The organism is Streptomyces sp. DF42 (assembly GCF_058267695.1).
Genome location: NZ_CM177859.1, coordinates 9,010,119 through 9,240,804, shown reverse-complemented (window position 1 = coordinate 9,240,804; position 230,686 = coordinate 9,010,119). Strand labels below are relative to the sequence as shown.

Here is a 230,686-nt window from a genome sequence, read left to right as displayed (position 1 = left end):
CCGCTCGTCGGCATGCTCGTCGACCCGATCGGGTGGCGGGTCACGGCGCGCCTTGCGATGGTGGTGGCCGGATGTGAGATTTCGGGTCATGCGCTCCCGGGTATCCACGATGCGGTGCCCACACGCGCCGATCGGTCGGTGCCGAAGGTTGAGCGGCTCCCCCACCGTGGGTATCTCTGGTGCTTGCGATCACAGAGGGGCACTCTGGGGAGAGCGGCGGGAGCCGTGACGCCGGCCGGACGCGTGGGCCGGGGCCGGGTGCAGAGGTGGTGGCGCTGGTGGACATGGACTACGCGGCGCTGTTCGCCGCCACGCCGAGCCCGTACCTCGTACTGGGCCCGGACCTGGTCATCGTGGAGGTCAACCAGGCCTATCTGGAGGCGACCGGCCGCACACACGAGGACCTGCTCGGGCAGCACATCTTCGACGCCTTCCCGGACAACCCGGCCGATCCGGAGGCCGACGGCGTGCGCAATCTCAGCGCGTCGCTGCACCGTGTCCTGGCCGCGCGGGAACCGGACACGATGGCGTTGCAGAAGTACGACATCCCCGTGAGCGGCCCGTCCGGGGCGTTCGAGGAGCGATGGTGGTCGCCGATCAACACACCGATCCTCGGCCCGGACGGAAAGGTGCGCTGGATCATCCACCGGGTGGAGGACGTGACCGCCTTCGTACAGACGCGTACAGCCGGACGGCGGCCGCCGACGGAACAGCTGACCGAGCGGGAGGCGTTGGAGGCCGAACTCTATGCGCGGGCACGCGAGCTGCAGCGGCTGAACGAGGAGTTGCGGCTGGCCCACACCCGGGAGCGTGAGGTGGCCGTCGCGCTGCAGGGGGCGATGCTGCAGGCGCCGGATCTGGTCCGGCACAAGAACGTCGCGGTGCGCTACCTGCCCGCGGCCGGGTCGCTGAACGTGTGCGGCGACTGGTACGACCTCGTCGACCTGGCCGACGGCCGTTTCGCTGTGGGCGTCGGTGACGTCGTCGGCCACGGGCTGGAGGCCGCCGCCGTGATGGGCATGCTGCGCAGCGCGCTGAGTGCCGCAATCCGCGCACTGGAGCGACCCGCCCAGGCCCTGGAGGTGCTGGGACTGTATGCCCGTTCGGTGGATGGGGCGCTGAACACCACCGTCGCCAAGGCCCTGATCGACCCCCGCAGCCACCTGATCATCTACAGCAGCGCCGGCCACCCACCACCCGTCCTGGTGCACCCCGACGGCAGCTGTGAGCTCCTCGACAAGGCCACCGATCCGCCCCTGGGCGCCCGGCCCGACCACGTCCCCCGTCCCCAGGCCGGCCAGCCGTACTCCCCCGGCGACACCCTCGTGCTCTACACCGACGGCCTGATCGAACGCCGTGACGAGGACATCGAGGCAGGCCTGGAACGTCTGCTCGATGTCCTCGCCCACTGCAGCACCCAGTCCTCGCAACGCCTCGCAGACACCCTGCTGGCCCGCCTCGGCCTGTCCGGCGGAGCTCGCGACGACATCGCCCTGATCGTCGTCTGCCTGTGAGACGGCGGTACCGGCACTCGATCGCGCGCCTGTGCTGCCCCCGCTGCTTGCCGTGCGGCCGCTTTCGTCGAGGCGGCCGCGGGCACCCGGTGCCGGCAGGACCACGGCAGGCTCGGCCGGCCGGGCACCGCCCGCCCCGCGGCCCGCCCATCAGGAGTGTCGGTCGAAGGCCGGCCAGTATCGGCGCCGGCAAGGACGTCACGAGGAAAATGTCGATGCCACGGCCCCGAGACGGAGCGGCGAGGTCACGGCCCGGCGGGCCACCCAGCAGCGTCTGCTCGTCCAGCAGGGCGGCGGCAGGACAGGGTGGGATGCGGCGCGGTGCGGTGGAATTTCTGTGCGGGGCTGATCGTAAGATCCATCGCATGCCGTGGATACGACGCCGTGCGCGTGCCGCCGAGCCTCCGCAGGAACGCCTGCCGGACCTTGAGTTCCTGGCCCTCGTGAAGGCGAGCCTCGAAGCGTACGAGCCCGGTGTGACGGAGAGTGCCGAACTCAAGGGCAACTCACTGGTCAGCCCGCGCGGATGGGCGGTGGCCGTGGCTCCGCCGCACCATGGAGGCGGACGCCATTACGACCTCGTCGCGCTGCCGGACGTGAGCGTCCAGCCGGACGTGCCCTGCTTCATGGACTGTGTCGTCGCGATGTCCGGGGACCCCCGGAAGGCGGCCGACTCGTGGGTGCAGACGGCCGGCGCGTGCATGCTCGAACTCCTCGACCGGCGCGGGCGCTTCGCGGACCACGCGGGCCCCGAGGACCGGCGCGGCGTTCCCGGCTGGCACTCGATCATCTCCGGCGCGACCGGCCTGGGCCTCGACGTCGCCGAGAACCGGCGCTTGCAGATCGCTCTGCAGGACGCGAACGTGCTGCACCGCATCGCGGGCACCTTCACGGCGGATCTGGAATCGCCGTTCTTCAACGGGGTCAAGGTCTTCTACGGCGGGCGCCCCGGCGCGATGGAGGCGGAGGTCCGGGTCAACGGGGAGCGCCACGAAGCCGCCTCAGCCGCGATGGCGGCGCTGAACCTGCCCGAGCCGACGGTGTTCACGGCTGTTCGTTACTACGCACTGCTGCTCCCGATTCCGGCTGACGGCGGAGAGCCGAGCTACCCGTCGGTCCGGCTCGCCCCCGCGGACGCCCACAGTGCGACCTGCAACTGCGGCGGGCACCTGGACGGCTGAGCACCCCGGCGTCGACCTACCCCTGCCCGATCTGGTCGCCCAACTCTCCGATGAGGAGCGCACACAGCGCGTGACCCTCGACAGGGGGGATCATGGGCGCGGACGGAGTCGGCACCCTCCTCAAGGTGCGCCTCCCGGTTCGGCTCGACGACGGACGGACCGTGGTTCACCTGGTCTGGGTCCACTTCCAGGCCCCGGTGATCGAGGAGTTCGTGGAGACGGTTGGCGCCGGCACCTTGGCGGGACACCGCTTCGAGGGTCTGCTCTGCAACGCGATCGGGCCCTGGGGCCAGGAGGTGCTGCGCGCGCCTGTCGTCCTGGAAGGCGGGCAGACCGGCGAGGACGGATCGATGCGCTACCGCGATGTGGTCGAGTCCGGCCACCCGCTGCTGAGCAAGGTGGTGCAGGAGCCCCGGCCTGCCGAGTTCGTGCTCGGCGCTCGCGATCCTCACCTGTACCCGAGCTGACGATGCGCGACAGGACCTCGATCTGCGGCCGCGGCTGCGGCAGGGCAGAGTGCGGGCGGTTTGCCCTCCTGACTGCCGTATGCACCGAATCGTGCGGTTGACCGCGCCGACAGGGGCACTCGCTCATCGTCCAGAAGCCCCGGAGCGCGGAGGAAGACGATGAATGCTCCCGTACGAAATCCCGGTGAGGGTCCCGGTTCGCGGAGAATCCTCGGCATCTATCTCAACGATCACCTGGCGGGCGCGACGGGCGGCGCCGAACTGGCGCACCGCATGGTCCAGGAGCACGGTGATTCGGCCTACGGCCCGGAACTGCGGAGCCTGGCGACGGAGATCTCTCAGGACCGGCAGGCCCTGCTCAGATTGATGGCGGACCTGGATGTCCCCACCAGGCGATACAAGGTCTACGGGGCATGGCTGGGCGAGAAGCTCGCACGGGTGAAGCCCAACGGTCGTCTGGTGCGTCGCTCCGGTCTCACGGTGCTGATCGAGCTCGAAGCCATACGCACGGGCGCCGGCGGCAAGTCGATGCTCTGGCGCACTCTGCTGTCGGCCGCCGCGGAGGAGCCGCGCCTGGACGCCGCCCGGCTGGAGGAGCTGCTGCGGCGGGCGGAGCGACAGATCACGGCACTGGACTCCCTGCACGCCAGGGCCGCCTCGGCGCTGCTCTCCCCCGCGGCGTCACCGCGGTCGGCATCGGCACCCGGTGCGGTAGGCAAGCCGTCGCCCGGTCAGGGCTGAGCAGGCAGGGCGCGAGGGCTGAGCAGGCAGGGCGCGAGAGTGGGGCGGCCGTCCGGTCGGCGGCACCAGCGCATCAGGGTCCGGCGCCTAGCTTTCCCGGTGAGGGGTATCCGGACGGTGCATCAACTTCATCTAATGGGATCGGCAGATGAGCATCGCGTGGCTGGGCACCGAACATTGCGCTTCAGCGTGGCCTTCGCCGAGGGCGCTGCCCGGGCGGTGGACGGGCGTCGTGCGCTCCAGGCCCTCCTGGAGCGTGCCGCACGCCTGGGCCACGTACCGCTGCCCTCCTCGACGGTCATGGACGCACAGCTGGTGATCAGTGAGTTGCTGACGAACGCGATGCTGCACGCTCCAGGGCCCTGCGGCCTGCTTCTGGAGCTGTCCGACACCGACCTGTCCGTCACCGTGTGGGACACGTCCCGCGAGCAGCCTGTGGCCCAGACGCGTGATCAAAAGCGTGTCGGCGGCCACGGGCTCCACCTCGTGCACGCCCTCAGCGACCGGTTCGGCACCGCCGCGCACCCTGCGGGAAAGCAGGTCACCGCACGCGTACACCTGGTCCCCGATCAGCCGCACCCCCGCCAGGCGGGCCAGGCGCACGAGAGTTCGTGAGCGGTCGGACACCGACGGGCGCGGTTCACGTGCCGTGGCCGACAGCGGCGGTACGCCGGACCGGATGGCCCGAGTGGGTCGGCGATCCGGGGCCGCATCTCGCAGGTCTCCCAGTGGGCGATGTGCAGCCTGCACCCGCCCGCCGCCCTCGGCGCACTCCGGCGCGATCCGGGTGCAAACCATCCGAGACACCGGAGGGATGCGGATTCTCCGCGGCAACGGGGCATACGGGAACCAGGCACGTGAGGATGACAGGCGACGACCGTACGAGCGGCGCCCGGGGCGGCAGCTCGATCACGCAGGAGGCGAGGACATGGCAGCAGCCGAGAGCACCGACACCGACCAGAGGCGGCCTCCGCGCCTTCCGCCTGCCGGGGTCGCCGACGCGCTGGAGGCCATCGGGGCCGGAGCCTACGTCGTGGACGAGCAGGGCCACATCGTCGCCGTCAACAGCCGCGCCGCACACCTGCTGGGCCGACCCGCCGCGGACCTCGTCGGCCACGACGCCCACGACCTGCTGCACCGCGGGCCCCAGGGTCAGCCGCTGCCCGCGAGTCAGTGCAGCATGCGCCAGGCGTTCCACGACGGACGTCCCGCCCAGGCCGACGAGGACTACTTCGCCCATGCCGACGGCTCCCTGCTCCGCATCTCCTGGCTGATCACGTCGTACGCCTTCGAAGACCACGGCACCGGCACGCTCGTCGTCTTCCACACCCCCGGCCAGGAACACCGGCCCGATCTTCGTCCGGAGCAGGACACGCAGCCGCTGAGCGAACTCCAACGACTGGCTCTGCTGGCCGAGACCACCACCCAGCTGACCTCCACCCTCGACGTCGACGAGGCGCTGCGCCGGCTGGTGACGCTGGTCGTGCCCCGGCTGGCCGACTGGGTCGTCATCGATCTGATCACCGAACGGGACGAGGTCTGGCGCACCACCGTGGTCGAAGCCGAGGGGGGCACGCTGACGTACCACGAGGACCTGGAGGGCCCCATGCCACCGGTGCCGGAGGAGTCGCCGATGCCTCTGTCCCGGGCCCTGCGCGGCATCGCCTCCACCTTGGCCGGACCCGAGACCTACCAGGTGGTTCCGGATTCCGGTATCGCCGTCGAGCAGCGTCGTCTGTTCGAGGCCACCGGTATCCACTCCGCGGCCATCGCGCCCATCCGCAGTACCCGCGCGGTCCTGGGAGCCCTCACCCTGGGGCGCGCCAAGATGCCGGGGGACTTCGCCACCACCGACCTTCCCCTGATCGAGGACGTCGCCCGCCGTGCCGGCCTCGCCCTGGACAACGCGCGTCTCTACCAGCGCCAGCGCAAGGTCGCCGAAACCATGCAGAACCACCTGCTGCCCCAGATGCCGCGCGTGCCCGGACTGCAGATGACCGTCCGCTACCTGCCCGCCCCTGACGCCTCCCAGGTCGGCGGCGACTGGTACGACGCCTTCACTCTCTCCGACGGCTCCACCGCCCTGGCCATCGGTGACGTCGTCGGCCACGACCTGGAGGCCGCAGCCGGCATGGCCCAGCTGCGCAACATGCTCCGCGCCTACGCCTGGTCCCAGCTGGAACCACCCAGCCGGATCGTCGAACGGCTCGACGGGGCGATCATGCGCATCACCGACGTCACCATGGCCACCCTCGTCTTCGGCCGGGTGACCGACACCGGGGACGGGCACTGGCAGCTGACCTGGACCAACGCGGGCCACCCCCCGCCCCTGCTCATCGCCCGCAACGGCCTGGCGCACTACCTGACCGACGGCCACGGTCTCCTGCTGGGCACCGGAGTCACCACACCGCGTCCCGACGCCACCATCCTCCTGCCGCCCGAGTCCACCCTGCTCCTGTACACGGACGGCCTCATCGAAGCCCCCGGCCACACCCTCGACGACGGCCTGAACCAGCTACGGCAACACGCCGCCGCCCTCGCCCACCGCCCCCTGGCCTCCTTCACCGACCAGCTCCTGCGCCGCGTCCAGCCACCCGGCAAGGACGATGTCGCCCTCCTCGCCCTGCGCACACCTCCGCGGGACAACCGGTCGTGAGGCGCGCCCGCCCCGCCGGCCGTGCACGACGTTGCGGACGGCGGCAAGTTTCTGCGGCGCGCCGATCATCGCCATGTGACCGGTGTCGAGGTCGACGACGTCTGCCCGGAGCAGGGCGATGGATCGCTGCTGCAGTTCCTCGACGTAGCACTGGTCGCGGGTGAGGCGCACATACGTCCGTGGGGTGTCCCGGCGGTAGCCGCTCAGGTCCACGGGTTCGTTCAGGAGAGCGGCCGAGTCGTCGGTCAGCCGGTCCAGGGCGTACGCGGCGGTCGCCTCGTCCATGTCGTTGCACAGGATCGCGGCGGCGCCCTCGCGGGTCTGCCGGTAGACCCCGGCGGTGATGGACCGCTGACAAGGCCGGAGGGGCGCGGCCGTCGCCGTGCCCCTCCGGCCTTTCCCGCGGTGGTGTCAGCGCACCCGCGTGTACTGGTTCACCCCGTCCACGAACGCCACCGTGGCCCGTCCGCGCAGTACGAGGACGTCCAGGTGCGCGGCCGTCTCGTTGACCGCGAGCATCTGGTTGAACGCGCTGAGCTCGGCGAAGGGCACTTCGCGCCGCGTCCAGCCCAGCCCGCGGGCCACGGCGTGCGCGTCGAGGGTGCTCTCGCCCAGTGCGGCAAGGGACTTGGCCAGCCGGTCGTCGTGGTGCGTGAGCAGCTCGGCTACGCGGGTGTGGGCGCTGTCGGCGACCGGCCCGTGCGCGGGCAGCAGCCGGGTGTCGGCGTACCGGGTCATCAGCCGCAGCGAGTCCAGGTAGTCGGCGAGCGGCCGGCCGCCCGGTTCGGCCAGGGGACTTCGCCCTTGGGCACGGTGGTGTTGGTTCCGATGCCGTTGGGGGCGCCGTACTGGACGGTCACGTACCCGGCGCCCTCCTTTCCGTCGACGGTGCCCTCCGAGGCTCCGGTGAGGACGTCGTCGTAGCCGTCGCCGTCGAAGTCGCTGTTGCGGTCGACGGCGGAGGTACCGCCGGGGACGCCCGCGAAGGCGGTCGGCGCGGCCAGGATGCCGGCTCCCGCCAACAGCAGGAAGGAGGCCGCTGCGACGGCGGCGGAGCCTGCGGTACGACGGGTGGTGCGCGCGGCGATGGTCATGTCTGGTTCCCCCGTTGGATGTTGATGATGCGTCAGTCATTCGTGAGGCACTGGTATCGGAAGGCACTGGTCTTGGTGCCAACGCAGGGTTCGACACGAGGGGCGCGGTTCGAGTTGTGGGACCCGAGCGGGCTGTGACGCACCGGTGACATCAGTTGCGTGAGCAGGACAACCGGGCGATCACCCCGCACGGGAAGCCGGCCTTCGACGGCGATGGCCCGCTCCGCGACGGCCGTGCAGGTCGGGCGGGAAACGTGGTGGAGCCGCTCGGCCAGGACCGGGACGGCCGGATCGGCTCCGGCCGCGGACAGTGGCGGCAGCCGGCGGCGTTGATCGTCTCGGTGGGGGCACTCCTGGTGTCCGACTTCAGCGCATTCAGCCATGCTGGAACAGGACGGCACATCCTTCCGCGACAAGGAGACCAGCATGTCGACGAACCCGGTCGGACGATTCCTGGCAGCGCTGGCCCCGGAGCACCGGGAGGCTGTCGGTGCCAGGCCACGCGAGGAGCAGGAACGCCTGGCGGCGGCCTGGGAGCGGGAACTGGACACCGACGACGACCTCGACACCCTCGACGAACTGTCGCCGCCGGCCGCGGAGGCGGAGGCGGCCCGCCGCGTCCTGGAGCGTGACGTCGGCCAGGACCTGAACAAGTGACGCGGACGGGCGTGAGCGGCCGTCGTCGGTAGGGACGCGGTGAGTCAGTCGGAGTCGGTGTTATCCGGTCGCGACAGGGGCCCCGCCGAACTACCCTCACCTGGGCCGGCACCACCTGCTCGTCAGCCGCCCGGCGCATCCGGTACGAGACGGGGAGACAGCGAAACGTGGACGGTGCCCAGCTCGTCGCGGCGGTCCGGCAGGGAGACGCGGAGGCCGTGAGCGCGCTGCTGGAGGCGGGAGCCGCCCCGGACACGGTCACGTCCGACGGCCTGCCCGTGCTGTGTCTCGCTGTCGCCGCCTATGACGCCGCCGTCGCATACGAGTTGGTCGAGGGCGGGGCGGATCCCGACCGAGTGCTGCCGGACGGAACGACTCCGCTGGTACGGGCGGTCGAAGGCGGCTCACCGGCGGTGACGGAGGCCGTGCTGGGCCGGGAGCCCCGGCTTCGCCTGCCCGAGGCCGGACGCGAGCGGCTGCTGGCCCTGGCCCGGCAGTGGCACGAGCGAGGCGCGGAGGGCGAACTCCGGCGCAGGACGGGCGAGTCGGGCCCCGCACACCGGGCCCGGGTCATGGACGACGAGTACAGCCAGGTGTCACAGCTGACGCTCGGCGACCGCACCGTGCGCGCCGGGCACAGCGCGATCCTCACGGACCTGGAGTGGGCCTTCCGCATCCTGACGCCGGTGGCGGAGCTGGTGGCCAGGGCCGTGGAACAGCGCGATCGGGACCATGTCGCATGGGCGTCCGCCCGATGGGTGCTCAGCGAACGCCGCAGCAGACAGACGTGGTCGGCCGTCATGGCGTACCGGCACTGCCCGGATCCGGAACACCGTCGCTTCGTCCTCGACGTCCTCGGCTCCTATCTGCTGTCCCCGGGCAGTTGGCGGAACTCCCACGAGACGGAAGCGGCCGACATGCTCGCCGCCTGGGTCGCGGACGGTGAGGAGAACCCCGAGATCCTCGCCGAGGTGCTCCACGTCCTGAATGAAACGGAGTACCGGGAAGCGGAGACCGTCGGACTCCGGCTCGCCGCTCACCCGGACCCCGGCGTCCGGGCCCGGGTTCCCTGCCTCCTCGTCAGTTGGGACGCCTCCTCGGGGGCTTCCTTCAGCGCGACGGCCCGTACCGCACTGCTGGTGCAGGCCGGTGACCAGGACTGGGGTGTGCGGGCCTCGGCCGGCCGAGCGCTCAGTGCGGCACACGACTCCAGCCCGGAGGTGACGGAGGCGATCGTCGGGCTGCTCCGGGATCCGGTGGCAGGGGTGCGGGCCTGCGTCGCGGAGGCCGTCGCGGAGGGCCGGGACCGGACGACGGCCCTCGCCGACGCACTCGTGCCCCTGCTCGACGAGGACGACTTCAGTACGCGGCTCAATGCCGCCTACGGCCTCCTGAGGCGGGACGACCCGCGCACGGAGCAGGCGATCGAGCGGGTCGGTTCCTTCTCCCGCCCCGGATTCGAGCACGACCACCGCATCTCCGCGATGTGGAGATGGCAGTGGGACCGGGACCACCCTCCCACCGCCACCGGCCACTGACTGCCCTCCCCGCGGCGCCTCGTGTTCTCGGTGGGACGGTCACCCCTCGGCGCCGTCCTGGACGAGCCCGGCGATGTGGTCGATGACCGTGTCGAGGATGTCCGTCCAGGCGGACTCGTCGCCGAGTACGAGGTAGTTGAGGGTCAGGCCGTCGGTCATGGCGGCCAGATAGCGGGCCAACGTGGCGACTGGCACCCGGAGTCGGAGATCCATGCTGCCGCGCAGCCCGCGGATGAGTTCGGTGTAGGCGTCGCCGTACAGCTCGTACTGCCGTCGGGCCAGGTGCTCGAACCCCGGCTCGCGCAGGGCGTATTGCGTCAGTTCGTACGTCAGCATGTGCTCGTCGGGATGCGCGCGGACATGGTCCCCGTACGCCTCGAAGCCTGCCCGGACGGTTTCCACGAGTGTGGTCCTGGGCCGCAGGGCCTGCTTCACCACGGCCACGGAGTGGTCGGTGAGGGCGGTGATGACCGCCTCGACGAGGGCCTGCTTGGAGTCGAAACAGTAGTGGAAGACGCTCAGGGACACGCCCGCTTCGGCGGCGATGGACCGGGTCGTCGTCTTGGCGACGCCGTCCCGGGCCATCGCCCTGATCGCCGCTTCCGTCAGCTGTCCGCGCCGCTGAGCCGACGGCATGCGTGCCATGTGTGTCCTCGGGTGTCGCGACCTCGATCAGGCGCTGTGAACGCCCACGTCATACAGCGAGTATCCCCAGTCGGTACCGCGCTCGATGCCGTGGACCCGAACATAGCGGGCCGGGGTGCCGGTGAACCTGGCGGTGTCCAGGCCGCCGTCGCCCGAGGTGGTGGACCAGACGTTCTGCCAGTGCGTGCCGTCGGTGGACAGCTCGATGCGGTACGCCTTCCCGTACGCCCGCTCCCAGTCCAGCGTGACGCGGCCGACCAGGTTCGTGGCGCCCAGGTCGACCTGCCACCACTGGTCGTCGCTCCAGTCACTGGCCCACCGGGAGCGGCCGTCGCCGTCGACGGCCCGCCCCGGCAGGTAGCTGGTGAACGGGTTCCATTCGGACGAACTGGCCGTCGCCGTACGGCCCTTGGCGAGGTCGACCGACCCCTGGTGCTGCTCGGTCGCCCCCCAGGTGCCCAGGTAGGACTCGGCGCCACGGAAGAGGTCGTCGACCACGTCCTGGCCGCCGACCCGCCGGATGTCCTCGAGCCAGTCCGGGATCATGCCGACGTGGGCGCCGCCGTCGGTGTTGATGTCGAAGGTGCGCTCACCGGTCGTCAGCTTGTCGACGACCGAGCCGCCGTCGGCGCTCTTGAAGGGGTACGTCACCTTGTTCGCGGCGTCCGCGCCGCGCGGGGCGGGATGGTCGCCGACTCCGTTGAAGTCGGTGCCGAAGCCGTAGCCCACGTGGTACTTGTCGCGCAGCGCCTCCGTGCGCTTCGCCTCCGCGACGAACCCCTCCGAGCCGTGCATGTACTGGGCGGCGAAGCCGCCGAGGGAGTAGACCCGCTCGGTCCAGTTCAGGTCCATCCAGCTGTGCGAGGAGATCACGCCGGGATAGGACGCGGCCTCGAACATGTCGAGGGCCCGACCGGCCGCCTTGACGCTCATGTGGTCGATCTCCAGCATCATCTTGCGCTGCATCATGCCGCGCACCGCATACTCGCCGAGGTCGGTGAGCCCACGTTTGTTGCACTGGGCGTCGCTGTCGTAGGAGGGGACGTTCACGCCTGCGGGCAGGTCCTTCTCCGCGCTGGAGGAGGCGTTGCCGATGGGGTTGTCGTGCTGCGGGCCGGTGCACTTCTCGGTCTGCCAGAAGGTTCCGGTCGACAGGAACTGCCCGACGTTGATGGCGGTTCCGAGGCCGCCGGAGTCGAAGCGGACGCCGCACAGCGCGTTGTCGAACTTGTGGCACAGGAACATCGAGCGCACGCCGAGCCCGTACAACTCGTCGAGCCCCTTGTCGATGTCAGCCTTGCTGCACTGCGGGATGTCGAGGACCTGCTTGCAGCCGAACGGCTCGGAGGTCTCGACGCCGAGGATGACCGCCAACCTGCCCTGCTTGATGACCTCGCGCGCCTGCGTGCTGTCGGTGACGATCCGGAACCAGCCCTTGCCGGTGCCGCCGTACATCTTGTCGATGTAGTCCTGCAGGGCGTACGTCATCTTCGCCTGCAGCCGGATCGACGTCATCTCGTCGCAGCTGCGGTCCTTGAACGGGTAGACGGAGCAGATCACGCCGTTGGTGACGAGGTCGTTGACGAGCACCCGCTGTCCGCCGCGCCAGGCCCGCTCCACCCAGGCGTAGTAGTCCGCCTGATGGGTCATCGAGTCGTACGCCGGCCAGTCCTTGAAGGTGGGCCAGCCGACCGGGTCGTGCTTCCCGTCGCCGCCGTGGGTGATGTAGTCGAAGATCGCGAGTGTGCCGTCGGGGTAGTGCTCGGGACAGTCCTTGAGGGCGTCGGCGACCCCGGCCTCGGAGAACACCTTGCCGCAGATCAGCCGCCCGCCGAAGGCCTCGTTCGAGAAAAGGTGGTTGTGGGCGTCGACGAACCCGCGCACCTTGCCCGCGGAGTCGGTGCCGGTGAACGGTTCGCCGGTGACGTCGATCTGGGAGTCGGGGTGGGGGCGTGCGGTCGGGATCCACCAGTCGCCGGCGGCGGCCGAACTCGGTGCGGGGCCGAGGGCCATGGCCAGCACCAGCAGGAGCAGCGACAGCACGGTGACGTTCTTGCGTCTGCGGTACCAGCGTCGGGTCAGCGTCACGGCCCACGTCCCTCGGTCGGCGGGATGGCGGGTTGACCGACCCATGAGGTTGTCATGACCCGCACAATGCATGGGAGAGAATCGCGGCAGGCGCCTTACGAGTCAAGAGTCCGGGACGCTTGACCTGATAAATGAGAGGCGATGGACCGCACGCCGGGGATGCCGGGGTCCGCGATGCCCTCGGCCCGGGCGAGGAAGGCGCGGTCGGGCGCCCTCTTCGAGCCGCTCACAAACGGAATGCTTCCTTCGGTGAGTTCGCCGAAAGTATGGTGATCCCGTGAAGGCACTCCTGTTGTCCGGTGGCTCAGGTACCCGTTTGCGCCCCATCACTCATACGTCGGCGAAACAACTCGTACCGGTCGCCAACAAACCGGTGCTGTTCTACGGTCTGGAGGCGATCGCAGAGGCGGGCATCACCCAGGTCGGGATCATCGTCGGCGACACGGCCGAGGAGATACGGGACGCGGTCGGCGACGGTTCCGCGTTCGGCCTCGACGTCACCTACATCCCGCAGACCGCGCCCCTGGGGCTGGCCCACGCGGTGCTGATCGCCCGTGAGTTCCTGGGCGAGGACGACTTCGTGATGTACCTCGGTGACAACTTCGTCGTCGGTGGCATCACGGATCTGGTGGACGGATTCCGCACCGAGCGGCCTCAGGCGCAGATCCTGTTGACGAAGGTGGCGAACCCGACCGCCTTCGGGGTGGCCGAGCTGGACGCGGCCGGCCGGGTGGTCGGCCTGGAGGAGAAACCCGGGCACCCCAAGAGTGATCTGGCGTTGGTGGGCGTCTATCTCTTCACCCCGGCCGTGCATGAGGCAGTGCGCTCGATCAAGCCGTCCGGGCGCGGCGAGCTGGAGATCACCGACGCCCTGCAGTGGATGATCGACGCCGGACGTGATGTGCGTTCCACGATGATCTCCGGGTACTGGAAGGACACCGGGAACGTCACCGACATGCTGGAGGTCAACCGCTCGGTACTGGAGACCCTGGAGCGCAGGGTCGACGGAACGGTGGACGACCAGAGCGAACTCATCGGCCGGGTGTGCGTGGAGGCCGGGGCGAAGGTGACGGGCAGCCGGATCGTGGGCCCGGCGGTCGTCGGCGCGAACACCGTGATCACCGATTCCTACGTCGGCCCCTTCACCTCGATCGCCGACGACTGCCGGATCCAGGACAGCGAGATCGAGTACTCGATCGTGCTGCGCGATTCCACGGTCAGCGGCGTCCGGCGGGTGGAGGCCTCGCTCATCGGCCGCAACGTCGAGGTGACTCCCGCGCCCCGCAGGCCGGCCGCCCACCGTTTCGTCCTCGGCGACCACAGCAAGGTGCAGATCTCCTCATGACAGCCAGAATCCTGGTGACCGGCGGCGCGGGTTTCATCGGCTCCACCGGCGCCACCGGGATGCTCGGCAAGGACGTCATGGCGCGGCTGCGGCGGACCGGCGAGCGGACCGCCGGTCTGGCCCGGACCGGCCTTGACAGCACCACCACCGACGCCGACACGGTGCACGACGCGGACGCACCGAGCGGGCCCGCCGGTGTTCACCACGGCGCCGGCGGTGGTCAGGCGACCTGGTTCGACCTGGCTCGCGAAGTCCTACGGCTGCTCGGCGGGGACCCCGGCCGCGTCCGGCCGACCACCGGTGCCGCCTTCGTGCGTCGCGCTCCGCGTCCCGCGTACAGCGTCCTGGGGCACGAGAGCCGGCGCCTGGCGGGAATCGACTCCATCCGCTGCCGGCGCGAGGCGCCCGAGGCGGCGTTTCCGGTTCTGCTCGACGAGAAGAAAGGTTCAGTCCGGTGAGCTTCAAGATGCAGCCGACCGCCCAGGTCGACGACAGTGCCACGGTCGGCGACGGAACGACGGTCTGGGATCTGGCCCAGATTCGGGAGGACGCCCGGCTGGGCAGCGGGTGCATCGTGGGCCGGGGGGCGTACGTCGGCCCCGGTGTCCGGATCGGCGACCACGTGAAGCTCCAGAACCACGCGTTGGTATACGAACCCGCGGTGCTCGGTGACGGGGTGTTCGTCGGCCCGGCGGCCGTCCTCACCAACGACTACTTCCCCCGTTCCGTGGACCCGCAGGGCAGGTTGAAGCGCGGTGGCGACTGGGAGGCCGTGGCGGTGACGGTGGCCGAGGGGGCCTCGCTGGGGGCCCGCTCGGTGTGCGTCGCGCCGGTGCGCGTCGGCCGTTGGGCGATGGTCGCGGCGGGTGCCGTGGTGACCCGGGACGTGCCGGACTTCGCCCTGGTGGCCGGGGTTCCGGCGCGCCGGATCGGCTGGGTGGGCCGGGCCGGCGTACGACTGGTCGAGCGGGACGGGGAACCGGGTACGTGGGAGTGCCCCGAGACGGGCGCGCTGCACTACGAGAAGGACGGTGAACTCGTCGAACGCGCATGACTCAGGTTTCCGCCAAATCGCAAATCTTCGAACATTCACCGGCATAACATGTGTGCGAACTGTGCAGCCCAAGCACAATGAGCACACGAACCAGTAGTGCCCAGGGGGGTTACCGGGTGGGAACACCTGTGTCCGAAGCGAGGAGCGGCATCCGCTCCGAGGCCTGACGTCTGCCTTGCCTCCACCGCCCGACCGTCCGTGTCGAGGCGTTCACAACTCTGCGCGAAATCAGGGGGTTGGTGTGTCCAACCGATGACCAACACACGTCTCGCGGCGCTCGGTGACGAGGACCCGCCGCTGCTCGCACTCGCCCAACGGCTGCTCGCAGTCGCCGAGTCGGGGCTGCCGTCCATGCTGCTCCCGGGCGGGGAGGCCTTCGTCCACACCATGGCCGGGCGGCAAGCCCCCGATGGTTCCTGGACCCTGGAACGGCGTGGCACCAGCACCCGCTACGCCGCCATCACCGTCCTGGGCGCCCGGTATCTCCCCGAGGACCGCCAGCGCGCGGCGCTCGGCGGGCGTACGGCCCAGGAGTTCGCGGGTCTGCTCGTCGAATCGCTGCCCGCGGTGACCAACCTCGGCGACGCGGCGCTCATCGCCTGGGCCGCCGCCGAGACCGAACATCCCAAACTGTCCGACGCCCTCGACCGGGTCGAGGCGCTGAACGTGGCGGGCCGGCCGCAGTACACCGTAGAGGCGGCGTGGGTGCTGTCCGCCCTCGCGGCGGCTCGTGACACGGTCGACGTGGAGAGACGTTTCACCGCGGCTCGGGACCGTCTGCTGCGAGCCCGGATCGGAGACAGCGCGCTGTTCCCGCACGCCACCGCACCCGGTCTGGTGCCCTGGTACCGGGCGCATGTGAGTTGCTTCGCCGACCAGACCTATCCGCTGCAGGCCCTGGCCCGCGCCCACGCCAGCGGGGACGGCGACCCGGAGGCGCTGGCCGCGTCCGAGGCGTGCGCGGCGCGCATCTGCGAGCTGCAGGGCGAGGGCGGCCAGTGGTGGTGGCACTACGACGCGCGCACCGGCGGTGTCGTGGAGGGCTACCCGGTCTACAGCGTCCACCAGCACGCGATGGCGCCGACCGCGCTGTTCGACCTCACCGACGCCGGCGGCACCGACTTCGGCGCGGCGATCCGCAAGGGCCTGCGCTGGATGACGGACGTACCCGAACTGGCCGGCTCGCAGCACCGGGAGCCCATGATCCTCGACAAACTCGGTGCCACCTGGCGCAAGGTCTACCGGGGCGACCCGAAGAAGGCCGTACGCGCCGCCCGGGGCCTGTCCACCCGGGTCGCTCCGGGCCTGCGGCTGAAGTCCTTGGACCGGGTGTACCGCCCGCTGTCCGTGGATCGCGAATGCCGGCCGTACGAATTCGGCTGGATGCTCTACGCCTGGCAGGGGGGCCGAATATGAGCGGGCGTCGGACGCTGTTCGGGGTCGAGCTGGACCCGCTGACCATGGACGAGACCGTGCAGCGCTGCCTGGCGGCGGTGCGGGACGGCCGACAGCTGGAGATCGGGGTGGTCAACGCCGCGAAGCTGGTGAACATGCGGCGCAACGAGCGGCTCGCCGAGGCCGTGGCGGGTTGCGATCTCGTCCTCGCCGACGGACAGGCCGTGGTGTGGGCCGGCCGGATACTGCGGGCGCCGCTGCCGGAGCGGGTCGCCGGAATCGACCTGTTCCTGCGGCTGCTCGCCGAGGCGGAGACGTCGGGCATCCCCGTGTACTTCCTCGGCGCCAAGCAGGACGTGCTGCAGCAGATGCTGCTCCAGGTGGCCGACCGCTTCCCCGGCCTGAAGGTGGCCGGCAGCCGCAACGGCTACTTCGACGACCTGGAGCAGGAGGCGATCGCGGACGCCATCGCGCGAAGCGGCGCCCAGATGCTGTTCCTTGGCATGACCTCGCCGAAGAAGGAGATCTTCACCGCCGCCCACGGCGCCCGCACCGGCGCCCGCGTGGTGCACGGCGTCGGCGGCTCCTTCGACATCCTGGCCGGGGTCACCAAGCGGGCTCCGGTCTCCTGGCAGCGGTGGGGCCTTGAGTGGCTCTACCGCGCGCTGCAGGAGCCGCGCCGCCTGGGCCGTCGCTACCTCACCACCAATGTCTCCTTCCTCCTCATGACGGCGCGCGAGCTGATCCGGCCCACCCCGTCGACAGCCTCCGCGAACAGGAGTCACTGATGCGTGTCGTCGTGGTCGGACAGGGATACGTCGGCCTGCCCCTGGCCGTTCGGGCAGCCGAGGTCGGATACGAGGTGATCGGCTACGACGTCGACGCCCGGCGGATCAAGAGCCTTGCCGCAGGTGAGTCCTTCGTCGAGGACGTGTCGTCCGAGCGGATCCGCGCGGCACTGGACAACGGCAGCTACCGCCCGAGTGAATCGGCGCGCGACTGCGGCGGTTTCGACATCGCCGTCGTGACCGTGCCGACACCGCTGCACGAGGGAACGCCGGACCTGCGGTACATCCGGGAGTCGGCGGTCACCCTCGCCCGCTACCTGCGCCCCGGAGCGACGGTCGTCCTGGAGTCGACGACCTACCCCGGCACCACCCAGGAGCTGTTCGCGCCGATCCTCGAGGAGGGCTCGGGCCTGGTCGCGGGCAGCGACTTCCACCTGGGCTACAGCCCGGAGCGGATCGATCCCGGGAACGCCGTGTGGGGCTTCCAGCAGACCCCGAAGGTCGTCTCCGGTGTCAACGAGGCCTCCCTCAAGGCCGTTCAGGACTTCTACGGGCAACTCGTCGACACCGTCGTGCCGGTGGGTTCGCCCAAGGAGGCCGAGCTCGCCAAGCTGCTGGAGAACACCTTCCGGCATGTGAACATCGCCCTGGTCAACGAGATCGCGATGTTCGCCCACCACCTGGACATCGACGTCTGGCAGGCCATCGACGCCGCCTCCACCAAGCCGTTCGGGTTCATGAAGTTCACGCCCGGACCGGGTGTCGGCGGCCACTGCCTGCCGATCGACCCCTCCTACCTCTCCTGGCGCGTGCAGCGCGAACTCGGCCAGAGCTTCCGCTTCGTGGAGCTGGCCAACGACATCAACAACCACATGCCCGAGTACGTGGCGCGCCGGATCGGCGACCTCTTCAACGACCGGCGCCGCTCCGTGAACGGCTCGCGGATCCTGCTGCTCGGTCTGGCGTACAAGAAGAACACCGGCGACGCCCGCGAGTCGCCCGCCCTGCGCATCTCCCGACTGCTGCTCGACATGGGGGCCCAGGTCAGGGCCGCGGACCCGCACGTCGTCGAGGGCCTGCCGGTGGACAACCGGCTGGTCCGGGTCGAACCGACGCCCAAGGAGCTGGCGGCCGCCGACGTGGTGGTCCTGCTGACCGACCACGACAGCTTCGACTACGAACTCATCGCCGAGCACGCCCCCTTCGTTCTCGACTGCCGCAGACGGCTGCCGTCCGGACCCACGATCGAGGTGCTCTGAGTCATGCCGCGCATCGTGTGCGTCGCCGGGGCACGCCCCAACTACATGAAGATCAAACCGGTGATGGACGCCCTGGAACGCCGGGGCGCCGAGGTGCTCCTCGTCCATACCGGCCAGCACTACGACCCGGCCATGAACGACGTGTTCTTCGCCGACCTCGGCATCCGCCCGCCCGACCGCTTCCTCGGGGTCGGCTCCGGCACCCACGCCGAGCAGACCGGGCGGGTGATGACCGCGTTCGAGCCGCTCCTGGAGGAGTTGTCGCCGGACGTCGTGGTCGTGGTCGGTGACATCAACTCCACGCTGGCCTGCGCCCTGGTGACCGCCAAGGCAGGGCCACTGCTGGCCCATGTCGAGGCCGGTCTGCGCAGCCGCGACTGGGGCATGCCGGAGGAGGTCAACCGGGTCGCCACCGACCGGGTCAGCGACTACCTGCTGGCCCCCTCCCCCGACGCCGCCGTGAACCTGCGCGCGGAGGGGTACCGCGAGGACCAGATCCATCTGGTCGGCAACGTCATGATCGACACGCTGCTGGCCAACCTGGAACGGGCCCGCGCCTCGGACATCCTCCATCGATACGGCCTGTCCAGGGGCGAGTTCGGCCTGGTCACGCTGCACCGGCCCGCCAACGTGGACGATCCGGAGGTGCTCGCCGGGCTCCTGAAGGCCCTGGGCGAGATCGCCGGCCGCTGCCCGCTCCTGCTGCCCGTGCACCCGCGCGCGGCCGGACGGCTGGCCGAGATCGGTGTGCCCGGGGGCGTCCGCCTGGTGCCGCCCGCCGGATATCTGGACTTCATCGCCCTGCAGGACTCCGCTCGCGTGGTGCTGACCGACTCCGGTGGTGTGCAGGAGGAAACCACCGCGCTGGGTGTGCCGTGCGTGACCCTGCGGGACAACACCGAGCGCCCCATCACCGTCGAGCAGGGCACCAACGTGCTGGCCGGCCGGGATCCGGCACGGATCGTGGCCACCGTGAACGTGGTGCTGGACGTGCCGCCCGCGCCGCGCCGGCCCGACCTGTGGGACGGCCGCGCGAGCGAACGCATCGCCGACGTGCTGCTGGAGGGAGGCACCGCGGCCACCCGGCCGAGACCGACCGACCAGCCGAGAACGGGCGGCCGACCGAGCCCCATCGAACAGCCGAGACCCACGAAACGAACGTTCCCCATATGATCCGCTCGCAACATATGCTCGTCGAACGTCTGGTCGCTAGGGGGGACCACCATGGATCTCGCTGAGATCTTCCGGGTCATGCGCAGGCGCTGGTACGTCCTGCTGCCGGGCCTGCTGCTGACCGCCGGCCTGATCGTCGGCGTGGTGCTGCTGGTGCCGGTCGGCTACCAGTCGCAGAGCACGGTGGTTCTCCTGAACTCCCAGAAGGCCACGGTCGCTTACGACGGCAACCCCTTCCTGAGCACCCAGACCTCGCTCACCGGCATGGCCGACAGCCTGGCCCGCAACCTCAACTCCGATGCCTCGCTCCGGGACCTCAAGTCCCGTGGCGCCACGGGCACGTTCGAGGCCAAGCTCGCCGACAACGCACAGGGGCCGTTGATGTGGCTCACGGTCACCGGCACCGACAAGGCCGCGGTCCTGTCCTCGAACAAGATCCTGACCACGTATGCCAGGGACCGGCTGGATCAGTTCCAGAAGCAGCAGTCGGTGGCCCCGAAGGCCATGATCCGCATGACCACGATCGTGCCCCCGCAGAACCCGGTGGCGCAGACGAAGACACGGATCGAGTACATGGTCATGGCCGGGGCACTGGGCCTGGTGCTGAGCCTGCTCGCCGTCTTCTACGTGGAGGCTCGCCGGCGGCCGCGTATGCCGGCAGAGCCGGAGGAGCCCGCGCGACCCACGCAGCCCACGCAGTCCGACGAACCCGCGCAGCCGGTCACCGCCGCCGACTCGTCGGCCGGGGAATCGGTCGCGGAACGGACGATCGCCCTGCGGCGGCCTCCCGCCTGGTCGCGGTCGACCGGGAACGGACGTGCCGCACAGCCGAGGGCGGGGCGGTCCGCCACGGCCGTGGCGCCCGCCGCCGAGCCGCTCGAAGAGGAATCGACTCATGGACAGCGTTCGCACACCGGACAGTGAGAGAGCCGAGCCGGGCGAGAGATCCGAGGCGCCCGACAGCGCCGGGACGAGCGGCGCCCTCGCTCCCGACTCCTTCAGCGGGAAGGTCCGTTCGGCGGCCCGTTGGAGCCTGATCAACACCGTGGTCATGCGCCTGGGCAACTTCGCCACGGGCATCCTCCTCGCACGCTTCGCGCTGGGGCCGGCGGAGTGGGGCGTCTACGGCATCGCCCAGACCGTGCTGCTGGTGCTGCTCTCGGCGAACGAACTGGGCGTCAGCCTGGCCCTGGTCCGCTGGGACGGCGATCCCCGCCGTTTCGCGCCGACCGTGCTGACCCTGTCCACCGCCTCCAGCGGCCTGCTGTACGTCGCCCTGTTCGTCTCGGCACCGACGGTCGCCGGGCTGCTCGACTCGCCCCATGCCTCGGGCGTGCTGCGGGTGATGTGCCTGTGTCTGCTGATCGACGGGGTGGCCCAGGTGCCCGCCGGTTTCCTGACCCGCGAGTTCGCGCAGGGCAGGCGGATGGTCATCGACGCGCTCAACTTCGTTCTGAGCACCGCGGTGACGCTGGCGCTGGCCTTCGCCGGCTGGGGTGCGATGAGCTTCGCCTGGGGTGCGGTCGCGGGCAACATCGCCGCCCTCGTCGGCTCCGCCCTGGCCGCGCCGGGCACCCTGCGGTTCGGCTGGGACCCCGAACAGGCCCGTGCGCTCCTGAAGTTCGGGCTGCCGCTGGCCGGCGCGAGCCTGCTCGCCCTCGCGGTCGTCAACGTGGACACCATGGTGGTCGGATCGACGCTCGGCGGAGTCGCCCTCGGCTTCTACGTCCTGGCGTTCAACATGTCCGGCTGGCCGGTCCGGGTCATCTCCGAGGCTGCCAGACGCGTCTCCTTCGCCGGCTTCTCCCGCCTCGCCGACTCCCCCCAGGCCCTCGCCCAGGGGTTCAGCCGCGCCCTGGGCGTGCTGGTCACCGGCACCGTCCCCCTCTGTGTCCTGCTCGGCGGACTCGCCGGCCCCGTCGTCCAGCTCGTGTACGGGAGCAAGTGGCTGCCTGCCGCGAACGCCCTGCCCTGGCTGATGGCCCTGGGACTGATCCGCATCGGCTGCGAACTCGCCTACGACTGCCTCGTCGCCGTCGGCCGGCGCCGCTCCCTCATCCTCGTCCAGGGGCTGTGGGTGGTCGCACTCGTCCCGGCCCTGATCGTCGGCGCCCGCCTGGGCGGCATCGTCGGCGTCTCCCAGGGCCATGTCCTGGTTGCCACGGTGCTGGTCGTCCCGGTGTTCCTCCACGCACTCGGCCGGGCCGGGATCAGCCTCGCCCACATCGCCAGAGCCTGCGCCTGGCCCTTCCTCGGGGGAGCCGTGATGACCCTGGTGATCCTCGCCGCGAAGTGGCTCCTCGGCGACGACGCCCTCGCCCTGTTCGTCATCGGCACCACCGCGTCGGCCAGTTACGTGGTGTGCGTGCTGCCCAGCCGCAGCTTCCTGCTCGGCTCCCGGACACCGGAGGCCGTATGACGCGGCTAGGCCGTCTGCTCGCCTGCCTGGCCCTGGTACTGACCGCCGGCTGCTCCGGGGCCGCCGGCTCGTCCCCGGCCACCCCTGCTCCCCGCACTCATGAGTCGTCCCCGGCCGCCGAACCCTCCAGCGCCCGCACCTCGGCCCAGGCCACCGTCAGTCCCAGTGATCCAGGCAGTCCCAGCGGTTCCGGCAGTCCTGGCAGCCCCCGCCCCCACGACTCGGCTCGCGCCACCACCACGGCATCCCGGGAAGCCGACTTCCCGAACTCCCGCACCACCGGCCCCCGTATCCCCCTCACCCCGCACGCCACGGGGAACCTGAGCCTCAGGACCGACGGCATGGTCATCAAGGGCTGGGACATCACCGGCTCGCTCGACATCTACGCGAACAACGTGACCATCATCGACTCCCGGATCACCTCCACCAACTGGTGGGGGGTCAACCTGCGCCCGGGTCACAGCGGACTGCGCGTCCTGCACACCACCATCACCGCCGTCCCCGGCAAGGGCCCCGACAACGGCGGCGTGGACTACGCCGTGTCCAACATGGGCACGAGCTCCGTCGAGGTCGGCTGGTGCGACGTCTCCGTGTTCGGCAACGCCCTCTCCATGGGCCAGGGGCACATCCACGACAACTACGTCCACGACCTCGTCCCGTTCCGCAACGCCGGCGGCGAGTGGCAGCACACCGACGCGGTCATCAGCGGCGGCGGCAACACGGGCAGACTGATCATCCGTCACAACACCTTACTCAACCCGGTCGCCGTCGACCGGGGAGCGTCCGCGAGCATCGGCCTGTTCGCCGACACCGGCCATGTCTCCAACACCGTCATCGACAAGAACCTGCTGGCCGGCGGCGCCTACGCCCTCTACGGCGGCGGCGAGGGGGCCACCGGTGTCACGGTCACGGACAACGTCTTCTCCACCCGCTACCACTCCAACTCCGGTAACTACGGAGCCGTCACCGCGTGGAACGCAGCCGGTTCCGGCAACGTCTGGCGCGGCAACCGGTTCGCCGACGGCACCCCGATCACCCCCGAGCCGGCCGGCTGAGGAAGAGGATCATGCACCGCATCGCCCGCGCCCCCTGGGAGCTTCTCAAGCGCGCCTTCGGCTGGATCGTCCTCTTCGAGCTCCGCAACAAGGTCCTCCTCGCTGCCTCCGCACTGCGGCTGCGCCGCCTGGAGACCGCCGAGACCCGTAGGCTCGCGGCTGCCGCCGCGCCTCTGCCGGACGCCCTCGTCGCCACGGTCATCGCCACCCACCGCCGCCCCGACGCACTGCGGGCGGCGGTCCGTTCGGCCCTGGCCCAGTCGGTTCGCGACCAGGTCGTCATCGTCGTCGACGACGGCGCCGGCCTGCCCGAACTCCCGGACGATCCACGCCTGTTCGCCGTCTCGCTGGCGCGCAACACCGGCGTGGCGGGCATCGTGCGCAACGTCGGCATCCGGCTCACCCGCTCCCGGTACGTGGCCTTCCTCGACGACGACAACCTGTGGGAACCCGACCACCTGGAACGGGCGTTGGCGGTCCTGGAGTCCCCCGACGGGCCCGACGGCGTGTACACGGCGCTGCGCCGCGTGCTGCCCGACGGGACCGAGCACGACATCCTGTCCGTGCCGTTCGACCGGCGCCGGGCCGCGCGCGAGTCCTTCCTGGACACCAACGCGTTCGTCGCGCGGCGCAACGGCGCCTTGCACTTCAGCCGTCTGCGCCGGACACCGGACGTGCTTCCGCGCGAGGACTGGGAACTCGTGTACCGCTACAGCCGCGGCCACCGCGTGCGCCATGTGCCGTACCCGACCGTGCGGTACCTGGTCAACCCCGAGAGTTTCTACACCACTTGGTCCGGCTGAGGGTCACGGGCCGGGCGTGGCCCGCAGCGCGCCCGGCCGGAGCAGGGCGGCCGCGGCCGCGCGGCTGGCCTTCCTGCCGAGGGCGGCCCGCGACGCCTCGCGCAGGAACACGGCGCCCCGGAAGCAGGCGGTGGCGACGGCGCCGCGGCGCCGCCCGTACAACCGCACGCGGTTGAGCGTGAGCAGGGTCCACAGCCGGGGCGAGACCTGGGAGTCGCCACCCAGGTGCACGGCCTCGGCCGTCGGCTCCAGTTGGGTGGCGTACCCCTTGTCCCGCGCCCGCAGGCAGTACTCGGTCTCCTCCGAATAGAGGAAGAAGGATTCGTCCCACGCACCGCAGGCGGCCAGGCAGTCGGCCGAGAGGGCCATCAGCGCGCCGGTGGCCCAGTCCGCGCGCGTGGGCCGCCGGTATGCGGCGGGGTCGGTGACCAGCTCACTCAGGAGCGGGAAACGCCCGGCCCGCCGGTTGCCGATGACCGCCTCGCCGAGGGCCCGCAGCACGCTCGACTCGCGGCGCAGCGAGTAGTGGGGCGTGTCCCGGCCTTCTTCGTACAGAAGGGGTACGGCGATGCCCACGCCGTCGCCGAGGCTGTCGAGGAGACGTTTGGCGCAGCCCTGCCGCATACGGATGTCGGGATTGCAGATGAGCGCGGCCCCGACGTCACCGGCGGCACCCAGCGCGGCGTTGACCCCGGCGGCGTATCCGGCGTTGCGGCCGGTCCGGACGACCGTGGCGTCGGGGGCCAGCTTCCCGAGAACCTGGACGGTGTCGTCGGCGGAGTCGTTGTCCGCGACGACGAGCCGCCAGTCGAGGCCGGTCATGCCGTCGTCGAGCGCGGCGAGGAACCCGGGGAGCACCGAGGCGCTGTTCCAGGTGACGACGATGACGGCGACGGGGCTCATCGGGACTCCACGAGTTGGGGAAGGCGGGCTTCCGGTGTCGTACGGGGGCCGGGGGCTGCGGCGGCAGCCGCCTCGCGCCGGACGAAGCCCAGATAGCTTCCCCCCGCCCCCAGCATGAGGAAGAACATGCCGGCGAACATCGGGAAGCTGAGCGAGTCGAAGGTGGCGCTGATGACCAGGGCGACCAGCGCCGAGGCGAAGAACGCCTGCCCGAGTTCGCGGTCGGCCTCCGTGCGGGCCAGCCGCCGGATCGCACCGCCCTGGTGGATGCCGGTGATGAACAGGGCGAGCAGGGCGACGAGCCCGAGCACACCCATCTCGGCCAGGCCCAGCATGTACTGGTTGTCCGTGAAGAAGTACAGGTCCGGGGTGAACGTGCCGAAGCCCCGTCCGAACAGCGGGTGTTCCTTCAGATAGGGCACGATCGCGCTGTATTTGACGGTACGGGCCTGGGTGCTGCTGTCGGAGTTGGACAGGAACGACGCGAACAGGCCCGTGATCGTGCCGATCAGTCCCGGGACGAGCACCTTGAACACGGCGACGGAGGCCGTCATCACACCGATCGCGGCCCAGCGGCGGGCCGGCTTCCAGCGCGGCACCATCACCAGGGCCACCAGCAGCATGCCGATGATCGAGGTCCGCGACACCGACAGGGGCAGCGCGCCGGCCATGAGGACCACCGGGCCCCAGCGGCGCAGTACGTGCAGGTGGCGGCGTACCGGGTCGGCGGCCTGCTGGATCGCGAAGGGCAGCAGGATCGCGAGCATGCCGGCGAACTCCAGCGGCTGGGCCGTGGTGGCGCGGGGCCGGGTGAAGGCGCCGCGGTCCATGACGCTGACCTGGGCCACGCTGGTCTGCAGGCCCGGGATGTGGATGGAGTCGGCGATGTTGGTCGCCGCGAAGAAGTCGTAGAAGCCGATCGCGGCGACGACGGACGCCAGGACGACCACCCGGCGCATCAGCACGTCGAGCCGGCCGCGCTCCTGCACGGCCGCCGATGTCAGAACGACCAGTGACACCCAGACCAGGAAGCCGATGAGCCCTCGGTCGGCACCGAGGACCTCCTCGTGCGAGCTCTCCCGCATCGCCTCGGCGATGTAGGCCGCGAGGACGGCCACCCCGAGCAGGCACAGCGTGACCCGCACCAGTCTGGTGCCGGGCGCGGGCAGGATGCGGCCGCCGAGCCAGGTCGCCAGGTACCACATCAGGCCGAGCAGGGCGAAGACGTTGGCGGGGGTGCCCACGCCGCCGAGCGCGGGCAGGGCCAGGTTCGACGGGATGAAGAAGGCCAGCGCCAGGTAGACGGTGAGGACCGCGGTGGCGTCGAGCCTCCGGCTGAGCATGCCCGCACGGACCCGTTTCGGGGTGCGGGCCTGCTTGCGTCGCGGGGCCACCCGGTGCCGGAGACGGACCACCGAGACGCCCTCCATCAGGATGGACAGCAGGAACGCGCTGACGACACCGAGGATGATGACGGCCGCGACGCCCTGGTAGCGGCTCTTGGACTTCGCCACCGGGGTCTGCGGCAGGACGACGGGCGCGGTCTGCACGGCGTACGCGGGCGGGACCTTGGCGGCGGCCTGCAGGGCATTGAGCTGCTCACCGGCGAAGGCCGTCAGGATGTTGGTCTCCTTGAGCACCTTCTGACGGTCGGTGCCGGTGACGCCGAGCACGAGCAGGGGGCTGTCGCTGGCCGGGGCGAAGCCGGCCGTGTAGGGGTCCGTGACGCCCCGGTTGTGCAACTCCTTGGCGGCGTCGGCCGATTCGAGCGTCCTGATCAGCACGTCGGCCGTCACGATGAGTGAACCGCCCGCGTTCGAGATGGGGTTGCCGAACGTGGGGGCCAGCCGGGCCACGGCCGAGGAGTCCAGCAGCGCGACCGAGCTCTGCGACTGGTAGGAGACGGGGACGGTCACATACAGGTATGCGCCGCCGATCAGGCTGAGCACGGTGAAGGGCACCATGAAGTACCACCGTCGGCGCAGAATTGCCCATATCTCACCAAGACTCATGATGCGTCCCTCCATTCGGTGGCATCCCACCGCGCGTCCTGCCAGTATCGGGAGTGACGGAAGGAACTCGTATGTCGCCTGGGAACGTCGCCGACGCGCTGCTCCGCCGCTGGTACGTCGTGGTGGTCGCGTTGCTGCTGACGGCGGCGGGGGCGTACTACGTGATCCGGCCCACCCCGCAGTACGTCGGCTCCGCGGTCGTCGTCCTCAAGCCGCCGGTGACGCAGAACCAGCCCAACCAGCTGACCAATCTGCAGCCGCCGCTCGCCGTGGTGTCGTACGCGGTCGTCCAGCAGCTGCAATCCCCCACCGGGGCCAAGGAGTTGCGCGCGGCGGGCGTTCAGGGGACCTACCATCTCGTGCCCCGCAACAGCGGCACCAGCGCGACGCCCCGCTATCTGATCCCGTCCCTGCAGGTGCAGTCGCAGGCCTCCGGCCCCGAGGCGGCGGTGACGGCGGTGCGCCGCGTCATCGAGGTCTACACCCGGCACGTCGAGCAGATCCAGACCGCGCAGCAGGTGCCGGCCGCGGGGCGGATCACCGCCTCCGTCCTGACCTCCCCGAGCGTCGCCGAGGTGCAGGGCGCCAAGAGCCGGGGCCTTGCGGGCACGGCTCTGCTGGGTCTGGCCGGCGGAGTGGTCGGCGCGCTGTGGCTCGACCGGTACGCGATGGGCCGCCGGCAGACCCCTGCGGGCCGCCGCAGGCAGACCGGTGCGGTCCCCGTGGCCGGCTGAGTCGAACTGATCCTGCATCAGATGCCGCGGCGCTTCCAGGACTCCCACCACAGCCACTCCCGCCCGCGCTCGGCCACGGCCGACCACACCAGCGGCTGCAGATACGGCATGGCCTTCGGCCCGATGCGTCTGCGCAGCCGCAGCGCACGGTACTCGGGCAGTGCCGCGTATCCCGGCAGGCACTGCTCGGCGAACTCCACGCACGCGTCGACCGGTACGACGCCGGTGCGGCCGCGGTCGTAGGCCCGGTAGGCCCGGCGCAGCGCGAAGCGGGCGAGGCGGGTGTGGACCTGGTCGGCCAGGCGGTCGGCGTGGGGCAGCCGGTCGCCGCACTTGGCGAGCACCGAGTCGAAGGCCACCAGGCGCTGGCGCAGGTCGTCGAGCTGGCCGCCGAAGTCGGTGGTGGACATGTTCTTGCCGTGGACGCGGTAGAAGGCCTGGTCGGCGCCGCGGATGTGGCCGACGTCGGCGTGGGCGGCGAGCCGCATCCACATCTCGATGTCGCCGGCGTGGGGAAGTGCGGGATCGTAGCCGCCGACCTTCCGCTGGAGGCCGGTGCGGACGACGACCTCCGGCGAGGTGATGCAGCCGGTGCCCTCGCGAAAGCGGCGCTCCAGCCACCACTGCCCGGGGTAGACGACCGAACCGGTGCTCCGGGTGCGGGCCGTGGGCAGTGGCCCGCCGTGCTGGAAGCGCAGGGGGCGCCCGTAGGCGAAGCCCGCCTCCGGGTGGGCATCCAGGAGCCGGGCGGCCCGGACCAGCGCGCCCGGCACCAGCCGGTCGTCGGCGGACAGGAGGGCCACGTAGTCGCCGTCGGCCCATTCCAGGAGGCCTTCGTTGTACGTGGCGATGTGGCCCTTGTTGGTTTCGTGGACGAGGACCTCGATGCGCGGGTCGGAGGCGGCGAGCTTGAGCGCGACCTCGGCCGAGTCGTCGGGCGAGGCGTCGTCGATGATGAGTACGCGGACGTCAACGCCGTCCTGCTCGTCCAGGGCGCTGCTCACGCAGTCGGCGAGGAAGTGGCCGTACTTGTAGCAGGGGATCACAACACTGACGCTGCTCATCGGTGGGAAGCCAATCCCCGTCGGCGGTCCGCGCCCGGCTGGGCGCGGACCACCGGCGGTGCGGTCGGACGGGTCAGTTCTTTGTCTTCTTGAAGACGGTCTTGCTCGTCAGGGTCCAGCTGTCGGATTTCACCGTGTGGTGGTGCTTGTCCTCGGCCTTGACCGTGATCTTGAACCGGGTGCCGTCCGGCAACGGAGCGGACAGGGCGACGGTCGCCTTGTGGGTCGCCCGGTTGTAGGAGACGACGGCCGTCACGTGGAGCTTCCTGGCGGCCTTGGACCCCTTCACGATGGTCACGGTCGCCTTGACCGACGACACCGCGTCGTTCTTGTCCACGGTCATGACCAGGGCGTTCGCCCCGTCGGCGGTGTGTGCCACCGAGGCCGCGGTCACCTCCGAGGCGGTGGCCGACGCCAGGGACGCGCTCGGGTTCTCGGCGGTGAAGACGGGGCCCACCCAGTAGTTGGCGGATCCGTAGGAACCGTTGGGGAAGGCCGAGTCGCTGCCGTAGCGGTAGAGCCCGTTGTGGTGCGCGGTGGTGTCGGCCGTGGCCGTGAGCGGATACGACTGGTGGGCTGCCGCGAAGTAGCCGCCGTCCACCGCGTAGTTGCCGTTGGGCGCGTGGTAGGACACGACGTAGGGCGTGTCGGCGGTGACGGCCACCGGAGTGGCGAAGGCCAGCGTCTGCCAGCCGGAGGCCGTCTCGTTGGTGAAGGTGCCGCCGGCCAGCAGCGTGCCGCCGCCGGTCCACAGGCTGCCGGTGTGGATGCCCGTGTTGCCGGTGCCCTTGTAGAAGGTGACACCGGTGATCCAGCCGTCCGCCGAGGACGTGAACCGGGTGCCCAGCTCCAGGGAGTTGGTGTCACCGGTCGTGTCGGGCGTGGCCGGCACCGCGGAGGAACTCCACAGCGTGCAGGGGCAGGTGACCGCGGGCGGGGTGGAACTGGTCGTGAAGGACCAGGTCACCGGGTCCGCCATGGCGTTGCCCCACACGTCGGAGGCCTGGATGGAGGCGGTGTACGTGGTGTGCAGCTCCAGCTCCGTCGACGGAGTGAAGGCCACCTTGTTCGACGCGGGCAGCGTGACCGCCCCCGGCACGGCGGTGCCGTTCGGGTCCTTCACGGTGAACGTCACGCCGTCGGGGTCGACCGCCGAGCTGAAGGTGGCCGACACCGGTGCCGTGATCGATGTGCCCGTCGCCCCGGACGTCGGGGAGGTCGAGCTGACGGTGGGCGGGGTCGTACTGGCCGTCGAGGTGTCCAGCACCACGTCGACCCAGTAGTTGCTGCCCGAGGACTGCGAGGACGGGAAGGCGCTGGTCGAACCGTAGTGGAAGACGCCGTTGCCGCCGTCGGTGCCGGTCTTCAGTGCGGTGAGCGGGGCCAGGCCCGCGGCGCCGTCGTTGAAGTAGCCGCCGTCGTAGGAGTATCCGCCGTTGGGGGCGAAGTAGGAGGCGACGTAGGTGGTGTTGGCCTTGACGGTGACCGGGGTGGCGAAGTTCAGCTGCTGCCAGCCCGAGGCCGTCTCGCCGCTGAAGGTGCCGGTGGCCAGGCGGGTGCCGGAGGCCGTCCACAGGCTGCCGGTGTGGGTGCCGGTGTTGGCGGGCGACTTGTAGAAGCGGACACCGGTGATGGAACCGGCAACGGTGGTGCGGATCTTGACGCCGAGTTCCAGGGAGCTGCCGTCACCCGCGTTGACGGTGCCGGGCACGGCCGAGGCCGGCCAGACGGTGCAGGGGCAGGCCTGGGGGCCGACGGTCAACGGGACGGTGGTGACGGAGCCGATGTTGACGCTGTCGTCGACCGCGCGGACCTTGACCGATGCCGGGCCCGGCGTCGTCGGGGTCCAGCTGTAGCTCCAGGAGGTGAGGCCGGTGGCGGCCTTCCAGGTTGATCCGCCGTCCGTGGACACCTCCACCCGGGCCACCACACCGCCGGAGTCGGAGGCGGTGCCCTTGATGGTGACCGGCTTCAGCGCCGGGACGGTGACCCCGGAGGCCGGGCTCGTCACGGTGACGGACGGGCCGGTCGTGTCGGTGGTGGCCGTCGCGGCGACGAGGTTGCCCTGCCGGGTCAGCGGCTGGACGCCCATGTCGGCGAGGACGTTCAGCGTCGCCTGCTGCATCCGGGCGTCCTCGGTGACCACCGTGTCGTCGGAGTTGTAGGTCGGGACGTTGGTCAGGCCCCACGACCACTGCACGGTCCCCGACCCGAACACCAGGGCGCCGGAGTCCTGGTCGCGGAACTCGACGAGGTTGTGCGTCGCCGTGCCGTTGCCGTAGACGTTGCCCCAGTCCATGCGGAGCTTGGCGTCGTTGATGTCCACCGTCGTGGAGGACACGTCGATCGCCCCGGCGGGCCGGGTGCTGTTGTCGATGTCGCTGTCCCACTCGTAGCCGAGGGTGCCCGTCGGGAAGGTGGCGGTCTGGCCCGAGGTCAGGTTCGCGATGGAGGTGTTGCGCCAGATCCGGTTCTTGCCGTAGGAACCGGGGACGGTGATGGCGTCGCTGCGGTAGCCGTTCACCGTGAACATGGAGCCGGTGAGGATGTTCGGCGGCTGGTAGTCCTGCCCGTAGCCGGTGCTGGCCGGGTCCATCCAGGTGCCGGTCCAGATGCCGCTCGGGTCGGCGATGCCGTTGTTCTGCGCCATCTTGGTCATCTTGTAGCAGACCAGGGTGCGGTCGGCCGTGTTCGTGCCGTCGATGCTGGGGGTGAGCCGGGTCTTCCAGAAGACCTCGTTGCCGCTGAAGTAGCCCTGCCGGACGCCTGCCTTGCGGGCCGCCAGGACGTTGGAGTACTGGCTCTGCGTCCAGTACTCGTCGTGGCCGGAGGACAGGTACACCTTGTGCTTCTTCAGCAGGGTGGCGCCGCTCGCCGACGACACGTCCACCCCGGAGGTGTAGCTGACGTCGTAGCCGTTGCGCTCCAGCCAGGACAGCATCATGTACTCGGAGCCGTAGATGCCGTTGTCGCCGCCGATGTCCAGCGGCCGGTTGTAGCTGACCTCGTAGGCGCGGCCGTCCGGCGCCGGCCCGGTGCCGCCGTAGAGGTCCTGGCCGCCGTAGTCGTTGTAGGCCTGCCAGGTCTCGTCGCTGGTCTGCACGACGACGTCGGAGGTGCTGGAGTCCTTGCGGACCACGAACGGGTACGGCATCAGGCCGTCGCCGTCGGTCTGTGTCAGGTTCGCGATGTACAGACCGGACACGGCGTCGCTGGGCACCGTCCAGTTCACGGTCACGGGCCAGTTGCCGCAGTCGACCAGGCCGGTGCCGCTCTTGGTGATGCAACTGGCGGGCTTGGTCGTGTAGGTGGCCGGGTAGGTCACGGCCGCCTGGGCCGCGGTCGACATCTCGCGTGCGCCGTCACCGCCGTACCAGCCCAGACGGTAGATCTCGACGTGGTACGAGGTCTTCGACTGGACCTTGAACTGGACGGTGTCACCCGCCTGGACGCTCTCCCTGGTGGAGAAACCCTTGATGTCACCGTAGGCGTTGGGCGAGAACCAGTCGGTCTTCGGAGTGCCCGGCTTGGAGTTCTCGCAGACGACGGGGTTCGAGCCCGACCCGCACGGATCGGACGCCGCCTGCGCCGACCCGGCCAGCGGGAGCACCGCCAATATCAGTCCTGCTACGACGGCGAGGCGCCCGCCCCGGATCCGTCTGCCCCAACTTTTCATGTGTACCTCTCAGCGGTGCTGTGCTGGACCGGCCCGTGGAGCCGGGGATGGCGCGTGAAACGCCGGGGACCGGTCAGCGTCCGAGCGCGTCGGTGAACGAATCCACGACGCGTTGCTGCTGGTCCTGGGTGATCTGCGGGAACAAAGGCAGCGAAAGGATCCGGTCCGCCGCCTTCTCGGCGTTCGGGAAGTCACCACGGGAGTGGCCGAGTTGGCGGTACGCCGGGGTGAGGTGGACGGGGGCGGGGTAGTGCACGCCGGCGCCGATGCCCTCGGCGTTGAGCTTGCCGACGACGTCGTCGCGGTCGGCGTCGGCGACCTGGACGACGTACAGGTGCCAGACGTGGAGGTTGCCGGGTGCCGTGGCCGGGAGCACGATCCGGCCGGTGGCCGCGAGGCCGGCGAGCAGCTCGTCGTAGCGGGCCGCGGCCGCTCGCCGGGCCGCGTTGCCGTCCGCCAGCCGGGCCAGCTTCGCGCGCAGGACGACGGCCTGCAATCCGTCCAGGCGGCTGTTGAACCCGGGCACGTCGTGGCGGTACTTGGCGACTCCGCCGTGGTTGGCGATCGCGCGCACCAGGCCGGCGCGTTCCTCGTCGTCGGTGAGCACAGCGCCCGCGTCGCCGTAGGCGCCCAGGTTCTTGCCCGGGTAGAAGCTGGTGGCCGCGATGCCGCCGCTGCCCGGCGTCCGGCCGTCCCGGGCCGCGCCCTGGCTCTGGGCCGCGTCCTCGACGATCCGTACGTGGCCGGGCAGTTGGGCGGCCAGGGTCGTCACGTCGGCCAGCTGCCCATAGAGGTGGACGGGGACGACCGCGCGGGTGGCGGGTCCGACCGCGTCCAGTGCGGCCTGCGGATCGAGCAGGAAGGTGTCGGGCAGGCAGTCCGCCAGAACCGGTCGCGCACCGACTCTCGCCACCGCGCCCGCGGTGGCGATGAAGGTGTTGGCGGGCACCACGACCTCGTCGCCGGGGCCGACCCCGCTTGCGCGCAGGGCGAGTTCGACGGCGTCGGTGCCGTTGGCGACGCCCACGCAGTGTCCGACGCGGCCGAAGTCGGCGTATTCGCGCTCGAATCGGCGGACCTCGTCGCCGCCGACGAACGCGGTGTTGGCCAGGATTCGTTCGAATCCGGCGCGTACCTCGTCGGCGACCTCCTCGTGGGCCGCCTTGAGGTCCACGAGCGGAATGTGGTTCATGTCAGCGGTCCCCCCACTGTTCGCGTCGCGAGTCCTGTTCGCGCCGCATGTCCTGTTCAGCCGCAAGTTCGTCCAGCGCGGGCGCGGGCGCGGCGCGCAGCCGCCGGGCCGGGCTCCCCACCCAGACCTCGCCCGGCGGTACATCGCCGAGAACGGCGCTCCCCATCCCGACCAGCGACCAGGCGCCGATCGTCGTACCCTCCCTGACCAGGGCCCCGGAGCCCGCATAGGCACCCCGTTCCAGCCGCGCTCCCCCGCCCAGGCGGACGCCGGAGGCGAGCGTGGCGTAGTCCTCGACCACGTCGTCATGGGTGAGGACCACATGGGGCATCACGGCGACATGTGCGCCCACCCGCACGGCGGCGGTCAGGACGCAGTGCGCGAGCAGCACCGAGCCGGGGCCGACTCCGGACGTCGCCGACACCGACGCCGTCGGATGGATCACGGTGGCCCAGCGGTCCGCGGGCAGGGCGAGCCTGCGGACCAGGCGGGCGCGGGCCGCGTAGTCCCCGGGGTTGCCGACACAGATCACCACCCGGGCCTCGGGCAGGTCGTGCACCAGGTCGCAGCCGCCGAGGACGGGCACGCCGTCCACCTCGGTGCCGTGCAGGGCCGGGTTGTCGTCGAGGTGCCCGAGCACTTTGTACGCGCCCGCGTCCGCCGCGGCCTGTGCGGTCTCCCGGGCGAAGCCGCCCGCGCCGACGATGACAAGTTCGTTCATCTTCGGGCCTGTTCGCGCAGGGCGGCCACGACGCGGTCCTGCTGGGCCTCGGTCATGGTGTGGAACAGGGGCAGGATCAGCGAGTGGCGGGTGATCCGTTCGGTGACCGGCAGCGGTGCGCTCGGGTGGTCCGCGTAGGCGGGTTCGAGGTGCGCGGCCATGATCCCGCGGCGGGCGGAGACGCCGGCCTCGGCGAGCGCGGCGAGCAGGTCGTCCCGGCCGACGGGGAAGTCCTCGTCCAGCAGCACCCAGTAGGACTGGAAGTTCGACTGCCCGTGCTCGGGATCGCGTACGGGGGTGAGGCCGGGAACGTCGTGCAGCAACGTGTCGTAGCGGCCCGCCAGTTCGCGGCGGCGGGCGATCATCGCGTCGAGTCTGCCCAGCTGGACCAGGCCGATCGCGGCCTGGACGTCGGTCATCCGGTAGTTGAAGCCGACTTCCAGGTAGCTTTCCAGGACCGGCTTGTTGCTCGCGTGGCGGTCCGCCGCGGAGGCGTTCATGCCGTGCTCACGCAGCCTGCGCAGGCGGGCCGCCCATTCGGCGTCGTCCGTGGTGATCATTCCGCCCTCGCCCGTGGTGACGAGTTTGCGCGGGTGGAAGGACCAGGCGGCGAGCAGCGCCCCGTGGCCGACGGGCTTGCCGCCGACGGTCGAGCCGATGGCGCAGGCCGCGTCCTCGACCAGGGGCAGGTCCCAGTCGGCGCAGGCGGCGCGCAGGGCGTGCACGTCGGCCGGTACACCGCCCTGGTGGACGGCGAGGACGGCCTTGGTACGCGGGGTGCGCACCGCGTCCACGGTGGCCGGAGTCAGGTTGCCGGTGGCCGGCTCGACGTCGGCGAACACCGGCTCGGCACCGACGTAGCGGACGGCGTTGGCGGTGGCGATGAACGACAGCGAGGGCACCACGACCTCGTCGCCGGGCCCGAGGCCGAGTGCGACGAGCGACAGGTGCAGGGCGGTGGTGCAGGAGCTGACGGCGATGCCGTGCTCGGCCCCCACCCGTTCGGCGAAGGCCTTCTCGAAGGCGGCGACCCTCGGCCCCTGGGCGACCCATCCGGACAGGACGGCTTCGGAGACGGCGGCGGCCTCCTCCTCGCCGAGCCAGGGGATCATCACCGGGATGCGGTCGGTGCTCACTTGGCCGCCTCCCGCTCCGCGCGCCACCACTCGACCAGATCGCGCAGCCCGGTGCGCAGGTCGATCTGTGCGGTGAAGCCGAGGCGTTCGGTGGCGTGCGAGGTGTCCGCGAGGCGGCGGGTCACGCCGTTCACCGCGCGGGCGGGCCCGTGCTCCGGCTCCAGGCCCTGGGCCCCCATCGCCTCCAGCAGCCCCTCGGCGAGTTCCTTCAGCGAGGTCTCCGTGCCGCTCGCGATGTTGAACACCTCGTCGGTGATGTCCGACTCGGCGGCCAGGACGTTGGCTCTGGCGATGTCGCGGACGTCGACGAAGTCCATGGTCTGTGTGCCGTCACCGAGGATCAGCGGCGGCTCACCCGCCTCGATGCGTTCCATCCAGCGGATGAGCACCTCGGTGTAGAGGCCGTGGATGTCCATGCGGGGGCCGTAGACGTTGAAGTAGCGCAGCGCCACGTAGTCCAGGCCGTACATGGCCTGGAAGCTGCGCAGCATGCCCTCGTTGAAGGCCTTCGCGGCGCCGTAGAAGGTGTCGTTGTTGTACGGGTGGTGGCGCTCGGTCGTCGGGAAGGTCTCGGCCATGCCGTAGACCGACGCCGAGGAGGAGGCGATCACCTTGGCGACCCCGGCCTCCGCGGCCGCTTCCAGGACGTTGAAGGTGCCGTTGACCAGGACCTCGTTGGCCAGCCGCGGTTCCTCGGCGCACTGGGTGATGCGGATGGCGGCGAGGTGGAACACCAGGTCGGCGCCCTCGGTGACCTTCCGCACGGTCTCGGCGTCCCGGACGTCGCCCTCGACGACCTCCACGACGCCGCTGGGCAGGGCCCGCGCGAGGTTGGCCCGCCGTCCGCGCACGAAGTTGTCGAGTACGACGATCTCGCGGGCGCCGCCCTCGGCCAGGAGGTCGACGAGGTTGGAGCCGATGGTGCCCGCTCCCCCGGTGACCAGGATCTTCTTGCCTCGTACGCTGCTCAACTGCACTTACCTCTCAGCTGTTCGGATCGGTCAACGCCCGGCGCGCAGGCCGACGACCGCGCCCTTGAATTGGAGACTCCGGGACGCCGCCTCGAGGATGTCCAGCACTCTGAGGCCCGCCCGGCCGTCGGTCAGTGGCGCCCGGCCCGCTCTGACGGCGTCGCCGAACTCGTCGACCATGCTGCGCAGCGCCTCCTTCTCGCCGATGGCGGGCGCGACCATGTCGCCGGAGCGGTACGAGATGAGCATGTCCCGGCGCTCGTCCGCGCCGATCTCCTGCGGTGAGGCCAGGTCCACCCCCCGGTCGAAGACGGCCACGCGCTGCGCGGGGTTGAGGTCGTCCCAGACGAGGGTGCGCTTGGAGCCGCCCACCATCGTGGTGCGCACCTTGGTCGGCGACAGCCAGTTGACGTGCACGTGGGCGATGGCCCCGGTGTTGAGCTGGAGCGTCAGATAGGCCACGCAGGCCTGGCCGGCGCCGATCGGGTCGGCCCCGTGGGCGGCCACGGCGACCGGCTCGACGTTGTCGGGGAGGATGAAGTCCAGGATCGACAGGTCGTGCGGGGCCAGGTCCCACATCACGTCGATGTCCTTCTGGACGAGCCCGAGGTTGATGCGGACCGAGTCGACGAAGTGGATCTCGCCGAGTTCGCCGGAGCGGACCAGGTCCCGGATGCGGCCCACGGCGGGCGTGTAGCAGTAGGTGTGGTCGCACATCAGGGTGAGGCCGCGCTCCTCCGCCTCGGCCACCAGGCGCATCCCGTCGGCGTAGGTCGCCGCCAGCGGCTTCTCCACGAGGACGTGCTTGCCGGCGCGCAGGGCGGCCAGGGCGATGTCGAGGTGGGTGCCGGCGGGCGTGGCCACGGCGACGGCGGCCACGTCGGGGTCGGCGAGGACGGCCGCGTAGTCCGCGGTGGCCTGGACCGTCGAGTAGCCGCCCAGGACCCGCTGGGCCCGGTCCACGTCGAGGTCGCACAGCCAGCGCAGCCGGAACCGGTCGCTGGCCTGGAAGTTGCGTACGAGGTTGGGGCCCCAGTAGCCGGCCCCGACGACCGCGACCCCCAACGGCTGTGTGGTCTCAGGCACTTGGTTCCTCTTCTTCTCTCGGTCCATCAGTAGGCCCCCGTTCCTCGCACCACTGCGGACCCGGTGCGCGCCAGGATCGACAGGTCCAGGCCCATCGACCAGTTGTCCACGTATCCGAGATCGAGCCGGACCGCCTCGTCCCAGGGCAGGTCGGACCGACCGCTGACCTGCCACAGTCCGGTGAGGCCGGGCTTGACGAGCAGCCGGCGCTTGACGTCCGCCGTGTACTCCTCGACCTCCTCGGGCAGCGGCGGGCGGGGGCCGACGAGCGACATGTGGCCCCGGGCGACGTTGATGAGCTGTGGCAGTTCGTCGAGCGAGCTGCGGCGGAGGAACGAGCCGACCCGGGTGACCCGCGGGTCCTTCTTCACCTTGAACAACAGGCCGTCACTGTTCTGGTTGAGGTGCTCCAGTTCCGCCCTCAAGGCCTCCGAGTCCGGCCGCATCGTGCGGAACTTCAGCATGGTGAAGTGGTCGCCGTACCGGCCCACCCGCTGTTGCCGGAACAGTGCCGCCCCGGAGCTGTCCAGCCGGACGATCAGGGCGATCAGCAGCATGGGCAGCGCGAGGAGCAGCAGGAGCGCCGCCGCGAAGGAACGATCCAGCAGTTCCTTGGGCAGGCGGGAGGTCCGCGAGAGGTCGGGGGCCTTGACCCGCACCAGCGGCACCCCGTTGGTGGGGCGTATCGCCAGGCGTGAGGTGGACACGTCGGCCAGTACGGGGGCGAGGAGGAAGTCGACGCCCTGTGCGGCTGCCGCCCAGGACATCCGGCGCAGGACGGAGAAATCGGAGTCGGGAACCGGCAGCGCCACCACGGTGCTGATGCCGAGGGCGTGGACGACGTCGTTCATGTCGCCGAAGCCGCCGAGGACGGGGAGCCCCAACTTGCGTACTTCCGCGGCGTTTTCCGGATCGCTCAGGCACACGCCGACGGCCTGCAGTTCGTGCGTGCCGCCGCGCCGCAGCACTCCGGCCAGCTCCACGATGCCGTTCGCCGGCCCGACCAGGAGCGTCGCGCTCCGGTCCCGGCCCCTCGCCCACCGTCTGTGCAGCCGGCGGCGCAGCAGGTACCGGACCGGCAGGGCGATCGCGGCGACCGGTATCGCGGCCATGGTCATGTCATGAAGGAGGCCCGAATCGTGCGTGACCAGCCAGTGCGCGACCGCGGCCAGCGCCGGCAGTGCGACGGCGCCTCGCAGCACCCGTCGGTACTCCTCCGTGCCCAGACCCAACGTGCTGCGGTCGTAGGAGCGGTGGGCCAGCATGGCCAGGATCCAGGTCGGCGGCAGCACCAAAGCCACCGCCCAGCGGCCGTAGGCCGCGTGGATCAAGAAGGCCGCGGTAGCGGCCGCCAAGCCGTCCGCGACCAGCAGGACGATCCGGTAATTGCGTTCCCAACGTCTTCGACGACCTTGTGGACGCGCGTGTTCCACAACCACTTGCTCATGCGTGACCTCAATGGTCATGCGCCCCCCACCACATGCGCGGCTACCCCTGACCGAAGCGCCCTCGACGAAGCGGCACTGGAAAGTGATGGAAGCTTCAGCAGTTCCCCAACTGCCTCATGCTTCCAGCATGCTGGCCTGACTGATCGAATTCGTTCACAAAGCCGTACCGGGAGATGACATCAAGAACCTGTTCCCCACCCAAACCGGTCCGGCGACCGTCAATCTAGACCACGGGGCGCGCTCTCGGGAACAGTTGGATGAAACACATGTCGCATTAGAGACACCGGCGGCATACTGCCCGCGTGACCAGCATCGTGATCCCGGCCCACAATGAGGCGCCTGTCATCGGCAGACTCCTCGATTCACTGTTGGCCGATTCCGCCCCCGAGGACGACACCGACATCCTCGTTGTATGCAATGGCTGCACGGACGACACGGCGCGGGTCGCGGCTGCCCGGGGGCCGCGGGTGCGGGTGGTGGAGATCCCTGTTCCGTCCAAGCACGCCGCCCTGCGGGCGGGTGACGACCACGCGCACGGCTTTCCCCGCCTCTACGTGGACGCCGACGTCGTGATCACGGGCGCCGGGGTGCGGGCGCTGGCCGAGCCGCTGCAGGACGAGGCCTCGGGCATCCTCGCCACCGCCCCCGAACGGCAGATTCCGCTCGCCGCCTGCGCATGGCGGGTACGCGCCTACTACCAGGTGTGGCGGCGCCTCCCCGCCGTACGCGAGGGGCTGTTCGGCCGGGGCGTCATCGCGGTGTCCAAGGCCGGGCACGCCCGGATCGCCGCACTGCCGCCGCTGATGGCGGACGACCTGGCCGCCTCCCTGGCGTTCGCCCCGAAGGAGCGGCTCGTGGTCGGCGCGGCCCGAGTCGTGATCCAACCGCCGCGCACCTGGCGGGACTTGATCAAGCGGCGGATCCGGGCGGCGGTGTCCACCGCCCAGGTCGAACAGCATCACACACCGGTCGAGCCGCCTCAGGAACCGGCCGACGGGCTTCACACACAGGCCGATTCACATCAAGAACCAGTCGACTGGCATCAAGAACCGGTCGACCGGCATCAAGAACCGGAAGCAGTCTCCACGCGCACGAGCAAGGCGGATCTCGCAGCCCTGGTCCGCGGCGAGCCGAGGCTCCTCGCGAGCGTCGTGGTCTTCCTCGCGGCAGCGGTCGCCGCCCGGCGGGGAGCCAGAAAGGCCATCCGGGCACAGGACTTCGGCACCTGGCTACGGGACGAGAGCAGCCGGCAGAACTGATCCCACCGCACCAGGAGCCACGTCTTGTACCTCACCGACCGTTCCGCGCCTGTGAAGGCGGGCACCGACCGGGCCCGAAGACGCGGACCGGGGCGCAGGGTCGCCCCGGTCGTCCTCGTGCTGGGCACGGTCAGCCTGGTCACCGACATCTCCTCGGAAATGGTCACCGCCGTCCTGCCGCTCTACCTCGTCACCACGCTCGGCTTCAGCCCGCTGGGATTCGGCACCCTCGACGGTGTCTACAACGGCGTCAGCGCACTGGTCCAGTTGACCGGCGGCCACCTCGCCGACCGGGTGCGCAACCACAAGCTGATGGCGGGGCTCGGCTACGGCCTGTCCGCGCTGTGCAAGCCGCTGCTCCTGCTCGCGGGCAGCATCGGCACACTCGGCACGGTCCTCGCCCTGGACCGCACCGGCAAGGGCCTGCGCACGGCCCCGCGCGACGCGATGATCTCCCTGTCCACTCCGGCCGCGCGGCAGGGCCGGGCCTTCGGCGTGCACCGCGCGATGGACACCACCGGCGCGATGCTCGGCCCGCTCGCGGCCTTCCTCATCCTGCGCGCGGCGGTGGACGGCTACGACGCCGTGTTCGGCGTGAGCGCGTGCGTCGCCGCGCTCGGTGTGCTCGTACTGGTGCTGTTCGTGCCGGGCCGCCGCCACGGCCCGAAGACGGACCGAGCAGTTGGCGACACAGCTGACGAAGCAGTTGACGAAGCAGTCGTGGCGGACGGCAGGCAGCCCGTCCGCGTACGCGAAGCGCTGGCGCTGCTGCGCCTGCCCCAACTCCGGGCGCTCGCCGGCTGCGCCGCGCTCCTCGGCCTGACCACCGTCAGCGACGCCTTCGTCTACCTGCTCCTGCAGCGGCGCGCGGGCATCGGTGAGGAGTGGTTCCCGCTGCTGCCGCTGGGCACCGCCGCCGTCTTCCTGCTGCTGGCCGTGCCCGTCGGTGCCCTGGCCGACCGGGTCGGGCGCCGCACCGTGTTCCTCACCGGGCACGCGGTTCTGCTCACCGGCTACGCCCTCCTTCTGTGGGCCCCGGCCACGCCGGCCCTGCCCGTTGCCGTACTCGCCCTGCACGGCACGTTCTACGCGGCCACGGACGGCGTGCTCCCTGCCGCCCTCGCCGCGATCGTGCCCGACCGTCTGCGCGCCAGCGGCCTGGCCCTCGTCGGCACCAGCCAGGCGCTGGCCCGGTTCTGCTGCTCGCTGGCCTTCGGCGCCGCCTGGACGGTGTGGGGAGACGGGCCGGCCCTGGCCGGGTCGGCGATCGGCCTGCTGTGCTGCGCGGGCGTCGCGAGCATCGTGCTGCGACCGGCCGAAACAACCCGATGACCACCTCAGCGACGAGACCCACAGGGATCCAGATGACCTCCACGCGCCGCCGCCTGCTCATACTCGTCGCGGCGGTCCTGGTGCTCACGGGCGTGGGAACCGGCGTCGTCCTGCACGCCGCCGCCCGCGCGGACCGAGCGAACCGGCCGCAGGCGGGCGGACCGGCGGTCGGCGCGGGCACGTTGACGCTCGATCAGAAGAGCCGCCTGGTCTTTGTCAACGGGGCCGCCGGTCCGCACCGCACAGCGGTCGCCTCGGTTCCCTCCACCGACCCCGACGGCAGGCGCATCGCCTCGGACCTGAAGTGCGCGCGCTTCTACGCGGCCGCCGGCACGGGCGTCTGCCTCCAGTCCACCACCGGTGTCCTCAAGCAGAGCAACCGTGCCCTGCTCGTGGACGCGAACCTCCGCACCCGGCGCACCTTCCCGCTCGCGGGCACTCCCAGCCGAGCCCGGGTCTCACCCAGCGGCCGCCTGGTCGCCTGGACCGTGTTCGTCTCCGGCGAGTCCTATTCCTCGGCCTTCTTCTCCACCCGCACCTCGATCCTGGACACCCGCACCATGCGGCTGACTCCCAGCCTGGAGACCTTCACCGTCGTCCGGGACGGCAAGCCCTACCACGCTTCGGACATCAACTTCTGGGGCGTCACCTTCGCCTCCGACGACGACACCTTCTACGCCACGCTCAACACGGCTGACAAGACCTACCTGGTGCGGGGTTCGCTCTCCCGGCACACGGTCACGGCCCTGGCCGAGAACGTGGAGTGTCCCTCCCTGTCCCCCGACGGGACCCGCGTCGCCTTCAAGAAGCGGATCCTGTCCCGTACCGACCTCTGGCACGAGTACGTCCTCGACCTGAAGACCCTCAAGGAGACGGCGCTGGCCGAACGCCACAGCGTCGACGACCAGGCCACCTGGCTCGACGACCGCACCGTCGCCTACGCCCTGCCGACCGAAGGCAAGGTCGGCCGCAGCGACCTGTGGAGCGTGCCCGCGGACGGCACGGGCACTCCCCGTCTGCTCATCGCCGGTGCTTCTTCACCGGCGCCGTTGTAGAGCCCATCCGGCTGCAGGCGCCCGCACGGCGTTCCGGCGAAGCGCTTTCGGACGTTACCGTTCGGTAGACGATGCCGTCCCGGAGGTGTGCCGCATGACGCCCGACCGTTCCGCAGGCTTGCTGGAGGCCGTCCGTGCGCTGGCCGACGGCGCTGTCACCTCCCAGGCTCTCGTCGAGCAGACGCTGGCGCGGATCGAGGCGACGCAGCCCTCGCTCAACGCCTTCCGGCTCGTGCGTGCCGAGGCCGCCCTCGCCGAGGCCGAGGCGGCGGACAAGGACCTGGCGGCCGGGGTGCGCAGGCCGCTGCTCGGCGTCCCGGTGGCGGTCAAGGACGACACGGACGTGGCCGGTGAGCCGACCGCCTTCGGCTGCGACGGGCAGTTCCCGCCGGTCGCCGAGGACAGTGAGGCCGTACGGCGGTTGCGGGCGGCCGGCGCCGTGATCGTCGGCAAGACCAACACCTGCGAGTTCGGGCAGTGGCCGTTCACCGAGGGGCCCGCGTTCGGCGCGACCCGTAATCCCTGGAGTCCGGAACACACCCCGGGCGGCTCGTCCGGCGGGTCGGCCGCCGCCGTCGCCGCCGGTCTCGTGCCGGCCGCCCTCGGTTCGGACGGCGCCGGATCCGTGCGCATCCCCGCCTCCTGGACCCACCTCATCGGCATCAAGCCGCAGCGCGGCCGCATCTCCACCTGGCCGCGCGGCGAGTCCTTCCAGGGCATCACGGTCAACGGCACCCTCGCCCGCACGGTCGCGGACGCGGCCCTGCTCCTCGACGCGGCGAGTGGCAACCACGTGCACGACCCTCACCGGCCACCCGCCATCAACGCCTCCGAAGCGGTCGGCCGTGAGCCCGGCCGGCTGCGTATCGCGCTCGCCCTCAAGCCGCCGTTCACCGCCCTGCCCGCGCGCCTCCAGCCGCAGGTGCGCACCCAGGTACTCCAACTCGCCGAGAAACTGAGCGGGTTGGGGCACGTCGTGGAGGAGGCCGACCCGCCGTACGGCCGGATCGGGCTCACCTTCATCCCCCGCGCCACGGCCGGCCTCGCCGAACGCGTCGGCGAGGCGCCCTTCCCCGCGCTGCTCGACCGGCGCACCCACGACGCCGCCCGGCTGGGCCGGCTGCTCGGCGGGGTGCCGCTCAGGGCGGCACGGCGGGCGGAGGCGGTGCTGCACCGTCGTATCGGCGGCTTCTTCGCGTCGTACGACGTGGTCCTCGCACCGACGACGGCCGCGCCCCCGCCGCGCATCGGCTCGATGCTGCAGCTGAGCGGCTTCGCCACGGACCGCGCGATGATCGCCGCGTGTCCGTACGCCTGGCCGTGGAACGTGCTGGGCTGGCCCGGCGTGAACGTCCCCGCCGGGTTCGTCGACGACGGGCTGCCCGTCGGGGCACAACTGCTCGGACCGGACGGCAGCGAGCCGCTGTTGCTCTCACTGGCCGCGCAGCTGGAGGCGGAACTGCGCTGGCACGAGGCGTGGCCGGCGCAGCAGAGCGCCACCGGCTTCCCGGCAGCTTAGGCCCTGTCGTCGAACTCCCGTCTGCCTCGCGACGGCATGCACGCACGCTCGCCGCACCGGGCGCAGGCCCAGGTGCAGCCAGTACGAGGGCCTACGCCCGGCACTCCCCCAGCCTCCGGCCGGACGACGGGAGTTCGACGACAGGACCTGGGTCGGCACTTACCCTGTGGCCATGGACGATGCGTCGATGGTCGGGCTCATGGGGCGGGTCACCGGAACGGTCGGGCCCGGGCTCGTCGGCGAGGTGATCGTCAGGGTGCGGGGCGGGGCCGAGCACTTCCTCGCCTATCCGGCCACCGGGACGGTCCGGATCGAGCGGGGCACGGTGGTGATGGTGGTGGAGTACCTGCCGCCCAGGACGGTCTACGTGACGGCCGCGTACGACAGTTGAGCGTGCTCAGTCCCAGGTGAGAGCAGTCACGTCAAGAACGTGACAAGGATTGGTCAGCGTCTTCACCCGGGCGTCGGGCAGGAGCACACTCCCTTCGTTCGGTGCCGAAAGGGCACCATGCAAAGGGGGCGTATGCCGATGATCGTCGGCGTCGTTGCGGGGGTGGCGGTTGTTGCCATCGCCGTTCTGATCGGTCTGTTCAAGATGATGTGGCGTGTCGCGGAACCCAACGAGGCACTGATCATCTCCGGCTCCAAGCACCGCACGGAGGGCTTGGAGGAGGGCATGGGATTCCGCATCGTCACCGGGCGGGGCACGCTGGTGCTGCCCGGTGTGCAGGCGGTGCGCAAGCTCTCGCTCGACCTGAACGAGACCGAACTGCATGTCGACTGCGTGACCCACCAGGGCATTCCGCTCAAGGTGCGGGGCGTGGTCATCTTCAAGGTGGGCGACGACTTCGTGTCGATCGCGAACGCGGGGCGCCGTTTCCTCGACCAGCAGAAGATGATGTCGGAGCGGGTGCACAACGTCTTCGCCGGTCATCTGCGGTCCATCGTCGGCGGGTTGACGGTCGAGGACATGATCCGCGACCGGGAGAAACTCACCGGGCAGACCCGGGCCGCCTGCGGCACGGAGATGGAGAAGCTGGGGCTCATCGTCGACTCCCTGCAGATCCATGAGATCGAGGACCCGACCGGGTACATCCAGAATCTGGCGATGCCGCACGCGGCGGCAGTCCAGCGGGACGCCCGGATCGCTCAGGCGGAGGCGAACCGTCTCGCCACCGAGGCCGAGCAGCAGTCGTTCGCGCGGATGGCCCAGGCCACCCGGGACAGCGAGATCCTCCAGGCCGGCTACCAGGCCGAGCGCGACAAGGCGGGCGCGAAGGCGCGCCAGGCCGGTCCGCTCGCCGACGCCGCGGCCCGGCAGGAGGTCGTGGTCCAGGAGACCCGGGTCGCCGAACTGGAGGCGCACCGGCGCGAACAGCAGCTCCAGGCGGACGTCCGCAAGCCCGCGGACGCCAAGGCCTACGAGAAGCGCACGCTGGCCGAGGGCGAGCGCGACGCGCGTATCTCGGCAGCGCAGGCCAAGGCGAAGGAAACGGAGCTCGCGGCCGCGGCCGAGGCGACCCGGGTCAAGACGGCCGCGGGTGCCGAGGCCGAGGCGACCAAATCGCGCGGTTCCGCCATGGCGGCCGCCACGCGGGCCACCGGTGAGGCCGAGGCGGCCGCGGCTCAGGCGAGGGGCCTGGCGGACGCAGAGGCCACCAAGGCCAAGGGCCTCGCCGAGGCGGAGGCCATCAAGGCACGGGCCTCGGCCCTGGCCGAGAACCAGGAGGCCGTCGTCGCCCAGCAACTCGCCGAGAACTGGCCGGAGATCGTCAAGGCCGGCGCGTCCGCGTTCGGCAGCGTCGACAACATGGTGGTGCTCAACGGCGCCGACGGCATGGCCGAGATGCTCGCCAAGGCGCTCACCATGGGCGGTACCGGCCTCGGCCTGGCCCGCCAGCTGCTGGCCTCCATGAACCAGAACGCAGCGACCCCGAACGGGACTTCGCCGTCCCAGAACGGGATCGCGGCGCCGCCCTCACAGAAGGTGCCGGTGGAGAAGGAGGTGTAGCCGGACGGCATGCCGGGGGCCCTCGATCTCGGGGGTTCCCGGCGTCCGTGTGCCCCGGCGTGCTTCGCGCGCCCTCTTGCCCGGCGGTGTTCCGCAGGGGAAGCATCGCCTCTGTGCGCGGTTGCGCACGGCTCCGAGCAGGGAGGCCCTGATGTTCGAGTCCCTCAAGAACCTCAAGAACCTCAAGGACACGGCGGAGGACATCGCCGAGGAACACGGCGATGCCATCGGCGACGGGCTGGAGAAGGCGGGCGATCTCGTCGACGACAAGACGGACGGGAAGTACAGCGAGCAGATCGACACCGGTGTGGCGAAGGCGAAGGACGTCGTCGAGCGCCTGGGCGAAGAGGGCAGGGACTCCGTCGGCTGACGGGTCCTCTATGGTGCCTGCGTGACTGCGTTTACCGATGAGAACGTCCCGGGCCGTTTCGGGCCCACCGCCACCACCGAGGCCCACCCCCGCGAGGTCGGCACGGTGCGCACCGAGTACTCCCCCGCGCACGACGGCGACCCGGATCCCGGCGAGATCGTATGGACCTGGGTGCCCTTCGAGGAGAACGACGGCCGCGGCAAGGACCGTCCCGTCCTCGTCGTCGCCCGCGAGGCGGCCGGCACCCTGCTCGCCGTCCAGTTGTCCAGCAAGCGGCACGACGACGACCGGGAGTGGGTGGCGATCGGCAGCGGCCCGTGGGACCGGTCCGGGCGCGACTCCTGGGTCGACGTGGACCGGGTCCTGCGGCTGCACGAGGACGGCATGCGCCGGGAGGCCTGTGCCCTGGACCGGGGACGGTTCAACCTGGTGCGGCACCGGCTGCACGAGCGCTACGGCTGGAACTGAGGGCGCGGGAGGTGAGCCGATGACCGAGGCCGGGACACCCACAGGTGAGGAACCGGAGGCGGCGACCGCGCGCATCCTGTGCGACACCGGCGCCGTGACCGCCGCCGCGGATGATGTCGGCGTGCTGTGGAAGCTCACGGAGAGCGGGCGCCAACTCGACGCCGAGGTCGTCCGGTTGGCACCGGATCGCCACGTCGCCCCGCACGCGGAACCGCACCTGGACGTGCTGCTGCTCGTCGTCTCGGGCGACGGCGTCCTCGGCGGCACCCCGGGAGACGAGCAGCAGGCCCTCACCACGGGCACCCTGCTCTGGCTCCCCCACGGCTCCACCCGCAGCATCACCGCGGGTGCCGAGGGCCTCGCCTACCTGACGGTCCACCGCCGCCGCCCCGGCATGCAGATCGGCCGCGCCCGCTGAAGCAGACGCCGAAGCCGAAGCCGAAGCCGAAGCAAGAACAACGCCTCGCAGGGAACGCGGGCCGTCTTTCCTCCCTCTTCCTGTGCGAGAGTCCCCCGCGGCATCCCCCCGTCCGCGGGGGCCTCTCCACCCGACAGCCGAGCGAATGCAGGCACGCTCAGGAGGCCGACGCCACGGCCCTACGGCTGGAGTTGACGCTCCGGGAACGCCCGTACGAACGCCCCGCGGACCATGTTGCCCGTCGTGCGGTCCAGGATGCCGAACACCACGTGCTCGAAGGTGCGGGAGAAGCGACCGTCCGGACCGAGCAGCGCTCGGAAGGCACCCGCCACCTGCTCCGGCTCGTTCTGGAAGACTCCGCAGCCCCAGGCCCCCAGCACCAGCCTCGGGTAGCCGTGGGCCGCGGCCGTCTCCAGCACCCGCTCGGCGCGGACGGCCAGAGCCTTCGGCAGTTCACCGGCGCGCTCCGGCGTCGTACGTCTGATCACTCCCGCGTTCGGAGCGGCGGCGGTCAGGAAGCCCGCCGTGCAGGGTTCGTCGAGCAGGCGGCCGCGGTCGTCCCGGAAGACGGGCACCGCGGGTGAGTGGATGACACGGTCCGTGGAGAACGGGTCACGGTGTGCGCGGTGGTGGTCGTAGAACTCCGGGACCTGCAGAAGGCACTGGTAGAGGGCGGAGGCGCGGCACAGGGCCTCCTCCTGGGCCTGTGCGCCGTTCATGAACCCGCCGCCCGGATTGCGGGCCGAGGCGAAGTTCAGTACCGCCGTCCGCCCGCCGAGCCGGCGCGCGGCCTCCAGGCTGCTCTCGGCCGTGACCTCGAAGAACGTGTCGACGGGGGCGGTCGCCGGTATGCGCAGGGGATCCGGCCCGTGCATGCGCGTGCCGGTCCGGGCCGCCTCGATCGCCGTGGTGATCGACACCTCGCGCCCGTCGGACGCGCGATACGTCCCGGCCGCCACGATCTGCTCCGTCTGCTGCGCGATGCCACGCAGGCGCGCGCTCCCCCGTCGTGCTCATGCACCGATCCTGGGCGATGCTGGACATGCGGTGCAACAGAGTTTTCCGTGTCCGCGAACGCCCAGGAAATCCGCAGCAAACGCTCGGAACGAGGAGATTACCGAGCCGGAACGTGCCGATACGCACCCTTGTGCGATACGGCGGGAGGGTCTTGGGTAGGACGAGTGCTGCCGTCCGGGCACCTGACGGGCCGGTCGGCGGCACGGCCGAATCCCAGGAGGTTCCCAGCATGTCCGATACGCCGAGCGTCGCTCCGGCGAGCGACTGTACGGAGCCCCGCACCGCCCTCACCTCACCCGAGGTGGAGGCACTGGTCCGGGGCATCTGTTTCAAGACCGGCCCACCCCGCAACGTCGGGGTCGAAGTGGAATGGCTCGTCCACGAGCTGCGCACCCCGCGGCTCCCCGTCACACCCGAACGACTCGAAGCGGCCTACGCTTCGCTGCGGACCGTGCCCCTGAGGTCGGCGCTCACCACCGAGCCCGGCGGCCAGCTGGAACTGAGCTCGTCGCCCGCCACCTCCCTGATGGAGTGCATCGGTACCGTTTCCGCCGACCTCGACGCCGTCCGCGCAGCGCTGCGCGAGCACGATCTCGGCCTCGTCGGCTTCGGCCACGACCCCTGGCATCCGCCGCGCCGGTTCCTGCACGAACCGCGCTACGACGCCCTGGAGGCCTGCCTGGACCGCACCGGTCCGGCCGGTCGCCGCATGATGTGCACCTCGGCCTCCGTCCAGGTCTGCCTGGACGCCGGATACGAGGAGCCCGGCCCGCTCGGCCACGGGCGGCGCTGGTGGCTGTCGCACCAGCTGGGCGCGGTCCTGGTGGCCGCCTTCGCCAACTCCCCGCTGGCCGGAGGGGAGCCCACCGGCTGGCGCTCCACCCGCCAGCTGCTGTGGATGGAGATAGGCGCCGACCGGGCGGGCGCGCCCCCGCTGGACGGCGACCCGCGCCGCACCTGGGCGCGGCACGTCATGGACTCGCCGGTGATGTGCGTACGACGGGACGACGGGCCCTGGGACGTCCCGGAGGGGCTGACCTTCCGGGAGTGGACCAGCTCGCGGTCGCCCAGGCCGCCCACCCGTGAGGACCTCGACTACCACATCACGACGCTGTTCCCGCCGGTCAGACCACGTGGCTTCCTGGAACTGCGCATGATCGACGCGCAGCCCGGTGACGACGGCTGGATCGTCCCGCTCGCCGTGGCGACGGCGCTGTTCGATGATCCGGAGGCCGCGGAGACCGCGTATCGCACCGTGAAGCCGCTGGCCGAGCGGGCGCTCGGGCTGCCGGCGCCGCACAATCCGCTGTGGACCGACGCGGCCCGGTACGGCCTGGCCGACCCCGAGCTGCAGGAGGCAGCCGTCGTGTGCTTCACCGCGGCGCTCGAAGCCCTGCCGCGGCTCGGGGCCACCACAGCGGTCACGGACGCCGTGGCGGCGTATCTGGACCGCCATGTCATCCAGGGCCGCTGCCCCGCCGACGACCTGCTGGACCGGGTGCGCGGCACGGGCCTCCTCCAGTCCCGGCTTCACCCGACCGGAGGGACCTCCAAGCCGTACGGGAAGGACCTGCGCACATGAACGACCCCGCCATCGACGCATCCTCCATGAACGACACCGTCAGGGACGGCACGGTCATGGAGGACACGTACATCGACGCGGAAGCACTCCGTCAGCGGGCACTGACAACGCTCACCACCGCCCGTGCCCGCACCACCCTCCTGACCAGCTGTGTCGAGGGGCCCGACCTGACCGCACAGCACTCGCCGCTGATGTCTCCGCTGGTGTGGGACCTGGCCCACATCGGCAACCAGGAGGAACTGTGGCTGCTGCGGGCGGTCGCCGGCCGGGAGGCGATGCGGCCCGAGATCGACGGCCTCTACGACGCCTTCGAGCACCCGCGTTCCGAACGGCCCTCGCTGCCGCTGCTGCCGCCCGCCGAGGCCCGCACCTATGCGGCGGACGTGCGCGGGCGGGTGATGGACCTGCTGGAGAGCGCCGACTTCCACGGCACGCGGCTGACGGAGGCGGGCTTCGCCTTCGGGATGATCGCGCAGCACGAACAGCAGCACGACGAGACGATGCTGATCACCCACCAGCTCCGCAAGGGCCCCCCGGCCCTCACCGCCCCGGACCCGGAGCCGGCACCGCTGGCCGGCGGACCGGCCGAAGTCCTCGTCCCCGGCGGCCCGTTCACGATGGGCACCTCCAGTGAGCCGTGGGCGCTGGACAACGAACGCCCGGCGCACCGGCGCGAGGTGGCGCCCTTCCACATCGACACGACGCCGGTGACGAACGGCGCGTACCAGGCGTTCATCGACGACGGCGGCTACGACAACGAGCGCTGGTGGACGGCCGAGGGCTGGGCGCACATCCGCCGGCACTCCATTCACGCCCCGTTGTTCTGGCGCCGTGACGGCAAGCAGTGGCTGCGGCGCCGCTTCGGAGTCACGGAGGTCGTGCCGTCCGACGAGCCGGTGCTGCACGTGTGCTGGTACGAGGCCGACGCGTACGCCCGCTGGGCCGGGCGCAGGCTGCCCACCGAGGCCGAGTGGGAGAAGGCGGCCCGCCACGACCCGGCGAGCGGGCGCTCGATGCGCTACCCGTGGGGCGACGCCGACCCGGCGCCGGAGCACGCCAACCTCGGCCAGCGGCATCTGCGCCCGGCCCCGGCCGGCAGCTACCCGGAGGGTGAATCACCGCTCGGCGTACGGCAGTTGATCGGCGACGTGTGGGAATGGACGTCGAGCGACCTCCAGCCCTACCCGGGGTTCCAGGCCTTCCCGTACAAGGAGTACTCGGAGGTGTTCTTCGGGCCCGAGTACAAGGTGCTGCGCGGCGGTTCGTTCGCCGTGGACGCGGTGGCCTGCCGGGGAACGTTCCGCAACTGGGACTACCCGATCCGGCGGCAGATCTTCTCCGGGTTCCGCACCGCCCGGTCAGCGGGAGACATCTGATGTGCCGTCATCTGGCGTATCTGGGGCCCGAGGAGCCGCTCGGCAGCCTCCTCGTGGAGCCGGCGCACGCCCTGTACCGGCAGTCGTGGGCACCTCGGCGGCAGCGGTACGGGACGGTCAACGCCGATGGTTTCGGGGTGGGTTGGTACGCCGGGGGTGACCCGATGCCGGCGCGGTACCGCCGCGCCGGGCCCATCTGGGCGGACCTGTCCTTCGCCGACCTGGCGCGCGTGGTGCGCTCGGGCGCGGTACTCGCCGCCGTACGCGACGCGACCCTGTCGGGCGCCGACGCGGAGGCCGCGGCGGCACCGTACGCGGCGGGGCCCTGGCTGTTCAGCCACAACGGCGCCGTGAAGGGATGGCCGGGTTCGCTCGCTCCCCTCGTGGCGGCTCTGCCCGCCGTCGACGTGCTGTCGCTGGAGGCCCGCAACGACTCGGCGCTCGTGTGGGCGCTGGTCCTGGCGCGGCTGCGCGGCGGCGACGACGAGGGGCAGGCGCTGGCCGACACGGTCCTGGAGGTCGCCGAGGCGGCCCCCGGCTCCCGGCTCAACCTGCTGCTCACCAATGGCGAGACGATCACCGCGACCACCTGGGGCGACACCCTCTGGTACCTGTCCCGGCCCGGCCGCGGCACCGTCGTCGCCTCGGAGCCCTACGACGACGACCCGCACTGGCAGGAGGTCCCCGACCACACACTGCTCGCGGCGAGCCGCACGGACGTGCTGCTCACCCCTCTCAAGGAGCCTCTCAAAGAGCCGAGCGACGCCTTGGCACCCGCACTGCCGAAGGAGCCCCGTACGTGAGCCCGTTCCTTCTCACCCGCACCCTGCCCGAGGACGCCACGGAGGCCGCGCTGCGCGCCGACGTCCAGCACGGCCTCGCGGGCACGCCCAAGACACTGCCGCCGAAATGGTTCTACGACGCCCACGGCAGCGACCTGTTCGAGCAGATCACCGAACTCGACGAGTACTACCCGACGCGCGCGGAGCGGGAGATCCTCATCGCCCGCTCCGCGGAGATCGCCGAGGCGACCCACGCGCGCACCCTGATCGAGCTCGGCTCGGGCTCCTCCGAGAAGACCAGGTACCTGCTCGACGCGCTGACCGATCTGCACACCTACGTGCCGGTCGACGTCAGCGACAGCGCGCTCACCCAGGCCGGGCACGCCCTGATCGCCGAGCGCCCCGGCCTCCAGGTCCACGCGCTGATCGCCGACTTCACGGCGAGCGTGACGCTGCCGGACACGCCGGGTCCACGGCTGATCGCGTTCCTCGGCGGCACGATCGGCAACCTGCTCCCGTCCGAACGGGCCGCGTTCTTCGCCTCGGTCCGCTCCCTCCTCTCCCCCGGCGACGCGCTGCTCCTCGGCACGGACCTGGTCAAGGACGAGAAGGTCCTGGTCCGGGCGTACGACGACGCGGCCGGAGTGACGGCGGCCTTCAACAAGAACGTCCTGACGGTCGTCAACCGCGAGTTGGGCGCCGACTTCGATGCCGACGCCTTCGACCACGTCGCCCTCTGGGACACCGACAGTGAGTGGATCGAGATGCGCCTGCGGTCCCGCACCGCGCAGACCGTGAAGGTTCCCGCACTGGACCTCGCCGTCGACTTCACCGAGGGCGAGGACCTGCGCACCGAGATCTCAGCGAAGTTCCGCAGGGAGCGGGTACGCGCCGAACTGTCCGCGGCCGGGATGGAGTTGGCCCACTGGTGGACGGATGAGGAGAGCCGGTTCGCCTTGTCGCTGAGCGTGGTGCGGTGACCGTCGGGCAGCGCTGACACAGCCCGGGCAGGTGTGTGACGTGGCGTGACATCGGGTGCCGGCGAGCGGGACGCCGGCACCCGATGTCAACTGCCCTCGGACACTCCGGTCCGAAGGGTCTTCCCGGAGTGTCAGTCGCTCAGTGCGGTGCGCAGGGTGGTGGCCATCAGATCGATGGCCTCCTTCCCGGCCGGCACCGGGCCGGTGTGGGTGAAGTAGTGGTCGACGCCCTCGAAGACACGGTGGGTGACCGGAACGCCGGCCGCCTCCAGCGCCTTGGCATAGGCGTCGCCCTCGTCGCGCAGGCGGTCGTTCTCCGCGGTGATGACCAGGGCGGGAGGGAGTCCGGCGAGGTCGTCGGCCAGTCCGGGTGAGACGAGGGGGTCGGCGCGGTCGGCGGGGTCCGGCACGTAGGCGGCGGTGAAGATCCGCATCAGCTGAGGCGTGAGCAGTGGCTTGGCGATGAGGGACTGCTTGGCCGCGGGATCGGCGACATGGTCGAGCGGTGCCGAGTCGATGATCTGCAGCCGGGGCGAGAACGTGCCGCGCTCTCGGGCCATGCGGCAGACCGCGGCGGTCAGGTTGGCCCCGGCGCTGTGTCCGCCCACGGCGAGTCGCGAGCCGTCCCAGTCGCCTGCGGCGCCGTTCGCGGCGACCCACGCGGTGACGTCGTACGCCTGGGTGACGGGCGCGGGGAACGGCCGCTTGGGGGCGACGGCGTAGTCCACGTTGATGACGACGCAGCCGGCCGTGGCGGCTATGTAGCGGCAGATGTGGTCGTCCTGCTCGGGGCGGGCCACCACGAAACCGCCGCCGTGGAAGTTGATGTAGACGGGGGCGGGGGACGCGGTGGTGACCGGCGGGCGGTAGACGGTACAGGCCACCGGTCCGGCTCCGGTCTCCACCCGCAGCGCCTCGCTTCGCTTCGGGATGTCGGTGAAGCGGAGATCCTTGTGCACACGGCTCATCATGCGGCCGAGGAGGAGTTGGACCCCTCTGGCCTGGGTTCGGGGGCTGAGTGGCATGGCAGGGCGCCCTATCGCTCAAAGATTAAAGTAACAGGAATCCTGATGATGAACGCTCGCCCCTGATCCCGCAATACTCCGAGGGCCAGGTTCCGTTTCGTCGCCGCCGCAGGAGCCGGGCGAGCGGCTCTCGCTGCCCGTGCATGGTCGGTGGGTGATCGGTGCGTAGCCAGAAGGCGATCGGTGCGTGGTCAGTGCGCAGTCATCACGCCGGTGGCTCGGACGCGGTGAAGCGCTCGAAGCCCGCGTGGAAGGCCGTGCCCTTCGGGTCGGTCGCGCTGTAGTGGAAGGCGGCCACACCGCAGCCCCGCTCGTCGAAGGCGGCTCCGGTGTACGAGGCGACCCGGGTGCCGTCGACGGCGAGCTCCACCTTGATCCGGCCCTCGCCGGCCGAAGAACAGGTCATCGACATGTCGACCAGCCGTCGGCTCTCCACCCTCAGACCCACGTCCGCGAGGTCGACCTCGACCACACGGTCATGCTGGAAAGCCCCCTTGAACCGGAACTCGCGTACGATCAGGGCCTCCTGATCGGTAGTCAGGTAGGCCGCCCAGCGGGAACCCTTCTCGTAGTCACCCGAGCCGTTGCACCACAGGCCGACCCCGCCCTCACCCCCGTACCACTCCGCCTGGGTGCTCAGCCGTACCGCGAAGGAGGACGGCTCGAAGGGTGCCTGCGGCCACACCTCCAGTTCGGTCCCGGGATCCACCAGCATGGTCCCGCCCTTGTGCGTGATCCTCCCGAGGGCCGGGTCCTTGTGCGACCAGTCGCCCGAATCGGTCAGGTCATCGGTGTACGAGACGGGTGGGGAGGCCGAGCCATGAGCCTGCGTGCCGCCCTTCGTCGGCGCTCCCCCCGAGGTGGTGCTGAGCACGAAGGCCAGCAGCACGGCCACCGCGGCGCTGCCGGCCGCGAACCCCCACAGCCGCAGCTGCTTGGCGCTCGTACGGGGGCGGGGGCGGGCGGCGCCGCTCCCGCGCCCGGACGGTGGCAGCTGCGGCGGGCCCGATGCCCCCGACTGCGCCTGCCGGCCCTCCGTCGCCTCCCCCGCCCCCGCGAGCCGGGCGACGAGCTGGGCGGCGGTGGGGCGTTCCGCCGGGTCCTTGCGCAGGCAGTCGGCGATGACCGAACGGACCGGCTCCGGCACCCCCGTGAGATCCGCGTCGCGCTCGCACACCGCGACGAGTACTTCGTAGTCGCTCTCCCCCTCGAAGGGATGCCGCCCCGTGGCGGCGAAGTACAGCGTGCCGCCGAGGGAGAACACGTCGGTGGCGCCGGTGACCCGAAGCGACCTGACCTGCTCGGGCGACATGTACGCGGGTGAGCCGAGCACGCTGCCCGGTGTGGTGAGCGCCGACTCGAGCAGCCCGTCGTCGCGGGCGATCCCGAAGTCGATGATCCGCGGTCCGTCCGCGGAGAGCAGGATGTTGGACGGTTTGATGTCCCGGTGCACGACACCCACCCGGTGCACCTGCGCCAACGCGTGCGCGACGGCCAGGGCCAGGGACTGCAGCCGCCCGGCGGGCAACGGCCCACCCGCGGCCACATGCTGGTGGATCGTGGGGCCGGGGACGAACTCGCTGACGATGTACGGGTGCCGTCCGGACAGGTCGGCGTCCAGGACCCGCGCCGTGGCCAGCTCACCGACCCGGCTCGCCGCACCGAACTCCCGGCGTACGCGTGCCAGCGCGACCTCGTCGTACTCCTTGCCCGGCAGCAGGAACTTCACCACGACCTGCCGTCCCGTGCGGTCCCGGGCGAGCCACACCACTCCCTGCCCGCCCCGGCCGAGCTCGCGCTCGCAGACGTATCCGCCCACCGGCAACTGCATCCGTGGATCCATCGCCCCCGCCCCCAGCCCCGCCCCCGGTTCACGGCCGTTCTCCAGCGTATCGGCTGCCCCCGGCCGTGAGAGGCCAAAACTCGTCGTCCGGAATCGCATCGAAACATTCGAAGAAATCCTCACCGGCTCCTGGTCTCTATTGAATGCCATAAGTCGTCTACTTCGAAGGGAGCTCACAACTTGCCTGGTAGAAAGGCATTGCGAGTTCCCATCAGGCGTCCACCAGAGTCGAATGTTTCGCGATCAATGCCGAAACTATTGACGCTTGACGGGGACAGGCCAACACTGTCGGACCAATACCCGCCCTCGCACCACGAGGAGGAAACCCCGCTCATGAGCCTCACACCCGCACACCCGATGAGCCGCCGGACCGCCTGCGGCCTGCTGCTGGGCACGGCGTCGGCACTGGCGCTCCCCGGCACCGCCAGCGCCGCCACGGTCATCACCACGAACCAGACCGGCACCGACAGCGGCTTCTACTACTCGTTCTGGACGGACGCGCAGGGGACGGTCTCCATGACCCTGAACTCCGGCGGCAACTACAGCACCAGCTGGAGGAACACCGGGAACTTCGTCGCCGGCAAGGGCTGGAGCAACGGCGCCCGCAGGAACGTGTCGTACTCGGGCAGCTTCAACCCGTCCGGGAACGCCTACCTGGCGCTGTACGGATGGACGTCGAACCCGCTCGTCGAGTACTACATCGTCGACAACTGGGGCACCTACCGGCCCACGGGAACGTACAAGGGCGCCGTCAGCAGCGACGGCGGGACGTACGACATCTACCAGACGACGCGGTACAACGCCCCGTCCGTCGAAGGCAACAGGACCTTCAACCAGTACTGGAGCGTGCGGCAGTCGAAGCGGACGGGCGGCACCATCACCACCGGCAACCACTTCGACGCATGGGCCCGCGCCGGGATGAACCTCGGCAGCTTCAAGTACTACATGATCATGGCGACCGAGGGATACCAGAGCAGCGGAAGCTCCTCCATCACGGTGGCCGGATGAGTGCCGCGTCGAGTGTCCCGTTACGTCGCCTGTCGACGGCCCTGACCGTCGTCGCGCTGGCCGCGGCGGGGAGCTTCTTCGGGCATGCCGCTCCGGCGCACGCCGCCACCTGCGGCGGTTACGTCGGCCTCACCTTCGACGACGGCCCCTCCGGCAACACGCCCGCACTGCTCAACGCGCTGAGGCAGAACGGGCTGCGGGCCACCATGTTCAACGAGGGCCGGTACGCCGCCGCCTACCCGGCTCAGGTGAAGGCCCAGGTCGCCGCCGGCATGTGGGTCGGAAACCACAGCTACACCCACCCGCATCTCACCCAGCTCGGCCAGGCTCAGATCGACTCGGAGATCTCCCGGACCCAGCAGGCCATCGCGAGCGCCGGGGGCGGTACGCCGAAACTGTTCCGCCCGCCGTACGGCGAGACCAACGCGACGGTGAAAGCGGTCGAGGCCAGGTACGGGCTCACCGAGATCCTCTGGAACGTGGACTCGCAGGACTGGAACGGCGCCTCCACCGACGCGATCGTGGCGGCCGCCGGCCGGCTCACCAACGGCCAGGTCATCCTCATGCACGACTGGCCCGCCAACACGGTCGCCGCGATCCCCCGTATCACGCAGGTACTGACCGCCCGCAATCTGTGCGCCGGTCCGATCTCCCCGCAGACGGGCCGTGCCGTGGCCCCGACGGGGGCGTGAACCGCAGGTCCTGAACGAAACGTCGCTGCACAGGCGGTCGGGCGCGTCCGACCGGCCGCGGCGGCCTGGCGCGGCGCCCTCCCGGCCGCCGCGCCAGGCCTTCAGTTCAGCCTGTTCAGGACCTCGGTGATGCGCCGGGACGCCCTACGGGCCTCCGTCGCCGGGTCGGCCCCGGTGAGCACCCGTGTCATGTATTCCTTGATCGGGTTGTCCGCCTCGACGGCACCCCACTGAGGCGTACTGGGCGTCGCCCGGCCCTCCGCGGCCCCGGCCGCCATGGCCGCGACGCCCTCCCCACCGTCCACCGCCCTGGCGAGGGACCTCTTGTTGGGGACGTACTTCATGGTGCGGGCCAGCTCCGTGTCCCACTTGGCGCCCGTGAGTGCGCCGACGAGGGCGACGGCGCCGTCCCGTTCGCGGGTGTTGTTCGGTACGACGAGGTCGGAGCCGCCGGTGAACACCGCTCCGGGGTGGGCGGCGGTCCGGCCGGGCACGGGGAAGAAGCCCAACGTGTCCTGCAGATCGGGGTTCTGCTGGACGACGGTGCGGGCGAGCCCGGGGACCGCGACGATCTGTGCCACCTTTCCCGCGGCGAACACGCCTGCCTGGGGCGGGTGTTCCTCGTCCGCGCGGGGCGGTCCGTCGCCGAGAGCGTGCAGGCGGCGGTAGAAGTCCATGCCGCGCTGGGCGGCCTGGGTGTCCAGTGTGCCGCGCCAGCCCTCGCCGTCACCGTCGTCCGCAAGGTCGCCGCCCTCGTCCCAGATGAAGCCGGCGAGCGTGTACCAGTCCTGCCCGGCCAGGTAAATGCCTTGATTGCCACCGGAGTTGAGGGTCTCGGTGACGGTGAGCCACTCCGCACGGGTGCGGGGCAACGTCTTGATGCCGGCCTGCGCGAACAGGTCCTTGCGGTAGATGACGACCCGGTTGGCCGCGTACCAGGGAATGCCGTACTGGTGGGACAGGAACTGTCCCGGCTCGGCGAGACCGGGCAGCCAACGCTCGCTCCCCCAGCGCAGTGACGACTCCAGGGTCAGGTCGAGCAGCCGGCCGCCTTCCACGTACTGCGGCACCTGGGTGTTGCCCACCTCGATGACGTCGGGGCCGTTCCCGGAGTCGGCGTCCAGCGCGTGCTGCACCTTCTGGCCGATGCCCGTCCACTGCTGGATGCGGATGTCCAGCCTGAGGTTCGGGTGGTCGCGTTCGAACGCCTCGGTGAAACGGCTCAGGAAGCTCTGCGAGGCGCTGTCCTTCATCAGCCAGGCGGTGACGGTGCGCCGGCCGGAGCCGCCGGGTTCGAGTCCGCATGCGCTGACGAGGCCGACGGAGGTGAGGGCGAGGAGGCGACGACGTCTCACGAGGGGTCCTGTTCTGTCTGGCGGACAGGGGAAGGGGCCCGACGTGGGGGGACGAGCGCACGGCTCGTACGGGTGAGGCGGATTTTGGTATGGACCAATACGGGAGGTCAAGGGGCATCCGCGCGGCAGCCCGGACATCTCGCGCTCCGGCCCAGGTTGGGGCACGCGGGGGTGACGCGTGCCACAGGTGACGCTCCGGTCAGGGACCGTGCACACCGCACGGCCCGCGGGAGCGGAGAGACGACCGCTTCAGACCGCCCGTGCGCACCCCGCGGCCAGGCGCAGGCTCTGTTCGACGGCGTGCGGGATGTCGACGACCGGGAAGAGCGTGTGCCGCACGGTCCGCTCGGCGTCGACGACCAGGATCAGCCGTTTGTGCCACAGCCGGCCCGCCCCGCGGAAGGTGGGCAGCCGCAGAGCCGCGGCCAGCCGATGGCGGGCGTCCGAGAGGAGGGGGTACGGGATCGTCTCGGCGCGGGCGAACTCCCTCTGCTCGTGGGCGAGTTGGGTGCTGGCGCCGCGCACGTCCACGCCCGCCCGGCGGAAGTCGGGCCAGGCATCCCGGAAGAGCCGGTTCTCCAGCGTGCAGCCGGGGGCCCCGGGGATCGGCTCACCCCAGTCGACTCCCGTGCCCGGGTAGGTGAACAGCACGGTGACGGCGGCGTCCGGCGAGACGACGGGCAGGTCGGCGCCCTCGGTACCGGGCAGCGCGAGGCCGTCGGGCAGGCGCGTGCCGACCAGGGCGTGCACGCGGGCGTGCTCGGCACTGTCCTCCTGCGCGGTCGCGGTGAGGCCGCCGTCGCCCAGCACCCAGCGGTCGCCCCAGTCCTGCATGGCGACGAGCACGGGCAGCAGCGCGGCGCCGGAATCGGTGAGCAGGTACTCGTGGCGCACCGGGCGTCGCTGATAGAGGCTGCGCCGCAGCACCCCGCCAGCGACGAGCCGGCCGAGCCGCTCGGTGAGCACCTTGCGGGACAGGCCGATCTCGGCGGCCAGGGCGTCGAAGCGGACGTGTCCGCGGGCGATCTCCCGCAGCACGAGCACGTTCCACCAGTCCCCCAGGACCGTGGCGGCCTGTGCGATGCCGCAGGTCTCGTCGGCGTTGTGCATCCTCATGCACCCATAGTAGGTTCCTTTTCGGAACTCACTTTGTTTCCACATGGAACTTACCGTCCGCCGCCAGGCGGGCCCAGCGTGAGGAGTTGCACCGTGACCGCCATCAGCCGGGTCGTCGCACGGGAGATCATCGACAGCCGGGGCAATCCGACCGTCGAGGTCGACGTAGAACTGAGGGACGGCTCGCTCGGCCGCGCCGCCGTTCCGTCCGGAGCGTCCACCGGGGCCCGCGAGGCAGTCGAACTGCGCGACGGCGATCCGGCTCGCTTCCACGGCAAGGGAGTTCGGCGTGCCGTCGACGCCGTGAACGAGAGCATCGCGGACGCCGTCACAGGACTCGACGCCGAGGACCAGGCGACCGTGGACGCCACCATGATCGAGCTGGACGGCACGGACGCCAAGTCACGGCTCGGCGCGAACGCGATCCTCGGCGTCTCCCTGGCCACCGCAAAGGCCGCCGCGGCCGCCCACCGGCTGCCGCTGTACCGCTATGTCGGCGGTGTCGACGCCCGACTGCTGCCGGTGCCGATGATGAACATCGTCAACGGCAGCGCACACGCCGACAATCCGCTGGACTTCCAGGAGTTCATGATCGCCCCGATCGGCGCCGGCACCTTCGCCGAGGCCGTCCGTATGGGCTCGGAGGTCTTCCACACCCTGCGCCGCAGCCTGATCGCCGCCGGTCACAGCGTGAACGTCGGCGACGAGGGCGGCTTCGCACCCGACCTGCGCACCGCCGACGAGGCGCTGGACTTCGTCGTACGCGCCGTCGAACAGAGCGGCTACAAGCCCGGCACCGACATCACCCTCGTCATGGACCCGGCGACGTCGGAGTTCTTCCGCGACGGCGTGTACGACTACACCGGCGAAGGCGTCCGCCGCAGTCCCGTCGAACACGCCGAGTATCTGGCCGGGTTGGTCGACCGCTACCCCGTCGCCTCCATCGAGGACCCGATGGCCGAGGACGACCACGACGGCTGGCGCGACCTGACCGCCCGCCTCGGCGACCGCTGCCAGCTCACCGGCGACGACGTCTTCTGCACCAACGAGACGCTGCTGCGCGCCGGCATCCGCGACGGCATCGCCAACTCGATCCTGGTGAAGGTCAACCAGATCGGCACGCTCACCGAGACCCTGGCCACGGTCGCCACCGCGCACCGCGCCGGCTACACCGTCGTCATGTCGCACCGCTCCGGCGAGACCGAGGACACCACCATCGCCGACCTCGCTGTCGCCACCGGCTGCGGCCAGATCAAGACCGGCTCGCTCTCCCGCGCAGACCGCACCGCCAAGTACAACCAGCTCATCCGCATCGAGGAGAACCTGGGCAGCCAGGCCCGGTACGCGGGCAGGGAGGCCCTGGGGCTGCGCGGCTGATCCCTCAAGCGCGACGTGGCACGGCCGTCGGGAGCCAGGCGGCGCCCGCAGTCGTCGGTGAGCGCGGCGGTCTCGCCCGAAAGCCGTGAGCCACGCGGGGGCCACCGTTCAGGCTGGTCACGGGCCCGCCTGAACGGTGGCCCCGCCGCGGGACGTTAAGAGGGTGCACGGCCTGCGTCGAACGCGAGGCGATCCAGCACCGATGGGACGATCTTGCCGAACTCCGCGTTACAGCCAACCGCAGACGCCCCCCAGCGACGGTCCCTGACAGGCAACTGGCCCGTGGCCAGGCGCCTGAGAGCCGTGCTGTTGATCCCGGTGCTCGTCGCCCTCGTCCTGGGAGGCTTACGAGTACGGCATTCGGTGGACACCTGGAGAGCCGCCGGCGACGCGGTCCGCGTCGCCGAGTTGGTCCAGGCTGCGAACAAGTACGCAGGTGACGCGATCAACGAACGGGACGTGTCCGTCGTTCCGTTGCTGAAGGGCAGGAGAAACGCCGCCGCGGTCGTGCAGGCCCGCAAGGTCACGGACGCGGATGCCAAGGCCTTCGACCGGGCGGTCGGCCACCTGCCGAAGGCCGCCGGCCTCCTGCGGCGGGTCCAACTGGTGCGCACCGGCGAGAAGCAGCTGCCGACAGTGCGCGCGAACGCCTTCACCTCGCGCCTGTCCGGAGTGCGCTCGGAGGAGAGCTACCACCTGCTCCAGCACACCTTGATGGAGATGTCGAACGAGCTGGGCTTCGGCAGCACCAACCAGGCCAGCTTCGGCCGGACGCTCTACGCCGTCTCCCTGACCCAGGCGGCCAGGTCCCTGACCCGCTCCATCGGCACTCATCTGCTGGTCGAGGGCCGCGGCGCCCTCGCCGCCGGTGAACTCCAGTCGCAGCTCGCGTCCTTCCGCTCGTACGCCTACCTCGAACCCGTGGCGCTCCAGGAGTACGCGGGCGCCGGCACCGCCGAGGACATGGCACGGCTGCGCAAGGCGCTGGCCGACGCGCAGAAGCGGGGCGAACAGCGGAACGCCGATGCGGCCGCCAAGGCCAGGGCGGCGGGCCGGACATACGTCGCACCGCCCGCCATGGACAAGATGGTCGGCGAGATCGCCGGCGGGAAGACGCCCGCGCAGCTGGCCGCCGAGGGCATCACGCCCGAGTCGTTCTTCGCCACCTCCACGCTCGGCTTCGACGCCTACCGCGGCGTGGAGGTCCAGCTCACCGACACGGCTCTCGCCGGCGCGCGCGGCATCGCCGACGACGCCCGCCGCGACGCCGTCGTCAACGCGGCGCTCGTCCTCGCGTCCCTGCTGATCGCCTTCCTCCTCGCCTCATGGGTGGCGCGCACGATGAGCAGCCGTATGCGCCATCTGACCGCCTCCGCCATCGAGATCTCCGGACAACGGCTGCCGGCGCTGATCGCCCGGCTGTCGAGAACCTTCCCGGGCCAGGTCGACTCCCGGCTCGCCGTACCCATCGCGATCACCAGTACCGACGAGATCGGCGAGGTCGCGCGCGCCTTCGACCTCGTCCACCGCGAAGCCGTACGGCTCGCCGCCGAACAGGCCCTGCTGCGCGGCAACATCAACACGGTCTTCAGCAACCTGTCGCGCCGCAACCAGTCCCTGATCGAGCGTCAACTCGCCCTGATCACCGACCTGGAGGACCACGAGACCGACCCGGACCAGCTGGCGAACCTGTTCAGCCTCGACCACCTCGCCACCCGCGTCCGCCGCAACGGCGAGAACCTCCTCGTGCTCGGCGGTGAGAAACCCGCCCACCAGTGGGATCAGCCGTTGCCCCTGGTCGACGTCATCCGCGCGGCCGCCTCCGAGGTCGAGCAGTACGAGCGCGTCGCCTTCTGCGGCATACCGGAGGCCGAGATCCACGGCCGTGCCGTGACGGACCTCGTCCACCTGCTCTCCGAACTGCTGGAGAACGCCACGTCGTTCTCCTCCCCGCACTCGCAGGTCCGGGTGACCGCGGGTGTCCCGCCCGACGGGCGCATCATGCTCGAAATCCACGACCGCGGCATCGGCCTGCCGGCCGGCGACGTCGCGTCGATCAACCACCGGCTCGCCGACCCGCCCACCGTGGACGCCGACATCTCCCAGCACATGGGCCTGTACGTGGTGGGCAGACTGGCCGGCCGACACGGGATCCGCGTCCAGCTGCGCCCCGCAGGTGAGCCGTCCGGCACGACGGCCCTCGTCATGCTGCCCGACACGATCACGTATCGGACACCCGGCGACGAACCCGACGCCGACACCCTGTCCCTGGCCGCCGTCAGGGACACCCGGTCGCCGCGACGCACCGCCACCGCGGGCGCCTTCGCCGGGCCCGACTCCCCGGAAGCGCGGGCAGGCCACGAGTCCTGGACCGGGAGGGGATCCACCCCACCGCCCGGCCACGACGAGGACGCCCGCCCGCCACAGACGAAGGGGCCCCTCTCCCGACGGCACGCGCGCCGCAGGCGCGGGCAGGAGCAGGGCCCCGACGTGTCGCGCTCGGCCGCGCCTTGGGGCACGGTGGAGTGACGCGTGACGCAGGTGTCACGGCGGAGAGGAGCACCCGCATGCCGAACCACACCTACCGGGTCACCGAGATCGTCGGCACCTCGCCCGACAGTGTCGACCAGGCCATCCGTAACGGCGTCACCCGCGCCTCGCAGACGCTGCGCAACCTGGACTGGTTCGAGGTGACCCAGGTCAGGGGCCAGATCGAGGAGGGGCAGATCGCGCACTGGCAGGTCGGCCTGAAGGTGGGCTTCCGGCTCGACGAGACGGACTGACGGGCCGGCCGCAGAACCCCGGCCTGACGGGCCCGTCCCCCAGCGGGCGTTTCAGGTCCGCCCCTCTCCCTCCTGCGCCGCCTCCAGCGCGGCGGAGGGGGCCGTCCAGCGTGCCCGTACGACGGTGAAGCCGGCCCGTTGCGCGTCGTCGCACACCAACTCGTCGTCGTCCACGAGCACACGGATGTCCCGGGTGCGGGCGAGACGGCGCAGGATCTCCAGCTTGGTGCGGCGGGCCGGCCGGCGGTCGTCGTTGCGCCGCATGTACACGCGCCCGTCGGGCAGTCCCTGTGCGGTGAGCCAGTCGAGCGTGTCACTCCGGCAGCGCTCGGGCCTGCCGGTGAGATAGACGACCTCGCACTCCTTCTCGCTCTCCAGCACCAGCGCGATGCCCTCCGGGATCGGCGGGTCGTGAGGTGCGGCGGCGAAGAACGCGTCCCAGTCGCGCGGCTTGCGCTCCAGGAACCGCTGTCGGTGCGCCGTGTCGGCGAGCGTGTTGTCCAGGTCGAACACGGCGAGCGGGCGTTTGCTGCTGTCGGTCACCCGCCCACCCTAGACACCGGCGTAGGCGGGGGTGCCGAGGAAGGCGGGGCGGGCCGCGGTGAGTTCGGCGGGGGCATCGGAGCGGACGAGATGGCCGACGAGGAGGGCGGCAGAAGAAACGGCAAGGAGATCCATCTCCTTGCCCTCTTCAACGTATAGCGCACCGGGGGGCTTGCGGCAAGACCCGGGGTGTACCGCAGGATGGGCGGCCGAAGCCAGGACCTGCGGAAATGGGGGATTCAACCATGCGTGTGCTGTTGTCGACGTGGGGATCGCGCGGGGATGTCGAACCGCTGGCAGGGCTCGCCGTGCGGCTGCGGGAACTCGGCGCGGAGGCACGGGTGTGCGCGCCTCCGGACGAGGAGTTCGTGGCGCTGCTGGACCGGGCCGGTGTGCCGCTGGTGCCGCTCGGCCCGACGGTGCGCTCGGTGGTGACCGGCACGAGGCCGCCGTCCGCGGCGGACGCGTTCCGGCTCGCGCCCGAGCTGGTCGCCGCGCGGTTCGACACGCTCACCTCGGCGGCCGAGGGATGTGACGTGCTGGTGGCGACCGGGTTGATGCCGGCCGGCGCACGCTCGGTGGCCGAGAAGCTGGGGATCCCCTACGTGTACGCGTGTTTCCATCCGTTCGGGCTGCCGTCGCCGCACCTCCGTCCGGGGGCGCGCCCGGGCACGCCGTCGCCGCAGGAGGAGAGCGACCTCAAGGTGCTGTGGGAGCAGGACGACCAGCGCGTGAACGCGTTGTACGGCGAGGCGGAGAACACCCACCGAGCGGCGATCGGCCTGCCACCGGTGCAGAGCGTCCGGGACCACACCTTCACCGACCGGCCGTGGCTTGCGGCGGATCCGGTCCTGGGCCCGTGGCAGGACGTCTCGCATCTCGACGTCGTGCAGATGGGGGCATGGTTCCTGCCGGACGAACGCCCGCTCCCGCAGGAACTGGAGACGTTCCTGGACGCCGGTGCTCCGCCGGTGTACGTGGGCTTCGGCAGCATGGCCCTGCACCTCTCGAAGGACCTTGCGCGGGTGGCCATCGAGGCGGTCCGTGGTTCCGGCCGCCGCGTCCTGCTCGCCCGCGGCTGGGCCGGCCTGGCTCCGGTCGACGACCGGGACGACTGCTTCGTGGTCGGCGAGGTCAACCATCAGACGCTGTTCGCCCGGGTGGCCGCCGTCATGCACCACGGCGGCGCGGGCACGACGACCGCGGCCGCCCGGGCCGGCGCGCCTCAGGTGGTGGTTCCGCAGATCGCGGACCAGCCGTCCTGGGCCGCCAGGGTGGCCGAGCTGGGCATCGGCGCGGCGCACGACGGCCCGACGCCGACCGTCGAGTCCCTGTCGGCCGCGCTCGCCACCGCCCTGGCCTCCGGGACCCGGGCACGGGCGAAGGCCGTGGCGGGCACGATCCGCACCGACGGGACGACGGTGGCCGCGAAGATGCTCTTCGAGGCGGCCGGCCCAGAAGGCCCGTCCGTGTCCGCGTGAACCACCGGCGCCGACGGACAACTCGCCGGATCCGGGCGGCACTTGGAGCGGCGTACGAGGCCACAGGTCCGGCGGGCTCCACCCGGTGGCATCGGGCAGCGGGCGTATGGATCATGCTTGGGCCATGCCATCCGCTCTTCCCTCCCCCCGCCACACCCTGATCGGCGCGGCCCAGCAGCGCCCCTGCACGCTCGTCGTGTGCCGGGGCTGCTGCTGCGGCGATCCGCGCAAGCACCCGGGCACCGACCACGGGTGGCAGCTGGACCGGCTGCGCGCCCTGGCGGCCGAGCACGGTTTCCAGGTCCGTACGACCGACTGCCTGGGCCCCTGCGACCAGGCGAACGTCATCGTCGTCCAGCCCTCGGCCGCTGGGCGCCGGGCGGGCGGCCGGGCCACCTGGGTCGGGTTCGCCATGGACGACGACTGCACGGAGGAGATCGCCGGCTGGGCGGCGGCGGGCGGGCCAGGTGTCGCCGAGCCGCCCGTGACACTGGAGCTGCAGTTCATCCGGCCGCCGCGGGACGCACGCGTGCGGAGTCGCCGCTGAACCGCTCGCCCCTTTCTTGCGGGGAACCGTTCAGCCCTCACCACGACATCATGACGTGAGGAATCCTGCGGGCTCCCAGGTGTTGAACCTTCCATGAGCTCCGCGATCGCCTCGACACGCTTCTCCGTCCTCGACCGCTCACGCACGCGCGAAGGCCACACCGACGCCGAGGCGCTTCGCGACACCGTACGGCTGGCACAGGAGCTGGAGGACACCGGCTACCACCGGTTCTGGGTCTCCGAGCATCACGGGGTGCCCGGGGTCGCCGGATCCGCGCCGACCGTGCTGGCCGCCGCCGTCGCGGGCGCGACGCGGACGATCCGGGTCGGCACGGGCGGTGTGATGCTGCCCAACCACCAACCGCTGGTCGTGGCCGAGCAGTTCGGGGTGCTGGAGTCCCTCTTCCCGGGGCGTATCGACATGGGTCTTGGCCGGTCGGTCGGCTTCACCGGCGGGGTGCGCAGGGCGCTGGGGCGCGACAAGGACGACGCGGACGACTTCGCAGGGCAGCTGCAGGAGCTGCTGGGCTGGTTCCGCGGCACCTCGCCGACGGGGGTGCATGCGCGGCCGGCGGAGGGGCTGACGGTGCCGCCGTTCGTCCTGGCCATGGGCGAGGGCGCCGAGATCGCCGCCCGCGCGGGCCTGCCGATGGTGATCGGCGACCTCCGCAACCGGGAGAAGATGCAGCGCGGCATCGACCACTACCGGGCCCGCTTCCGCCCCTCACCCTGGGCTCCCGAGCCGTACGTCGTCATCTCCGGCACGATCGTCGTGGCCGCCACCCCCGAGGAGGCGCGGCGGCTCCTGATCCCGGAGGCCTGGGCGATGGCCCATTCCCGCACCCACGGCACCTTCCCGCCCCTGCCGCCCGCCGAGCGCGTCGAGCGCCTCACGATGACCGAGCGGGAACGCGGCTTCTACGACACCGGGCTCACCGGACACCTCGCCGGCACCGAGGAGCAGGTCGCGCACGAACTGGAGACGGTGCTGAAGGAAACCGGGGCGCAGGAGGTACTGGTCACCTCCAGCACCTACGACCGCGAGGCCCTGCTGGACTCCTACCGGCGCCTTGCCCGGCTGTGGTGATCACCGTCGGAGGCGGCGCCCCGAGGCCGGGCCACGCCCGTCAGTGCCGTCGGCGGGTGTTGAGCCGGGCGGCCTGACGGGTCAGGTAGTCGCGTTCGGCGAGGTTGGGTGCCTTGTGGGCCGCCTCCGTGTACAGCCGCGCCGCCGTGGCCAGGTCACCCTCGCGTTCGTGGAGGTGGGCCGCCACCGCGGCGTGGCGGGGCAGTGACTCGTCCAGCTCCTTGAGTGCCGCCAGCCCGGCGCGCGGTCCGTCGGCCTCACCGACGGCCACCGCGCGATTGAGCCGGACGACGGGACTGTCGGTCAGGCGCGCGAGCTCGTCGTACCACTCGACGATCTGCACCCAGTCGGTCTCCTCGGCGGTGAGTGCGTCGGCGTGCAGGGCTGCGATGGCGGCCTGGGCCTGGAACTCACCCAGCCGGTCACGGGCGAGAGCCGCCTGCAGGATCCCCACGCCCTCGGCGATCGACTCGGTGTCCCATCGGCCGCGCTCCTGCTCGGCCAGTGGCACCAGGCTGCCGTCGGGCGCGGTCCGGGAGGCGCGCCGGGCGTGGTGGAGCAGCATCAGGGCGAGCAGTCCCGCCACTTCGGGGTGGTCGATCACGGCCGCGAGCTGACGGGTGATCCGGATGGCCTCGGCGGCGAGGTCGACATCGCCGGAGTAGCCCTCGTTGAAGACCAGGTAGAGGACCCGCAGCACGGTGGCGACGTCGCCGGGCCGGTCGAAGCGCACGCCGGAGACGGTGCGCTTGGCCCGGCTGATGCGCTGCGCCATGGTCGCCTCGGGCACCAGGTAGGCCTGGGCGATCTGGCGGGTGGTCAGCCCGCCGACGGCACGCAGGGTGAGGGCCACCGCGGACGACGGCGTCAGCGACGGGTGGGCGCACAGGAAGTAGAGCTGCAGCGTGTCGTCCACCGCGGGCGCGGACCCGGGCAGCGGCTCCTCGTCGACACGGTCCTCACGTCGGCGGCGGGCGGCGTCCGCCCGCGTCGCGTCCAGGAACTTGCGCCACGCCACCGTGACCAGCCAGCCCTTCGCATCCCGCGGCGGGTCGGCCGGCCACACGCGGACCGCTTCGATGAGCGCGTCCTGCACGGCGTCCTCGGCCGCCGCGAAGTCGGCTCCCCGGCGGACGAGGATGGCGAGCACGCTCGGTGTGAGGCTCCTCAGCTGGGCCTCTTTCATCGGTGGGGTCACTCGGTGATGGTGCAGTGTGCGGTCATGAAGGGGCGCAGTTCGAGCCACTCGTGGATCGGCCTGCCGCCCGCGCCGGGGGCGGCCGACAGTTCCCCGGCCAGTTCCAGGGCGCGCTCGTAGGTGTCGACGTCGATCACCATCCAGCCGGCGATGAGGTCCTTGGTCTCGGCGAACGGGCCGTCGGTGACCGGCGGTCGCCCCTCACCGTCGTACCGGACGAACGTCCCCCCGGGGGCCAGTCCCTGGCTTTCGACGAACTCGCCGGTCTCCTCCAGCCGCGCCGCGAAGTCCTGCATGTACTGCACGTGGGCCGAGATCTCCTCCGGGGTCCACCGGTCCATGGGCACGTCGTTGGCCGGAGCCGGAGCGCCGCGGTAGTGCTTGAGCAACAGGTACTTGGCCATCGTCGTTCTCCTCGGTACTGGTGCGCCCATTGTGGTCGCGTTCACCTCGGGGACGGAGCCCGTCCCGGGTTCTCGACATGCCGCCCAAGATCTTTCTCGGCGCCCCGGTCCACGCGGCGGCGCGAGGCCGCTACGGCGCGATTCCAGGTCCCAGCGAGGCGCGGATGAGGTCACTCAACTCCCCGTCGGTGACGCCCTCCGCATCCTGGGAGCGCAGTCGGATGGTCCCCTTGCCGCTGACGAGATGCGGATGGCGGGAGGTGAGGCCCGCGCCCGCGTCCTTGTCCCACCCGTAGACCGAGACCCCGTGCTGCCACACTCCGACGTGCAGCTTGCGGTTGCCGACCCGGTAGGTCGGCAACCCGTACGACAGCACGACCTCCGCCTCGGGATACGCCTCCAGAATCAGCCGGTGCACGCGGTCGAACAGCGCGCGGTGCTCGGGTGCGATCCCGTCGATGTAGTTCTGCGCTTCGGCGTCCATACGGCCCATTCTCGTGGCGTGCCGCCGTGCGCGCCCGCCTCGCTCAGTGCACCTGAGCCAGGCCGCCGGTGAGCGCGGCGAGCAGGGTGTCGGTGCGGGCGGTGGAGGTGTCCGCGGCCCAGCAGACGTAGCCGTCGGGGCGGATGAGCTGGGCTGCCGCGCCCAGGTCGTCGGAGCAGGTGGCACGGACGAGGTCGACTCGCGGGGGCAGCGGGAGGTCGGCCGGGACGGCCGCGGCCAGGTCGAGCAGGACGGCGTGCCCCGAGCCGAACAGGGCCGACAGCCGGGTCGGGCCTGCTTCGGTCACCAGGTCGGCGTCCGGCATGCGCTGCCCGGTGAGGGGATGCTCGCCGGGCAGTTCGTAGCGCAGCGAGAGGCCGGACATCAGTCCCGCGAGGTGGCGGTTGGTGTCGGGCAGGCGCAGCAGGTCGACGACGATGTCGCGCAGGGCGGCGACGTCCTCGCTCGGGTTCGGGTCGGCCAGGACGCGCTGCGCCGACGTGTGGTGCAGGACCTGGGCTCCGACCGGGTGCCGTTCGCTGTGGTAGCTGTCCAGGAGGCCGCTCGGGGCGCGGTGCTGGACGACCGCGGCCAGTTTCCAGCCGAGGTTGAAGGCGTCCTGTATGCCGAGGTTGAGACCCTGGCCGCCCAGGGGCGGGTGGATGTGTGCGGCGTCGCCCGCGAACAGGACCCGGCCCACGCGGTAGTGCTCCAGCTGCCGGGTGGCGTCGCCGAAGCGGGAGGAGTGGTCCACGGCACCCAGGGTGGTCTCCGGGCCGTACACGGTCTGCAGCGCGCCGGTGATCTCCTCGGCGGTGACGGGGATGTCGCGCGTACCGTCCGCCTGGCCCGCGCGCCCGAAGGTGAACCGGTACCGGTCGTCGCCGAGCGGGACCAGCATGGCCCAGTAGCCGCCCGCGTGGCGGGTCAGGCTGCTCATGTGCCCCATCTGCCGTGGCACGTGCGCCGATACGGCGGACAGGCGGATACCCCTCGGATGCCCGGCCGATACCCGTCGGACACCCGGCTACGGCCCGCCCTCGGGTGTGATCCTGACGCCCAAGCAGACGAGCCGGCGGCTCCCCCCTTGCCCCCCCGCTTCCGACTTGCACCCCGTTTCCGATCAGCAGTCACAGGACACCCTTTAGGGTTCTGTGGTTGGTCAACCCATCGGATGACCAGGGGGCCAGGGGATCAGGGGGACGAGGGCCGATGAACCATGCGACTGAGGTGTTCCAGCCGTTGCAGGCGGACGATCCACCCATGGTGGCCGGTTATCGTCTGGCCGCCCGGCTCGGTGCCGGTGGCATGGGGCGGGTCTATCTGTCGCACACGCAGGGCGGCCGACCGGTGGCGATCAAGGTGGTGCGGCCGGAGCTGGCCGACGACCCGGCGTTCCGGCGGCGGTTCGGCCGGGAGATCAAGGCTGCCCAGCGGGTACGGGGCGCGTACACCGCCGAGCTGATCGACGCCGATCCGGACGGTGTACCGCCGTGGCTGGCCACGCTCTATGTTCCCGGGCCCTCGCTCGCGGAGGCCGTCGCACGAAGCGGACCGCTGCCGGTACCGGCGGTGCTGTGGCTGATGGCGGGGGTGGCCGAGGCCCTGCAGGCCATCCATGGCGCGGGGATCGTGCACCGGGACCTGAAGCCGTCGAACGTCCTGCTGGCCGCCGACGGGCCGCGAGTGATCGACTTCGGTATCTCGCTGGCCGCGGACGCCACTTCGCACACGGCCACGGGCTCCGCCGTCGGCACGCCTCAGTTCATGGCTCCCGAGCAGGCGACAGCGGATGAGGTCACGTCGGCGACCGACGTCTTCGCGCTCGGTCAGACAGCGGCGTTCGCCGCACTGGGCGAGCCGCTGTACGGGGACGGCCCTTCTGCCACCGTCCTCTACCGGATCGTGCACTCGCAACCGGACCTGACCCTGCTGCCCGAACAGCTCCGTCCGCTGATCGCCCGGTGCCTGGCCGCCGATCCTACGGAACGGGCGACCCTGGCGGAGGTCGTCGCGTGGTGCCGGCAGCGGCTGGGCCGGGATGCCGACGCGGGCGGTGGCCCGGCCGTCTGGCGGCAGGTCACGGGGCCTGAGGTGACGGTCCCGGCTCCGGCCCCCGACCCCACCCGGACGCATACGCAGCCGGTGCACGCACACCCGGTGCCCGCGCAGCCGTTGCTCGCGCAGCCGCAGTTGCAGATGCGGCCGACGGTGCCGGCGGAGCGGCGGGCCCTGCGAAGACGCACCGTGCTGCTCACTGCCGCCGTAACGGCAGGCGTGCTGTTGCTGACGGGCCTGGCATGGACGGTGATGGACGCGAGGGACCGGTCTCGCGACCGGAACTCCGCTGCATCGCCGACGACCGACAAGACAGCTTCCGCACAGTCGTCGGCCTCCACCTCGACGGGGTCCGAGGGCGAGAAGCCCGCCGCGTCGAGCCCCTCCCCGACCGCGCCCAGGACGCCGCGGGCCGAGCCGTACCCCCAACTGACGCTGGACGAGAAGAACTCGGTGAGCTTCAAGGACGGGACTCAACTCAAGAACCGCAAGGGCGACCTCCGCTTCGTCTGCAAGAAGATCGGCTGTGCGCTGGAGAGCGACACCAGCACGATCTCCCAGCTGATGGGCATGACGGGAGCCACCCTCGATGACTGCCGCATCCTCATGGGAGGCGCCACGGCCCACAGCTTCCCGCTGGCCGCCGCGGCGACGGGCAGCGAGTTCTGCGTCAAGCACCGCAACGGTGACATCGCACTGCTGGTGGTCCAGGTGAAGTCGACGGCACTGTGGGACACCCCCGGGATCAGCTTCCTGATGGTGGACATGACGATCTGGCGGGCGACGTAGGCGAATTGGCCGGCGGCGCAGCATGCGAGGGGCCTGCAGATCCGCGCGGGCCGCAGCGCCGGCGCGCGCTGCGGCCCGTTCGCATACACTCGCGTAGTTTGTCCCTCCCCGGCCGCAGACCCGTACGGAGTTCGTTTTCATGCGCGACCCACACGACCCCTACGTCCGCGTCCGCGGCGCCCGTGAGCACAATCTCAAGGGCGTGGACGTCGACATCCCGCGGGACGTGCTGGCCGTGTTCACCGGTGTGTCCGGCTCCGGGAAGTCCTCGCTCGCGTTCGGCACCATCTACGCCGAGGCGCAGCGCCGCTACTTCGAATCGGTCGCACCGTATGCGCGCCGCCTGATCCACCAGGTCGGCGCGCCGAAGGTCGGCGAGATCACCGGGCTGCCGCCGGCGGTCTCCCTGCAGCAGCGCCGCTCGGCACCGACGTCGCGTTCGTCCGTCGGCACCGTCACCAACCTCTCGAACTCGCTGCGGATGCTGTTCTCCCGGGCCGGCGACCACCCGCCCGGTGCCCAGCGCCTCGACTCGGACTCGTTCTCGCCCAACACCGCTGCGGGTGCCTGCCCCGAGTGCCAGGGTCTGGGTCAAGTCCACCGTACGACCGAGGAGTTGCTGGTTCCGGACCCCTCCCTGTCGATCCGTGAGGGTGCCATCGCCGCGTGGCCGGGCGCCTGGCAGGGCAAGAACCTCCGCGACATCCTCGACGCACTCGGCCACGACGTCGACCGCCCGTGGCGCGACCTGTCCGCCGGACAACGGGAATGGATCCTCTTCACCGACGAGCAGCCGGTGGTCACCGTGCATCCGGTGCGGGACGCGGACCGGATCCAACGCCCTTACCAGGGCACGTACATGAGTGCCCGCCGGTATGTCATGAAGACCTTCTCCGACTCCAAGAGCCCCACTCTGCGCACCAAGGCGGAGCGCTTCCTCACCAGCGCGCCCTGCCCGGCGTGCGGCGGCAGCAGGCTGCGCCCGGAGGCACTGGCCGTGACCTTCGGTGGCCGTACGATCGCCGAGCTGGCGGCGCTGCCCGTCGCGGACCTCGCCTCCGCCCTGGAGGCCACGTCGGAGGCCGCCCGCGTCCTCACCGAGGACCTGCGCTCCCGTATCGCACCGATCCTCGAACTCGGCCTCGGCTACCTCAGTCCGGGCCGTTCGACACCCACCCTCTCGGCGGGCGAGCTGCAGCGACTGCGCCTGGCGACCCAGCTGCGCTCCGGGCTGTTCGGTGTCGTCTACGTGCTCGATGAACCGTCCGCGGGCCTGCACCCGGCGGACACGGAGGCACTGCTCACCGTCCTGGAGCGGCTGAAGTCGGCGGGGAACTCGGTGTTCGTCGTCGAGCACCACCTCGACGTCATGCGCGGTGCCGACTGGCTGGTGGACGTGGGTCCGCTGGCCGGCGAGCACGGCGGCGAGGTGCTGCACAGTGGCCCGGTGCCGGAGCTGGCCTCGGTCGAGCGGTCGGCGACGGCCCGCTTCCTCTTCGACCGCTCCCCCGCCCCCGTACGCCACGTGCGCACCGCACGCGGCCAGTTGCAGGTCGGGCCGGTCAACCGGCACAACCTGCGCGGCGTGACGGCCGAGTTCCCGCTCGGCGTGCTGACCGCGGTCACGGGCGTGTCCGGGTCCGGGAAGTCCACGCTCATCGGCGAGATCACCGAAGACCTGGCGGGGGTGGCACGGCTGGTGTCGGTCGACCAGAAGCCCATCGGCCGCACCCCGCGCTCCAACCTGGCCACGTACACCGGCCTCTTCGACGTCGTACGCAGGGAGTTCGCGGCCACCGACGAGGCACGCGGCCGGGGTTACGGCGTCGGCCGATTCTCCTTCAACGTGGCCGGTGGGCGCTGCGAGACCTGTCAGGGCGAGGGGTTCGTCAGCGTCGAGCTGCTGTTCCTGCCGAGTACGTACGCGCCGTGCCCGGACTGCGGAGGGGCCCGCTACAACCCCGCGACGCTCCAAGTGACGTACCGGGGACGGAACATCGCGCAGGTGCTCGACCTGACGGTGGAGAGCGCGGCGGAGTTCTTCGCGGACACTCCGGCGGTGGCCCGCAGTCTCGGCGCGCTGCTCGACGTGGGCCTCGGTTATCTGCACCTGGGCCAGCCCGCCACCGAGCTGTCCGGCGGCGAGGCCCAGCGCATCAAGTTGGCCGGCGAGTTGCAGCGTGGCCGCCGCGGCCACACGCTCTATCTCCTCGACGAACCGACCACCGGTCTCCATCCGGCCGACGTCGAGGTCCTGATGCGCCAGCTCCACGGTCTGGTCGACGCCGGACATACCGTGATCGTCGTCGAGCACGACATGGCGGTGGTGGCCGGCGCGGACTGGGTGATCGACCTGGGCCCGGGTGGCGGGGACGCGGGCGGACGGATCGTCGCGGCGGGCACGCCGACGGAGGTCGCGGGCGCGGAGGCGAGCGCTACGGCGCCGTATCTGGGCCGGGTGCTGCCCCGGCAGGCGTGAGCGTGGCCAACCAGGCCGCGGTGTCGGCGGGGTGCGAGAAGCGCAGGGTCTGGAGCGGCGCCAAGCGTGGATCGCTCGTACGGTGGGCGATTTCGCGGCGGCGGCCCGCATGGTGGGACCAGGCCCACCACACCGGGTGTTCCTTGCTGAGCCAGCCCGCCCAGGTCTCCGTGTTGCCGCCGAAGACCGGCTCGCGGGTGATCGTGCGGCGCAGGGAGCGGCGCAGGACGCGGGGCAGGACGACGTGCTTGGCGTAGTCCAGCCACAGCACGGTGTCGGCCCGCTCCCAGAGCAGGTCACGGACTTCCGGGTAGCCGATGGAGTCGATGATCCAGCGGGGTTCGGCCGCGAGCGGCGACACCGTCTCGGTCAGCTTGTCGTTGACGGCCCAGTCGGGACCGGTGAAGTACAGGGCGTCCATCTCGTGGTACGGCATGTCCAGACGCGCGCTCACGGCCTGCGCGAGGGTCGATTTGCCCGCGCCGGTGACACCCACCACCAAGATCCGCTGCACGTCTCTCACCCTCGTTCCGGTCAACGGCCTCGACCCACGCCCTGATCCCGCCGGCCCGCTCCGGGCTCATGGCTGCGCGGCGACCTCGGCGCGCAGAATCGAGTACATGACCATGTCGCGCCAGGCGCCGGCACGGAAACAGGCGCCGCGCAGCGTGCCCTCGCGGGTGAAGCCCGCCCATTCCAGGGCACGCTGCTCGGCGATGTTCGTCACCTCGGTGCTCGCCTCGACACGGTTGACCCGGGTGTGGGCGAACAGGTACTCGACGAGCAGACGTTGAGCGTGCTTGCCGTAGCCCTTGCCGCGCTCGGCGGTCAGCAGGGAGACGCCGACGTTCCAGCAGGGTGATGCCGGGCCCTGCAGCACCTCGTGCCACTGCACCTCCCCGACGAACCGATCGTCGCCCCCGGCGATGGCGAGCCGTCCGCCCTGAGCGGAGAGGAAGCCGTGCTCCACCCACTGCCGGCGAAGCTGCCCCGGGTTGCGGTAGCCGAAGAAGCCGGACTCCCCGGCCTCCGCCCGGTCCTCGTGAAGACGCTCGAACAGATCGAGATCCTCCTCCGCGATCGGGCGCAGGTGAACCAGGTCGACGTCAACGTGATCACGATCGGGCATGAGGCAAGCCTAGTCACCGGGTCGTTCCGGGGCGTTCCGGCTCCCGAGTGCGGGGAGCCGGAGAGCCGGAACGAGCGTCAGTCGGTGGTGAGCAGACCGGCGACCAGATCTCGGGGCAGGCCGTGGGTGTCGTGGAGGTACCGGTAGTCCTCCTCGCTGAGGGGGCCGCCGAACTCCGACCGGGAGAGCACCCGTTGACCGCGTTCGAGGAGCTTGGTGAACCGCTGTTCCTCGTCCAGGAGCAGCTCGCGGACCGTGCCGGACCCGCAGGGCTGGCGGAAGTGGTCCAGCGTGTGCCCGACCAGTTCCACGGGCAGGTCGGTCAGGGTGTGCGAGGGGTTCTCGCGCCGCAGTGTGGTGAGCAGGCGGCGGATCAGGCGGCGCAGGACATAGCCGCGGCCGGTGTTGGACGGGCGGACGCCGTCGCCGAGTACGACGATGCTTGAGCGCAGGTGGTCGCAGACCAGTCGCATCGACGGCCCGTCCAGCCGCCACAGCGGCGGAAGCCGTCGCATCCACGGTTCGAACAGGTCCGTCTCGTAGACCGAGCGGTGTCCCTGCAGGACGGTCGTCAGCCGTTCCAGGCCCATGCCCGTGTCGACGGTGGGCTGCCGCTGGGGTTCGAGGCTGCCGTCCTCGTGACGGCGGTAGCGCATGCTGACGTGGTTCCAGATCTCCACCCATCGCGGGTCGGTGGTGGGGGTGCCTTGTGGTGGAGTGTCGGGGTTGCCGGTCCAGACGAAGATCTCGGAGTCGGGGCCGCAGGGTCCGACGGGCCCGTTGGACCACCAGTTCTCGTCGTCGGTCGGCTCCACGGGCAGGCCCAACTCCTGCCAGGTGCGCAGCGATTCGGTGTCCGGGCCGAGCCGGCCGTCACCGCCGAAGACCGTGACGTACAGCCGCTCCCGCGGGATGCCGAACCCGTCGCGCAGCAGCTCGTATCCCCACCGCAGGCTCTGCGAATGGCCGTAATCGCCCAGGGACCAGGAGCCGAGCATCTCGAAGACGGTGAGGTGGGTGAGGTCGCCGATCTCGTCGAGGTCGGTGGTGCGCAGGCAGCGCTGGACGTTGATCAGGCGCCGCCCCCGGGGGTGCGGGCGCCCCTGGAGGTGGGGGGTGAGGGGGTGCATGCCGGAGGTGGTGAACAGCACCGGGTCCGAGGGCGGCGGCAGCAGGGTGCTGCCGGTGATGAGGTGGTGGCCGCGCTCCCGGTAGAAGTCGGTGAACGTCCGTACCGTCTCGTCGGTGTTCATGGCGGGGTTCCTTCGGGTCATGGGACCGGAAACCGCACCGCGGGAGCAGACTGCGAACCTGCGCAGAGGGGAAGCACATCCCGGCGGTCCGTTTCCGGCCGCCGGGGAGAGGGGGAGAGGTCAGGCGTCGGCAGCCGGCGAGCTGGTCGCTCGCGCGGCTGCGGTGTGCCTGCAACAGGTCCTGACCTTCATGGAAGCCACGCTAACAGGGAGCCGCCGGCCCGTCGCCGGGTTTTCGGGGACCAGGGTTCCGGCGCATGCGACTGACGGTTCTGGGCGGCTGCGGGGCGTGGCCCTCGGCGGTCCTGGCGTGCGGCGGCTGTCTCGTCGAGGGCGACGGAATACGGCTGCTGCGCGCCGACCTGCTCCTGCCGGATACCACCTGCCTACACCAGATGCCGGCCGCCGACGCGCCCTGCCCGCCGACCGCGAGGCAGGCCGGCCGGAATGCCCAACAGGCGGGCGCCGCACGGCTGTTGCTCACCCACCTGTGGCCGGGCACGGACATCACTGCCGCCCTGGAGGCGGCCGTCGAGTCTTCGGGCATCATCGGCAGCGCATGGCCGAGCGGCACGTCGTACGGCTCCTCCGGCGCCCCGGCCGACACCCACGCCGCCGATGCCGGCAGCCGGTCGATGTCGCCGTCCCGGACCTGGGCGTCGGATCGGCCACCTGACCCGGGCGAGGCCGGGAGATAAGGAATCGCTAGACCACCAACGCCGTGTGGATCCAACCCGGTTGAGCCGTGGCGGCGGGCTGTGCCGCGCGGGCGAGTGAGCGCCGGTCGTCGTGGCTGCCCGGTGCGATGGGCTGTTGTACGTCGACCTCGGCCACCAGTCTCCGCGCCGTCACCACCCGCCATACCGAGGCCAGCAGCGAGTCGTTGCCGATGAAGGCGGGCGCCGTGCTGGCCGTGCCCCCGGCGATCCGGTACTGCAGACGGACCGGCTGGACGGGAACGTCCGCGTCGAGGGCGGACTGGAAGACGGCCCGGCGGAAGTCGCCCTGGGCGCGTCCGCACCAGGTGCTGCCCTCGGGGAAGACGGCGACCGCTCCCCCGTCGCGCAGCTCGTCCGCGATCCGGGCGACCGTGTCCGGCAGGGCGCGCAGCCGGTCGCGGTCGATGAACAGGGCCGCGCGCGCGGCGACCGGTCCCGCCACGGGCCAGTGCCGGATCTCGGCCTTGGCGAGCATGCGGGCCGGGCGGACGGCGGCGAGCAGCGGGATGTCCAGCCAGGAGATGTGGTTGGCGACCAGGAGCAGTCCGCCGGTGGGCGCGGCGGCGCCGGTGATGCGGATCCGGACCCCCGCGGCCCGTACGACCCACGCGCTCCACCGCCTCACCAGCTCGGCGGGGATGCGCCCGCCGATCGGCGACAGCACGACCCCGGCGAGCACCAGGACCACGACTGCCGCCATCCGCAGCACGGCGCGCGGTACGGCCGTGACGGACCCCGTCGGCTCGATGCACGCCCCCGGGGTGCAGGGCGCACTGGGCAGCCAGACGCTCATCAGGACGGCACGAGCGAGAGGAAGTGCCGCAGATAGCGCTGGTTGACCCGGCGCATCGACAGCAGCACGTACAGGTCGGCGACCCCGAAGTCCGGGTCGTGGGCGGGCTGTCCGCACACCCATGCACCGAGGCGGAGGTAGCCGCGCAGCAGGGCGGGCAGTTCGGCGGGGGCGGCCGGGGCGGCGGCGTTCGGGACCCAGGGCAGCAGCGGCTGCACCCGGTACTCCTCCGGGGCCAGGTACTTGCCCCGCACCCGCTCCCAGGTCGCGGAGGCGAGGGCGCCACCGTCGCCGAGCGGGACGGAGCAGCAGCCGGCCAGCCACTCGTGGCCACGGTCCACCATGTAGCGGGCGATTCCGGCCCAGATGAGGCCGATGACGGCGCCGTCCCGGTGGTCGGGGTGGACGCAGGAGCGGCCGACCTCGACCAGGCCGGGCCGGATCGTGTCGAGCGCGGTCAGGTCGAACTCGCTCTCGGAGTACAGCCGTCCCGCGACGGCGGCGCGCTCCGGCGGCAGCAGCCGGTAGGTGCCGACGACCTGCCCCGTCACCTCCTCGCGTACGAGCAGGTGGTCGCAGTAGGCGTCGAAGGAGTCGATGTCGTGGCCCGGCTGCGGGGTGGCCAGCAGGGCGCCCATCTCTCCGGCGAAGACGTCGTGCCGCAGCCGCTGTGCGGCACGCACGTCGGCCTCGTCACGGGCGAGGGAAACGGTGTAGCGGGTGGGTGCCGTGGGCTGCGGGGGACGGTCGAGCGTGGATACGCCGGTCATGGCTCTCTCCTGGTCACGGGCCGGGGCGGCGAGACGGGGGCGGCCGAGCGGTGTCATGCGGTCCGCCGCCCCTGTTCTTCCGATGCCGACCGACCTTGACGTGTCCGGCGCAGAGAGAACGGGTGTGAGGTTGTTGAACGGCTCGGGCCGAGGCCTTGGCCATGGCCCGAACGGTCAAAAGGTGTCCGTCATTTCACCGGTTCGCAGCGCTCCAGCCATCCGCGGGCCTCGATCTCGCCGAGCCCGCTCCAGGACGAGGTCTCCCGTCCACGGACACTACCGACCCCACACATGCGAGACGGGGCCGGGGAGCACCACTCCCGGCCCCGCCCGTCCGCACCGGCCGGCGAACGCTCCGCTACCGCTTGGCCGCCTTCCGCGTGGCCCGCAGCCATTCCTTGTTCATGCTCGTGATGGACACCAGCGGGATGCCCTTCGGGCAGGCGGTGGCGCACTCCCCGGTCAACGTGCAGCCGCCGAAGCCCTCCTCGTCCATCTGCGCCACCATGTCGAGCACCCTCGTCTCACGCTCGGGCGCGCCCTGCGGCAGCACGTTGAGATGGTTGATCTTGGCGGAGGTGAAGAGCATCGCCGCCCCGTTCGGGCAGGCCGCCACGCATGCCCCGCAGCCGATGCACTCGGCGTGCTCGAACGCGAAGTCGGCGTCCGGTTTCGGTACGGGGGCGGCGTGCGCCTCCGGTGCGGCGCCGGTCGGGGCGGTGATGTAGCCGCCGGACTGGATGATGCGGTCGAAGGCCGAGCGGTCGACGACGAGATCCTTGATCACCGGGAAGGCGGAGGCCCGCCACGGCTCGATGTCGATCGTGTCGCCGTCCTTGAATGACCGCATGTGCAGCTGGCAGGTGGTGGTGCGCTCGGGACCGTGCGCGTCACCGTTGATCACCAGACTGCACGCGCCGCAGATGCCCTCGCGGCAGTCGTGGTCGAAGGCGACCGGGTCCTCGCCCTTGAGGATGAGCTCCTCGTTGAGGGTGTCGAGCATCTCCAGGAACGACATGTCGGAGGAGATGCCGTCCACCTCGTACGTGGACATGGCGCCGTCGGTGCCGGCGTTCTGCTGCCGCCAGACGCGCAGGGTGAGCTTCATGCGTAGCTCCGCTGAGTGGGGTGGACGTACTCGAAGACCAGGTCTTCCTTGTGCAGGGTCGGGGCCTCGCCCGTGCCCGTGAACTCCCAGGCCGCCGCGTAGCCGAACTCGTCGTCCCTGCGGGCCGCTTCGCCGTCCGGGGTCTGGGACTCCTCGCGGAAGTGGCCGCCGCAGGACTCGGCGCGGTGCAGTGCGTCGAGGCACATGAGCTCGGCGAGTTCGAGGTAGTCGACGACGCGGTTGGCCTTCTCCAGCGACTGGTTGAACTCCTCACCGGTGCCGGGCACCTTGATACGCCGCCAGAACTCCTCACGGATCTGCGGGATGCGCTCCAGGGCCTTGCGCAGACCGGAGTCCGTACGGGCCATGCCGCAGAACTCCCACATGAGTTCGCCGACTTCTCGGTGGAAGGAGTCGGGGGTGCGGTCGCCGTCGACGGACAGGAGCAGGTGGAGGCGGTCCTCGGTCTCCGCCAACACCTCCTGCACGACCGGGTGTCGGTCGGTGACCGGCTCGTGGTGCGGGTTGCGGGCGAGGTAGTCGTTGATGGTGGCCGGCAGCACGAAGTAGCCGTCGGCCAGGCCCTGCATCAGGGCGGAGGCGCCGAGGCGGTTCGCGCCGTGGTCGGAGAAGTTGGCCTCGCCGACCGCGAAGAGGCCGGGGATGGTGGTCTGCAGGTCGTAGTCGACCCACAGGCCGCCCATCGTGTAGTGCACGGCGGGGTAGATCCGCATCGGGACGCTGTACGGGTCCTCGGCGGTGATCCGCGCGTACATGTCGAAGAGGTTGCCGTACTTCTCCTCGACGGCCTTGCGGCCCATCCGCTTGATGGCGTCGGCGAAGTCCAGGTACACGCCCTGCCCGCCGGGGCCGACGCCCCTGCCCTCGTCGCAGACGTTCTTGGCGGCGCGGGAGGCGATGTCGCGCGGGACCAGGTTGCCGAAGGACGGGTAGATGCGCTCCAGGTAGTAGTCGCGCTCGTCCTCGGGGATCCTGTTCGGCGGCCGGTCGTCGCCCTTGGCCTTCGGGACCCAGATCCGGCCGTCGTTGCGCAGCGACTCGCTCATCAGGGTGAGCTTTGACTGGTGGTCGCCGGTGCGCGGAATGCAGGTCGGATGGATCTGGGTGAAGCAGGGGTTGGCGAAGTAGGCGCCGCGCCGGTGGGCCCGCCAGATCGCGGTGGCGTTGGAGTTCATGGCGTTCGTCGACAGGTAGAAGACGTTGCCGTAGCCGCCGCTGGCGAGTACGACGGCGTCCGCGAAGTACGTGTCGATCTTCCCGGTGACCAGGTCCCGGGCCACGATGCCGCGGGCCTTCCCGTCGACGACGATCAGGTCGAGCATCTCGGTGCGCGGGTGCATCTCGATGGTGCCGGCGGCGATCTGCCTGCTCAGGGCCTGGTAGGCGCCGAGCAGCAGCTGCTGGCCGGTCTGCCCGCGGGCGTAGAAGGTCCGGGAGACCTGTACGCCGCCGAAGGACCGGGTGTCGAGGAGGCCGCCGTACTCACGGGCGAACGGCACGCCCTGCGCCACGCACTGGTCGATGATCTCGACGGAGATCTGCGCGAGCCGGTGCACGTTCGACTCCCGTGCCCGGAAGTCGCCGCCCTTGACGGTGTCGTAGAACAGCCGGTGGACGGAGTCGCCGTCGTTGCGGTAGTTCTTCGCCGCGTTGATGCCGCCCTGCGCGGCGATCGAGTGGGCGCGGCGCGGGGAGTCCTGGTAGCAGAACTGGACGACGTGGTAGCCCTGTTCGGCGAGCGTGGCGCCGGCGGAGCCGCCCGCGAGACCGGTGCCGACCACGATCACCCTGTGCTTGCGCCGGTTGGCCGGGTTGACCAGCTTGGCCTCGAAACGGCGCTTGTCCCAGCGCTCGTTGACGGGGCCGGAGGGCGCCTTGTCGTCGACGACCGGCGCTCCGGTCCCGTAGTCCGCATAAGAAGTCATGTCAGCTCACCACTCCGGTCATGACGCCCACCGGTACGGCGATGAAGCCGGCCGTGAGCAGCACTGCGAGGACGTTTGCGGAGGTCTTGAGGGCGCGGTCGCGGGCGCGGCTGCCGACGCCCAGGGTCTGGGCCGCGCTCCAGAAGCCGTGCCGGATGTGCAGGCCGAGGGCGAGCATCGCGACGATGTAGATGACGTTGCCGTACCAGGTGGAGAAGGTGTCCACGACGTTCTGGTACGGGTGGCCCTCCTGGAAGCCGCCCGGGTGCACGGTGCCGGTGGTCAGGTCGAGGATGTGCCACACGATGAACAGGCCGAGGATGATCCCGCCCCAGCGCATGGTGCGCGTCGCGTAACTCGCTCCCGCCTTCTTGTGCACGTACTTGTGGGGCCGCGCCTTGATGTCGCGGCGGCTGAGCTGGTACGCGGAGACCGCGTGCGCGACGACCGCGACGACCAGCACCACCCTGATCAGCCACAGCGTCCACTCGTAGTGCATGAAGGGCTCGCCGACGGTGCGCAGCCAGTGCGCGTAGTGGTTGAACTCGCCCGCCCCGAAGAAGATCTTCAGATTGCCGATCACATGGGCGACCAGGTACAGCAGCATGATCACGCCGCTGACGGCCATCACCGTCTTCTTCCCGACGGAGCTGTCCCACACCGTGCGCGCCATCGACGGCCGTCGGTCCGTCCGCGTTGCCAGAGCCATGACTCAAGACGCTAGGGCCGAGGAGCCTCATCGGTCCAAGACATGGTCCGGCTTGATTCCATAGGCTGTGGCTATCATCGAGTCATGCAGTTCCAGCAGCTCCAGTACTTCGTTGCGGTCGCGGAGACCCGGCACTTCACCCGGGCCGCGGAGCTCGTCCATGTCGCGCAGCCGTCCCTTTCCCAGCAGATCAAGGCACTGGAGCGGGAACTCGGGGCCGGTCTGTTCCTGCGGGCACGCGGCAACATCACGCTCACCGACGCGGGCGAGGCGCTGCTGCCGCTGGCCCGCCGCATCCTGGCCGACGCGGACACGGCCCGGCACGAGGTGCAGGAGCTGGTGCAGCTGCGCAGCGGCCGGGTCCGGCTGGGCGCGACGCCCAGTGTCTGCACCGGGCTGCTGCCGGACGTGCTGCGCGCCTTCCACGACCGCTACCCGGGCGTCCGGCTGCTGATCGAGGAGGGCGGCTCCCACGATCTCGTACGGGAACTCGCCCGCGGCGCCCTCGACCTCGCCCTGGTCGTCCTGCCGCTGCCGACGCCCTCCCCGGCGCTGACGACCGTGGAGCTGCTGCGCGAGGACCTGGTGGTGGTGTCCTCTCCGGAGGCGCCCGCGCCCGGCGGTCCGGGCCGACGCACGGTCCGCGTCTCAGACCTGGAGGGAGAGCGCCTGGTGATGTTCCGGCACGGCTACGACCTGCGCGAACTGACCGTGGCCGCATGCCGCGCCGAGGGCTTCGAGCCGGACTTCGCGGTGGAGGGCGGTGAGATGGACGCGGTGCTGGGCTTCGTGCGGGCGGGGCTCGGCGTGGCCGTCGTACCCCGCATGGTCGCGACACGGTCCGGGCGCGGCCTACGGGTCACCGCGCTGGCCCGCCCCGGTCTCCACCGCACGATCGCGCTGGCCCACCGCAGCGACGTGGCCCCGCCTCGCGCGGCACGGGAGTTGCAGCGGATGCTGCTGGAGCGCTGAGCGGTCGTAGCATCGGGTTCTCTTACACGGGGGTGGGCAGGGATGAAACGGCACATCGTTGCGGTGGGCGCGGCACTACTGGGGCTGGTGGGGTGCGCGGGGAACACCGCGTCCGGCGGACCTAGGAGCCCGGCGGTCTCGTCGCCGTCCGGCGGCTCCGGGCCGACGGTGGAGACGACCTCGACGTCCGTCTCGGGCCCGTGGCGCGCGTGGACGGCGTCCCTCTCCGGCCAGGAGGCCCGCGGCAGTTGCGGCGCGACGGCGCACCAGGTGGTGTGCGCGACCGACTCCGGCCAATTCGTGGGGCGTTCGCGGAGCGGCGGCCGTATCACCTGGACCGTGCCCGCGGGCGACCACGGAAAGAGCGCCGGACTGGTCGTCGACGCGGCCGACGAACGGGCCGTGACCGGGGTCGCGGGTGTGCTCCGCGCGGCGAACCTGCGGACGGGTGCGCAGGCGTGGACCCATCAACTGCCCGCCGGCCGTGCCTACTTCGCTCTCGGCGCTGCGGACGGGGTCGTCTACGCTCTCGATGCACCGGATCCCTTCACCGACACCGCCGTCCTCGACGCCGTTCGCGCATCCGACGGCACGCCCCTGTGGCACCGGACCGTCGCCCGGAGCACGGGCGAACCCCTGGCCGCCTTCCGGGGCCGCGTCTACACGGCCGACGGCACCCGGGTCACCGCCCGCGACGCCCGCACCGGCGACACCGTGGCGACCAGCCCCGCGGGCGTCGACTGCCCACACCTCGTCACCGGCGGCCACTACCTGGTCTGCACCGGCAGCCCGTTCTCCGCCGGGGACACCTTCGCGCCCATGCGGCGCCTGGATCCGGCGACCCTGAGGCCGCTGCCGACCCCGAGGAACACGGCCGACAAGCCCGTACACGGGGTGATCTCCGACGACGGGGTCCTGGTGCTGTACGAGGCCGGCGCCGAGGACACGAGCGCGGGCGTCTGGAACGCGTACGACCTCGAGAACGACCGCAGACTGTGGAGCACGTACGCCACCGAGGCGGACGCCACCGTGGCCGACGGCCGGTTCGTGACCTTCACCCCCCGCAACGACCGCACCAATCGGGGCCGCGTGATCACGATCGACCTGCACGCCGGTCCGCAGGGGACCGGAACCGCCGCGCCCCGCATGTCCGCGGCGTACTCGCAGACCAGAGGCGGCGAACACCCCCTGGTCGTCGCGCCGGGCGGGGACACGGGCCACGTCGTCGTCATGGCCCGTACCCACGGTTCCCTGCGCTCACTGCCGCTGCCCTAGACCGGGGCGGGACTCAGCCCGTCGCGTCCACCAGCGCCAGTTCGTGCAGCCGGTCCGGTGGGCCCGGCCGGGCGTAGTACCAGCCCTGCGCGGTGTCGCAGCCCAGTATCCGCAACTGATCTGCCTGGGCGCCGGTCTCCACGCCCTCCACCGTCACCGCGAGGTCCAGGCTGTGGGCGAGGGAGACGATCCCTTCGACGATCTTGAGGTCGACGGGGTCCGCAGGGAACTGCTGCATGCTCTGGGTGAAGGAGCGGTCCAGCTTGAGGATGCTGACCGGGAGGCGGCGCAGGTTCGCCAGGTTCGAGTAGCCGGTCCCGAAGTCGTCCAGGGCGATGTCGACGCCCATTTCGGCAAGCCGGCGCAGCGGCTTGAGCAGGTCGTCGTCGGCGCCGATGAGGGCGGACTCGGTGACCTCAAGGCACAGCGCGTCCGGTGCGACGCCCGCGCGCTCCAGGATGTCGACGGTGTCCTGGACCAGGCCGGGGTGGGTGAGCTGGCACGGCGAGAGGTTGACGTTGATACGGAGCGGGCCCGCATCGTCGTACCGTTCTCGCCACTCGCGGGCCTGGCGCACCGACTGCTCCAGCACCCAGCGGCCCAACGGGACGATCAGGCCGGTGTGTTCGGCGAGCGGAATGAAGCGGTCCGGGCCGAGGACGCCGTGCTGCGGGTGCAGCCAGCGCACCAGCGCCTCGGCGCCGCGCACGCTGCCGTCGCCGAGGTGGACCAGCGGCTGGTACTCGATGAAGAACTCGCCCCGGTCCAGCGCCGTCGGCAGCGCGGTGGTCAGCCCGTGCCGGGTGATGGCGCGGGCGTCGGCCTCCTCGTCGGCGAGCTCGAAGCGGTTGCCGCCCGCCGACTTGGCCCGGTACATGGTGATGTCGGCGCTGCGCAGCACCTCCGCCGGGCTGCGCTCCCCCGCCGGCCCCTCGACGATGCCGATGCTGCCGCGCACGGTGAGGTCACGGCCGTCGACGCTGATCGGGGTGACCAGCGCGTTCATGATGCGGGCGGCGAGTTCGTCGACCTCGTGCTGCGTGTCGGCGCCGGTGGTCAGCGCCACGAACTCGTCGCCGCCGAGCCGGGCGACCATCTCGCCGGGCGCGGTCGTGCACGCCTGCAGCCGGTCGGCGACCTCGACGAGCATCCGGTCGCCGGCCGCGTGGCCGAGGCTGTCGTTGACGGTCTTGAAGCCGTCGAGGTCGAGGTAGCACAGACCGAACCGCTGGCCGCTGCCCGCGCCCAGCGCCTTCTCCAGGCGCTCGAAGAAGAAGGTGCGGTTGGGCAGGCCGGTGAGCGCGTCGTGGGTGGCCTCGTAGCGCAGCCGCAGATTGAGCAGCCGGCGTTCGGTGGTGTCCTCCATGAGGGCCAGCTGGTACTGCGGGGTGCCGTCCGCGTCGCGCAGCAGGGAGACCGTCAGGTTGGTCCACAGGACCGTGCCGTCAGGTCGGTAGAACGCCTTCTCGAGGTGGTAGTGCTCGCGCTCGCCGCGGACGAGTTCGTCGTAGAGCGTCCAGGTCTGCGGCGCGTCCTCGGGGTGGGTCCACTCCTGGACCCTGCGGCCGCGGATCATCTGGTCGCTGAGGCCGAACATACGCAGCAGGGCGCCGTTGACCTGCAGGACGTTGCCTTCGAGGTCGGCGATGCCGATTCCTATGGCCGCGCCCTCGAAGACCGCGCGGAAGCGGGCCTCGGTGTCGTGCAGCGCCTGCGCCACCAGACCCTGCGCCTTCAGGGCGGCCGCGGAGATCGCCTCCTGCTCGGCCAGCGTCCGTTCACGCAGCGCCTGCGCGAACCCCGCGGCCATGGCGTGCTGCAACCGCGCCGAACGCGCCCGCAGTTCCTCCCGGTCGCCGCCCTCGCCGCAGTAGAGCACCAGGTAGGCGTCGACGCAGTCCAGGGTGCGGGTGAGCGCCTCCGGGTCGGTGCAGTGCGCGCCGACCAGGGCCGCGCCGACCGCCCTGCCCTCGTCCGCGTCGAGCGTCCGGGTGTGCAGCGCCTCACTCAACCGCCGGGCCAGCGGCAGGAGTTGCTGCTCGAACTCCGGCCGGGTCAGCGACGTCGAAGTCACCGGGAAGACCGCCCGGCTCCAGATCGTCGCGAACCTGCGCAGTCTGTCGAACGGCCCGTCCGGTTCCGCGGTCACGCCGTACGCCCTACGCCGACGAACCCGGAGAATGCATAAGGATCCTCGTCCTCCGGTGCCGTCTCGGGCCGCCAGTGCGGCATCGACACCAGTCCCGGTTCCACCATGTCGTACCCCTCGAAGAACCGCGCGATGTCGTCGCGCGAACGCATGATCAGCGGGTTGCGAATGTCCTTGTACACGTCCACCGTGCCCGCCGCCCGCTCGGCGGGGAGCGGGATTCCCTCGTACGAGGCATGGGTGAGGATCAGCAGGCTGCCGGGCGCGAGCGCGTCGCGCAGTTCGGCCACCGCCCCGTACGGGTCGTCCTCGTCTTCCACGAAGTGCAGTATGGCAACGAGAAGGAGCGCCACTGGCCGGTTCAGGTCGATCAGTCGCTCCACTTCCGCGCTGGCGAGGATCTCCTGGGGCTTGCGGAGGTCGGCGGCGACGACGCCCGCGCCCTCGTTGCCCGCGAGGACCGCCTCGCTGTGCGCGACGGCGACCGGGTCGTGGTCGACGTACACGACGTGCGCGCCGGGCCGGGCCGCCTGGGCCACCTCGTGGGAGTTGCCGAAGGTGGGAATGCCCGAACCGATGTCCAGGAACTGGTCGATGCCCTCGTCCACGGCGAAGCGCACGGCCCGGCGCATGAAGGCACGGTTCGCCTGCATGATCTTGGGGAGCCCCGGCATGAACTCCATCGCCTTGCGGGCCGCGTCCCGGTCGACCTCGAAGTTGTGCGAACCGCCCAGGTAGTAGTCGTAGATGCGGGAGACACTGGGCACCGAGATGTCGATGCTTCGTGGGGCCCAGGCGGGACGCTCCATCTATCTCTCCAAGGCGTTGGCGATCCGGTGTTCGAGCTGAGGCTACTGATCGCCTGCCAACGGGGCGAGCCGAAACGGAAATTGACCGTCCGTTCCCGGTCACTGCCTGTGGCACTTGCCGCATTCGTCCCGCACTGCGCCACCCCCGGGGGCCAACCCCCGGCCCTCCGGCGGCGCAACGCAAAGGGGCCCGCCCCCTCCGTGCGGTGCGGAGGGGGCGGGCCACGGTCGTACGCGCTGTCCGGTGCAATCAACCCTGGGGAGGTGACGGCTACTTCTTCGGCGCGCCGACCGGCTTTCCGTCGGGCGACATGGCGTACCACGTGCCGCCCACGCCCTGGCCGTTGGTCTCCCCGGGCGCCTTGTCACCGGAGAAGGTGTACGCCGGCCAGCAGTCGACGGTCATCTGCTTGACACCGTCGGGGCGGGTGAAGCCCATCAGGCCCTTCTTCTCGATTCCCTTGGTGTCGTTGGGCTGGACCGGGGCGACGGCCGGCCACTTCTCCGCGCAGGAACCGGTGCAGTTGGAGATCGGTTTGGGCCAGGCCACGTCCTTCAGGAAGCGGTAGACCGTCATGCCGTTCTTGTCGACGACGATCTTGCCGAGCTTGGGGTCGGTGCGCACGGACAGGCCCGGCAGGCTCGCGAGCGTGGCCTTCTTGCCGTCGGGGGCGAGCGCGAACCACTTGCCGCCCACGCCCTGGCCGGCGATGTCCCCGGCCTTGGAGTCCTTCGCATAGCGGTACGCGGGCCAGCCGCTGATGGTCAGCTGCTTGGTGCCGTCGGCCCGGGTGACCTCGCCGAGCAGGGCCTTGTCGATTCCGGCGCCGGCCGTGGCGTCGTCCGCGGGAACCGGCGGCCAGGTCTTGGCACAGTCGCCGTCGCAGCTCGACTTGGGCGGCTCGGCGGTGTCCGCGTCGAAGCGGTACAGGGTCAGACCACCGCCGTCCGTCAGCACCTTGCCGAGCTCGGCGTTCCGGGTGACGGCAAGCTTGCCCGCGGCCGAGGCCTGGGCCGCGGAGCCCTGCCCGTCGGCCCCGTAGCCGTTGCTGGGGCTGGCGGCGGTGGTGCCGCCGGCGCCGACGCTGCCGTAATCGCCCGCCGCGGCCGTGGCCCCGACGTTCTGACTGCCTACGGAGGAAGTGCCGCTGTCCTGGCCGCACGCCGTCGTCAGGGCCAGCATGGCCGCGGCGCCCACCACATACGAGGCGCTCCGCCAGGAGGTCTTCATCGTCAACAACTCCCCATAATCACAACGGTGTTGCAGCGCCCTGCTGCTCCGCTGCACGAGCATGGGTACGAATGGGACCCGCGGTTGTGTTCAACCGCCTCACACATTTCTTTCCGGAACCTGCGACACCGGCACTCCATATCGCACATACATGCACATCTACGGCCGCCCGGGTGCACGCCGGTCAAACCACCGCACGCCCTTCATCCCCCGTTCGGACCAATCCCGGCGCGCTCCGGCGTGCCTCGGCGCGCCAAGGCTCATGATCTTCGTCGTGTATGGACCCGAACCGACCCAAACCGCCTTCGCCGCAAGGGCGTTGGCGCTGGTGGCGCTGACCTGGCTGCTGGTGGGGGCACCGGCCGGCGCGGCGACGGCCGACGCCTGCGCATACGCCTCGGCCGGCCCGGACGGCATACAGGCGGTGGCGGTCGCCGGAGACCTGTCCTGGCCGACTCCCCCGGTGTGCCCCCCGCCGACGCCGACACCGACCCCCACACCGGCACCCAAGCCCTCGCCGACACCGCCCGAGCCGAAGCCACCCCCTCCGGCGCCCACGCCCACCCCAAAGCCGAGACCCACGCCGAAGCCGACCCCGAAACCCGAACCGCCGCCCGCCTCGCCCTCTCCGGCGCCTGCGCGGCCCGCGCCACCACGCCCGACCCCGAGCCCGACTCCCCCGCCCGCGCCGACCCCTCCGGCTCCGGCTCCGCCCCCCACTCCGACGCTGTCGGCCAAGCCCACCCCCCGTCCGGTCGCGGCCCCGGTGACCTATCCGCACTACCGGACGCCGGTGCGCAAGAGGCCGTCGCACGGCGCTGCGTCACCGATCGTCTTTGTCCTGATCATCACGGCGCCCGCCGTGATCGCCGTCGCCGCCCTGCGGCCGCGCTGAGTTCTGGAGGCATCTCTTGCCGGAATGGCTTGTTCTCACCCTCGCGATGCTGGCCGCCTGCGCCGTCGTGGTCATCATCACCTTCGTGCGGCACCGGGCCGCGCCCGAGGACGAGGACCCCAACGAGACCCCTGACGTCATCGAGTACATGACCATGTGGATCGGCGTCGTGTATGCCATCGTCCTGGGCCTGGCCATCGCCGGCGTGTGGGAGGGACGCAGCGCCGCCCAGGACCACGTACAGGCGGAGGCCGTCGCACTGCACGAGATCTCGGAGCGGGTACGGGTCTATCCGGCCGACGCACGCAACCGGATTCGGGACGATGTCAACACCTATGTCGGACAGGTCGTCAACACCGAGTGGAAGACGATGGCCGACGACGGCCGTCTCACCTCTCGTGGCGACGAACTCTTCGCCCGCATCCGCCAGGACGTCACCGACTACCAGCCGAAGACGGACTTCGAGGCCCAGGCGTACCAGCCGCTCCTGGACCAGGTCACCGCGGCGGACCAGGCCCGCAGTGCCCGGGCCGACTCGATGGGGGCGACCATGCCGGGCGTGGTGTGGTTCGGGCTGCTCGCCGGGGCCGTGGTCACCATCGGCATGATCTTCGCCCTGCAGATCCGGCGCACCACGCGTGAACTGATCCTCGCCGGGCTGTTCTCCGCCCTGATCGCCTTCCTGCTGTTCCTCATCTGGGACTTCGACGCGCCGTACACCCGGGGCATCACCGCCTCGGCGTCACCGTTCCTGAACCTCTTCCCGCACATCCGGTCCTGACCGGCACTCACCCGACGAACCGCCGGGGGACGCGCGCCACGCCGTCACCGTCCCCTGGCCGGCCCACACGGTTGCCCCATTCGCGCTACTCCGATCGCGCGCACGCACACCTGTTCCTAGCGTTTCGGTCATCGAGGTGCATCTTCCCTGAAAGCGGAAAGGGTCCGCAGCTGCTCCTCGGGGACCGGAGGAACACCATGCGCGCGATACGCGTCGCCTCTGCCGGACTGCTGGGCCTCGGCGCCCTGGCCCTCTCCGCACCGGCCGCCGTCGCCAGAGGCGACGGCCACAACATCACCCCCTTCGCCTTCAGCGTGCTGCCCTCGACCGTCGCGGCCGGTGCCCAGGTCACGCTTCATGTGAACCGGGACGGCGACTGCAAAGGACCGGCGACGGTCAGATCGGCGGTGTTCGACACGGTCACCATCCGGCGGGGCAGTTCCTGGGCACAGGCGAAGGTCGACTGGGACGCCAAGCCGGGCGCCGTGTACCGGGTGACGTTCACCTGTGACGGTGCCAGCGGTTCCACGGATCTGACCATCGCCGGCGGCCACCCGCACCACCCGACGCCCGTACCGGTCAACCCCACGGTGGTGCCCGTCACTCCCAGCCGCGGCGTGCACGCCGGTGAGGGCGGCAGCATCGCCGGGTTCGACCTCAAGGAGATCGGGATGGGCGCGGCGCTCATCGCGGGCTCGTTCGGGGCGGCGTACCACTTCTCGCGCCGCCGCAACGGCGAGGAAGACGCTTGAGGACAGGCTGCCCGAGGGCAGGACTTCGCCCCGGAACCCTCAACAGGTTCCGGGGCGAAGTCCTGCCGGAAGGGGTCAGATGCGCTTCTCGGACCTCCGGCGCAACCAGAACACCCCGCCGGCCGCGACAGCCGCGGCCACGAGCCCGCCGCCGATGGCCACGTCGGTCGGGGTCGCCCCGCTGGAGGTGCTGCCACCGAGACCGCCCTGGACGCCGCCGATGACGGTGAAGGCGGCCGGGTTCGTCAGGGTCTTGCCGTTGCAGTTGACGGTGATGCTGTGCGAACCCGTCCGCGCGTTCCTGTTGACCGTCGCGGTGCCCCTGGCCGTGTTGGTGTTTCTGACCGGCGTCAGAGGCGTGGGCTGGAACGCATCCGAGGTCGCCGTACCGCCGCCCGGGCAGCCGTCGACGGTGATGGTCAACTGCCCGCCACGGGCGATGACACTGGGCAGGGCGACGATGTTGGTCGGGCTGATGTTCATGCCGTCCCGCGCGACGGCCACCGGCGCGGCGAGGCCGAGGGCGGCGACCGCGACGGCAGAGACCGCCAGGGCACGATGAGTACTCATGTGATCCTCCGCGGAAGACGCCCCGGGGCCCGTCCCCGGTCTGTCGGCGAGAAAGCGTCTCCCAGAAAAACCCTCAGTTGCCCTGGACTCGCCCGCATTTCGGCGATGGTCCGTCCTGGTGAGAGGACACGCCGGGCTTTTGCCGCGCATTCGGATATCGCCGCAGGTCACGGACCGTCAGAAAATTCCTGGTCCGCCGCGACTCGGATGGCGCACCGACGCGTGGAAGCCACCCGTTCGCTTCTGTCCCGTCGCCGGTTTCCCCCGCGGCATCTAGCGTTGTCCTCATGCGCGAATGGCGGGGCGACGGCCGCGTCGAGAGGGGAAACGAATGTCTGCGTCCGAGTTGGCCGAACTGGCTGAAGAGGAGGAGCGGCGGAGGAAGCGTGCTCCTTGGGGCGTGATAGCGCTTGTTCTGCTGACCGGCCTCGCGCTCATTCGGAACGGCTCGGGAGAGTTCGACGTGGGTCCGCCGCAGCCCGCCTCCGCGGCCGCCGCCGACAGCCGCGTCCCCGGCGCCACGGGCACCGTCCAGCCGCTGCCGTACGCCCTGCCCGACCGGGTCAGGATCCCCACGATCCGGGTCGACGCGCCGGTCCTGCCGGTGGGCCTGGACTCGGACGGCTGGGTCGCGGCGCCGCCCCCGGAGGACCCGAATCTGGCGGGCTGGTTCACCGGCGGTGTCTCTCCCGGCGAGAAGGGCACCGCGGTGGTGGTCGGTCACGTCGACAACAAGCAGGGCCCTGCCGTTTTCTACAACCTCGGCGCACTGAAGAAGGGAAATCGCGTCGAGGTCGCCCGCAAGGACGGAAAGACAGCCGTATTCGAGATCTACGGCATCGAGGTCTTCGACAAGAACAACTTCCCCGGCGACCGCGTCTACGCGTCCAAAGGCAGCCCCGAACTGCGGGTCATCACCTGCGGGGGCGGTTTCTCGAAGCAGCACGGTTACGACGGGAATGTCGTCGCCTTCGCGCGCCTGGTCGAGGTCCGCTGAGGATTCCCCCGACCGTGCGGCCGGAATCCGGTTATGCGTGTCGCCTTCTCGGCAGGGTGATGCGGTAGCCGGAAGCCAGTAGTTGCGGCAGATAGGTGCGCAGGGCCCGGACACTCTGGGAACGGTTGCCCCCGGCGTCGTGCGAGAGCACCACGACACCGGGGGCGGCGCCGTCCTCGACGCGGTGGACGATGGTGCGGGTGCCGGGGGTGGTCCAGTCGAGGCTGTCGACCGTCCAGGCGAGGGGCTCCATGCCCATCTCGGCGCCGAGTTGGAAGGCCGCGCGGTTCCAGGCACCGTAGGGGGCACGGAACCACGCGGGCGGCTCCCCGTACGCCTTCTCGATGACGTCGCTGGTGCGCTCCATCTCGGAGCGGATCCGGGAGCGCCTCAGACGGGTCAGCAGGGGGTGGGTCCAGGTGTGGTTGCCGACGATGTGGCCGTCGTCGGCCATCCGCGCCAGCAGGTCCTGGTTGTCGAGGGCCATCTCCCCGCACACGAAGAACATGGCGCGGACGTCGTGCTCGGCCAGGGTGTCCAGGATCTGCGGGGTGTAGCGGGGGTCGGGCCCGTCGTCGAAGGTCAGCACCATCGTGCGACCGCGGCCGGACATGCGCAGGAACGGCTCGTGCCGCACGGGCGTCCTGCCGGGTGCCGCACGCGGCGGCCCGCCGTACCCGGTCAGGGGCTGGAGACGATAGGCGGACGGCGTGGGCGCGGAGCCGGCCTGGGGGCCGGCGACGGGGGCAGTGGGGGTGGGGCCAGTGGGGGTGGGCGCGTGCCGGACCGGCTCCTCGCCCCCACTCAGCGCGAGGGCGCCACCGGTGCCGGCCGCGCCCAGAGCGGCGGCGACGGCGATCAACGCCCGGCGTCGTGTGAGCAACTGATCCTTCTTCATGACTCATCAGTCGCCCGCCTGAAGGCCGACGCTCCCCAGCAACACCGAAGCGGCGGCAGAAATCCACCTGCCTGGCCCAAGCTGCCGGCTCGGTCACGGCGTGTCGCCGACACGGCGGCGCGAACTCGCTCTCGGTGTGCGGGGGTTCCGGGTGGCGCCGGAGGGGCGCACCGCAGGCGTGAGGGGTCAGCGGCGGCGTACCAGCGGGAACGGCAGCGTCTCGCGGATCGTCAGGCCCGTGAGGAACATGACCAGCCGGTCGACGCCGATGCCCAGCCCACCGGTGGGCGGCATCGCGTATTCGAGGGCGTCGAGGAAGTCCTCGTCGAGTTCCATCGCCTCGGGGTCTCCCCCGGCGGCCAGCAGGGACTGGGCGGTGAGGCGGCGGCGTTGTTCGACGGGGTCGGTCAACTCGGAGTAGGCGGTGCCGAGTTCCGTGCCGAAGGCGACCAGGTCCCAGCGCTCGGCCAGCCGTGGGTCGGTGCGGTGCTGGCGGGTGAGCGGGGAGACGTCGGTCGGGAAGTCCTTGTAGAAGGTGGGGAGTTGCGTCTTCTCCTCGACGAGGCGTTCGTACATTTCGAGTACGACGTCGCCGCGGCCGTCGTCGACGGTGTAGGGGACGCCGGCCCGGTCGCACAGCCCCAGCAGCGCCTCCAGGTCCGTGTCCGCGTCGATCTCCTCCCCGAGCGCCTCGGAGATCGCGCCGTAGACCGTCTTGACCGGCCAGGCCCCGGAGATGTCGTACACCGTGCCGTTCTTGTGGGCGATGGGCGAGCCGAAGGCGGCGGTGGCCGCGCCCTGGATCAGCTCGCGGGCGAGGTCGAGCATCACGTCGTAGTCGGCGAAGGCCTGGTAGGCCTCCAGCATCGTGAACTCGGGGTTGTGCTTGTAGGAGACGCCCTCGTTGCGGAAGGTGCGGCCCAGCTCGAACACCTTCTCCATCCCGCCGACGCACAGCCGCTTCAGATACAGCTCGGGGGCGATGCGCAGGTAGAGGTCGAGGTCGTAGGCGTTGATGTGGGTGGTGAAGGGGCGGGCGTTGGCGCCGCCGTGGATCTGCTGCAGCATCGGCGTCTCGACCTCGAGGTAGCCGCGCTCCAACAGGCCCTGGCGCAGGGCCTGTACGGCGGTGGAGCGGGCGCGGATCACCGCGCGGGCGTCGGGGCTGGAGACCAGGTCGAGGTAGCGCATGCGGACCTTGGCCTCGGGGTCGGCGAGGCCCTTGCGCTTGTCGGGCAGCGGGCGCAGGCACTTGCCGATGAGCTGCCAGGAGGTGACGAAGACGGTGGGCTCGCCCTTGTCGCTGATGCCCGCGCGGCCGGTGGCGGTGATGTGGTCGCCGATGTCGGTGTCGGCGGTGAAGCGGCCGAGGGCGGGCCCGGAGTCCTCACGGGTGAGGGCGAGTTGGCGGTCGCCGGACCAGTCGCGCAGAACGGCGAAGACGAGGCCGCCGAAGTCGCGGACCAGCATGATGCGGCCCGCGACGGTGACCTTCTCGCCCTCGCGGACGTCAGCGAGGGCGTGGGTGCGCTGCGGGATGCCGACGGGGTAGGGGTCGGTGCCGTCGGCGCGCAGCCGGTCGAGGGTGCGGTGCCGGATGCGGACCTGTTCGGGCGGGCCGGCATGCGGATCGCCGGGCCCGGCCTCGTCCCCTCCGGCGAGGCCGAGCGCCGACAGCGACGGCAGGCCCTCGGTGGTCGCGGGCCTGGACGCGCCCCTCGGGTGCCCCTTTCCCCAGAGTTTGCGCAGGGACGGTACGGAGACGAAGCCTTCGGCGATGGCGGAGGCCAGGCCGATGCGGGCGAGGGAGCCGGTGTCGCCGTAGCAGATGAAGCGGGGGTACCACTCGGGGTGGTACTTGGCGTTGGAGCGGTACAGGGCCTCCAGCTGCCACCACCGGGAGAAGAACAGCAACAGGCGCCGCCACAGCCTGAGGACGGGCCCGGCGCCGATGCGGGCGCCCTCCTCGAAGGCCGAGCGGAAGACGGCGAAGTTGAGGGAGATCCTGCGGACGCCCAGCTTCGGGGCCGCGGCGCACAGGTCGGCGATCATGAACTCCATGACCCCGTTGGGTGCGCTGCGGTCACGGCGCATCAGGTCGAGGGAGACGCCGTCGCGGCCCCAGGGCACGAAGGAAAGCAGGGCGAGGAGGCGGCCGTCCTCACTGAGGGCTTCGACGAGGAGGCAGTCGCCGTCGGCCGGGTCGCCGAGGCGGTCCAGGGCCATGGAGAAGCCGCGCTCGGTCTCGGTGTCGCGCCAGGCGTCGGCCTTGTCGACGACCGCCTCCATCTCCTCGTCGGTGAGGGTGGCGTGGCGGCGGACGCGGCAGTGGGCGCCGGTGCGGCGGACGCGGTGCACAGCCTGCCGGGTGACCCGCATGTCGCGGCCGTCGAGGTCGAAGCCGGCGACGTTCAGGATCGCCTCGTCGCCGAGTTGCAGCGCGCCGAGTCCGGCGCGGGCGAAGGCCGTGGCGCCGTCCTCCGATGCGCCCATCGCGGCGGGGGCCCAGGCGTGCCGTCGGGCCACGTCCAGCCAGGCGGCGATGGCGTGCGGCCAGGCCTCACGGTCGCCCACGGGGTCGCCGCTGGCGAGGCAGACGCCGGCCTCGACGCGGTAGGTGACGGCGGCCTTGCCGCTGGGTGAGAAGACGACGGCCTTGTCGCGGCGGGTGGCGAAGTAGCCGAGGGAGTCCTGCTCGCCGTAGGCCCCCAGAAGGGCGCGGATGCGGGGCTCCTCGTCACCGTGCAGGGCGGATTCCATGCGCTGCGAACGGAACAGGGTGGAGGCGGCGTTCAGCAGGGCGAGGGCGCCGAACAGGCCGAGCAGGAAGAACAGGGCCCTGGGTGGGTGCCCGTCGAAGGAACGGCCCGAGACGAGGCCGCCCAGGACCCGGTTGGCGGCCCATGGCAGGCGCTGGCCGCGTGGGAGCGTGCCGGGGAACAGCTCCACCAGGCCCCAGCCGGCGAGGATGCCGAGGGCGAGCCCGGCGAGGAGCACGAGCAGGGCGCGGCGGACGGCGGCGCGGCGGGAGGCGGCGTAGAACTCCCGGCGGGCGACGATCAGCAGGGTCAGCGCGAGGGAGCAGACGACGAGGGAGGGGATGGACTGGGCGTACAGGCCCACCAGCACGCCGAGGACGTCGTCGAGGACCAGCAGTCCCAGGTAGACGACGACCAGCCACCAGGCGATCTTCTTGCGGGCGGCGGTCGCGGCGGCGAGCAGGAAGAGGAAGACGGCGTAGGCGAGATTGGCGCTGACCGGGACGATGAGCAGGTCGAGGAAGCGGACCACCGGGCGCAGCAGGGCGCGCAGCGGTGGGATGAGGGCCAGCAGCACGCAGAGCAGTCCGAGGGCGCCGAAGAAGGCCGCGAAGGCCTCGGGCACCTTGCTCATCGGCCCGTGGCCGGGCGGCCGTGTCCGGCCGGTGGTGTCCTTGGGCGGGGAGGCCTCCGCTGTGGCACTCATGGTTCCGACTGTAGGAAGGGCGGGGCCGCCTCGCCCGTCGAGAGGTCCCTCATGACGGGGGGACCTGGGGCTTCCGATAGCCTCGCAGCCGTGACGGAACAGCACTCGCACCAGTTCGAGCGGGGCACCGACGGGCCCAAGGTCATCGTGGTCGGGGTGGATGGCTCCGACTCCTCGCTGCGCGCCGCGGCATATGCCGGTGGCCTGGCCCGGCGCCAGCATGCGCTGCTCGCCGTCGTGTACGTGCAGCCGGTGATGGCCGCCGGCGCGGCCATGGGAGTGCCGGTCGCGGAGACGACGGACGAGATCGCCGAGGACCTGGTCGCCCAGATCCGGGACGCGACCGAGCGGACGAAGGGGATATTCGACCTCCGCTGGGAGTTCCACACCTTCCGCGGTGACCCGTACGGCGGCCTGGTCAAGGCGGCCGACGAGCTGAAGGCGGACGCGGTGGTGGTGGGCGCTTCGGAGCAGGCAGGGCACCGGATCGTCGGATCGGTGGCCATCCGGCTGGTGAAGGCCGGACGGTGGCCGGTGACCGTGGTGCCGTAGGCGTCACCTCACCGGCCAAGGGGATACGGCCTCCTCACGCGGCTTCGCGAGGACGGCCCTGCGGTTGTCCGCTTCGATCATTTTCGTCGTGGTGCGGTCGGGGTGCCGGGGCGTGGGGCCGTGGCAGGGCCGCGCTCGATGACGCGGGGTCGTCCGCGAGGATGTCGGGGCAGCCGGTGAAGATCTCCGAGCCGTCCCTCTCCCCCGCGGTCTCCGCCTCTCCGCAGGCGACGCAGCCGCTTCAGGTGAGGTCGGTGACATGGGCCGCCTTCTCCTTCAACCGGCGCGAGCAGAAGGCGCGGGAGGCGTCCAACGCCCTTGCGGTTGCCGCCTGTTGGGCCGGGGTGGCGCGGATCCGGAAGATGCCGTCCGCCTGCCCGGCCCCGCTATCACTGCCCGGCCTGGGCTGCGGTCGGCTCCGTGCCCGTGGACGGCGGACGGTGCCGGAGAGGCCTGAAGGGGCGTCAGTGCCCGTTTGCCGCAGCTCATTCGAGGTACTCCGCGAGCGATGCGAGTGGTTGCGCACGAAACTACTGCGGAGCCCTCCGTCCTGAACAGCCGTTCAGTTCAGATGGCCCCTCCACATATCTGCGCGGTCTCTTCCCTCCCGGGAACAGTTGGGCCATCATGATCGGCCGTCAGCCGTTGCCGAACGTGAAGAGGTGAGGCGCATGGCCCGGCTCCGCATGGGCGAGGGGATTCTCCGCCGCAAACCGATCGAGGAGATCGAGGAGACGCAAGGCGGTGAGGGCGCCGGCCTTGACCGGTCGTTGGGGCTCTGGCAGCTGACCGCGATCGGCGTGGGCGGCATCATCGGCGCGGGCATCTTCACCCTCGCCGGTACGGTGGCCAACGGTACGGCGGGGCCCGCAGTCCTCGTCTCCTTCCTCATCGCCGGCCTCGCGAGCGCCGCGGCGGCGTTGTCGTACGCCGAGTTCGCGGGGCTCATACCGAAGGCCGGGTCGGCCTACACGTACGGCTACGCGGTGCTCGGTGAGTTCGCCGGCTGGTTCATCGGCTGGGACCTGCTGCTGGAGTACACGGCGATCGTGGCGGTGGTCGCGATCGGCATCTCCGGTTACTTCAGCTTCCTGGTCGAGGACATGGGCGCCGAGCTGCCGAAGTGGATGCTGGGCGCGCCGAGTACGGGTGGCGGCCACAGGGTCGACCTGTTCGCGGCCGTGCTGTGCCTGCTGATCGCGTATCTGCTGAACCTCGGCATCAAGAGCGCTGCCCGCTTCGAGACCGTCGTGGTGGTGCTGAAGGTCTTGGTCGTGCTGCTGGTGATCGCCGTCGGCGTGTTCCACATCCACACCGGCAACTACCACCCGTTCTTCCCGTACGGGGTCGGCGGGGCCTTCACCGGTGCGGCGACCGTGTTCTTCGCGGTCTTCGGCTACGACGCCATGTCAACGGCGGCCGAGGAGTCCAAGGACGCGCAGCGGCACATGCCGAAGGCGATCATCTACTCGCTGATCATCTCGATGATCCTGTACGTGGCCGCGTGCCTGGTGCTGACCGGCATGCAGAACTACAAGGACATCGACAAGGAGAGCGGCTTCTCCACGGCGTTCAAGTCGGTGGGGCTCGGCGGCCTCGCGGACGTGATCGCGGTGGGCGCGATCATCGGCATCCTGACCGTGATGTTCACGTTCATGCTGGGCGTGACCCGGGTGTGGTTCTCGATGTCCCGGGACGGGCTGCTGCCCAAGTGGTTCGCGAAGACGCACCCGACGCGGCGGGTGCCGACGCGCGTGACGTGGATCGTCGGGGTGGCGTCGGCGGTCATCGCCGGGTTCCTGCCGATCGGTGAGGCGGCCGAACTGACCAACATCGGCATCCTGTTGGCGTTCGTGGTGGTGTGCACGGCGGTGGTCGTGCTCCGCTACCGGCGGCCGGATCTGCCGCGCACCTTCCGGACACCGTGGATGCCGTTCGTGCCGGCGCTGGGTGTCGTCGCCTCGATCTGGCTGATCACGTATCTGCAGTGGCAGACCTGGGTGCGGTTCGCCGTGTGGTTCCTGATCGGGGTGGGGATCTACTTCGGGTACTCCTACAAGCGGTCGGAACTGGCCCGCCGCTAGTGCCGCGTCAGTCAAGGTTCGCCCCGTCGCGACGCCCGGCACGCACTCTCGCCGCACCGGCCGAAAGCCCAAGTACGTCCAGTACGAGGACTTCCGGCCGGCACGCCGAGAGCACGCACCGGACGCCGCTCCTTGACGGGCAAACCTTGACTGGCGCGGCACTAGAGTCTGCTGTGGCGTGGAGCAACGCCGGTGCCGTACGGGGGGATTGAGCACTCTTGCTGTCACGTGGGAGGTACGGAGCGGGCATTGCCGCTGCTCTCTGCACCCTGGCCGTACTGTTGCTCGGCGCGTGCGGGACCGAGACGGCCGGTCGGCAGACGTCCGCGTCGCCGACCGGGCCGATCCCGTGGACCCTCGGGTCACCCTCGACCGTCACCGGGGCCCGGCTCGCCGACGGCGGCCGCACACTGCTCCTCGATGCGCAGGTACCCAGCGGGGAGCACCCGTGCGTGCGGGACCTCAAGGCGGTGCTCACCGACCCCGTGCAGGACCTCGTGCGGGTGCAGGTCACCTTCTACTCGCCGTCGGGGGACCGGCGTTCGGGGTGCACCGAGGAGCGGGTGGCCACGACACGGGTCCGGCTGCCCGTCCCCCTGGGTGACCGGAAGGTGGTCGTCGACCACTACACCCAGTTCACCGCCGACGGCGCCAAGCCGCCCGCGCTGCGGCTGTGCGGGCGGCTTGGCTGCACGCCACCGGCCACCGGCTGCACGGCCGCCTCCTACGACCAGGCCCTGATCGCGGTCGACGCGCCCGCGCACACCTACCGGGACTCCCAGGACTGCGACGCCAGGTGGCTGGTGATGGACTTCTCCTGGCGGACGGGGCCGGCCTGCGACGACCACGACGCGGCCCCCGGCTGCTCGTCCCGGCTGGGCGACCGCTGGTTCTTCAAGGCGCAGAAGTCCGGCTGGGTGCCGATCGTCGAGGGCGCAGCCGGCGGCTGCCGCACCGTGCAGCGCAGGGAACCGGCGTTCCCGACCTCGATGTGCAGGTCGCTGGCTCCGCTCTCTCCCTCGCTGCACCCCAGCTACCCGCCCGCGTCGCCCACGCCGGGCCGCTCGTCGGCATCGGCCTCCCCGAGCCCGTCCTGAGAGGCGGCCCGCGTGGGCGTGGTCGGGCCTACTGCCCCATCGTCAGCCCGTCCTTCGCGGCGCCCCGGCTGAGCACCACGTCCCGGATCGCGTCGCGTGCGGCCTTCACCTCCGCGCCCTGGGCGAGCGCCTGGTTGAGGTTCACCACCCGTCCGGCGTCGACGTCGAACATCTGCGGAATGAACTCCGCCTTGGTGACCTCCCAGCGGCCGCCCGGCCGGGCGGGCCGGGTGAAGGTGAAGCGGCCGAGGGTGGACTCGTTGCCGCGCGGGTCCTGTGCTCCGGCGTTGTTGGTCATCTCGCCGGCGATCTGATCGCCCATGCCGTAGACGACCCAGGTGCCGTTGACCTTCTCGTACGCCTGCGGGACGTGGGCATGGGTGCCGAGGATGAGATCCACGTCGGGGCGGCCGCCCGTGCGGGAGGCCGTCAACTGCTGGGACAACGCGAGCTGTTGTGCGTCGGGCGCATCCTGCCATTCGGTGCCCCAGTGCAGGGAGACGACCACCACGTCGGCACCCGCCCGCCGGGCCGCCCGGGCGTCCGTGACGATGCTGTTCTCGTTCATCAGGTTCACGGCCCACGGCTGGCCCTGCGGCAGCGGATGGCCGTTGGTGTCGAAGGTGTAGGCGAGGTGGGCGACCTTGGCGGGGCCCGCGCGCAGGACCGTGACGGTGCGCGCCTCGGCCTCGGTGCGCGCCGAACCGGTGTGCCGCACACCCGCGCGGTCGAGGGCGTCGAGAGTGCGGCGGACGCCGTCGACTCCGTCGTCGAGACTGTGTTCGGAGGCCGTGGAGCAGCCGTCGTAGCCGGTCGCGGCCAGACCCTGGGCGATCTCGGGCGGGGACTTGAAGACGGGGTTGTCGGTGTAGTCGCCGTTCGCCCCGTAGACGGTCTCCATGTGACACAGCGCCAGATCGGCGCGGGAGACGACGGGCTCGACGCCGGAGAGCATCGGACGGAAGTCGTAGCCGGTGTCGCCGGCGTCGAAATGCGCATGGTCGATGACCGTGCTGTGCGGGAGGACGTCACCGGAGGCGACCAGCGTGAATCCGCGGGCCGCGGGCTGGGCCGGCGCGGGGGCCGGCCGTACGGCGGTGGACGGTTGGTGGTGCCGGGCCTGGCAGGCGGCGCCCGCTGCCAGCAGGGCCGTCAGGGCCAGGGCAACCTGTCGTCTGCGTGCAATCATCAGCTCACCCCACTGTGGTCCTATTTACGGACAAATAGGTACGAACTTCTAGGCGCCCCCAAACAACCCCGGCCCACCGATTAGCCCGTCCGGCGCCCGTGAAGAGGCCTCCGGGGCCGCGTCCGGCGGTGTCCGGAACCGCTCGTCGAACCGTTCGTCGACGCGATCGACCGTCCGCCGCAGAGCCCGGTGCGGCCCCTGTCCCAAATCGGTCCCCTGCGATGCCATACGCCCATGACGGCCGGAACCACCCTCACGAACGGGCTGACCGCCGACCACGAGCTCGCCGCGCTGCAGCGGGAGCACGGTCGGCCCCTCTTCGCGCTCCTGCTCCGGCTCTGCGACGGCGACCGGCAGCGCGCCGAGGACCTCGTGCAGGAGACCCTCGTGCGCGCCTGGCAGCATCCCGAGGCGCTGCGCGCCGACGACTTCGAGTCCGTAAGGCCGTGGCTCATGACTGTCGGACGACGGCTCGCCATCGACGCGCGGCGGGCCCGGCAGGCGCGGCCGCCCGAGGTCGGGGACGCGATCCTGGAGAACGCCCGGGTGATCGGCGACCACGCGGAGCGGGCGGCAGCCGCCCTCGACGTACGCGAGGCTGTGAAGACACTCACTCCGGAGCACCGTGAAGTCCTGGTGCTCGTGTACTTCCAGGGGGCGAGTGTTGCGGAAGCCGCCGAAACCCTCGGAATCCCTGCGGGTACCGTGAAGTCCCGCGCGTACTACGCGCTGCGCGCCCTGCGCCGGGTGCTTCCGGGATATGCGGCCGACCTGCGGTGAAACCGACGGCTGAGTCAAACCTCCGTAAAGCGCCTTGCTGAGGACCCCGGTTGAGCAATCAGCTGTCCTCATCCGTGTTCCGGACTGGGGGCTCGGGGGCCCCGGCACAGGGGCCCGGAGTCGGGCGACGCGCACGCACCGGAGGAAGGCAGGAAGGGATGCTGCACAGAGGTCAAGAGAGCACGGACGGCACCGGCGGCGGTGAACTGGTCGTCCCCATGGCCTGGCTGTACGCCGAGTACATCGCCGACGAGTTGCTGCGGACGGGCGACCTGATGCCACCGACGTCCTTCGAGTTCCGCGCCGGGCGGGACGCCCTGGCGCTGACCGTCTTCCTCTCGGACACGGACGGCGAACTCCCCGGCATCCGGGTGGTCACCCAGCTGGAGACCTGGCTGTCGCTGACGGCGTACGACCAGCCGTGGCAGGACTGGGTGCGCGAGCGGATGACCGCGGTCACCGCCGAGGCGGCCGAATCCGGCGGTCCGGCTCCGGACTTGGAGCTTGCGGAGGCGGCCTGGCGCTGGCTTGAGGAGACCGAGCTGCTCGCGCCCGACCTGAACGCGGTGCCGGGCGGCGCCGGGGCGGTCGGCGAGGACGAGGGTCCGAAGGTGTGGACGAAGGCGTGGCAACTGGGTCTGCCGCTCGGTCACCTCGCCATCCACCTTTTTTAGCCTTGTTGAGATTCGGACCAATCCGCGGCCCTGACGGCTCCGAATCACTTGCTTGCGATTCTGTAGGTGCCTTGAGTGATTCGGCTGTCCGGTGCGTACCGGTGGGAGCAAGGAGTAACCCCACCCGCACCCAACGGCACGAGGATTCGGCATGAGGTCCCAGGAGAGGCATCGCGACGTCGCCGCGTACGCGCTCGGCGTGCTGGACGAGGCGGACGCCTTCCGCTTCGAGGACCACCTCATGGAGTGCACGCGCTGCGCGGCCTCCGTGACCGAATTCGGGCCCATCACCCGGCAGATGATGCTGTACCGCCGCTCGACGCCACGGTTCGTGAGTCCCATGACCCGGCCCGGCCCGCAGCTGCTCGACCGGCTGCTGGCCGCGGTGGCGACCCGGCACCGGGCCGGACGCCGGCGCTTCCTGTACGCCGTGGCGGCGTCGCTGGTGATCGGGGTGGCCGGGCCCGGGCTCACGATGATGGCGGAGGGCAGCACCCGGGACGCGGCCGTACGGATGGCGGCGACCGACGCGAAGTCGGGCGTGTGGGCCCAGGTGACGACCCAGGACGAGTACTCGGGCAGCCAGGTCAAGCTGGAGGTGAAGGACGGCGCGGGCCCGCGTTCCTGTCGTCTGATCGCCGTCGGCCGCGACGGCTCCGAGCAGATCGTCAGCAGCTGGACCGTCCCCCGCCACGACGCCCGCCCGATCACCGTCCAGGGCAGCTCGGCCATGCACGCCGGTGAGATCGCCCGGTACGAGGTGCGCACCGCGGACGGGGAGCACCTCGTGACGCTCCAGCACGGCTGAGCGCTCGGCTGGTGGTGCCGCGAGGAGCCGTCCGTCGTTCGTCTGTGGCGCCGTCGTGGCCGCTCGTGCGGTTGTACGTGGCCCTGCGCGGCGTCGGCGACTACTTGAGCAGGCGTGACATCCGCCGGTCCGCCAGTGGCTTCCCGCCCGTCTGGCAGGTCGGGCAGTACTGCAGCGAGGAGTCGCTGAAGGAGACCTCGCGGATCGTGTCGCCGCAGACCGGGCAGGGCTCACCGGTGCGGCCGTGGACGCGCAGGCCGCTCTTCTTCTCCGCCTTCAGCCGACCGGCCGCCACACCCCGGGAGCGCTCGACCGCGTCGGTGAGTGTGGCCCGCAGGGCCTCGTAGAGGCGCGTGGTGTCCTCGGGGGTGAGGGACGCGGCCAGTTTGAAGGGGCTCATCCTCGCGGCGTGCAGGATCTCGTCGCTGTACGCGTTGCCCACGCCCGCGATCAGGCTCTGGTCGCGCAGGGCGCCCTTGATCTGGCGCCGCTCGGGACTGAGAAGTTCCGTGAACCGTCTCTCGTCGAAGTCGTCCGCGAGCGGGTCGGGGCCGAGGCGGGCCACGCCCGGGATCTCCTGGGGGTCCCGGACCACGTACACAGCGAGGCGTTTTTGGGTGCCCGCCTCAGTGAGGTCGAAGCCCGCCCCCGTCTCCAGGGCCACGCGCAGCGCGAGCGGCCCCTTGCCGGGGCGGGGCGGGCCGTCCGGAAGCCTGTCCTTCCAGTGCAGCCAGCCCGCGCGGGCCAGGTGGGTGACGACGTGCGGGCCGCCGTCCGTCTCCAGGTCCAGGAACTTGCCCTGCCGGTGCACGGCGGTGACCTCGCGGCCCTCGACGGCCGTGAGCGGGGGGTCGTACGTCTTGAGGACGCTGATCGCGACGGGCAGCACCCGCACGATCTCGTGACCGACCAGGTGCTCGGTGAGGAAGTCCTTGAGTGCTTCGACCTCGGGGAGTTCCGGCATACGTCCAGAGTGCCATCCGGCACCGACAGCGCCAGAGGGGATCAGTCGAGTCCGGGGACCACGAACTCGCACCACACGCACTTGCCGCCGCCCCGCGCCTCCACGCCCCACACGTCCGTGAGCAGGTCGACCAGGAGCAGGCCCCGCCCGGAGACGCCCGACTCCCCCGCCTCGCGGCGGCGCGGCAGGGCACTGGAGGAGTCCTCGACCTCGACCCGCAGACGGCGGTCGCTGCCGCCGAGGACTCTGAGGGTCACGATCGCGGAGCCCTCGGTGTGCATCAGCGCGTTGGTGATCATCTCGTCGGCGACCAGCTCGATCTCGTCGGCGCGCTCCTTGGCGCCCCAGGCACGGACCGCGGCCCGGATCATGTGCCGGGCCTGGGTGAGGGCCTCCGGGTCGCCGGGTGCCACGTGCTGCTGGAGCCGGCCGCCGGGCTGCGCGGTGTCCAGGGCGCGGCGGCGCAGCAGGAGCAGCGCCACGTCGTCGTCGCCGCCGCGTTCCTCGGCCACGTCGATGAGGCAGTCCGCGAGGTCCCGTACGTCGTCCGGGCCGGAGGCGATGAGCGCGGTGAGGACCTGCACGCCCTCGTCCAGATCCGCGCCGGGCTGTTCGACCAGGCCGTCGGTGCACAGCAGGAGCGTGTTGCCGGGGTCGAGCTCCAGCGTGCCGACCGGGTACTCGAGGCTCCCGAACTCGGCGGACAGACCGAGCGGCAGTCCCCCGGGGACCGCGATGCGACGGCAGCTGCCGTCCGTGCTCCGGATCAGCGGGTCGATGTGTCCGGCGCGGACCACCTGGACCACCCCGGTGGACAGGTCGGCCTCCGCGTACAGGCAGGTCGCGAAGCGATCCGTGTCGAGTTCGTGGAGGAAGACGGAGGCGCGGGCCATGACGGTGGCGGGGGTGTGCCCCTCGGCGGCGTAGGCGCGCAGGACGATGCGCAGCTGGCCCATGACGGCGGCCGCGTGCGTGTCGTGGCCCTGGACGTCGCCGATGACGGCGCCGACCTTGCCGCGTGGCAGCGGGATCAGGTCGTACCAGTCGCCGCCGATGTCCCGGGCCAGGGAGCCCGCGGCGGTACCGGCGCGGTAGCGGACGGCGACGTCGGCGCCGCGGACGCTCGGGATGGTGCGCGGCAGCATCGCCTGCTGGAGGCCGGTGGCCAGGTCCTTCTCCTGCTCGTAGAAGGTGGCCCGCTGCAGGCTCTGCGCGATGCTGCTGCCGAGGGCGAGCAGCACGTTGCGGTCCTCGGTGGAAAATCCACGCCGGTCGCTGTAGAGCAGGCCCATCGCGCCGATCGGCCTGGCCTGGACGATCAGCGGCAGATAGGCGGCCGAGGTGATCTTCAGGTCGGTGATGTGCGGCCACAGCAGGGGATAGCGCTCGGCGAACTCCTCCGGCGACTCGATGAAGCAGGGCGTGAGGGTCCGTACGGCCTCGCTCATCGGGTAGGGCTCGTCGATGCGGGTGATGAGGGTGCCGGGGACGAAGCTGCCCGCCGGGCCCTCCGCGATCAGCCGGATGCGGCCGGCCTCGACCAGGCCCATGACCAGGCTGGTGGCGCCCAGATGGGTGAGGCCGTGGGTGTCCTTGACGACGTCGATGACGTCCTGGACGGTGCGGGCGTGCGCGAGGGCGGCTGTGGTGAGCTGGACGACGTTGGTCTGCTCGCGCCGGGCCGCGTCCTGGGCGGCCTGCTCGCGGCGGGCCTCGCTGTCGCCCAGCTCCTGGGTGGCGTCCCGGACGATGCCGATGATGCGGCGCGGACGGCCCGTCTCGTCGCGCCGGATGTAGCCCTGGGCGTGGGTCCAGCGCAGGGTGCCGTCGCGGCGGCGGATGCGGAAGTAGGCGCCGTAGTTCTCGCTACCGTCCTTCATGGCCTGCGCTACCACCCCGTCGAGCCGGTAGGCCTCGGATCGGGGCACCCGTACGGAAAGGGTCTCGGGGTGGCCGTCGTATTCGTCCGGGCGCAGGTCGAAGACCTCGTGGGCCTGGGCGTCCATGTGGAACAGACCGCTGTCCAGGTCCCAGTCGAAGCTGCCCATGAGGTTGAGCGCCAGGATCGGATCCGGGTGGGCGGGCCAGTCGTCCGGGAGAGACAGGGCGCTCACGCCCCGATCAACCATGGGCCCACCTTGCCAGGCTTCACCCGATTCTTCGACCGGGGAGAAGGGAGGAATTCCAGGCTCCCCGGTCGCGATCAGTGGTCCGTCGAGCACCGGTGGAACCGTCGAAGATGCGGCTTGCGGCTCGTCCTCCTGCCTCACTGCAGGCAATTCGTCACTGGTGTCCCCTTCACTCCCCTGGGTTGCGCAAGCGGAAGGGGGACACACGGAGCGTGACATAAGGTTCGGCGCGACAATGTGGAGTGAGGAGCGCACGGCCGTGGACTGGTTCACCGCACCCGAGTACTGGTGGAGCCGACTGGTCTTCCAGCGGGCTCTGGCCGGCCTGTACCTCGTGGCGTTCCTGACGGCGGCGCGGCAGTTCCGGGCGCTGATCGGCGAGCGGGGCATGCTGCCGGTCCCCCGCTTCGTCGACCGGGTCCGCTTCAGGCAGGCGCCGAGCCTGTTCCAACTCCACTACTCGGACCGCTTCTTCGCGGCCTGCTGCTGGACGGGCTGCGCCGTCTCGGCGGCGCTGGCCGCGGGGCTGGACTCCCGGCTCCCCCTGGGGGCGGGGATGTCTCTGTGGCTGGTCGCGTGGGCGCTGTACCTGTCGATCGTGAACGTCGGCCAGACCTGGTACGCCTTCGGCTGGGAGTCCCTGCTGCTGGAAGTGGGCTTCCTGGCCGTCTTCCTCGGCAACGACGACGTGGCGCCGCCGATCGTGGTCCTGTTCCTGCTGCGCTGGATCCTGTTCCGGGTGGAGTTCGGCGCGGGCCTGATCAAGATGCGCGGGGACGCCTGCTGGCGGAAGCTGACGTGCCTGGACTACCACCACGAGACACAGCCGATGCCGGGTCCTCTGAGCTGGTTCTTCCACCACCTCCCGCGGCCCCTGCACCGCGTCGAGGTGGCCGCCAACCACGTCACCCAACTCCTCGTCCCCGTACTGCTGTTCACTCCCCAGCCGGTCGCCACGTGCGCCGCGTCCCTGATGATCGTCACCCAGTTGTGGCTGGTGCTGTCGGGCAACTTCGCCTGGCTGAACTGGATCACCGTCGTACTCGCCGTCTCGGCGCTCGGGCTCCCGGCCGACGCGCCGTCCGTGCCCGGCGCTCCCCTCTGGTACGAGGTCGTGGTCCTCGCCGTCGCCGCGCTGCTCCTCGCCCTCAGTCACCGGCCGGTCCGCAACATGCTCTCCCGCCGCCAGGTCATGAACCGCTCCTTCGACCCGCTCCACCTGGTCAACACCTACGGCGCGTTCGGCAGCGTGAGCCGGCAGCGGTACGAGGTGGTGATCGAGGGCACGGACGACGCCGTACCGCACGAGGACTCTGACTGGCGGGAGTACGAGTTCAAGGGCAAGCCGGGCGACCCCCGGCGCTGGCCGCGTCAGTTCGCGCCGTACCACCTGCGCCTGGACTGGCTGATGTGGTTCGCCGCGCTCTCGCCCTCGTACGCCGGTGCGTGGTTCGGCACCCTGGTGGAACGGCTGCTGGAGAACGACCGCGACACACTGCGGCTGCTGCGCCGGTCCCCGTTCCCGCCCGACGCGCCGCCCCGCTTCATCCGCGCCCGCCTCTTCCGCTACCAGTACACGAGCTGGCGCGAGCTACGGGAGACGGGCGCCTGCTGGGAGCGGACGTATGTGCGGGAGTATCTTCCGCCGACGCGGCTGGCGGGAGTGGCCCAGCGCAGCTGACGTCCGGGCGAGGGGCCACCGCGCGTCAAAGGCCGTACACCCGGGTCGCCGCGACCTCCCGGTGCGCGGCCTCGTACTCGGCGATCCGGTCCGCGCGGACCGTGGTGTGCAGGGCGACTCTCATGACGGTTCCGCGACGGGCACGGGGGCGTCGGCGGGCAGGAGGCCGGTGTCGCGGAGCTCCTGCCAGAAGGATGCGGGTACGTGTGCGGCGAACTGTTCCGCGCAGTCGTGGACCTGGTCCGGGGTGCGGGCGCCGACCAGGACGCCGGCCACCGCCGGATGGGCGGCGCAGAAGGCGAGGGCGGCGGCGCGCAGGTGCGTGCCGTGGCGCTCGGCGACGGACTGCAGGTGCAGGGCGCGCCGCAGTATCCCGGGGGGCGCCGCGGCGTAGTCGTACGTCGCCGCGGACTGCGGGTCGGCCAGCAGGCCGGAGTTGAAGGCGCCGCCGATCACCACCGAAGTGCCGCGCTCCTGGGCGGCGGGCAGCAGTTCGGTCAGGGCCCGCTGGTCGAGCAGCGTGTAGCGGCCGGCGCACAGCACCACGTCGGCATCGGTGTCCCGGACGAAGCGGGTGAGCATCTCCGCCTGGTTCATGCCGGCGCCGATCGCGCCCACGACGCCTTCCGCGCGCAGCTTCTCCAGCGCCGGATAGCCCTCCCGGAAGGCCTGTTCGGCGTGGTCGTCGGGGTCGTGGAGGTAGACGACGTCGACGCGGTCGAGGCCGAGGCGTTCCAGGCTGGCGTCCAGGCTGCGGCGTACGCCGTCGGCGCTGAAGTCCCACACGCGGCGGTGGGTGGCGGGCACGGCGAAGCCGTCCGCCAGGTCGTCGCCGCCCCCGTCGGACGGCTCCAGGCGACGGCCCACCTTGGTGGAGATCGTGTAGGCGGTACGGGGGCGAGCCCGCAGGGCGGCGCCGAGGCGGCGTTCGGACAGGCCCAGGCCGTAGTGCGGGGCCGTGTCGAAGTACCGGATGCCCTCGTCCCAGGCGGTCTCGATGGCCTGGTGGGCCTGCTCCTCGCTCAGTTCCGCATAGAGGTTGCCGATGCCGGCGCCGCCGAAGGCCAGCCCGCTGACCTCGACGCCGCTGCTGCCGAGGCGCTTCACTGGCCCACCGGCCTCACGCGCAGGCCCTGCATGCCGCCGTCGACGGCGAGTGAGGTGCCGGTGGTGGCGCCGGACAGCGGGCTCGCCAAGTAGGCGATGGCGCCCGCGACTTCGGCGGCGCTGACGAGGCGGCCGGTGGGCTGGCGGGCCTCCAGGGCGGCGCGTTCGGCGGCGGGGTCGGGGGCGGCGTCGAGCAGCCTGCTGACCCATGGGGTGTCCGCCGTGCCGGGGTTGACGCAGTTGACGCGGATGCCTTCGCGGACGTGGTCGGCGGCCATGGCGAGGGTCAACGAGTACACGGCACCCTTCGCCGCGCAGTACAGCGCCCGCTGCGGCAGGCCCGCGGTGGCACCGATGGAGCAGGTGTTGACGATGGCCGCAGTGCCCGGACGGGCAGTGGCAGCGCGGCGCAGGTGCGGCAGGGCGGCGCGGGCGACGCGGACCATGCCGACGACGTTGATGTCGAGGACGCGGTGCCATTCGGCGTCGTCGTTGTCCTCGATGGTGCCCTGGGCTCCGACGCCCGCGTTGTTGACCAGGATGTCCAGGCCGCCGAGTTCGGCCGTGGCGGCTGCCACCGCCGCGCGCACCGACGCGTCGTCGGCGACGTCGGCCCGGTAGGCGAGCAGCGGCTTGCCGACCGAGGTGGGGTCGAGGTCGAGGACGGCCACCTGGGCGCCGCGGGCGGCGAGGAGTTCGGCCGTCGCCCGTCCGATGCCCGAGGCTCCGCCCGTGACCAGGGCCTTGAGCCCCTCGAAGTCGCTCATGCTGCCCGTCCGTTCTTGTCGTCGAGGTCGGCGGCCCAGAAGGTGCCGCCGGGGAAGGTGTAGCGCGCGATGGACTCGGGCCGCATGGCGGCCGAGAAGCCCGGCGCGGTGGGTGCCGTGTAGTGACCCTCGCGGATCACCACCGGGTCGAGGAAGTGGTCGTGCAGATGGTCGACGTACTCGATCACCCGGTCGTCCATGGTGCCGGAGACCGCCACGTAGTCAAACATCGACAGGTGCTGGACGAGTTCGCACAGGCCCACGCCGCCCGCGTGCGGGCAGACCGGCACGCCGAACTTGGCGGCCAGCAGCAGGATCGCGAGGTTCTCGTTGACGCCGCCGACGCGGGCGGCGTCGATCTGGAGGACGTCGAGGGCGCCGGCCTGCAGGAGCTGCTTGAACACGATCCGGTTCTGCACGTGCTCGCCGGTCGCGACCTTGACCGGCGCGACCGCCCTGCGGATCGCCGCATGACCGAGGACGTCGTCGGGGCTGGTGGGCTCCTCGATCCAGTACGGGTCGAACTCGGCCAGCGCCCTGGTCCAGCGGACCGCCTCGTCGACGCCCCAGCGCTGGTTGGCGTCGATCGCGATACGGAGGTCCGGGCCGACGACGGAGCGGGCGACCCGGCAGCGGCGTATGTCGTCGTCGAGGTCCGCGCCGACCTTGAGCTTGATCTGCCTGAAGCCGTCGGCGATCGCCCGGGCGGCGAGCCGGGTGAGCTTCTCGTCGCTGTAGCCGAGCCAGCCGGCCGACGTCGTATAGCCGGGATATCCGCGCTCCAGCAGTCGGGCCGTGCGCTCCTCGGCACCGGCCCTGCCGCGGCGCAGGATCTCCAGCGCCTCCTGGGGCGTGAGGGCGTCCGTGAGGTAGCGGAAGTCGATCTGCCCGACCAGCCACTCGGGGTCGGCCTCGGCGAGCAGCCGCCACAGCGGTTTGTCCGCCCGCTTGGCCGCCAGGTCCCACGCGGCGTTGACGACCGCGCCGATCGCCATGTGCATCACGCCCTTCTCGGGTCCGAGCCAGCGCAGCTGGCTGTCCCCGACGAGATCCCGGTACAGGGCCCCCGGGTCGGCGCACACCTCGTCGACGGACCGTCCGACCACATGGTGGCGCAGCGCGTGGATCGCGGCGACCTGGACCTCGTTGCCCCGCCCGATGGTGAAGGTGAAGCCGTGCCCCTGTGGCCCCTGCTCGGCATCGGTACGCAGCACGACGTACGCGGCCGAGTAGTCGGGGTCGGGATTCATCGCGTCGGAGCCGTCGAGCTCGCGCGAGGTCGGGAAGCGGACGTCGTAGGTGTCGACCGCCAGGATGCGGCAGGAGGGGCCGGGCGTCAGGGACACAGGGGGCCTTTCGGTCGGTGGCAGGTCGGGCGGCGGGGATCAGTCCTGGGCTCGGCCCGTCGTCACACGGGCGATCATGAGGGCGACCAGGATGATTCCGCCGTAGATGGCCTGGATCCAGAAGGACGGCACCTGGGCGAGGGTGAGCAGGTTCTGTACGACACCCAGCAGGAGTACGCCGGTCAGGGCGCCGAACATGGTGCCCTTGCCGCCGTCCAGGCTGATGCCGCCGATGACCGCCGCCGCGAACACGGTGAAGATCATGTTGTTGCCCTGGTTGGCGCTGATCGCTCCGACGTACCCGGTCTGCATGATCCCGCCGACCGAGGCGAGGACGCCTGCGACGACGAACACGCCGAGCATCACGCGCTCGACGCGGATGCCGGCCGCCCGGGCGGCGTCCGCGTTGCCGCCGATGGCGTACAGGGCGCGTCCGACGCGGTGGTACTTCAGCACCAACCCGGCGACGGCGAAGGCGACCGCCGCGAGCCACACCGACATCGGGACGGTCAGGAAGGTGCTCGTCGCAAGGGAGTAGAAACTGTCGGGCATGCCGAACAGCGTCTTGCCCTTGGTCGCGCCGACCAGCAGACCGCGCAGGACGATCAGCATCGCGAGGGTCACGATGAAGGCGTTCAGCTTGAACTTGACGACCAGGACACCGTTGAAGGCGCCGACGGCCCCGCCCACCGCGAGGATTGCCAACAGGGCCAGCCAGGAGGGGAGTTCGGTGCCCCAGCCGGACTGCGCGGCGGGCAGGACGAGCAGTGCGCCCACGGCGGGCGCGATGCCGACGACCGATTCCAGGGACAGGTCGAACTTGCCGGTGATCAACACCAGGGACTCGGCGAGGACGACCATGGCGAGCGCGGCGGAGGCGCCCAGGATCGAGATCAGGTTGCGCTCGGTGAGGAACGAGTCGTTGACCACCGCGCCGAGCACCATGAGCACCAACAGGGCCGGTACGAGGGCCAGTTCGCGGGCCCGGCGCAGCAGCACCGTCCTGGCCGACCGCACTGCGGGAGCCTTCGGCGGCGAGAGGGGCGCGGCCGCCTTGGTGTCAGCCATGGTCCACTCCTTCGATGGAGGCGATCAGCTCGTGGTCGCGCCAGCCCGCCGGATGCTCGGCGACGACGCGGCCGTGGAAGAGGACGAGGACGCGGTCGCAGCGCCTGAGGTCGTCGAGTTCGTCGGAGACGACCAGGACCGCGGTGCCGTCCTCACGGGCGGTGTCCACGCGGGCGAGCAGGGACTCCTTGGACTTCACGTCGACGCCCGCGGTGGGGTTGATCAGGACGAGCAGCCGCGGGTCGGAGGCGAGGGCGCGGGCCATGACGACCTTCTGGGCGTTGCCGCCGGAGAGGTCGGAGACCGGCTGCTCGGGGCCCTCGGCGTGGATGTCGAGCCGGTCGATCAGCTCGGTGGCGAAGCCCCGCTTGCGGTCGGTACCGATGAAGCCGAAGCGGCCGAGCCGGTCCAGAACGCTCATGGTGGTGTTGTCGCCGATGGTCATCCCGCGGACCAGGCCCTGCCCGTGCCGGTCGCGCGGGACGCAGCCGATGCCGGCCTTCAGGGCGGCCTGCACCGACCCGAACTGCAGCTGTTCGCCGTCGAGTCGGGCGGTTCCGCCGGTCGGTGTGCGCAGGCCCGCGAAGGCCTCCGCCAGCTCGATCTTGCCGCTGGCGCTGGAGCCGGCGAGCCCGAGGACCTCGCCGCGCCGTACGGTCAGGTCGACGTTCTCGTACGTGTCCGAGGTGAGCCCGCGGGCGTCGAGCAGGACGGGGGCGTCGTCGTCGACGATCTGCTCCTGCACGGCCTGTTCGGCGATCGTCTCCAGGCTCTCCCCCGCCATCGCCTCCACCAGGGCCGACCTCGGCAGGTCGGCGACGGGGGCCGTGGTGATCCAGCGGGCGTCGCGCAGCACGGTGACGGTCTGGCAGACCTCGTACACCTCCTGGAGGTGGTGCGAGATGAACAGGAAGGTGACGCCGGAGTCCTGCAGTGCGCGCATGCGGTCGAAGAGCCGCTCGATCTCGCGGTTGTCGAGCTGGGCGGTCGGCTCGTCGAGGATGATGAAGCGGGCGCCGAAGCTGAGCGCCCGGGCGATCTCCACCATCTGGCGGTCCTCGACCTTGAGGTCGGCCGTGCGTGCCTCCGGGTCGACGCGCACGTCCCAGGTGTCGAGGAGCGCGGCGGCCTCGGTCTTGAGCCGGCGCCAGCTGATGAAGCCGCGGAGCTGTGGCTGACGATTGATGAAGAGGTTCTCGGCGACCGTCAACTCGGGGACGACCGTGGGGTGTTGGTAGACGCAGGCGACCTTGCGGCGCCAGGCGTCCCGGTCGGCGAGCGGGGGCGCGGGCTCGCCGTCGAAGCGGACCGTGCCCTCGTCGGGCGCCTGGAGCCCGGTGAGGACGTTGACCAGGGTCGACTTGCCGGCGCCGTTGCGGCCGACGAGGGCGTGGGACTCGCCGGGCAGCACGGTGAGCCGGCCGTCCGCGAGGGCGGTGGTGGGACCGTAGCGCCTGACGATGCCCCGCGCCTCGACCAGGGGCATCAACCGGCTTTCCTGGAGGCTCATTTGACCGTGTTGCCCCAGAGCTTGGGGTCGTCGACGTTGTCCTTCGTGACCAGCGGGGCGGGCAGCTGGTCCTCGAGGATGCCGTTGGGCAGCTTGACGATCGTCGAGTCGTGGTCGGTCGGGCCCGGCTTGAAGGTCTTCCCCTCCATCGCCGCCTTGATGTAGTACAGGCCGTACTTGGCGTAGGCGTCGGCGGGCTGGGAGACGGTCGCGTCGATCTGGCCCTTGCGGATGGCGTCGAACTCCTGCGGGATGCCGTCGTTGGAGACGATGGTGATGTGGCCCGCGACGCCGGTCTTCTTCAGCATCCCCTTCGACTTCAGGGTCTGCAGGGTCGGCGCCAGGTAGACACCGCCGGCCTGCAGGTAGATGCCCTTGATGTCGGGGTTGGCGTTGAGGAGCGTGTCGAGCTTGGAGGCCGCGGTGTCCGACTCCCACTTGGCGGGGATCTCCAGGACCTTGAGCCCCGGGTACTTCTTCTTCACGCAGGCGCGGAAGGCCTCGGAGCGGTCCCGGCCGTTGACCGAGGCCAGGTCGCCCATGATCTGCACGACCTTGCCGCTGGTGATGTGCCCGCCGAGGTAGTCGCAGGCCTTCGCGCCGTACGCGACGTTGTCGGCGCGTACGACCATGGCGACCTTGCCCTTGTCCGGTGCCACGTCTACGGCGACCACGGGCACGCCCTTGCGATCGGCCTGGTCGAGGCCGGCCTCGATGGCGGCACTGTCCAGCGGGGCCACGACCAGGCCCTTCACGCCCTGGTTGAGCTGGTTGTTGATGTCGGTGATCTGCTGCGAGGGGTCGCTGTTGGAGTTGACCGTCTTGAGTGTCTCGACGCCCTGCGGCTTCGCCATCTTCGGCACGTAGTCGTTGTACGACTGCCAGAACGGCGAGGTCAGCAGCGGCAGGATCACCCCGACCTTGCCGGTGCCGCCGCCTCCCGTGCCGCCGGAACCGGTGTCCTTCGTACTACCGCATGCCGTGAGCGCGAGGGTGGCCACGGCGGCCGTGGCCGTCGTGCGCACCGCCCACGAGGAGAGTCGCCTGCCGTGTCGTCCGTTGTTCCGCGCAGTGCTGCCGGGCATCTGTCAGCTCCTCGTCGAGCGTGATCGAGATTGACGGTGATCGAGCAGTTGCCCGCATATTTATCAGACCACTTCCGTCGAACAACACCCATCGACGCCGGATTTTCGCGATTTCGAGCCATAGTGGTCCGACCACCTTCACAGTTAGACTGCGGCGCACCGGCGACAGAAGGAGTGGGCATGGACGAGACCCTGGCCGGGGAGACCGAGACCAGGCCCGCTCCGCAGAAGGGCACGGTGACGCAGCGCGCCATCGAGCAGATCAAGGCCATGATCGCGGGGGGCCGTCTGGAGCCCGGCCAGCGGCTGCCCACCGAACGCGACCTCGCGGTCCAGCTGGGCATCTCCCGCAGCTCGATGCGCGAGGCGATCCGCGCCCTCACCGTGCTCGGCGTCCTGGAGGCCCGGCACGGCTCCGGCATCTACGTCACCCAGCTGGAGGCCGGCGACCTGCTGGAGACCTTCGGCGTGGTCGCCGACCTCTCCCGGGGCCCGCGCCTGGTGGAGCTGCTGGAGGTGCGCCGCATCCTGGAGTCGACGGCGACCGCGCTGGCGGCGGCCCGCATCACACCCCACCAGCTGGCCGAGGTGGAGAAGCACCTCACGGCGATGAACGCCACCGACGACCCCGAGAAGATCCTCGCCCACGACCTCGCCTTCCACCGCGAGATCGCGACGGCCGCGGGCAACGAGACCATGGCCGCCATCCTGGAGGGACTGTCCTCACGCACCTTCCGCGCCCGCGTGTGGCGCGGCTACCAGGAGGAGGGCGCCTTCGCCCGCACCCGCCGCGAACACGCGGCGATCCACCGGGCACTGGTGGCGCACGACCCGGAGGCGGCCCGAGCGGCGGCGGCCGCACATGTGGGGGAAGTGGAGGAGTGGCTGCGGGCGCAGCTCGGGTCGTGAGCCGGCCGCCGGCGCCTCGCAGTTCAGCCGTGAATACCGCCGCCGCTTCGGTCTGCCGCCCCTTCGGCCCGCCTCCACTTCGGTCTGCCGCCGTGCCGGGCCGGGACACCGCGCGTCCGTGGGCCGAACCGCGTGAACGGCCGGACACCGGCGCCTACTTCATGTGAGGCTTTTGCCCATGACCTCCGAAGACCCGCTGGCCGACCGGCTGCAGCTGGACCGGCCGCATTCGGCCCGTGTGTGGAACTTCCTGCTGGGCGGCAAGGACAACTACGCCGCCGACCGCCAGGCCGGCGAGATGATCCTCCAGATGTTCCCGGACATCGCCCTGCTCGCCCGTCTTCAACGCCGCTTCCTCGTCCGGGCCGTGCGCCATCTGGCCGCCGAGGCGGGGATCCGCCAGTTCCTCGACGTCGGCACCGGCCTGCCCACCGTCGACAACACCCACGAGGTCGCGCAACGCGTCGCCCCCGAGAGCCACATCGTGTACGTCGACAACGACCCGCTGGTGCTGGTGCACGCCCAGGCCCTGCTCACCAGCACCCCGCAGGGCGCCTGCGCCTACCTCGACGCCGATGTGCGCGAACCCGAGCGGATCCTCGAAGAGGCGGCCAGGACCCTGGACTTCAGCCGGCCGGTGGCGCTCACCATGCTCGGCATCCTGGGCCAGATCCCCGACTCCGACGAGCCGGGGGCCGTCGTGGCCCGTTTCCTCGACGCGCTGCCTGCGGGCAGCTACCTCGCCCTGAGCGACGGCACCGACACCAACGAGGCGCTCAACCAGGCCATTTCCGTCTACAACGCCAACTCGGCCAGCTCGTACCATCTGCGCGGCCCCGAGCGGATCGCGGCCTACTTCGACGGGCTGGAACTGGTGGAACCGGGGGTCGTTCCCACCTCGCAGTGGCACCCCGAGCCCATCGACGTGGGCCGCTCGCCCTCCGAGGTGGACGCCATCTGCGGTATCGGCCGCAAGGCCTGAGAGAATCCCGACAAGGTCGTCAGAGCCTGAACAGGGCCCAGACGACCTTTCCGCCGTCGGCGCGGGGGTTCCAGCCCCAGCTGTCGCTCAGCGCCGAGACGACCTGCAGTCCCCGTCCCGACTCCGCGAGTTCGTCCGCTTCCACGGCGACGGGGACCAGGTCGCTCTCGTCGGTCACCGCACACACCGCGCACGACCAGCGGTCCCAGTACGCGAGCCACAGCGCCGGGTGCAACTCCCCCTCCGCGCCCGGCGCCCGGCCGTAGCGCAGAGCGTTGCTCACGAGTTCCGACACGATGACCGCCACGTCCTCGACGCGTTCGTGCGCGGCCCGGTCGACGAGCGTCTGCCTGATCAAGTCGCGGGCGATGTGGGCGGATTGGGGGACGGGCGGGACGACGAGCACCGAACAGTGGGCCGGTCCGAGGCCGTCCTCGGAGGCGGGAGCGAGGGGAAAGCTCAGCCCGGGTGCGGGTCGGCCGATGTGGTCCACGGCCCGGCACAGCCATTCCCAAGTCGCCTCGATACGTGGGGGGTTCGCCGGTCCTGCGACTTGCTCTGCGGACATCGCGACCCCTGGGACCCCTGCGGAGAGAACTACCGAGCGCTACACCTGTACGAAGTATCGTGCTACGTCCAGCAGTCCGCACGCAAGTGCATCAGCAATTACCGCTGCAATTGCAGATGATCTTGCGAGCGCTGGGGCAGGGCGCTATCGTCCCGCACACCACCTGTGGATGCAGTTGAAGATGCAATTGCAGAGCTGGCCGCGACTTCGTCTCAAAGAGGCTTTCACATGCAGCACGTGAGCAACGGCACGCCTGCCACCGAGTTCAGAGGAGTGGTCTGGCGCAAGAGCCATCACAGCAACCCCGAGGGCAACTGCGTCGAACTGGCCTCGCTACCGGACGGCAGCGTCGCCGTGCGCAACTCCCGCCACCCCGAAGGTCCCGCACTCGTCTACACGGGCGCCGAGATCTCCGCGTTCGTCCGCGGCGTGAAGGACGGCGACTTCGACGGCCTACTCCCCGGCCGCTGAAGTCAGGCAGCGCTCGCGGACTGCCGGAAGGCGCTGGTCAACGATCGGCGCCTTCCGGCCACTTCACGCAGCGCAGCCGTTCGGCGGCACGGTGCTACCCTCCATGGTTGAGTCCCGAACACATGCACACGCAGCCGGTGCGGCGGCCAAGGGGATGACCATGACGGCAGTTCAACCAGCACCCGCTCCCTCCGTTCCCGACGTTCTGAGCCTGCAGCGGGGTGGGCCGACCGTGCAGCGCATCATGCTGGGCACCCGGCTGCGCCGCCTGCGCGAATCCCTCAACATCAGCCGGGACACGGCCGCTTCGGCCATACGCGCCTCGGACGCCAAGCTCTGCCGCATGGAACTGGGCCGCGTGGGCTTCAAACAGCGCGACATCGCCGACCTGCTCACCCTGTACGGCGTCCAGGACCCGGACGTACGCCAGGAGTTCCTCGACTCCGTGCAGCGCGCCAACGAACCGGGCTGGTGGCGGGCGTACGGAGACGCCTTCCCCAGCTGGTTCGAGCAGCATCTCGGCCTGGAGGAGGCCGCGTCCCTCATCCGCACCTACGAAGTGCAGTTCATCCCGGGCCTGTTGCAGACCCCGGCGTATGCGGAAGCCGTCATCCGGCTCGGCCACACCATCTCCGACCCGGACGCGATCCAGCGCCGCGTCGACCTGCGCATGACCCGGCAGGAGCTGCTCGCCAAGCCGGGCTCGCCGAAGCTGTGGGTCGTGGTGGACGAGGCGGCCCTGCGCCGCCCGCTCGGCGGGCCCGACGTGATGCGGGACCAGCTCAAGCACCTCATCGAGGTGGCCGCCCTGCCGAACGTCACCCTCCAGGTGCTGCCCTTCCACGTCGGCGGCCACGCGGCGGCCGGCGGCCCGATCACCGTGCTGCGCTTCCCGGTGCCCGACCTGCCCGACGTCGTCTACCTCGAGCAGCTCTCCAGCGCCCTGTACCTGGACAAGCCCGAGGAGGTCGACCACTACCTCGCGGTCATGGACCGCCTCAGCCTGGTCGCCTCACCGGCCGCGGATTCGGTGGCCTTCCTGGAACAGGTCCTGAAGCAGACCTGAGCCCGTCGCGCCTCGGGATCGCCCCACCCGGCGGCTATCGTGCCGCGCATGACAGCACCGACGACCAGCACGATCGGCGACGCGGATTTCGCCGTGCCCATCGAGGACCGCCACTTCGAGGACTACGTGCCGGGTGCGGTCTACGTCTACGGCAGCATCACCATGACGGCGGAGGACATCCTCCGTTTCGCCCGCGACTTCGATCCCCAGGGCATCCACACCGATCCGCAGGCCGCGCTGCGGGGCCCCTACCAGGGGCTGATCGCCAGTGGCTGGCACACCTGCGCCGTCATGATGCGGATGTACGCCGACCACTACATCAGCAAGGTGGGCGGCCTGGCCTCCCCTGGCATCGACGATCTGCGCTGGGTGCGGCCGGTGCGGCCCGGCGACAGCCTCTCCCTGCGTACGACCGTCCTGGAGACCCGCGTCTCCCGATCCAAGCCGGACCGCGGACTCGTCCACACCGGGATCGAGGTGCTCAACCAGCGCGGCGAGCCGGTCCTGACCATGACCGCGGTCAACTTCCTGCTGCGCCGGACGACCCCGGAGGAGGCCGCCTCCGACGGGTACTCGTAACCGGACTCGTCACCGGAACGGAAGGGAGGCGGCAGATGCACGCGCTGGTCGACTGGCTCGCCGATCTGTCCGGACCCGTGGTCTACGTCGTGGTCGTGGCCCTGGTGTTCGCCGAGGACGCGCTGTTCTTCGGGTTCGTGCTGCCCGGCGAGACCGCCGTGATCGTCGGCGGTGTGCTGGCCAGGCGGGGCAACGTCGACCTGGCCTGGCTGACGCTCGCCGTGGTCCTCGCGGCGATCGCCGGGGACACCGTCGGCTACGAGATCGGCCGGCGCCTGGGGCCGCCGCTGCTCAGCAGCAGCCCCCTGCGCCGGCGGGCAGCGCGCGTGGACAAGGCACGCGACCTGATCCGCCGGCGCGGTCCGGCCGCGGTCTTCGTCGGCCGTTTCCTCGCCTTCCTGAGGTCCCTCGTCCCGGCACTGGCGGGCGCGTCGAACATGCCGTACCGCCGCTTCCTGCTCTACAACGCCATCGGCGGCCTGCTCTGGGGCGTCGGCAACGTCCTTGTCGGCTATGCCGCGGGGGCCGCCTACGAGCGCGCCGTGGGCCTGGTGGGCCGAACCCTCGCCCTGGTCACGGCCGCGCTCGTCCTGGTGGCCCTCGTCGTCTGGCGCATCCGCCGGCACCGCCGCTCCCGCACCTGAAGCCCCGTTCGGCGAAGAGGCGGTCACCGGAGCGCCGACACCCCGGTGACCGCCTCGTTGCTGATACCCCTCAGAGCCTTGATCGGTACAGCTCACGCCACGCGATCCGCACGGTGTCCCGCGCCCCTGGTCAACTCCTCACATCGGACTGGGGATCCGGTCGCCCTGCGCGAGGAGCTGGAGGTCGGTGCGGGTGCCGTGGAAGGCGCCGTTCCCGGTGGCAGCGGTCACCGACAGCCGCTTGCCGGCGGCCGGTTCGTGGCTCTCGGCGCCCAGGGAGCCGCGGGACGGCTGTACGTCCACCACGATGTCGCCGGTGCGTGCACCGGCGCGGACGACGGGCACCGTCCCCGTGGCCGGCCGCACGAAGGTCGTCGGCGAACGTGCAGGCGACCAACCGGACCTTCGTGCCGTACTGCTGACTTCCTTGCCCGACAGACCAGTTGGTCACCGGTCCCCTTCTGGACTCAGCCGTGCCACTGCACCTTGAACACCCACACGTGCCGTCCCGCCCCACGGGCTGCCTCGGGTACGTCGATCACCAGTGCTCCGTTGCTGACCGTCCAGGTCAGGGGCCGGTCGTGGCCCAGCATCGTCACCCGGTCGCCGGCGCGCACCGGCACCGGCGCCTCGACGGTGAGCTTCGCGCCCGGCCGGGTCAGGGAGTGGATGTAGAAGGCCTTGTCGGGGCGGACCGTGAACCGCAGGTCGTCGCCGAGCTGCGCCATGCGCGACCAGTACGTCGTGTCGTAGATCGCCTCGCCGTTGACCGCGAGCCAGGGAGACCTTGCCGGCCTCGGCCGGACCGGTGACCGGCAGGGTGATGGCGATGGCCTCGCGCTCAGGGTCGGTCCACACCTCCGAGGTGCCGATGCCGACGGCGTGCTCGTCCTTCGTGCCGTCCGGCTTGTAGCGGTAGGGCGCGGAGAGGGAGCCGCTCGCGGCGTACCAGTCGGCTCCGCCGAGGCCGGCGGCGGTCGTCGAGCCGTCCGCGTAGTGGACGGTGGCCTGGCCCGTGGCGTCGCCGTGGCTGCCCGCGGTGAGGAAGACGGCCGACAGATAGTGACCCTTCGGCAGGTCGATGCGCCGGCCGAGCGCGACGACGTTGTTCTTGGCGCCCGCCGTCGGGGCCGGGAAGAGGAAGGGGGTGCCGTCGACCTCGATGCGTCCCCTGGGGAGTTCCTCGCCCGGGAACATGTAGCCGGAGCCGTCGAAGTCGCCGCCACGGGCGGAGGCGGTGTCGATCCCGTCGTTGTCGTAGAGGCTGTCGAGCGGAACGGGGACCGGATCGGGGACGGGGACCCAGTACCGTCCGGCGGCCTGGGCGTCCACGGGCTCGGCGGCATGGGCCCCGGTCGCCGCGGTGAGGGGAAGGGCGGTCGCGGCGGTGACCGCCACCGCGGCGCCCAGGACCTGACGTCTTGGATACGGACTCATGAGCGGCTCCAATTCATCGGATGTCTGATCATTGGGTGAGCGGCGAAGTCCTGTCAATGAGGCGTGCACGCACAGCAGTTGCCCCAGTGATCGGATGATCTACAGGTCAGGGGCGGGCGCCCCGCAGCCACTCCGTGAAAAGTCCAAGAAGAGCCGCCCGAAGGTCCAGGGGTCGACGGTCTCGACGGCGGGGCCGCCGCCGGGCAGAGTGCTCCTCATACTCACGAGTAGCCCGCTCAACGCACTCCCGAGGAGCCCCCGTGACCAGCTGGGTCGGCCGGACCGCTGCCGAGATCGCCGCCGCCGTACGCGAGAAGCGGGCCACGCCGCGGGAGGTGGTGGCCGAGCACCTGGAGCGGATCGAGCGGCTCGACGCCCGCGTCGGAGCCTTCCGTGCGGTACGGGCCCTGGCGGCGCTCGCCGAGGCCGACGAGGTGGCCTCCCGCGCCGATCTCGCCGAACTGCCGCTGGCCGGCGTGCCGGTGGCCGTCAAGGACAACCTCGCCGTACGCGGCGAGTCCAACCGCGTCGGCTCCGCCGCGACGCCGGACACACCCGCAGACGAGGACCATGTGACGGTGGCCCGGCTGCGCGCGGCGGGCGCGGTGGTCGTGGGTCTGACGAACGTGCCCGAGCTGTGCATCTTCGGCACCACCGAGGGAGTGCACGGGACCTCCCGCAACCCCTGGGACCTGACCCGTACGGCGGGCGGTTCCTCGGGCGGCAGCGCGGCCGCGGTCGCCGCGGGGCTGGTGCCGATCGCACTCGGCAACGACGGCATGGGCTCGCTGCGCATCCCGGCCGCCAACTGCGGTCTCGTCACCATCAAGCCGGGCCACGGCGTGGTCCCGGCGGGCATCGGCGAGGGTGACTGGTTCGGCATGTCCGAGAACGGTCCGCTGGCCACGACGGTCGAGGACGCCCGCCTGATGCTGTCGATCCTGGCGGACGCCGGCACCGAGGCGGTACGACCGTCCGAGCCCGCCATGCGCAAGATCGCCGTGTCGCTGCGCAGCCCCCTGCTCGGCGTCACGATCACCAAGCCCTACGCGACCGCGGCCCGTGACGCGGGCGCCGTCCTGATCAAGGCCGGGCACCAGGTCCGCCGCGCCGACCCGCCCTACCCGCTCTCCCTGAGCACGACGTCCCTCGCCCACTGGACGGCGGGCACGGCGGTGGACGCGGCGGGCCTGGACCCGCGCCTGCTCACCCGCCGCACCCGGGTACACGCCGCCGTCGGCCGGCGCTTCGTGAGCAGCGTCCGCACCAGCGAGAGCCGAGACCGCCTGCGCCGCCGCATGGAGCCGTTCTTCGCCGAGTTCGACGTCCTGCTCACGCCCACGCTCGCCCGCCGCTCCCCCAGGTCCGTGGCCTGGCACGAACGAGGCTGGCTTCCCAATCTCCTCGCCAACACCGCCTACTCGCCCCTGACCCCGCCATGGAACCTCACGGGCTGGCCGGCCCTGTCCCTCCCCTTCGGCGCCCTGCCGTCCGGCGCCCCCTGCGCCGTCCAACTGGTGGGCCGCCCGGGCGCGGAGGCACTGCTGCTGGACCTGGCGGAGCAGCTGGAGACGCTGCATCCGTGGCGGCGGACGGCACCATTGGACCAACTTGATCTTTGACCTGTGCGCCGGCCCCGGGCCCGACCGTCGTGTTCGCGCGTGCCGTGTTCCTCGCCCGCTCAGAGCGCCCGGTACATGATGTGCAGCCCCACCCGGCCATGCCGCGGATGCTCGAACGCGTCCGGGACCGTGCCCAGGATCGTGAAGCCCAGCGACGTCCACAGCCGGACGGCGGGGTTGGTCTCGACAACGGCGTTGAAGACCATCGCGTCGTGTCCGTCGGCCTTGGCGGCGGCCAGGACGTGCTCGGCGAGGGCGCGGCCGATGCCGCGGCCGGCCCGGTCGGGATCGACCATGAAGCCGGCGTTGGCGACGCGGGCCGCGGGGCCGCCGTAGTTGGGGGTGACGTAGGCCGAGGCGACGATCGCGCGGAGGTCGTCCTCGACGACGTAGACGCGTTTGGCCGGATTCATCCAAAGGACCCGGGCAGCCTCCTCGGAGGTGTCCGGGTCCCAGGTGTACGTCTCGCCGGAGGCGACGACGCGGTGCCAGAAAGGCCAGATCCGCGGCCAGTCGTCGGCCGCGGCTTCTCTGATCTGCATGGGCGTGAGTGTCGCACGCCCATGCCGTCGGCGATCGCGAGAGTCCTGCCGGTGGTTCAGTCCACGCTGGGCAGGATGTGGGGCTCGGCCAGGTCGTCCTCGTAACCTGCCAGGCGGATCGGGGCGGACCGGGCCCACACGTCCAGGCTGCCGATCTCGCCGGGCCGGTGGCCGGCGCCGCGCTCCGTGCGTTCCTTGGGGCGCTGTTCGCGATTCGTCTTCTCTGGTGTCACCGCGCACTCCTTATGTGTCGGGTCACCCTCGGGGCTGGCCGGTCACTCTGCGGTCCGGCGCCTGACGCCCGCTCGGGTGTGAGTCGAAAGCAGTTCGGACGCGGTGGCGCCGGTAACTCGTGCGTGAACAAGCCGCTGTGAACCGGCTTGCCCCGGGACGGACGTGGGTGTGGGTGGGACCCGGTGATACTGCCCGTCTGCTCCAGATTAACCAAATGAGCAGGCATCCGCTCTATGGGGCTCAAAACTTGGGCCTACTGTCATAAATTGTCCGACTTCAGAGCCTTTTTCTGTCACTCGTTCGGCTCACAGGCCTGCCGAAAGGGCAACACCCGTTCCATGCTGGGTTCGAGGACATGTCCGGGAGGGGATGTCATGGCGTCTGTCACCTTCGACAAGGCCACCCGACGCTTCCCGTCGAGGGAGCGGCCGGCCGTCGACTCGCTCGACCTCGAGATCGAGGACGGTGAGTTCATGGTCCTGCTGGGTCCTTCCGGCTGTGGGAAGTCGACCTGCCTGCGCATGCTCGCCGGACTGGAGGCAGTCGACTCGGGCTCGGTCCTGATCGGTGTACGGGACGTGACCCATCTTGCGCCCCGGGACCGCGACATCGCGATGGTGTTCCAGGACTACGCCCTCCTCCCACATTTGTCGGCTGCCGACAACATGGGCTTCGCCCTGAAGATCGCCCGCATGTCAAAGGTGCGCGCCCGGCAGCGAGTTGACCACGCCGCTGCCGTGCTCGACCTGGAGCAGTACCTCGGCCGCAGGCCCGGGACACTGGCGGGCGGTGAGCGGCAGCGCGTCGCGACGGGGCGGGTGCTGGTGCGGGACCCGCGGGTCTATCTGATGGACGAGCCACTGTCCAACCTCGACGCCCGGCTGCGGGCACAGACCCGGACGGAGATCGTCCGGCTGCAGAACCACCTCGGCATCACCACCGTGTACGTCACCCACGACCAGACCGAGGCGATGGCGGTGGGCGACCGTCTGGCCGTACTCAACGACGGCGTGCTGCAGCAGGTGGGGACCCCGAAGGAGCTGTACGCGCACCCGGCCAACACCTTCGTGGGCGGTTTCGTCGGCTCGCCCGCGATGAACCTGTTCCGGCTTCCGCTGTCCGCGGACGGGGCCAGGCTGGGCACGCTGAACGTACCGCTGACCCGCGCCACCCTGCGGGCGGCCGCAGCAGGGGGCACCGGCGAGATCGTGCTCGGCGTCCGGCCCGAGCAGTTCGAGCTGCTCCCGCCCGAGGACCGGGAGACCGCCGGACTGGACCTGATCGTCGAGACGGTCGAGGACACCGGTGCCGTCGTCCACCTCCGCACCACCGCATGGACCGGCGAGGGGCTCGCCGCCATCGTCATCCGGCTCCCGGGACGCCCCGTCCACGGCAGAGGGGCAGCGCTGCGGGTGGCCATCCGCGAGGACGCCGTGCACTGCTTCTCGGCCGCGACGGGACGGCGGCTCCCGGAGGACGCGGACACATCACCCGTGAGGTGAGCGCCGCCGTCAGGGCCAGGACCCTGGCGGCGAGCGCCGGACAGGCCACGCAGTTCAGGTCCCGTTGGCCGAATCGCAAGGCGGCCATGATCTGCTTTCGGACGGCAACGGCTTGTCCGGCGGGAGGACTGGCGCATGGAGCTGCGCAGTGTCGAAGAGCTGATGGATCTGCTGTACGCCTGCCGGGGCTCCTGGGACGCCCCGGGCCTGCGAAGTCGCCCGGTCGACCTGCACCAGCACGCGCTGCAGACCGCCGCCCTGCTGCGGCGCCGTCGCCCCGCCGACAAGGAGCTGCAGGTGGCGGGCCTGGTCCACGTCATCGGTCCGCTCCTGCGGCCGGGCGACGAGTCCGCCCACCCGGGCTGCGCGGCAGACGCCGTGCGACCCCTGCTCGGCGAGCGGGTCTCCCGGCTCGTCCGCGAGCACCACCGCTCCGACACCCCTCACGACGACGATCTGCTGCGCCTGCGCCAGGCGGACGAGGAGGGCCACAGCGCCGGCTTCGACGCGGGGGTACTGGAGGACTGGCGCACGGTCCTGGAACTCGTCGCCGCGCGCAACTCCCGCCTTGGGGCTGTTGACTGACGGCCCGTCATGAGACGGTACGGCGATGACGTCGTCGCACGGACTCAAGGGCAGGGCCGCCGTCGTCACCGGGGGGACGCGCGGGATCGGGCGCGCCGTCGCCGGGCAGCTGGCCGCGGCGGGGGCGCTGGTGTGCGTGACCGCCCGGGACGCGGACGAGGTGCGCGGCACCGCCGAGGAGCTGGGTGGCGTGGGACTGGCCGGCAGCGTCGGTGATCCGGCTCATCTGCGGGAGGTCACGGAGCTGGCCCTGCGGATGTTCGGCCGGATCGACGTGGTGGTCAACAACGCGGCCACGAACCAGCCGTACGGACCGCTCATGGATGCCGATCCCGGGGCGTGGCGGGAGGCGTTCGCGATCAATGTCGAGGCACCGCTGCGGCTGGTGCAGTGCGCATGGCGGGCGTGGATGCGGGAGCACGGCGGCTCGGTCGTCAACATCTGCACGGAGGGCGCCGGGCACGTCGGGCCCCACGTCGGCGCCTACGGCACGAGCAAGGCGGCGCTGCTGCACCTGACCCAGCAGCTGGCGGGCGAGCTGGCGCCGAAGGTGCGCGTGAACTCCGTCTCCCCCGGACTCGTCCGCACCGAGATGGCGCGGTTCGTGTGGGAGCCGGGCGAGGAGCAGCTGGCCGCCGGTCTGCCGCTCGGGCGGATCGGAGAGCCGGAGGACGTCGCGCGGGCCGTGCTGTGGCTGGCCTCGGACGCGGCCCAGTGGGTCACCGGCGCCGATCTGCTGGTGGACGGGGGAACACGGGTCAGGACGGCGCACCCCGCGCGGGGGTACGCCGTCGACGACCGTCTTCGCTCATCCGCACCACCTCCTCAGGGCGGCGGCTGTGGCTCCCTCACGGGAAGAGTGCGATCCCCAGAATGATCAGGAGGATGATGGCTGCGACGAGCGCGACCGTGGCCCACGTTCCGCGGTGCTTCGCCGGTGTTCCTTCCCTGCCTCCGCGGGGGCGGTCCTCCGGTATCTCGGCGTGGTCCGGGCGGTCGCTGCCGTAGAACTGCTCGTCACTCGGGTAGCGGTTGCGTGGATCGTCGTGCGCTCGCGGATCAATGCCGTGTGGACTGCTCATGGTCACTCCCTGGCGCGGTGTTTCACCGGGGACCGAGTTCCCTACGGGCGCCGGGCCACACGTCACGGCCGGTGGATCACCACTTGCCGGGCGCGTAGTCCTTGAGGAAGACGCCGTACAGGTCCTCGCCCTGCTCGCCGCGCACAATCGGATCGTAAACCCGCGCGGCCCCGTCGACCAGGTCGAGCGGGGCGTGGAAGCCCTCCCCGGCCAGGCGCAGCTTGTCGTAGTGGGGGCGTTCGTCGGTGATCCAGCCGGTGTCGACCGAGGTCATGAGGATGCCGTCGGTCTGGAACATCTCCTGGCCGCTGGTCCGGGTCACCATGTTCATCGCGGCCTTGGCGGCGTTGGTGTTCGGGTGGCCCGCGCCCTTGTAGCCGCGGCCGAAGACGCCCTCCATCGCGGACACGTTCACGACGTAGGCACGCTTGCTGGACGCCTTCTTCGCCGCGTCGGCCATGGCCGGGCGCAGCGCGCTGATCAGGATGAACGGCGCCGTGTAGTTGCACAGCTGGGTCTCCAGCAGCTCCACCGGGGAGATCTGCTCGATGGTCTGCACCCAGGTGTTGGTGTCGACGACGTCGGGGACCAGGCCGCCCGCGTCGATGGCGGTGCCGTCGAGGTGCCGCGCGACGCTGGCGTTGCCCGCGACCAGCGCGAGGTCGGCGACCTGCTGGGCGTCGAGACCGCTGACGCCGGCGGGCAGCGCGGCCGATCCGGTCAGGGCGTGGACCGCGCCGGAGTTGAAGGCGCCGATGACGTGGTGGGCGGGGAGTGCCCCGGCGGGCAGCGGCGCGCTCTCGCCGTCGACCAGGGCGGCGTAGGCGGAGGGCAGGCGGCGTACGGTCTGCGTGGCGTTGTTGACGAGGATGTCGAGGGGGCCGGCCTCGGCGACCTGGTCGGCGAGGGCCACGGCCTGTGCCGGGTCGCGCAGGTCGATGCCGACGACCTCCAGGCGGTGCATCCAGTCCGCGGAGTCGTCCATGGCCTTGAAGCGGCGGATGGCGTCCTTGGGGAAGCGGGTGGTGATCGTCGTGTGGGCGCCGTCGCGCAGCAGCCTCAGCGCGATGTACATGCCGATCTTGGCGCGGCCGCCCGTGAGCAGCGCGCGCTTGCCGGTGAGGTCGGCGCGGGCGTCACGCTTGCCGCGGTTCAGGCGGGCGCAGTCGGGACACAGCTGGTGGTAGAAGTAGTCGACCTCGACGAACCGGGTCTTGCAGGTGTAGCAGGAGCGCGGGCGCTGGAGTATCCCCGCGATCTGCCCCTCCTCGGTGACCGACGACGGCAGGATGCCCTCGGTCTCGTCGTCGATGCGCTGGGCGGAGCCGGTCGCCGTGGACTCCGTGACCGCCTTGTCGTGGGCGGTCTTGGCGGCCCGGCGCTCCTGGCGGCGGCGCTGCTTGACCGTGCGGTAGACGCCGGCGGTGGCCCGTCGCACGGCGATCGCGTCCGGGTGGTCGACCTCCAGCTCGCCGAGTTCCTCCAGCACACTGAGGCAGACGGCGAGCCGCTCCGGGTCGATGCCGGGCCCGTACACGACCTCGTCCATGGCCGCCGGGCCGTCCTCTGTCACCGTCATCGCGCTGCCGTTTCCCTGATCACCCGAGCGGCGCTCCGATCGCACCCGCTGTCGAAGGGCGAATTTTACGGAGCGCCGGGCCCGTCCTCCAAACCCGTCGTGATCAGGAACCGCAGGCAGTGATCAGTGTCTGCACCTCCGCGCTGAGCGCGGCGGCCAGTCGGTCCAGGTCCGGCACGGCCTTGGCGTCGGCGACGAGCCCGTAGTGGACGTGTCCGCGATAGGTGGAAACGGCCACCGCGAGCGCCTGACCGCGGGCCAGCGGGGCGAGCGGGTAGACCTCCGTGACCGGGTTTCCGCCGAGCTTCAGGCCGAGGCTGGGCAGCGGGACGCTGGTGACGAGGATGTCGAACCAGAGCCGGGCCGCCTGGCTGACCAGCGGGCCGCCGAGCCGGTGGGCGAGCGGGGGCACGTGGTCGGCCAGCAGGGCGACGGCGCCCGCGCCCCGGTTGGGGCCGGCGTCCTTGTTGCGGTCCATGGCCGCGCGGACCGTGCCGAGCCGGACGAGCGGGTCGGGGTCGTCGACGGGAAGCCGTATCACGTAGCCGGAGAGCCGGTTGCCCTGTGGGGTGGCGGTGCGCGGGCGGCGCTTGGAGACGGGGATCAGGGCGCGTGGCCGGACGCCGTCGCTGCCGTCGCCGCGCTCGTCCAGCCAGCGGCGCAGGGCGCCCGCGACGACGGCGATCAGCACGTCGTTGACCGTGCCGCCCTCGGACTTGCGGATGCGGTGCACGTCGTCCAGGTCGATGACCACGCCGGCGGTGCGACGGGTGCCGGTGGGCTCGGCGGCGAGCGCGGCCGAGGAGCGCACGCCCAGGCTGGACACGGCCAGGGAGGCGCCGATGTCGAGGGCGCGGCCCACGTCGGAGGCGGCACCGCGGACCAGGTCCGGCAGCTTGCGCACGTCGGGCAGCAGCCCGCCCTTCCTCTCCTCGCGGCGGGGCGCCCGGGCCGGCAGGTCCATCGGGTCCATGACGGCGGCGGCGAGCGTCAGCGCACGCAGCCCGTCGGCCAGGGCGTGGTGGAACTTGAACAGCACGGCGAAGGAGACTCCGTCCTCCCCCGGCAGCACATGCGCCTCCCACGGCGGACGGCCTCGCTCCAGCGGGCACTCCATGAGCCGGCCCGCGTCCGCGTGGAAGTCTTCTGTCGGGGCGTGCAGCCGCACGTGGTGGAGGGGGTCGAACGCGGGGTCGGGCTCCCGGGCGGCCCCGCCGAAGGCCAGCGGCCGGAACGAGAACGGCTGCCATACGTCCCGGATCCGCATCCGCAGACCGGGCACGGCCGCGGCCCGGGCGGCGAGCAGATCGGCGGCATGGGCGCCCGCGGTGGGTGAGCCAGCCGAGAAGACCCCGAGTGCACCGAGGTGCATGGGGTGTTCGGCGGACTCGATGTTCCAGAACGCCAGATCGAGAGGAGCGAGCAGGTCAGAAGTCAATTGCTTGCCTCGCGTCGACGAAGGGTGAGAAAGCAGTCAACCTCCCCAGGGCGATTACGGTCAAGTACGATCAAGCTACGCACAGTTAACAGCAGATTAAGTCCCACCCCCATGTGAGGGATGAGACTCAAGCAACACCTGAGGTCACTTCAGCTCCGGTGGCATCGCCTGCGCCGAGGTTTCCCCACTCAGACGGGCGCGGGCCGACCGTGAACGCGAGCGAGCGCGGGGAGCGCAGGCCGCCGGTCGTCAGATGCGTCCGGTCGTACGCTTTCCCGTCCGTGCGGGCCGACTGGACGTACCGGTCGGTGCCGGAGGTGCCGGAGGTGCCGGAGGTGCCGGAGGTGCCGGAGGTGCCGGAGGTGCCGGAGGTGCCGGAGGTGCCGGAGGTGCCGGAGGTGCCGGAGGTGCCGGAGGTGCCGGAGGTGCCGGAGGTGCCGGAGGTGCCGGAGGTGCCGGAGGTGCCGGAGGTGCCGGAGGTGCCGGAGGTGCCGGAGGTGCCGGAGGTGCCGGAGGTGCCGGAGGTGCCGGAGGTGCCGGAGGTGCCGGAGGTGCCGGAGGTGCCGGAGGTGCCGGAGGTGCCGGAGGTGCCGGAGGTGCCGGAGGTGCCGGAGGTGCCGGAGGTGCCGGAGGTGCCGGAGGTGCCGGAGGTGCCGGAGGTGCCGGAGGTGCCGGAGGTGCCGGAGGTGCCGGAGGTGCCGGAGGTGCCGGAGGTGCCGGAGGTGCCGGAGGTGCCGGGAGCGGTGACGGTGAGTGCGCCGTGCGGGTAGTAGCGGCGGTCCAGCGTCAGGTCGACCCGGCCGAAGACCGGCGTGGACAACCCCCAGGTGTCGTAGCCGGGCTGCACCGGGAAGATCCCGATCGACGACAGCACGTTCCGGGCCGACATGTGCCGAGGTCGTCGTTGCCGGTCATCCCGGTCGGCGCGTCGGCGAAGAGGGTGGGCGCCGCGTGCACGACGTCGGTCGTCTTCCACGGCTGCCCGGTCGACAGACAGGCGGGTCGGTGGCCGCGGTCGCACCGGGCGCGGCCGCCGGCCCGGCCGCGCCGAGCGCCGCTGCGAGCAGGAGGGCGAGCCGGTCTCTGAGACGTCTGGTGTGCACGGAGCCTCCCATAACAACGTTGTCATGGACAGCAGTTGGCATGACGACACGGATTCCGGATTGCGTCCAGGGACATGACAAAGGGACGTGACGAGCCGCGGCGGGAACCGGCGAGGGCCCGCGAGTGGCCCCCTCACCACCACCGGCGAAGAATGGGAACGTCACCCTGTGCCGCGCGGTCGCGAGTCGCGACGGCACCCTCAGCAGAAAGGGGCGAGGGAGATGTCGAAGGTATCCAGGGATACGGCCACCCAGGGCGGCGACTTCGGAATCGTTCTCGACCGGTCCGAGGAGCTGGACGACTACACGGTGGACTTCATCACCTTCCGCGAGAACGTCGATCACACGCTCCTGCTCAGGGGACTGCCGGACGACCGGTGCCAGTGCCCGCACTGGGGCTATGTCTTCAAGGGCCAGCTGATCTTCCACTACGCGGACCGCGACGAGGTCTACGAGGCGGGCGACGCGTACTACGCACCGCCCGGACATGTCCCCGTGCGCACCGCGCCGGGCACCGAGGCCGTGCAGTTCAGCCCGACCAAGGACGTGAAGCCGACCAGCGAGGCCATCATGAGGAACTTCCGGGCGATGCAGGAGGCCGCCGGCTGACCGGCCCGCAGGCTAGGACACCACCTGCCCCTTCCCCAGGGCGATCACCCCGCCCTTGGAGACGGTGTACAGCTCCGCGTCCCGGTCCGGGTTGACGCCGATCGTGGCGCCCGGCGGGACCTCGACGTTCTTGTCCAGGACCGCCCCGCGCACCACCGCGCCGCGGCCGATGCGGACGTTGTCGTGCAGGACCGAGCCCTGGACCACGGCGCCCGGGTCGACCCTGACGCCGGGGGACAGGATGGACCGGGTGACCTGGCCCCGGATGAGGCAGCCCGCGCTGATGATGGACTCACTGGCCATGCCGCCCGCGTTGAAACGGGCCGGGGAGAGCTGGTTGGCGTGGGTGTAGATGGGCCACTGGCGGTTGTAGAGGTTGAAGGCCGGGCGCTCGGCGATCAGGTCCATGTGGGCGTCGTAGTACGCGTCGAGGGTGCCGACGTCACGCCAGTAGCCGCGGTCACGGGTGGTCTCGCCGGGCACGTGGTTGGCGCTGAAGTCGTACAGCTGGGCCTCGCCGCGGTCGGTGAGCTGGGGCAGGATCGAGCCGCCCATGTCGTGCACGGAGTGCTCGTCCTCGGCGTCCCGCTGCAGGGCCTCGATGAGGGCCTTGGTGGTGAAGATGTAGTTGCCCATCGAGGCGAACACGCACTCCGGGTCGTCCGCCAGCCCGGGCGGGTCGGCGGGCTTCTCCAGGAAACGTTCGACCGACAGTCCGTCCGAGCCCGGGGTGATCACGCCGAACTGCGAGGACTCCGCGCGCGGCACACGGATCCCCGCGACCGTCACACCCGCACCGCTCTCCATGTGCTGGGCCAGCATCTGGCTGGGGTCCATGCGGTACACGTGGTCGGCGCCGAAGACGACGACGTACTCGGGCGCCTCGTCGTGCACGAGGTTCAGGGACTGCAGGATGGCGTCGGCGCTGCCCAGGTACCAGCGCGGGCCGAGCCGCTGCTGCGCCGGGACCGGGGTGACGTAGTTGCCGAGCAGGCTGGACATCCGCCAGGTGGTGGTGATGTGCCGGTCCAGCGAGTGCGACTTGTACTGCGTGAGGACGCAGATGCGCAGGATGTCGCCGTTGACGAGATTGGACAGGACGAAGTCGACGAGGCGGTATGTGCCGCCGAAAGTGACCGCTGGTTTCGCCCGGTCCGCGGTCAGGGGCATCAGGCGTTTGCCTTCTCCGCCCGCCAGTACGATCCCGAGCACCGAAGGTCCGCCGCGACGCATGGCCGCTCCCCTCACCGTGGTTGATCCATGCCTGCCCCTGCACAGGGGGGTGTAAGCCTGTTCGAGGAACTCCCTGCCGCTGCCTTCCTTTCTAGCCCAGTTTGCGGGTCTCCTCGTAAAGACGGACCGTACGGCGGGCGACGGCGTCCCAGCCGAACTCCCCCACCGCGCGCTCCCGGCCGGCCTCGCCCATCCGGCGGCCGGCCTCCGGATCGCCGATCACCTGGTCCAGTGCCCGCGTGAGACCTGCCTCGAAGTCGTCGTCCACGGCCACGAGCAGCCCCGTCCTGCCGTCGTCCACGACCTCGGGAATGCCGCCGACCCGCGAGGCCACGACAGGAGTCCCGCAGGCCATCGCCTCCAGGTTGACGATACCGAGGGGTTCGTACACCGACGGGCAGACGAACGCGGCGGCGTGCGTGAGGAGCTGGATCACCTCGGGGCGCGGCAGCATCTGGGGAATCCAGTGCACGCCCTCGCGCACGCGGCTCAGCTCCTGGTAGAGCTCGCGGAACTCCCGGTCGATCTCCGGGGTGTCCGGCGCTCCCGCGCACAGCACGACCTGCGCGGCCGGGTCGATGTCACGCACGGCCCGCAGCAGGTGGGGCACGCCCTTCTGACGGGTGATCCGGCCGACGAACAGGACGTACGGGCGCTTCCGGTCGAGGCAGAGGCGGTCCAGCACGTCGGTGCCGTTGTCCGGGCGGTAGAGGGTGGTGTCGATGCCGTTGTGCACGATGTGGACCTTGGCCGGATCCAGCGTCGGATAGCAGGTGAGGATGTCTTCGCGCATGGCGCCGGACACGGCGATCACAGCGTCGGCGGTCTCGATCGCGGTGCGCTCCGCCCAGCTGGAGAGGGCGTATCCGCCGCCGAGCTGCTCGGCCTTCCAGGGGCGCAGCGGCTCCAGGGAGTGCGCCGTCATCACATGCGGTACGCCGTACAGCATCTTGGCGAGGTGGCCGCCGAGGTTGGCGTACCAGGTGTGGGAGTGCACGAGCTCGCGGCCTTCGAGTCCGGCGGCCATCGCGAGGTCGACGGAGAACGTGCGCAGCGCGTCGTTGGCGGTGTCGAGGGCGGCCCACGGTCGGTGGCGTTTGACGCCCACCCCGCGGCCCTCGCCCCAGCAGTGCACCTCGAGGTCGACCAGGGACGTCAACTCCCGGGCGAGGAACTCGACATGAACACCCGCGCCGCCGTACACGTCCGGCGGGAACTCCCGGGTCAGCAGTCCCACTCGCACCCGCAACCCCCAGCTCTCGGCGACCGGTTCTCTCATGGTCACCCAGATGTGTCGTGTGCGGAAGAGCGCGGCGGTCGTGTGAAGCAACAGTCACCGCACACGCCTCCGCCGGGCACCCGGTAGTAGAGGCAGCAGCTGCGGCGGCGGAAGGAGGTGCCGGTGAGGGTGCCGGTGCCGGACAGCAGAGGGTGCGCGAGGAGTTCGGCGGTCAGGGAGCGGGTGTGCGCGGCGGCCCGGGGGCGCCCGTGTGCGCGGGCCCACTGGTCCAGTTGCCGGGCGGCGCCCGCCAGTGCGGATGCCGCGTTGCCCCGCAGCAGGCCGGGGGCGATGCGGTGGCGGGCGCGCAGGGCCGCCCCCAGCGGTTCGAGGTGGCCCTCCAGCACGAGGTCCGCGAGGGTCGCGGCGTCCGCGGGCAGCGGGCGGACCTCGGAGAGCCACAGGTCGTCGGGGGCGCCGGCGTCAGGGTCCCAGTGCAGCAGCCCGGGGTCCAGGTCGGGAACGCTGCCATAGAGGACGGCGCACGCGAGCGTCACCGACCACAACCGGGACGCGAGCCCCTGCTGGGCCACGGAGGCAGCGATCCGCATCTCAGGAGCGCGAAGAGAATGCGCGACCTTTTCAACCCGGAAAGTAATAGGATTTCTGAAAACGTCGTAAGACTGGTTTTCGTACGTGTATGTCGCGTTCGTCGCGTACGTGCGCGTCGTGTCGGTGTAGGCCGAGTCGGTGTACGCCGTGTACGCGGCCGCCAGCGTCGGCAGGGGCGCATGCGGTGCTCCGCCGGTGCGCAGTACGAAGAAGCCGCCGAGCGGTCCGAGGGCGGCGAGATCCTGATCGAGGTCCACGAGGAGCAGTAGTACCAAGGGCCCTAGGGGTTCCCATTGGGGGGCCTCCCCCCGTGTCGCCCACCTTGGGGAGGACGGCGCCCGATTCGTACTCCATCGGCAGTAGGACCCATTGCCTGCTCAGGGACGACGACGGGAACAGATCCACAAGGCATCGTGTTGCTTATGAAGGCCGACCGTTCGTCGCGCAGGGCTCACCGCCCCCGCCACACGCAGAGGAGCAGCTCATGAGTGCCCTCGCGTTGTCCGTGCTGTTGTCGCTCGTCTCCGCCGTCGCCTACGCGGGCGGGGCGATCGTACAGGAGCACGTCGCGGTGTCCTCCCCCGACCAGGAGTACGCGCCGCTGCGCCGGCCGACCTGGTGGGCCGCGGTGGCGCTCAACGGCCTGGGCGGACTGCTGCACGTGGTGGCGCTGGCCTACGGGCCGCTGAGCCTGGTGCAGCCGTTGGGCGCGCTGACGATCGTGTTCGCCCTGCCGATGGCGGCGCTGTTCGTGGGCCGCAAGGCCGGCCCGACCGCCTGGCGGGGCGCGATCATGGCGACCGTGGGCCTCGCCGGTCTGCTGTCTCTGGTCGGCTCCTCCGAGTCGCAGTCGCTGGACACGGCCCAGCGGGTCGGCGTGGCCGTGGTCTCCGCCGGCGTGGTCCTGACGCTGATGATCGCGGGCCGGGCCGCCCACCGGCACCCGGCGGTGCGCAGCATGCTGCTCGCGACCGGTTCCGGCATCGCGTTCGGCATGTCCTCGGTGTTCACCAAGACCGTCGCGGTCGACTGGACCGACGGCGTGTCCTCGACCGACCTTCCCTCCCTGGCCGTGATCGGCGTCTTCGCCACGGCCGGCATGCTGCTGTCCCAGGCCTCCTACCGGGGCGCCGGACTCACGGCCCCGCTGGCCACCCTGACCGTCGTGAATCCGGTGGTGGCGGCCGCGGTCGGCATCACGATGTTCGGCGAGACCTTCCGCTACGGCGCCACAGGCACCGCCCTCGCGCTGAGCTGCGGCGTGGTGGCGGCGGGTGGCCTGATCCTGCTGACGACGGAGCGCATGGCGCGCGCCGCCGTCCAGGCCGCCGCACCGGAGGAGCCGGCCGAGCCCGCCACCGGGCCGACGCCCGTCGGGGAACTCCGCGGACCGACGCCCGCCGGGGAACTCGCAGGACCGGCCCCCGTCGAGGAGCTGCTCGCCATGATCCCCGAGCAGCCGGCCCCGGCCGCCCTCCGCGAGGAGGTCCTGGTCCCCGCGCAGGCGGGCCCCACGATCCTGGCGGTGGCCTACGACCCCTACGACCAGGACGACGCGGAGCCCACCGACCCGGCCAGCTACCGCTTCTACGGCCCCTTCTACGGCGGCTCGTACGTCCCGATGCCGGGTCACGACCGGCACCGGGAGCGCGTCAGATCCTGACGCCGCCCGCCCTGAGATAGGCCACAGGGTCGATGTCGGAACCGAAACCGGGCCCCGTCCGCACCTCGAAGTGCAGATGCGGGCCCGTCGCGTTGCCCGTGGAGCCGGATCGGCCGATACGCTGCCCGCTGCCCACGCTCTGCCCGGCCCTCACGGAGATCGCCGACAGATGGGCGTACTGGCTGTAGCGGCCGTCGGAGTGCCGTATCACCACCTGGTAGCCGTAGCTGCCGCCCCAGCCCGCGCTGACCACCCGGCCCGCCGCGACCGCCTTCACTGTGGTGCCGGTGGGCACCGGGAAGTCGACGCCGGTGTGGTAGCCCTTCGACCAGGAGGAGCCGGCCACGTGGTAGGGGGTGCCGAGCGAGCCGTGGACCGGGGCGACGAGGGAGTGACTGCTGGTCGTGGCCTTGCGCTCGGTGGCCGAAGACGCCTTTCCCTCGGTGGCCGAAGAGGTTTTCTCCTCGGTGGCCGAAGACGCCTTCTCCGTCGAGGACTTGGAGCCGCCGCGGGTCGTTTCGGGGGCCTTCGTGTGCAGCTTCAGCCGCTGGCCCGGCAGGATCAGGTCGGGGTCCGCCCCGATCGTCCTGCGGTTCGCTGCGTACAGCTGCCGCCAGCCGCCTCGCACACGCTCGTCGTCGGCGATCTCGGAGAGGCTGTCACCGCGCACCACGGTGTACATCTCGGCCGTACCCGCCCGGGACTGAGGCGTGGTCTGCGGCTTCACGTCCCGCACCGATGTCTTCTTGGCGGCGCTCCCGCTCTCGGAGGTGCCCCCGGCGGGATGGACGTCCGCGGTGCCGCCGCCCCGGGTCAGTCCGGCCTTCACCGAGCAGAGGGGCCAGGCACGCGGCCCCTGTCCGTCCAGGACCTTCTCCGCGACGGCGATCTGCTGGTCCTTGGTGGCCAGATCCGCGCGCCCCGCGTACGCCGTGCCGCCGTACGCCTCCCAGGTCGACTGCGTGAACTGCAGTCCGCCGTAGAAGCCGTTGCCGGTATTGACGCTCCAGTTGTCGGTCGACTCGCAGGCGGCGACCTTGTTCCAGGTGGACACGTCGGCCGCGTGGGCGGTGCCGGTGCCGATCAGCGGGATTGCCATGCCGGCGCCGCCGACCGTGATGGTGAGTGAGGCGCGGTTGATCCTTTTCGGCTGATACCGGCGGTGCCGGCCGCGTACGGCCATGAAGATCCCCCTCGACATGCGTCCGAGGGCCAAAAGTAAGCGCCCCGAACAGGCCATGACAAGACGGCAATCGGCCGCCCTGTCCCGCAAGCAACCAGGAATGCACGGGAGTTGCAGATCGGCTGAGGCGGGTGGGCCTCGTCGCGCGTATCTGCCTGCGGCACGTCGGGCACCCCGGACATGCGCTCGGCGAACCGGCAGGCAAGGATGGTCGGTGGGTCGATACTGACGGGCACGACCGGCACCACCGACACCGGATCCTTTAGGAGCCAAACCGTATGAGCACTTCAGCCCAGATCGGCGTCACGGGACTCGCGGTCATGGGCCGCAATCTCGCCCGCAACTTCGCACGCAACGGCTACACGGTCGCGCTGCACAACCGGACGGCGGCGCGCACGCACGCCCTGGTGAAGGAGTTCGGGGACGAGGGCGACTTCATCGCGGCCGAGACCGCCAAGGAGTTCGTGGCGGCCCTGGAGCGGCCGCGGCGCCTGGTCATCATGGTCAAGGCCGGCGACCCGACCGACGCGGTGATCCAGGAGTTCGCCCCGCTCCTGGAACCCGGCGACATGATCATCGACGGCGGCAACGCTCACTTCGCGGACACCCGGCGCCGCGAGCACGACCTGCGCGAGCAGGGCATCCACTTCGTCGGCATGGGTGTCTCCGGCGGCGAGGAGGGCGCGCTCAACGGCCCGAGCATCATGCCGGGCGGCCCCAGGGAGTCGTACGACTCCCTCGGCCCGATGCTGGAGAAGATCTCCGCGAAGGCGAAGGACGGCTCGCCGTGCGTGACGCACGTCGGCCCCGACGGTGCCGGGCACTTCGTGAAGATGGTCCACAACGGCATCGAGTACGCCGACATGCAGCTGATCGGCGAGGCGTACCAGTTGCTGCGGGACGTGGCCGGATACTCCCCCGCCCAGATCGCCGAGATCTTCCGCACCTGGAACACGGGCCGGCTCGACTCCTACCTGATCGAGATCACCGCCGAGGTGCTGTCCCACGTGGACGCGGCGACCGGCGAGCCGTTCGTGGACGTGGTGGTGGACCAGGCCGAGCAGAAGGGGACCGGCCGTTGGACCGTCCAGATCGCTCTTGACCTGGGCGTCCCGGTCTCCGGTATCGCGGAAGCGGTCTTCGCCCGCTCCCTGTCGGGTCACGCGGCGCTGCGCGAGGCGTCCCGCGGCCTGGCGGGCCCGACGGCGTCCCCGCTGTCCGAGGCCGATGCGGGGGCTTTCGCCGACCGTGTCGAGCAGGCGCTGTACGCGTCGAAGATCGTCTCCTACACGCAGGGCTTCCACGAGATCCAGGCGGGCAGCGAGGAGTACGACTGGGACATCGACCTCGGCGCCGTCTCCTCCATCTGGCGCGGCGGCTGCATCATCCGGGCGGCGTTCCTGGACCGCATCCGCGCGGCCTACGACGCTCGCGCCGACCTGCCGAGCCTGCTGTCCGACGAGACGTTCGCCCAGGAGATCGCGGCCGCCCAGGACGACTGGCGCGAGGTCCTGGTCGCCGCCACCCGCCAGGGCGTCCCGACCCCCGGCTTCGCCGCGGCCCTCGCGTACTACGACGCCCTGCGCGCCGAGCGCCTGCCCGCGGCCCTGACCCAGGGGCAGCGGGACTTCTTCGGCGCGCACACGTACCGGCGCACGGACCGGGACGGCGCGTTCCACACGCTGTGGGGCGGGGACCGGTCGGAGGTGTCCGCCTAGTCCGCCCAGGACACGACGTCACCCGTCGAAGGAGCGGTCCGCAGGATGTCCGGCGGACCGCTCCTCCCTGCGGCACTGGCCGGCGCACCCGTCGGGTGACGGCTCGGTGGTCTGCCCGGGGCAGCGTGTCCCGCCCCTGCAGACGGCGGACGAGGTCCCTGCGCAGATCGAGCAGACGCCCGTCCATGGTGTAACCACGATGGCCCTCGATGGCCCTCGATGGGATGGTCCTCGATGGGCGGGAAGACGGGCTTGGTCTCCGTGCGCTCGCGCATCCCGCCATCGGCGCCCTCACGGTCTCCTCCGGCGTCCGGCCACCGCACGTCCACGCGGTCCAGCTCGGCGGGACCTCCCAGGGGGTCGGTGTCCCGCCGGACATTGATCCAGCCGGCGAGCGTCCCCTCCCCGCGGGGTGCCGGACAACCGATCGGGGTCAGGTCAGCGGAGGTCCCGGCTGCGGGCTCGGGACCGGCTCCGGGCCCGGTGGGACCGGGGACGGGGAGGGGCCCGGGTCCGGCGTCGGGGTCGGCGGTGAGGGCGGAGGCGGCGGCGGTGTGGGTTCCGGGGACGGGGGTTGCGGTGTGGGGACCGGGGACGGATACGGGTCCGGCGGCCGGGGGTCCGGGCCAGGTGCGGGTCCGGGGGGTACGGGGTCGGGGTACGGGTCGGTCATGATGCCCTCCGGCGAGTCGGTCGGCGTCGGCTCTGGACCACTCCCCCGCGTACCCGACGGCCGTCTCCCCAACCGCCCACCCGCACTCACGCCTGTGTTCACCCGCCCGTGTTCACGCACCCGTAGGACGGCAGAGGGTCCGGTGGGCCAAAGCGGTATGCACCGCCGCCGCGCCCGCGGCGAGGCCCACGCGCGGGCTGGACAGCACCGCGACCGTGGTCGTCGTGAGGTGCTGGGCCGGGGCCATGGACCCCTGGGCCAGGACGATCGCGTCGGCGCCGGTGACCGCGTCGATCGCGGCCGCCACGAGACGGGCGCAGCCCTCGGTGTCACCCGCCTCGAAGTGGCTCCAGGCGCCTTCGACGAGCTGAGTCCGCGCCTGCACGGAGCGTCCGACGCGACGGGCCTCGTCCTCGATCAGGGCCGTCGTCGGACCGAACGTGCTCTCCACGGTGGCCAGGACGACGACCCGCGAGCCGGCGGCCACCGCGGCGGCCGCCATCGGACGGTCGGAGCGCACCACCGGCACCCCGGCCCCGGAAGCGGCCGCCTCCGCGATGGCGCCGATGGTCGAGCAGGTGCACAGAACGGCCCGCGCGCCCTCGCCGACGGCCTTGTCCAGCACCGCCCGCACCTCGTCCGCCACCGCCTCCGGACCCTCGCGGCGGGCCCGGGCCAGCAACTCCTCGTCGACGAAGTGCCGCAGCTCCAGGCCCCGGTGGTCCTCGTCGCGCAGGGCGTCGAAGACCGGGACGTGCAGGGGCGAGGTGTGCAGGAGGGCCAGCATGCGGCGAAGGGCCTTTCTTCGAGAGGAGGCGGGCTGCCCGGTGTCAGAACCGGCCCGGGTGCGCCACCAGCCATTTCTTCGCCGCCCGCAGCAGTTCAGGGTCGGCCGCGGGGGCCTCTTCAGGATGGCGTTCGGCCCACTTGACGACGTACGGGCACAGCGGGGCCACGACGATTCCCTCGCGCTCGGCGATGCCGTACAGCTCACGGGCCAGCGAGCCCGCGATGCCCTTCCCCTCGTGGGCCACTTCCACGATGGTGTGCACGGGGACCAGGGCGCGCTCGGGTGATTGGAGGACGAAGTACTCGACGTGGCCGACGACTTCGGCAGCGACATAAGCCTCCAGGCGGCCCGCCGCCCGGTCGTCGCGGATCTCGATGTCGCTCATGAGCACGCTCCTGATGTTCGGCGGTCAGGCGGGCATGGCCTGCGGGCTGCGCTCCTGGTCCGAGCCCGGCACCGGCTCGGAGGGGTCGGCGCCCAGAGCCACGATGCGGTTGTCGCGGTCCACGTGCACGACCTGGGGTTCGAATGCCCGCGCCTCGGCGTCGGTCACCTGAGCGTAGCTGATGATGATCACCAGATCGCCGGGGTGGACGAGGTGGGCCGCGGCTCCATTGATCCCGATCACGCCCGAGCCCCGCTCACCCTCGATGACGTACGTCTCCAGGCGCGAGCCGTTGGTGATGTCGACTATGTGCACCAGCTCGCCGGGCAACAGGTCTGCGGCGTCGAGCAGATCGGCGTCGATGGTCACCGATCCGACGTAGTGCAGGTCGGCTTGGGTGACGGTGGCTCGGTGGATCTTGGACTTGAATAGAGTACGCAGCACTTTGGACTCCTGTTTGACGGCTCCCTGCCTGCTTTGTGCAGGTCAAGGGCGGTGTCGACTGTACACCGGGACACGCCGGTCGAGAATTGTGAGGAACATCGCTCCGCTCGGGCGAGACGGCTTCACGCCTGGGCTTTCGCGCCGCACCGGCGCCTGTTCAGGCAATCCTCCAGGAAAGCCCGACTCATGCTGACCGGATGCTGACTTACCTGATGAGCCATCAAAGATCCGGGAGACCACTCTGCCCACGGACGACGTGCCTCCACGCCAGCGCCTTGGCCGCGGCCACAGCACGGGCTGGGGAGTCGCGCCAGCAGGCGTACGAGGTTCACGCCGCGCTACGCGGCCGCCGCCGTGTAGTACGGCGACAGCCGCGACACGGGTAGCGGCGCACGACACTCTGGGAGGGACGGGACGCGGAACAGCTCAGCCGTTGGCTCCGCGAGCACGTTGGTGTCGAGGGTCGCCTGCCGCGACGGCTCCCTCACCTATCGGCAGGGCACCACCGCTGGCGCCCCCGATGCAGGTCAGCAACCGCCTACCTCGGAGGGGGATCAGTCGCGTTTTGTCCATGCTTGCGGGCGTTCCACCGATGAGGGATGTTCGCATCCTGGGCCATGGCCCGACGGGGCCCCGACCAGTACGGTGACCTGCACCGTAAGGCTGAGGGACGTCGAGGAACGCCCGGCAGGGGCTCTGTCAGCCCGTTCCCGAGCCGCCCTGGTGCACCTGCACGGTGGGTTCGACGCCGCGGGCGTCGACCACCTCGCGCCATGCGTCCAAGCCCGCCTGGAAGGCGACGATTCCTGCCTCCGGGAGGGCGATCTCGATCGCTTCGAGGATCTCCTGCGAGGTGACACCAAGGTCCAGTGCTACCCGGATGTGGCTCTGGATGTGTCCTTTGCCCGCTCTCATCACGGTCAGGCTCAGGATGAAGAGCAGTTCCTTGGTACGAGGGTCCAGGGCGCGAGGAGCGAGATAGGCGGCCCGCACCAGGGCGTTGGTCGCCTGCAGCACCTCGAAGTCGTGCTGGGCCATGACCTTGTGGTAGTCGAGAACGTACCCGCGTTCTCGGGCCATCGCGTCGATGTATTCCTGCGCGTTGTTCGGGGTCTGGGCGTCGGTGGACATTGTGCTCCTGGGCGCGAGTGCTGTTCGGTCGCCGCTTCCGCTCCGCGGCGCAGGTGTTCAGGACGGCAGGGCGGGCGTGAGGATCCTGTTGGACTGACGCACCAGCAGGTCTCTCACCTGGGCGCGGAATGCCGCGAAGTCGGGGTCTGCGGCGAGCTCGGCCCGCCTCTTGACCCGGTCGTCCAACCCTTCGTAGCCCCACAGGTAGACCAGCGTGTTCAGTTCCCCCACCTCGGTGACGTAGAAGCCGAGCAGGTTCCCGAGGATGCGCACCTGGGGTTCGCGGCCGTACTCGTCCCACAACTGGGCGTACTTCGCGGCCGCCCCGGGTCTGACCAGATAGTTGCGTTCCTCGATGATCACGACGCACCCCCGTCGGCCAGGACGACCGCCGGCCGGGGCGGCTTCTCGTCGTGTGCGTCCGGCTGCCGCCGGGGGGACAGCAGCCGCTCGAAGTCGCCGCTCATGCCCGCGAGTTCCGCGGTGTCGGCCATGGCCGCCACATAGCGGTCGGGACGGATCACGGCCACGGTGCCGGACTGGGCGGCGAACCATTTCCGCAAGGCGCCGTCGAGGTCCTCCAGGACGACCGAGTCAGTGCCTGAGCGCAGGCGCTCGGTGCGCGAACGCCCTGAACGGGACTCGACGACGGTGACGTAACGAGTGCCGATCCTGTCCCAGAAGGCACGGGACTCGGGGTCCAGGTGCACCAGCGGGTCGGTTCCGTAACCGACGAGAGCGAACCACTCACCGAGCATGTCGTCGAGCGGCACCGACCGCCCGTCCGCCGTCTCCACGTTCGGCTGGACGATCATCCGGCCGACGGCCGAGTCCTTGGCCACGGGCCGCCGACTGTGCAGCACAACGCCCCCCGTGTAGCGCGGCATCGGCTTGAACCGCATCTCCAGGAGCCAGTCGCGCACCTGTGGCGCCACCGTGAGACCGCGGAGCAGAACGTCGCGGGTGCGTGCCGCCCAGGTGCTGGTCGACGAGAGCACGCGGCCAAGGGTGTCCGACAGTCCGACCATCGCCTTGGCGTGCTCGCGTCGCTCGGTGTCGTACGTGGACAGGATCCGCGGGTGCGCCCGGCCCGTCACCACGGCGGCGAGCTTCCAGGCGACGTTGGTGGCGTCCCGGATTCCGGTGTTCATGCCCTGCCCGGCCCACGGCGGCATCAGATGGGCGGCGTCGCCCACCAGGCAGATCCGGCCGTCGAGGAAGCGGGCGGCGACGCGCGAGTGGTGGGTGTAGACGCGCGCCCGGACGATGTTCAGCGCCGTCGGGTCGGGCACATGGCCGGTCAGCAGCTCATGTACCTTCTCGGGCCGGAGCATCGCCTCGGCGTCCTCGCCGGGGAAGAGCATGAACTCCCAGCGCCGGTAGTTGTAGGGCAGGTCCACGCAGACGTACGGCCGCTTCGGATCACAGTGCAGGCCGGTGTAGGGGGCGTCGAGCGGATCGTTGTCGCACTCGACCACCACCCACTTGCGTGGATGGGTGTCCCCGACCAGGGGGATCCCCAGGTGGGTGCGGATCGTGCTGCGGCCGCCGTCCGCGGCGACCACGTACTGGGCACGCACCAGCACCTTCTCACCGGCGGGACCTCTCACATCGAGGCGCACCTCGGTGCCGTCCTGCTCCAGCCGGACGAGTTCGTGGCCCAGCATCGGCTTGATCCGCGGGTAGCGTTCCAGGCCCGTGCGCAGCGTGGCCTCGGCCAGCTGCTGCATGAAGATGTTCCGGCGGGGCCAGCCGTATTCGTTGGTGGTGGGCCGGATGTCGGCGAAGCACCGGCCGTCCGCTCCGAACATCTTGAGCGGGACGTTGCGGACCGCGTCGGCGAGCATCTCCTCCGCGAGCCCGATGCCCTGGAAGCTGCGTACGCATTCGTCGTCCATGCCGACGGCGCGGGGGTAGTCGATGATCTCGGTGCTGCGGTCGATGAGCAGGGCCTGTACCCCGTACAGGCCAAGGTAGTTGGCGACTGTGGCGCCGCAGGGTCCAGCACCGACGACGGCCACCTCGGTACGGATCTCGGTGGGTTCGCTCATGGGCTGGCCTCCGGATCGGTCAGGAACTGTGCGATCTGGTGGTGGAACAGATCCGGGGCGTCGTCGTGGACGTAGTGGCCCGCGCCGGGTATCTCCACCGCCCGCACCCGCGGGTTGCGCGCGGTCATGGCCTCGGCGGTGGCCGCGGGCAGGAAGTCGGACGCACCGCCGCGGATGACCAGGGTCGGGCAGCGCAGCCCGTCGACGTGGGGCCACAGGTCCACCTGGCGGGCAGGATCGGCATTCAGGCGGGCCTTCGCGATACCCGGCATGTCGAACTTCCACAGCCATCGACCGCAGGTGCCCGGTCGCAGTGTGTTGGTGAGCCGGGATTCCAGAGCCGCCTCGGAGATGCCGGGACGGAGCGTGCGCCAGTAGGTACGAGCGGCTTCGAAGTGGGGGAACTCCGCAGGGGTGGCGCCCATTTCGCGCTTGATGCGCTCGGCTCCCTCCCCGGAGATCGACGAGCCGGGGCCGATGTCCTCGACGATCAGCGCGGTGACCCGATCGGGGTGGCGGGCCGCGTAGACGTAGGAAGTGGTACCGCCCATCGAGTGGCCCAGCAGGATGAAGCGCTCCACGCCCAGTCGGTCGGCGAACTGCTCCAGATCGCTGACGTACGCGGAGGTGTAGTACTCGCCCTGCGGGTCCCAGTCGCTGTCCCCCCGCCCGCGGGCGTCCACGGCGAGGATCCGGTGGCTGCCGGCGAGGCGGGCGGCCAGCGGGGCGAACGTGCGGGCGTAGCTGCGCAGGCCGTGCAGCATGACGATGATGCTCCTTTCGCTTCGTGCAACTCCAGCTTCGATGCGTGACGGGGCGGCAGGACATCCGCCGATCTTCCGCTTCATCCCCGCCGATCGGCGGGGTGGTTCCGGCCAGGTGTCGGATCCCTTTCCACCGTCTCCTGTCCGAGTCTTGAATCCGACTCCAGGACGACCACGCCATGAGGGGCCCTACAGCCCTTCTTCCAGGCCCCGGGGACTCCCCAGAAGAACCCCTGGGAAGGCCACGGTCAGGAAGGGCCACCGCCACGAAGGCCGGGCGCCCGATTCGGGGTCTCAATGTTCTTCCCGTTCAGGAGGAGCGCATCTGCTCCGCCGCCGAGTGAGGAAAGCCTTTGTCCGCACGTTCGACCGCGCCTCGATCGCGTGTTACCCGCCTCGGAGCAGTCGCTGTCGGGGCCGCTCTCTTGTCCGTCTGCCTCGCAGGCTGCCAGAGCGCAGAGCCGCACTCGCACTCGCACTCGCACTCGGCGGCTACCGGAGCGCCAGATCCGGCGTTTACCGGACTGCCGCCCGCGCCGCCCAAGGGAGAGTTGCTGCGGACGACCAAAGAGCAGGCGGCCGGCATGGTTCCCGGCGCTGCGCTGGTGGAACCGCCCGACCTCAACCCGGCGACCCCGAAGGATCTCAACGTCCAGCTGACGGCGGTTCAGCAAGAGGTGATGATCTCGGACAAGAAGGTCCTCGCGGAGACCTATAACGGGAGTCTCGTCGGGCCGACCCTCCATGTGGTTCCAGGCCAGCGTGTCACCTTGAAACTGGCCAATCATCTCGGCACGTCCACCAACATGCACTACCACGGGATGCACCTGTCCCCGAAGGGAAGCGCGGACAACATAGACCTGTCCGTCAAGCCGGGGCAGATTCAGACCTAATTCCCGCCAACCAGGAACCCGGAACGTACTGGTACCACGACCACGAGATGTGCGACGGGAACGGCCGTCCGATGCCGGGGATGACGATGAGCCCCGCACCCGCGAACGTTCGCTGCAATGGAACTGAGAGCCAGATCGGGGCGGGGCTGTCGGGAACCATCATCGTCGGGGACAGCCGCGAAACTCTGCCACCGGCCTACCGCGGGATCACCGCTCGCACCTTGGCGCTCAAGGACACCCAGATCAACTCATCCAGCTCGATCGTCTACCCCGACGGGGTCCTCGAGCCCGCATCGCCGACGGTCCGGCTGGTCAACGGCCAATACCAGCCCACGCTGACCATGAAGGCCGGGGAAACCCAGTTGTGGCGCATCGCCAACGAGGGCTACGCCATCGCCTACGACCTCCAGCTCGACGGCGGCACCTTCACCGTGGTCAACCAGGACGGGATTCCCGCCGCGGCGCCGGCCCGGGCCAAACACCTTCTGATGCCGCCCGGCAGACGCTTCGACGTCCTGGTGACCGCCGGAGCCACCGGATCGACCTGGCTCAGAACCCTCGACCACAAGACCGGGCCCGACCCCTTCAACGGTGCCGGCGACGAATACCCCGACACCACCCTCATGAAGGTCAACGTCCAGAAGGACAGCGGGAATGCGGGGCCGGCTGCCACCGCAGGACGGGCCGGCATGGCCACCTCGCCCCAGATCGCCGGGCCGCTTCCCGGATCCCACCCCGATCTGTCCAAAGAACCCATCGCCCGATCCCGAAGCATCGTCCTGAACGACGACGCCGGCAACCACTTCTGGATCAACGGCAAGCTGTTCGACCACACGAAGCCGACTTTCGCGGAACCGGCCACCCTCGGAACGGTCGAAGAATGGACGCTCACGAACACGGCTCACCAGAATCATCCGTTCCATCTCCACGTCGCGCCGTTCCAGGTCCTCAGCGTGAACGGCGTCGCCCAGCCCCGTGCCGACTACATGGACGTCGTGAGCGTCCCCCACGCAGTCAACGGAAAGCCCGGAAAAGTGGTGATCCGGATCCGCTTCACCGACTTCACCGGGAAATGGTTCTTCCACTGCCACATCACCGGACACGAGGACACCGGAATGATGGGCTACCTGAACGTCATCGCTGCTGGATGACCAACCCTCCGGCGCCGGCGGGCGCCGGAGGCTCAGGATGCGAGGACGCCCCGATCCCGGGCAGGGAGGCGTCAGCGTCCTGCGTCGCTGAAGGCACGTCACCGTCAGGCGGCCTGGTCGAGGCCGACGGCGGTCAGGTCCTGCTCGCGCAGCGGGGTGAAGTCGACGTCGAGTTTCGGGTCGTATGCGTCGGGCTGGATGCCGAGTTCGTGCGTGGAATACTCGCCGAACCGGTTGATGTGCTCGGTCAGGTACGGCGAGATGTGGGCCAGGTCCTCCGGGGCGATCTCCCACCCTTCCTCCAGTAGCTGACGGGCGATCTCCGCGATGTCCAGGGCATTGTGGAAGATCACCGCGTTCGTGAGCAGGGCGTTGAACTTCATCGCCTTCTCCTGCTCGATGGGGTCGTTGTCGGCGATGACGCCGCGATTGCCGAAGCCGATCCACTGGAAGAACCGGTTGAACGACTCCACCTTGTTGGTTGCCGCCGTCACCCGCCGGCGCAGTGGCGCATCCGAGAGGTAGCACAGCGCAGAAGTGGAAGCGCCGTTCTTGCGGCGCGGGCGCCCACGGCCGGCGGATCTTCGACTGGGCCCGCGTCGAGGTCAGGCCCTGGCACCGCGAGGACCGCCGGCACTGGGTTCTCGCCCGCCGCAGCGTCAGCCGGCCCGAAGAGATGTCGTACTACATCGCTTGCTAAGGGCGACACCGACAACGGCACCCTGGTGCAGCTCTACCAGTGCAACAACACCGGCTCCCAGGAGTGGGTCCCCGGCCCGTACCCGGGCACGCTCAAGAACCCCCAGTCCGGCCGCTGCCTCGCCGACCAGAAGTGGGCCGCCACGAACGGCAATGAACTGCCCGCCGCCCAGCGGGTGCTCCCGGTCGGCGTGGGCGAGCAGGACTCCCCCACCGCCGCCTCTCCGGGCGACGTGCAGGGCACCGGCTTCCCTGCGCTGTACGCCGCCTCCCGCTCCGGCCGGATGATCGAGTACCCGGGCGCCGCGGCCGAGGGCGGCCTCGCACAGTTCACCGCCCCGGTGAGCATCGGTCACGTCCACCAGCCGAGCGACTGGTGGAAGCTGGACGGCCCCGCGGACAGCATCCGCCCGGCCAAGGGCCTCACCCTGAACGGTGGCGCCACCGTGGCCGCCGACGCCGCCCGGGGCAGCGCGCTCGCCCTCAACGGCAGCACCGGATACGCCGCGACCGCGGGCCCCGTGCTCGACACCAGCCGCAGCTACACCGTCTCGGCCTGGGCCGACCTCAGCAGCCTGACCGCGAACTCAACCTTCGTCTCGCAGTCCGGCACCAGCGCCAACGGCCTCCAGCTGTACTACTCCAGCGGCGCACACGCCTTCGCCTTCGGCCACGCCCACGCGGACGACACCGGCGGCAAGTTCACCAGCGCCTACGGACCCACCACGGGGGCACAGATCCCGAAGACCAACACCTGGTTCCACCTCGTCGGTGTCTTCGACGCCGACACCCAGCAGTTGCGTCTCTACGTCAACGACGACCTGGCCGCCACCGCCTCCTACGAGGGCACGGTCTGGAACGCGAACGGGCCGCTGCAGATCGGGCGCAGGATCGCTGAGGGTCGCTACGGGGAGTACGCCAGCGGCAAGGTGGCCGACGTACAGCTCTTCACCGAGGCACTCACTCCGGGCGGTGTCGCCTCACTCGACAGGAACCGCCCGGTTCCCACCCAGCTCTCCTGAGCCCGGGCTTTCACACACGGCGGCCCGCCACTCCCGGAAGGGGGCGGCGGGCCGCCGCGCTCAGGCCGTAGCAGTCTCGGGCTTCGAGGGGATGGAAGCGATGACCGCCTCAGGCGTTCTCGTCATGGATCCGCGCACCCAGATCCTCCGCCCACTCCAGCGCCCACGCCTTGAGTTCATCGATCTGCCGGGAGGTGAGCCCGTACGCGGTGTAGTCCTCATCCTCGTACCAGTCCGCGCCGATAAGCCGGTCCCGGAGGTCTTCGAGGCTGAACTCGTCGTGGGCGCGACGGCGGCCCAGGGATTCGAGGTCGGCGGTGGAGCGGTGGCGGGAGGCAGCCTGGACGTCGATGAGGTCGCGGACGGTGCCGCGGTCGGCGAGGGCACGGACCTTGGTGCCGATCACGTCGTCGAGGGAAAGAACGGGGCCGTAAGGGGTCTGGGCGGGCGGAGCCCAGAACGCCTCCTTGAGGACGTCGACCTCGCATTCCTCGCCGGTGTCCGGATCGGTGACGAGGAACCGGCCGCTGAGCGGGTCGGTCTGGACGTGCGTCGTCCGCCATCCGCGCCCGCGGAGACCTGCTGTGAGTGAGGCGACGATCTCCTGCATCGGAGCGGGGTTCTCGGTGGCGACGTCGAGGTCACGGCTGAAGCGTTCGACCAGGCCGTGGGCCTGCACGGCGTATCCACCGGTGAGGACGAGAGGATAGGGGGAGCCGAGGTCGAGGATGTCGGCGAGGAGACGCTCGTGGAGCGGGGTGAGCTTCACGCGGCAGTCGTGTCGGCCGGAGCGGTGCGGAGCAGCGCTGGGAAAGCGTCCTCCCAGACCTCGCGGATGTAGGGACTGATCAAGCGCCGCAGCACGGGCCACTGCTCGGCGAGCAGCCGGTGGTTCAGGAGGGTCACCAGGTCCTCACTCAGTCCTTCGGCAAGGACGGTCCTGTAGAGCGTCATGCGGGACTTCGGACGGTCCAGGCTGTAGCTCGTCCGCCCGGACCAGACGATGTGGAGCGGCAGGTCCACGTTGCCCTCGACGGGGCCGGCCAGTTCCTGCAAACGTTCGGGCAGTCGGCTGCGGTAGCGGTCTCGCAGCACCTCGGCGCGGGGGGCGGTGATCGTCGGGTCCATGCATCCAGTATCGCTGCTGGGAGGCGGCGGCATGGCGGATAGAGAGGCGGCTCCGTTCCCCCTCGTACGCGAGATGGAGTTCACGCCGGACCCTGGCAGCCCGCCCCTCCCCCATCACGCCATTCACACAGGGCGATGCGTTGACAATGTCAACGCGCAGAAAGCCTTCTTCACTTCCGTCACTTCGTGTACGGTTGCGGACACCGCACTCCCGCTCTGCCACGATGAGCGGTGCGGCAACGCATGCAGGGGGCACGTTCCGTTTCCCTACCCTCGCGCGCGGGGGCAGGAACGAGACGGCACAGGACGAGGGGAGCTGCAGTGAGCCAGGAGCTGCTGGACGGCAGGTTCCGCATCGGGCATGTCATCGGCAAGGGCAACATGGGTGAGGTTCACCGGGCCGAGGACCTCCAGGCCGCCGAGGGCACCCCTGAGCGCACGGTCGCCGTCAAGACCATCCTGCGCCGCCGCACGGGCACGCGGATCGACACCGGCGCCGACCCCAAGGCCACCGAGCGTTTCGCCCGCGAGGTGCGCATCATGCGTCGCCTCGACGACCCCAATCTCACGCGCATCGTCGCCGGCGGGGTGGCCGGGGACCAGGACGGCCTGCCCTACCTCGCGATGGAGTTCCTGCACGGCGAGACGCTGCGTGACCTCATCGCGGAGGAACGGCAGCTCCCGGTCACCTGGGCCGCGGCCATCGGCGCCCAGATCGCGTCCGGTCTCGCCGCCGCGCACGCCGCCGACGTCGTCCACCGCGACCTCAAGCCCGCCAACGTCATGCTGACCCAGGGCGGCACGGTCAAGGTCCTCGACTTCGGCATGGGGCGCATCGTCGACGACCCCGATGACACCCGGCTGACCAGCACCGGCGTCAGCGTGGGCACCGCTCGCTACATGGCTCCTGAGCAGTTCGAGGCCAAGCAGGTCACGCAGGCCGCCGATCTGTACGCCCTCGGATGTGTGCTCTACGAAATGCTGGTGGGCGTACCGCCGTTCACCAGCGAGTCACCTTTCGACCTCGCCGCCAAGCACACGCGCGAAGAACCGACGCCCCTCACCCTCATCCGCAGCGAGATCCCCACCGAGCTCGCACGGCTCGTCGACCGGCTGCTCGCCAAGGACCCGGCGGCCCGTCCCGCGGACGCCGTGGCCGTACGCGACGCGCTGCTGCCGCTTGCCGGGCAGGACGGGGACATCCCACGGCTGCCGCACTGGGGCGCCCTGGACCCGACCCGTCCGCTGCGCGATCCCGCGGCCCAGGCCTCCGCACGGCAGGCCAGCGCCCCGAAGCCGGAGCCGATGTCGGTCACCGCCTCGGGCGCGGGCATGGATGTCTTCGGCGTCCACCGCACGCTCATCAGGGACTACCGCTCCTTCACCGAGGGCGGCACCGTCATCCGCGACGACCGTATCGCGGCGTTCGTCGAGAACGACCTGAACAGCAAGTCGCAGTGGCCCGACCCGTGGCTGTCGCTCAACCCGTTCTTCCAGGGCGGCGGCACAGTGGTCGAGCTCGCCGGGCAGAAGGTCCTGCACGACGAGTGCGCCCGAATCTTCCAGGCGAGGAAGACCGAGGGCGGCACGGTCCCCGACGGCCGTCCGCTGACGCTCCACCAGCACCAGCGCGAGGCCATCGACGCCGCCGCGTCCGGTGCGTCCTACGTCCTGACGACGGGCACCGGGTCCGGCAAGTCGCTCGCGTACATCGTCCCGATCGTGAACAAGGTGCTCCACCAGCGGGACGCGGAGGGGCCGAACGCCGCCAAGAGGGTGCGGGCGATCATCGTCTACCCGATGAACGCGCTCGCCAACAGCCAGCTCAAGGAGCTGGAGAAGTATCTGCGCGACGGCTACGGCGCCGGCCGCGAGCCCGTCACCTTCGCCCGGTACACGGGCCAGGAGGACGACGAGAAGCGCAAGGAGATCCGGGACAACCCGCCGGACATCCTGCTCACCAACTACGTGATGCTGGAACTGATGCTGACCCGCCCCGCCGACCGGGCAAGTCTCATCAAGATGGCCCGGGGCCTGGAGTTCCTGGTCTTCGACGAGTTGCACACATACCGGGGCAGGCAGGGCGCCGACGTCGCCCTGCTGATCCGCCGTGTCCGCGAGGCCTGCCAGGCGCAGGACCTGCAGTGCATCGGCACGTCGGCCACCATGTCGACCGAGGGCACGCTCGACGACCAGAAGAAGGTCGTCGCCGGGGTGGCGAGCACCCTGTTCGGTACGCCGGTGCGCCCGGATCACGTCATCGGCGAGACCCTGGTCCGCGCGACCCACGACACACCCGACGCCGTTCCCGCCGAGCGTCTCAACTCCCCCGCCCCGCCGCGCGCGTACGACGATCTGGTGCGTGACCCGCTGGCCCGCTGGATCGAGACACGTTTCGGCCTGGCCACCGACGAGGCCACCGGTCGGCTGATCCGGCAGCAGCCCACCAAGATCGAGGTCGCGGCGAGGGAGCTGCACGAGCGGACCGGTGCCGCCGAGGACCAGTGCGCCGACGCGATCCGCGCCACGCTGGAGGCCGGTTCGCAGGCGCGGCACCCGGTGACCGAGCGGCCGCTGTTCGCGTTCCGGCTTCACCAGTTCCTCTCCAAGGGTGACACCGTGTACGTCACCCTGGAGGACAAGCTCACGCGCCACCTCACCCGCTCGTACCAGCTCGAACAGCCGGGCAGTGACGGCAAGTTGCTGATGCCGCTGGCGTTCTGCAGGGAGTGCGGTCAGGAGTATCTGACGGTGTGGCGGACCGAGAAGGACGGCGAGATCCGGTACGAGGCGCGCCGGGACACCTCCGCGACGGGCGGCCGGCAGGGCGACGGCTATCTGTACGTCGACCACGAACGCGCGTGGCCGTCCAACGTCCAGTACGCCGTGGACGACCGCCGACTGCCCGAGTCCTGGCTGGAGCTGGACGACAAGGGTCAGGAGGTGGTGAAGAAGTCGTACCGCGACCGGGTGCCTCGTGCCGTCACCGTCGATCCGCGCGGTCACGAGGGTCGCGGCGAACTCCAGGCCGCGTTCGTCCCCTCCCCCTTCCTCTTCTGCCTGCACTGCGGGGTCGCGTACGAGCAGACGCGCGGCCGGGACTTCGCGAAGCTGGCGACGCTCGACCAGGAGGGCCGGTCCTCCGCGACCTCGCTGATCTCGGCGTCGGTGGTGCGCTCGCTGAAGTCGGTGCCGGAGGAAACCCTGGACAAGGAGGCGCGCAAGCTCCTCACGTTCGTCGACAACCGGCAGGACGCGTCCCTCCAGGCGGGTCACTTCAACGACTTCGTGCAGATCACGCAGTTGCGCGGTGCCCTGTACCGGGCGGCTCTGGACGCGGGCGAGGACGGAGTCCACCACGAGGAACTGGCCTCGTCGGTGACCAGCGCGCTCGCCATCGAGCCGGCCGACTACACCGGCGAGAGCGATCTGCCGCCCTCCCTCGCCCGCAACGCCGCCAAGACCCTCCGTGACGTGATCGCCTTCCGGCTCTATCTGGACCTGGAGCGCGGCTGGCGGATCACGATGCCGAACCTGGAGCAGACCGGCCTGCTGGAGATCGGCTACGAGGACCTGGACTGGGTGGCGGCCAAGCAGGACCGGTGGACGGGCACGCACGAGGCGCTGCGCGACGCCGACCCGGCGCTGCGGGCCGAAGTCATGAAGGCGCTGCTCAACGAGATGCGCCGGTCCCTCGCCATCGACGTCTCGTACTTCCGTGACGACTTCGACTCGCTCCAGCGGGCGAGCGAGGAGCGGCTGATCGACCCGTGGGTGCTGTCCGCCGCGGACAAGCCGAAGGTCGGCACGGCCTATCCGCACCCGTCCGGCCGCGGCATGGACCGCTCGGCGCTGTTCCTGTCGGCGCGCGGCAAGTTCGGCAAGTACCTGCGGCGTGCGGACACGTCGTTCAAGAAGCTCGACCCGGTCGATCTCCAGCTGGTCATCGAGGAGTTGCTGAAGGTCCTGGCCAAGGCGGGCCTGGTGAAGGAGGTCACGGAGGCTCCGCAGCGCGCGGGCCGCTACCGCAGGTCCTCCGCCCCTGCCGCCACGGGCTACAGGGTGGCCGCCCAGTCCCTCGTCTGGCGGGCGGGCAGGGGCGAGCGGGGCACGCACGACCCGCTGACCCGCACCTACCAGAGCGGCGACGGCCCGCGCGTCAACACCTTCTTCCGCGACCTGTACAAGGACGCGGCGGGCGCCATGTCCGGCCTGTTCGCGCGCGAGCACACCGCGCAGGTGTCGCCGGAGGAGCGGGAACAGCGCGAAGAGGCCTTCCGCAAGGCGGAGTTGAAGCTGCTGTACTGCTCCCCGACGATGGAGCTGGGCGTCGACATCTCCCAGCTCAACGCGGTGATGATGCGCAACGTGCCGCCCACGCCCGCGAACTACGCGCAGCGCTCGGGCCGCGCGGGCCGCAGCGGCCAGCCCGCCCTCGTCACCACGTACTGCGCGACGGGAAACAGCCACGACCAGTACTACTTCCGCCGCTCGGAGCGCATGGTCGCGGGCGCCGTCGCCCCGCCGCGTCTGGACCTCGCCAACGAGGACCTCGTCCTCTCCCACCTCCAGGGCATCTGGATCGCGGAGGCCGGCCTGAAGCTGGGCCGTGCCGTCCCCGAGGTGCTCGACGTGTCGTACCCGGACACGGGTGACCGTCCGAACCCCGCGCTGGAGCTGCTGCCCGACATCCTCGCGGCCTCCCTCGACGAGAGCGCCCGGCGCCGCACGATCGACGCGGCCCTGCGCGTCCTCGGCCCGCTGCTGCCCGACTTCGCCGACACCACCTGGTGGCACGACGACTGGATCCAGGACCGGGTGGCGACGGTGGCGACGCGCTTCGACCGGGCCTTCGACCGCTGGCGGCAGCTGTTCCGCTCCGCGCTCGACGACCAGTACATCCAGAACAGGCGCCGCCTGGACTACAGCCTCACCGAGGGCGACCGTATCCGCGCCAACGCCCGCCGCCGTGAGGCCGAGACACAGCTCAACCTGCTGATGAACGAGAGCGCCGACAGCAAGTCGGTCCTCTCCGACTTCAACCCTTACCGCTATCTCGCCTCCGAGGGCTTCCTGCCCGGCTACAGCTTCCCGCGGCTCCCACTCGCCGCGTACATCCCGACCGTCGGCCGCCGCCGCGGGGACGGCGACTACCTCCAGCGGCCGCGCTTCCTCGCGATCCGCGAGTTCGGCCCCGGCGCGCTGATCTACCACGAGGGCGCCCGCTACCAGGTGACCCGCATCCAGCTGCCGCCTGACTCCTCGGGCGAGCTGGCGACCAGCGAGGCCCGCCGCTGCGCGAGCTGCGGCTACCACCACGATCCGGAGCAGCTGGAGGACCGCTGCGCCATGTGCCAGGAGCCGCTGGGCTCGGCGACGTACGGCCTGCTGCACCTGCACACCGTGTACACCACCCGCCGCGAGCGGATCTCCTCCGACGAGGAGGAGCGGCGCCGCGCCGGCTTCAAGCTGGAGACGTCGTACCGCTTCCAGGACCACGGCACCCGCAAGGGCCGTCTTAACGCGTCGGTCGCCGACGCCTCGGGCGCGCCACTCGCCGACGTGGCGTACGGCGACTCGGCGACCGTCCGGATCACCAACACCGGCCGGGTGCGCGCCAAGAGCGACGAGCCGGCCGGGTACTGGCTGGACCTCGCCGACGGCCGCTGGATGAACGACAAGGACGCCTCCGAGGCGTCCGGCGACTCCAGCGAGCTGCCCGTGATCGAAGCGGACGGCAACGAGCGACGCCGCAAGAAGAGGGTCATCCCGTACGTGGAGGACCGCCGCAACATCCTCGTCGTCACCCTCGACGAGCCACTACCGGAGCCGGTGGCGCTCTCCCTGATGTACGCCCTGGAGCGGGGCATCGAGGCTGCGTTCGAGCTGGAGGACGCCGAGCTGTCCAGCGAGCTGCTGCCGCCGGACGACGGTCCCCGGGGCCGCATCCTGTTCACGGAGGCCGCCGAGGGCGGCGCGGGTGTGCTGCGCCGACTCCAGGCGGAGGAGGACGCCCTGGCGAAGGCGGCCGTACGCGCCCTGGACATCTGCCACTTCGAGGCGGACGGCACCGACCTGGGGGGCCCGCACCCGGACCGGCCGTGCGCGCTCGGCTGCTACGAGTGCCTGCTGACGTACGGCAACCAGCTCAACCACGCCCTCATCAACCGCCACTCGGTGCGGGACCTGCTGGTGCGGCTGGCGTCGGCGACAGCCCGGCGGGAGTCGCGGGGCGAGTCGCGCTCGGAGCAGTACCGGCGGCTGCTCGCCCCGTCCTCCTCCGCAGCCGGGCCGACGCCGGTCGAGGCAGCGGTCGGGACGGCGGTCCGGGCGGCCGTCGAGGCATCGGCCGAGGCGGCATCGGCGGCCGAGCTGGCCGCGCAGGGCGACTTCCTGGGCTGGGCGAAGGCGCGCGGCCTGCGCCTGCCGGACGAGCCGGGCTCGTTCCTCACCGAGGCGATGGCCACCCCCGACTACGTGTACCGCCTGCCCGGCGTGAACGTGGCCGTCTTCGTGGACTCCCCGGACAAGGAGCAGGACAGCTCCCGGGACGAGGACGCCGAAGACCGTCTGTTCAACGCCCGCTGGGACGTGATCCGCTTCGCGCACGGCGCCGACTGGGACGCCGTCGCCGCCGCCAACGCCCGTTACTTCGGCTCTCCGGCCGCCAACTGACCGCCCATCCAGAGGACTTGAAGACTCACATGGCACTCACGTACTCCGCTGGTTCCCTGGTGAAGGCCCGCGGCCGCGAATGGGTGGTGCTCCCCGAGAGCAAGCCCGACCTGCTCGTCCTGCGTCCGCTGGGTGGCTCGGACGACGACATCGCCGCCGTGTTCCCGGCGTTCGAGACGGTGGACGAGGCGAAGTTCGCCCCGCCGGAGCCGAGCGACCTCGGTGACCAGCGGGCGGCGGGCCTGCTGCGTACGGCGCTGCGCGTCGGCTTCCGCTCGGGCGCGGGACCGTTCCGCTCGCTGGCCGGCATCGCGGTGGAGCCGCGCGCGTATCAGCTGGTTCCTCTGCTGATGGCCCTGCGGCAGAAGACGGTACGGATGCTGATCTCCGACGACGTCGGCATCGGCAAGACCATCGAGGCGGGCCTGGTCGCGAGTGAACTCCTCGCGCAGGGCGAGGCGACGGGCCTGGCCGTGCTCTGCTCCCCCGCGCTCGCCGAGCAGTGGCAGCAGGAGCTGCGCACCAAGTTCGGCATCGACGCGGAGCTGGTCCTGTCCTCGACGGTCTCGCGCCTCGAACGGGGCCTGGACCTTGGCCAGTCCCTCTTCGACAAGTACCCGCACGTGATCGTCTCGACGGACTTCATCAAGTCCCCGCGCCACCGCGACGACTTCGTACGCCACTGCCCCGACCTGGTGATCGTCGACGAGGCGCACACCTGCGTGGTCGCCGACGACACCTCGACGGCGTCGCAGAACCAGCTCCGCTACGAGTTGCTGCGCCGCGTCGCCGCGGACGAGTCCCGGCACCTGCTGCTGGTGACGGCCACCCCGCACAGCGGCAAGGAGTCCGCGTTCCGCAACCTGCTGGGCCTGGTCAAGCCCGAACTGGCCCATGTGAGCCTGGATTCGGAGTCGGGCCGCAAGCTCCTCGCTCAGCACTTCGTGGCACGCAAGCGGGCGGACGTACGCCAGTACCTCACCAAGGAGGACGGCCTCAGCGACGACTCCCTCGCGGAGCGGACGGCGTTCCCCTCGGACCGCTACTTCAAGGACGAGACGTACAAACTGTCGCCGGAGTACCGGGCCCTGCTCGACGACGCGATCGCGTACGCGAGTGAGCGCGTCGAGCAGGCGGGCAGCCAGGGCAAGCGGGAAGCGCGTATCGCCTGGTGGTCGGCGATCGCGCTACTCCGCTCCCTGGTGTCGTCCCCCCGCGCCGCCGCGCAGACGCTACGCACCCGCTCGGCGGCGGCGATCGCCGCGTCGGCGGAGGAGGCCGACAAGCTGGGCGCCCCTCTCAACAGCGACGCGGCCGACAGTGACGCGATGGAGGGCATGGACGTCGCACCGGGTGCGGAGACGACTGAGGGGACCGAGGACCCACGCTCCTACCTCGGCGAACTCGCGGACATCGCGGCAGAGTTGGAAGGCCCGTCCAAGGACCTGAAGCTCAAGGCGCTGATCAAGCACCTCAAGGCGCTGCTCGCGGACGGCCATAACCCGATCGTGTTCTGTCGCTACATCCCGACTGCCGAGTACCTCGCCGAGCAGTTGGAGAACGACAAGGACTCCGGCAGGCGCGGCCCGCTCGGCGCGAAGACCGTCGTGAAGGCGGTCACCGGCACGCTCTCCCCGCAGCAGCGCCTGGAGCGCATCGAGAAGCTCGCCGAGGAGGCCGGCGAGGACGCCGCGGCCCGCCGCGTCCTGATCGCGACGGACTGTCTGTCGGAGGGCGTGAACCTCCAACACCACTTCGACGCCGTCGTCCACTACGACCTGGCGTGGAACCCGACCCGCCACGACCAGCGCGAGGGCCGCGTCGACCGCTACGGCCAGCGCAAGGACCAGGTCCGCGTCATCACCCTGTACGGCGACGACAACGGCATCGACGGCAAGGTCCTCGAAGTCCTCATCAAGAAGCACCGCCAGATCAAGAAGGACCTCGGCATCTCCGTCTCCGTACCCGACGAACTGTCGACGGGCGTCACGGACGCGATCGTCGAGTGGCTGCTGATGCGCGGCCGCGAGGACCAGGACGCCCTGTTCAGCGCGGACGCGTTCAAGGTGAGCACGGCGAAGCTGGACAGCGACTGGAACTCGGCCGCCGAACGCGAGAAGGCGTCGCGTTCACGGTTCGCGCAGCGTTCCGTGCGCCCGCAGGAGGTGGCCCGCGAGGTCGCGGCGGTCCGCGAGGCACTGGGCGGCGCGGGCGAGATCGACACGTTCGTACGGGAGTCACTGGGCGCCCTCGGCGCGGTGCTCCGCGGCGACGGCGAGGACTTCACGGCCCAGGTGGGCGGCACACCCATCGGTTTGCGGGACGCGCTCGCGCCGGTGGTGGGGGCGGAGGTGATCGAAAAGGACCGCGCGATCCCGTTCCGTACGGATCCGGCGGTGGCGCGGGGTGAGGCGGCGCTGGTGCGGACGGACCCGGTCGTGGGCGCCCTCGCCTCCCACGTCCTGAACGCCGCCCTGGACACCCAGGCGGACGGCGCCCGCCCGGCGCGACGCTGCGGCGTGGTGACGACGGACGCGGTAGGCACCCTCACCACCCTCCTCCTCGTCCGCTTCCGCTTCCACCTCACGCTGCCCTCCCGCAGCGGCGAGAAGCAGCTCGTCGCGGAGGACGCCCGGCTGATCGCCTTCGAGGGCTCGGCCAGGAAGGCGGAGTGGCTGCCGCCGGAGCGGGCGCGGGACCTGCTCGACGCGACGGCGTCGGAAAGTACGGACCGCCACTACGCCGAGCGCACGATGACGCGCCTGCTCTCCCAACTCCCCGATGTGTACGGCCATCTGGAGACGTACGGCGAGGAGCTGGCCACCGAGCTGGACGCCTCGCATCGCCGGGTGCGCCAGGCGTCCGGCGAGATCGTCCGAGGCCTGTCCGTCACCGTGCAGAAGCCCGCCGACATTCTCGGTGCGTACGTGTACCTGCCCGCCGCCCCTGCCGCTGCCCCGACCGTTGCTCCTGGAGTGTCCGCCTGATGTCCGCAGTCACCCGCAACCAGGTGTTCACCGCCGTCCACACGGTCGGGGGGCTGCTGCCCGCCGACATGCTTGTGCGGATCTCCGAGGGCAAGGACGTCCCCGGCTCGAAGCCGGCCGACTACGGCCTGCCGTCGTCCCGTTCGGTACGTGACGAGGCGGAGCGCAGCTGGGAGTACCTGAAGCCGCTCTGGCGTGACCTGCGCAAGCATCTGCCCGAGGACCGGGAGACGGGCCTTCCGGCGGCCGACCCGACGGGCCGCGCCGAGGCCGACTGGATGGCCCCGCTCTGGCGGGAGCTGGGCTTCGGACCGCTGACGCAGGTCGGCCCGGGGGGCATCACCGCCGACTCGGACGCGGAGAAGAAGTTCCCGGTCTCCCACCGTTGGCGGCACGCGCTCATCCACCAGACGGCCTGGAACGCGGACCTCGACAAGCGTCCCGGAGGCGCGGGCACGGTCCCGCCGCAGTCGATGCTCCAGGAGTGTCTGAACCGCACGGAGGCCCACCTGTGGGGCGTCCTGACGAACGGTCGTCAGGTACGGCTGCTGCGCGACTCCAGCGCGCTCGCCACGGCGTCGTACGTGGAGTTTGACCTGGAGTCGATCCTCGACGGCGAGCTGTTCAGCGAGTTCGTGCTGCTGTACCGGGTGCTGCACGTGTCGCGGTTCGAGGTGGCGGAGGACGCGGCGCCGTCCGCATGCCGGCTGGAGAAGTGGCGTACGGAGGCGATCGCGTCGGGGACGCGGGCGCTGGACCAGCTCCGCAAGGGCGTCCAGGACGCGATCACCGCGCTGGGTACGGGCTTCCTGCGGCACCCGGAGAACACGGCCCTGCGCGACGACGTCCGCCCGAAGTCCCTTCAGGCCGCGCTGCTGCGGCTCGTGTACCGGCTGCTGTTCGTCTTCGTGGCCGAGGACCGCGACGCGCTGCTGTCGCCGAAGGCGGACCCGCAGGCCCGCGAGCGGTACGAGGCGTACTTCTCGTCGTCCCGCCTGCGCGCCCACGCCAGGAAGCGGCGGGGTACGGCCCACGGCGACCTGTACGAGGCCCTGCGCATCGTCCTGGACGCCCTCGGCGATGAGACGGGCCGCCCCGAGCTGGGCCTGCCCGGCCTCGGCGGCCTCTTCAACGACACGGACGCCGACGCCCCGCTGCGCGGCCTGAAGCTTTCCAACGAGGCTCTGCTGACGGCCGTACGGCACTTGTCGCAGGTGCGGGACGGCAGCTCGGGCCGTTGGCGGGCGATCGACTATCGGCATCTGGACGCGGAGGAACTGGGCTCCGTGTACGAGTCCTTGCTGGAGCTGGAGCCGAAGCACAGCACCGCCGACCGTACGTTCACGCTGGTCGAGGTTGATGGCAACACCCGTAAGACGACGGGTAGTTACTACACCCCGTCCTCGCTCATCGAGTGCTTGTTGGACTCGACTCTGGACCCGGTGATACGGGACGCGGTGAAGCGGGGCGAGGAAGCGGCGTCGAAGTCGGGCGCGGCTGACCCGGCGGACTCGATCGTGGATGCGTTGCTGTCGCTTACGGTGTGCGACCCGGCGTGCGGCTCGGGGCACTTCCTGGTGGCTGCGGCCAGGCGTATCGCCAAGCAGGTGGCGGCGGTACGGGAGCGGAACCCTGAGCCGACGCTGGGTGCGGTGCGGCATGCGCTGCATGAGGTCGTCGGCCGGTGCATCTACGGCGTGGACCTCAACCCGATGGCTGTGGAGCTGGCCAAGGTGTCGCTGTGGCTTGAGGCGTTGGAGCCGGGCAAGCCGCTCGGTTTCCTTGACGCGCATGTAAAGCACGGCAACGGGTTGATCGGGGCGACGCCGAAGCTGCTGCGGGACGGGATTCCCGACGACGCCTTCATCGCCACCGAGGGCGACGACAAGAAGCACGCGAAGGCACTGGAGAAGATCAACCAGCAGGAACGCGTCGGACAAGGCAGCCTCTTCGACATCGGCGACGAGGCGGTCCAGGTCGCCAACACCGTCTTCGCCAGCGGGCTTCGGTCCATCACGCTGGCTCAGGCGGAAGAGTTGGCGGACGTGCGCCGCCAGGAGGAGGCGTACGAGGAGTGGGCCGGCTCCTCGGCGTACAAGCGTGCCCGGCGGGTTGCCGACGCCTGGTGCGCGGCATTTGTGTGGCTGAAGACGCCGGAGGCTCCGCGCGCGGTGACTCAGTCGGTGTTCAAGGCACTGGAGGACCCGAGTGACGGAGGCGTAGCTGCGGAGACCCGCATCGAGATCGAGCGTCTGCGCGACCAGTACAACTTCTTCCACTGGCACCTGGAGTTCCCCGAGGTCTTCTCCGTCCCGGAGAGCGGCCAGGGCGTGTCGCCGGCGACCGGTTGGACGGGCGGCTTCGACTCTGTTGTGGGGAACCCGCCGTGGGAGAGCGTCGAGCTTAAGGAACAAGAATTCTTCGCTCAGCGTGCTCCTACTATCGCAGCGGCCTCCAAGGCGGATACTCGGAAGAAGCTGATCGCCAAGCTCAAGGATTCAGCCGAAACACTTCCCCTCTACAACGAACACGCAGCGGCCAAACGGGCCGTGTACGCGGAAAGCCACTTCCTGCGACGTTCGGGCCGAGTTCCTCTCACCGGAAAAGGAAATATCAACGTTTACGCAGTCTTTGCGGAGACAGATCGCATCCTGCTCGGACCGAAGGGGCGAGCAGGGATGATCGTCCCGACGGGGATCGTTACGGATGCGCGGACGCAATACTTCTCCAAGGACCTGGTGCGCAGCGGGTCAATCGCGATGCTGTACGACTTCGAGAACCGCGCGGGCCTCTTCCCGGCCGTCGACTCCCGTATGAAGTTCAGCATCCTGTCCTTCACCGGTCGTGCGTTGCGTGAAACAGCAGCGAGGTTCGCCTTCTTCCTCCTTGACCCCGCCGAACTGGACGACGTGGAGAAGGCGTTCGAGCTAACGGCGGAGGAGATCGAGCTTCTCAATCCAAACACCGGGACACTCCCCGTCTTCAGGTCTCGCAGAGATGCCGAAATCACGATTGCCATCTATCGACGTGTTCCAGTTCTCATAAAGGAAGGCGACTCGACAGGAAACCCGTGGGGCCTGTCGTTCCTGCGCATGTTCGACATGTCTCATCAATCCCACCTCTTCCATGCCCGGGAGGAGCTGGAGGCCGACGGTTGGCAGCTGACCGGCAACATCCTCAGTAAGGGTGCGGCGAAAATGTTGCCGCTGTACCAGGGCATGATGGCCACGTACTTCAACCATCGTGCGGCATCCGTGGCACGGAGCGCGACCGCCACCAAGCGGCTGAACCAGCCATCACCCTCCACTACGGCAGAGTACGAGCGCCCCGACTTCGTTCCGCTGCCCAGCGCATGGGTCGCCGAGCACGAGGTCCCGCAGTTTACCAACGGATGGATGATCGCCTTCTCATCCATCACGGCCCCCACCAACGAGCGCAGTTTCACACCCTATCCACTGCCAGTCGTAGCGGTCGGGAACAGCGCCCCTGTGATGCGATTCAGCAGCGCCCAAAACGACCTACTGCCGTCTTTGCTGGCGAATCTCTCGGCATACGTTCTGGACTACGTCGCGCGGCTGAAGATCGGGGGCACGAACTTCAACTTCTTCTACGTAAACCAGTTTCCGGTACTGAGTCCATCTCAGCTCGCCACTCACCGGGCATTCGTCACTAGGAGAGTAGTCGAACTCGTCTACACCTCCCACGACATGCGGCCCTTCGCGACCGAACTCGGCGACCACGGCAGCCCCTTCCGATGGGACGAGGACCGCCGCCAGCTCATCCGCACCGAACTCGACGCCCTCTTCTTCCACCTCTACGGAATCTCCCGCGAAGACGCCGACTACATCCTCGACACCTTCCCCATCGTCCGCCGCAAAGACGAGGCCAAGTACGGCTCGTACCGCACCAAGGAACTGATCCTCGCCGAGTACGACCGCATGGCTGCCGCCGGGCTCACTCTCGACAACCCCTTGGTGGACGGCGAGAACTACACCTCCACCCTCACACCGCCCCCAGGCCACGGCCCCCGCCACCCTGCCTGACAGCTCTCGACGACCTGACCTGGCGCGTCACCCACTCGTGCATCAATCCACGTCCCAGGGGGGGACCATGAGCAACCCGCAGCAGCCCGATCGACTTCCCTCGGAGTACGAGTTCGCGGCGTGGCAGGCCGTCCAGCAGTTCAAGGGCCGCCCACTGTCGCGAGGGATGAGCAACGCCGGCGATCAAGTCGCCAACGGCTTCGCGGCCCTCGGCAAGCGTGCCGCGAAGCAACTGGAGAACCACCCACGGGCCAAGTCGGCGGTCTCACGGGGGCAGCAGGCCGTCGCCAAGGGCGCTCAAAAGGTCGGGGCCGGGGCGCGCGGAGCCGCCGACGCCCTCCCGGACTGGAGCGGCACTGCCTTTCAGTCCATACGCCAGACGGTGGGGCGGGCCGCGCGTGCGGGCCTCTCGTCCAAGCGCGTGGTTGCGCTCCACACGAAGCGCGGGCACGACGTCGCCTCGCTGCGCGACCTGCGCCGCCTCGATCTCGAACAGGTCGACGCAGTCCGCGGACGGGCGGCGAGCTGGTACTACCCGGCCGCCGCGGCGCTCTCGGGAGCGGGTGCGGGGCTGGTGATCTCCGGAGGAGAGCTCGTCATCGCCGCCTCCGCCGGCGCTGCGGCAGCGCCTTCCGGAGGTGCGATCGCGGGCGCTTTCGCCGCCGATACCGCAGCCGTACTCGGACTCGCGTCCCGCGCCGTCGGCCATGTCTCGCTGTTCTACGGCTACGACCCCGAAGAGCCTGCCGAGAAGCTCTTCGTCCTGTCCGTCGTCAACGTCGGGACGGCGAGTTCGGCCACCGCCAAGAACGCCGCGATGGCGGACATCTCGCGGCTCACCCAGGCACTCTTCCGCGGCAAGGCATGGGACGTTCTGAACGACGCGGTCGTCACCAAGGTTTCCCAGCAGTTCGCGAAGGCGTTCGGCTTCCGTCTCACCAAGAAGGGACTCGGCAAGGCCGTACCCGCATTCGGGATCGTCGTGGGAGGCACCCTCAACTGGGCCACTCTGGAGGGGATCGTCGACGCCGCCGACATGGCATATCGGCGGCGGTTCCTCCTGGACAAGTACCCGCACCTTGCTGACGAGGAGGAATTCGGATCGTTTTCCGACAGCGACCAGGACGTCCCGGACAACGCCGACGAGAAGATCAGCCTGCTCGACGAGATAGCCGAGGCGGGCGGACCCGACCTCCACTAACCCGGTGTCCCGGCGATGGACGTCCTCACACGACCGCCGGGACAAACACGGCTCAGGCCCCCCCGAACCGCGACTACTCCTCACGGCCGATGGCGACGTGTGGGCGTGTCACGTCCTTGGATTTGCATACTCACACGGCCTGTTCGGGTACACGTCCACCCTCGCCCCGCCCCTAAGCAAAGACCCTCGCCACCCCGCCTGCCCCAACCGCCGCCGCTGCCCGTGCCAGGAGCCAGGATGGTCTCGCTCACCTCCGAAGAAGACACCCGCAAGGTTCAGACGGCGGTCATCGGTCAGGCCGAGTCGGACTGGCCGGTGTTCCTTCCGTACGACCACGACGACTTCGACCGGTTCATGCGGGGCCGGACCCGCGACGACTTCTACTGCGGCGTCCTGCTCGGCGGCTGCGGCAAGAAGTTAACGCCGAAGCGGTACACGGGGAAGAAGTGCCACTTCGCGCACCGGCCGCCCGTGCACTGCCGCCGCACGGAGACCGGTGAGGCCAGCGCAGATCACCTGTACATCGGACAGGCGCTACGGCGCTGGCTGTTGCGACAGGAGTACCAGGACGCCGAGGTCACGTATCTGGACCCCGGGGCGGTCCACGGTGGAGCCGTCGAGGTCCGGTTCGGTCAAGGCCGGTCCCGGCTTATCCGGGTCCAGTTGGCCCGTCTCTCCCTCCGCGAGTGGCAGGAGACCCGCGAACGCCTCGCCGACCGGCACACCCACGTCCACTGGGCGTACGGACCCTACTGTGGGCTCTCGCACAACGAGGTGGACGCCACCGGGCACGCCATCCGCATCTCCTGCCGCACCGAGGGCGAGACCCGCGAGGTGTATGTCGGCACGCAGTACCCGGACCACAGCCTCGCGTGGTCGTCCCTCACCGAGTGCCGTCTGTCAAACGAGGGGATCATCACGCCCCGCCTGGACGCCGAACCGCCCGCGAGCAGCACCCCCGCTCCGGCCCCTACGCCCGTGGCCTTCCCTCTGGCTCCAGGCACCGTCGCCTTCACCGCAGCGACCGAACTCCCGACACCGCACTCCGACCCGGACGGCACCGCCGTACGCCTCTACGAGGCCGATATCCAGCCGCTAGGCTCGGCCGTCGTCCGTGCCCAGATCGCCCTGCCGCACGCCCACCCAGCCCCTCCTCCTCACCAACTGCACGTCATCTACTCTTCGGCCCACCTGCTGCCACTCACCCCAGCGGCCCCCTCCGAGCCCGTCTGGCTCATACGCGCCGACGGGGCTTCACCCCTTCCCCAGCAGACCGACTCCCGCTGGCCGGACCTACGCCCCACTTCTCCGCGTCCCGAGTCGCCCCCACCAGCCCACACCACGACCCAAGCTGCCACTTCAACGCTCCATCCACTTCCACGCGGTGAGGCCGAGACGCTCCGGGCCTTCCGCTCAAAGCTGGAACTCGTCGCCCGCGCCCGGGGCCTCGTCAACTGGGAGACACTGGTCAGCCACGCGGGAGCGGCACCCGGCGACATCACTCCGGAGGAACGCGTCCGCCTGCTCATCGCCGTTGACTACCCCCGAGCCGACGGCAAGCCCGTGCTCTCGGCGCTCGTCAAACCCGCCCTTGCCCCGGCCGCGCCCGCCCCGTACTTCACCGACATCCTCGCCGGCCTCGGCTGGCGAACCGACCTGTCCGAGACGAAGGTGGCGGAGATCTGGGAACGCGAGCGAAAGACCGCCTACGCCCTCGCCGAATCGGCACCCGCACGGCAGCAACAGTCCTCGGCCAGCCTGTCAGAGGTCACGGCCGGTGCCGGACGCGTGCTGAACGAGACACAGCTCGTGGCCTCGCTCCGCGAGCAACTGGAAGTCGTCGCCAAGGCGCGCGGCATGATCAAGTGGTCGACCCTGCTCAAGAAGCAGCGCATCTCGCCGTCCACGTTGTCCGATCAGGACCGCGTACGGCTGCTCGCCGCAGTGGACAAGTCCTACGTTCCCGGGCGTCGGTTGTTGTCGGCCCTCGTGAAGGCGGAAGGGCAGATCCCAGGCCCGGCCCCGTTCTTCGGCGACGTACTGAAGGAGTTGGGCTGGAGGCCCGACGCCGCCACCCCGACCGTACAAGCAGCATGGCGGGCCGCCGTGGACCCCGCCTATACACGGGCCAGACAGGCCGTACCCGTGGCCCGAACCGCTTCCGCCAAGGAGGACCGTGTGCCTTGGCGTCAGCTCGGGACCACCAAGGCCGCATTGGTCGTAGCCGTTCGGCGGGCGTTGATCGATGCCGCCCGACGTCAGGTCTGCGTGGGCTGGCACACGCTCGCCGCTGCCGCCGGGCTCAAGCCGACGGACCTCACCGACAAGGTCAGGGAAGCGATCCTCGTAGCGGTCGACAGCCCACCCACCTATGGGGTGTTGCTCTCCTCCCTCGTGGTCGCCTCCGAGCACACGCCCGTGCCGTACTTCGATGCCATCCTCAAACGCCTCGGACGCCCCCACGGCCTGCGCCCCATCGAGCTGGGCCAGCTCCGGAAGACGGAACAGGCCCGAGTGTTCGCGGCATACAGTGCTGCCGCCCACACCACCGATGACCCGAAGGAAAGAACATGAGACCGAACCGTCGTCGCCTCGCAATCGGCATCGCCGCCACCGCAACCGTCGTCACCCTGTCCGGCGCAGCGGGAGCAGCAGCCGGCGCCTATTTCGTCGCGACCGGCCCGACCGGCGCGCGGGGCCCGGCGGGAACGGAAGGGGCTCGGGGACCGCAGGGGCCTCAGGGCGAGCAGGGGCCACAAGGCGAACGCGGCGTCAAGGGCGACGAAGGAGAACCTGGGAGCTCCGCCGAACCAGCCACCCTCGGCATACCGGACGCCAGCACCACAAGCCCCGATCTCTCCGGGGGCCTGCTTATCAGCTCCGGCTCGTGCCCGGTCGGGACCTCGCAGTGGGACACCATCTACGTGGGCCGCAACTCCGTCCTCGGGTCACCGGGTGACGTCGACATGCGCGCGATGACGCTCTGCAAGATCTTCTGAGCGCCTCGCGCACGCCGCTCCTCTCAGGCCCCCGCCACGAACCCCACGAACCGCGACCACTCCTCGCGCCCGACGGCGAAGGGAGGGCGTGTCACGTCCTTGGAGTCCCGTACACAGATAGCTTGTTCAGTGACGGCGACCTCAACACAGCTGTCGCCCTGGCTGCCGCTGTAGCTGGACTTGAACCAGGCGAGTTCGGTCGTGCTCATAGCTCTCCTCGCAGTCGCTCCGGCAGGCCCCGCGAGTCTTCGGGGTTCAGGGCCTGCGAGCGCAGTTTGTCATAGCGCTGGTAGAGGAGACTCACCTCTTTCGGGTCGGCAATCAGGCGTCCGTTCTGCTGCCCTTCCGAGTAGGCGAGCCGACGCCGTTCCGGTGTCTCCAGGAGCTGTACGGGGCCATCCAGGCACGCATGCAACCCCGCTTCCAACGGGACGATCTGAAGCGTCACATTCCGCGGTGCGCTGTGTTCCAGCACATGGTCGAGCATGGCCCGCATCTGCTCCACGTTCCCGAACCTCCGCCGGAACACGTGCTCCTCGACGATGAAGCTGAACGGCACGGTCGGCCGCTCGTACAGCATTCGCTGCCTCTCCATCCGGACGGCTAGCAGGGTCTCCAGCTCCTCGTCCGTGACCACCGGAATGGTGCCCTCGAACACCGCCCGCGCATACCCCTCCGCCTGCAACAACCCCGGTACCAGCCGACACTCATACGTACACAGGCTCACCGCCACCTTCTCCAGCCGCGCCCACCGCCGGAACCAGGCCGCCAGACCCGCCTCACCCCGCGTCAGATGCCCGGCCGCCTTCCGTAACGCCCCCGTGTTCCCCAGCGCCTCCTCCGCCCGCTCCACGAACGACTGGTCGGGCATCCGCCGCCCCAACTCCACCGACTCCACGGTGTGTTTGGAGAACCGTACGAGCGCCGCGAACTCGACCCGGCTGAGCCCCGCGTGCTCACGCAGGGCCTGGACGACGGCTCCGAAGGTCCGCAGACTGTCGGAGGGGTCGGGCTCGCGTTCCCACTCGCAAGCCGTCACGTCGCTGCTGTCCGTCATACGCGGCCACCTCCAGGTGCGTACGTCCTCTGCGGTTTCTCCGCGATCGACAGCACCCACGGTGACGGCAGGATCCCCGTACCGTCCACACAACGTGCCCGTACGTTGACGCAGCGTACGGGCTGCGCTACTGGAACACGCCCCCGCACGCCCGTCACGGTTGCCCCATGCACGTCTCCACACCCCAATCCTGCGCCACCGTACGCACGTTCGCGCAGCGGCTCTCCTCCACGCGCCGCGGCGCCCGTCTCGCCCGGCTCCTGGCCGTGGAACGGCTGACCGCCTGGGAGACGTCACCCCACGTCATCGAGCGAGCGGAACACGTCGTCGCGGAACTGGCGGCGAACGCGGCGCTGCACGGCCGCGTCCAGGGCCGTGACTTCCTGCTGGCGCTGACGCTGGACGACGCGGCCGGCATTCTGCGCATCGCGGTCAGCGACATGCGGGGCGAGCGTCGGCCCGCGATCCCCCCGGAGCGGGGGCCGGACCACGAGTCGGGCCGCGGGCTGCTCCTGGTCGACGCCCTGGCCGACCGCTGGGGCACCGAGCCTCGCCCGCCCTCCGGCAAGACCGTCTGGGCCGAGATCACCGACCGGGGAGTAGATGTCGTTCCGTCGGCCGAGTGAGCCAGGCGGGGGCGCGCATGTGTCGGCGGCGCTCCACCACGGCTGGGCACACGGCCACACGCGACCCCGCACGGCACAATGGACACCGTGAGCGACAACAGCACGGATCTCGCCGATCTCCTGGGTACGCGGGAGTCCGCGTCCCTTGAGCTCAAATGAGTTCTAATGAGTTCAAACGCACCGCCGGGCCACGGTCCACACCACCCCGCGAAGACCTCCGACGCAGTGTGATCGTCTCCCCGCCAACCTTCCACGCCTGCCACAATCCGGGCGTGAACACTCCAGATGAGTGACCGGATGTCTCAGAAATCGGCCGCCTCGGCAAGACCCACCTCCCCTGATCGTGCCGCACTACGTGCCGAGCGGCGGCGCCTCCGTGAGGCCAGACGCGCCAAGCGTTCCCTGCTCAGGGGACGCGCGGCCTTCGAGAAGGCCGACGAACGGCGCCGGTTCATGGCGTCGGTGTCCCGGGACAAGGCAAACCGCACGTATCAGGCGGCGTTGGCAATAGCGGACCGTGACAAACAGCAGAAGCAACAGACCGTCGCCAACCAACTGCGTGCGCTGAACAGCGACCAGCAGAACTCCGAGGCGCAGGAACTGCGGCTTCTGCGACAGCAGTTCATTGACACGGCGCTCCGCCGCGCCCATTTGTCGGTCAAGGAGCTGAACGGTCTTGGCACGGGTCTGATCAATGATCTCGCGGCCCGCGGTGTCCGTACCGCCGCCGACTTCACCGGTGTGAGCCGCGGGGCCGCACCGAACGGCAAGGGCGGGGAGGTCATGTGGATCCTCATGGCCAGCGGCCACCGCGTGCACGTCAACGGCGTCGGGGAGCACCGCGCGAAGGTGCTCGTCGAATGGCGCCGGTCCTGTGTGCGGCGTGCCGAGGACCGGGCGCCGAAGCGCACGACCCTTGCCGACCGTCAACGGATCGAAGAGGCGGCAAAGCGGCGGCGAGCAGAGCTGGAGGCGAGCAAGGCCGCAGCGGAAGGCGTCGCGAACGAAGCACGTACTGAGGCCAAGAGTGTTCTCGACGCGGCTCTTACCCGACTGGCGGAGGAGGACCGCGCCGCCGACCGTGCGGCTGCCGCCCAGCGGGCTCAATACGACGTCATCGCTGAGGAACTGGCCCGGTTGGAAGAGCAGTTGCGGGCCTCGTACGCTACGCATGGTGCCCCCATGTTCCGCGGCCGGTCGGGTAACGGCGGTATTCGACCGACACCACCGACTCCTGCACCCACGAAGAGGTCTTCCGTTCAGGGACCCTCAAGACATGAAGCCCGCACCCAAGCGCCGGTGGGCCTGTTCACCCCCAAGCCGGTATCTCTGGCTAAACCGGAAGCAACGCCCGTGCGAGCCAGCAGTAAGCGCCCTGGGCTGCGGTGGCTCGTCCCCGTCGTGTTCTATCTCATCTCCGCGCTGTCCGGCACGCCGGTACTCATCGGCGCGCCCCCGTCGGTGGCCGCCCTGCTGGGCCTTGGGCACCTGGCGGTAGCGGCCTTCATATTCGGACACTGGATCCGAAGACGCCGGCAGTGGAAGAACCACGGAACGGCCACCCGCATGCCCAAGTTCGCCCTCAACGTGATCTGGATGTGGCTGATCGTCGTTGTGGAGATCTCCACCCAGTACGACTGACGGGGAGGGGCGGTGTCGCCGACCCGGTCTTCCTACGGGCCACAGGGCATGTACAAGGGCGGGTTCTCGGGGAAGGCCATGTTCACGTACCGGTACAGCTACAAGCCCGCAGTGTGGGAGCGACACCTGCTCCGGGCTGGTTTCACCTCCGAGGTAACGGTGGTGGAGGCCCCGAAAGCCGGGCACATCGGCACGCTCGTCGTCCAGGCCCGCGCCTGACAGTCGCGTCACGGCCCCGGCCGACGTCCTCCGTAGCCGACGTAGCCGACGGGGCCGGTTCATGGCCCACGGAAACGCGGGAGTCGGCCGTGCGCGCGGAGTTGAGCCGGCTCAATTGGCGAGTATCGAGCGTTCACGCCCGGTGCGAACACCGGGGCCTTCTGCAGGAGTTGCGGTAGGAGTTCTGCCGCGCGTTCCGCCGGGCGTGCGGGGTGACCGTGTCGGGGGCCGGTGGCTGCAGGGTGACGTCGGGGTGTCAGGTCTCCCAGTGCCCGCTCAGAACAGTGCCAGGCCGTCGCCGCTGGTGTCCGCGATGACCGGCCGGGACTGGGCGGGGAGGCCGTCCACGCGGTCAGGACCGGCCGCGGCGGCCACGGCGGGGGCCGTCTCGGCCAACCAGGGTGATCAGGCCGTCCGTACGACCGGGCATGACACGCTCCGACATACCCACAGGCTAACGGCGCCGACGCGGCAACGGGCTTCCAAGCGCCGACCGTTGGGGCGTGGAGGCGTACCCCCGAACGGCAACGCCGCCTGGGCCGAGATCGACAGCCCCGAAGCGGCGCATGTGCCCGAGCGGCAGCACCTCTCCCTGGCACAGCCCCTTGGCGGGATCGCTCGACCGGCCCGGCCCCCCAAGCACGTACACAAATTCGGATCCTCGGAAACGACGCAAGCGCGTTGACAGTGCTAACAAGCTACCGTCATGCTTGAAGCGCCAACAGGCGCATCGATAGCACGCGTGGCCCCTTCCGCCGCACCCAGCAACGGGAACAGACGGTTGAAGTTACTGGTTCGCCCGGGGTCATGGGGCACCGAGGGGGAAATCGTGCCATTCTTCATGCCAGCTCTACTCATCGGTGTCGGTGTGGCGACCGGCGGTAGCGGGGTCGTCCTCGGCGGCAAAGGCGCTCACGACCTGAAGCGTTCGAGGGACCGGCTCAAGGAGGCGGGCCAGGGCTACGAGCGACGCCGAGCCCAGAGCGAGGACGCACTGGCGGCGACGAACACTGCCCTTGAGGCACTGGGGGAGCAGCAGAGGCAGGCGTTCACCGATGTCGTCGTGTGCATGAGCCACTTCCTGCGTCGCCACGAGCGACAGGTGCGCGAGAGCGAGCGGCTGCTGGTGGAGGGCCTCGACGCCACCATGACCAAGATCCCCGGGCTTCGCGGCCTCGATGTCGACGCTGCGGCATGGATCGGCGGGGCTCTCGGATCCGCAGCGGCGGGAGCGGGCGCGGGCGCCGGGATCACGGCGGCAGCGAGCAGCTTCGGAGTCGCGAGCACCGGAGTGGCGATCTCCGGCCTGACGGGCGCCGCGGCCGAGAGTGCGGCCCTCGCCTTCCTGGGCGGTGGGTCGCTTGCATCGGGTGGCGGCGGGATGGCCCTGGGAGCCACGGCGCTCAACTTCGTCACCATCGGTCCCGCGCTGCTTGTCGGTGGACTGGTCGTCAAGGGCCAAGGCACGAAGGCGATCACCCGGGCGAGGGAGTTCGAGGCGCAGATCGCCGTGGCAATGGCTGAACTTGACGAGACGGATGCCCGCCTGAAAGGCGTCGACGCCCGCGCCGCGGAGCTGCACGGGCTTCTCACGGACCTCGCCCTCCGAGCGCTCGACGCGCTGGAGCTTCTGGAGTCCGAGCCGTTCGATCCGCCGAGGCACGCCACGCGCTTCCAGCGGGCCATGACCCTGGTCATGGCGGTCCGCGACGTGGCGGCGACTCCGATTGTCGACACTGAAGGCAAGTTGGACGAGAGCAGCGCAAACCTCACCATCAGGTACAGACCCTTGACCGAGGAGACTCAGGATGACTGACCGGCCCAAGGTGCATGTAGGCAAGGTCGTCAATGCGGCCAAGGGCTCCGTTCGGGCGATGGACGGCTTCGCCGCGTTGAACCAGATTGTCGATGCAGCCCGAGAGTGCATTCACATTCACGAGGTCGAGAGCACCAAGAGAGCCCGGCTGGAGGCCTACGAAGCCACGGAAGTCGCTCGGATCCGGGCCGCCGAAGCCGTCCTCAAGGACTACTTCGCACAGGCATTCGCGGAACGACGCAACCTCTACGAGGAGATGTTCGCCCGGCTGGACAGGGCACTCGACGAGGGCAACGGCGAAGTGCTGCACACCGTCGTGCGGGGGATCGTCGACATCGCCAAGAGCTCGCCGCTCGCTGACATCGGAGACCTCTCTCAGGTCCGGGCGGCGCTGGACGACCCGGATCAAGTATGGGAGCTCTGACCGCAACGCGTCGAGAGATGACACCGCTGCCGGGACACGAGCGTTCCGGCGGCGGCGCAAGCCCCAGGTACGTACGCGCGTGTTCAGGCCCTTTCCGAGGGCGTCCTGACCAAGGTCGCAGACCTTCCCCGGAATACCGGGTACCAGTGACTCGTCGCCGGCTGAGGGGCGTTGATCCTGCGGCAACTTCCTCCAGTGCGTACCTGCAACGTTTCCCTGCCGGCCACCTGCGCCGCCCTCCGGAAGTTGCCCAACTTCGCCGGGCGACGGGAACGCCACCTCGCGCTCCGGCATCATGGCCTCCATGACCAACGGGGTGGATGTGCGCGCGGCGGCGGCCGAGTTCGACCGGACGGCTCTGGCGGACTTCGAGTCGGCTGCCGAGGACGAGCGCAAGCAGGTGCTGTCCCAGTTCCCGTTGGAGGAGTGGGCGCAGTTGCCGCTGGAGCGCTACGCCCTCGGGCAGGGCGCGCCACCCGAGTCGGGGCCGACGTACTGCCGGCTCATGGAGTTCGGCACACCCCACCTGGGCAGCATCAAGGGCGGCAGCGCCGCGAAGCACATCATGTACCACCACAACTCCGGCGAATGGCGACTGGCCGCGCCCCTGCGCGGAATGGACCCGCAGGACGCCTGGGCGGAACTGCGCGGACAGTTCGTCCGGGCCTTCGAAGCCGTCGGGGCAGGGGATTTCGAGGCCCTGGACGACCTCGAAGTGCTGCGGTGCGGGCCGACGTTGGTGACGAAGTCCCTGGCAACCTACTTCCCGCAGCACTTCCTGCCGATCTACGCGACCGAGCACATGCGGACGTTCGTCACGCTGCTCGGCGGCGAGGCGCAGGCCGGCGTCCCCGCCGCGCGCACGAACCGTCAACTGCGTGAACTCGTGCGAGCCGGTGGGGAGTTTGAGGGCTGGACGGGACAGGAGGTGATGCGCTTCCTGTACAAGCACTTCAATCCACGGCAACGCACCATCTGGAAGGTCGCTCCCGGTGAGCGCGGCCGGCTGTGGGACGAATGCCGGGACGGCGGGTTCATCTGCGTCGGGTGGGACGAGCTCGGCGATCTCGGCCAGTACCAGAGCGACACGGATCTGCGGCAGGCCCTCGACGCACACTGGCCGCGCAGCAGTGGCGGCAGCCTCACCCTCGCCCGGAGGCTGCTGGCCTTCCGGGACCTGGAGGCGGGAGACCGGATCGTCGCGAACCGAGGGGTGGACGAGGTCCTGGCCACCGGCAGGGTCGACGGGAGCTACCGCTACGACCCCGACCGGGCGGAGTTCCATCACGTCGTCCCGGTGGCCTGGGACTCTTCCCACGCGCAGAAACTTCCGAAGCCCCAGCACGGGTGGCGGTCGACCTTCGCCAAGGTCGACCCCAGCCTCTTCGCCAGGCTCGCCGCCCGCGACACCGGCGCGGACTCCGCCCCGGGTGTGGGCCGGGCGCAGGCGCAGGCGTCGGTCGCGCTGCCCGAGGAGGTACAGGCCGTACTGGACGCGCTGGAGCGCAAGGGACAGGTGATCCTGCACGGGCCGCCCGGTACGGGCAAGACACGGCTCGCACTCGGCGCCGCCCTCGTCCTGGACGGTCGCGCGGACGCGCTCGGCGCCGACAACCGGCAACGTGCCGAGGCGCAGGCCGAGATGCTGCACGGCGACCGGGTCCGCATGGTCACCTTCCATCCCTCCTACGGCTACGAGGACTTCGTCGAGGGCTTCAAGCCGGACCTGAGCGCCACCGGCCCCGGGCTCACCCTCGCCCTCGCGGACGGCCTGTTCCACGACCTGTGCGGCCGGGCCGCCGCCCAGCCGGACCAGACGTTCCTGCTGGTCGTCGACGAGATCAACCGCGGTGACCTGCCTCGGATCTTCGGAGAGTTGATCACGCTCCTCGAACTCGACAAGCGGAACCTGCCGGTCGCCCTGCCCGTCAGCAAGCGCCGCTTCTCCGTGCCGCCGAACGTCCGGGTCATCGGCACGATGAACACCGCCGACCGGAGCATCAGTCACCTGGACGCCGCGGTGCGCCGCCGCTTCGCCTTCCTGCCCGTGGGCCCGGACCCGGACGCCGTGTCCGGAACCGTCGGCCCGCTGGACCTGGCCGCGTTCCTCGAGTCCCTCAACACCCGCATCGCTCGCCATCTCGACGCCGACCATCAGATCGGGCATGCCTACCTGCTGCGCGACGGAGAGCCGATCGCCACCGAGGAAGACCTGGCGGCGGCCTTCCACCACGAGGTGATCCCGCTGCTGGAGGACTACTGCGTCGGCCGGGCGGAACTGCTGCACCGCGTCCTCGGCGACCTGGTCGACGCCGACACGGGGCGTCCGCGTCTCATGCCCCCTCAGGACCTGGCAGACGCGCTGGCGACCGAGTTCACCAGCGGCGTTCCCGGTCCGGATGCCTGACCGCATCCCGGTCCGGCTCGGCGAGTACGAGTCCGCCCCGCTGGAACCCGGTCAGCTCACCCCCCGGGACGTCGACCGCCTGCACGCCCTCCAGGCACGGGGCTGTCTCACCCTGACCAGGGAGCGCACCGGGTGGCGGCTCAAGGCCGACGCGACCGTCGGAGTCCTGGTCCTGGACCGTGTCCGCGTGGTCGTCGCGCCCAAGTTCGCCATTCCGGGAGAGCAGCTCATGAGCTGGCTCGCCTACGCCCTCGGTACGCCTCTCCCGGCGACGGCCAGGCGGTGGACCACCGGCCCCGACGGTTACGCCGACCTGGTCGCCGCCGCACTGCTCGAACAGTGCGAGCGACTGCTGCGGGAGGGACTGCGCCGGGACTACGTGCGCCGCCGGAGCGTCGAGCCGGTGCTCCGGGGGCGCTTGGACGTCGCCGCCCAGGTCACCCACCGCTACGGGCAACTGGACCAGCTGCACGTCAGCACCTTCGACCGGGAGGCGGACATCTGGGACAACCGGGTGCTGGGAAGCGCGCTCAAGGCCGCACTCGGCGTCACCGCAAGTCCCGACCTGGCGCGCGCCCTGCACGGCATCGCCGGCGCCTTCCCTCAGGCCCCGACCCCGGCCGCGGCCCTACGCGCTCTGGACCGTACCCACTACACGCGCCTGAACGCCCGTTACCGGCCCGCCCACACCTGGGCCCGGCTGCTATTGCGCGGTGGTGGCGTGACCGACCTGCTCACCGATCACGGCACCACGGCAGACGGTCTCCTGCTCGCCATGCCCGCGCTCTGGGAAGCCGTCGTCCGCCGGCTCGGCACCGAGGCCGCCGGCCCGCACGGCGGTCACGCCGTGCGGGCCGCGGGAAGCGGCGTCGGCATCACAGTTCACGGAGACCTGGGCAACACCTCTGCCTTCCGGCCCGATCTCCTGCTCAGCCTTCCAGGACTCACGGGACACGGGACAGCCCATCGCACACTGCTGCCCGTGGACGCCAAGTACAAGCGCTACGACCGCCACGGCGTGAGCGCGGCCGACGTCCACCAGCTCCTCACCTACAGCAGCGGCTACGCGCCCACCGACGCCCCGGTGGCCGTCATCGTCCATCCCCGGCCGGGCGGTCAGGCGCAGCGAACCCTCCACGTGCGCGGCCCCAACGGCCCGTTGGGCACCATCCACGTCCTCGGCGTCGACACCCGTACAACGCCTGCGCAGGCAGCGGAGTGGATCGGCTCCGTATTGCCCTGACCATCGTGGGCCGCTCGACGTGTTACACACAGCACCGGCAGTCATCGTCTTCAAGGAGGAGGCCTCAGCTGCTTGGTCTGACGGTGGGAAAACCACCGGCGATAGGGGCCTCAGATGCCACGGAATTCCGGTGCCCAGATCAACTTGATTCCGACCGCTTTGGCGAGTGAGCCCCACCTGTTGTCCGCGGGTTTCTTCTCCAACACGAGGACCGGCTGTATCGACCGGCCGGAGAGCATGGACCGAAGCTGATGGGCGTAATCGAGCACCTGGCCGATGCCCAGGCGGATCTGCTGGTCCTGGCTCGTCCCGGTCAGGCTTTTCACCTCGGCGACGAAGATTTCCTTCCCGGTCGCCCATCCCGCGTCGAACTTCGGGCCGTTTCTCGCGAAAGTGCGGACTTCGATCTTCTGTCGCGCCAGATGCTTGATGAGCGCACCGACGGTCCTCTCGTGGGCCGCGGTCGCCTCATCGAGGGAACTGAGGTCGACGGCCAGCTCCGGGACCCCGTGGCGACCGACCTTGCGCATCTGAAGGGGTGCGCCGAGCACGTCGCGGTCGGCCCGCGGCGGTACCACTTCCGGGGCGCTTCCTCGTGGAGGGCGCCGTAACTCCAGGCAGGGCGCGGGAAAACCATGGATCAGGTCACCGAAACCGACTCCGTCCACGACGTGCACGTGATGACCCGACACCCGCTCACGCTCGGCGCCCACCAAGGTGTCGCTGTAGTCCCGCCGAGTGTCGGACACCTGCTTGCCGGTGAGATCGCCGTGGACCACGAGGCTAATCGCGCCGGAGAAGTCCGATTTCGACGTCGCGCCGCGCCGACCGGCCCTTCGGACACATTCCGAACGCACCAGCCACTTGCCGTCCACCACGACCTTGCCGGTGAAGCAGAGCGTCTCCCCTTTGAGACCGCGGACCCAACCGTCACATGCCCGACGTGCCACCCGTGCACCTCCGTCGTTGTGTCGGCCCAGTCTGTCGGGTCGGCGGAGGCAGGGGAACGTCGTTATACGCATTGCGGTGCCCCGACGGTTCGATCCGCCGACGCAGCACACCTCATGCGGGCACGGTCGCGGCGTCAAACCGCGCGCCGAACCGTCGGTCGCGGCGAGCCGTAACCGTACGACCGGCCCACCACGTGCGGCTCAAGCCGACGCCGCCTCCCAGGGATCCGCGTCGACGACTTCCTCACGCGTCGGATCCCTGAAGCCCCGCGTGTCGTGTCCGGGAGGACCTCGTCCCCTCCCGGGCTCCCGAGCCGCCCCAGATCGACCACACATTCGACACGCGTACACAACTTCAGTTCTTTGTAATTCACATATCCGTTGACAGTGCTAACACGGAGCCGCCATGCTCATTGCGCCAACAGTTCGTCCCATCAGTCAGCGGCGCACCCTTCGCCATACCCGGCATCAAGGACCTGGACATGACTCAGCAGCCCTCCGCCCCTCAGGACCTCCGAGACCTCCTCCTCACCCGTCTCGACGGCTCCGGCCTCGCGTCGGAAGTGCGCTCCGTACTCCGCGAGTTGCTCCCCGAGGGGCAAACCAGGAACGGAGAAGGCCGGGCCGGGCCCGTGCAGCTGCGATCCATCACCGCGGCCGGCTGGCGGGGAATCGGCCCGCGCACCACGCTCGAACTGCCGCCCGGTCCCGGCCTGGTGGTTGTCGCCGGCCCCAACGGCTCGGGCAAGTCGAGCTTCGCCGAGGCCGCCGAGACCGCGCTGACCGGACGCAACTCCCGCTGGGAGGGGCGACGGGCCGGTGACTGGCAGAAGGGCTGGCGCAACCTCCACAGTCCCGACGTCACCCCCGAGGTCTGCGTCGAACTGTCCGTGGGCGAGGGGGCCGAGGTCATCACCGTGCGGCGGACTTGGCACGGGAGCAAGGTCGACGAGGCGCGGACGCGGGTCGAGGGCCAGGACGGCTCGGAACGGAAGCTGGAGGAGGTCGTCGACACCGGGGCGTTGGAGCTGGCCAGGCCGTTCCTGCCGTACAGCGAACTCGGTTCGATGATCAATGGCACGCTCGGTAACCTGCACGACGTCTTCTTCAGGCTCCTCGGACTCGAACTGCTCGCCGAGTTCGACACTCGGGTCAAGGACGCCGTGAGCGAGTACGACAAGGCGGACAAGGCGGGGAAGGCCCTCACCGCGAAGCTCCTCGGCGACCTCTCCCGAATCGACGGCCCCAAGGCACGGGAGGCCGCCTCGGCGCTGTCCGGGACCACGCCGGACCTCGTGCGGGTGCGGGCGCTGCTGGAGAGCCGTTCCCCGGCGGCCGAGGCCGAACTCTCCAGGCTGCGGCGGTACGCGAGCCTCACCGGGCCGGACCTGGGGGAGGTCGGCGGAGCCGTCGCACGGCTGCGGGAGGCCGCCGCCGACGCCGAGGACGCCCGGTACGGCAGCGCCGAGGACGCCCGCCGTCTGGCCCGGCTGCTGGAGGCGGCGCTGGACCACCGCCACCGCTCCGGTAGCACGGACTGTCCGGTCTGCGGCAGTGAGAACCGGCTCGACCGGGCATGGGCGGAACAGGCACGGGCCGTCGTGGAGCGGCTCCAGGCGGAGGCGGTCGCCGCCGAAGCCGCCCGGAAGGCCGTGGCGACCACTCTGCGGGCGGTTCACGACCTCGTACAGCCGGTTCCGGTGTGGCTGCGCGACGAGGACACCCCGCTCGTGTCGGTCTGGCGGGACTGGACGCTGTGCCGCGACATCACCCATCCGCGGGAGCTCGCGGACCGGGCCGAACGCGCGGCGGCGGCCCTGGACGACGCGTGCCGGCAGGTGCGGGAGGACCACACCAGGCGGCTCTCCGACCACGACGAGACGTGGCAGCCGGTGGCCGTGCGGCTCGCCGAGTGGCTGGGTGTGGCGGAGGCGGCCGAGGCGGCCCGCGTCCGTCTCCCGCACGCGCGGAAGGCCCGCGCCTGGCTGCGGCCGATCATCAACGAGCTGCGCAACGACCGGCTGCGGCCCTTCGCCCTGCGGTCCCAGGAGGTGTGGCAGCAGCTGTGCGAGCACAGCAGCGTGAGCCTCGGGTCCGTCACCCTCGCGGGAACTCCCGGGCGCGGCAGGGTTGTTCTCGACGTCTCCGTGGACGACATGGCGGCCCCGGCATACAGCGTGATGAGCCAGGGGGAACTGCACTCCCTCGCGCTCTCCCTGTTCCTGCCGCGCGCGACGCACGCGGACAGTCCGTTCGGTTTCCTGGTCATCGACGACCCCGTGCAGTCGATGGATCCCGAGAAGGTCGAAGGACTGGCCCGGGTTCTCGACGCCTGCGCCCGGGACCGACAGGTGATCGTCTTCACCCACGACACCCGTCTCGCGCAGGCCGTCGACCACCTCGGCATCCAGGCGACCGTTCTGCACGTCACGCGCGGGACCGACTCCGTGGTCGACGTCGAGACCGCGAGCGACCCCGTGGAGCAGGCGCTGGCGGAGGCCCGTGCCGTTTCCCTGGACCCGGGTGTACCCCAGGACGTGGCCGATCACGTGCTGCCCGCGATGTGCCGTCGGGCCGTGGAGGCGGCCTGCCTGGAGACCGCGCGTCGCAGGCTCCGCGACGAGGACGGGCTCGGCATCCGCGAGGTGGAGGAGCGGATAGGCACGCTGGACCGCACGAAGACGTACGTGGCCCTCGCCCTGCTGGGCGACGAGCGGCAGCACGCCCGTGAGGCCGTCGAGCGGATCTGCCCCGGCGGCTGGGCGCTGATCACGGCGTTCAACTCCGGTGCGCACGCTCCCCTGCCGACCGTGGACAGCCGGAAGGATCTTGTACGCCGCACGAAGGCGCTTGTCACGGCCGTCCGGCAAGGCGGAGCAGCTCAGGGCGCCGGAGGTGTCCGGTGACCGTGTCCCCGGAAACCCTCGTGACCGCCGCGGGCCGTCTGCTGTCACCCGGCCCCGGGCGGACCGGCGCGCTGACTCCTGGTCTGCGCGCCCGCGCCGCCGCCGTCCTGCTCCGCATGGCCCTCGACCAGGCCTTGGACGCCTACTGGCTCGGCGTCACCCCGTCGATGACGCGGGTCGGCAAACACCGCATGCTCTGCCTGGAGTGGTACGCGGGCCACGACACCGCCCGCAGGTGCCGTACGACCTGGTCGGCGCTGAGCGCGGCCTGCCACTACCGCACCGGTGAACTGCCGCCCTCCCCCGCCGAGATCCGCACCCGTCTGCTGGAGGTCACCAACCTTCTGCCGGCCCTGCGGCCCGCAACCGGCACGGCCCCGGTCAGGCCGACGTCGGGGTCCTGACCGGGCACATCGCGCGCCAGACGATCGACCAGGGCCTTCGTGTTCCGGCTGGACCGCAGGACGCGTCAGCTCAGCCCGCGGAACACACGCGCGACGGAGGCCCTGCCGCCGTGCGGCGATCCGGGCGGGCAGTACCCGCGTCCTGGTAGGGCACCGATCTGTCGGTGGTCGCACCTATCGTTCTCAACAGACGGTGTCCGAGTGGGGAGTGATGTCCGTGGCCGAGTCCGCGACGAATCCGGAGTTTCAGCTGCGTCTGCCCAACGGCGACGTCATCGGCCGGGCACGCGGGGCGCTGCTGGACGAGACGGGCACGAACGGAAGCCGGAGGTTTCTGATCCGGGCCGGATCTCCGGCTCGGGACCATGTGACGCCGTCACTCGCCACACACTTCAAAGCTCCGTTCAAGCAGCGGGAGGAACTGAGGTCCCGGGGCGTGCTCGTGCCCTCGCCCCGGTGGCCCGGTTGGTTGGAGCTGACCGAGGACGTAGTCGTAGGTTCGCCCTCGTTCGCCGCCGTCCTCCTTGTCGGCGCCCCGCGCAACGGGTGGAAGGAATGGCGGACGGAGGACGGCGTGCCGTTGTCCGACTTCATGGCTGCGGTGTGGCACGGACCCAACCGTCCCTGGCTGGTACGTGGATCGAACGTCACCGGTCTGGACCTGGTCCAGAGAATATGGCTCCCTGAAGGCCGCGTCACACTGGCCGCCTCCCACCTTCGGCAGGGGGTCGGGCAGGGCATCAGCAAGGACGAGCTGCGGACCCTGGTCCAGGAGGACTACGAGTCCACCGCCACCTACAGCCAGAAGCAGCAGCTCGTCGAAGACCTGCACGCCTTCCTCTCCCGTATGAAACCTGGAGACACCGTGTGCACCATCTCCGGCGGTCGGCTGTACGCCGGGGAGATCACGGGCGAGGTCGAACAGATCGCCTCGGACGACGGACGGAGCAACCTGCGGCGACCCGTCGAGTGGGAGGCGACCGGCTATCCGTACGACGACCTGCCGGAAGAGCTGCAGCAGAAGCTGTCCGTACAGCACGACGTCGTCGACCTCACCTCCGTACAAGCACATATCGAAGGACTCGGACGGTCCGACCAGGAGCTGGCTGAGGACGCGGAGGCCATAGAACGGGACCCGAGCGTGGAGATCCCCGCGCTCACCGCCCGGCGCGAGCTGGAGCTTCCCGAGCCCACGGACGAGCTGGCCGCCGAGCTGCTCGTGCACGACGCGGAGTGGCTGCGCGAGGTGCGCGATCTGTTGTGGGACGACCGTCAGCTGGTGCTGTACGGGCCGCCCGGCACCGGCAAGACGTACCTGGCGCTGAAGCTCGCCGAGTTCTTCGGCGGCGGGCCCGAGCAGGTGAAGCTCGTGCAGTTCCACCCTTCGTACGCCTACGAGGACTTCTTCGAGGGCTTCCGGCCTCAGGAGGACCCGCAGACCAGGGAGGTCGCCTTCCGGCTGACCGCCGGCCCGCTGCGTGAGCTGGCCGATCTGGCGTCCCGCGAGGGCAACCGGCACATCCCGCACTTCCTGATCATCGACGAGATCAACCGGGCCAACCTGGCGAAGGTCTTCGGCGAGCTGTACTTCCTCCTGGAGTACCGCAACAAGTCGGTGCGGCTCACCTACTCGGGCGACGATTTCGCGCTGCCGCCGAACCTCTTCGTCATCGGCACGATGAACACCGCCGACCGGTCCATCGCCCTCGTGGACGCGGCGATGCGCCGCCGCTTCGCCTTCGTCGAACTGTCACCGCGCACGGAGCCGACACACGGTCTGCTGCGCCGCTGGCTGGCCGAGGAGGGCCAGGACACGGAGCCCGCCGACCTGCTCGACGCGCTCAACACCCGTATCGACGAAGCCGATTTCCACATCGGGCCCTCGTACCTGATGAAGAGGGGCGTCTACCGGGAGGGCGGACTGGAGCGGACCTGGCGGACGAAGATCCTGCCCCTGCTGGAGGAGCATCACTACGGGGAGGGCGTGGACATCGAGAAGCGGTACGGGCTGGCCGCGCTGCGGGAGTCGCTGGGATGACGTCCGCAGTGGACGCCGTGCGGTCCATCGAACTGGTCGAGCACGCGCCGGCGACCCGTCTCGCCCTGCCGGACGCCGTCGGCCGCGCCCTCGCCGCTTCCGACATCGTGGACGCGGCCCCCGACCCGTACGTGCCCGGGTTCTGGTCGCTGCGGGCCGGCAGCAAGGTCGGGGCTGTGGCCGTCACGGCACCGGACGGCGGCCCTCCGGTCACCGTACGCGTCACGCCCAAGGTGCCCATCGCACGGCTCTTCTTCCTGCTCGGCTACAGCCTTGACCCGAGCAGGAGTTGGCGGGACGGGGAGGTCGAGGTCGCCGAGCACCGCGATCTGCTGCCCGCGCTCGCCCACGCCGTGGAGCGGCAGGTGGACCGGGCCCTGCGACAAGGCCTGTTGCAGGGTTATCGGGCGACCGAGGAATCCGCGCTCGTCGTCCGCGGCCGGATCAGAGAGGCCGAACAGATCCGGCGGCGCTTCGGGGCGATGCTGCCGGTCGAGGTGGCGTACGACGAGTTCACCACCGACATCGCGGAGAACCGCATCCTGCGTGCGGGCGTCGAGCGTCTCCTTCGGCTGCCCGGCGTGCCGCGCGACGTACGCCGCAGGCTTCTGCACCAGCGCGCCCGGCTGGCCGGCGTGACCGCGCTCGTGCGCGGACAGCCGCTCCTCGAATGGCTGCCGACCCGTCTCAACGCCCGCTACCAGCACGCCCTGCACCTCGCCCGCGCGGTACTGGACGGCGTCTCCGCCGAGCACACGCCCGGCGGGCTACGCATCGACGGATTCCTCTTCAACATGAACAAACTCTTCGAGGAGTTCGTGACGGTCGCCCTGCGGGAGACCTTCCGAACCATGGGAGCGGGTCACACCGCCCGCCTCCAGGACTCCCACCACCTCGACGAGGCCGCCGCGATCCGCATGAAGCCGGACCTCGTGCTGTACGAGCCGGCCGGCGGGACCCCGTGCGCGGTCGTCGACGCCAAGTACAAGGCGGGGAAACGGGGTGGCTACCCGGACGCCGACCTGTACCAGATGCTGGCGTACTGCACGGCGCTCGGCCTGCGCGAGGGCCATCTGGTGTACGCGAAGGGGAACGCCCCGCACGCCGCGCACGAGGTGCGCCACGCCGGCATCGTCATCCATCAGCACGCCCTCGACCTGGACCAGGAGCCAGCCGGACTGCTCACGGCCGTCGAGATCCTGGCCCAGCGGCTGGTGAACACCCCGCGCGTATGATCGACTGCGGAGTGTCCGTCCAGGGTGGGGAGTTCACCTCGTGCCGCAGCTCGCGTTCGCCAACAGCTTCTGGGAGAGCTACGACTCCCTGGAGAAGCCCGTCAAGGCCGGCGTGCGCAAGGCGATGCAGAAGTTCCAGCTGCTCTCCGTTTCCGAACTGCACGCGGACAAAGGGCTCCACCTCGAGTCCGTGCACAACGCGCAGGACACTCGCATGCGGACCATTCGCATCAACGACTTCTGGCGCGGTGTCGTCCTCGCCCCGGACGACGGCAGTGATGTGTTCCTGCTTGTCAACGTCGTACGGCACGACGACGCGTACACCTGGGCGGCCAAGCGGCTGTACACGACGAACTCCGCGACGCGCGCGCTGGAAGTCCGCAACGTGGTCGCCCTTGAGCAGCTGACTCCGGCGCTGGAGAAGGCGGCTGCCGCCGCCGACTCCCTGCTCTTCGCGAGGTATTCGGACACTGTGCTGCGCCATCTGGGCATCGACGACCAGGTGCTACGCGCGGTGCGGACCATCGTCGACAAGGCGCAGCTCAAGGCGTTCGAAACACTGCTGCCCGAGGACCAGTGCGAGGTGCTCCAGTATCTCGCCGAGGGATTCGGCCCCGACGAGGTGTACCGGGATGTGGTCGCCGTCCGCCGTCCGGTCGACACGGACCCCGACCCGGACGAGAGTCTCGCCGTCGCCATCGCCAACACCACGAGCCGGATCACGCTGGTCAGCGGTCCCGAAGAGCTGGCGGACGTCCTGGAGAAGCCGTTCACGGCCTGGCGGGTGTTCCTGCACCCTTCGCAGCGCCGGGTCGCCTACCGGGTGTCCTACGGGGGCCCGGTCCAGATCACGGGCGGCCCCGGCACGGGCAAGACGGTCGCGGCCCTGCACCGCGTCAAGCATCTCCTCACCCGCGCGCCCGACACGCGGGTACTGTTGACCACCTACACCAACGCGCTGGCCCGCTCACTGCGGGAGAACCTGTCACTGCTACTGGACGGTGACGACTCACTGCTCAGCCGCGTCGAAGTGACGACGGTCAACGCCTACGCGCACGGCGTCGTGACCCGCCTCGACGGCAAGTCCCCCTCCCCCGTCAACGACCGGGAGGAACGGCAGCTGTGGCAGCGTGTCGTCAAACAGCTGGGCCTGCCGTGGACGGAACAGTTCCTGGCTCAGGAGTACCGGCACGTCGTACTCGCCCAGGACCTGCGCACCGCCGACGCCTACCGAACCGCCCTGCGGCGCGGGCGCGGCAACGCGCTGCCGTCGGCTCGACGCGACCAACTGTGGTCGGCCGTCGAGCTGTTCGAGTCGATGCTGCGTGCCCAGAAGTCCACCACGCATCTGAAGGTGTGCGCACGCGCTGCAGACCTCCTGGCCGGATCGGCGCCCACGCACGACCACGTCGTGGTCGACGAGGCGCAGGATCTGCACCCCGCGCAGTGGCGCGCCCTGCGCGGCGCGGTAGCGCCGGGCAGCGACGACCTGTTCATCACGGGGGACCCGCATCAGCGCATCTACGACTCGAAGGTGTCGCTCGGCTCCCTGGGCATCTCGGTGACCGGCCGCACCCACCGTCTGCGCATCAATTACCGGTCGACGGAGGAGATCCTGATCTGGTCGACCGGCATCCTCAGCCCGGTGTCGGTCGACGACCTGGGCGGCGAAGGCTACGACAACCTGACCGGCTACCGCTCACTGCTGCACGGCCGCCAGCCTCATGTCGCCGGGTACGGCTCCGAGCAGGCAGAGGTGGCAGCTCTCGTCGAACGCGTCGAGGACTGGATCGCCCAGGGCATCCGGCCGTCGGAGATAGGCGTGTGCGCCCGCTTCAACGTGCTGCTCGACAAGGCGTACGACAAGCTGGGTGATGCCGGGATCCCGGTGGTCCGGGTCAGGGACAACTCGGCGCCCGGCACGGACGGGGTGCGGCTTGCCACCATGCACGCCATGAAGGGACTGGAGTTCCGCTGCGTCGCCGTCCTGGGAGTGACGGCAAGCGCGGTGCCGTTCGCCCGCGAGGTGACGTCGGCCTCCGTGGACGCGCTCCAGCGCGAGTCGGATCTGCTCCGGGAGCGGTGCCTGCTGTTCGTGGCATGCACGCGTGCTCGGGAGGCGTTGGCGGTGACGTGGAGTGGGTCGGCCAGTTCGTTCGTGCCGTAACCGCAGCGGCGTGACCGGGTCGGCGATGTGACGCTCCCCGTCAGTTCTCCGGGGCGAGCGCGCCGTTGCCGAGACCATCCCTTGCCAGGGTTGCCGCGTCCCGGCTAAGCTCGGCGACCCTCCGCGCTCGCTCCTCGAACTCCTGAAGCGCGCGGAACGCCACCCCGTACCGCCGCTGCTCGGTGATGTCCATCTGCGGGATGCGGGCGCCCTTGCCGTCGAGGCGGAAGGTGCCGCTGGTGCTCGTGGAGCGCCGGGTGTTGGCCACGCTACGCAGGAACCCCTGGAGGTAGTCGGTGTCGAGCTGGTCGCTGATCGAGACCGGTTCCGGATCGCCGTACTCGACGAGCCCTGCGCGCGCGAGGTCGGCGACGCTGACGGTAGGTCCGTCAAGAGAGCTCGGACCGGTGCCTTCGGCCAACGCCGGCAGCAACTCCGTGAGCAGCCTCACCTGCTCGGCCAACTGCCGTCGCAGGACCTGATACTCAGCCGCGTAGTCACGATGAGAGTCCTCGACATGACGGCCGGGCGTGAGGTCCACAGCGTCGTCGAGCAGGTCGATCAGGGGAACTTCCGCCATCTGCTCGGCGTCCGGTTCCAGTGCACCGTCCGGGTCGCCGGCCGTCAGATCGACCATGCGGACACTGGTGACGGCATCCCGCGGGTTGCGTGGGCGACGCAGCTGCCAGAGATGGACGGGAAGCGCGTGCGAGGCCGCCGTGCCGGACGGCAGGGCGATGATCTGGGTGAGGACGCCCCGTCGTACGAGCTCGGCTCGGATACGGCGGCCCGCCTTGCGATAGGCGACCGAGGCGGGCAGGACCATGAGAACACGACCGCCTGGCGCGGTGTGCGCATAGGCGTGCTGCAGCCAGGCGAGTTCGCCTTCGGCGCGGGACGGGATGCCGAACTCCCAGCGCGAGTCGAGCAGCAGATTCTCGCGCCCCCAGTCGGATTCCGCGACCGGGGGATCACAGACGACGAGGTCGGCCTTGAGGTTCGTCCACTGGTCGTCGCGCAGGGAGTCCCCGCTGACGATGTCGACACCGGCGTGCCCGGTGAGGTCGGCCCTCAGTTGCGCGAACACGGCGCTTCGCGCGTCGGACTCCTGCCCGCAGCGCCTCGGGCCTCCCTGAGGGCCGATGGCAAGCAGGAGAGAGCCGATACCGCAGGCCGGGTCGAAGAGGGTCGTGTCAGGTGCCACCGCCCCGGCGAAGTGACGCACAGCACGGACGATCCGCGACGAGGTGACCTGGTCCGATCCCGCACGGCGAACGGAGTCGGTGAAGCGCTCCGCGAGGATGCTCACCGCCTCTGCCGCACCTTCGCTCTCGGCCAGATTCCGCACGAGCTGCACGATGTCCGCCGGAAGTTCCCCGCACGCCTCCCTCTCGGCGAGGAGGCGGGCGACGTGAACGAGGCCGCCGAGCATGTCGTCTCCGTAAACCCCGCGCAGCGCCTGCCACAGCTGCACTTCCACGGACACTTCCTGCCCCTTGCGCTGCTTGTCCAGCCAGGCCCGCACCTCCGCCAGGTCGAACAACGGACTATTGACGCCCCCGCCGCTCGGCGTGGGAAAGTCCTCGTAACGCCGCCGCCAGTTCGAGACGGCGGCGCGGGTGACGCCCGCCAGCCTGGCGATCTCAGATCCGGTGACCAGCGGACCGGCCTGTGGGGCGGGAGTGTCCGTCATATGGGCACCGTACACAGGGCCCAGGCTGCTATCAACGCTAAATTCGTTGACGTCGTTAACAACGCATACCATCGCACGCCTCGTGTACCTGAAGTCGTAGCTTCGTAGGCCGAGTTCGTCAGGCACCGCTGCAACAACGGCGGGGCGGGATACCCCTCGCTCCGTCTGCTGGTCCTGGTCTCCTGCGGCACCCGTACCGTCTTGGACGCGGTGTTCGGGCCGACCACGAACGGGGAAACGTTCTACGCCCCGAGCCTGGTCCGCAGCCTGCGCGAGGGAATGATCGTTCTGCTGGACCGGAACTTCGCCGTCCAGGCACTGGTCGAGGCGATCACCGAGACGGGCGCGCACGTCCTGGTCCGTGTGAAAGAACACCGCAGGCTTCCGGTCCTGGAGCGTTTCCCCGACGGCTCCTACCTGTCCAGACTCGGAGCCGTCGCGGTCCGCGTCATCGACTGCGAGATCACCGTCAGCACCTCCCAAGGGCGCCGCACCGGCGCCTACCGTCTCGTCACGACCCTGACCGATTCCCACGCGCACCCCGCCGCCGAGCTGATCAGGCTCTACCACGAGCGATGGGAGGTCGAGACCTCCTACCTGGAAATCAAGTCCACCCTTCTGGGCGGCCGGGTCCTTCGCGCCCGGACCCCCGCCGGCGTCACCCAGGAAGTCTTCGCACTGCTGGTCACCTACCAGGTCCTGCGACTGGCCATGGCTGATGCCATCGGCATCCGCCCGGACACCGACCCCGACCCCGACCGAGCCAGCTTCTCCATCGCCCTGAACACCGCCCGCGACCTGCTCGTCCAGGCCGCGGGCGTCTTCAACGACACAGTCGTCGATCTCGTCGGCACCATAGGCCGCCGGGTCCTGGCCGACCTCATGCCCGCCCGACGGATCCGCACCCGGCCACGCGTCGTCAAACGCGCCATCTCGAAGTACAACGCCAGAGGCACCGTCGACAGGACCAGCCACAAAGGACCAGCCACAAAGCCACCATCAGCATCGACATCCAGACCACCCGCACAACTTGACGCCGGACACCCAGCGCTAACTACACGGCGTTGGTACTAGATCGTGACGCCGTCGATCTGCAGTGTCTGCACCGACTTCGCCGCGAACGGCACCCTCACCGTCTTCCCGCTCAGGAAGGTGTCCGAGTACGACTTGTACTTGTCGCCGCCGGTCGTGACCGTGGTCCAGCGGGGGACCAGGCCGTTCGTGCCGCCCGTCACCGTGGTGAAGTTCGAGAGGTTGAACGTCAGGTTCTGGGCCGAGGTGGAGGTGTTCAGGGCCACGATGACCAGGCGCTTCGCCGTCGCGTCGTAGGCCGCCACCGCGTAGCTCGAGCCCGTGTCGAGGATCCTCATGCCCGGGCGGATGTGCCTGCTGAACTGGGCCATGACGTAGTACTTCGTCGTGGTCGGGCCGGCCGTCAGCGTGGTCTCGTCGTACGAGATCATCGCCCAGCTCCTGGTGGGGTCCATCACCTGCCAGTAGACCCAGGCCGTCGGGTGCAGCCAGCGGAAGTCGTAGAGGAGGTTGAAGGCCATGGTGAAGCCGCTGCCGTCGTTGTCGCCGGTTTCCGCGTTCCACAGCGCCTTGCCGTCCCTTTTGACGACGTCCGTGTACAGCAGGTCCCGGCGGCCGCCCGCGCCCTGGTAGCCGTGCACGTTGACCCGGTTGACGTAGCCCTTCGTCGTCGAGGAGAAGGAGTTCCAGGTGGTGCGGGCCAGGTCGTACTTCGTCTCGTCCGAAGCGGCGATCTTCGTCGACGCCAGGCCCCGCTTGTCCAGCTCACTGCGCATGTACGGCAGGACGGCCGCCTGGACGGTGGAGTCCATGTGGCAGCCCTCCTGTCTGCCGGTATCCGTCCACCAGGTCGAGGACGGCTCGTTGAAGGGCTCGACCGTCGCGAATTTCACGCCCCAGTTGTTCCTGGCGTAGAGGGCCACGGCGGCCAAGTGGGAGGCGTGCCGGCGGTAGTACGCGGGCTGGATGTTGTTGCCGCCGCCGGAGGCGCCGGAGGGGTTGTGGTTCGCGCACATCCACCACATGGGGGAGTTGGCGAACAGCTCGGTCGTCGCGCCGCGTGCCACCGCCTTCTGCAGCATGGCCCGCTGGGCCGCGTCGGCCGTCCAGTTCCAGGCCGAGGACGTGGGGTCCTCGTTGTTCCAGTCCTGCCAGTAGCCCTCGATCTGCTTGAACCGCGGGATGTTCGGCGAGACGACCATGCTCTGGCCGTTCACGCTGTTCGAGCTGCAGGCGCCGAGGTTGTAGCGGGCGATGTTGAGGCCGAGGCCGGGGATAACCGTGCCGTTGTACGTCGTGGACTTCGTCGTGAAGAAGATGTCGGCGAAGTCGTCCCGTGTCCCGAAGACGTTCCCCCACCAGGCGAGCGAGGTGCCCCAACCCTCCCAGGTGCCGTAGGCCGTGGAGGGGCTGACGGAAATCGTGGCGTCGGCGTGGGCGGTGCCCGCCGCCAGTGCGCTCCCGAACAGCGCACCGCCGGTGGCGGCGATCAGCGTCCTGCGTCGGATCATGGCTACTCCGCTCCGAATCGTGGCCGGTCCCGTTCGGCCGAAAAGAAGCATCGGGTGACAGGTGGGGGCTTGTCGATACTTCTGACAGCCCTTTCTCCAACCACTGGAGGAAGTGGTGCGCGGGGTTCGACCGGGCGAACGCGCAGGTCGCGCCCGGACAGGTCTGGAGACCTTCGATCCGAGCCCTTATGGTGCCCCGCGTGCGGACACCCTCGTACAGCACGGCACCCGGCGACGGGGCGCCCGATACCGGCGGGTGCTGTTCGGCGGGGCCGAAATGCTCGCACGAGGGCCCTTCTGTTGGTGTAGACGTCGCAATCCGCACCGAACCGGAAGGCCCTCTCCTGTTCAAGCTCCCTCAGCCGAGACCTGGCTCGCCTGTTCACAACCTCCCGAAAACAGAACACCTAGCCGGTCACGCGGTGGAAGGTCCATCGCTGGTTGGTGCTGCCCCTGTCGGCGTACTGGATCAGCGCGGCGCCGGCGGCCGTGCTGCCTGCGTTGACGTCGAGTACCTTGCCGCTGTTGCGGTTGACCACCACGAACTCGCCGCCGGTCTGCGGGCGCAGCTGCCACTGCTGGCTCGTCCGGCCGTCGGCGGTCGTCTGCACGACCCGCGCGCCGTCCGCCGTCGAGGAGCCTGATACGTCGAGGACCTTGCCGCTGTTGACGCAGGTGATGGTGTGGTAGCCGTCCGCTGTGGACTGGAAGACCCACTGCTGGTTCGGTACGCCGTTGTCGGACCACTGGAGCACGGCGGCGCCGTCCGCCTTGGAGGCGCCGGACACGTCGGCGACCTTGCCGCTGCGCACGCTGACGCACTTGTAGGCCCGGGTGGGCGCGATGGTGTACTGCACCGAGTCGACATCGACGTAGCCGGTGCCGCCCGGGTTGTAGGTGTAGAGGCCGATGCGGTCGCCGCGGTAACCGCCCCAGGTGAGCTGGTAGGTACCGCCGAAGGAGGTGAACGTGTTCCCGTCGAGGCTGTAGGAGAACTGGCTGACCCCGCGCACGTCCCAGGTGGTGCGCAGCCACACGGCGTTCTGCGTGACCACGGGACCGTTGGTCAGGGTGCCGCCGGCGTTGGACTCGATCGTGGTGGTGGTCCCGGAGCGCCGCACGCCCAACCCGGCGTAGGTGGCCGCGTAGTGGCACAGCCCGGCGTGCTGCCCGTCGGCGAGGCCGGCCAGTTCGAGGCGAACGGTCACCGTCGCGCCGCCCGCCGTGCGCAGCACCCGTTGGGTGAGGGTGTTGCCCACCTTGGTCAGGTTGTCGGCCACCAGCGGTGCGAACGCCTTCAGCCGCAGGTAGCCGGGGCGTTCGGTCAGCGACCAGTGGTCCGCGCGCGGCTGGTAGTACCACTCCCACTGCGGCTTGATGCGGGTGTCGGTGAACAGGTCGCTGGTCACCACGGCGGGCAGCGCGTCGACCGGCAGACCGGGCGTGCCGCCGGCGGGGACCTGACCGGTCCACACCATGTTGCCGATGCCGTCCGCGCCCACCTGGCCCAGGATCGGCCAGCCGTCCACCCAGGTCACCGGCAGCAGGGACAACGGCCGCCCCTCCCAGTCGCCGTGGCCGTGGTGGGTGACGAAGTACCAGGTGCCGTCGGGGGCCTGCACCAGTCCGCCCTGGTTGGGTTCGCGGTCCACCGAGGCGTTGACGTGTTCGAGCTGTTTGGTCTCGTAGGGGCCGTAGAGGCTGGAGCTGCGGTTCATCATCAGCACCCGGCCCTCGGACTTCACCTCGCTGTACAGGTGGTAGTAGAGGCCGTTGATCTTGTACAGCTTGTTGGCCTCGCTGCCCGGCGACTGGTGGATCACCGTGGGCGAGCCGACCAGCGACTTCCCGTCCTCGGAGAGCTTGAACAGGTTGATCTTGTAGCTGTCCGCGTAGTGCGTGGTGACCAGGTAGCCCTGTCCGTCGTCGTCCCAGAACGGGCACGGGTCGTCCCAGCCGGAGGTCCGCCACACCGCCGTCAGCGGATCCCACGGCCCGGACGGCGAGGGGGCCGACGTCATGAAGAAGCCCTCGTCGGGGGTGTTGAAGTACACCCAGTAACGGCCCGCGTGGAAGCGGATGGCCCCGGCCCACACACCACGGCCGAAACGGTTCATCCGGTCCCAGTTCAGCAGTGGTCCGATGCTGGTGAGATCGTCGACCGCGCCGCCGAGAGTCCGCCAGTTGACCAGGTCCTTCGAGTGCAGCACGGCCACGCCGGGCGAGTACCCGAACGTACTGGTGATGCCGTAGTAGTCGGAGCCGACCCGGATGCAGTCCCAGTCGCTGAAGTCGCCCGGGAGGACGGGGTTGACGTACGTGCCGTCGCCCTGGTCGCCCCACGTGCCGGCCGGAGGGGCCGTCGCCGCAGCCGCCCCGCTCGGTGGCAGCAGGCCCGGCAGTGCAAACGCCCCGCCGCCTATCAGGGCGAGCCGGCCGAGCTGTCTTCTGGTGATGTCCACGCTGTCCGTCCTTGGTTGAGAGCCGTCACATCTGAGGGAGGTGCTTTCCGACGCGAGTACGCGGTGGCAGAGGTTCAGGGGGACGATGCCGGCCCGTGTTCCGCCGGCACCGTCCCTCAGGCCCTTCGCCTCGCTCGGCCCGCCCCAGCAGCACACCGAGGCGGATGCGTGGGGTGTGCGACCCGTGGCGCGGAGGGGGTCAGTCCACGTTCACCGCCTGCCACAGTTGGCTGTCGGCGTTCGTGTCCGTCGTCTGCACGAGCTGAGCGCCTGCCGCGGTCGAGGAGCCGGACACCGAGAGCAGCTTGCCGCTGTTGACATTCTTGATCTTGTAGTAGCCGTTCCCACTGGCGATCAGTGTCCAGTGCTGGCTCGCACCGTTGTTGTCGAGCTGCTGGATGATGGTCGCGCCGTCCGCGGTGGACCCGCTGGTGACGTCCAGCAGCAGACCGCTGTTCTGGTTGACGATCTCGTAGCTGCCGTCTCCCACCGCGACCCACCGCCAGTGCTGGTTCTGCGCTGCGGTGTCGTTCCACTGGATGACGTTCGCCCCGGCGGAGGTCGATCCGCCCGAGACGTCGATCGTCTTGACGCTCTTCTTGTTGAGGACCTTGTAGAACGCGTTCTTGGAGGGGAACGCGATGGAGGCGAACGCGTCCAGCGCGCAGACAGTGTTGGAAGAGGCCGCGTTCTTGGTTCCGGTGCACACGACCTTGATCGTGTGGGGTCCCGCGGCGAGATCCGTCTTCTCGAACAGCGACACCTGCTTCGTCACCGTCGAGGCATAGGCGTCGATGCCCGACTGCGCCACGGTGCCGTCGATGTAGACGTCCACCTTGCCCATGTTCGGCTGCGTCATGCCGAGGTACCGAACACCCGAGCCGGTGAACGCGTACTGGGCGTAGTTGCCCGCGCCGTTCGTGAACTTCTCCGACCCGTTCAGGTCCTTGGTGTCGTTCCAGTTCGACCACGTGCCGGAGTAGGTCACGCCGGCCGCCTTGTCGTCGACGTAGTTCCAGCGCTGCCGTACGAGCGACTTCGACGCGGGGGATGCGTTCCCCTGGGCGTCCACGACGTAGAGGCGGTAGTCGCCGGCTGTCGGCGGGACGTTGATGGTCGTCGCGGTTCCGGCTGCCTTCGTCATGGTGGGGCTGACGGCGAACGTCTTCGTACCCGAGGGAGCCAGCCAGAGAGTCCTGGTCGCGTCAGCGAGGGTGCGGACCGGGATGGACGACACGCCCTTGCCGGTGAACGTACTCGCGGGCAGGGCGTAGTCCTGCAGGCCCACATTGCTCTGAGGGACGATGTCCTTGTAGGTGTCCTCCAGACCGGAGTTCACGGCGATGGCGTACGCCTGCGACGGCCACACGCCGTCCGCATACGCGTGCACGTCCTGGATGGTGCTGTTCGGGACACTCTTGCTGGCGATCTTGTTGAGCGTGCCGTAGGTGTTGGTGATGCTCAGGTCGTGCTGCCGACCCCAGGTGCCGGAGTTGATGGTGTAGGCGACGTTCGGGTCAATGTCGAGCACGTTGTCGTGGTACTTGATGTAGGCGGAGCCTTCATCGGGGTGGAGTCCGTACTTGTGACCGGCCGGAACGCCCTGGATGTAGTTGTTGCTGATCTCGGTTCCCGGCTGGCTGCCCAGGTCGTAGATGGGAGCGGAGTCGCCGAGCACCTGCATCGTGTCGAAGATCTCGTTGTACTTGATGGTGTTGTTCTTCGCCGTGGTGGTCGGGTTCCCGGGATTGATGGAGTTCGTCGAACCGTCGAAGTTCCACCATCCCCAGCCGAGGGTGATGCCCGCCCACGGGGACTTCTCGATCCGGTTGTGCTGCACGGACAGCGAATCGGTGAAGTACGCCGACACGGGGCTGGATCCCTGGAACAACACCGCGCTGTCGTAGAGGTAGTTGTCCGTGATCGAGATGTTCTTGCAGATTCCCTCGACGTTCACCGGGTACTTCTCGTGGTTGGTCGAGGTGTAGTCCCCGATGTACACGTGCTGGGGGTGTCCCACGGTGACGGCGGATCCGGCTATGTCATTCGTGACGTTGCCGGTCAACTGCGAGTCCGACACGTCGTTGGCCAGGGTGATCCCGTCGGCACCGGTGTGCTGCACCGTGTTGCGCTGCAGGACGATCCCGTCGGCGTTCTGGATCTGGATGATCCCCGGCGGCAGGTCGACGTTGCGGTACGTGTACGCGTGGAAGTTCTTCCTCGCGTACACGGTCGAGCTGGAGTTGCCCTGCTGGCCCTGCCGGAAGACGGAGCCCGCGACATTGACCAGGTTCCAGTCGGAGTGCTCGACCGTGAGCCCGGAGAAGGTGATGTTCCGCGCGTGGTCGGCCGTGGACGTACCGGCGATCTTGATGAGCGTGGACAGTCCGTTCGGCGCGAACACCGGTGCCGTCGTCATGTCGTCGGAGCTGGACTTGTAGTAGTACAGCGTGTGGGTGCTCTTGTTGAAGTAGAACTCGCCCGGCTGGTCCAGGAACTCGTACGCGTTCATGAACGTGTGGCTGCCGTTGGGGTTGAAGTTGCCGTTCGGCGGTCCCTGGGCGATGGCCGCGCCCGGCTGCTGGAACAGGGCCACGCGATTGGCGCCGTCCGAGCTCGTGGTGATCTGGCGGACACCCACGATGGCCGTGGTCCAGGTCGTCGCCGACTTGATCTCGACGTCGTCCTGGTTGGACGCGATGGCCGGCAGGTCCGAGAGGCTGTACTTGGCCCCGTCGCACTGCGAACCCGACTCCCAGGCCCAGGAAGCCTGGCCTGCCGTGATGCTGTAACTCCCGTAGCATCCGGCCGAGTTGATCGTCTTCGAGGCCATCTGGGCGCGCTTGCCGTTGACGTAGAGCGCGCGCAGCTTGGTGTCGCGGTTGAGCGTGGCCTTCCAGATGTTCCCGCTGTGCTGTGTCCAGCCGGTCACCTGAACGCCCCCGTTCAGGACCGGCTTCTCGCCCGGGTAGGCGGAGTACACGACACGGTGGCCGTTCGTTCCGGAATCGGCCGAGGTGAAGTCGATGGTGCTGCTCACCGGGTAGTTGCCGCCGCGGAGATAGACGGCGATGTCTCCGGTCATGCTGTCGTTGACCGTGCGCACGACGTCCCGCGCGTGCTGCAGGGTCTTGAACGGCGCCGTGATCGTCCCGGAATTCCCGTCGTTACCGTTGGGGGCAACGTAGTACGTCGCCTGGGTCGCGGCCGAGGCCGGGATCGGCGTCGTGAGGGATGTCAGCAGTGCTGCGGAGCAGGCCATCGCAAGCACTGCCGGCACCTTGCGGATGATGGAGGTGACGGGTTTCATCTTCCGCCCCTCCGGGTGGGTCGAATGGTTGAGCAGGCGTTCATGCGGCGGCTCCGTGAGTTCTGTCAGTGCGACTGACGCGGATCTTCCTGTCGTGTTCTCAGCAAAGGGGTTGAGCGGCTCCTCCACGGAGGCCACTCACTGGTCGGGCCTAGTCGGTCAGGGGCGAGAGGAACTCCTCTCACGAGTGCGATCACCGTGCGCCGCTCTCGGTCCGTCTGGCGCCGCACGATCAGCCGAGCGGCGGCCGCCGCTTCCGGTGGGGACGTCGGACCGGATCAGCCCTTGAAGCCGAAGGTCGTCCCAGAGCGCCTGAGGGATGGTGCCGCCGTAAAGTTCCACGTTCCGTGTCACTTGTTCGCGGTCTCGCATGCCGAGGGTGACGTTGACGACGATGGGGTGGGTGTGGGGGAAGGCGATCGCGGCGGCGGGCAGGGTGGTGCCGTGCGCCGCGCAGACCTTCGCGATGGCCAGAGCGCGGTCGACCAGGTCCGGCGGGGCGTCCTGGTAGTCGTACTTCATGCCCTCGGCGGGCCGGTCGAGGGAGAGCAGTCCGGAGTTGAAGACGCCGACCGCGACGACGCTCTTGCCGAGTTCCTCGGCGGCGGGCAGGACGTCGTCCAGCGCCGACTGGTCCAGGAGTGTGTAGCGGCCGGCGAGCATCACGACGTCGGCGGCGGTCTCGCGCAGGAAGCGGGCGAGCATGGCCGACTGGTTCATGCCGGCGCCGATCGCGCCGATCACGCCCTGGTCGCGCAGGTCCGCCAGGGCGGGCATGGCCTCCTGCGCGGCCTGCCGCCAGTGCTCGTCGGGGTCGTGCAGGTAGACGATGTCGAGGCGGTCCAGGCCGGTGCGTTCCAGTGTGTCCTCGATGGAGCGGAGCACGCCGTCGCGGCTGAAGTCCCACTGCCGGCGCAGGTCGTCGCGTACGACGAAGCCCTCGCTGTCGATGCCGTGCGGCTGCTCGTTGGGCACCAGCAGCCTGCCCACCTTGGAGGAGATGACGTACTCGTCCCGCGGGCGGCCTCGCAGCGCGGCGCCCAGGCGGCGCTCGGAGAGGCCGAGGCCGTAGTGCGGTGCGGTGTCGAAGTAGCGGATGCCCGCTTCCCATGCCGCCTCGATCGCGGCCGACGCGTCCGCGGCCGGGGTGACGCGGTACAGGTTGCCGATCACGGACGCCCCGAAGCCGAGTTCGGTGAGGGACACGGACGTGTGCTGGATCTTCCGCTGCTGCAAGACGTGCTCCTGGGATACGGGTGAGGGGCGCCGGCCTGGAGCGCCGGTCAGCGTGTGACGTGGGCCGAGCCGCCCGCGATGAGCGCCTCGACCTCGGCGAGCGTGGCCATGGAGACATCGCCGGGGGTGGTCATGGTGAGCGCACCGTGGGCGGTGCCGTAGGCCAGGGCCCGTTCCAGGCCGGTGCCGCCGAGCAGGCCGTGGATGAGGCCGGCGGCGAAGCCGTCGCCGCCCCGGCCGAGAACACGTGGTCCCAGTCGATGCCCCCTTGCGCAGCTGGGATGCGGCGGTGTGGGCACGGTCGCTGACACCCAGTGCGCCGCGGATGCCGTAGCCGCGCTCGACGACCGTGCCCGTACCGACGGCCAGCCCACCGTGCGCGGCCATCGTCTTGAGGACCCGTTCGGCGCCCGGGGTGCGGAAGGTGACCTCGGCGCACCGGGCGCCGCCCGCACAGAGCGCGTCGGCCAGCGGCGCGGCCGTGGCAGGTTCGGGCACGGTCAGCACCGGCAGGACACGGGCCCCGGCCAGCACCGAGACCAGGCCGGTGTCCGTCATCGGCCCAGCCATCCGCCGTCGACGGGCAGGACCACACCGTGCACATACGCGGCCGCGTCCGAGGCGAGGAACACCGTGGCACCCGCCAGGTCGTCCGCGTCGCCCCACCGTCCCGCCGGGATCCGCTCCAGGATCGCCTTGCTACGGACCGGGTCGTCCTGGAGAGCCTGGGTGTTGTCGGTGGCGATATAGCCCGGGGCGATGGCGTTCACGTTCACCCCGTGCGAGGCCCACTCGTTGGCCAGCGCCTTGGCCAGACCGGCGATGCCATGCTTGGAGGCGGTATAGCCGGGCACGGTGATACCGCCCTGGAAACTGAGCAGCGACGCCGTGAAAATGACCTTCCCCTGACCGCGGGCCACCATCGCCCCGCCCACCGCCCGGGTCAACGCGAACTGCGCGTTGAGGTTGACCTGGAGCACCAACTCCCATTCCGCGTCCGTGTGTTCGGCGGCCGGAGCACGGCGGATCGTGCCCGCGTTGTTGACCAGGATGTCCACCGGCCGCTCCCGCCCGGCCAGATCCGCGCCCAACGCACGCACCGCCTCCGGATCGGCGAAGTCGGTCCGGATCGCCTCGAACGTGCGGCCCGCGGCAAGAACGTCCTTCTCCACCGCACTGCCGGACTCCTCCAGCGACGCGCTGACCCCGATGACATCCGCACCGGCCCCGGCGAGCGCGCGGGCCATCGCCCGGCCGATCCCCCGCCGGGCCCCGGTGACCACAGCGAGCCTCCCGGTGAGGTCGAAGACACTCATACCGCTGCTCCCTCGGTGGCAGTGTCAGCGGCGTCGTCGTGGCTGCCGGTGTCGGTGTCGGTGGTGCAGTCCACGAGGATCTTCATCACGTCACCACCGCCCTCCAGCGCCTCGAACGCGGCCGGCGCCTGCGTCAGCGGCACAACCTTGCTGATCAGCCGCTCGACCGCAATCGTGCCGTCCGCCACCAGGGCCACCGCCCTCTCGAAGTCGGAGCGGTCATACAACCGGGCCCCGACCAACGTGAGTTCACGCCAGAAGAAGCGGTGCAGATTCACCTCACGAGGACGCGGATGGATCGCCACCAGGCACAGCCGGCCACGCACACCCAGCACGTCGACCGCGGTCTCCACGCCGCCCGCCGCACCCGACACCTCGAAGGCGACGTCCGCCCCCGCACCGGCAGTCCACTCACCCACCAGCGCCGGCACATCATCATCAGCCGGATTCCACGCCACCAGCCCCAACTCCTCGGCCAGCACACGACGGTGCGCGCTCAGCTCCACCACCCGCACCTCGGCCCCCGCCCCCCGCGCCACCAACGCGATCAGGATGCCGACCGGCCCGCCACCGACCACCACGACCCTCTCACCACCGGCCACCTCGGCCCGGCCCACGTCATGCACCGCGACCGCCGTCGGCTCCACCAGCGCGGCCCGGTCCAGGGCAAGCGACTCCGGCAACCTGACCAGCACCGAGGCAGGCACAATCCAACGCTGCTGCATCGCACCCGGCGAATCGATCCCGATGAAGTCCAGGTTCTGACAGACGTGCTGATGCCCGGCCAGGCACGCGGGGCAACTGCCGTCCCAGCGCAACGGCATCACCGTGACCGCATCACCGGGCACCCACCCCTCCACACCGGCGCCGACACGGGTGACGCGACCGGACATCTCATGCCCCAGGACGGCCGGAGCGGACACCCGGGCATCCATGTCGCCGTGGAAGATATGCAGATCGGTGCCGCAGATACCCACATAGGCGGGCGCCAACTCCACCTCACCCGGACCGGGAGCGGAGGACTCGACGGGGGCCGTGTCCAGGGTGCGGGCGGAAACGTAACGGACGGCGAGAGTCATCGAGTCGTCAGGGTCCCTTCGGCGCGGACGCCGATCGTCAGCAGCAGATTGGCGTAGGTACGGGTGTCGGCGGTGTGTGCCGTGGGGTGCTTTGGGCGGAATGGGAGGAGATAGTCAGGTGTGCGGGGTGTGGGCGGTCATCCCCAGTTCTCCGGCCTCGCGGGGAAGGCTGTAGAAGGTGGTCGCGGTGCCCGCGAGAATCGCCGAGGTCTCGTCGGCGGAACAGCCGTCGAGTAGTTCGTCCACGGTGGCGGCCCAGCGGTTCCAGCCGCCCGCGAGGTTGGCCACCGGCCAGTCGGAGCCGAACATCAGGCGGTCGGGGCCGAAGGCTTCAAGCAGGGCGTCCCAGACGGGACGGATGTCGGCGGTGGTCCACTTCTCGTGGTCGGCCTCGGTGATCAGCCCCGACACCTTGCAGACCACGTGCGGGTGTGCGGCCAGCAGGCGCAACCGGCCTTCCCAGTCGGCCAGTTCACCGGTGGCGATCGAGGGCTTACCGGCGTGGTTGAGTACCTGGGGCAGGTCGGGGAAGCGTTCGGCCAGCCGGGTCGCCTGGTCGAGCTGGTGGCTGCGGACGAGTACGTCGTAGCAGAGCCCGCGTTCCTGGGCGGCTGTCAGCCCGCGTTCGACATCGGGGTTTTGCAGCCACCGTGGGTCCGTCTCGCCCTGGACGAGGTGGCGCAGGGAGCGCAGATACGCACCGCCCGGTCCGGCGAGCAACCCGTCGAGCACCTCGCCGATGGCTGGTGACGTCAGGTCTGCCCAGCCGACCACGGCCCCGATCAGCGGCTCCTGCTCCGCGAGGGCGAGGAGGTCCTCGGTCTCGGGCACGTCCGGGATGCACTGCACGACCACGGTGCTGTGCAGACGGCGGCCCGCGATGGGCTGGGTGGCGGTGGCACGCAGGTCACCGGGGGTGAAGGTGCGGCGGATGGATGCCGCGGTGGGGTCGTCCAGCCAGGGTTGTGGACGCTGCTCGAGGTCCCACAGGTGGTGGTGGGCGTCGACGAGGGGGGCGGTGGGGGTAAAGGTCACGGCAGGTTCCAAGTCGGTTCGGTACGGTGCGGGCCGTGTCAAACGGTGGTGTCGTCTGGCGGGTTCAGGTGCCAGATCTCGGTGAGTTCCGTCCACTGGCGGGACTCACCCCGGTCGGGCCAGGGTTCCTGGCAGGGGTCGGTGAGTTTCCACCACTCCTGGGTCTCAGGGTCGGCTTCGATGGTGGCCATGTCGGCCTCGAAGTCGTCGCCGTGGTATTCGAGGTAGCCGAACAGCACGTCACCGTGGAGGAAGATGCCGAAGTTGCGGATGTTCGCCCGGTGCATGGCCGCCTCCACCCCGGGCCAGACGGCGGAGTGCAGTTCGAGGTACCTCTCCCGGTGCTCGGGCCTGAGCCTGATGGTCTGGGCGATGCGCTTCACGCCGTGCTCTCTTCTGTGCCGGGGGCGGGCTCGTTGACGTCGGTGTCGAACGGGGTGCGGTAGCTGGGGGTGTTGGCGCGCAGGTCCAGCCGCAGGACGAGCTTGATCCGGGTGGACGCGGGCAGCCGGACGCTCAGGAAGGTGCTGCCGCAGGGCTGCTCCGTCTCGGTAACGACGGGCTCGGTGTGGCCGTAGTCGTACATGTCCCCGATCCAGGTGTCGTCCTGGCAGGTGGTGTAGCGGACGGCGGTGATGGTGTGCTCGGCGAAGGCGCCCGCCTGGACGATCACCGTGTGCTCGGTCTCGGGGGCGAGGTTGACGAGTTCGACGGTGGTGGCCTGGGGGTCGATGGAGGTGACCAGCGCGGCCACGTCCTGGGGGAGGCCGGCGCGGCGGGCGTCGGCGTCGTGGTAGCGCAGCCGGGCTTGCTGGAGGCCACCCTGGTAGAGCACCTGAGGGCCGCCCCAGGTCAGCTGGACGAGTGCCTCCGTGACGACGGGGTTCGACTGCTGCCACACGTGGATGTCGGCCTCGGGCACGTCCAGGTCGCGGTAGCGGTCGATGCGCCGCAGGCGGTGGCGGATCTGGGCCTGGGCGGTGGCGAGGATCCGCTCGGGGTAGCCGGGGTCGTCGCCGGCGAGGAAGGCGAACCACGCCTTCTCGTGTCCCGACTCCTCCTTGGCGCGGAAGGGCCGCAGGGTGCGCCAGTCGATGCCGTCGGCCTCACGCAGGTGCTCCAGCCGGGCGCGGTCGGCGTCGGAGGCCGTGTGGTGCCACAGGGCCACCGGGACCGGCGGGGTGGCCGGGTTGTAGTCGAACCAGCCCGAGTCGTTGTGCCGGAACGGCAGGTGCGGGGTGGGCGTGTGGACGTCGTCGGGGCCGAGTTCGACCGCCCACTTGGCGGGCAGGCTGGAGTCCGCCTCGGTGTGCGGCATCACCTTGGCGTGGCCGATGAGGGTGTCGAGGGAGGTCGCGACCATGGAGAGGTAGTCGTCGTCGCCGGTGACGGTGGCCGCCGCGAGTGCCGCGACGCAGGCTGCGTGGCCGACGCTGTGCCAGCCGTGCGGCCAGGACCAGCCGTAGTGACCGCCGTACCAGCGGCCCTCCAGCAGGCTGCCGACGACGCCGTCCGGGCCTGCGTTGTCCGGGACGAGACCGCCGTTGGCCTCGGTGCGCTCCCGCCACGCGCCCACGTACTCGACGATCCAGTCGCGGTAGCGGTCCTCGCCGGACACGATGAAGGCGTTGAGGACCAGACCGGCCGCGGCGAGGTTGACCGCGGTGTCGCCGACGCCCATCCGGTCGCGCATCTGGTCGCCGAGGCGCGGGTCCGCCGACAGGGGGAAGGGGCCGTGCGCGGCCTCGGGGAGCCAGTCGAGCGGGAAGCCGTACGTCTCGGCTTCCTTGAGCAGCCAGGGGTAGACGTCGCCGTCGAACAGGCCCGTGCGGTCGGGGTCGCTGCCGTTGTGCGGGCGGGTGATGACGCGGTGGGCGGGGTCGTAGTTGCCCTTGGCCGGGTCGACGTACAGCTCGGCGAAGCGCAGGGCGCGCTCACGCCAGCGCTTGGGGTCGGCCATGCACAGGAAGTAGAGCAGGAGCAGGCTCTCGCCCTGGTGGAACCAGTCGTAGCCGCGCTCGTACTCGTCGCGCAGCATGTCCAGTTCGGTGAGCTGGCGGGTCACGCCCTCCCAGTGCTTCTCACTGGCGGGGAGCAGGTCGTCGGCGCCGCCGAGGAGGTAGAGCTGGGGCCAGTTGAAGAACACCTCGTAGAAGTCGTCCACGCCGTCGCGGGTGGTCAGCGGGCCTGAGTAGTTCAGGCGTCCGTCCGGGCCGGTGAAGTCGCGGGCGAAGCGGCGCCAGGCGTGGTCGAGGAGGTCGAACAGCGCACGTTGGGCCACGGCCCAGCCGGGTGGTTCGAGAAGCGGCACCCCCGCCTGGATTTCGGGTGAGGAGGCCGGAGCGTCTGCTCCCGAAACGTGGTCGGCAGAGCTGAGGGGCATGGAAAGGGTCTCCGTTCGGGGGTGGCGGCGCCGGTGTCATTCCTTGGTGGCGCCGGCGAGCATCCCGCTCACCAGGAAGCGCTGGGCGAACAGGAAGACGACCAGCACCGGGGTGATGGCCACGAGCGTCGCCAGAGCCAGCTGCGGGCGCTGGATCGCCAGGTCACCGACCGTCGGGTTGAACGACGGCACGCTGCTGAGCAGGGTTGCGACCCCCACCTGGATGGGCATCTGGCTGCTCTCGGGGAGCATCACGTAGGGCAGGAAGTAGTTGGTCCAGTTGGCGACGAAGCTGAAGAAGCCCACGAGCGCGATGACCGGGGTCGCCAGCGGCAGCGCGATGTGCCAGAAGACGCCGACCTCCGAGCAGCCGTCCATCCGCGCCGCCGCCAGCAGGTCCTTCGGTACGGCGGTGGTGAAGTAGATGTACGTCAGGTACACGCCGAACGGGTAGAACGAGTACGGCAGGATGATCGACCACATCGTGCCGATCAGATGCACCGCGTTGATCTCCAGGAACAGCGGCACCACCAGGGTGGCGTTCGGCATGAGCATCACGACCAGCGTCGCGACCAGCAGGGTGTGCCGGCCGCGGAACTCGGTCATGGCCAGGGCGTATCCCGCGGGAATGGCGACAGCGAGCGTGATGACCAGCGAGATCACCGCGTACAGGGCCGAGTTGCCCAGCCACTGCATCACGGCGTTGTCCTGGAACGCCGTGAGCGCGTGCCAGTTGGCCTTCAGCGCGTGGAAAGAGCCGAAGGACAGCGGGTTGCCGTGGACCAGTTGCTGGTCGGTCTTGGTCGCCGCGAGGGCCAGCCACAGCACCGGCAGCACGAAGAACACGACGAACACGGCCAGTACGGATCCGGTCAGCAGCGGTGCTGTCACGCGCCGCCGGGGACGCGGACGCCGCCGCTCCGGCGCCCGGTGCTGCGTTCGGCTCATGACGCTTGGTTCCCCTTCCGCGTGCGGGTCGGCGGCGATCAGGAGGGCAGAGGACTTATTCGGCATCGAAGAACCCCGACCGTGCGACGAAGACGGCGGCGGCCGACACACTGACGACCAGGAGCTCCACCGAGACCGCGGCGGCCCCGTTGATGTTGTTCATCTGGAAGGCGAAGTCGTAGGTGAGCTGGTTGAGCGAGTAGTCGCGGCCGGCCACGCCCACACTGGCCAGGGACAGCAGCTGCGGCTCCACGAACAGCTGGGCGCCGCCCGCGAACGCCAGGATCACCATGTACACGATCCACTTGCGCAGCATCGGGATCTGCACCTGCCAGGCGGTCTGCCAGGCGCCCGCGCCATCGATGCGCGCGGCTTCCATCACGTCCGTGGGGATGTTGTTGAGCGCGCCGTACATGACGACGATCCAGCCGCCCGCGCCGGTCCAGAACGCGATGATCGTGAACAGCACGGGCAGGTTGCCGGGCGCGATCACCTCGCCGAAGGTGTGGAACCCCAGCCCGCCCAGGAGTGAACTGACCGGGCTCACCGTCGGGTCGAGCATGAACAGCCACACCAGCACGCTCGCGGCGCCGGCGAGCGCTCCGGGTATGTAGTAGAGGAAACGCAGCGTCTTGCTCGCCGGACCCGAGCCAAGGCGGTGCAGCAGCAGGGCCAGGGCCACCACGAACACCACCAGGGACAGCAGCCAGAAGGCGAGGTAGACCGCGACATGGCTCACGGCGTCCAGGAAACGGAAGTCCTGTGCCGAGGTCACGAAGTTGGAGAAGCCGGTGACCCTGCCCCCGGCGTCGGTGAAGGCGAAGTAGACCGCGTACGCGGTGGGAAGGACGCCGAAGGCGACCAGCAGGACCACGTAGGCGGCGACGAAGGCCATGCCGGCCCGGCTCTGCCGACCGGCGCCGCGACGGCGCCGGGTGGCAGAGCGGGCCGGGGAGTGGGTGAGGGTCACTGGGAGACCTTGTATCCGTTCGACTTGGCGTACTTGACGACGGAGTCCTGCCAGGCCGGCAGCATCGAGACGACGCTCTTGCCCTGCGTCAGACCGGGCTTGACGGTGGCCGCCCAGATCGCCTCCTGGCTGAACTGGCCCGAGCCCCAGCCGTTCCAGACCTGGGAGGACGCTTCCTTGAGGGCGCTGAGGTCGCCGTCGAAGTAGCCGGCCGCGTCCTGCCCCTTCAGCCACGCCTCAGCCGCCGGCGCGTACGCGGGGAAGCCCGGCGCCTTCTCACCCTGGTAGGCGTTGTCGGTGGTGACCCACTTCAGGAAGTCGGTGGCGGCCTTGACGTGCGCGGAGTGCTTGGACAGCAGCCAGGTGCCGCCGCCGACGTTGCCGGTGGACGGCGAGGTCTCGCCCTGCCACTGCGGGATGGGCGCGGCCGCGATCTGCTTGGCCGGCGTCTTGAAGGTGCCCTCGAACAACGCGCCGCCGTACCAGGCCGGACCCGGCATGAGCAGGACCTTGTCGGCCTTGTTCTTGCCGAAGTCGGTGCTGAAGACCCCGCTGGTGGACATGGACTTGTTCTTGATCAGCACGTCCATGAGCGTGGCCATCTTGGTGCAGGCCTCGCTGGAGGTGTTCACCGACACCGCCTTGGGGCCGGTGATGTGGTTGGCGCCGCACTTGCTCGCCCACAGGTAGATCTCGGGCGTGAAGGAGTCGCCGGCGTCACCCACGAGGTAGCCGGGGTGCTCCTTGGCCACCTTCTCGCCGACCTTCTGGTACTCCTCCCACGTCGTGGGCACCGAGTAGCCGAACTTCTTCAGCAGCGGCGCGTTGTACCACAGCACCGCCTGGGAGAGGTCGTTGCGCAGACAGTAGAGGGTGCCGCCCACCGTGCAGACGTCGTTGGCGCCGGCGGCGAAGTCGGTCAGGGTCGCGGTGGGGATCAGGCCCTTGTTCAGCGGCGCCGCGAAGCCCGCGTCGACCGCCCAGGACGCCTCGTTGTTCTGCGAGCTGAACACGACGTCCGGCCAGCCCTTGCCGGTGCGGTTGAACAGCTGAACCTTCGTCTGGAGATAGTTCGAGCCGTTGGCGTCACCGTCGTAGCTGACGATGTTCAGCTTCACGCCCGGGTGCTGCTTCTGGTACAGCTTCGCGGCCTCCATACGCGTCGCGTCCACCCAGACGGTCAACGCCCCGTCCTTCTGCGCCGCCTGAGCGAAACCGTCCTTGGCCGTCGTACCGGCGCCGCTGCCGCCACCACAGGCCGTCACGGTCAGCAACACCGTGGCCGCGCAACCAGCCAGCAGCGCCGCACGCTTCGTGCTGATCACTCTCTTCGAGCTGGACGCAGGCTTGTTGACGGTCATGAGTGACTCCACTGGTTCGCAGGTGCCCCGAGCAGTTCGGGGGTGCTTGGGCGGGCCGACGTGGGGCCGTCCCGGGCGAGCGTCGGACACTGAAGGCGGCTGTCTAGCCGCCGACCTGGAAGAAATTAGCCGCCTTAACAAGAGGCTCGTCAAGAGGTGTGCACGGCTTCCTTTGGTGGATTTGAGGGCAATGAAGTTGCGATCTGGCCCACTTGTAGCCAATAAGAGGCATTTGTACGCTTGGAAAACCAGAACTCGCGCTGTAGATCTTGGTGAAAATGAGTAGGACTTATAACTCATCTAAGCTACGATGACGTCGGCACCACAGCGATCAGTCGCGTGTGCCGCAGTCACCCAGGAGGGCAGCACAGATGGACCACACGCCAGCGACGGAAGCGGCCTTGCCGGCTCCGGCCCTTCCCTCTGCGCCCGTGGCGGTGAACGGATCGGAAGAGCGGCGTGACTACCGTCCCGGGTACGAAATCGTGGCGGAGCGGATCCTCGAGTTCATCGCCGAGTCCGGGCTGGTGGCGGGTGACCGGCTGCCCACGGAGATCGACCTGGCCCAGCAACTGGACACCAGCAGGGCGGTGGTGCGGGAAGCCGTGAAAATCCTTTCGGCGCTGGGTCGGGTACGGGCGCACAAGGGGCGGGGTCTGTTCGTCGCTGATGACGAAGGCATGCTCGTCACCAGCCGGTGGGGAGGGTTCTTCCGTCCCGTCGACATCGACCACGTGCTGATGCTGTTCGAGTTCCGCAGGGTTCAGGAGATGGCTGCCAGCAGTCTGGCGGCCACCCGTGCCACCCCTTCGGAACTGCGCACCATCGAGGTGGCCATGGAGCAGTGCCGGCACGGGTTCGCCCACAACCAGGTCGACGTGTTCAACCAGGCGGACGATGACTTCCACGCGGCCGTGTCCGCGGCCTCGCACAACACCTTCCTCGTCAGCGCCGTGCGTGACGCACGACGACTGCAGCGCCAGTCCAGCGCCATCGGTATCCATGACACGCTCGGCGAGAACACCGAGGCAGCCGTCGAGGAACACGAGGCGATCTACCGGGCCATCCGTGACGGCCACCCCGAGGAGGCGGCACAGGCCACCGCGGCACACCTCGACAGAACCCTGGGGGACTACCGGCGCGAGATCCAGCGCCGCCTGTTCGGCTAGCGCTGCGCGTCAGCGCGCCCTACACGTCCGGCAACTGCGGTATCGGCGGGGCGGCGTACGCATCGGCTGTGCACTCGGCCCGCGTGACCGGCTCGCAGTCGGTCAACCGGTACGGGAACCGCCCCCTCCAACGCCGAAAATACGTAACCGAGTTACGTAGATCCACGGTTGTCACGTGTGGGCGCTGCTCGGAGGCTCGTCCTCATGACTCCACTCACCCCCGCGTCGCCCGAGGTCGCCGACCTGGCCGTACGACATAGGCTGGGCGCCCTCCAGGGCGTGTTCGCGCCGAAGCGCCTGCGTCGTGTGGTGTACGCCGCCCATGTCTTCAACTGCCTCATGCTCATGCCGTTCTTCTTGGTCCCGGGGCTGCTGTACTACTGGTTCTCCATGCGCCGCTTCCCCGACTTCAGCCGGAAGCGGGCCGCCCAGCGGCTGCACCTGTTCGAGGAGGGGCTGATCGCGCAACCGCCGTCCGGCGGCGAGCTCGTCGCCCTGCGCTGGGACTCCCTGCGCCTCCAGCAGGACATCAGCCAACTGATCGTCAACGGCCGCCCCTGGCCGACCAAATACGTCTACTCGGCAAGCGCCCCCGGCCAGGGGTCGGTGCGGATCACGGAGTTCTACGAGGATCCCGACGTCTGGGGTGCCCGGATGCAGGACGCGGTGATGCGCGCACAGGGGCCGGCCGTGCTGGAGACCCTTCAGGAGGGCGGCACGGTCCCGTTCGGAGCGCTCTCGCTCTCCCGCACGGCCGTGAGCGCCCGTGGGGAAGGCAGCCTGCCCTGGTCGAAGGTCAGGGAGGTCGACGCCTCGGGTGGTCTGGTCCGCATCATGACCACCGGCCCCACCGGCGACCCCGTCCGCTGGTCCCACCACCCGGCCAAGGACATCACGAACCTGCAGCTGTTCCTGGCGGTCGCCCACAGCCTGCACGAGCAGTCCGCCTCCTGACGGCCGGGCCGACCCGTCTTCAACTGGTGGTTCTCGGCGCCGCAGGAGGCCCGAGGCCCGGTGGTGCAGGTGCCGGGTCGTGGCCGGGGTGCCTTCCGCTACGACGACGTCAAGGAGGCCGCGCCGTTGCGCAATGACCTCCGGCTACTGGTTCGGGACAGCAACCTGGACTGCGAGGTCCAGGTGCAGAGTTTCGTGCCCCTGAGGGATCAACAGGTCGCGGCGGCCTGGCCGACCATGGCCGGGACGCCGCCCGATCTGCCGTCCTGACCGGCGGCACAGCGGACGGTCCGGGCGTCGACGGCCCCGCCGGGTGGGACCGGGGCAACCGGTCAGACGACCGGCCGCTGGACCACTCGGCCGAGTGCGCGCGGCAGTGCCGCCCGGGAAGGGATCTCAAGCTTGCGGTAGATCCTCCCGAGGTGGGTTTCGACCGTCCTGGTGCTGACGAAGAGCTGTTCTGCGATCTCCTTGGTACGTTTGCCCTCTGCCGCCAGTTCCGCGATCTCCCGTTCTCGCTCGGTGAGAAGGACCATCCTCGCGCGGGCGCCCGCGTCCTGCTCCGTTGCAACCGCCGCACCGGCGGCGGCGTATGACGCGGGCAGCAGGGCCCTGACCCTTGCCGCCTCCTCACGGATACGCTCTGCGCCACAGGACCGAGCGGCCTTTCCTGCCGTGTCGAGCCACTCCAGCGCCTGCTGGGTGCCATGGGCCGCGTGGGCCGAAGGCGCCCCGGTCACCAGGGTCCAGGCGTGTTCCACCGGCTGACCCGCGCGGCGGAACGACTCCGCGGCCTCGTGAAACAGCTCTGCCGCCAGGTGGTGTTCTCCGTCGGCGGAGTGGAGCGCGGCCCAGGCTCTGCGCACGTACTGCTGTTGCAGCGGCAGCCCCAACTGCTCGGCCACGGCCTCCCCCGTCCCGGCCCAGTCGCGCGCGGCGTCGATGTCACCGCAACGCAGTGCCGCGGCGGAGGCGAGCGCCAGAAGAGAGGGCTGCCACGCCCCCGGCAGCCGCTGCAGCTGCGGGCCGCCCTCCTCGACGAGGGTGCGCAGACAGCCTGCCGGATCCCCGCCGAGGAACCGGGCGTGGGCGTGCAGGCCGACCGCCACGGCTGCCCGCCAGCCTCGCTTGCGCAGGGCGAGGGAAAGTCCTTCCCCGGCGAGTTCGAGCAGCCTGTCGGTGTCCCGCCGTGGACGTATCCACAGCAGCCCCGTCGCCCGCAGGATCATGGCGATCCCGGCGGCTTCGTCGACCCCGCTCATCCGGGCGAGCAGCTCTGCCTCCCCGGCACGGCGGCAGAGCGACTCCAGACGCCCCGTCAGCTGGTCGAGATGGCACAGGGCCACCAGCTGGTTGATCCGGATGAACCTCCGGGTGGCACCCGTGGTCGCCTGCAGTCCTCGTTCGAGATGCCGGTAGGCGTCATGGAACCGCTCCTGGAACAGCTCCGCGCAGCCGAGCATCGCCAGGACGTCGGGCATGGTGACGGCAGCGGCGTCCGGCAGGGCGTCCACGATCCGCGCGCACTTGGTGACCTCGGCGACCGCCTCGGGCAGCAGCCCGAGCTGGGTGTCGCCGAGGGCGCCGAGGGCCCGGAGGTAGGGCGCCGCCTGGCCGGCGGCTTCGGCTGCCTCCGCCGCCTCGCGGACCACGTCACGTGCCTCGCCGTAGGCGCCCCGGAACAACTGCACTCGCCCGTATGCGGTGATCAGTTCGGCCGCCGGCGCCGGCAGCGGAACCGGCAGTGGGCGGGGTACGAGGTCCAGTGCCGTCCGGACCACTGCTTCGGCCTCCTGGTGGCGGCCCAGCAACCGCTCCAGCTCTCCGCAGACGGCATAGGCGCTCAGCCGAAGGTCCACGGAGAGATCCGACTGATGCCTGAGCAGATCGTGCACCAGGGAACGGGCTTCCTGCAGGCGGCCCACGGCACTGAGGGCCCGGCAACGGTCGAGCACCAGCACGACCCGGGGGGCGCTGATCCTTTCCCCGGCGGGCAGGTGGTCCAGCGCCAGGCGCAGCCAATGGGCAGCGACGGCCGGGGACTTGGCCATCGCCTCCGCCGCGCCGTCGACCAGCGCCTGCCGGGCCTGCGCACTGCCCGCGCCCACCAGATGCTCGGCCTGCCGGGCACGTCGCAGCGCCGGCGCTCCTCGCGTGGTGAGCAGATCCAGGGCCTGCCTGTGGGCGGTGACGCGCAGGGACGGCGAGGCGTGTTCCAGGGCGACGTGGCCGAGCACCGGGTGTCGGAAGACGTAGCCGCCGCCCCAGGGCAGCGGCCGTATCAAGTCCGCTTCGACGAGTTCGGTGAACGCTCCGAGGATTCGTTCCAGGCCGAGATCGGAGACCGCAGCGACGTCGTCCGGCAGGAAGGGATCGCCGAGAACGGCGGCGACCTGGACCGAAAGCGCGGCGTCAGCGGTGAGGGAGTCCAGCTCGGTGACGACGGAGACGGCCTCCCGCAGCATGCCGTCCCGGTCCGGTCCGGCACTCAGCGGCCACACGTCCGGGTCCCACCGCGCCGCGATCAGGATCCGCAGCATCCGCGGGTTGCCGCCGGAGGCGGCGTGCAACTGCTCGGCGTATGTGCCGTCGACCACGGGTGCCGGGGAGTCTCGCCAGTCTGTGTACGCATGGTCGCGCGCCGCGTGGGAGTAGGCGTGCCGGGAGTTGGTGTCGGTGTGGGACGCCCTCTGGCCGAGCAGTGTGGATATCGCCGGGAGGTCCAAGGAGGACGGGGCCAGGCGGATGACCGAGCCGGTCTCGACTCCGTGTTCGAGTGCTTCTCTCAGGGCCGGGCCGGCCTGTCGCGGGCGGTGCGCCAGCGCCAGGACGAACGGGCCGGGCGGGGGTGTCCGCACAAGCTGCGCGATCAGTCTCGCGGACTCCTCGTCGCACAGATGGACGTTGTCGAGAACAAGCACGCCGCCGTGCCGCGCCGCCCAGCCCCCCAGTACGCTCCGCACCTCGGCACCCGCCCCGGCGCCGAGTCCCCGGGCGATCGCGGAATCCCTCGCATCCAGGGCATCCAGCACCTCTCTGATGACCTGGCCGGGTTGCGTCGTAGTGCGCGTGGCGTGGGCGCGTGCCACCAGGGCCCCTGCCCCGGCCGCCCGCTCGGCGAGCAGCGCGAGCAGGGCGGTCTTGCCGATCCCCGGCTCGCCAGTGACCTCCAGGATCGTTCCCCGCCCGTCGGTCAGATCCTGTACGACCGCGGAGAGACACTCGATCTGCGTGTGCCTGCCGACGAGAACAGCGCCGTTCTCATGCGCCGGATCCTTGGGGGGCAAGTGATCCTCTCCCTTCCCACGGATGTGCACAGGAGCCAGGACGCCCGCCGTTGTCGATTCGGATATTAGGCCATCACATTGCCCGACTTGTGACCTGCGGGCAGGCAGGAGCCGGCAGCTGCCGTGGCTCAGCACAGTTTTCGCGTTGCACTGGCCAAGGCCGTGCGGCTGCGGATCAGTGGTCGGATGGAAGTCCACGTGCACGGAGTCGGTGCGCAAGCCGCCGGTCAGCGAGAAGACGACGCGTCGAGGAGGGTGACGGGGAGGGCGACCCGGATCGGCTGCGCGGTGACGTTTGCGGAGTTCACAGCACATCACGGCCCTAAGCGATTCTCCGGTGGCGTCGTAGTGCTTCGGCCCTTACCCACGAGGAGAGTTCACAAGGGGGAGGACCCCAGCCGACGTACGGCTGGGGTCCTCGATGCGGTGAGTATCGGTCAGCAGGTGGAGTCCGCCTACGCCGTAGACCGCTCGTCCACGTGTCGGCGGACCGCACCCGATCGCGGTCACCGTGGTTCAGGCGGGTCAGTGCTGCAGGGTCAGCACGCCCGGCCGCCACGGCAGTTGGTCGTAGGGGCCGCTCGCGGTGGGGGACTTGCCCTGGTAGAGGAACTGCAGGTTGCAGGGGTCGATGGTCATGGTCTGGTCGGGGTTGTTGCGGACCAGGTCACCGTGGCTGATGTCGTTGGTCCAGTTGGCACCGCTGTTGGCCTTGCCCGCGAAGGGATTGCTCTCGCTGGCGGCCTGCGGGGTCCACGAACCGCTCAGACTGGAGGCCGTGAACGAGCGGAAGAAGCGCTGCTCGTTCGCACCCCGGGCCTCGACGATCATCAGGTACTGGTTCTGGCCCTGGACCTTGTAGACCTGCGGCGCCTCGAACAGGTTCTTCACCGTGTCGGTCATGACCGTCGTGTACGACGAGCCGAAGCTGCCGGGGAAGTTCCCGATCGGCATGCTCGCCCGGTAGATCTTGCCGTTGTCACCGGCGAAGAACAGGTACATGTTCTGGCCGTCGGCGATCAGGGTCTGGTCGATCGGGGCGGCGCCCGGGATGCTCCCGGTGAACAGCGTCTGCGGCGCGGACCAGCCGTTGGGGTTGGTGGGGTCGCTGGACGTGCGGTAGATGAAGGGCGAGGCACCCCACTGGGAGGCCAGCACCCAGATGTTCTTGGGCGCGAAGTAGAACAGTGTGGGCGCCACCGTGGACTGGCTCATCCCGGTCTGGCCGGCCGACGCCATGTCCGACCAGTTCGTGAAGGGCTTGAACGCCATCGAGCCGTACCCCGATCCCGACACGTTCGACGCGTAGACCAGGTGCTTGCCGTTGTACACCACGTTGGTGAAGTCCTTCAGCGAGGCCCACCCGTTCGCCGGCTGCGCCAACGCACCCGTCGAGGTCCAGCGGTACGTCGACGGAAGAGCACACGAGCCGCCCCCGGGCGGGGTCGTGCCGGACAGGCCGGTCCACTTCTGGTTGTTGGTGCCCGCGCAGTTCCAGAGCTGCACCGCCGTGCCGTTGGCCGTGGCGCCGCCCGAGACGTCCAGGCACAGCCCGGACTCCACGGCGACGACCGTGCCGTCGGCGTTCACACGCCACTGCTGGTTCGCACCGCCGTTACAGGACCAGATCTCCACCCGGGTACCCGCCGTGGTGGCATGGCCCGGCACATCCAGGCACTTGTTGCCGTACACCGTCAGCTGGTTGCTGTCCGTCGACGTCCACTGCTGGTTGGTCCCGCCCGAGCAGTCCCAGATCTGCAGGAGCGTGCCGTCGGCCTGGCCGGCGTTCGGCACATCGAGACACCGGCCGGAACCGGTACCGCGCAAGGCACCGCTGGTCGCCGCCTGAGCCGGGCCTGCGACGAGCAGACCCGCCAACGAGACCAGGGCCGCAACCACGGCGGCGAGCACCACAGACAGACGCCTGCGGCTGAACAAACTTCGTCTGCGCATGGGGACCTCGTAATCCTTGAGTAAGCGGTTCCGGTTGGCCCGTCAGCGGCTGTCCGGGCTGTTGGGCCTGTCCGGGCTGTCGATGTGATGCGGGTCGTAGCGCTCCGTGGGCACCGGGCTGACCTTCTTACGGCTTCACGGTCCTGCGAGACCCACAGACCGGCCCCTGGGTGGGAGCAGAGCGGCGCGGGAGGCGCCCGCCGACACGAGAAGAAATGATGAGGCCATGACATGCACATCGCGCGGATGCTCCTTGCGGCTCGATCGTTGCGGTCGGCGTGACCCGGTCCCGGAGTTGCCCTGCTGTGCAAGTGGAGCGACCCTGACGTGTTCGATACTCCGAACGAAAGCCGAGGTGTCGAGCAATTTGGATGATAGGGAACCAGTGAACGGCGTCAATACTTTCCGCATTATTCGCAAGTGACTCCGAAACATTCGCGGAGCTTCATGAATGAAACGACGCAGGTCAAACGGATCAAATGGCGGGCCGTGCGGAGGGACAGCACCTTTTGCGCCGGAGCGGGGCCGGTTTCGCGTACGCTGTTGACAGGGACGGTCGGCCTCTCCACCATCCGCGCCACCTCGTTTTTCCGAATACCGCCCGAAATTTCGAACCCTCTTCAGGCGTTGCAACGGGCGGGCACCATGGGTGCCCAGACGATCAGGTGGAGGACTGCTCCACGTCCTGGCGACGGCCGTGCGGACGGCCACTGAGTCCGCGACGACTTTTCCCCGCCGCTGGGTCGGCTGCGTTGGCGCGGCGGCCTCGTCGACTCACACGCGATGCCGACCACCGTGTGGCAGCTGTGGCGGCTGGGTTCGGCAGGGTGTCGTACCTCGCCTTGGATCAGCGCATCAGCTGATCGACGACAACTGCCACTGAACGGGGCACGATCCGCTCCAGGACCGGCAGGACGGTGGCCCAGCCGTCGAGAACCATGACCCGTGCGGCCAGCCTGCAGGCATGGGGCGGCTCGGACAGCTCCGCGAGTGCGGCCAGTGCGCGGGCTCGTGTCGCGCGGTAGGCGATCGAGTGGGCGAGGGCCTCGGCCCCGCCCGGATCGCCGTGCCGGGCCAGCTCCCGGACGACCGCGACCAGCGCCTCGCCTTGTGCCCAGCGGTCGTTGACCGAGTGGACGAGGGCCTCGGCCCGGCCCGGATCGCGGCGCCGGGCCAGCTCCCGGACCACATCGATCAGTGCCCTGGCTTGTGCCCGGCGGTCGGTGATCGCGTGCAGGAGGGCCTCGGCCGCGTCCGTGTCGCCGTAGCGGGCCAGCTCCCTGACGACCTCCGCCTGCCGCCCCACGCGCAGATCGGGGTCGAGCCGGTCGGCGAGGGTCATGGCCCGCTCGACCTGCCCTCGCCGCGCCAGCAGGAGTGTCATGGACCTCAGCAGAATGTCGTGATCAAGGCCGCCGCCGGTGTCGAGCAGCGCCTCGGCCCGGTCGGCCAGGGCCAGGGCAACGTCCTGGTCGGCGGTTTCGGCGACCGCGTCCAGCACACACGCCAGGTCCCAGGCGCCGAGCGGGGAGCTGGGCGAGAGCGGGCCGGCGCCGACCTCATCCAGCCCTCCTTCCAGCTCATCCAGCTCTCCTTCCAGGGCCATGTCCTGGTCCAGGGCCATGTCCTGGTCGGCGGTTTCGCCGGGCGCCCACCCACATCCCGTGCCCCTGACGTCGGCGCCGGCGGCCGGTCCGGGCGGGGGGCGCAGGAGAGCGTCGAGCCGGTCGAGGTCTCCCCCAAGCGCCTCGCGGGCCAACACCACCGCCAGGCACTGCGGCTTGGACCACCCGGTCGGGCCGGCCGGGTTGCGGGACCGGGTGATGTCCTCCACGCGGTCGGCGAGTGCGGCGGCCCAGTCATGGTCGCCGGTGGCGACGGCCACCTCCACGAGGAGGGCGAGCACCTGTTCCGTCCCGTCGACGGCGTAAGAACTCACCTCGTCGTCGGCGCGAGCGGCGAACCTCAGCGCCTCCTCGATGTCGCCGCTGTCAGCCACCGCCTTCGCCAGCAGGGCCCAGGCCCACCCCCAGTTGTGCGGGTAGCGGATCCTCTCCGCCAGAGCGACAGCCCTGCCACCCTCACCGGCACGGGCCCACGCCGGCACGAGGGCGACCAGCGCCTGGTCCCGCAGCTGCCGCAGGGGAATCGACTCGGCCAACGCCTGAGCGCCGCCCAGATCTCCCGCGCCCGCCGCGGCCTTCACCAGCTCCAGAAGCTCCGTACCCTGCTTGAGCTCGTCGCCGATCGAGTACACCAGCTCAGCCGCGCGGACGAGGTGGCCGGTGCGGGCCAGCGCCCTCGGGAGCCACCCCCTGGTGAGATCGGTGCCCGGGTCCCCGCCCACCGACAGCCGCAGAAGGGCCAGCAGGCAGGGCTCGAACCCCCCTTGCAGGATGTCCCTTCCCACGTCGTTCTCCGGTGCCAGGCCGCGACGTCGCTCCCGTTCCCGCATCATGAAAAGCTCTGGCCCCCACTGGGCCAACCCCTCTGGCATGCCTGGTGCCCCCTCGGTGAAGCCGGTCCCGCCAGGGCGCCTCTCTTGTCGCCTGTCAGTCTGTCGGTTCTTGTCCCCGGCCAGGCAGTCCACGTGACGGCCATGACCGGCGGCGGCTCAAACCAGCCCGCCGTCCGCCCAGTCCTCGATCAGGCGGACCGTGCGGTGCGGGTGTTCCTCGTGCAGGTAGTGCCCGGTGCCGGGCCAGTGGTCGACGCGGGATGCCGGTGTGCGCAGGGTGCCGCGCTCCCAAGCGGCGGCCTCGGCGGACGTCCAGACCGTCAGCGCCGGTTGTGTGCGGCGGCGCAGGTGGGCCTCGCTGGCCGGACGGATGCCGACGGCGCCGTCGTCGGTGTACATGCCGGCGTAGGCCTGGGCGATGACGTGGCCGGGGGTGCCGAGCATGGTGCGTACGTGGGCGGTGCTCAGGCCCGTCGGCGCGGCCGGCCCGAAAGCCGCCGCAACGAAGGCGGCGGCCGCCTGTGCGCCGCGTTCACGGTAGGCGGCCAGTCTGGCGGGGATCTGCTCGACCTCCTCGCCGTGGGCGCCGTGGGCCGGGTCGAGGGCGATCACCGACCGTACGGCGTGCGGATGGTGGACGGCGAGGAGGTTGACGACCTGGCCGCCCATGGAATGGCCGACCGCGATCACTGAGCCGGCGCCCAGGGCCTCGGTCAGCGCGGCCAGGTCCGCCGCCATCTCCGCCGGGGTGTTGCCCTCCGTCGGCACCTCGGAGCGGCCGTGCCCGCGCAGATCGGGCACGACCACCCGGAACCGGCCCGCCAGCGCCTCGGCATGCTCCGACCACTCCCGCCCGTCCCCGCCCCAGCCGTGCACCAGCAGGAGGACGGGAGCGTCGGCCGGTCCGAGGACGGTGTGGAACAGCCGGATACGGCCGAGGTCCGTCACGGTGACCCTCCTTGCGCAGTGGCCTGGGAAGGACTACGCCACAGCCTCGCCCGCCGAGGCGATCTCCGTCACGTCCGCTGCCGGCTCCTCGAACTGCGTTCGGTACAGCTCCGCGTAGCGGCCCTCGGCCGTCAGCAGTTCCTCGTGGGTGCCGCGTTCCACGATCAGGCCGCCCTCGATCACGAGGATCATGTCCGCCGCCCGCACCGTGGACAGCCGGTGGGCGATCACGACCGCCGTCCTGCCCTCCAGGGCCTCGGTCAGGGCCTCCTGGACGGCGGCCTCCGAGGTGTTGTCGAGGTGGGCGGTGGCCTCGTCGAGGATGACGACGCGCTGACGGGCCAGCAGGAGGCGGGCGATGGTCATGCGCTGGCGTTCGCCGCCGGAGAGGCGGTAGCCGCGTTCGCCGACCACCGTGTCGAGGCCGTCGGGCAGGGACCGTACGAGCTCGTCGAGGCGGGAGCGGCGCAGCGCGTCCCACAGGTCGGTCTCGGTGGCCGTGGGGGCGGCCAGCAGGAGGTTGGCGCGGACGCTGTCGTGGAAGAGGTGGCCGTCCTGGGTGACCATGCCGAGGGTCGAGCGCAGGGAGGCGGCGGTCAGGTCGCGGACGTCGGTGCCACCGAGGCGCACGGCGCCCTCGTCGACGTCGTACAGGCGTGGCAGCAGCTGCGCGATGGTCGACTTGCCGGCGCCGGACGAGCCGACGAGGGCGACCGTCCGGCCCGCTTCGGCGCGGAAGGAGATGCCGTGCAGGACCTCGGCGCCGCCCCGGGTGTCGAGGGACGCCACCTCCTCCAGGGAGGCCAGGGAGACCTTGTCGGCGGAGGGGTAGCCGAAGCGGACGTCGTCGAACTCGACGGACACCGGGCCGTCGGGCACGGCGTGCGCGTCCGGCTTCTCCTCGATGAGGGGCTTGAGGTCGAGCACCTCGAAGACGCGCTCGAAGCTGACGAGGGCGCTCATCACCTCGACGCGTGCGCCGGCCAGCGAGGTGAGCGGCGCGTACATGCGGGTCAGCAGCAGCGCCAACGACACGACCGCGCCCGGTTCGAGGCGGCCGCGCAGGGCGAACCAGCCGCCGAGGCCGTAGACCAGGGCCAACGCCAGGGACGACACCAGGGTCAGCGCGGTGATGAAGGCGGACTGGGCGGTCGCCGTGCGGATGCCGATGTCACGGACCCGGCGGGCGCGGGCCGCGAACTCCTCGGACTCCTGCCCCGGGCGCCCGAAGAGCTTGATCAGCGTGGCTCCCGGTGCGGAGAACCGCTCGGTCATGCGGGTGCCCATCGCCGCGTTCAGGGTCGCCGCCTCCCGCTGCATACGGGCCATCCGGCTGCCCATGCGCCGGGCGGGCACGACGAACACCGGGAGCAGCACCAGCGCGAGGAGCGTGATCTGCCAGGAGAGCGTCAGCATGACGGCGAGGGTGAGCACGAGGGTGACCAGGTTGCTGACCACTCCGGACAGTGTGTTGCTGAACGCACGCTGGGCGCCGATGACGTCGTTGTTGAGACGGGAGACCAGCGCGCCCGTACGTGTGCGTGTGAAGAACGCGACCGGCATCCGCTGCACATGATCGAACACAGCCGTCCGCAGATCGAGGATGAGTCCCTCCCCGAGCGTCGCCGACAGCCGCCTGCCGAGAATGCCGAGGGCCGCCTCCACGACCGCGATGAGCGCGATGAGCAGGGCCAGGTGTACGACCTCGCCCTCATCGCCGCCCGACACGATCGCGTCCACGACATGTCCGGCGAGTACGGGGGTCGCGACGGCGAGCAGCGCGGTCACCACCCCGAGCGCCACGAACTGCGCGATGCGGACGCGGTGCGGACGGGCGAAGGCGGCGATTCGGCGCAGCGTGGCGCGCGCGAAGGGGCGGCGTTCCTGCTCGGCGTTCATGACACTGTGCAGCTGTGTCCAGGCCGTGGTTTCCATGCTCATGAGAGAGAACCTAGAACCTCAAGCAACATTGAGGTCAATCTTTTCCTGACGTCTCCCCGCTCGAAGGACCCGATGACCGTACGCAAGCCGCCGTCCCGCCTCCAGCCGCTGTCCCCCCTTCAGCCGCTGTCCCCGCTTCCGCAACCCGCCGTTGGCGCGGACTGGGAACCCTCTCGGGATGTGACCGCTGTACACCTTCCCCGAGGGCCCCTCCCCCCAGGACGATTCCCCCGACGCGTCCCGGCCCGCGTGCTCCGGCAGATCCTGTGCCTGCTTCCGCTCCTGCTCGTCTCCGTCGTGGCCGTGCAGCACCGGTCCGTCCTCGTCGAGGGCTTCGGACATCTGCGGGCCGCGGAGTGGCCCTGGCTGCTGGCGGCGGCCGGCGCGACCTGTCTGACCTGGGTGGCGGCCGCCTGCACACGGCAGGGCGCGGTCGTGGACCGGCTGCCCAAGAGGCGCCTGCTGGCGACCCAGTTCGCGGCGGGCTCGGCCAACCACCTGCTGCCGACCGGCCTCGGCGCGGGCGCGGTCAACCTGCGGTTCATGACCGTGTGCGGGATTCCGCTCGCCCGTTCGTCCGCCGCGCTCGCCCTCTACCTGCTGGCGGAGTCGGTCGCCCGGCTGGGCCTCCTGGCGGGGCTGCTGCTCGCCTCCCCGGGCGCCCTGCGGTTCGGCACGCTGCTGCCCGACGGTTCGGTGGTCCCGCTGCTGCTCGCCGTCGGCGCCGTCGTGGTCGTGGCGGTGGCCGTCCTCGCTCTCGTACGACGGCTGCGCACCGCCGTCCTGTCGTTCCTGCGCACGGCGCTGAGCGAGCTGCGCTCGGTGCACACCCGTCCCTCCCGCGCTCTGGCCCTGTGGGGCGGTTCGCTCGCCTTCCCCGCGCTGCAGGCGGCCGGACTGGTCCTGGTCGGCCTGTCACTGGGGCTGCCGGTGCCGCCCGTCCACATGGCCGTGGCGTATCTCGCGGCGACGGTCGCGGTCGCCCTGGTCCCGACACCGGGCGGCCTCGGCTCGGTGGAGGCCGCGCTGGTCGTGGCTCTGGTGGCGGCCGGCAGTCCGGTGGCCGTGGCGACGGCGGTGGTGCTGGCCTACCGGATCATCACGGTGTGGCTGCCGCTGCTGCCGGGGGCGCTGACGCTGGGCGCGCTGGTCCGGCTGAAGGTGATCTGAGCCGCCCCTCCGGTAGGGACGCGTGGAGTGTCCGAACCACACCGTCCGGGAGCCCTCGACGTTCGAACCCCTGTGCCGTATACGGCAGGATGAGCGGTCGCACTTTTCCGCAATCGTCGAGCAGGTGGCAACGTGACGCGACTTCACATCCGGTATTCCGCGGCGGCCTTCGCCGCAGATCGGCTCCCCGGGGGCGACCGGTGAACCGAGCACTCACCGTGGACGACCTGGTCATTGCCGGAATCGCGCTGGCGGCGGGCCTGCTGGCCGCGTTCCTGCTGCGCATGCTGCTGCGCTGGCTGGGCAAGCACGCCGACCGCACCCGCTGGAGCGGCGACGACGTCATCGTCGACACGCTGCGCACCGTCGTGCCGTGGGCCGCGTTCGTCGGCGGCGCCGCCTCGGCGGGCGCGGCGCTGCCGCTGACCAGAACGGTCCAGAACCACGTCAACCAGGTACTGACCGTGGTGCTCATCTTCGTCGTCACGGTGACGGCCGCCCGGGTGGTCGCCGGTCTGGTGCGGGCGGTCACCGCGTCGCGCTCCGGGGTCGCCGGATCGGCCACGATCTTCGTGAACATCACCCGGGTCCTGGTCCTGGCGATCGGCTTCCTGGTGGTGCTGCAGACGCTGGGCATCTCCATCGCACCCCTGCTCACCGCCCTGGGGGTGGGCGGCCTGGCGGTCGCGCTCGCACTTCAGGACACGCTGGCCAACCTCTTCGCGGGCATCCACATCCTCGCCTCCAAGACCGTGCAGCCCGGCGACTACATCCGGCTGAGCAGCGGTGAGGAGGGTTACGTCGAGGACATCAACTGGCGTCAGACGACCGTGCGCGCGCTCTCCAACAACCTCGTCGTCATCCCCAACGGGGAGCTCGCGAAGTCGAACATGACCAACTTCATGCGCCCCGAGCAGCAGTTGACCATTCTGGTCCAGGTGGGGGTCGCCTACGACAGCGACCTGGAGCACGTCGAGCGCGTGACCATGGACGTCATCGCCGAGGTGATGACACAGACCACCGGTGCGGTCCCGGACCACGAGCCGGCGATCCGCTTCCACACCTTCGGCGACTCCCGGATCGGCTTCACGGTCATCCTGGGCGTGGGCGAGTTCAGCGACCAGTTCCGGATCAAGCACGAGTTCATCAAGGCGCTGCACAAGCGCTACCGCGAGGAGGGCATCCGTATCCCGGCGCCCGCGCGGACGGTGGCGCTGCAGCAGGGGCCGGTGTCCATCCCGCAGCAGCGCAGCCTCGAGGCGGCGGTCGTCGAGGCGGGCGAGGTCTCCCCCGCCCGCCTGGACTGAACGGCCGCCCCGGGTCAGCGAGTCACCGCGGTCAGAGTGTCGCGGAGTTCTCGTGGTAGTGCCCGCCCCTGCGGCTGTGCGGTGAGGCCAGTGCCGACTGCACCGGCGTGACCGTCCAGTCCGGGTGGCCGGGCATCCGCGGCGTCTTCGTGCCGTACAGCCAGTCCTTGAGGAAGCCGGACTGGTCCTGGCCGGAGACCTCCGAGGCGACGGCTATGTAGTTCTCCGTCGTCGCCGCGGAGTTGCGGTAACGGGCCAGGAAGGTCTGCTCGATCCTGGTGAAGACGTCCTCGCCGAGGGCCTGGCGCAGGGCGTACAGGACGAGCACGCCGCCCAGGTAGCGCTGACTGTCGAACAGGTTGGCCTCGTTCGGCGCGGCCACCGGGCCCGAGTCGTGGCGCCACTGGTCGCCGCGGGCGTAGGTGTCCTTCATCCGGGCTTCCATCGTGGTCAGGCCAAGGGAGTCGGTCCAGCCGCGCTCGTAGCGGTACAGCAGCCCGTAGAAGTCCGCGTGGCCCTCGTTGAGCCACAGGTCGGCCCAGTTGGCGGGGCTGACGAGGTTGCCGAACCAGGAGTGCACCAGCTCGTGCATCATGTGCGAGCCGATGTTCTTCTCCGCCTGCAGCAGGAAGTTCGGCTTGTACAGGGTGAGGGTCTGCGTCTCCAGGCCCGTGAAGTCGAAGGCGTTGGCGGCGTCGGAGTTGCAGGGCAGCAGCCCGTACGTCTCGAACGGGAAGGCCCCGAGCCGTGCCTCGATCCACTGGACGAGGTTCGGGGTGAGGGCGAGCGCCGGCTCAAGGGCGGCGGCGCGGGCGGTGGGTACGACGTCGCGCAGCGGCAGCCCGTGCGGGCCCTGCCGGTCCTTGATGACGTAGTCGCCGACGGTTATCTGCACCAGTTCGGTGGCTATCGGCGAGCGGGACTCGTACGAGTACGCCGTCCGGCCGCCGGACAGGCTCCTGGTGCCGGTGAGCACGCCGTTCGCGACACCGCGCAGCCCGCTCGGGACCGTGATGCAGAAGGAGAAGTCCGCCTTGTCCAGGGGGTGGTCGTTGCACGGGAAGGCCGTGTGCGCGGAGTTCGGCTGCGGGCACAGCGCGAAGCCGTCCGGCGTGGCGACCCAGGCGGTGTGGGCGAGCGTGCCGCGCGGGTCGACGGTGTAGCTCACGATGACGCAGGCCTGGGCCTGCGCGGCCAGGGCGGTCGCGGGCGTGACGCGCAGCTTCTCGCCGGACTGCCTGAAGGCGACGTTGCGGCCGTTGACCCGGACCGTGCGGATGTCGAGGCCGAGCGCGTCGAGGGAGAAAAGGCTCAGGGCCTGAGTCGTCGTCAGCTCGATGGTCGCCACCGCCTCGACCAGCTTCATCGTCTGGTCGTAGGCGAAGTCGAGGTGGTAGGACGAGACCCGGTAGCCGTCGTTGCCCAGGCTCGGGAAGACGGAGTCCCCGAGGGTCTCGGCGCCCGGGGTGCCGCCGTCCTTCAGGGCCGAAGGACTGGCGTACGCCGCGGACCCCGTGGTCATTGCCGCGGCCGTACCGATCAAGGCGGCCACAGGGGCCGTCACTCTGCTGCGATATCTCATGGTCAGCTTCCGCTCGGGCGGCCGGGAGGTCAGTTCCGGCCGTCGACGATCAATGCACGATCTCTTTCCAGGACCAAAGACCGGCGGCTTTGGTTGCACGACGAGGCAGCGGATCGGGTTCCGGAGTGTGGGACGCGGGGCCGGGCCCCTGTCGAGCCGGACCGGATCACGAGATATCTTGATGTCGAGCAATGTTGCAGACGTGGAGCGGAGCACCCGGTGACTGACTCGACCATCTTCTATACGCACACTGACGAGGCCCCGGCCCTGGCGACGTATTCCTTCCTGCCGGTGGTCCAGGCGTACGCCTCGCAGGCGGGCGTCACGGTCCAGACGCGGGACATCTCGCTGGCCGGACGCATCATCGCCGTGTTCCCGGAGTACCTGACCGAGGACCAGCGCATCCCGGACGCCCTGCACGAGCTGGGCGAGCTGGCCAAGACACCCGCGGCCAACATCGTCAAGCTGCCGAACGTCTCGGCGTCCATCCCGCAGCTGAAGGCGGCCGTCGCCGAGCTGCAGGGCCAGGGCTACGCGCTGCCGGCCTACCCGGACGACCCGAAGACCGACGAGGAGCGGGAGATCCAGGCCCGCTACGACAAGATCAAGGGTTCCGCCGTGAACCCGGTCCTGCGTGAGGGCAATTCGGACCGCCGCGCCCCCGCCTCGGTCAAGAACTACGCCAAGACCCACCCGCACCGCATGGGTGCCTGGTCCGCGGACTCCAAGACCAACGTCGCGACCATGGGCGAGAACGACTTCCGCTCCACCGAGAAGTCCGCGGTGATCTCCGAGGCCGGCTCGCTGAAGATCGAGCTGGTCGGCGAGGACGGCACCACCACCGTGCTGCGCGAGTCCGTACCGGTCCTCGAGGGCGAGGTCGTCGACGCCTCCGTGATGCGCGCCGCCGCGCTGAACGAGTTCCTCGCCGCGCAGGTCGCCCGCGCCAAGGCCGAGGGCGTCCTCTTCTCCGTGCACCTCAAGGCCACGATGATGAAGGTCTCCGACCCGATCGTCTTCGGCCACGTGGTGCGCGCCTTCTTCCCGAAGACCTTCGCGAAGTACGGCGAGACGCTGGCCGCGGCGGGCCTGTCCCCGAACGACGGTCTGGCCGGCATCTACAAGGGCCTGGAGGCCCTGCCCGAGGGTGCCGAGATCAAGGCCTCCTTCGACGCCGAGCTCGCCGACGGTCCCGCGCTGGCGATGGTCGACTCCGACAAGGGCATCAGCAACCTGCACGTCCCGTCCGACGTGATCGTCGACGCCTCGATGCCGGCGATGATCCGCACGTCCGGCCACATGTGGGGCCCGGACGGGCAGGAGGCCGACACCCTCGCGGTCCTGCCGGACTCCTCCTACTCGGGCGTCTACCAGGCCGTCCTCGACGACTGCCGTGCCAACGGCGCCTACGACCCGTCGACGATGGGCTCGGTCCCGAACGTCGGCCTGATGGCGCAGAAGGCCGAGGAGTACGGCTCCCACGACAAGACCTTCGAGATCAAGGCCGCCGGCACGGTCCGCCTGGTCGACCAGGCCGGCAACGTCGTCCTGGAGCAGCCGGTCGCCCCCGGCGACATCTTCCGCGCCTGCCAGACCAAGGACGCCCCGATCAAGGACTGGGTGAAGCTGGCCGTCACGCGCGCCCGCGCCACCGGGAACCCGGCCGTGTTCTGGCTGGACGAGACCCGCGCACACGACGCCAACCTGATCGCCAAGGTCAACGCCTACCTGCCCGAGCACGACACCGAGGGCCTCGACATCCGCGTCCTGGCTCCGGTCGACGCCACCAAGCTGTCGATCGAGCGCATCCGCCGCGGCGAGGACACCATCTCGGTGACCGGCAACGTCCTGCGTGACTACCTCACCGACCTCTTCCCCATCCTGGAGCTGGGCACCAGCGCCAAGATGCTGTCGGTGGTCCCGCTGATGGCGGGCGGCGGCCTGTTCGAGACGGGCGCCGGCGGTTCGGCGCCGAAGCACGTCCAGCAGCTGGTCAAGGAGAACTACCTGCGCTGGGACTCGCTGGGCGAGTTCTTCGCACTGGTGCCGTCCTTCGAGCAGTACGCCACGGCCACGGGCAACACCCGTGCCAAGGTCCTGGCCGACACCCTCGACCGCGCCACGGCGACCTTCCTCAACGAGGACAAGTCGCCGACCCGTCGCGTCGGCGGCATCGACAACCGCGGCAGCCACTTCTTCCTCTCCCTGTACTGGGCGCAGGAGCTGGCCGCGCAGACCGACGACGCGGACCTGGCGAAGGCCTTCGCCCCGCTCGCCGAGACGCTCGCCGCCAACGAGCAGAAGATCGTCGACGAGCTGCTCGCCGTGCAGGGCAAGCCGGTCGACATCGGCGGCTACTACCAGCCCGACCCGGCCAAGGCCGCCGCGGTCATGCGCCCCTCGGCCACCTGGAACGAGGCGCTCGCGTCCCTGAGCTGACGCGGCAGGCCTTGACGGCCCGCTCCTGATTCCGCCCCGGCAGGCATCCCGCCTGCCGGGGCGGACTCGTCCCGTGCGCTGCCCGGCCCGGCCTCGCTCGGCGTGAACGGCCGAGCGCCGCCACCGACGGAGAGTTGACGGACCTCACCCGCACTGGTGCCGGCAGGTCCCGGTTCGGTCGCGCCTCATGTCCCGACCTCCGCCGCACCCGCCCGCACCGCCCGCAGGCTCTGCGAGACGGCATTGGCCGCGGAGTGGACGTGCTGGGCAAGCCGTCCCGGCTGGACCATGCCAGGGGGGAACACGACCCCGACGGCCGCGACCACGACGCCGCGGCCGTCGCGGACGGGGACGGCGAATCCGCCCCGCCCTTCGGCCAGCGTGCCGTGGAGGGCCGCGTGCCCCTCACGTCTGATCCTGCCCAGGAGACCTTTCAGTGCGGCGCCGTCCGTCAGGGTGAGCGGGGTGTAGGCGCGCAAGGGCCCACCGCAGACCTCGTTCTGAAGGCTTTGGTCGGCGTGCGCGAGCAGCACCAGGCCGACGGAGGTGGCGTGCAGGGGAACGCGGCTGCCCTGAGGGCTGCAGTTGGGGAATCCTGGGTCGTCGGAGACGAAGGACAAGCACACGCTTTCGGCGCCGTCTCGGATGGCGATCACCGCGGCGCCCGAGGCCTGCCCGTGCAGGGCGATCAGATGCGGCAGCGCCGCTTCGACCAGCGCGGAGGAGCGCGGTGCGAGGACGGCTGTCTCCCACAGACGCAGTCCGATGCTGTACAGACCGTCGGCACACCGCTCCAGGGCTCCCCAGGAGTGGAGCTTGCTGACGATGCGGTGCACGGTGGCCAGGGGCAGTCCGGCGCGCCGGCTGATGTCGCTGAGTGTCAGCGTCGGGCTGTCCCGGTCGAAGGCGCCGAGGATGGTGAGCGTCCGGTCGACGACGGACCTCTCCGGAGCAGCGGATTGAGGGGTGATCATCCCGTTCAGAGTCCCTTCGCATGCACTGCAGAGCGGCATTGACACGTGCTGAGCAGGGATTACCTGAGTTGGGCGACCACCTCTATGATTCAGGCCGATAGTGGA

188 protein-coding genes and 10 pseudogenes (1 of these 198 running past the window's edge) are annotated in these 230,686 nt (G+C 70.4%); 99 read left to right on the top strand and 99 right to left on the bottom strand.

Annotated elements, in window-relative coordinates:
* A protein-coding gene (locus ACYUED_RS42390) for a YihY/virulence factor BrkB family protein (RefSeq protein WP_491289715.1) crosses the window boundary here: on the bottom strand, positions 1-90 show its 5' portion. The gene continues 1,014 nt to the left of window position 1, outside the view; the window shows 90 of its 1,104 coding nt (coding positions 1-90); it begins with the start codon at positions 88-90; its stop codon lies off the left edge, out of view.
* 194 nt (positions 91-284) lie between these two features.
* On the opposite strand from ACYUED_RS42390, the gene ACYUED_RS42385 reads away from it, so the two are divergent.
* From ACYUED_RS42385 to ACYUED_RS42360, 6 genes are all read left to right on the top strand, one after another.
* Positions 285-1,514 carry a SpoIIE family protein phosphatase gene (locus ACYUED_RS42385; RefSeq protein ID WP_491294690.1) on the top strand — a complete coding sequence of 410 codons (1,230 nt, stop codon included), beginning with the start codon at positions 285-287 and terminating at the stop codon, positions 1,512-1,514.
* 365 nt (positions 1,515-1,879) lie between these two features.
* Positions 1,880-2,695: a DUF6348 family protein gene (locus ACYUED_RS42380; protein ID WP_491289714.1), complete on the top strand. Its 816-nt coding sequence runs from the start codon at positions 1,880-1,882 to the stop codon at positions 2,693-2,695.
* 92 nt (positions 2,696-2,787) lie between these two features.
* Entirely contained in the window at positions 2,788-3,162 is a 375-nt protein-coding gene (locus ACYUED_RS42375) for a hypothetical protein (RefSeq protein WP_491289713.1), read from the top strand.
* Between the two features lie 159 nt (positions 3,163-3,321).
* A complete protein-coding gene (locus ACYUED_RS42370; protein ID WP_491289712.1) occupies positions 3,322-3,903 on the top strand; it encodes a hypothetical protein in 582 nt (193 codons plus the stop codon).
* Between the two features lie 159 nt (positions 3,904-4,062).
* Positions 4,063-4,518 (top strand): ATP-binding protein, encoded by a 456-nt coding sequence (locus ACYUED_RS42365; protein ID WP_491289711.1) that lies wholly within the window; start codon positions 4,063-4,065, stop codon positions 4,516-4,518.
* Between the two features lie 313 nt (positions 4,519-4,831).
* Positions 4,832-6,559 carry a PP2C family protein-serine/threonine phosphatase gene (locus ACYUED_RS42360; RefSeq protein ID WP_491289710.1) on the top strand — a complete coding sequence of 576 codons (1,728 nt, stop codon included), beginning with the start codon at positions 4,832-4,834 and terminating at the stop codon, positions 6,557-6,559.
* Between the two features lie 411 nt (positions 6,560-6,970).
* Here the strand turns inward: ACYUED_RS42360 and ACYUED_RS42355 are convergent, their stop codons facing one another.
* Positions 6,971-7,297, bottom strand: a complete 327-nt coding sequence (locus ACYUED_RS42355; protein ID WP_491289709.1) for a hypothetical protein — start codon at positions 7,295-7,297, stop codon at positions 6,971-6,973.
* Positions 7,298-7,359: 62 nt separating this feature from the next.
* Positions 7,360-7,653, bottom strand: a pseudogene (locus ACYUED_RS42350) (esterase); the annotation flags it as partial.
* Between the two features lie 426 nt (positions 7,654-8,079).
* Here ACYUED_RS42350 and ACYUED_RS42345 point away from each other — a divergent pair.
* Positions 8,080-8,310, top strand: a complete 231-nt coding sequence (locus ACYUED_RS42345) for a hypothetical protein (RefSeq protein ID WP_491289708.1) — start codon at positions 8,080-8,082, stop codon at positions 8,308-8,310.
* A 167-nt stretch (positions 8,311-8,477) separates the two neighbouring features.
* Positions 8,478-9,848 (top strand): HEAT repeat domain-containing protein, encoded by a 1,371-nt coding sequence (locus ACYUED_RS42340; protein WP_491289707.1) that lies wholly within the window; start codon positions 8,478-8,480, stop codon positions 9,846-9,848.
* 39 nt (positions 9,849-9,887) lie between these two features.
* On the opposite strand, the gene ACYUED_RS42335 is transcribed toward ACYUED_RS42340, so the two are convergent.
* On the bottom strand, positions 9,888-10,493 hold the full coding sequence (locus ACYUED_RS42335) for a TetR/AcrR family transcriptional regulator (protein ID WP_491289706.1): 606 nt from the start codon (positions 10,491-10,493) through the stop codon (positions 9,888-9,890).
* A gap of 27 nt (positions 10,494-10,520) precedes the next feature.
* On the bottom strand, positions 10,521-12,626 hold the full coding sequence (locus tag ACYUED_RS42330) for a galactose-binding domain-containing protein (RefSeq protein ID WP_491289705.1): 2,106 nt from the start codon (positions 12,624-12,626) through the stop codon (positions 10,521-10,523).
* 232 nt (positions 12,627-12,858) lie between these two features.
* Between ACYUED_RS42330 and ACYUED_RS42325 the strand changes: the two genes are divergently transcribed.
* The 11 genes from ACYUED_RS42325 to ACYUED_RS42275 all read left to right on the top strand — a co-directional run bounded on the left by ACYUED_RS42325 (position 12,859) and on the right by ACYUED_RS42275 (position 23,872).
* On the top strand, positions 12,859-13,926 hold the full coding sequence (locus tag ACYUED_RS42325; protein ID WP_491289704.1) for a glucose-1-phosphate thymidylyltransferase: 1,068 nt from the start codon (positions 12,859-12,861) through the stop codon (positions 13,924-13,926).
* Complete coding sequence (locus ACYUED_RS42320; protein WP_491289703.1) at positions 13,923-14,384, top strand: sugar nucleotide-binding protein; 462 nt, start codon at positions 13,923-13,925, stop codon at positions 14,382-14,384. The genes ACYUED_RS42325 and ACYUED_RS42320 overlap by 4 nt, the downstream gene beginning before the upstream one ends.
* Before the next feature lie 8 nt (positions 14,385-14,392).
* Positions 14,393-14,980, top strand: a complete 588-nt coding sequence (locus ACYUED_RS42315; RefSeq protein WP_491294688.1) for an acyltransferase — start codon at positions 14,393-14,395, stop codon at positions 14,978-14,980.
* Positions 14,981-15,232: 252 nt separating this feature from the next.
* Positions 15,233-16,396, top strand: coding sequence for a hypothetical protein (locus tag ACYUED_RS42310; protein ID WP_491289702.1), 1,164 nt, complete (start codon positions 15,233-15,235; stop codon positions 16,394-16,396).
* Positions 16,393-17,163: a WecB/TagA/CpsF family glycosyltransferase gene (locus tag ACYUED_RS42305; RefSeq protein ID WP_491289701.1), complete on the top strand. Its 771-nt coding sequence runs from the start codon at positions 16,393-16,395 to the stop codon at positions 17,161-17,163. The genes ACYUED_RS42310 and ACYUED_RS42305 overlap by 4 nt, the downstream gene beginning before the upstream one ends.
* Complete coding sequence (locus ACYUED_RS42300; protein WP_491289700.1) at positions 17,163-18,422, top strand: nucleotide sugar dehydrogenase; 1,260 nt, start codon at positions 17,163-17,165, stop codon at positions 18,420-18,422. The genes ACYUED_RS42305 and ACYUED_RS42300 overlap by 1 nt, the downstream gene beginning before the upstream one ends.
* Before the next feature lie 3 nt (positions 18,423-18,425).
* The gene (gene wecB / locus ACYUED_RS42295; RefSeq protein WP_491289699.1) at positions 18,426-19,595 is read left to right on the top strand and encodes a non-hydrolyzing UDP-N-acetylglucosamine 2-epimerase; all 1,170 of its coding nucleotides are present in this window, start codon (positions 18,426-18,428) and stop codon (positions 19,593-19,595) included.
* A 51-nt stretch (positions 19,596-19,646) separates the two neighbouring features.
* A complete protein-coding gene (locus tag ACYUED_RS42290) occupies positions 19,647-20,519 on the top strand; it encodes a YveK family protein (RefSeq protein ID WP_491289698.1) in 873 nt (290 codons plus the stop codon).
* Positions 20,491-22,014 carry an oligosaccharide flippase family protein gene (locus ACYUED_RS42285; RefSeq protein WP_491289697.1) on the top strand — a complete coding sequence of 508 codons (1,524 nt, stop codon included), beginning with the start codon at positions 20,491-20,493 and terminating at the stop codon, positions 22,012-22,014. The genes ACYUED_RS42290 and ACYUED_RS42285 overlap by 29 nt, the downstream gene beginning before the upstream one ends.
* Positions 22,011-23,069, top strand: coding sequence for a hypothetical protein (locus ACYUED_RS42280; RefSeq protein ID WP_491289696.1), 1,059 nt, complete (start codon positions 22,011-22,013; stop codon positions 23,067-23,069). The genes ACYUED_RS42285 and ACYUED_RS42280 overlap by 4 nt, the downstream gene beginning before the upstream one ends.
* 11 nt (positions 23,070-23,080) lie before the next feature.
* The gene (locus ACYUED_RS42275) at positions 23,081-23,872 is read left to right on the top strand and encodes a glycosyltransferase family 2 protein (protein WP_491289695.1); all 792 of its coding nucleotides are present in this window, start codon (positions 23,081-23,083) and stop codon (positions 23,870-23,872) included.
* A gap of 3 nt (positions 23,873-23,875) precedes the next feature.
* On the opposite strand, the gene ACYUED_RS42270 is transcribed toward ACYUED_RS42275, so the two are convergent.
* Together ACYUED_RS42270 and ACYUED_RS42265 are read right to left on the bottom strand one after the other, a co-directional pair.
* Positions 23,876-24,775: a glycosyltransferase gene (locus ACYUED_RS42270; RefSeq protein WP_491289694.1), complete on the bottom strand. Its 900-nt coding sequence runs from the start codon at positions 24,773-24,775 to the stop codon at positions 23,876-23,878.
* On the bottom strand, positions 24,772-26,787 hold the full coding sequence (locus tag ACYUED_RS42265) for an O-antigen ligase family protein (protein ID WP_491289693.1): 2,016 nt from the start codon (positions 26,785-26,787) through the stop codon (positions 24,772-24,774). Before ACYUED_RS42265 ends, ACYUED_RS42270 begins: the two co-directional genes overlap by 4 nt.
* Before the next feature lie 71 nt (positions 26,788-26,858).
* On the opposite strand from ACYUED_RS42265, the gene ACYUED_RS42260 reads away from it, so the two are divergent.
* Positions 26,859-27,521 carry a hypothetical protein gene (locus ACYUED_RS42260; RefSeq protein ID WP_491289692.1) on the top strand — a complete coding sequence of 221 codons (663 nt, stop codon included), beginning with the start codon at positions 26,859-26,861 and terminating at the stop codon, positions 27,519-27,521.
* Positions 27,522-27,538: 17 nt separating this feature from the next.
* Here the strand turns inward: ACYUED_RS42260 and ACYUED_RS42255 are convergent, their stop codons facing one another.
* The 8 genes from ACYUED_RS42255 to ACYUED_RS42220 all read right to left on the bottom strand — a co-directional run bounded on the left by ACYUED_RS42255 (position 27,539) and on the right by ACYUED_RS42220 (position 38,833).
* Entirely contained in the window at positions 27,539-28,585 is a 1,047-nt protein-coding gene (locus ACYUED_RS42255; protein ID WP_491289691.1) for a glycosyltransferase family 2 protein, read from the bottom strand.
* Between the two features lie 73 nt (positions 28,586-28,658).
* Complete coding sequence (locus tag ACYUED_RS42250; RefSeq protein ID WP_491294687.1) at positions 28,659-32,195, bottom strand: DUF4082 domain-containing protein; 3,537 nt, start codon at positions 32,193-32,195, stop codon at positions 28,659-28,661.
* A 139-nt stretch (positions 32,196-32,334) separates the two neighbouring features.
* The gene (locus ACYUED_RS42245) at positions 32,335-33,453 is read right to left on the bottom strand and encodes a DegT/DnrJ/EryC1/StrS family aminotransferase (RefSeq protein ID WP_491289690.1); all 1,119 of its coding nucleotides are present in this window, start codon (positions 33,451-33,453) and stop codon (positions 32,335-32,337) included.
* Position 33,454: 1 nt separating this feature from the next.
* On the bottom strand, positions 33,455-34,174 hold the full coding sequence (locus ACYUED_RS42240; RefSeq protein WP_491289689.1) for an acetyltransferase: 720 nt from the start codon (positions 34,172-34,174) through the stop codon (positions 33,455-33,457).
* Entirely contained in the window at positions 34,171-35,310 is a 1,140-nt protein-coding gene (locus tag ACYUED_RS42235; protein ID WP_491289688.1) for a DegT/DnrJ/EryC1/StrS family aminotransferase, read from the bottom strand. The genes ACYUED_RS42240 and ACYUED_RS42235 overlap by 4 nt, the downstream gene beginning before the upstream one ends.
* A complete protein-coding gene (locus ACYUED_RS42230) occupies positions 35,307-36,287 on the bottom strand; it encodes an SDR family NAD(P)-dependent oxidoreductase (RefSeq protein WP_491289687.1) in 981 nt (326 codons plus the stop codon). The genes ACYUED_RS42235 and ACYUED_RS42230 overlap by 4 nt, the downstream gene beginning before the upstream one ends.
* A gap of 24 nt (positions 36,288-36,311) precedes the next feature.
* Entirely contained in the window at positions 36,312-37,367 is a 1,056-nt protein-coding gene (locus ACYUED_RS42225) for a Gfo/Idh/MocA family protein (protein WP_491289686.1), read from the bottom strand.
* 26 nt (positions 37,368-37,393) lie between these two features.
* Positions 37,394-38,833, bottom strand: coding sequence for a sugar transferase (locus ACYUED_RS42220; RefSeq protein WP_491289685.1), 1,440 nt, complete (start codon positions 38,831-38,833; stop codon positions 37,394-37,396).
* Between the two features lie 284 nt (positions 38,834-39,117).
* On the opposite strand from ACYUED_RS42220, the gene ACYUED_RS42215 reads away from it, so the two are divergent.
* From ACYUED_RS42215 to ACYUED_RS42175, 9 genes are all read left to right on the top strand, one after another.
* Positions 39,118-40,074: a glycosyltransferase family 2 protein gene (locus ACYUED_RS42215; protein WP_491289684.1), complete on the top strand. Its 957-nt coding sequence runs from the start codon at positions 39,118-39,120 to the stop codon at positions 40,072-40,074.
* A gap of 24 nt (positions 40,075-40,098) precedes the next feature.
* Entirely contained in the window at positions 40,099-41,406 is a 1,308-nt protein-coding gene (locus tag ACYUED_RS42210) for an MFS transporter (RefSeq protein WP_491289683.1), read from the top strand.
* A 32-nt stretch (positions 41,407-41,438) separates the two neighbouring features.
* The gene (locus ACYUED_RS42205; protein ID WP_491289682.1) at positions 41,439-42,461 is read left to right on the top strand and encodes a TolB family protein; all 1,023 of its coding nucleotides are present in this window, start codon (positions 41,439-41,441) and stop codon (positions 42,459-42,461) included.
* Between the two features lie 94 nt (positions 42,462-42,555).
* Positions 42,556-43,980, top strand: coding sequence for an amidase (locus ACYUED_RS42200; protein WP_491289681.1), 1,425 nt, complete (start codon positions 42,556-42,558; stop codon positions 43,978-43,980).
* A 172-nt stretch (positions 43,981-44,152) separates the two neighbouring features.
* Positions 44,153-44,371, top strand: coding sequence for an NfeD C-terminal domain-containing protein (locus ACYUED_RS42195; RefSeq protein WP_266528814.1), 219 nt, complete (start codon positions 44,153-44,155; stop codon positions 44,369-44,371).
* A 132-nt stretch (positions 44,372-44,503) separates the two neighbouring features.
* A complete protein-coding gene (locus ACYUED_RS42190) occupies positions 44,504-45,991 on the top strand; it encodes a flotillin family protein (RefSeq protein ID WP_491289680.1) in 1,488 nt (495 codons plus the stop codon).
* A 151-nt stretch (positions 45,992-46,142) separates the two neighbouring features.
* Complete coding sequence (locus tag ACYUED_RS42185) at positions 46,143-46,361, top strand: antitoxin (RefSeq protein WP_491289679.1); 219 nt, start codon at positions 46,143-46,145, stop codon at positions 46,359-46,361.
* Between the two features lie 21 nt (positions 46,362-46,382).
* Entirely contained in the window at positions 46,383-46,829 is a 447-nt protein-coding gene (locus tag ACYUED_RS42180; protein WP_266528823.1) for a type II toxin-antitoxin system PemK/MazF family toxin, read from the top strand.
* 19 nt (positions 46,830-46,848) lie between these two features.
* Positions 46,849-47,247: a cupin domain-containing protein gene (locus ACYUED_RS42175; protein ID WP_491289678.1), complete on the top strand. Its 399-nt coding sequence runs from the start codon at positions 46,849-46,851 to the stop codon at positions 47,245-47,247.
* Positions 47,248-47,426: 179 nt separating this feature from the next.
* Here ACYUED_RS42175 and ACYUED_RS42170 read toward each other — a convergent pair whose 3' ends face one another.
* Positions 47,427-48,206, bottom strand: coding sequence for a TIGR02452 family protein (locus ACYUED_RS42170; RefSeq protein ID WP_491289677.1), 780 nt, complete (start codon positions 48,204-48,206; stop codon positions 47,427-47,429).
* A gap of 287 nt (positions 48,207-48,493) precedes the next feature.
* Between ACYUED_RS42170 and egtA the strand changes: the two genes are divergently transcribed.
* The 4 genes from egtA to egtD are packed head-to-tail and all read left to right on the top strand — an operon-like array spanning position 48,494 to position 52,984.
* Positions 48,494-49,846: an ergothioneine biosynthesis glutamate--cysteine ligase EgtA gene (egtA, locus tag ACYUED_RS42165; protein WP_491289676.1), complete on the top strand. Its 1,353-nt coding sequence runs from the start codon at positions 48,494-48,496 to the stop codon at positions 49,844-49,846.
* Positions 49,847-49,902: 56 nt separating this feature from the next.
* Entirely contained in the window at positions 49,903-51,222 is a 1,320-nt protein-coding gene (gene egtB / locus ACYUED_RS42160; protein ID WP_491294686.1) for an ergothioneine biosynthesis protein EgtB, read from the top strand.
* A complete protein-coding gene (egtC, locus tag ACYUED_RS42155; protein WP_491289675.1) occupies positions 51,222-52,025 on the top strand; it encodes an ergothioneine biosynthesis protein EgtC in 804 nt (267 codons plus the stop codon). Before egtB ends, egtC begins: the two co-directional genes overlap by 1 nt.
* The gene (gene egtD, locus ACYUED_RS42150) at positions 52,022-52,984 is read left to right on the top strand and encodes an L-histidine N(alpha)-methyltransferase (protein ID WP_491289674.1); all 963 of its coding nucleotides are present in this window, start codon (positions 52,022-52,024) and stop codon (positions 52,982-52,984) included. The genes egtC and egtD overlap by 4 nt, the downstream gene beginning before the upstream one ends.
* A 131-nt stretch (positions 52,985-53,115) precedes the next feature.
* On the opposite strand, the gene ACYUED_RS42145 is transcribed toward egtD, so the two are convergent.
* Positions 53,116-54,009, bottom strand: coding sequence for an alpha/beta hydrolase (locus ACYUED_RS42145; protein ID WP_491289673.1), 894 nt, complete (start codon positions 54,007-54,009; stop codon positions 53,116-53,118).
* Between the two features lie 205 nt (positions 54,010-54,214).
* Positions 54,215-55,840 carry a serine/threonine-protein kinase gene (locus ACYUED_RS42140; RefSeq protein ID WP_491289672.1) on the bottom strand — a complete coding sequence of 542 codons (1,626 nt, stop codon included), beginning with the start codon at positions 55,838-55,840 and terminating at the stop codon, positions 54,215-54,217.
* A gap of 345 nt (positions 55,841-56,185) precedes the next feature.
* On the opposite strand from ACYUED_RS42140, the gene ACYUED_RS42135 reads away from it, so the two are divergent.
* Positions 56,186-56,860, top strand: a complete 675-nt coding sequence (locus ACYUED_RS42135; protein ID WP_491289671.1) for a glycoside hydrolase family 11 protein — start codon at positions 56,186-56,188, stop codon at positions 56,858-56,860.
* A pseudogene (locus ACYUED_RS42130) lies at positions 56,857-57,549 on the top strand (polysaccharide deacetylase family protein); the annotation flags it as partial. The gene ACYUED_RS42135 and the pseudogene ACYUED_RS42130, both read left to right, overlap by 4 nt.
* Positions 57,550-57,653: 104 nt before the next feature.
* Here ACYUED_RS42130 and ACYUED_RS42125 read toward each other — a convergent pair.
* The gene (locus ACYUED_RS42125) at positions 57,654-58,907 is read right to left on the bottom strand and encodes an extracellular solute-binding protein (protein ID WP_491289670.1); all 1,254 of its coding nucleotides are present in this window, start codon (positions 58,905-58,907) and stop codon (positions 57,654-57,656) included.
* Positions 58,908-59,156: 249 nt separating this feature from the next.
* Positions 59,157-60,023: a winged helix-turn-helix transcriptional regulator gene (locus tag ACYUED_RS42120; RefSeq protein WP_491289669.1), complete on the bottom strand. Its 867-nt coding sequence runs from the start codon at positions 60,021-60,023 to the stop codon at positions 59,157-59,159.
* 93 nt (positions 60,024-60,116) lie between these two features.
* On the opposite strand from ACYUED_RS42120, the gene eno reads away from it, so the two are divergent.
* The 3 genes from eno (at position 60,117) to ACYUED_RS42105 (ending at position 64,183) form a co-directional block, all read left to right on the top strand.
* Entirely contained in the window at positions 60,117-61,400 is a 1,284-nt protein-coding gene (eno, locus tag ACYUED_RS42115; protein ID WP_491289668.1) for a phosphopyruvate hydratase, read from the top strand.
* 282 nt (positions 61,401-61,682) lie between these two features.
* Entirely contained in the window at positions 61,683-63,929 is a 2,247-nt protein-coding gene (locus ACYUED_RS42110; RefSeq protein WP_491289667.1) for a sensor histidine kinase, read from the top strand.
* A gap of 38 nt (positions 63,930-63,967) precedes the next feature.
* Positions 63,968-64,183, top strand: a complete 216-nt coding sequence (locus ACYUED_RS42105) for a dodecin (RefSeq protein ID WP_491289666.1) — start codon at positions 63,968-63,970, stop codon at positions 64,181-64,183.
* Between the two features lie 51 nt (positions 64,184-64,234).
* On the opposite strand, the gene ACYUED_RS42100 is transcribed toward ACYUED_RS42105, so the two are convergent.
* Together ACYUED_RS42100 and ACYUED_RS42095 are read right to left on the bottom strand one after the other, a co-directional pair.
* Positions 64,235-64,726 (bottom strand): phosphatase domain-containing protein, encoded by a 492-nt coding sequence (locus ACYUED_RS42100; RefSeq protein WP_491289665.1) that lies wholly within the window; start codon positions 64,724-64,726, stop codon positions 64,235-64,237.
* A gap of 9 nt (positions 64,727-64,735) precedes the next feature.
* Positions 64,736-64,861, bottom strand: a complete 126-nt coding sequence (locus ACYUED_RS42095; RefSeq protein ID WP_491289664.1) for a hypothetical protein — start codon at positions 64,859-64,861, stop codon at positions 64,736-64,738.
* Between the two features lie 110 nt (positions 64,862-64,971).
* On the opposite strand from ACYUED_RS42095, the gene ACYUED_RS42090 reads away from it, so the two are divergent.
* From ACYUED_RS42090 to ACYUED_RS42080, 3 genes are all read left to right on the top strand, one after another.
* Positions 64,972-66,207 carry a glycosyltransferase gene (locus tag ACYUED_RS42090; protein ID WP_491289663.1) on the top strand — a complete coding sequence of 412 codons (1,236 nt, stop codon included), beginning with the start codon at positions 64,972-64,974 and terminating at the stop codon, positions 66,205-66,207.
* 124 nt (positions 66,208-66,331) lie between these two features.
* Positions 66,332-66,754, top strand: a complete 423-nt coding sequence (locus tag ACYUED_RS42085) for a (2Fe-2S) ferredoxin domain-containing protein (RefSeq protein ID WP_491289662.1) — start codon at positions 66,332-66,334, stop codon at positions 66,752-66,754.
* Positions 66,755-66,847: 93 nt separating this feature from the next.
* The gene (locus ACYUED_RS42080; protein ID WP_491289661.1) at positions 66,848-67,840 is read left to right on the top strand and encodes an LLM class flavin-dependent oxidoreductase; all 993 of its coding nucleotides are present in this window, start codon (positions 66,848-66,850) and stop codon (positions 67,838-67,840) included.
* A gap of 40 nt (positions 67,841-67,880) precedes the next feature.
* Here ACYUED_RS42080 and ACYUED_RS42075 read toward each other — a convergent pair whose 3' ends face one another.
* The 4 genes and pseudogenes from ACYUED_RS42075 to ACYUED_RS42060 all read right to left on the bottom strand — a co-directional run.
* Positions 67,881-69,026, bottom strand: a complete 1,146-nt coding sequence (locus tag ACYUED_RS42075) for an RNA polymerase sigma factor (RefSeq protein WP_491294685.1) — start codon at positions 69,024-69,026, stop codon at positions 67,881-67,883.
* 8 nt (positions 69,027-69,034) lie between these two features.
* A complete protein-coding gene (locus tag ACYUED_RS42070) occupies positions 69,035-69,442 on the bottom strand; it encodes a YciI family protein (protein WP_491289660.1) in 408 nt (135 codons plus the stop codon).
* Between the two features lie 130 nt (positions 69,443-69,572).
* Positions 69,573-69,926 carry a DUF1801 domain-containing protein gene (locus tag ACYUED_RS42065; RefSeq protein WP_491289659.1) on the bottom strand — a complete coding sequence of 118 codons (354 nt, stop codon included), beginning with the start codon at positions 69,924-69,926 and terminating at the stop codon, positions 69,573-69,575.
* 43 nt (positions 69,927-69,969) lie between these two features.
* Positions 69,970-70,914, bottom strand: a pseudogene (locus ACYUED_RS42060) (FAD-dependent monooxygenase); the annotation flags it as partial.
* 224 nt (positions 70,915-71,138) lie between these two features.
* Between ACYUED_RS42060 and ACYUED_RS42055 the strand changes: the two are divergent.
* Together ACYUED_RS42055 and ACYUED_RS42050 are read left to right on the top strand one after the other, a co-directional pair.
* Positions 71,139-72,773: a serine/threonine-protein kinase gene (locus tag ACYUED_RS42055; protein ID WP_491289658.1), complete on the top strand. Its 1,635-nt coding sequence runs from the start codon at positions 71,139-71,141 to the stop codon at positions 72,771-72,773.
* Between the two features lie 139 nt (positions 72,774-72,912).
* Complete coding sequence (locus tag ACYUED_RS42050; protein ID WP_491289657.1) at positions 72,913-75,252, top strand: ATP-binding cassette domain-containing protein; 2,340 nt, start codon at positions 72,913-72,915, stop codon at positions 75,250-75,252.
* On the opposite strand, the gene ACYUED_RS42045 is transcribed toward ACYUED_RS42050, so the two are convergent.
* The 3 genes from ACYUED_RS42045 to ACYUED_RS42035 form a co-directional block, all read right to left on the bottom strand.
* Positions 75,209-75,766 carry a P-loop NTPase family protein gene (locus ACYUED_RS42045; protein ID WP_491289656.1) on the bottom strand — a complete coding sequence of 186 codons (558 nt, stop codon included), beginning with the start codon at positions 75,764-75,766 and terminating at the stop codon, positions 75,209-75,211. The two genes, ACYUED_RS42050 and ACYUED_RS42045, sit on opposite strands and share 44 nt — an antisense overlap.
* Positions 75,767-75,832: 66 nt before the next feature.
* Positions 75,833-76,381 (bottom strand): GNAT family N-acetyltransferase, encoded by a 549-nt coding sequence (locus tag ACYUED_RS42040; protein WP_491289655.1) that lies wholly within the window; start codon positions 76,379-76,381, stop codon positions 75,833-75,835.
* A gap of 77 nt (positions 76,382-76,458) precedes the next feature.
* On the bottom strand, positions 76,459-77,634 hold the full coding sequence (locus ACYUED_RS42035) for an alanine--tRNA ligase-related protein (RefSeq protein WP_491289654.1): 1,176 nt from the start codon (positions 77,632-77,634) through the stop codon (positions 76,459-76,461).
* A gap of 257 nt (positions 77,635-77,891) precedes the next feature.
* Here ACYUED_RS42035 and ACYUED_RS42030 point away from each other — a divergent pair, with 257 nt between their 5' ends.
* Entirely contained in the window at positions 77,892-78,332 is a 441-nt protein-coding gene (locus ACYUED_RS42030; protein WP_491289653.1) for a hypothetical protein, read from the top strand.
* 7 nt (positions 78,333-78,339) lie between these two features.
* Here the strand turns inward: ACYUED_RS42030 and ACYUED_RS42025 are convergent, their stop codons facing one another.
* The 5 genes from ACYUED_RS42025 to ACYUED_RS42005 all read right to left on the bottom strand — a co-directional run bounded on the left by ACYUED_RS42025 (position 78,340) and on the right by ACYUED_RS42005 (position 83,643).
* Positions 78,340-79,146 (bottom strand): lysophospholipid acyltransferase family protein, encoded by an 807-nt coding sequence (locus tag ACYUED_RS42025; RefSeq protein ID WP_491289652.1) that lies wholly within the window; start codon positions 79,144-79,146, stop codon positions 78,340-78,342.
* On the bottom strand, positions 79,146-79,916 hold the full coding sequence (locus ACYUED_RS42020) for a GNAT family N-acetyltransferase (RefSeq protein WP_491289651.1): 771 nt from the start codon (positions 79,914-79,916) through the stop codon (positions 79,146-79,148). The genes ACYUED_RS42025 and ACYUED_RS42020 overlap by 1 nt, the downstream gene beginning before the upstream one ends.
* 358 nt (positions 79,917-80,274) lie before the next feature.
* Positions 80,275-81,024, bottom strand: coding sequence for a succinate dehydrogenase/fumarate reductase iron-sulfur subunit (locus tag ACYUED_RS42015; RefSeq protein WP_491289650.1), 750 nt, complete (start codon positions 81,022-81,024; stop codon positions 80,275-80,277).
* Positions 81,021-82,970 (bottom strand): fumarate reductase/succinate dehydrogenase flavoprotein subunit, encoded by a 1,950-nt coding sequence (locus tag ACYUED_RS42010; protein WP_491289649.1) that lies wholly within the window; start codon positions 82,968-82,970, stop codon positions 81,021-81,023. Before ACYUED_RS42010 ends, ACYUED_RS42015 begins: the two co-directional genes overlap by 4 nt.
* Position 82,971: 1 nt before the next feature.
* Complete coding sequence (locus tag ACYUED_RS42005) at positions 82,972-83,643, bottom strand: succinate dehydrogenase (RefSeq protein ID WP_491294683.1); 672 nt, start codon at positions 83,641-83,643, stop codon at positions 82,972-82,974.
* Positions 83,644-83,763: 120 nt separating this feature from the next.
* On the opposite strand from ACYUED_RS42005, the gene ACYUED_RS42000 reads away from it, so the two are divergent.
* Positions 83,764-84,651, top strand: coding sequence for a LysR family transcriptional regulator (locus tag ACYUED_RS42000; protein WP_491289648.1), 888 nt, complete (start codon positions 83,764-83,766; stop codon positions 84,649-84,651).
* A gap of 42 nt (positions 84,652-84,693) precedes the next feature.
* Positions 84,694-85,926 carry an outer membrane protein assembly factor BamB family protein gene (locus ACYUED_RS41995; RefSeq protein ID WP_491289647.1) on the top strand — a complete coding sequence of 411 codons (1,233 nt, stop codon included), beginning with the start codon at positions 84,694-84,696 and terminating at the stop codon, positions 85,924-85,926.
* Between the two features lie 13 nt (positions 85,927-85,939).
* Here ACYUED_RS41995 and ACYUED_RS41990 read toward each other — a convergent pair whose 3' ends face one another.
* From ACYUED_RS41990 to ACYUED_RS41980, 3 genes are all read right to left on the bottom strand, one after another.
* On the bottom strand, positions 85,940-88,075 hold the full coding sequence (locus ACYUED_RS41990; protein ID WP_491289646.1) for a putative bifunctional diguanylate cyclase/phosphodiesterase: 2,136 nt from the start codon (positions 88,073-88,075) through the stop codon (positions 85,940-85,942).
* The gene (locus tag ACYUED_RS41985) at positions 88,072-88,884 is read right to left on the bottom strand and encodes an SAM-dependent methyltransferase (protein ID WP_491289645.1); all 813 of its coding nucleotides are present in this window, start codon (positions 88,882-88,884) and stop codon (positions 88,072-88,074) included. The genes ACYUED_RS41990 and ACYUED_RS41985 overlap by 4 nt, the downstream gene beginning before the upstream one ends.
* Before the next feature lie 271 nt (positions 88,885-89,155).
* The gene (locus tag ACYUED_RS41980; RefSeq protein ID WP_491289644.1) at positions 89,156-90,115 is read right to left on the bottom strand and encodes an SCO0930 family lipoprotein; all 960 of its coding nucleotides are present in this window, start codon (positions 90,113-90,115) and stop codon (positions 89,156-89,158) included.
* Positions 90,116-90,389: 274 nt separating this feature from the next.
* On the opposite strand from ACYUED_RS41980, the gene ACYUED_RS41975 reads away from it, so the two are divergent.
* The 3 genes from ACYUED_RS41975 to ACYUED_RS41965 all read left to right on the top strand — a co-directional run bounded on the left by ACYUED_RS41975 (position 90,390) and on the right by ACYUED_RS41965 (position 92,543).
* The gene (locus ACYUED_RS41975; RefSeq protein WP_491289643.1) at positions 90,390-91,010 is read left to right on the top strand and encodes a hypothetical protein; all 621 of its coding nucleotides are present in this window, start codon (positions 90,390-90,392) and stop codon (positions 91,008-91,010) included.
* 16 nt (positions 91,011-91,026) lie between these two features.
* The gene (locus ACYUED_RS41970) at positions 91,027-91,791 is read left to right on the top strand and encodes a bestrophin-like domain (protein ID WP_491289642.1); all 765 of its coding nucleotides are present in this window, start codon (positions 91,027-91,029) and stop codon (positions 91,789-91,791) included.
* 197 nt (positions 91,792-91,988) lie between these two features.
* Positions 91,989-92,543, top strand: a complete 555-nt coding sequence (locus ACYUED_RS41965; RefSeq protein WP_491289641.1) for a hypothetical protein — start codon at positions 91,989-91,991, stop codon at positions 92,541-92,543.
* Positions 92,544-92,618: 75 nt separating this feature from the next.
* Here ACYUED_RS41965 and ACYUED_RS41960 read toward each other — a convergent pair whose 3' ends face one another.
* Positions 92,619-93,113, bottom strand: a complete 495-nt coding sequence (locus ACYUED_RS41960; RefSeq protein WP_491289640.1) for a hypothetical protein — start codon at positions 93,111-93,113, stop codon at positions 92,619-92,621.
* A 331-nt stretch (positions 93,114-93,444) separates the two neighbouring features.
* On the opposite strand from ACYUED_RS41960, the gene ACYUED_RS41955 reads away from it, so the two are divergent.
* Positions 93,445-94,110, top strand: a complete 666-nt coding sequence (locus ACYUED_RS41955) for a class F sortase (protein WP_491289639.1) — start codon at positions 93,445-93,447, stop codon at positions 94,108-94,110.
* 31 nt (positions 94,111-94,141) lie between these two features.
* Here the strand turns inward: ACYUED_RS41955 and ACYUED_RS41950 are convergent, their stop codons facing one another.
* Complete coding sequence (locus ACYUED_RS41950; protein WP_491289638.1) at positions 94,142-95,008, bottom strand: polysaccharide deacetylase family protein; 867 nt, start codon at positions 95,006-95,008, stop codon at positions 94,142-94,144.
* A gap of 186 nt (positions 95,009-95,194) precedes the next feature.
* Positions 95,195-98,473, bottom strand: a complete 3,279-nt coding sequence (gene lysX, locus ACYUED_RS41945) for a bifunctional lysylphosphatidylglycerol synthetase/lysine--tRNA ligase LysX (RefSeq protein ID WP_491289637.1) — start codon at positions 98,471-98,473, stop codon at positions 95,195-95,197.
* Between the two features lie 90 nt (positions 98,474-98,563).
* Here lysX and ACYUED_RS41940 point away from each other — a divergent pair, with 90 nt between their 5' ends.
* From ACYUED_RS41940 to ACYUED_RS41930, 3 genes are all read left to right on the top strand, one after another.
* Complete coding sequence (locus tag ACYUED_RS41940) at positions 98,564-99,025, top strand: universal stress protein (protein ID WP_491289636.1); 462 nt, start codon at positions 98,564-98,566, stop codon at positions 99,023-99,025.
* A 671-nt stretch (positions 99,026-99,696) separates the two neighbouring features.
* On the top strand, positions 99,697-101,109 hold the full coding sequence (locus ACYUED_RS41935; RefSeq protein WP_491289635.1) for an amino acid permease: 1,413 nt from the start codon (positions 99,697-99,699) through the stop codon (positions 101,107-101,109).
* A 452-nt stretch (positions 101,110-101,561) separates the two neighbouring features.
* The gene (locus ACYUED_RS41930) at positions 101,562-102,206 is read left to right on the top strand and encodes a hypothetical protein (RefSeq protein WP_491289634.1); all 645 of its coding nucleotides are present in this window, start codon (positions 101,562-101,564) and stop codon (positions 102,204-102,206) included.
* 28 nt (positions 102,207-102,234) lie between these two features.
* Here ACYUED_RS41930 and ACYUED_RS41925 read toward each other — a convergent pair whose 3' ends face one another.
* Positions 102,235-103,395 carry a CapA family protein gene (locus tag ACYUED_RS41925; protein ID WP_491289633.1) on the bottom strand — a complete coding sequence of 387 codons (1,161 nt, stop codon included), beginning with the start codon at positions 103,393-103,395 and terminating at the stop codon, positions 102,235-102,237.
* A 234-nt stretch (positions 103,396-103,629) separates the two neighbouring features.
* Here ACYUED_RS41925 and ACYUED_RS41920 point away from each other — a divergent pair, with 234 nt between their 5' ends.
* The 3 genes from ACYUED_RS41920 to ACYUED_RS41910 all read left to right on the top strand — a co-directional run bounded on the left by ACYUED_RS41920 (position 103,630) and on the right by ACYUED_RS41910 (position 105,657).
* Positions 103,630-104,175, top strand: coding sequence for a sigma-70 family RNA polymerase sigma factor (locus ACYUED_RS41920; RefSeq protein WP_266528963.1), 546 nt, complete (start codon positions 103,630-103,632; stop codon positions 104,173-104,175).
* A gap of 158 nt (positions 104,176-104,333) precedes the next feature.
* Positions 104,334-104,849: a hypothetical protein gene (locus ACYUED_RS41915; protein WP_491289632.1), complete on the top strand. Its 516-nt coding sequence runs from the start codon at positions 104,334-104,336 to the stop codon at positions 104,847-104,849.
* A 151-nt stretch (positions 104,850-105,000) separates the two neighbouring features.
* A complete protein-coding gene (locus tag ACYUED_RS41910; protein ID WP_491289631.1) occupies positions 105,001-105,657 on the top strand; it encodes a zf-HC2 domain-containing protein in 657 nt (218 codons plus the stop codon).
* Positions 105,658-105,757: 100 nt separating this feature from the next.
* On the opposite strand, the gene ACYUED_RS41905 is transcribed toward ACYUED_RS41910, so the two are convergent.
* Both ACYUED_RS41905 and ACYUED_RS41900 read right to left on the bottom strand, forming a co-directional pair.
* Positions 105,758-106,621, bottom strand: coding sequence for an Fpg/Nei family DNA glycosylase (locus ACYUED_RS41905; protein ID WP_491289630.1), 864 nt, complete (start codon positions 106,619-106,621; stop codon positions 105,758-105,760).
* Between the two features lie 41 nt (positions 106,622-106,662).
* Positions 106,663-108,750: a SpoIIE family protein phosphatase gene (locus ACYUED_RS41900; RefSeq protein ID WP_491289629.1), complete on the bottom strand. Its 2,088-nt coding sequence runs from the start codon at positions 108,748-108,750 to the stop codon at positions 106,663-106,665.
* Between the two features lie 259 nt (positions 108,751-109,009).
* On the opposite strand from ACYUED_RS41900, the gene ACYUED_RS41895 reads away from it, so the two are divergent.
* Positions 109,010-110,431, top strand: coding sequence for a lipase maturation factor family protein (locus ACYUED_RS41895; protein ID WP_491289628.1), 1,422 nt, complete (start codon positions 109,010-109,012; stop codon positions 110,429-110,431).
* A gap of 46 nt (positions 110,432-110,477) precedes the next feature.
* On the opposite strand, the pseudogene ACYUED_RS41890 reads toward ACYUED_RS41895, so the two are convergent.
* The 7 genes and pseudogenes from ACYUED_RS41890 to ACYUED_RS41860 form a co-directional block, all read right to left on the bottom strand.
* Positions 110,478-110,555 (bottom strand): annotated as a pseudogene (locus tag ACYUED_RS41890) (L-rhamnose mutarotase); the annotation flags it as partial.
* Complete coding sequence (locus ACYUED_RS41885) at positions 110,552-111,538, bottom strand: aldo/keto reductase (RefSeq protein ID WP_491289627.1); 987 nt, start codon at positions 111,536-111,538, stop codon at positions 110,552-110,554. The gene ACYUED_RS41885 and the pseudogene ACYUED_RS41890, both read right to left, overlap by 4 nt.
* Positions 111,535-112,305, bottom strand: a complete 771-nt coding sequence (locus ACYUED_RS41880; RefSeq protein ID WP_491289626.1) for an SDR family NAD(P)-dependent oxidoreductase — start codon at positions 112,303-112,305, stop codon at positions 111,535-111,537. The genes ACYUED_RS41885 and ACYUED_RS41880 overlap by 4 nt, the downstream gene beginning before the upstream one ends.
* Positions 112,302-113,651 carry an L-fuconate dehydratase gene (locus ACYUED_RS41875; protein ID WP_491289625.1) on the bottom strand — a complete coding sequence of 450 codons (1,350 nt, stop codon included), beginning with the start codon at positions 113,649-113,651 and terminating at the stop codon, positions 112,302-112,304. The genes ACYUED_RS41880 and ACYUED_RS41875 overlap by 4 nt, the downstream gene beginning before the upstream one ends.
* Before the next feature lie 39 nt (positions 113,652-113,690).
* Positions 113,691-114,719 carry an ABC transporter permease gene (locus tag ACYUED_RS41870; protein WP_491289624.1) on the bottom strand — a complete coding sequence of 343 codons (1,029 nt, stop codon included), beginning with the start codon at positions 114,717-114,719 and terminating at the stop codon, positions 113,691-113,693.
* Positions 114,712-116,229 (bottom strand): sugar ABC transporter ATP-binding protein, encoded by a 1,518-nt coding sequence (locus tag ACYUED_RS41865; protein ID WP_491289623.1) that lies wholly within the window; start codon positions 116,227-116,229, stop codon positions 114,712-114,714. Before ACYUED_RS41865 ends, ACYUED_RS41870 begins: the two co-directional genes overlap by 8 nt.
* Positions 116,226-117,314 (bottom strand): sugar ABC transporter substrate-binding protein, encoded by a 1,089-nt coding sequence (locus tag ACYUED_RS41860; RefSeq protein WP_491289622.1) that lies wholly within the window; start codon positions 117,312-117,314, stop codon positions 116,226-116,228. Before ACYUED_RS41860 ends, ACYUED_RS41865 begins: the two co-directional genes overlap by 4 nt.
* A 180-nt stretch (positions 117,315-117,494) precedes the next feature.
* On the opposite strand from ACYUED_RS41860, the gene ACYUED_RS41855 reads away from it, so the two are divergent.
* Complete coding sequence (locus tag ACYUED_RS41855; RefSeq protein ID WP_491289621.1) at positions 117,495-118,223, top strand: FadR/GntR family transcriptional regulator; 729 nt, start codon at positions 117,495-117,497, stop codon at positions 118,221-118,223.
* 178 nt (positions 118,224-118,401) lie between these two features.
* Positions 118,402-119,205, top strand: coding sequence for an SAM-dependent methyltransferase (locus tag ACYUED_RS41850; RefSeq protein ID WP_491289620.1), 804 nt, complete (start codon positions 118,402-118,404; stop codon positions 119,203-119,205).
* A gap of 19 nt (positions 119,206-119,224) precedes the next feature.
* Here the strand turns inward: ACYUED_RS41850 and ACYUED_RS41845 are convergent, their stop codons facing one another.
* Positions 119,225-119,773 carry an ATP-binding protein gene (locus ACYUED_RS41845; protein WP_491289619.1) on the bottom strand — a complete coding sequence of 183 codons (549 nt, stop codon included), beginning with the start codon at positions 119,771-119,773 and terminating at the stop codon, positions 119,225-119,227.
* Positions 119,774-120,001: 228 nt separating this feature from the next.
* Here ACYUED_RS41845 and ACYUED_RS41840 point away from each other — a divergent pair, with 228 nt between their 5' ends.
* The 4 genes from ACYUED_RS41840 to ACYUED_RS41825 all read left to right on the top strand — a co-directional run bounded on the left by ACYUED_RS41840 (position 120,002) and on the right by ACYUED_RS41825 (position 122,533).
* The gene (locus ACYUED_RS41840) at positions 120,002-120,244 is read left to right on the top strand and encodes a DUF397 domain-containing protein (RefSeq protein WP_491289618.1); all 243 of its coding nucleotides are present in this window, start codon (positions 120,002-120,004) and stop codon (positions 120,242-120,244) included.
* A gap of 160 nt (positions 120,245-120,404) precedes the next feature.
* Positions 120,405-121,310: a Sco1979 family transcriptional regulator gene (locus ACYUED_RS41835; RefSeq protein WP_491289617.1), complete on the top strand. Its 906-nt coding sequence runs from the start codon at positions 120,405-120,407 to the stop codon at positions 121,308-121,310.
* A gap of 48 nt (positions 121,311-121,358) precedes the next feature.
* Positions 121,359-121,889 carry a MaoC family dehydratase gene (locus ACYUED_RS41830; RefSeq protein WP_491289616.1) on the top strand — a complete coding sequence of 177 codons (531 nt, stop codon included), beginning with the start codon at positions 121,359-121,361 and terminating at the stop codon, positions 121,887-121,889.
* Positions 121,890-121,924: 35 nt separating this feature from the next.
* Positions 121,925-122,533 carry a DedA family protein gene (locus tag ACYUED_RS41825; protein WP_491289615.1) on the top strand — a complete coding sequence of 203 codons (609 nt, stop codon included), beginning with the start codon at positions 121,925-121,927 and terminating at the stop codon, positions 122,531-122,533.
* A gap of 138 nt (positions 122,534-122,671) precedes the next feature.
* Here ACYUED_RS41825 and ACYUED_RS41820 read toward each other — a convergent pair whose 3' ends face one another.
* From ACYUED_RS41820 to ACYUED_RS41810, 3 genes and pseudogenes are all read right to left on the bottom strand, one after another.
* On the bottom strand, positions 122,672-122,878 hold the full coding sequence (locus tag ACYUED_RS41820) for a beta-N-acetylhexosaminidase family protein (protein WP_491289614.1): 207 nt from the start codon (positions 122,876-122,878) through the stop codon (positions 122,672-122,674).
* A 122-nt stretch (positions 122,879-123,000) separates the two neighbouring features.
* On the bottom strand, positions 123,001-123,261 hold the full coding sequence (locus ACYUED_RS41815) for an alpha-L-fucosidase C-terminal domain-containing protein (RefSeq protein WP_491294681.1): 261 nt from the start codon (positions 123,259-123,261) through the stop codon (positions 123,001-123,003).
* 259 nt (positions 123,262-123,520) lie between these two features.
* Positions 123,521-123,970 (bottom strand): annotated as a pseudogene (locus ACYUED_RS41810) (beta-sandwich domain-containing protein); the annotation flags it as partial.
* 260 nt (positions 123,971-124,230) lie between these two features.
* On the opposite strand from ACYUED_RS41810, the gene ACYUED_RS41805 reads away from it, so the two are divergent.
* A complete protein-coding gene (locus ACYUED_RS41805; protein ID WP_491289613.1) occupies positions 124,231-125,592 on the top strand; it encodes an amidase in 1,362 nt (453 codons plus the stop codon).
* Between the two features lie 59 nt (positions 125,593-125,651).
* On the opposite strand, the gene ACYUED_RS41800 is transcribed toward ACYUED_RS41805, so the two are convergent.
* Positions 125,652-126,134 (bottom strand): GNAT family N-acetyltransferase, encoded by a 483-nt coding sequence (locus tag ACYUED_RS41800; protein ID WP_491289612.1) that lies wholly within the window; start codon positions 126,132-126,134, stop codon positions 125,652-125,654.
* 56 nt (positions 126,135-126,190) lie between these two features.
* Positions 126,191-126,367 (bottom strand): hypothetical protein, encoded by a 177-nt coding sequence (locus tag ACYUED_RS41795; protein ID WP_266529022.1) that lies wholly within the window; start codon positions 126,365-126,367, stop codon positions 126,191-126,193.
* A 375-nt stretch (positions 126,368-126,742) separates the two neighbouring features.
* Between ACYUED_RS41795 and ACYUED_RS41790 the strand changes: the two genes are divergently transcribed.
* The 3 genes from ACYUED_RS41790 (at position 126,743) to ACYUED_RS41780 (ending at position 129,332) form a co-directional block, all read left to right on the top strand.
* On the top strand, positions 126,743-127,870 hold the full coding sequence (locus ACYUED_RS41790; protein WP_491289611.1) for an ABC transporter ATP-binding protein: 1,128 nt from the start codon (positions 126,743-126,745) through the stop codon (positions 127,868-127,870).
* Between the two features lie 135 nt (positions 127,871-128,005).
* Positions 128,006-128,455 (top strand): hypothetical protein, encoded by a 450-nt coding sequence (locus ACYUED_RS41785; RefSeq protein WP_491289610.1) that lies wholly within the window; start codon positions 128,006-128,008, stop codon positions 128,453-128,455.
* A 25-nt stretch (positions 128,456-128,480) separates the two neighbouring features.
* Positions 128,481-129,332 (top strand): SDR family oxidoreductase, encoded by an 852-nt coding sequence (locus ACYUED_RS41780; protein ID WP_491289609.1) that lies wholly within the window; start codon positions 128,481-128,483, stop codon positions 129,330-129,332.
* Here the strand turns inward: ACYUED_RS41780 and ACYUED_RS41775 are convergent.
* The 4 genes and pseudogenes from ACYUED_RS41775 to ACYUED_RS41760 all read right to left on the bottom strand — a co-directional run.
* The gene (locus tag ACYUED_RS41775; protein ID WP_491289608.1) at positions 129,304-129,537 is read right to left on the bottom strand and encodes a hypothetical protein; all 234 of its coding nucleotides are present in this window, start codon (positions 129,535-129,537) and stop codon (positions 129,304-129,306) included. The genes ACYUED_RS41780 and ACYUED_RS41775 overlap by 29 nt on opposite strands.
* Positions 129,538-129,613: 76 nt before the next feature.
* Positions 129,614-131,116 (bottom strand): SDR family NAD(P)-dependent oxidoreductase, encoded by a 1,503-nt coding sequence (locus ACYUED_RS41770; protein WP_491289607.1) that lies wholly within the window; start codon positions 131,114-131,116, stop codon positions 129,614-129,616.
* A 103-nt stretch (positions 131,117-131,219) separates the two neighbouring features.
* Positions 131,220-132,554, bottom strand: coding sequence for a wax ester/triacylglycerol synthase family O-acyltransferase (locus tag ACYUED_RS41765; RefSeq protein WP_491289606.1), 1,335 nt, complete (start codon positions 132,552-132,554; stop codon positions 131,220-131,222).
* A gap of 727 nt (positions 132,555-133,281) precedes the next feature.
* Positions 133,282-133,547, bottom strand: a pseudogene (locus ACYUED_RS41760) (glycoside hydrolase domain-containing protein); the annotation flags it as partial.
* 332 nt (positions 133,548-133,879) lie between these two features.
* Between ACYUED_RS41760 and ACYUED_RS41755 the strand changes: the two are divergent.
* Entirely contained in the window at positions 133,880-134,266 is a 387-nt protein-coding gene (locus tag ACYUED_RS41755) for a cupin domain-containing protein (RefSeq protein ID WP_491289605.1), read from the top strand.
* 12 nt (positions 134,267-134,278) lie between these two features.
* Here the strand turns inward: ACYUED_RS41755 and glgC are convergent, their stop codons facing one another.
* The 3 genes from glgC to ACYUED_RS41740 all read right to left on the bottom strand — a co-directional run bounded on the left by glgC (position 134,279) and on the right by ACYUED_RS41740 (position 137,605).
* Positions 134,279-135,499 (bottom strand): glucose-1-phosphate adenylyltransferase, encoded by a 1,221-nt coding sequence (gene glgC, locus ACYUED_RS41750; RefSeq protein WP_491289604.1) that lies wholly within the window; start codon positions 135,497-135,499, stop codon positions 134,279-134,281.
* 91 nt (positions 135,500-135,590) lie between these two features.
* The gene (glgA, locus tag ACYUED_RS41745; RefSeq protein ID WP_491294679.1) at positions 135,591-136,742 is read right to left on the bottom strand and encodes a glycogen synthase; all 1,152 of its coding nucleotides are present in this window, start codon (positions 136,740-136,742) and stop codon (positions 135,591-135,593) included.
* 38 nt (positions 136,743-136,780) lie between these two features.
* On the bottom strand, positions 136,781-137,605 hold the full coding sequence (locus ACYUED_RS41740; protein WP_491289603.1) for a (2Fe-2S)-binding protein: 825 nt from the start codon (positions 137,603-137,605) through the stop codon (positions 136,781-136,783).
* Positions 137,606-137,814: 209 nt separating this feature from the next.
* Here ACYUED_RS41740 and ACYUED_RS41735 point away from each other — a divergent pair, with 209 nt between their 5' ends.
* Positions 137,815-138,993 (top strand): DMT family transporter, encoded by a 1,179-nt coding sequence (locus ACYUED_RS41735; RefSeq protein WP_491289602.1) that lies wholly within the window; start codon positions 137,815-137,817, stop codon positions 138,991-138,993.
* On the opposite strand, the gene ACYUED_RS41730 is transcribed toward ACYUED_RS41735, so the two are convergent.
* Entirely contained in the window at positions 138,983-140,176 is a 1,194-nt protein-coding gene (locus ACYUED_RS41730; protein WP_491294678.1) for a transglycosylase family protein, read from the bottom strand. The genes ACYUED_RS41735 and ACYUED_RS41730 overlap by 11 nt on opposite strands.
* Positions 140,177-140,454: 278 nt before the next feature.
* Here ACYUED_RS41730 and gnd point away from each other — a divergent pair, with 278 nt between their 5' ends.
* The gene (gnd, locus tag ACYUED_RS41725) at positions 140,455-141,894 is read left to right on the top strand and encodes an NADP-dependent phosphogluconate dehydrogenase (RefSeq protein ID WP_491289601.1); all 1,440 of its coding nucleotides are present in this window, start codon (positions 140,455-140,457) and stop codon (positions 141,892-141,894) included.
* 785 nt (positions 141,895-142,679) lie between these two features.
* Here gnd and ACYUED_RS41720 read toward each other — a convergent pair.
* The 7 genes from ACYUED_RS41720 to ACYUED_RS41690 all read right to left on the bottom strand — a co-directional run bounded on the left by ACYUED_RS41720 (position 142,680) and on the right by ACYUED_RS41690 (position 148,216).
* Positions 142,680-143,354 (bottom strand): aspartate/glutamate racemase family protein, encoded by a 675-nt coding sequence (locus ACYUED_RS41720; protein ID WP_491289600.1) that lies wholly within the window; start codon positions 143,352-143,354, stop codon positions 142,680-142,682.
* Between the two features lie 43 nt (positions 143,355-143,397).
* Positions 143,398-143,742, bottom strand: coding sequence for a GNAT family N-acetyltransferase (locus tag ACYUED_RS41715; protein ID WP_491289599.1), 345 nt, complete (start codon positions 143,740-143,742; stop codon positions 143,398-143,400).
* A 24-nt stretch (positions 143,743-143,766) separates the two neighbouring features.
* Positions 143,767-144,186 carry an aspartate 1-decarboxylase gene (gene panD / locus ACYUED_RS41710; RefSeq protein WP_491289598.1) on the bottom strand — a complete coding sequence of 140 codons (420 nt, stop codon included), beginning with the start codon at positions 144,184-144,186 and terminating at the stop codon, positions 143,767-143,769.
* A 699-nt stretch (positions 144,187-144,885) separates the two neighbouring features.
* Positions 144,886-145,317, bottom strand: a complete 432-nt coding sequence (locus tag ACYUED_RS41705; RefSeq protein ID WP_491289597.1) for a carboxymuconolactone decarboxylase family protein — start codon at positions 145,315-145,317, stop codon at positions 144,886-144,888.
* Between the two features lie 57 nt (positions 145,318-145,374).
* On the bottom strand, positions 145,375-145,680 hold the full coding sequence (locus ACYUED_RS41700) for an NIPSNAP family protein (protein ID WP_491289596.1): 306 nt from the start codon (positions 145,678-145,680) through the stop codon (positions 145,375-145,377).
* Complete coding sequence (locus ACYUED_RS41695) at positions 145,677-147,368, bottom strand: bifunctional 3-(3-hydroxy-phenyl)propionate/3-hydroxycinnamic acid hydroxylase (protein ID WP_491289595.1); 1,692 nt, start codon at positions 147,366-147,368, stop codon at positions 145,677-145,679. Before ACYUED_RS41695 ends, ACYUED_RS41700 begins: the two co-directional genes overlap by 4 nt.
* Positions 147,365-148,216 carry an alpha/beta fold hydrolase gene (locus ACYUED_RS41690; RefSeq protein WP_491289594.1) on the bottom strand — a complete coding sequence of 284 codons (852 nt, stop codon included), beginning with the start codon at positions 148,214-148,216 and terminating at the stop codon, positions 147,365-147,367. The genes ACYUED_RS41695 and ACYUED_RS41690 overlap by 4 nt, the downstream gene beginning before the upstream one ends.
* A gap of 467 nt (positions 148,217-148,683) precedes the next feature.
* Here ACYUED_RS41690 and ACYUED_RS41685 point away from each other — a divergent pair, with 467 nt between their 5' ends.
* A complete protein-coding gene (locus ACYUED_RS41685) occupies positions 148,684-149,025 on the top strand; it encodes a multicopper oxidase domain-containing protein (RefSeq protein ID WP_491289593.1) in 342 nt (113 codons plus the stop codon).
* Positions 149,026-149,246: 221 nt separating this feature from the next.
* Positions 149,247-150,176, top strand: coding sequence for a multicopper oxidase family protein (locus tag ACYUED_RS41680; protein WP_491289592.1), 930 nt, complete (start codon positions 149,247-149,249; stop codon positions 150,174-150,176).
* Between the two features lie 104 nt (positions 150,177-150,280).
* On the opposite strand, the gene ACYUED_RS41675 is transcribed toward ACYUED_RS41680, so the two are convergent.
* Positions 150,281-150,670 (bottom strand): Tn3 family transposase, encoded by a 390-nt coding sequence (locus ACYUED_RS41675; RefSeq protein ID WP_491289591.1) that lies wholly within the window; start codon positions 150,668-150,670, stop codon positions 150,281-150,283.
* A gap of 26 nt (positions 150,671-150,696) precedes the next feature.
* Between ACYUED_RS41675 and ACYUED_RS41670 the strand changes: the two are divergent.
* Together ACYUED_RS41670 and ACYUED_RS41665 are read left to right on the top strand one after the other, a co-directional pair.
* Positions 150,697-150,870, top strand: a pseudogene (locus tag ACYUED_RS41670) (IS701 family transposase); the annotation flags it as partial.
* Positions 150,871-150,901: 31 nt separating this feature from the next.
* The gene (locus ACYUED_RS41665) at positions 150,902-151,897 is read left to right on the top strand and encodes a LamG domain-containing protein (protein ID WP_491289590.1); all 996 of its coding nucleotides are present in this window, start codon (positions 150,902-150,904) and stop codon (positions 151,895-151,897) included.
* A 109-nt stretch (positions 151,898-152,006) separates the two neighbouring features.
* Here the strand turns inward: ACYUED_RS41665 and ACYUED_RS41660 are convergent, their stop codons facing one another.
* Positions 152,007-152,666 (bottom strand): nucleotidyl transferase AbiEii/AbiGii toxin family protein, encoded by a 660-nt coding sequence (locus ACYUED_RS41660; RefSeq protein WP_491289589.1) that lies wholly within the window; start codon positions 152,664-152,666, stop codon positions 152,007-152,009.
* The gene (locus ACYUED_RS41655; RefSeq protein ID WP_491289588.1) at positions 152,663-153,025 is read right to left on the bottom strand and encodes a hypothetical protein; all 363 of its coding nucleotides are present in this window, start codon (positions 153,023-153,025) and stop codon (positions 152,663-152,665) included. The genes ACYUED_RS41660 and ACYUED_RS41655 overlap by 4 nt, the downstream gene beginning before the upstream one ends.
* Positions 153,026-153,346: 321 nt before the next feature.
* Here ACYUED_RS41655 and ACYUED_RS41650 point away from each other — a divergent pair, with 321 nt between their 5' ends.
* From ACYUED_RS41650 to ACYUED_RS41625, 6 genes are all read left to right on the top strand, one after another.
* Complete coding sequence (locus ACYUED_RS41650) at positions 153,347-159,700, top strand: protein kinase domain-containing protein (RefSeq protein ID WP_491289587.1); 6,354 nt, start codon at positions 153,347-153,349, stop codon at positions 159,698-159,700.
* A gap of 29 nt (positions 159,701-159,729) precedes the next feature.
* Entirely contained in the window at positions 159,730-162,687 is a 2,958-nt protein-coding gene (locus tag ACYUED_RS41645) for a DEAD/DEAH box helicase (protein WP_491289586.1), read from the top strand.
* Complete coding sequence (locus tag ACYUED_RS41640; RefSeq protein ID WP_491289585.1) at positions 162,687-166,730, top strand: Eco57I restriction-modification methylase domain-containing protein; 4,044 nt, start codon at positions 162,687-162,689, stop codon at positions 166,728-166,730. Before ACYUED_RS41645 ends, ACYUED_RS41640 begins: the two co-directional genes overlap by 1 nt.
* 67 nt (positions 166,731-166,797) lie before the next feature.
* Positions 166,798-167,931 carry an EcsC family protein gene (locus tag ACYUED_RS41635; protein WP_491289584.1) on the top strand — a complete coding sequence of 378 codons (1,134 nt, stop codon included), beginning with the start codon at positions 166,798-166,800 and terminating at the stop codon, positions 167,929-167,931.
* 237 nt (positions 167,932-168,168) lie between these two features.
* Complete coding sequence (locus ACYUED_RS41630) at positions 168,169-170,505, top strand: competence protein CoiA family protein (protein ID WP_491289583.1); 2,337 nt, start codon at positions 168,169-168,171, stop codon at positions 170,503-170,505.
* On the top strand, positions 170,502-170,930 hold the full coding sequence (locus ACYUED_RS41625; protein WP_491289582.1) for a hypothetical protein: 429 nt from the start codon (positions 170,502-170,504) through the stop codon (positions 170,928-170,930). Before ACYUED_RS41630 ends, ACYUED_RS41625 begins: the two co-directional genes overlap by 4 nt.
* 23 nt (positions 170,931-170,953) lie before the next feature.
* Here the strand turns inward: ACYUED_RS41625 and ACYUED_RS41620 are convergent, their stop codons facing one another.
* A complete protein-coding gene (locus ACYUED_RS41620; RefSeq protein ID WP_491289581.1) occupies positions 170,954-171,139 on the bottom strand; it encodes a DUF397 domain-containing protein in 186 nt (61 codons plus the stop codon).
* Positions 171,136-171,987 carry a helix-turn-helix domain-containing protein gene (locus tag ACYUED_RS41615; protein WP_491289580.1) on the bottom strand — a complete coding sequence of 284 codons (852 nt, stop codon included), beginning with the start codon at positions 171,985-171,987 and terminating at the stop codon, positions 171,136-171,138. Before ACYUED_RS41615 ends, ACYUED_RS41620 begins: the two co-directional genes overlap by 4 nt.
* 167 nt (positions 171,988-172,154) lie before the next feature.
* Between ACYUED_RS41615 and ACYUED_RS41610 the strand changes: the two genes are divergently transcribed.
* The 7 genes and pseudogenes from ACYUED_RS41610 to ACYUED_RS41580 all read left to right on the top strand — a co-directional run bounded on the left by ACYUED_RS41610 (position 172,155) and on the right by ACYUED_RS41580 (position 180,363).
* Entirely contained in the window at positions 172,155-172,613 is a 459-nt protein-coding gene (locus ACYUED_RS41610; protein ID WP_491289579.1) for an ATP-binding protein, read from the top strand.
* 285 nt (positions 172,614-172,898) lie between these two features.
* The gene (locus tag ACYUED_RS41605; protein ID WP_491289578.1) at positions 172,899-174,254 is read left to right on the top strand and encodes a hypothetical protein; all 1,356 of its coding nucleotides are present in this window, start codon (positions 172,899-172,901) and stop codon (positions 174,252-174,254) included.
* Between the two features lie 30 nt (positions 174,255-174,284).
* A pseudogene (locus ACYUED_RS41600) lies at positions 174,285-174,473 on the top strand (SAM-dependent methyltransferase); the annotation flags it as partial.
* Between the two features lie 706 nt (positions 174,474-175,179).
* Positions 175,180-176,289 carry a hypothetical protein gene (locus ACYUED_RS41595; protein WP_491289577.1) on the top strand — a complete coding sequence of 370 codons (1,110 nt, stop codon included), beginning with the start codon at positions 175,180-175,182 and terminating at the stop codon, positions 176,287-176,289.
* Entirely contained in the window at positions 176,282-176,713 is a 432-nt protein-coding gene (locus ACYUED_RS41590; protein ID WP_491289576.1) for a hypothetical protein, read from the top strand. Before ACYUED_RS41595 ends, ACYUED_RS41590 begins: the two co-directional genes overlap by 8 nt.
* A 304-nt stretch (positions 176,714-177,017) precedes the next feature.
* Entirely contained in the window at positions 177,018-179,120 is a 2,103-nt protein-coding gene (locus tag ACYUED_RS41585; protein ID WP_491289575.1) for an McrB family protein, read from the top strand.
* A complete protein-coding gene (locus ACYUED_RS41580) occupies positions 179,113-180,363 on the top strand; it encodes an McrC family protein (protein WP_491289574.1) in 1,251 nt (416 codons plus the stop codon). Before ACYUED_RS41585 ends, ACYUED_RS41580 begins: the two co-directional genes overlap by 8 nt.
* A gap of 110 nt (positions 180,364-180,473) precedes the next feature.
* Here the strand turns inward: ACYUED_RS41580 and ACYUED_RS41575 are convergent, their stop codons facing one another.
* Complete coding sequence (locus ACYUED_RS41575; protein ID WP_491289573.1) at positions 180,474-181,313, bottom strand: hypothetical protein; 840 nt, start codon at positions 181,311-181,313, stop codon at positions 180,474-180,476.
* Positions 181,314-181,795: 482 nt separating this feature from the next.
* Here ACYUED_RS41575 and ACYUED_RS41570 point away from each other — a divergent pair, with 482 nt between their 5' ends.
* The 5 genes from ACYUED_RS41570 to ACYUED_RS41550 all read left to right on the top strand — a co-directional run bounded on the left by ACYUED_RS41570 (position 181,796) and on the right by ACYUED_RS41550 (position 190,063).
* Complete coding sequence (locus tag ACYUED_RS41570) at positions 181,796-184,219, top strand: AAA family ATPase (protein ID WP_491289572.1); 2,424 nt, start codon at positions 181,796-181,798, stop codon at positions 184,217-184,219.
* A 2-nt stretch (positions 184,220-184,221) separates the two neighbouring features.
* Positions 184,222-184,623 (top strand): hypothetical protein, encoded by a 402-nt coding sequence (locus ACYUED_RS41565; protein WP_491289571.1) that lies wholly within the window; start codon positions 184,222-184,224, stop codon positions 184,621-184,623.
* 217 nt (positions 184,624-184,840) lie between these two features.
* Positions 184,841-186,661, top strand: a complete 1,821-nt coding sequence (locus ACYUED_RS41560) for a DUF4357 domain-containing protein (RefSeq protein WP_491289570.1) — start codon at positions 184,841-184,843, stop codon at positions 186,659-186,661.
* Positions 186,658-187,896 carry an McrC family protein gene (locus ACYUED_RS41555; protein ID WP_491289569.1) on the top strand — a complete coding sequence of 413 codons (1,239 nt, stop codon included), beginning with the start codon at positions 186,658-186,660 and terminating at the stop codon, positions 187,894-187,896. The genes ACYUED_RS41560 and ACYUED_RS41555 overlap by 4 nt, the downstream gene beginning before the upstream one ends.
* A 40-nt stretch (positions 187,897-187,936) precedes the next feature.
* Positions 187,937-190,063, top strand: coding sequence for a UvrD-helicase domain-containing protein (locus ACYUED_RS41550; RefSeq protein ID WP_491289568.1), 2,127 nt, complete (start codon positions 187,937-187,939; stop codon positions 190,061-190,063).
* A 40-nt stretch (positions 190,064-190,103) separates the two neighbouring features.
* Here ACYUED_RS41550 and ACYUED_RS41545 read toward each other — a convergent pair whose 3' ends face one another.
* Positions 190,104-191,756: an N-6 DNA methylase gene (locus ACYUED_RS41545; protein ID WP_491289567.1), complete on the bottom strand. Its 1,653-nt coding sequence runs from the start codon at positions 191,754-191,756 to the stop codon at positions 190,104-190,106.
* A 141-nt stretch (positions 191,757-191,897) separates the two neighbouring features.
* Here ACYUED_RS41545 and ACYUED_RS41540 point away from each other — a divergent pair.
* A pseudogene (locus ACYUED_RS41540) lies at positions 191,898-192,830 on the top strand (transposase); the annotation flags it as partial.
* On the opposite strand, the gene ACYUED_RS41535 reads toward ACYUED_RS41540, so the two are convergent.
* From ACYUED_RS41535 to ACYUED_RS41470, 14 genes and pseudogenes are all read right to left on the bottom strand, one after another.
* On the bottom strand, positions 192,827-194,299 hold the full coding sequence (locus tag ACYUED_RS41535) for a glycoside hydrolase (RefSeq protein ID WP_491289566.1): 1,473 nt from the start codon (positions 194,297-194,299) through the stop codon (positions 192,827-192,829). The pseudogene ACYUED_RS41540 and the gene ACYUED_RS41535 sit on opposite strands and share 4 nt — an antisense overlap.
* Positions 194,300-194,706: 407 nt before the next feature.
* Positions 194,707-196,761: a family 43 glycosylhydrolase gene (locus tag ACYUED_RS41530; RefSeq protein ID WP_491289565.1), complete on the bottom strand. Its 2,055-nt coding sequence runs from the start codon at positions 196,759-196,761 to the stop codon at positions 194,707-194,709.
* Between the two features lie 199 nt (positions 196,762-196,960).
* A complete protein-coding gene (locus tag ACYUED_RS41525; RefSeq protein ID WP_491289564.1) occupies positions 196,961-200,071 on the bottom strand; it encodes an RICIN domain-containing protein in 3,111 nt (1,036 codons plus the stop codon).
* Between the two features lie 159 nt (positions 200,072-200,230).
* Positions 200,231-201,307, bottom strand: coding sequence for an aldo/keto reductase (locus ACYUED_RS41520; protein ID WP_491294676.1), 1,077 nt, complete (start codon positions 201,305-201,307; stop codon positions 200,231-200,233).
* 47 nt (positions 201,308-201,354) lie between these two features.
* The gene (locus ACYUED_RS41515) at positions 201,355-201,606 is read right to left on the bottom strand and encodes a PfkB family carbohydrate kinase (protein ID WP_491294675.1); all 252 of its coding nucleotides are present in this window, start codon (positions 201,604-201,606) and stop codon (positions 201,355-201,357) included.
* A gap of 97 nt (positions 201,607-201,703) precedes the next feature.
* Positions 201,704-201,865 (bottom strand): annotated as a pseudogene (locus ACYUED_RS41510) (keto-deoxy-phosphogluconate aldolase); the annotation flags it as partial.
* The gene (locus ACYUED_RS41505) at positions 201,862-202,623 is read right to left on the bottom strand and encodes an SDR family oxidoreductase (RefSeq protein ID WP_491289563.1); all 762 of its coding nucleotides are present in this window, start codon (positions 202,621-202,623) and stop codon (positions 201,862-201,864) included. The gene ACYUED_RS41505 and the pseudogene ACYUED_RS41510, both read right to left, overlap by 4 nt.
* Positions 202,620-203,702 carry a zinc-dependent alcohol dehydrogenase gene (locus ACYUED_RS41500; RefSeq protein ID WP_491289562.1) on the bottom strand — a complete coding sequence of 361 codons (1,083 nt, stop codon included), beginning with the start codon at positions 203,700-203,702 and terminating at the stop codon, positions 202,620-202,622. The genes ACYUED_RS41505 and ACYUED_RS41500 overlap by 4 nt, the downstream gene beginning before the upstream one ends.
* 114 nt (positions 203,703-203,816) lie before the next feature.
* Positions 203,817-204,737 (bottom strand): amidohydrolase family protein, encoded by a 921-nt coding sequence (locus tag ACYUED_RS41495; RefSeq protein WP_491289561.1) that lies wholly within the window; start codon positions 204,735-204,737, stop codon positions 203,817-203,819.
* Positions 204,738-204,775: 38 nt separating this feature from the next.
* Positions 204,776-205,120 (bottom strand): L-rhamnose mutarotase, encoded by a 345-nt coding sequence (locus ACYUED_RS41490; RefSeq protein ID WP_491289560.1) that lies wholly within the window; start codon positions 205,118-205,120, stop codon positions 204,776-204,778.
* A complete protein-coding gene (locus ACYUED_RS41485) occupies positions 205,117-207,120 on the bottom strand; it encodes a DUF8034 domain-containing protein (RefSeq protein WP_491289559.1) in 2,004 nt (667 codons plus the stop codon). The genes ACYUED_RS41490 and ACYUED_RS41485 overlap by 4 nt, the downstream gene beginning before the upstream one ends.
* Positions 207,121-207,156: 36 nt before the next feature.
* A complete protein-coding gene (locus ACYUED_RS41480; protein ID WP_491289558.1) occupies positions 207,157-208,068 on the bottom strand; it encodes a carbohydrate ABC transporter permease in 912 nt (303 codons plus the stop codon).
* A 55-nt stretch (positions 208,069-208,123) separates the two neighbouring features.
* Positions 208,124-209,038 carry a carbohydrate ABC transporter permease gene (locus tag ACYUED_RS41475; RefSeq protein WP_491289557.1) on the bottom strand — a complete coding sequence of 305 codons (915 nt, stop codon included), beginning with the start codon at positions 209,036-209,038 and terminating at the stop codon, positions 208,124-208,126.
* A complete protein-coding gene (locus tag ACYUED_RS41470; protein WP_491289556.1) occupies positions 209,035-210,399 on the bottom strand; it encodes an ABC transporter substrate-binding protein in 1,365 nt (454 codons plus the stop codon). The genes ACYUED_RS41475 and ACYUED_RS41470 overlap by 4 nt, the downstream gene beginning before the upstream one ends.
* A gap of 371 nt (positions 210,400-210,770) precedes the next feature.
* On the opposite strand from ACYUED_RS41470, the gene ACYUED_RS41465 reads away from it, so the two are divergent.
* From ACYUED_RS41465 to ACYUED_RS41455, 3 genes are all read left to right on the top strand, one after another.
* Positions 210,771-211,568, top strand: a complete 798-nt coding sequence (locus tag ACYUED_RS41465) for a FadR/GntR family transcriptional regulator (RefSeq protein WP_491289555.1) — start codon at positions 210,771-210,773, stop codon at positions 211,566-211,568.
* Between the two features lie 204 nt (positions 211,569-211,772).
* Positions 211,773-212,522, top strand: coding sequence for a DUF6585 family protein (locus ACYUED_RS41460; protein WP_491289554.1), 750 nt, complete (start codon positions 211,773-211,775; stop codon positions 212,520-212,522).
* 60 nt (positions 212,523-212,582) lie between these two features.
* A complete protein-coding gene (locus ACYUED_RS41455) occupies positions 212,583-212,792 on the top strand; it encodes a hypothetical protein (RefSeq protein ID WP_491289553.1) in 210 nt (69 codons plus the stop codon).
* A 62-nt stretch (positions 212,793-212,854) separates the two neighbouring features.
* On the opposite strand, the gene ACYUED_RS41450 is transcribed toward ACYUED_RS41455, so the two are convergent.
* The 5 genes from ACYUED_RS41450 to ACYUED_RS41430 form a co-directional block, all read right to left on the bottom strand.
* Positions 212,855-215,809 (bottom strand): helix-turn-helix transcriptional regulator, encoded by a 2,955-nt coding sequence (locus ACYUED_RS41450; protein ID WP_491289552.1) that lies wholly within the window; start codon positions 215,807-215,809, stop codon positions 212,855-212,857.
* Positions 215,810-216,334: 525 nt separating this feature from the next.
* Positions 216,335-217,762, bottom strand: coding sequence for a non-reducing end alpha-L-arabinofuranosidase family hydrolase (locus tag ACYUED_RS41445; protein WP_491289551.1), 1,428 nt, complete (start codon positions 217,760-217,762; stop codon positions 216,335-216,337).
* Between the two features lie 847 nt (positions 217,763-218,609).
* Positions 218,610-220,172, bottom strand: a complete 1,563-nt coding sequence (locus ACYUED_RS41440) for a hypothetical protein (protein ID WP_491289550.1) — start codon at positions 220,170-220,172, stop codon at positions 218,610-218,612.
* Positions 220,173-220,376: 204 nt separating this feature from the next.
* Positions 220,377-221,168, bottom strand: coding sequence for an alpha/beta fold hydrolase (locus ACYUED_RS41435; RefSeq protein WP_491289549.1), 792 nt, complete (start codon positions 221,166-221,168; stop codon positions 220,377-220,379).
* A 33-nt stretch (positions 221,169-221,201) separates the two neighbouring features.
* Positions 221,202-223,109 carry an ABC transporter ATP-binding protein gene (locus tag ACYUED_RS41430; protein WP_491289548.1) on the bottom strand — a complete coding sequence of 636 codons (1,908 nt, stop codon included), beginning with the start codon at positions 223,107-223,109 and terminating at the stop codon, positions 221,202-221,204.
* A 180-nt stretch (positions 223,110-223,289) separates the two neighbouring features.
* Here ACYUED_RS41430 and ACYUED_RS41425 point away from each other — a divergent pair, with 180 nt between their 5' ends.
* Both ACYUED_RS41425 and ACYUED_RS41420 read left to right on the top strand, forming a co-directional pair.
* Positions 223,290-224,279 (top strand): lysylphosphatidylglycerol synthase transmembrane domain-containing protein, encoded by a 990-nt coding sequence (locus ACYUED_RS41425; protein ID WP_491289547.1) that lies wholly within the window; start codon positions 223,290-223,292, stop codon positions 224,277-224,279.
* Between the two features lie 200 nt (positions 224,280-224,479).
* The gene (locus ACYUED_RS41420; RefSeq protein WP_491289546.1) at positions 224,480-225,586 is read left to right on the top strand and encodes a mechanosensitive ion channel family protein; all 1,107 of its coding nucleotides are present in this window, start codon (positions 224,480-224,482) and stop codon (positions 225,584-225,586) included.
* Between the two features lie 31 nt (positions 225,587-225,617).
* On the opposite strand, the gene ACYUED_RS41415 is transcribed toward ACYUED_RS41420, so the two are convergent.
* The gene (locus tag ACYUED_RS41415) at positions 225,618-227,168 is read right to left on the bottom strand and encodes a M1 family metallopeptidase (protein WP_491289545.1); all 1,551 of its coding nucleotides are present in this window, start codon (positions 227,166-227,168) and stop codon (positions 225,618-225,620) included.
* Positions 227,169-227,387: 219 nt separating this feature from the next.
* Between ACYUED_RS41415 and ACYUED_RS41410 the strand changes: the two genes are divergently transcribed.
* Complete coding sequence (locus ACYUED_RS41410; protein WP_491289544.1) at positions 227,388-229,607, top strand: NADP-dependent isocitrate dehydrogenase; 2,220 nt, start codon at positions 227,388-227,390, stop codon at positions 229,605-229,607.
* A gap of 185 nt (positions 229,608-229,792) precedes the next feature.
* Here ACYUED_RS41410 and ACYUED_RS41405 read toward each other — a convergent pair whose 3' ends face one another.
* Complete coding sequence (locus ACYUED_RS41405; protein ID WP_491289543.1) at positions 229,793-230,581, bottom strand: IclR family transcriptional regulator; 789 nt, start codon at positions 230,579-230,581, stop codon at positions 229,793-229,795.
* Positions 230,582-230,686: the final 105 nt, after the last annotated feature.

Coding starts and splice junctions, on each gene's coding strand:
- ACYUED_RS41830 (WP_491289616.1), top strand. CDS start 121,359: ATGACAGCACCGACGACCAGCACGATCGGCGACGCGGATTTCGCCGTG.
- ACYUED_RS42360 (WP_491289710.1), top strand. CDS start 4,832: ATGGCAGCAGCCGAGAGCACCGACACCGACCAGAGGCGGCCTCCGCGC.
- ACYUED_RS42300 (WP_491289700.1), top strand. CDS start 17,163: ATGCGTGTCGTCGTGGTCGGACAGGGATACGTCGGCCTGCCCCTGGCC.
- ACYUED_RS41655 (WP_491289588.1), bottom strand. CDS start 153,025: ATGGACCCGACGATCACCGCCCCCCGCGCCGAGGTGCTGCGAGACCGC.
- ACYUED_RS41415 (WP_491289545.1), bottom strand. CDS start 227,168: ATGAGATATCGCAGCAGAGTGACGGCCCCTGTGGCCGCCTTGATCGGT.
- ACYUED_RS41800 (WP_491289612.1), bottom strand. CDS start 126,134: ATGCAGATCAGAGAAGCCGCGGCCGACGACTGGCCGCGGATCTGGCCT.
- ACYUED_RS42280 (WP_491289696.1), top strand. CDS start 22,011: ATGACGCGGCTAGGCCGTCTGCTCGCCTGCCTGGCCCTGGTACTGACC.
- ACYUED_RS42140 (WP_491289672.1), bottom strand. CDS start 55,840: ATGCAGTTGCCGGTGGGCGGATACGTCTGCGAGCGCGAGCTCGGCCGG.
- ACYUED_RS41905 (WP_491289630.1), bottom strand. CDS start 106,621: ATGCCGGAACTCCCCGAGGTCGAAGCACTCAAGGACTTCCTCACCGAG.
- ACYUED_RS41775 (WP_491289608.1), bottom strand. CDS start 129,537: ATGAGCAGTCCACACGGCATTGATCCGCGAGCGCACGACGATCCACGC.
- ACYUED_RS42260 (WP_491289692.1), top strand. CDS start 26,859: ATGTCGCCTGGGAACGTCGCCGACGCGCTGCTCCGCCGCTGGTACGTC.
- ACYUED_RS42270 (WP_491289694.1), bottom strand. CDS start 24,775: ATGAGCCCCGTCGCCGTCATCGTCGTCACCTGGAACAGCGCCTCGGTG.
- ACYUED_RS41525 (WP_491289564.1), bottom strand. CDS start 200,071: ATGAAACCCGTCACCTCCATCATCCGCAAGGTGCCGGCAGTGCTTGCG.
- ACYUED_RS42015 (WP_491289650.1), bottom strand. CDS start 81,024: ATGAAGCTCACCCTGCGCGTCTGGCGGCAGCAGAACGCCGGCACCGAC.
- ACYUED_RS41545 (WP_491289567.1), bottom strand. CDS start 191,756: ATGACGGACACTCCCGCCCCACAGGCCGGTCCGCTGGTCACCGGATCT.
- ACYUED_RS42185 (WP_491289679.1), top strand. CDS start 46,143: ATGTTCGAGTCCCTCAAGAACCTCAAGAACCTCAAGGACACGGCGGAG.
- ACYUED_RS42305 (WP_491289701.1), top strand. CDS start 16,393: ATGAGCGGGCGTCGGACGCTGTTCGGGGTCGAGCTGGACCCGCTGACC.
- ACYUED_RS41755 (WP_491289605.1), top strand. CDS start 133,880: ATGTCGAAGGTATCCAGGGATACGGCCACCCAGGGCGGCGACTTCGGA.
- ACYUED_RS41915 (WP_491289632.1), top strand. CDS start 104,334: ATGCTGCACAGAGGTCAAGAGAGCACGGACGGCACCGGCGGCGGTGAA.
- ACYUED_RS41785 (WP_491289610.1), top strand. CDS start 128,006: ATGGAGCTGCGCAGTGTCGAAGAGCTGATGGATCTGCTGTACGCCTGC.
- ACYUED_RS42370 (WP_491289712.1), top strand. CDS start 3,322: ATGAATGCTCCCGTACGAAATCCCGGTGAGGGTCCCGGTTCGCGGAGA.
- ACYUED_RS42330 (WP_491289705.1), bottom strand. CDS start 12,626: ATGGGTCGGTCAACCCGCCATCCCGCCGACCGAGGGACGTGGGCCGTG.
- ACYUED_RS41635 (WP_491289584.1), top strand. CDS start 166,798: ATGAGCAACCCGCAGCAGCCCGATCGACTTCCCTCGGAGTACGAGTTC.
- ACYUED_RS42320 (WP_491289703.1), top strand. CDS start 13,923: ATGACAGCCAGAATCCTGGTGACCGGCGGCGCGGGTTTCATCGGCTCC.
- ACYUED_RS42240 (WP_491289689.1), bottom strand. CDS start 34,174: ATGAACGAACTTGTCATCGTCGGCGCGGGCGGCTTCGCCCGGGAGACC.
- ACYUED_RS42205 (WP_491289682.1), top strand. CDS start 41,439: ATGACCTCCACGCGCCGCCGCCTGCTCATACTCGTCGCGGCGGTCCTG.
- ACYUED_RS41460 (WP_491289554.1), top strand. CDS start 211,773: ATGACTCCACTCACCCCCGCGTCGCCCGAGGTCGCCGACCTGGCCGTA.
- ACYUED_RS41615 (WP_491289580.1), bottom strand. CDS start 171,987: ATGACGGACAGCAGCGACGTGACGGCTTGCGAGTGGGAACGCGAGCCC.
- ACYUED_RS41790 (WP_491289611.1), top strand. CDS start 126,743: ATGGCGTCTGTCACCTTCGACAAGGCCACCCGACGCTTCCCGTCGAGG.
- ACYUED_RS41865 (WP_491289623.1), bottom strand. CDS start 116,229: ATGAGCCTCCAGGAAAGCCGGTTGATGCCCCTGGTCGAGGCGCGGGGC.
- ACYUED_RS42000 (WP_491289648.1), top strand. CDS start 83,764: ATGCAGTTCCAGCAGCTCCAGTACTTCGTTGCGGTCGCGGAGACCCGG.
- ACYUED_RS41445 (WP_491289551.1), bottom strand. CDS start 217,762: ATGCGCAGACGAAGTTTGTTCAGCCGCAGGCGTCTGTCTGTGGTGCTC.
- ACYUED_RS41840 (WP_491289618.1), top strand. CDS start 120,002: ATGCAGCACGTGAGCAACGGCACGCCTGCCACCGAGTTCAGAGGAGTG.
- ACYUED_RS41850 (WP_491289620.1), top strand. CDS start 118,402: ATGACCTCCGAAGACCCGCTGGCCGACCGGCTGCAGCTGGACCGGCCG.
- ACYUED_RS42355 (WP_491289709.1), bottom strand. CDS start 7,297: ATGACCCGGTACGCCGACACCCGGCTGCTGCCCGCGCACGGGCCGGTC.
- egtB (WP_491294686.1), top strand. CDS start 49,903: ATGGAGGACACGTACATCGACGCGGAAGCACTCCGTCAGCGGGCACTG.
- ACYUED_RS42075 (WP_491294685.1), bottom strand. CDS start 69,026: ATGAAAGAGGCCCAGCTGAGGAGCCTCACACCGAGCGTGCTCGCCATC.
- ACYUED_RS41470 (WP_491289556.1), bottom strand. CDS start 210,399: ATGACCGTCAACAAGCCTGCGTCCAGCTCGAAGAGAGTGATCAGCACG.
- ACYUED_RS42040 (WP_491289655.1), bottom strand. CDS start 76,381: ATGCCCGATCGTGATCACGTTGACGTCGACCTGGTTCACCTGCGCCCG.
- ACYUED_RS42220 (WP_491289685.1), bottom strand. CDS start 38,833: ATGACCATTGAGGTCACGCATGAGCAAGTGGTTGTGGAACACGCGCGT.
- ACYUED_RS42380 (WP_491289714.1), top strand. CDS start 1,880: ATGCCGTGGATACGACGCCGTGCGCGTGCCGCCGAGCCTCCGCAGGAA.
- ACYUED_RS42335 (WP_491289706.1), bottom strand. CDS start 10,493: ATGGCACGCATGCCGTCGGCTCAGCGGCGCGGACAGCTGACGGAAGCG.
- ACYUED_RS42195 (WP_266528814.1), top strand. CDS start 44,153: ATGGACGATGCGTCGATGGTCGGGCTCATGGGGCGGGTCACCGGAACG.
- wecB (WP_491289699.1), top strand. CDS start 18,426: ATGCCGCGCATCGTGTGCGTCGCCGGGGCACGCCCCAACTACATGAAG.
- ACYUED_RS42120 (WP_491289669.1), bottom strand. CDS start 60,023: ATGAGGATGCACAACGCCGACGAGACCTGCGGCATCGCACAGGCCGCC.
- ACYUED_RS41855 (WP_491289621.1), top strand. CDS start 117,495: ATGGACGAGACCCTGGCCGGGGAGACCGAGACCAGGCCCGCTCCGCAG.
- ACYUED_RS41925 (WP_491289633.1), bottom strand. CDS start 103,395: ATGATTGCACGCAGACGACAGGTTGCCCTGGCCCTGACGGCCCTGCTG.
- ACYUED_RS41965 (WP_491289641.1), top strand. CDS start 91,989: ATGCGCGCGATACGCGTCGCCTCTGCCGGACTGCTGGGCCTCGGCGCC.
- ACYUED_RS41690 (WP_491289594.1), bottom strand. CDS start 148,216: ATGAAGCGGAAGATCGGCGGATGTCCTGCCGCCCCGTCACGCATCGAA.
- ACYUED_RS42105 (WP_491289666.1), top strand. CDS start 63,968: ATGCCGAACCACACCTACCGGGTCACCGAGATCGTCGGCACCTCGCCC.
- ACYUED_RS42285 (WP_491289697.1), top strand. CDS start 20,491: ATGGACAGCGTTCGCACACCGGACAGTGAGAGAGCCGAGCCGGGCGAG.
- ACYUED_RS41480 (WP_491289558.1), bottom strand. CDS start 208,068: ATGAGCCGAACGCAGCACCGGGCGCCGGAGCGGCGGCGTCCGCGTCCC.
- ACYUED_RS42290 (WP_491289698.1), top strand. CDS start 19,647: ATGGATCTCGCTGAGATCTTCCGGGTCATGCGCAGGCGCTGGTACGTC.
- ACYUED_RS41955 (WP_491289639.1), top strand. CDS start 93,445: ATGTCTGCGTCCGAGTTGGCCGAACTGGCTGAAGAGGAGGAGCGGCGG.
- ACYUED_RS41720 (WP_491289600.1), bottom strand. CDS start 143,354: ATGCTGGCCCTCCTGCACACCTCGCCCCTGCACGTCCCGGTCTTCGAC.
- ACYUED_RS41500 (WP_491289562.1), bottom strand. CDS start 203,702: ATGACTCTCGCCGTCCGTTACGTTTCCGCCCGCACCCTGGACACGGCC.
- ACYUED_RS41640 (WP_491289585.1), top strand. CDS start 162,687: ATGTCCGCAGTCACCCGCAACCAGGTGTTCACCGCCGTCCACACGGTC.
- ACYUED_RS41705 (WP_491289597.1), bottom strand. CDS start 145,317: ATGTCCACCGACGCCCAGACCCCGAACAACGCGCAGGAATACATCGAC.
- ACYUED_RS41815 (WP_491294681.1), bottom strand. CDS start 123,261: ATGGCGCAGCTCGGCGACGACCTGCGGTTCACGGTCCGCCCCGACAAG.
- ACYUED_RS41580 (WP_491289574.1), top strand. CDS start 179,113: ATGCCTGACCGCATCCCGGTCCGGCTCGGCGAGTACGAGTCCGCCCCG.
- lysX (WP_491289637.1), bottom strand. CDS start 98,473: ATGAGTGCCACAGCGGAGGCCTCCCCGCCCAAGGACACCACCGGCCGG.
- ACYUED_RS41595 (WP_491289577.1), top strand. CDS start 175,180: ATGCTTGAAGCGCCAACAGGCGCATCGATAGCACGCGTGGCCCCTTCC.
- ACYUED_RS41590 (WP_491289576.1), top strand. CDS start 176,282: ATGACTGACCGGCCCAAGGTGCATGTAGGCAAGGTCGTCAATGCGGCC.
- ACYUED_RS41605 (WP_491289578.1), top strand. CDS start 172,899: ATGAGTGACCGGATGTCTCAGAAATCGGCCGCCTCGGCAAGACCCACC.
- ACYUED_RS41995 (WP_491289647.1), top strand. CDS start 84,694: ATGAAACGGCACATCGTTGCGGTGGGCGCGGCACTACTGGGGCTGGTG.
- ACYUED_RS41860 (WP_491289622.1), bottom strand. CDS start 117,314: ATGCCCGGCAGCACTGCGCGGAACAACGGACGACACGGCAGGCGACTC.
- ACYUED_RS41960 (WP_491289640.1), bottom strand. CDS start 93,113: ATGAGTACTCATCGTGCCCTGGCGGTCTCTGCCGTCGCGGTCGCCGCC.
- ACYUED_RS41910 (WP_491289631.1), top strand. CDS start 105,001: ATGAGGTCCCAGGAGAGGCATCGCGACGTCGCCGCGTACGCGCTCGGC.
- ACYUED_RS41715 (WP_491289599.1), bottom strand. CDS start 143,742: ATGAGCGACATCGAGATCCGCGACGACCGGGCGGCGGGCCGCCTGGAG.
- ACYUED_RS41610 (WP_491289579.1), top strand. CDS start 172,155: ATGCACGTCTCCACACCCCAATCCTGCGCCACCGTACGCACGTTCGCG.
- egtC (WP_491289675.1), top strand. CDS start 51,222: ATGTGCCGTCATCTGGCGTATCTGGGGCCCGAGGAGCCGCTCGGCAGC.
- ACYUED_RS42025 (WP_491289652.1), bottom strand. CDS start 79,146: ATGAGCGTCTGGCTGCCCAGTGCGCCCTGCACCCCGGGGGCGTGCATC.
- ACYUED_RS42265 (WP_491289693.1), bottom strand. CDS start 26,787: ATGAGTCTTGGTGAGATATGGGCAATTCTGCGCCGACGGTGGTACTTC.
- ACYUED_RS41730 (WP_491294678.1), bottom strand. CDS start 140,176: ATGGCCGTACGCGGCCGGCACCGCCGGTATCAGCCGAAAAGGATCAAC.
- ACYUED_RS41935 (WP_491289635.1), top strand. CDS start 99,697: ATGGCCCGGCTCCGCATGGGCGAGGGGATTCTCCGCCGCAAACCGATC.
- ACYUED_RS41845 (WP_491289619.1), bottom strand. CDS start 119,773: ATGTCCGCAGAGCAAGTCGCAGGACCGGCGAACCCCCCACGTATCGAG.
- ACYUED_RS42245 (WP_491289690.1), bottom strand. CDS start 33,453: ATGAACCACATTCCGCTCGTGGACCTCAAGGCGGCCCACGAGGAGGTC.
- ACYUED_RS41630 (WP_491289583.1), top strand. CDS start 168,169: ATGGTCTCGCTCACCTCCGAAGAAGACACCCGCAAGGTTCAGACGGCG.
- ACYUED_RS41485 (WP_491289559.1), bottom strand. CDS start 207,120: ATGCCCCTCAGCTCTGCCGACCACGTTTCGGGAGCAGACGCTCCGGCC.
- ACYUED_RS41870 (WP_491289624.1), bottom strand. CDS start 114,719: ATGGCTGACACCAAGGCGGCCGCGCCCCTCTCGCCGCCGAAGGCTCCC.
- ACYUED_RS42030 (WP_491289653.1), top strand. CDS start 77,892: ATGCGACTGACGGTTCTGGGCGGCTGCGGGGCGTGGCCCTCGGCGGTC.
- ACYUED_RS41825 (WP_491289615.1), top strand. CDS start 121,925: ATGCACGCGCTGGTCGACTGGCTCGCCGATCTGTCCGGACCCGTGGTC.
- ACYUED_RS41465 (WP_491289555.1), top strand. CDS start 210,771: ATGGACCACACGCCAGCGACGGAAGCGGCCTTGCCGGCTCCGGCCCTT.
- ACYUED_RS42065 (WP_491289659.1), bottom strand. CDS start 69,926: ATGGACGCCGAAGCGCAGAACTACATCGACGGGATCGCACCCGAGCAC.
- ACYUED_RS41405 (WP_491289543.1), bottom strand. CDS start 230,581: ATGATCACCCCTCAATCCGCTGCTCCGGAGAGGTCCGTCGTCGACCGG.
- ACYUED_RS42315 (WP_491294688.1), top strand. CDS start 14,393: ATGCAGCCGACCGCCCAGGTCGACGACAGTGCCACGGTCGGCGACGGA.
- ACYUED_RS41555 (WP_491289569.1), top strand. CDS start 186,658: ATGACGTCCGCAGTGGACGCCGTGCGGTCCATCGAACTGGTCGAGCAC.
- ACYUED_RS41430 (WP_491289548.1), bottom strand. CDS start 223,109: ATGAGCATGGAAACCACGGCCTGGACACAGCTGCACAGTGTCATGAAC.
- ACYUED_RS42035 (WP_491289654.1), bottom strand. CDS start 77,634: ATGAACACCGACGAGACGGTACGGACGTTCACCGACTTCTACCGGGAG.
- ACYUED_RS42345 (WP_491289708.1), top strand. CDS start 8,080: ATGTCGACGAACCCGGTCGGACGATTCCTGGCAGCGCTGGCCCCGGAG.
- ACYUED_RS41980 (WP_491289644.1), bottom strand. CDS start 90,115: ATGAAGACCTCCTGGCGGAGCGCCTCGTATGTGGTGGGCGCCGCGGCC.
- ACYUED_RS42310 (WP_491289702.1), top strand. CDS start 15,233: ATGACCAACACACGTCTCGCGGCGCTCGGTGACGAGGACCCGCCGCTG.
- ACYUED_RS42055 (WP_491289658.1), top strand. CDS start 71,139: ATGAACCATGCGACTGAGGTGTTCCAGCCGTTGCAGGCGGACGATCCA.
- ACYUED_RS42200 (WP_491289681.1), top strand. CDS start 42,556: ATGACGCCCGACCGTTCCGCAGGCTTGCTGGAGGCCGTCCGTGCGCTG.
- glgC (WP_491289604.1), bottom strand. CDS start 135,499: ATGCGTCGCGGCGGACCTTCGGTGCTCGGGATCGTACTGGCGGGCGGA.
- ACYUED_RS42005 (WP_491294683.1), bottom strand. CDS start 83,643: ATGGCGCGCACGGTGTGGGACAGCTCCGTCGGGAAGAAGACGGTGATG.
- ACYUED_RS42050 (WP_491289657.1), top strand. CDS start 72,913: ATGCGCGACCCACACGACCCCTACGTCCGCGTCCGCGGCGCCCGTGAG.
- ACYUED_RS41770 (WP_491289607.1), bottom strand. CDS start 131,116: ATGACGGTGACAGAGGACGGCCCGGCGGCCATGGACGAGGTCGTGTAC.
- ACYUED_RS42135 (WP_491289671.1), top strand. CDS start 56,186: ATGAGCCTCACACCCGCACACCCGATGAGCCGCCGGACCGCCTGCGGC.
- ACYUED_RS42095 (WP_491289664.1), bottom strand. CDS start 64,861: ATGGATCTCCTTGCCGTTTCTTCTGCCGCCCTCCTCGTCGGCCATCTC.
- ACYUED_RS42080 (WP_491289661.1), top strand. CDS start 66,848: ATGAGCTCCGCGATCGCCTCGACACGCTTCTCCGTCCTCGACCGCTCA.
- ACYUED_RS41625 (WP_491289582.1), top strand. CDS start 170,502: ATGAGACCGAACCGTCGTCGCCTCGCAATCGGCATCGCCGCCACCGCA.
- ACYUED_RS41535 (WP_491289566.1), bottom strand. CDS start 194,299: ATGATCCGACGCAGGACGCTGATCGCCGCCACCGGCGGTGCGCTGTTC.
- egtA (WP_491289676.1), top strand. CDS start 48,494: ATGTCCGATACGCCGAGCGTCGCTCCGGCGAGCGACTGTACGGAGCCC.
- ACYUED_RS42070 (WP_491289660.1), bottom strand. CDS start 69,442: ATGGCCAAGTACCTGTTGCTCAAGCACTACCGCGGCGCTCCGGCTCCG.
- ACYUED_RS41570 (WP_491289572.1), top strand. CDS start 181,796: ATGACTCAGCAGCCCTCCGCCCCTCAGGACCTCCGAGACCTCCTCCTC.
- ACYUED_RS41780 (WP_491289609.1), top strand. CDS start 128,481: ATGACGTCGTCGCACGGACTCAAGGGCAGGGCCGCCGTCGTCACCGGG.
- ACYUED_RS42190 (WP_491289680.1), top strand. CDS start 44,504: ATGCCGATGATCGTCGGCGTCGTTGCGGGGGTGGCGGTTGTTGCCATC.
- ACYUED_RS42010 (WP_491289649.1), bottom strand. CDS start 82,970: ATGACTTCTTATGCGGACTACGGGACCGGAGCGCCGGTCGTCGACGAC.
- ACYUED_RS41920 (WP_266528963.1), top strand. CDS start 103,630: ATGACGGCCGGAACCACCCTCACGAACGGGCTGACCGCCGACCACGAG.
- ACYUED_RS41900 (WP_491289629.1), bottom strand. CDS start 108,750: ATGGTTGATCGGGGCGTGAGCGCCCTGTCTCTCCCGGACGACTGGCCC.
- ACYUED_RS41985 (WP_491289645.1), bottom strand. CDS start 88,884: ATGGAGCGTCCCGCCTGGGCCCCACGAAGCATCGACATCTCGGTGCCC.
- ACYUED_RS42375 (WP_491289713.1), top strand. CDS start 2,788: ATGGGCGCGGACGGAGTCGGCACCCTCCTCAAGGTGCGCCTCCCGGTT.
- ACYUED_RS42145 (WP_491289673.1), bottom strand. CDS start 54,009: ATGCCACTCAGCCCCCGAACCCAGGCCAGAGGGGTCCAACTCCTCCTC.
- ACYUED_RS41835 (WP_491289617.1), top strand. CDS start 120,405: ATGACGGCAGTTCAACCAGCACCCGCTCCCTCCGTTCCCGACGTTCTG.
- ACYUED_RS42085 (WP_491289662.1), top strand. CDS start 66,332: ATGCCATCCGCTCTTCCCTCCCCCCGCCACACCCTGATCGGCGCGGCC.
- ACYUED_RS41645 (WP_491289586.1), top strand. CDS start 159,730: ATGGCACTCACGTACTCCGCTGGTTCCCTGGTGAAGGCCCGCGGCCGC.
- ACYUED_RS41880 (WP_491289626.1), bottom strand. CDS start 112,305: ATGAGCGACTTCGAGGGGCTCAAGGCCCTGGTCACGGGCGGAGCCTCG.
- ACYUED_RS42090 (WP_491289663.1), top strand. CDS start 64,972: ATGCGTGTGCTGTTGTCGACGTGGGGATCGCGCGGGGATGTCGAACCG.
- ACYUED_RS42255 (WP_491289691.1), bottom strand. CDS start 28,585: ATGAGCAGCGTCAGTGTTGTGATCCCCTGCTACAAGTACGGCCACTTC.
- ACYUED_RS42175 (WP_491289678.1), top strand. CDS start 46,849: ATGACCGAGGCCGGGACACCCACAGGTGAGGAACCGGAGGCGGCGACC.
- ACYUED_RS42020 (WP_491289651.1), bottom strand. CDS start 79,916: ATGACCGGCGTATCCACGCTCGACCGTCCCCCGCAGCCCACGGCACCC.
- ACYUED_RS41620 (WP_491289581.1), bottom strand. CDS start 171,139: ATGAGCACGACCGAACTCGCCTGGTTCAAGTCCAGCTACAGCGGCAGC.
- ACYUED_RS41505 (WP_491289563.1), bottom strand. CDS start 202,623: ATGAGTGTCTTCGACCTCACCGGGAGGCTCGCTGTGGTCACCGGGGCC.
- ACYUED_RS41585 (WP_491289575.1), top strand. CDS start 177,018: ATGACCAACGGGGTGGATGTGCGCGCGGCGGCGGCCGAGTTCGACCGG.
- ACYUED_RS41735 (WP_491289602.1), top strand. CDS start 137,815: ATGAGTGCCCTCGCGTTGTCCGTGCTGTTGTCGCTCGTCTCCGCCGTC.
- ACYUED_RS41950 (WP_491289638.1), bottom strand. CDS start 95,008: ATGAAGAAGGATCAGTTGCTCACACGACGCCGGGCGTTGATCGCCGTC.
- ACYUED_RS42275 (WP_491289695.1), top strand. CDS start 23,081: ATGCACCGCATCGCCCGCGCCCCCTGGGAGCTTCTCAAGCGCGCCTTC.
- ACYUED_RS41695 (WP_491289595.1), bottom strand. CDS start 147,368: ATGAGCGAACCCACCGAGATCCGTACCGAGGTGGCCGTCGTCGGTGCT.
- gnd (WP_491289601.1), top strand. CDS start 140,455: ATGAGCACTTCAGCCCAGATCGGCGTCACGGGACTCGCGGTCATGGGC.
- ACYUED_RS42385 (WP_491294690.1), top strand. CDS start 285: ATGGACTACGCGGCGCTGTTCGCCGCCACGCCGAGCCCGTACCTCGTA.